The 230686-nt window shown below is 63.0% G+C and carries 191 protein-coding genes, 1 tRNA gene, 5 pseudogenes and 1 riboswitch (1 of these 198 cut by a window edge); of the genes and pseudogenes, 82 read left to right on the forward strand and 115 right to left on the reverse strand.

The genetic code is table 11. The features are described 5' to 3' along the window. The first annotated feature begins 186 nt into the window (after window positions 1–186). Window positions 187–1089, forward strand: a complete 903-nt coding sequence (locus tag HMPREF3176_RS08180) for an HhH-GPD family protein (protein ID WP_070459691.1) — start codon at window positions 187–189, stop codon at window positions 1087–1089. A 14-nt stretch (window positions 1090–1103) separates the two neighbouring features. Here the strand turns inward: HMPREF3176_RS08180 and HMPREF3176_RS08185 are convergent, their stop codons facing one another. After that, the gene (locus tag HMPREF3176_RS08185; protein ID WP_016664340.1) at window positions 1104–1727 is read right to left on the reverse strand and encodes a DedA family protein; all 624 of its coding nucleotides are present in this window, start codon (window positions 1725–1727) and stop codon (window positions 1104–1106) included. 22 nt (window positions 1728–1749) lie between these two features. Beyond that, window positions 1750–4260: an ATP-dependent Clp protease ATP-binding subunit gene (locus HMPREF3176_RS08190; RefSeq protein ID WP_070459693.1), complete on the reverse strand. Its 2511-nt coding sequence runs from the start codon at window positions 4258–4260 to the stop codon at window positions 1750–1752. Window positions 4261–4469: 209 nt separating this feature from the next. Here HMPREF3176_RS08190 and mqo point away from each other — a divergent pair, with 209 nt between their 5' ends. Together mqo and HMPREF3176_RS08200 are read left to right on the forward strand one after the other, a co-directional pair. Continuing rightward, a complete protein-coding gene (mqo, locus tag HMPREF3176_RS08195; protein WP_070459696.1) occupies window positions 4470–5960 on the forward strand; it encodes a malate dehydrogenase (quinone) in 1491 nt (496 codons plus the stop codon). Between the two features lie 10 nt (window positions 5961–5970). Next, window positions 5971–6885: an aldose 1-epimerase family protein gene (locus tag HMPREF3176_RS08200; protein WP_070459698.1), complete on the forward strand. Its 915-nt coding sequence runs from the start codon at window positions 5971–5973 to the stop codon at window positions 6883–6885. A gap of 70 nt (window positions 6886–6955) precedes the next feature. On the opposite strand, the gene HMPREF3176_RS08205 is transcribed toward HMPREF3176_RS08200, so the two are convergent. The 14 genes from HMPREF3176_RS08205 to HMPREF3176_RS08270 form a co-directional block, all read right to left on the reverse strand. Beyond that, the gene (locus tag HMPREF3176_RS08205; RefSeq protein ID WP_034372798.1) at window positions 6956–7282 is read right to left on the reverse strand and encodes a histone-like nucleoid-structuring protein Lsr2; all 327 of its coding nucleotides are present in this window, start codon (window positions 7280–7282) and stop codon (window positions 6956–6958) included. Between the two features lie 131 nt (window positions 7283–7413). Continuing rightward, window positions 7414–7647, reverse strand: a complete 234-nt coding sequence (locus tag HMPREF3176_RS08210; protein ID WP_061211324.1) for a hypothetical protein — start codon at window positions 7645–7647, stop codon at window positions 7414–7416. A gap of 19 nt (window positions 7648–7666) precedes the next feature. Beyond that, window positions 7667–8512, reverse strand: a complete 846-nt coding sequence (gene panC / locus HMPREF3176_RS08215) for a pantoate--beta-alanine ligase (protein ID WP_070459701.1) — start codon at window positions 8510–8512, stop codon at window positions 7667–7669. Beyond that, complete coding sequence (locus tag HMPREF3176_RS08220) at window positions 8509–9402, reverse strand: Rossmann-like and DUF2520 domain-containing protein (RefSeq protein ID WP_256365634.1); 894 nt, start codon at window positions 9400–9402, stop codon at window positions 8509–8511. The genes panC and HMPREF3176_RS08220 overlap by 4 nt, the downstream gene beginning before the upstream one ends. Further along, window positions 9399–11021, reverse strand: coding sequence for a PH domain-containing protein (locus tag HMPREF3176_RS08225; RefSeq protein ID WP_070459704.1), 1623 nt, complete (start codon window positions 11019–11021; stop codon window positions 9399–9401). The genes HMPREF3176_RS08220 and HMPREF3176_RS08225 overlap by 4 nt, the downstream gene beginning before the upstream one ends. Further along, complete coding sequence (locus tag HMPREF3176_RS08230; protein WP_083286337.1) at window positions 11018–11578, reverse strand: PH domain-containing protein; 561 nt, start codon at window positions 11576–11578, stop codon at window positions 11018–11020. Before HMPREF3176_RS08230 ends, HMPREF3176_RS08225 begins: the two co-directional genes overlap by 4 nt. Before the next feature lie 33 nt (window positions 11579–11611). Beyond that, window positions 11612–12127 carry a DUF3180 domain-containing protein gene (locus HMPREF3176_RS08235; protein ID WP_070459706.1) on the reverse strand — a complete coding sequence of 172 codons (516 nt, stop codon included), beginning with the start codon at window positions 12125–12127 and terminating at the stop codon, window positions 11612–11614. Then, window positions 12127–13053, reverse strand: coding sequence for a 2-amino-4-hydroxy-6-hydroxymethyldihydropteridine diphosphokinase (folK, locus tag HMPREF3176_RS08240; protein ID WP_070435335.1), 927 nt, complete (start codon window positions 13051–13053; stop codon window positions 12127–12129). The genes HMPREF3176_RS08235 and folK overlap by 1 nt, the downstream gene beginning before the upstream one ends. Further along, window positions 13050–14000, reverse strand: coding sequence for a dihydropteroate synthase (folP, locus tag HMPREF3176_RS08245; RefSeq protein WP_070459709.1), 951 nt, complete (start codon window positions 13998–14000; stop codon window positions 13050–13052). Before folP ends, folK begins: the two co-directional genes overlap by 4 nt. Before the next feature lie 40 nt (window positions 14001–14040). Next, complete coding sequence (gene folE, locus HMPREF3176_RS08250; protein WP_034374759.1) at window positions 14041–14643, reverse strand: GTP cyclohydrolase I FolE; 603 nt, start codon at window positions 14641–14643, stop codon at window positions 14041–14043. A 27-nt stretch (window positions 14644–14670) separates the two neighbouring features. After that, window positions 14671–16704 carry an ATP-dependent zinc metalloprotease FtsH gene (gene ftsH, locus HMPREF3176_RS08255; RefSeq protein ID WP_070459712.1) on the reverse strand — a complete coding sequence of 678 codons (2034 nt, stop codon included), beginning with the start codon at window positions 16702–16704 and terminating at the stop codon, window positions 14671–14673. Window positions 16705–16823: 119 nt separating this feature from the next. Beyond that, window positions 16824–17369 (reverse strand): hypoxanthine phosphoribosyltransferase, encoded by a 546-nt coding sequence (hpt, locus tag HMPREF3176_RS08260; protein WP_016664325.1) that lies wholly within the window; start codon window positions 17367–17369, stop codon window positions 16824–16826. A 43-nt stretch (window positions 17370–17412) separates the two neighbouring features. Beyond that, window positions 17413–18513, reverse strand: coding sequence for a tRNA lysidine(34) synthetase TilS (tilS, locus tag HMPREF3176_RS08265; protein ID WP_070459715.1), 1101 nt, complete (start codon window positions 18511–18513; stop codon window positions 17413–17415). Then, a complete protein-coding gene (locus HMPREF3176_RS08270) occupies window positions 18513–20012 on the reverse strand; it encodes a D-alanyl-D-alanine carboxypeptidase/D-alanyl-D-alanine-endopeptidase (protein ID WP_070459718.1) in 1500 nt (499 codons plus the stop codon). The genes tilS and HMPREF3176_RS08270 overlap by 1 nt, the downstream gene beginning before the upstream one ends. A 194-nt stretch (window positions 20013–20206) precedes the next feature. Between HMPREF3176_RS08270 and HMPREF3176_RS08275 the strand changes: the two genes are divergently transcribed. Then, window positions 20207–20719, forward strand: coding sequence for an inorganic diphosphatase (locus HMPREF3176_RS08275; protein ID WP_016664322.1), 513 nt, complete (start codon window positions 20207–20209; stop codon window positions 20717–20719). 74 nt (window positions 20720–20793) lie between these two features. On the opposite strand, the gene HMPREF3176_RS08280 is transcribed toward HMPREF3176_RS08275, so the two are convergent. Together HMPREF3176_RS08280 and HMPREF3176_RS08285 are read right to left on the reverse strand one after the other, a co-directional pair. Beyond that, complete coding sequence (locus tag HMPREF3176_RS08280) at window positions 20794–21537, reverse strand: hypothetical protein (protein ID WP_070459720.1); 744 nt, start codon at window positions 21535–21537, stop codon at window positions 20794–20796. Between the two features lie 43 nt (window positions 21538–21580). Continuing rightward, window positions 21581–22288, reverse strand: a complete 708-nt coding sequence (locus tag HMPREF3176_RS08285; protein ID WP_070459723.1) for a peptide deformylase — start codon at window positions 22286–22288, stop codon at window positions 21581–21583. A gap of 291 nt (window positions 22289–22579) precedes the next feature. Between HMPREF3176_RS08285 and HMPREF3176_RS08290 the strand changes: the two genes are divergently transcribed. Then, complete coding sequence (locus HMPREF3176_RS08290; protein ID WP_034372768.1) at window positions 22580–23659, forward strand: ABC transporter ATP-binding protein; 1080 nt, start codon at window positions 22580–22582, stop codon at window positions 23657–23659. A gap of 99 nt (window positions 23660–23758) precedes the next feature. After that, window positions 23759–25012: a DUF4032 domain-containing protein gene (locus HMPREF3176_RS08295; RefSeq protein WP_034372765.1), complete on the forward strand. Its 1254-nt coding sequence runs from the start codon at window positions 23759–23761 to the stop codon at window positions 25010–25012. A gap of 13 nt (window positions 25013–25025) precedes the next feature. Here HMPREF3176_RS08295 and HMPREF3176_RS10590 read toward each other — a convergent pair whose 3' ends face one another. After that, window positions 25026–25445: a WYL domain-containing protein gene (locus HMPREF3176_RS10590; RefSeq protein WP_246826710.1), complete on the reverse strand. Its 420-nt coding sequence runs from the start codon at window positions 25443–25445 to the stop codon at window positions 25026–25028. Between the two features lie 12 nt (window positions 25446–25457). Further along, a complete protein-coding gene (locus HMPREF3176_RS10595; RefSeq protein WP_246826712.1) occupies window positions 25458–26075 on the reverse strand; it encodes a helix-turn-helix transcriptional regulator in 618 nt (205 codons plus the stop codon). A gap of 28 nt (window positions 26076–26103) precedes the next feature. Between HMPREF3176_RS10595 and HMPREF3176_RS08310 the strand changes: the two are divergent. Together HMPREF3176_RS08310 and HMPREF3176_RS08315 are read left to right on the forward strand one after the other, a co-directional pair. Next, a pseudogene (locus HMPREF3176_RS08310) lies at window positions 26104–26439 on the forward strand (VOC family protein); the annotation flags it as partial. 98 nt (window positions 26440–26537) lie between these two features. After that, window positions 26538–27524 (forward strand): annotated as a pseudogene (locus tag HMPREF3176_RS08315) (IS481 family transposase). On the opposite strand, the gene HMPREF3176_RS08320 reads toward HMPREF3176_RS08315, so the two are convergent. From HMPREF3176_RS08320 to HMPREF3176_RS08360, 9 genes are all read right to left on the reverse strand, one after another. Further along, window positions 27521–28126, reverse strand: coding sequence for a recombinase family protein (locus HMPREF3176_RS08320; protein WP_070459729.1), 606 nt, complete (start codon window positions 28124–28126; stop codon window positions 27521–27523). The pseudogene HMPREF3176_RS08315 and the gene HMPREF3176_RS08320 overlap by 4 nt on opposite strands. Before the next feature lie 321 nt (window positions 28127–28447). Beyond that, entirely contained in the window at window positions 28448–28828 is a 381-nt protein-coding gene (locus HMPREF3176_RS08325; RefSeq protein ID WP_034372759.1) for a hypothetical protein, read from the reverse strand. Window positions 28829–28860: 32 nt separating this feature from the next. After that, entirely contained in the window at window positions 28861–35361 is a 6501-nt protein-coding gene (locus HMPREF3176_RS08330) for a DNRLRE domain-containing protein (RefSeq protein ID WP_070459731.1), read from the reverse strand. Window positions 35362–36006: 645 nt separating this feature from the next. Beyond that, window positions 36007–36969 (reverse strand): 23S rRNA (guanosine(2251)-2'-O)-methyltransferase RlmB, encoded by a 963-nt coding sequence (rlmB, locus tag HMPREF3176_RS08335; RefSeq protein WP_070459734.1) that lies wholly within the window; start codon window positions 36967–36969, stop codon window positions 36007–36009. Window positions 36970–36977: 8 nt separating this feature from the next. Continuing rightward, window positions 36978–38414, reverse strand: a complete 1437-nt coding sequence (cysS, locus tag HMPREF3176_RS08340) for a cysteine--tRNA ligase (RefSeq protein WP_070459736.1) — start codon at window positions 38412–38414, stop codon at window positions 36978–36980. Between the two features lie 79 nt (window positions 38415–38493). Then, window positions 38494–39000: a phage holin family protein gene (locus tag HMPREF3176_RS08345; RefSeq protein WP_034372745.1), complete on the reverse strand. Its 507-nt coding sequence runs from the start codon at window positions 38998–39000 to the stop codon at window positions 38494–38496. A gap of 75 nt (window positions 39001–39075) precedes the next feature. Then, the gene (locus HMPREF3176_RS08350; RefSeq protein ID WP_070459739.1) at window positions 39076–40239 is read right to left on the reverse strand and encodes a LacI family DNA-binding transcriptional regulator; all 1164 of its coding nucleotides are present in this window, start codon (window positions 40237–40239) and stop codon (window positions 39076–39078) included. A gap of 82 nt (window positions 40240–40321) precedes the next feature. Beyond that, the gene (locus HMPREF3176_RS08355; RefSeq protein ID WP_070459743.1) at window positions 40322–41737 is read right to left on the reverse strand and encodes an L-serine ammonia-lyase; all 1416 of its coding nucleotides are present in this window, start codon (window positions 41735–41737) and stop codon (window positions 40322–40324) included. A 52-nt stretch (window positions 41738–41789) separates the two neighbouring features. Next, the gene (locus tag HMPREF3176_RS08360) at window positions 41790–43253 is read right to left on the reverse strand and encodes a DEAD/DEAH box helicase (protein WP_061211307.1); all 1464 of its coding nucleotides are present in this window, start codon (window positions 43251–43253) and stop codon (window positions 41790–41792) included. A 200-nt stretch (window positions 43254–43453) separates the two neighbouring features. Between HMPREF3176_RS08360 and panD the strand changes: the two genes are divergently transcribed. The 3 genes from panD to HMPREF3176_RS08375 are packed head-to-tail and all read left to right on the forward strand — an operon-like array spanning window position 43454 to window position 45287. Beyond that, window positions 43454–43861 (forward strand): aspartate 1-decarboxylase, encoded by a 408-nt coding sequence (gene panD / locus HMPREF3176_RS08365; protein ID WP_034374752.1) that lies wholly within the window; start codon window positions 43454–43456, stop codon window positions 43859–43861. A 5-nt stretch (window positions 43862–43866) separates the two neighbouring features. Next, window positions 43867–44796: an AEC family transporter gene (locus HMPREF3176_RS08370; RefSeq protein ID WP_070459746.1), complete on the forward strand. Its 930-nt coding sequence runs from the start codon at window positions 43867–43869 to the stop codon at window positions 44794–44796. A 26-nt stretch (window positions 44797–44822) separates the two neighbouring features. Beyond that, on the forward strand, window positions 44823–45287 hold the full coding sequence (locus HMPREF3176_RS08375; RefSeq protein WP_016664309.1) for a low molecular weight protein-tyrosine-phosphatase: 465 nt from the start codon (window positions 44823–44825) through the stop codon (window positions 45285–45287). Here the strand turns inward: HMPREF3176_RS08375 and HMPREF3176_RS08380 are convergent. Next, complete coding sequence (locus HMPREF3176_RS08380; RefSeq protein WP_016664308.1) at window positions 45284–45820, reverse strand: GrpB family protein; 537 nt, start codon at window positions 45818–45820, stop codon at window positions 45284–45286. The genes HMPREF3176_RS08375 and HMPREF3176_RS08380 overlap by 4 nt on opposite strands. 165 nt (window positions 45821–45985) lie before the next feature. Between HMPREF3176_RS08380 and leuS the strand changes: the two genes are divergently transcribed. Continuing rightward, the gene (leuS, locus tag HMPREF3176_RS08385) at window positions 45986–48970 is read left to right on the forward strand and encodes a leucine--tRNA ligase (protein ID WP_070459749.1); all 2985 of its coding nucleotides are present in this window, start codon (window positions 45986–45988) and stop codon (window positions 48968–48970) included. 245 nt (window positions 48971–49215) lie between these two features. Then, complete coding sequence (locus HMPREF3176_RS10265) at window positions 49216–50421, forward strand: hypothetical protein (protein ID WP_141742408.1); 1206 nt, start codon at window positions 49216–49218, stop codon at window positions 50419–50421. Window positions 50422–50512: 91 nt separating this feature from the next. Here the strand turns inward: HMPREF3176_RS10265 and clpB are convergent, their stop codons facing one another. Both clpB and HMPREF3176_RS08400 read right to left on the reverse strand, forming a co-directional pair. Next, window positions 50513–53131 (reverse strand): ATP-dependent chaperone ClpB, encoded by a 2619-nt coding sequence (gene clpB / locus HMPREF3176_RS08395; RefSeq protein WP_070459755.1) that lies wholly within the window; start codon window positions 53129–53131, stop codon window positions 50513–50515. A 128-nt stretch (window positions 53132–53259) separates the two neighbouring features. Further along, window positions 53260–53691 carry an RNA-binding S4 domain-containing protein gene (locus tag HMPREF3176_RS08400; protein WP_172620177.1) on the reverse strand — a complete coding sequence of 144 codons (432 nt, stop codon included), beginning with the start codon at window positions 53689–53691 and terminating at the stop codon, window positions 53260–53262. A gap of 179 nt (window positions 53692–53870) precedes the next feature. Between HMPREF3176_RS08400 and HMPREF3176_RS08405 the strand changes: the two genes are divergently transcribed. Together HMPREF3176_RS08405 and HMPREF3176_RS08410 are read left to right on the forward strand one after the other, a co-directional pair. Then, complete coding sequence (locus tag HMPREF3176_RS08405; protein WP_016664303.1) at window positions 53871–55280, forward strand: AMP-binding protein; 1410 nt, start codon at window positions 53871–53873, stop codon at window positions 55278–55280. 9 nt (window positions 55281–55289) lie between these two features. Further along, window positions 55290–55910, forward strand: a complete 621-nt coding sequence (locus HMPREF3176_RS08410) for an L-threonylcarbamoyladenylate synthase (protein WP_034372720.1) — start codon at window positions 55290–55292, stop codon at window positions 55908–55910. A gap of 47 nt (window positions 55911–55957) precedes the next feature. On the opposite strand, the gene HMPREF3176_RS08415 is transcribed toward HMPREF3176_RS08410, so the two are convergent. Further along, window positions 55958–57250, reverse strand: a complete 1293-nt coding sequence (locus tag HMPREF3176_RS08415; protein ID WP_034372718.1) for an MFS transporter — start codon at window positions 57248–57250, stop codon at window positions 55958–55960. 29 nt (window positions 57251–57279) lie between these two features. Here HMPREF3176_RS08415 and deoD point away from each other — a divergent pair, with 29 nt between their 5' ends. From deoD to HMPREF3176_RS10115, 3 genes and pseudogenes are all read left to right on the forward strand, one after another. Next, window positions 57280–58014: a purine-nucleoside phosphorylase gene (deoD, locus tag HMPREF3176_RS08420; RefSeq protein WP_034372715.1), complete on the forward strand. Its 735-nt coding sequence runs from the start codon at window positions 57280–57282 to the stop codon at window positions 58012–58014. 102 nt (window positions 58015–58116) lie between these two features. Next, window positions 58117–58254, forward strand: a pseudogene (locus tag HMPREF3176_RS10710) (helix-turn-helix domain-containing protein); the annotation flags it as partial. Window positions 58255–58269: 15 nt separating this feature from the next. Continuing rightward, window positions 58270–59459 (forward strand): annotated as a pseudogene (locus tag HMPREF3176_RS10115) (IS3 family transposase); the annotation flags it as partial. A gap of 67 nt (window positions 59460–59526) precedes the next feature. Here HMPREF3176_RS10115 and HMPREF3176_RS08435 read toward each other — a convergent pair. Continuing rightward, the gene (locus tag HMPREF3176_RS08435) at window positions 59527–59751 is read right to left on the reverse strand and encodes a hypothetical protein (RefSeq protein ID WP_016664299.1); all 225 of its coding nucleotides are present in this window, start codon (window positions 59749–59751) and stop codon (window positions 59527–59529) included. Window positions 59752–59878: 127 nt separating this feature from the next. Here HMPREF3176_RS08435 and HMPREF3176_RS08440 point away from each other — a divergent pair, with 127 nt between their 5' ends. After that, entirely contained in the window at window positions 59879–60661 is a 783-nt protein-coding gene (locus tag HMPREF3176_RS08440; protein ID WP_070435326.1) for a type 1 glutamine amidotransferase, read from the forward strand. A gap of 21 nt (window positions 60662–60682) precedes the next feature. Here HMPREF3176_RS08440 and HMPREF3176_RS08445 read toward each other — a convergent pair whose 3' ends face one another. The 5 genes from HMPREF3176_RS08445 to gcvT all read right to left on the reverse strand — a co-directional run bounded on the left by HMPREF3176_RS08445 (window position 60683) and on the right by gcvT (window position 67878). Next, window positions 60683–61825, reverse strand: coding sequence for a glycosyltransferase family 4 protein (locus tag HMPREF3176_RS08445; RefSeq protein ID WP_070435325.1), 1143 nt, complete (start codon window positions 61823–61825; stop codon window positions 60683–60685). Window positions 61826–61945: 120 nt separating this feature from the next. Beyond that, window positions 61946–63169, reverse strand: coding sequence for a cobalamin-independent methionine synthase II family protein (locus tag HMPREF3176_RS08450; RefSeq protein WP_034372707.1), 1224 nt, complete (start codon window positions 63167–63169; stop codon window positions 61946–61948). Window positions 63170–63293: 124 nt separating this feature from the next. After that, on the reverse strand, window positions 63294–66287 hold the full coding sequence (gcvP, locus tag HMPREF3176_RS08455; protein ID WP_016664295.1) for an aminomethyl-transferring glycine dehydrogenase: 2994 nt from the start codon (window positions 66285–66287) through the stop codon (window positions 63294–63296). 22 nt (window positions 66288–66309) lie between these two features. After that, the gene (gene gcvH, locus HMPREF3176_RS08460) at window positions 66310–66678 is read right to left on the reverse strand and encodes a glycine cleavage system protein GcvH (RefSeq protein WP_016664294.1); all 369 of its coding nucleotides are present in this window, start codon (window positions 66676–66678) and stop codon (window positions 66310–66312) included. Between the two features lie 78 nt (window positions 66679–66756). Further along, window positions 66757–67878, reverse strand: coding sequence for a glycine cleavage system aminomethyltransferase GcvT (gcvT, locus tag HMPREF3176_RS08465; protein WP_070459765.1), 1122 nt, complete (start codon window positions 67876–67878; stop codon window positions 66757–66759). Window positions 67879–68037: 159 nt separating this feature from the next. Between gcvT and HMPREF3176_RS08470 the strand changes: the two genes are divergently transcribed. Continuing rightward, the gene (locus tag HMPREF3176_RS08470; protein WP_246826715.1) at window positions 68038–68598 is read left to right on the forward strand and encodes a GNAT family N-acetyltransferase; all 561 of its coding nucleotides are present in this window, start codon (window positions 68038–68040) and stop codon (window positions 68596–68598) included. Here HMPREF3176_RS08470 and HMPREF3176_RS08475 read toward each other — a convergent pair. The 3 genes from HMPREF3176_RS08475 to HMPREF3176_RS08485 are packed head-to-tail and all read right to left on the reverse strand — an operon-like array spanning window position 68595 to window position 71499. Continuing rightward, window positions 68595–69383 carry an SIR2 family NAD-dependent protein deacylase gene (locus tag HMPREF3176_RS08475; RefSeq protein ID WP_034372702.1) on the reverse strand — a complete coding sequence of 263 codons (789 nt, stop codon included), beginning with the start codon at window positions 69381–69383 and terminating at the stop codon, window positions 68595–68597. The genes HMPREF3176_RS08470 and HMPREF3176_RS08475 overlap by 4 nt on opposite strands. A gap of 8 nt (window positions 69384–69391) precedes the next feature. Next, a complete protein-coding gene (trpS, locus tag HMPREF3176_RS08480; protein ID WP_210386463.1) occupies window positions 69392–70492 on the reverse strand; it encodes a tryptophan--tRNA ligase in 1101 nt (366 codons plus the stop codon). A gap of 5 nt (window positions 70493–70497) precedes the next feature. Next, window positions 70498–71499, reverse strand: a complete 1002-nt coding sequence (locus HMPREF3176_RS08485) for a LacI family DNA-binding transcriptional regulator (RefSeq protein WP_061211290.1) — start codon at window positions 71497–71499, stop codon at window positions 70498–70500. Between the two features lie 205 nt (window positions 71500–71704). Here HMPREF3176_RS08485 and HMPREF3176_RS08490 point away from each other — a divergent pair, with 205 nt between their 5' ends. The 5 genes from HMPREF3176_RS08490 (at window position 71705) to HMPREF3176_RS08510 (ending at window position 79251) form a co-directional block, all read left to right on the forward strand. Next, window positions 71705–72979 carry a sugar ABC transporter substrate-binding protein gene (locus HMPREF3176_RS08490; protein WP_061211289.1) on the forward strand — a complete coding sequence of 425 codons (1275 nt, stop codon included), beginning with the start codon at window positions 71705–71707 and terminating at the stop codon, window positions 72977–72979. 117 nt (window positions 72980–73096) lie between these two features. Further along, window positions 73097–74680 (forward strand): ABC transporter permease subunit, encoded by a 1584-nt coding sequence (locus HMPREF3176_RS08495; protein WP_061211288.1) that lies wholly within the window; start codon window positions 73097–73099, stop codon window positions 74678–74680. Window positions 74681–74703: 23 nt separating this feature from the next. After that, a complete protein-coding gene (locus HMPREF3176_RS08500; protein ID WP_034372689.1) occupies window positions 74704–75600 on the forward strand; it encodes a sugar ABC transporter permease in 897 nt (298 codons plus the stop codon). A 7-nt stretch (window positions 75601–75607) separates the two neighbouring features. Next, window positions 75608–77557, forward strand: coding sequence for an alpha-amylase family glycosyl hydrolase (locus HMPREF3176_RS08505; RefSeq protein ID WP_246826717.1), 1950 nt, complete (start codon window positions 75608–75610; stop codon window positions 77555–77557). Between the two features lie 65 nt (window positions 77558–77622). Then, a complete protein-coding gene (locus HMPREF3176_RS08510) occupies window positions 77623–79251 on the forward strand; it encodes a glycoside hydrolase family 13 protein (RefSeq protein ID WP_070459773.1) in 1629 nt (542 codons plus the stop codon). A gap of 79 nt (window positions 79252–79330) precedes the next feature. Here HMPREF3176_RS08510 and HMPREF3176_RS08515 read toward each other — a convergent pair whose 3' ends face one another. From HMPREF3176_RS08515 to HMPREF3176_RS08540, 6 genes are all read right to left on the reverse strand, one after another. Then, the gene (locus HMPREF3176_RS08515) at window positions 79331–80131 is read right to left on the reverse strand and encodes an IclR family transcriptional regulator (RefSeq protein ID WP_070459776.1); all 801 of its coding nucleotides are present in this window, start codon (window positions 80129–80131) and stop codon (window positions 79331–79333) included. A gap of 74 nt (window positions 80132–80205) precedes the next feature. Beyond that, window positions 80206–81960, reverse strand: coding sequence for a BCCT family transporter (locus HMPREF3176_RS08520; RefSeq protein WP_016664282.1), 1755 nt, complete (start codon window positions 81958–81960; stop codon window positions 80206–80208). 38 nt (window positions 81961–81998) lie between these two features. Next, complete coding sequence (locus tag HMPREF3176_RS08525; protein ID WP_070459779.1) at window positions 81999–82841, reverse strand: creatininase; 843 nt, start codon at window positions 82839–82841, stop codon at window positions 81999–82001. A 117-nt stretch (window positions 82842–82958) separates the two neighbouring features. Next, the gene (locus HMPREF3176_RS08530) at window positions 82959–84206 is read right to left on the reverse strand and encodes an aminopeptidase P family protein (RefSeq protein ID WP_070459782.1); all 1248 of its coding nucleotides are present in this window, start codon (window positions 84204–84206) and stop codon (window positions 82959–82961) included. Window positions 84207–84446: 240 nt separating this feature from the next. Continuing rightward, window positions 84447–85196, reverse strand: coding sequence for a cysteate racemase (locus HMPREF3176_RS08535; RefSeq protein ID WP_016664279.1), 750 nt, complete (start codon window positions 85194–85196; stop codon window positions 84447–84449). Next, the gene (locus tag HMPREF3176_RS08540; RefSeq protein WP_070459785.1) at window positions 85196–86506 is read right to left on the reverse strand and encodes a carboxylate--amine ligase; all 1311 of its coding nucleotides are present in this window, start codon (window positions 86504–86506) and stop codon (window positions 85196–85198) included. Before HMPREF3176_RS08540 ends, HMPREF3176_RS08535 begins: the two co-directional genes overlap by 1 nt. Window positions 86507–86812: 306 nt before the next feature. On the opposite strand from HMPREF3176_RS08540, the gene HMPREF3176_RS08545 reads away from it, so the two are divergent. From HMPREF3176_RS08545 to HMPREF3176_RS08555, 3 genes are read left to right on the forward strand one after another with little or no spacing between them, the layout of a single operon-like run. Continuing rightward, window positions 86813–88111: a glycosyltransferase family 4 protein gene (locus HMPREF3176_RS08545; RefSeq protein ID WP_210386464.1), complete on the forward strand. Its 1299-nt coding sequence runs from the start codon at window positions 86813–86815 to the stop codon at window positions 88109–88111. Continuing rightward, window positions 88108–88893: a TVP38/TMEM64 family protein gene (locus tag HMPREF3176_RS08550; protein ID WP_083286339.1), complete on the forward strand. Its 786-nt coding sequence runs from the start codon at window positions 88108–88110 to the stop codon at window positions 88891–88893. Before HMPREF3176_RS08545 ends, HMPREF3176_RS08550 begins: the two co-directional genes overlap by 4 nt. 11 nt (window positions 88894–88904) lie before the next feature. Next, window positions 88905–89957: a glycosyltransferase family 4 protein gene (locus HMPREF3176_RS08555; protein WP_070459790.1), complete on the forward strand. Its 1053-nt coding sequence runs from the start codon at window positions 88905–88907 to the stop codon at window positions 89955–89957. On the opposite strand, the gene HMPREF3176_RS08560 is transcribed toward HMPREF3176_RS08555, so the two are convergent. The 4 genes from HMPREF3176_RS08560 to dnaK form a co-directional block, all read right to left on the reverse strand. Then, window positions 89954–90388 (reverse strand): heat shock protein transcriptional repressor HspR, encoded by a 435-nt coding sequence (locus HMPREF3176_RS08560; protein ID WP_070459793.1) that lies wholly within the window; start codon window positions 90386–90388, stop codon window positions 89954–89956. The genes HMPREF3176_RS08555 and HMPREF3176_RS08560 overlap by 4 nt on opposite strands. Before the next feature lie 33 nt (window positions 90389–90421). Next, window positions 90422–91417 (reverse strand): DnaJ C-terminal domain-containing protein, encoded by a 996-nt coding sequence (locus HMPREF3176_RS08565; RefSeq protein ID WP_070459796.1) that lies wholly within the window; start codon window positions 91415–91417, stop codon window positions 90422–90424. A gap of 136 nt (window positions 91418–91553) precedes the next feature. Further along, on the reverse strand, window positions 91554–92201 hold the full coding sequence (locus HMPREF3176_RS08570; RefSeq protein WP_016664272.1) for a nucleotide exchange factor GrpE: 648 nt from the start codon (window positions 92199–92201) through the stop codon (window positions 91554–91556). Continuing rightward, a complete protein-coding gene (gene dnaK, locus HMPREF3176_RS08575; protein ID WP_016664271.1) occupies window positions 92198–94060 on the reverse strand; it encodes a molecular chaperone DnaK in 1863 nt (620 codons plus the stop codon). The genes HMPREF3176_RS08570 and dnaK overlap by 4 nt, the downstream gene beginning before the upstream one ends. 309 nt (window positions 94061–94369) lie before the next feature. Between dnaK and HMPREF3176_RS08580 the strand changes: the two genes are divergently transcribed. After that, entirely contained in the window at window positions 94370–94930 is a 561-nt protein-coding gene (locus HMPREF3176_RS08580) for a methylated-DNA--[protein]-cysteine S-methyltransferase (RefSeq protein ID WP_052126859.1), read from the forward strand. Between the two features lie 47 nt (window positions 94931–94977). Here the strand turns inward: HMPREF3176_RS08580 and HMPREF3176_RS08585 are convergent, their stop codons facing one another. From HMPREF3176_RS08585 to HMPREF3176_RS08600, 4 genes are read right to left on the reverse strand one after another with little or no spacing between them, the layout of a single operon-like run. Continuing rightward, complete coding sequence (locus tag HMPREF3176_RS08585) at window positions 94978–95766, reverse strand: amino acid ABC transporter ATP-binding protein (RefSeq protein ID WP_083286340.1); 789 nt, start codon at window positions 95764–95766, stop codon at window positions 94978–94980. After that, the gene (locus tag HMPREF3176_RS08590; RefSeq protein WP_083286341.1) at window positions 95753–96439 is read right to left on the reverse strand and encodes an amino acid ABC transporter permease; all 687 of its coding nucleotides are present in this window, start codon (window positions 96437–96439) and stop codon (window positions 95753–95755) included. Before HMPREF3176_RS08590 ends, HMPREF3176_RS08585 begins: the two co-directional genes overlap by 14 nt. Before the next feature lie 21 nt (window positions 96440–96460). After that, a complete protein-coding gene (locus HMPREF3176_RS08595) occupies window positions 96461–97264 on the reverse strand; it encodes a transporter substrate-binding domain-containing protein (RefSeq protein WP_070459800.1) in 804 nt (267 codons plus the stop codon). 35 nt (window positions 97265–97299) lie between these two features. After that, window positions 97300–98436 carry a trans-sulfuration enzyme family protein gene (locus tag HMPREF3176_RS08600; protein ID WP_070459802.1) on the reverse strand — a complete coding sequence of 379 codons (1137 nt, stop codon included), beginning with the start codon at window positions 98434–98436 and terminating at the stop codon, window positions 97300–97302. Between the two features lie 280 nt (window positions 98437–98716). Between HMPREF3176_RS08600 and HMPREF3176_RS08605 the strand changes: the two genes are divergently transcribed. After that, the gene (locus HMPREF3176_RS08605) at window positions 98717–99442 is read left to right on the forward strand and encodes an ABC transporter ATP-binding protein (protein WP_034372646.1); all 726 of its coding nucleotides are present in this window, start codon (window positions 98717–98719) and stop codon (window positions 99440–99442) included. Beyond that, window positions 99439–101994 (forward strand): FtsX-like permease family protein, encoded by a 2556-nt coding sequence (locus tag HMPREF3176_RS08610; protein WP_070459805.1) that lies wholly within the window; start codon window positions 99439–99441, stop codon window positions 101992–101994. The genes HMPREF3176_RS08605 and HMPREF3176_RS08610 overlap by 4 nt, the downstream gene beginning before the upstream one ends. Before the next feature lie 168 nt (window positions 101995–102162). Here the strand turns inward: HMPREF3176_RS08610 and HMPREF3176_RS08615 are convergent, their stop codons facing one another. Continuing rightward, the gene (locus tag HMPREF3176_RS08615; protein WP_070460120.1) at window positions 102163–103242 is read right to left on the reverse strand and encodes an ADP-ribosylglycohydrolase family protein; all 1080 of its coding nucleotides are present in this window, start codon (window positions 103240–103242) and stop codon (window positions 102163–102165) included. Window positions 103243–103433: 191 nt separating this feature from the next. On the opposite strand from HMPREF3176_RS08615, the gene HMPREF3176_RS08620 reads away from it, so the two are divergent. After that, window positions 103434–104255: a hypothetical protein gene (locus HMPREF3176_RS08620; RefSeq protein WP_083286342.1), complete on the forward strand. Its 822-nt coding sequence runs from the start codon at window positions 103434–103436 to the stop codon at window positions 104253–104255. Between the two features lie 69 nt (window positions 104256–104324). Here HMPREF3176_RS08620 and HMPREF3176_RS08625 read toward each other — a convergent pair whose 3' ends face one another. Beyond that, complete coding sequence (locus HMPREF3176_RS08625; RefSeq protein ID WP_070459807.1) at window positions 104325–105341, reverse strand: YeiH family protein; 1017 nt, start codon at window positions 105339–105341, stop codon at window positions 104325–104327. 140 nt (window positions 105342–105481) lie between these two features. Between HMPREF3176_RS08625 and HMPREF3176_RS08630 the strand changes: the two genes are divergently transcribed. The 6 genes from HMPREF3176_RS08630 to HMPREF3176_RS08655 all read left to right on the forward strand — a co-directional run bounded on the left by HMPREF3176_RS08630 (window position 105482) and on the right by HMPREF3176_RS08655 (window position 112079). Beyond that, complete coding sequence (locus HMPREF3176_RS08630; RefSeq protein WP_070459810.1) at window positions 105482–107476, forward strand: M13 family metallopeptidase; 1995 nt, start codon at window positions 105482–105484, stop codon at window positions 107474–107476. A gap of 3 nt (window positions 107477–107479) precedes the next feature. Further along, window positions 107480–108064 carry a hypothetical protein gene (locus HMPREF3176_RS08635; RefSeq protein ID WP_070459812.1) on the forward strand — a complete coding sequence of 195 codons (585 nt, stop codon included), beginning with the start codon at window positions 107480–107482 and terminating at the stop codon, window positions 108062–108064. A 46-nt stretch (window positions 108065–108110) separates the two neighbouring features. Further along, a riboswitch (TPP riboswitch) is annotated at window positions 108111–108216 on the forward strand. Window positions 108217–108269: 53 nt separating this feature from the next. Next, the gene (locus HMPREF3176_RS08640; protein ID WP_070459815.1) at window positions 108270–108914 is read left to right on the forward strand and encodes an ECF transporter S component; all 645 of its coding nucleotides are present in this window, start codon (window positions 108270–108272) and stop codon (window positions 108912–108914) included. Next, window positions 108911–109519, forward strand: a complete 609-nt coding sequence (locus HMPREF3176_RS08645) for an ECF transporter S component (RefSeq protein WP_016664257.1) — start codon at window positions 108911–108913, stop codon at window positions 109517–109519. Before HMPREF3176_RS08640 ends, HMPREF3176_RS08645 begins: the two co-directional genes overlap by 4 nt. After that, the gene (locus HMPREF3176_RS08650; protein WP_083286343.1) at window positions 109516–111681 is read left to right on the forward strand and encodes an ATP-binding cassette domain-containing protein; all 2166 of its coding nucleotides are present in this window, start codon (window positions 109516–109518) and stop codon (window positions 111679–111681) included. Before HMPREF3176_RS08645 ends, HMPREF3176_RS08650 begins: the two co-directional genes overlap by 4 nt. Next, window positions 111678–112079, forward strand: a complete 402-nt coding sequence (locus HMPREF3176_RS08655; protein WP_070459818.1) for an ankyrin repeat domain-containing protein — start codon at window positions 111678–111680, stop codon at window positions 112077–112079. The genes HMPREF3176_RS08650 and HMPREF3176_RS08655 overlap by 4 nt, the downstream gene beginning before the upstream one ends. Here HMPREF3176_RS08655 and HMPREF3176_RS08660 read toward each other — a convergent pair. Next, entirely contained in the window at window positions 112067–113077 is a 1011-nt protein-coding gene (locus HMPREF3176_RS08660; protein ID WP_016664254.1) for an N-acetylglucosamine kinase, read from the reverse strand. The genes HMPREF3176_RS08655 and HMPREF3176_RS08660 overlap by 13 nt on opposite strands. Before the next feature lie 130 nt (window positions 113078–113207). Between HMPREF3176_RS08660 and HMPREF3176_RS08665 the strand changes: the two genes are divergently transcribed. The 8 genes from HMPREF3176_RS08665 (at window position 113208) to HMPREF3176_RS08700 (ending at window position 122786) form a co-directional block, all read left to right on the forward strand. Beyond that, window positions 113208–114512 carry a sugar ABC transporter substrate-binding protein gene (locus HMPREF3176_RS08665; protein WP_016664253.1) on the forward strand — a complete coding sequence of 435 codons (1305 nt, stop codon included), beginning with the start codon at window positions 113208–113210 and terminating at the stop codon, window positions 114510–114512. An 89-nt stretch (window positions 114513–114601) separates the two neighbouring features. After that, window positions 114602–115570, forward strand: a complete 969-nt coding sequence (locus HMPREF3176_RS08670) for a carbohydrate ABC transporter permease (protein ID WP_141742409.1) — start codon at window positions 114602–114604, stop codon at window positions 115568–115570. Beyond that, window positions 115567–116433, forward strand: a complete 867-nt coding sequence (locus HMPREF3176_RS08675; protein ID WP_083286345.1) for a carbohydrate ABC transporter permease — start codon at window positions 115567–115569, stop codon at window positions 116431–116433. The genes HMPREF3176_RS08670 and HMPREF3176_RS08675 overlap by 4 nt, the downstream gene beginning before the upstream one ends. A 9-nt stretch (window positions 116434–116442) precedes the next feature. Continuing rightward, the gene (locus tag HMPREF3176_RS08680; RefSeq protein ID WP_070459819.1) at window positions 116443–117942 is read left to right on the forward strand and encodes a glycoside hydrolase family 3 N-terminal domain-containing protein; all 1500 of its coding nucleotides are present in this window, start codon (window positions 116443–116445) and stop codon (window positions 117940–117942) included. Beyond that, window positions 117939–119162 (forward strand): anhydro-N-acetylmuramic acid kinase, encoded by a 1224-nt coding sequence (locus tag HMPREF3176_RS08685; RefSeq protein ID WP_070459822.1) that lies wholly within the window; start codon window positions 117939–117941, stop codon window positions 119160–119162. Before HMPREF3176_RS08680 ends, HMPREF3176_RS08685 begins: the two co-directional genes overlap by 4 nt. Next, window positions 119155–120153 (forward strand): N-acetylmuramic acid 6-phosphate etherase, encoded by a 999-nt coding sequence (gene murQ / locus HMPREF3176_RS08690; RefSeq protein WP_070459825.1) that lies wholly within the window; start codon window positions 119155–119157, stop codon window positions 120151–120153. The genes HMPREF3176_RS08685 and murQ overlap by 8 nt, the downstream gene beginning before the upstream one ends. Before the next feature lie 10 nt (window positions 120154–120163). Next, window positions 120164–121075: a MurR/RpiR family transcriptional regulator gene (locus HMPREF3176_RS08695; protein WP_070459828.1), complete on the forward strand. Its 912-nt coding sequence runs from the start codon at window positions 120164–120166 to the stop codon at window positions 121073–121075. Window positions 121076–121205: 130 nt separating this feature from the next. Continuing rightward, complete coding sequence (locus tag HMPREF3176_RS08700; RefSeq protein WP_070459831.1) at window positions 121206–122786, forward strand: glycoside hydrolase family 10-like protein; 1581 nt, start codon at window positions 121206–121208, stop codon at window positions 122784–122786. Window positions 122787–122891: 105 nt separating this feature from the next. Here the strand turns inward: HMPREF3176_RS08700 and HMPREF3176_RS08705 are convergent, their stop codons facing one another. From HMPREF3176_RS08705 to HMPREF3176_RS08725, 5 genes are read right to left on the reverse strand one after another with little or no spacing between them, the layout of a single operon-like run. Continuing rightward, on the reverse strand, window positions 122892–123860 hold the full coding sequence (locus tag HMPREF3176_RS08705; RefSeq protein WP_016664245.1) for an isoaspartyl peptidase/L-asparaginase family protein: 969 nt from the start codon (window positions 123858–123860) through the stop codon (window positions 122892–122894). Between the two features lie 21 nt (window positions 123861–123881). Beyond that, window positions 123882–124382 (reverse strand): GNAT family N-acetyltransferase, encoded by a 501-nt coding sequence (locus HMPREF3176_RS08710; protein WP_083286347.1) that lies wholly within the window; start codon window positions 124380–124382, stop codon window positions 123882–123884. Window position 124383: 1 nt separating this feature from the next. Then, window positions 124384–125391 (reverse strand): Fpg/Nei family DNA glycosylase, encoded by a 1008-nt coding sequence (locus HMPREF3176_RS08715; protein WP_016664243.1) that lies wholly within the window; start codon window positions 125389–125391, stop codon window positions 124384–124386. Window positions 125392–125408: 17 nt separating this feature from the next. Further along, window positions 125409–125873 (reverse strand): ribose-5-phosphate isomerase, encoded by a 465-nt coding sequence (locus HMPREF3176_RS08720; protein ID WP_016664242.1) that lies wholly within the window; start codon window positions 125871–125873, stop codon window positions 125409–125411. A gap of 38 nt (window positions 125874–125911) precedes the next feature. Continuing rightward, window positions 125912–126532: a mycothiol-dependent nitroreductase Rv2466c family protein gene (locus tag HMPREF3176_RS08725; protein WP_016664241.1), complete on the reverse strand. Its 621-nt coding sequence runs from the start codon at window positions 126530–126532 to the stop codon at window positions 125912–125914. A 124-nt stretch (window positions 126533–126656) separates the two neighbouring features. Here HMPREF3176_RS08725 and HMPREF3176_RS08730 point away from each other — a divergent pair, with 124 nt between their 5' ends. The 5 genes from HMPREF3176_RS08730 (at window position 126657) to HMPREF3176_RS08750 (ending at window position 134611) form a co-directional block, all read left to right on the forward strand. Beyond that, window positions 126657–128420 (forward strand): ABC transporter transmembrane domain-containing protein, encoded by a 1764-nt coding sequence (locus HMPREF3176_RS08730; protein ID WP_246826719.1) that lies wholly within the window; start codon window positions 126657–126659, stop codon window positions 128418–128420. Beyond that, the gene (locus tag HMPREF3176_RS08735) at window positions 128417–130264 is read left to right on the forward strand and encodes an ABC transporter ATP-binding protein (protein WP_070459834.1); all 1848 of its coding nucleotides are present in this window, start codon (window positions 128417–128419) and stop codon (window positions 130262–130264) included. The genes HMPREF3176_RS08730 and HMPREF3176_RS08735 overlap by 4 nt, the downstream gene beginning before the upstream one ends. A gap of 209 nt (window positions 130265–130473) precedes the next feature. Then, complete coding sequence (locus HMPREF3176_RS08740; RefSeq protein ID WP_040386509.1) at window positions 130474–131136, forward strand: ribonuclease FAU-1 family protein; 663 nt, start codon at window positions 130474–130476, stop codon at window positions 131134–131136. 105 nt (window positions 131137–131241) lie between these two features. After that, entirely contained in the window at window positions 131242–133212 is a 1971-nt protein-coding gene (gene nagE / locus HMPREF3176_RS08745) for an N-acetylglucosamine-specific PTS transporter subunit IIBC (RefSeq protein ID WP_070459837.1), read from the forward strand. Between the two features lie 106 nt (window positions 133213–133318). Further along, window positions 133319–134611, forward strand: a complete 1293-nt coding sequence (locus tag HMPREF3176_RS08750; RefSeq protein WP_070459840.1) for an MFS transporter — start codon at window positions 133319–133321, stop codon at window positions 134609–134611. Between the two features lie 46 nt (window positions 134612–134657). Here the strand turns inward: HMPREF3176_RS08750 and selB are convergent, their stop codons facing one another. The 3 genes from selB to HMPREF3176_RS08765 all read right to left on the reverse strand — a co-directional run bounded on the left by selB (window position 134658) and on the right by HMPREF3176_RS08765 (window position 138035). Next, on the reverse strand, window positions 134658–136463 hold the full coding sequence (gene selB, locus HMPREF3176_RS08755) for a selenocysteine-specific translation elongation factor (protein WP_070459842.1): 1806 nt from the start codon (window positions 136461–136463) through the stop codon (window positions 134658–134660). A gap of 9 nt (window positions 136464–136472) precedes the next feature. After that, window positions 136473–137828 (reverse strand): L-seryl-tRNA(Sec) selenium transferase, encoded by a 1356-nt coding sequence (gene selA, locus HMPREF3176_RS08760; protein ID WP_070459845.1) that lies wholly within the window; start codon window positions 137826–137828, stop codon window positions 136473–136475. Window positions 137829–137940: 112 nt separating this feature from the next. Beyond that, window positions 137941–138035, reverse strand: a tRNA-Sec gene (locus HMPREF3176_RS08765). A 40-nt stretch (window positions 138036–138075) separates the two neighbouring features. Here HMPREF3176_RS08765 and selD point away from each other — a divergent pair. Continuing rightward, the gene (gene selD / locus HMPREF3176_RS08770) at window positions 138076–139119 is read left to right on the forward strand and encodes a selenide, water dikinase SelD (protein WP_070459848.1); all 1044 of its coding nucleotides are present in this window, start codon (window positions 138076–138078) and stop codon (window positions 139117–139119) included. A 190-nt stretch (window positions 139120–139309) separates the two neighbouring features. On the opposite strand, the gene nrfD is transcribed toward selD, so the two are convergent. The 3 genes and pseudogenes from nrfD to fdnG all read right to left on the reverse strand — a co-directional run. Further along, the gene (gene nrfD / locus HMPREF3176_RS08775; protein ID WP_070435284.1) at window positions 139310–140413 is read right to left on the reverse strand and encodes an NrfD/PsrC family molybdoenzyme membrane anchor subunit; all 1104 of its coding nucleotides are present in this window, start codon (window positions 140411–140413) and stop codon (window positions 139310–139312) included. Then, on the reverse strand, window positions 140410–141393 hold the full coding sequence (locus HMPREF3176_RS08780; RefSeq protein WP_070459850.1) for a 4Fe-4S dicluster domain-containing protein: 984 nt from the start codon (window positions 141391–141393) through the stop codon (window positions 140410–140412). The genes nrfD and HMPREF3176_RS08780 overlap by 4 nt, the downstream gene beginning before the upstream one ends. A gap of 248 nt (window positions 141394–141641) precedes the next feature. Beyond that, window positions 141642–144824 (reverse strand): annotated as a pseudogene (gene fdnG / locus HMPREF3176_RS08785) (formate dehydrogenase-N subunit alpha); the annotation flags it as partial. Between the two features lie 240 nt (window positions 144825–145064). On the opposite strand from fdnG, the gene pepN reads away from it, so the two are divergent. Together pepN and HMPREF3176_RS08800 are read left to right on the forward strand one after the other, a co-directional pair. Then, window positions 145065–147620 carry an aminopeptidase N gene (gene pepN / locus HMPREF3176_RS08795; protein WP_070459856.1) on the forward strand — a complete coding sequence of 852 codons (2556 nt, stop codon included), beginning with the start codon at window positions 145065–145067 and terminating at the stop codon, window positions 147618–147620. 116 nt (window positions 147621–147736) lie between these two features. Next, window positions 147737–148663: a mechanosensitive ion channel family protein gene (locus HMPREF3176_RS08800; RefSeq protein ID WP_070435280.1), complete on the forward strand. Its 927-nt coding sequence runs from the start codon at window positions 147737–147739 to the stop codon at window positions 148661–148663. A gap of 9 nt (window positions 148664–148672) precedes the next feature. Here the strand turns inward: HMPREF3176_RS08800 and HMPREF3176_RS08805 are convergent, their stop codons facing one another. The 4 genes from HMPREF3176_RS08805 to HMPREF3176_RS08820 all read right to left on the reverse strand — a co-directional run bounded on the left by HMPREF3176_RS08805 (window position 148673) and on the right by HMPREF3176_RS08820 (window position 151534). Continuing rightward, window positions 148673–149152, reverse strand: coding sequence for an acyl-CoA thioesterase (locus tag HMPREF3176_RS08805; protein WP_070459859.1), 480 nt, complete (start codon window positions 149150–149152; stop codon window positions 148673–148675). Between the two features lie 14 nt (window positions 149153–149166). Further along, window positions 149167–150543, reverse strand: a complete 1377-nt coding sequence (locus HMPREF3176_RS08810; protein ID WP_070459861.1) for a sodium/glutamate symporter — start codon at window positions 150541–150543, stop codon at window positions 149167–149169. Between the two features lie 106 nt (window positions 150544–150649). Beyond that, window positions 150650–150970 (reverse strand): putative quinol monooxygenase, encoded by a 321-nt coding sequence (locus HMPREF3176_RS08815; RefSeq protein ID WP_016664224.1) that lies wholly within the window; start codon window positions 150968–150970, stop codon window positions 150650–150652. 45 nt (window positions 150971–151015) lie between these two features. Continuing rightward, the gene (locus HMPREF3176_RS08820; protein WP_016664223.1) at window positions 151016–151534 is read right to left on the reverse strand and encodes a gluconokinase; all 519 of its coding nucleotides are present in this window, start codon (window positions 151532–151534) and stop codon (window positions 151016–151018) included. A 99-nt stretch (window positions 151535–151633) separates the two neighbouring features. Here HMPREF3176_RS08820 and HMPREF3176_RS08825 point away from each other — a divergent pair, with 99 nt between their 5' ends. Genes HMPREF3176_RS08825 through HMPREF3176_RS08835 form a run of 3 tightly spaced genes read left to right on the forward strand, consistent with a single transcriptional unit; the run spans window position 151634 to window position 154552 of the window. Further along, the gene (locus HMPREF3176_RS08825) at window positions 151634–152698 is read left to right on the forward strand and encodes a D-2-hydroxyacid dehydrogenase (protein WP_016664222.1); all 1065 of its coding nucleotides are present in this window, start codon (window positions 151634–151636) and stop codon (window positions 152696–152698) included. 35 nt (window positions 152699–152733) lie between these two features. After that, a complete protein-coding gene (locus HMPREF3176_RS08830; RefSeq protein WP_070435277.1) occupies window positions 152734–153639 on the forward strand; it encodes an acyl-CoA thioesterase in 906 nt (301 codons plus the stop codon). Next, window positions 153620–154552, forward strand: a complete 933-nt coding sequence (locus HMPREF3176_RS08835; protein WP_070435276.1) for an SMP-30/gluconolactonase/LRE family protein — start codon at window positions 153620–153622, stop codon at window positions 154550–154552. Before HMPREF3176_RS08830 ends, HMPREF3176_RS08835 begins: the two co-directional genes overlap by 20 nt. On the opposite strand, the gene HMPREF3176_RS08840 is transcribed toward HMPREF3176_RS08835, so the two are convergent. Further along, window positions 154549–155322, reverse strand: a complete 774-nt coding sequence (locus HMPREF3176_RS08840) for a TetR/AcrR family transcriptional regulator (protein ID WP_070435275.1) — start codon at window positions 155320–155322, stop codon at window positions 154549–154551. The two genes, HMPREF3176_RS08835 and HMPREF3176_RS08840, sit on opposite strands and share 4 nt — an antisense overlap. Window positions 155323–155442: 120 nt before the next feature. On the opposite strand from HMPREF3176_RS08840, the gene HMPREF3176_RS08845 reads away from it, so the two are divergent. After that, the gene (locus HMPREF3176_RS08845; RefSeq protein WP_070435274.1) at window positions 155443–156351 is read left to right on the forward strand and encodes an NAD-dependent epimerase/dehydratase family protein; all 909 of its coding nucleotides are present in this window, start codon (window positions 155443–155445) and stop codon (window positions 156349–156351) included. Between the two features lie 10 nt (window positions 156352–156361). Here the strand turns inward: HMPREF3176_RS08845 and HMPREF3176_RS08850 are convergent, their stop codons facing one another. The 10 genes from HMPREF3176_RS08850 to HMPREF3176_RS08895 all read right to left on the reverse strand — a co-directional run bounded on the left by HMPREF3176_RS08850 (window position 156362) and on the right by HMPREF3176_RS08895 (window position 167880). Next, complete coding sequence (locus tag HMPREF3176_RS08850; RefSeq protein WP_070459863.1) at window positions 156362–157654, reverse strand: ABC transporter substrate-binding protein; 1293 nt, start codon at window positions 157652–157654, stop codon at window positions 156362–156364. 98 nt (window positions 157655–157752) lie between these two features. Further along, entirely contained in the window at window positions 157753–158583 is an 831-nt protein-coding gene (locus tag HMPREF3176_RS08855; protein WP_070459866.1) for a carbohydrate ABC transporter permease, read from the reverse strand. Window positions 158584–158594: 11 nt separating this feature from the next. Beyond that, window positions 158595–159461, reverse strand: coding sequence for a carbohydrate ABC transporter permease (locus HMPREF3176_RS08860; RefSeq protein WP_016664217.1), 867 nt, complete (start codon window positions 159459–159461; stop codon window positions 158595–158597). A gap of 92 nt (window positions 159462–159553) precedes the next feature. After that, on the reverse strand, window positions 159554–162082 hold the full coding sequence (gene glgP, locus HMPREF3176_RS08865; protein WP_070459869.1) for an alpha-glucan family phosphorylase: 2529 nt from the start codon (window positions 162080–162082) through the stop codon (window positions 159554–159556). Window positions 162083–162185: 103 nt separating this feature from the next. Next, window positions 162186–162941 carry a hypothetical protein gene (locus HMPREF3176_RS08870; protein WP_141742411.1) on the reverse strand — a complete coding sequence of 252 codons (756 nt, stop codon included), beginning with the start codon at window positions 162939–162941 and terminating at the stop codon, window positions 162186–162188. A 67-nt stretch (window positions 162942–163008) separates the two neighbouring features. Next, window positions 163009–163725: an ABC transporter ATP-binding protein gene (locus tag HMPREF3176_RS08875; protein ID WP_070459875.1), complete on the reverse strand. Its 717-nt coding sequence runs from the start codon at window positions 163723–163725 to the stop codon at window positions 163009–163011. Continuing rightward, entirely contained in the window at window positions 163722–164102 is a 381-nt protein-coding gene (locus HMPREF3176_RS08880) for a GntR family transcriptional regulator (protein ID WP_070459878.1), read from the reverse strand. The genes HMPREF3176_RS08875 and HMPREF3176_RS08880 overlap by 4 nt, the downstream gene beginning before the upstream one ends. Window positions 164103–164232: 130 nt before the next feature. Beyond that, window positions 164233–165915 carry an energy-dependent translational throttle protein EttA gene (gene ettA, locus HMPREF3176_RS08885; protein WP_070459881.1) on the reverse strand — a complete coding sequence of 561 codons (1683 nt, stop codon included), beginning with the start codon at window positions 165913–165915 and terminating at the stop codon, window positions 164233–164235. A 100-nt stretch (window positions 165916–166015) separates the two neighbouring features. Further along, window positions 166016–166729, reverse strand: a complete 714-nt coding sequence (locus HMPREF3176_RS08890; RefSeq protein ID WP_070459884.1) for an HAD family hydrolase — start codon at window positions 166727–166729, stop codon at window positions 166016–166018. Between the two features lie 47 nt (window positions 166730–166776). Next, a complete protein-coding gene (locus HMPREF3176_RS08895; RefSeq protein WP_168161972.1) occupies window positions 166777–167880 on the reverse strand; it encodes a YlbL family protein in 1104 nt (367 codons plus the stop codon). Between the two features lie 142 nt (window positions 167881–168022). Between HMPREF3176_RS08895 and HMPREF3176_RS08900 the strand changes: the two genes are divergently transcribed. Beyond that, window positions 168023–169570 (forward strand): zinc-dependent metalloprotease, encoded by a 1548-nt coding sequence (locus HMPREF3176_RS08900; RefSeq protein WP_070459887.1) that lies wholly within the window; start codon window positions 168023–168025, stop codon window positions 169568–169570. Beyond that, window positions 169567–170103 carry an NUDIX hydrolase gene (locus HMPREF3176_RS08905; protein ID WP_070459890.1) on the forward strand — a complete coding sequence of 179 codons (537 nt, stop codon included), beginning with the start codon at window positions 169567–169569 and terminating at the stop codon, window positions 170101–170103. Before HMPREF3176_RS08900 ends, HMPREF3176_RS08905 begins: the two co-directional genes overlap by 4 nt. 89 nt (window positions 170104–170192) lie before the next feature. Here HMPREF3176_RS08905 and HMPREF3176_RS08910 read toward each other — a convergent pair whose 3' ends face one another. Next, entirely contained in the window at window positions 170193–170750 is a 558-nt protein-coding gene (locus tag HMPREF3176_RS08910) for a M48 family metallopeptidase (protein WP_246826720.1), read from the reverse strand. A gap of 576 nt (window positions 170751–171326) precedes the next feature. Between HMPREF3176_RS08910 and HMPREF3176_RS10270 the strand changes: the two genes are divergently transcribed. Continuing rightward, a complete protein-coding gene (locus tag HMPREF3176_RS10270; protein ID WP_016664205.1) occupies window positions 171327–171488 on the forward strand; it encodes a DUF5679 domain-containing protein in 162 nt (53 codons plus the stop codon). 84 nt (window positions 171489–171572) lie between these two features. Here the strand turns inward: HMPREF3176_RS10270 and HMPREF3176_RS08915 are convergent, their stop codons facing one another. Beyond that, a complete protein-coding gene (locus HMPREF3176_RS08915) occupies window positions 171573–173669 on the reverse strand; it encodes an ATP-dependent DNA helicase UvrD2 (protein ID WP_083286367.1) in 2097 nt (698 codons plus the stop codon). After that, on the reverse strand, window positions 173666–174550 hold the full coding sequence (gene nudC, locus HMPREF3176_RS08920) for an NAD(+) diphosphatase (RefSeq protein WP_168161973.1): 885 nt from the start codon (window positions 174548–174550) through the stop codon (window positions 173666–173668). The genes HMPREF3176_RS08915 and nudC overlap by 4 nt, the downstream gene beginning before the upstream one ends. 120 nt (window positions 174551–174670) lie before the next feature. Between nudC and HMPREF3176_RS08925 the strand changes: the two genes are divergently transcribed. After that, window positions 174671–175582: a phosphotransferase gene (locus HMPREF3176_RS08925; protein WP_051120639.1), complete on the forward strand. Its 912-nt coding sequence runs from the start codon at window positions 174671–174673 to the stop codon at window positions 175580–175582. Between the two features lie 23 nt (window positions 175583–175605). On the opposite strand, the gene HMPREF3176_RS08930 is transcribed toward HMPREF3176_RS08925, so the two are convergent. Both HMPREF3176_RS08930 and HMPREF3176_RS08935 read right to left on the reverse strand, forming a co-directional pair. Beyond that, window positions 175606–178902 carry an ATP-dependent DNA helicase gene (locus HMPREF3176_RS08930; protein WP_246826721.1) on the reverse strand — a complete coding sequence of 1099 codons (3297 nt, stop codon included), beginning with the start codon at window positions 178900–178902 and terminating at the stop codon, window positions 175606–175608. Continuing rightward, window positions 178899–182105: a PD-(D/E)XK nuclease family protein gene (locus HMPREF3176_RS08935; protein ID WP_070459899.1), complete on the reverse strand. Its 3207-nt coding sequence runs from the start codon at window positions 182103–182105 to the stop codon at window positions 178899–178901. The genes HMPREF3176_RS08930 and HMPREF3176_RS08935 overlap by 4 nt, the downstream gene beginning before the upstream one ends. A gap of 140 nt (window positions 182106–182245) precedes the next feature. Between HMPREF3176_RS08935 and HMPREF3176_RS08940 the strand changes: the two genes are divergently transcribed. From HMPREF3176_RS08940 to HMPREF3176_RS08950, 3 genes are all read left to right on the forward strand, one after another. Further along, on the forward strand, window positions 182246–182857 hold the full coding sequence (locus HMPREF3176_RS08940) for a TetR/AcrR family transcriptional regulator (protein ID WP_016664199.1): 612 nt from the start codon (window positions 182246–182248) through the stop codon (window positions 182855–182857). A 195-nt stretch (window positions 182858–183052) separates the two neighbouring features. After that, the gene (locus HMPREF3176_RS08945) at window positions 183053–183274 is read left to right on the forward strand and encodes a DUF3107 domain-containing protein (protein ID WP_016664198.1); all 222 of its coding nucleotides are present in this window, start codon (window positions 183053–183055) and stop codon (window positions 183272–183274) included. A gap of 19 nt (window positions 183275–183293) precedes the next feature. Further along, on the forward strand, window positions 183294–184787 hold the full coding sequence (locus HMPREF3176_RS08950; protein ID WP_034372526.1) for a DEAD/DEAH box helicase: 1494 nt from the start codon (window positions 183294–183296) through the stop codon (window positions 184785–184787). A 19-nt stretch (window positions 184788–184806) separates the two neighbouring features. On the opposite strand, the gene HMPREF3176_RS08955 is transcribed toward HMPREF3176_RS08950, so the two are convergent. Next, entirely contained in the window at window positions 184807–186156 is a 1350-nt protein-coding gene (locus tag HMPREF3176_RS08955) for a hypothetical protein (protein ID WP_141742412.1), read from the reverse strand. A gap of 5 nt (window positions 186157–186161) precedes the next feature. Then, on the reverse strand, window positions 186162–187013 hold the full coding sequence (locus tag HMPREF3176_RS08960) for a PHP domain-containing protein (protein ID WP_034372520.1): 852 nt from the start codon (window positions 187011–187013) through the stop codon (window positions 186162–186164). A 72-nt stretch (window positions 187014–187085) separates the two neighbouring features. Between HMPREF3176_RS08960 and HMPREF3176_RS08965 the strand changes: the two genes are divergently transcribed. Genes HMPREF3176_RS08965 through HMPREF3176_RS08980 form a run of 4 tightly spaced genes read left to right on the forward strand, consistent with a single transcriptional unit; the run spans window position 187086 to window position 191727 of the window. Then, window positions 187086–188618, forward strand: coding sequence for an aminopeptidase P family protein (locus tag HMPREF3176_RS08965; RefSeq protein ID WP_016664194.1), 1533 nt, complete (start codon window positions 187086–187088; stop codon window positions 188616–188618). After that, window positions 188615–189934: a magnesium transporter MgtE N-terminal domain-containing protein gene (locus tag HMPREF3176_RS08970; protein WP_016664193.1), complete on the forward strand. Its 1320-nt coding sequence runs from the start codon at window positions 188615–188617 to the stop codon at window positions 189932–189934. Before HMPREF3176_RS08965 ends, HMPREF3176_RS08970 begins: the two co-directional genes overlap by 4 nt. 5 nt (window positions 189935–189939) lie before the next feature. Beyond that, window positions 189940–190602 (forward strand): DUF1003 domain-containing protein, encoded by a 663-nt coding sequence (locus HMPREF3176_RS08975; RefSeq protein ID WP_016664192.1) that lies wholly within the window; start codon window positions 189940–189942, stop codon window positions 190600–190602. Window positions 190603–190608: 6 nt separating this feature from the next. After that, on the forward strand, window positions 190609–191727 hold the full coding sequence (locus HMPREF3176_RS08980) for an Mrp/NBP35 family ATP-binding protein (RefSeq protein ID WP_070435258.1): 1119 nt from the start codon (window positions 190609–190611) through the stop codon (window positions 191725–191727). Window positions 191728–191753: 26 nt separating this feature from the next. On the opposite strand, the gene HMPREF3176_RS08985 is transcribed toward HMPREF3176_RS08980, so the two are convergent. Further along, on the reverse strand, window positions 191754–192185 hold the full coding sequence (locus HMPREF3176_RS08985; protein ID WP_016664190.1) for a twin-arginine translocase TatA/TatE family subunit: 432 nt from the start codon (window positions 192183–192185) through the stop codon (window positions 191754–191756). A 130-nt stretch (window positions 192186–192315) separates the two neighbouring features. Between HMPREF3176_RS08985 and HMPREF3176_RS08990 the strand changes: the two genes are divergently transcribed. Beyond that, window positions 192316–192972 (forward strand): O-methyltransferase, encoded by a 657-nt coding sequence (locus tag HMPREF3176_RS08990; protein ID WP_016664189.1) that lies wholly within the window; start codon window positions 192316–192318, stop codon window positions 192970–192972. 42 nt (window positions 192973–193014) lie between these two features. Here HMPREF3176_RS08990 and HMPREF3176_RS08995 read toward each other — a convergent pair whose 3' ends face one another. The 3 genes from HMPREF3176_RS08995 to dapE all read right to left on the reverse strand — a co-directional run bounded on the left by HMPREF3176_RS08995 (window position 193015) and on the right by dapE (window position 195132). Further along, window positions 193015–193185: a DUF3117 domain-containing protein gene (locus tag HMPREF3176_RS08995; protein ID WP_016664188.1), complete on the reverse strand. Its 171-nt coding sequence runs from the start codon at window positions 193183–193185 to the stop codon at window positions 193015–193017. 98 nt (window positions 193186–193283) lie between these two features. Beyond that, window positions 193284–194030, reverse strand: a complete 747-nt coding sequence (locus HMPREF3176_RS09000) for an LOG family protein (protein ID WP_040386885.1) — start codon at window positions 194028–194030, stop codon at window positions 193284–193286. Between the two features lie 10 nt (window positions 194031–194040). Further along, the gene (gene dapE, locus HMPREF3176_RS09005; RefSeq protein ID WP_070435257.1) at window positions 194041–195132 is read right to left on the reverse strand and encodes a succinyl-diaminopimelate desuccinylase; all 1092 of its coding nucleotides are present in this window, start codon (window positions 195130–195132) and stop codon (window positions 194041–194043) included. A 69-nt stretch (window positions 195133–195201) separates the two neighbouring features. Here dapE and dapD point away from each other — a divergent pair, with 69 nt between their 5' ends. Together dapD and HMPREF3176_RS09015 are read left to right on the forward strand one after the other, a co-directional pair. Continuing rightward, a complete protein-coding gene (gene dapD, locus HMPREF3176_RS09010; RefSeq protein WP_070435256.1) occupies window positions 195202–196152 on the forward strand; it encodes a 2,3,4,5-tetrahydropyridine-2,6-dicarboxylate N-succinyltransferase in 951 nt (316 codons plus the stop codon). Between the two features lie 2 nt (window positions 196153–196154). After that, window positions 196155–197081 (forward strand): hypothetical protein, encoded by a 927-nt coding sequence (locus tag HMPREF3176_RS09015; RefSeq protein ID WP_016664184.1) that lies wholly within the window; start codon window positions 196155–196157, stop codon window positions 197079–197081. Window positions 197082–197100: 19 nt separating this feature from the next. Here HMPREF3176_RS09015 and HMPREF3176_RS09020 read toward each other — a convergent pair whose 3' ends face one another. The 11 genes from HMPREF3176_RS09020 to typA all read right to left on the reverse strand — a co-directional run bounded on the left by HMPREF3176_RS09020 (window position 197101) and on the right by typA (window position 208295). Next, the gene (locus tag HMPREF3176_RS09020) at window positions 197101–198450 is read right to left on the reverse strand and encodes a citrate synthase (RefSeq protein ID WP_016664183.1); all 1350 of its coding nucleotides are present in this window, start codon (window positions 198448–198450) and stop codon (window positions 197101–197103) included. Between the two features lie 30 nt (window positions 198451–198480). After that, window positions 198481–199632, reverse strand: coding sequence for a succinyldiaminopimelate transaminase (gene dapC, locus HMPREF3176_RS09025; RefSeq protein ID WP_016664182.1), 1152 nt, complete (start codon window positions 199630–199632; stop codon window positions 198481–198483). Window positions 199633–199663: 31 nt separating this feature from the next. Next, window positions 199664–200497 carry an inositol monophosphatase family protein gene (locus HMPREF3176_RS09030; protein WP_070435255.1) on the reverse strand — a complete coding sequence of 278 codons (834 nt, stop codon included), beginning with the start codon at window positions 200495–200497 and terminating at the stop codon, window positions 199664–199666. After that, window positions 200494–201297 (reverse strand): glycerophosphodiester phosphodiesterase, encoded by an 804-nt coding sequence (locus HMPREF3176_RS09035; RefSeq protein ID WP_083286352.1) that lies wholly within the window; start codon window positions 201295–201297, stop codon window positions 200494–200496. Before HMPREF3176_RS09035 ends, HMPREF3176_RS09030 begins: the two co-directional genes overlap by 4 nt. Then, window positions 201294–202439, reverse strand: a complete 1146-nt coding sequence (locus HMPREF3176_RS09040; RefSeq protein ID WP_070459902.1) for an ABC transporter ATP-binding protein — start codon at window positions 202437–202439, stop codon at window positions 201294–201296. Before HMPREF3176_RS09040 ends, HMPREF3176_RS09035 begins: the two co-directional genes overlap by 4 nt. Beyond that, the gene (locus HMPREF3176_RS09045; RefSeq protein ID WP_061211198.1) at window positions 202436–203236 is read right to left on the reverse strand and encodes an ABC transporter permease; all 801 of its coding nucleotides are present in this window, start codon (window positions 203234–203236) and stop codon (window positions 202436–202438) included. Before HMPREF3176_RS09045 ends, HMPREF3176_RS09040 begins: the two co-directional genes overlap by 4 nt. A 1-nt stretch (window position 203237) precedes the next feature. Then, a complete protein-coding gene (locus HMPREF3176_RS09050) occupies window positions 203238–204131 on the reverse strand; it encodes an ABC transporter permease (protein WP_065247500.1) in 894 nt (297 codons plus the stop codon). A gap of 9 nt (window positions 204132–204140) precedes the next feature. Continuing rightward, window positions 204141–205325, reverse strand: coding sequence for an extracellular solute-binding protein (locus tag HMPREF3176_RS09055; RefSeq protein ID WP_070435253.1), 1185 nt, complete (start codon window positions 205323–205325; stop codon window positions 204141–204143). A 233-nt stretch (window positions 205326–205558) separates the two neighbouring features. Then, window positions 205559–205891 carry a ferredoxin gene (fdxA, locus tag HMPREF3176_RS09060; RefSeq protein ID WP_016664175.1) on the reverse strand — a complete coding sequence of 111 codons (333 nt, stop codon included), beginning with the start codon at window positions 205889–205891 and terminating at the stop codon, window positions 205559–205561. Further along, window positions 205888–206364, reverse strand: coding sequence for a hypothetical protein (locus HMPREF3176_RS09065; protein ID WP_070459905.1), 477 nt, complete (start codon window positions 206362–206364; stop codon window positions 205888–205890). The genes fdxA and HMPREF3176_RS09065 overlap by 4 nt, the downstream gene beginning before the upstream one ends. Before the next feature lie 14 nt (window positions 206365–206378). After that, window positions 206379–208295, reverse strand: a complete 1917-nt coding sequence (gene typA, locus HMPREF3176_RS09070; RefSeq protein ID WP_016664173.1) for a translational GTPase TypA — start codon at window positions 208293–208295, stop codon at window positions 206379–206381. Window positions 208296–208472: 177 nt separating this feature from the next. Here typA and pgi point away from each other — a divergent pair, with 177 nt between their 5' ends. The 4 genes from pgi (at window position 208473) to HMPREF3176_RS09090 (ending at window position 214526) form a co-directional block, all read left to right on the forward strand. After that, the gene (gene pgi, locus HMPREF3176_RS09075; protein ID WP_070459907.1) at window positions 208473–210164 is read left to right on the forward strand and encodes a glucose-6-phosphate isomerase; all 1692 of its coding nucleotides are present in this window, start codon (window positions 208473–208475) and stop codon (window positions 210162–210164) included. Between the two features lie 196 nt (window positions 210165–210360). Further along, entirely contained in the window at window positions 210361–211395 is a 1035-nt protein-coding gene (locus HMPREF3176_RS09080; RefSeq protein WP_016664171.1) for a 6-phosphofructokinase, read from the forward strand. Window positions 211396–211445: 50 nt separating this feature from the next. Beyond that, window positions 211446–212219 carry a ZIP family metal transporter gene (locus HMPREF3176_RS09085; RefSeq protein WP_065247494.1) on the forward strand — a complete coding sequence of 258 codons (774 nt, stop codon included), beginning with the start codon at window positions 211446–211448 and terminating at the stop codon, window positions 212217–212219. Window positions 212220–212291: 72 nt separating this feature from the next. Then, window positions 212292–214526, forward strand: a complete 2235-nt coding sequence (locus tag HMPREF3176_RS09090) for an NADP-dependent isocitrate dehydrogenase (RefSeq protein ID WP_070459910.1) — start codon at window positions 212292–212294, stop codon at window positions 214524–214526. Between the two features lie 20 nt (window positions 214527–214546). Here HMPREF3176_RS09090 and HMPREF3176_RS09095 read toward each other — a convergent pair whose 3' ends face one another. The 4 genes from HMPREF3176_RS09095 to HMPREF3176_RS09110 form a co-directional block, all read right to left on the reverse strand. After that, window positions 214547–216457 (reverse strand): potassium transporter Kup, encoded by a 1911-nt coding sequence (locus HMPREF3176_RS09095; RefSeq protein ID WP_070459913.1) that lies wholly within the window; start codon window positions 216455–216457, stop codon window positions 214547–214549. Between the two features lie 151 nt (window positions 216458–216608). Continuing rightward, entirely contained in the window at window positions 216609–217103 is a 495-nt protein-coding gene (gene tpx / locus HMPREF3176_RS09100) for a thiol peroxidase (RefSeq protein WP_016664167.1), read from the reverse strand. A gap of 111 nt (window positions 217104–217214) precedes the next feature. Continuing rightward, on the reverse strand, window positions 217215–218222 hold the full coding sequence (locus HMPREF3176_RS09105) for a PPK2 family polyphosphate kinase (protein WP_070459916.1): 1008 nt from the start codon (window positions 218220–218222) through the stop codon (window positions 217215–217217). A gap of 44 nt (window positions 218223–218266) precedes the next feature. Further along, the gene (locus HMPREF3176_RS09110) at window positions 218267–219526 is read right to left on the reverse strand and encodes an MFS transporter (protein ID WP_016664165.1); all 1260 of its coding nucleotides are present in this window, start codon (window positions 219524–219526) and stop codon (window positions 218267–218269) included. A gap of 186 nt (window positions 219527–219712) precedes the next feature. Here HMPREF3176_RS09110 and HMPREF3176_RS09115 point away from each other — a divergent pair, with 186 nt between their 5' ends. After that, window positions 219713–220648 (forward strand): DUF808 domain-containing protein, encoded by a 936-nt coding sequence (locus HMPREF3176_RS09115; protein WP_016664164.1) that lies wholly within the window; start codon window positions 219713–219715, stop codon window positions 220646–220648. Window positions 220649–220667: 19 nt separating this feature from the next. Here HMPREF3176_RS09115 and HMPREF3176_RS09120 read toward each other — a convergent pair whose 3' ends face one another. Continuing rightward, complete coding sequence (locus HMPREF3176_RS09120; protein ID WP_016664163.1) at window positions 220668–221180, reverse strand: phosphoribosyltransferase; 513 nt, start codon at window positions 221178–221180, stop codon at window positions 220668–220670. Window positions 221181–221409: 229 nt separating this feature from the next. Between HMPREF3176_RS09120 and HMPREF3176_RS09125 the strand changes: the two genes are divergently transcribed. Together HMPREF3176_RS09125 and HMPREF3176_RS09130 are read left to right on the forward strand one after the other, a co-directional pair. Next, complete coding sequence (locus HMPREF3176_RS09125; protein WP_070459919.1) at window positions 221410–224037, forward strand: efflux RND transporter permease subunit; 2628 nt, start codon at window positions 221410–221412, stop codon at window positions 224035–224037. Between the two features lie 53 nt (window positions 224038–224090). Then, entirely contained in the window at window positions 224091–224711 is a 621-nt protein-coding gene (locus HMPREF3176_RS09130) for a hypothetical protein (RefSeq protein WP_070459922.1), read from the forward strand. 9 nt (window positions 224712–224720) lie between these two features. On the opposite strand, the gene HMPREF3176_RS09135 is transcribed toward HMPREF3176_RS09130, so the two are convergent. Further along, complete coding sequence (locus tag HMPREF3176_RS09135) at window positions 224721–225956, reverse strand: threonine/serine exporter family protein (RefSeq protein ID WP_070459925.1); 1236 nt, start codon at window positions 225954–225956, stop codon at window positions 224721–224723. Between the two features lie 380 nt (window positions 225957–226336). On the opposite strand from HMPREF3176_RS09135, the gene HMPREF3176_RS09140 reads away from it, so the two are divergent. Then, window positions 226337–227935: an inorganic phosphate transporter gene (locus HMPREF3176_RS09140; protein ID WP_016664159.1), complete on the forward strand. Its 1599-nt coding sequence runs from the start codon at window positions 226337–226339 to the stop codon at window positions 227933–227935. Here the strand turns inward: HMPREF3176_RS09140 and HMPREF3176_RS09145 are convergent. Then, complete coding sequence (locus tag HMPREF3176_RS09145; RefSeq protein WP_040386503.1) at window positions 227932–228477, reverse strand: GNAT family N-acetyltransferase; 546 nt, start codon at window positions 228475–228477, stop codon at window positions 227932–227934. The genes HMPREF3176_RS09140 and HMPREF3176_RS09145 overlap by 4 nt on opposite strands. Window positions 228478–228732: 255 nt before the next feature. Between HMPREF3176_RS09145 and HMPREF3176_RS09150 the strand changes: the two genes are divergently transcribed. After that, window positions 228733–229665, forward strand: coding sequence for a DUF2382 domain-containing protein (locus HMPREF3176_RS09150; protein WP_016664156.1), 933 nt, complete (start codon window positions 228733–228735; stop codon window positions 229663–229665). A 154-nt stretch (window positions 229666–229819) separates the two neighbouring features. Here the strand turns inward: HMPREF3176_RS09150 and HMPREF3176_RS09155 are convergent, their stop codons facing one another. Continuing rightward, a complete protein-coding gene (locus HMPREF3176_RS09155; protein ID WP_070459928.1) occupies window positions 229820–230248 on the reverse strand; it encodes a tetratricopeptide repeat protein in 429 nt (142 codons plus the stop codon). Between the two features lie 296 nt (window positions 230249–230544). Here HMPREF3176_RS09155 and HMPREF3176_RS09160 point away from each other — a divergent pair, with 296 nt between their 5' ends. Further along, window positions 230545–230686, forward strand: the 5' end (the start) of a protein-coding gene (locus HMPREF3176_RS09160; protein ID WP_083286355.1) for an FAD-dependent oxidoreductase. 1166 nt of this gene lie beyond the right edge of the window; only the first 142 of its 1308 coding nucleotides appear in the window; it begins with the start codon at window positions 230545–230547; its stop codon lies off the right edge, out of view.

The following is a 230686-nucleotide window of genomic DNA, read 5'->3' on the forward strand; positions in this document are numbered from 1 at the left end:
CGGCGCAGGCGAAACCGTGAGGTTCGCCTGCGCCGCCGGGGCTTTCTCATGATCGGTTGTTTCTTACTACAGCAATGCCCAATCTCGGACCTTAAGAGCAACCGCGCCCACCTGCATCCCCTCAACGGCGCGCCCCCATAGGCAGTCCTCGCGAGCGCCTGCCGAACCTCGGTAGCATGGAGCGCTATGCCTTCATACCCCGACCTCTACGAGCCAGTCGCCACGTGGTTTGCGACCCACCGTCGGCCCCTACCCTGGCGTGATTCGCACACGAGCCCATGGGGCGTTCTCGTCAGCGAAATCATGAGCCAACAAACCCCCGTGTCCCGCGTTGCAGAGCCCTGGCGCGCGTGGATGAAGCGTTGGCCAACCGCGCACGCGCTCGCCCATGCCGACGCTGCCGAAGTCCTGCTCGCGTGGGGATCTCTCGGCTACCCCCGGCGCGCTCTTAGGCTTCTCGATTGCGCGCGCATCGTCGAGCGGGACTACGGCGGAGAACTCCCGGTTGGCGTGGACGCGCTCACTGCGCTACCGGGAATCGGCTCCTATACCGCCGCGGCAGTGGCATGTTTCGCGCAGGGGCAGCGTGCGTGCGTGCTCGATACCAACATCAGGCGCGTACTGACGCGAGTGCTCGACGCCAAACCCTCGGTTAAAGCACACGTGACGAAGCGCGACCGCGATCGCTTCGACGCGCTGGTTCCGGACGACCCCGAGCGCGCGCGCATTTGGAATGAGGGCATCATGGAGCTCGGTGCGCTCGTGTGCCGTGCCCGCATGCCCCTTTGCGAGGCATGCCCACTTGCGCCTCACTGCGCGTGGCTTGATGCTGGGCGCCCCGGTCTCGGCGAGCGCACGACACGCCCGCAGGGGTATGAAGGAACAGATCGACAGATCCGCGGAAAAATCCTCAAGACCCTACGCGAGGGTGGTGAGGCCACCGTCGGAACTCTCGAGGGTGAAAGCGGGACGGACCGAGACCGCTTCGCACGGCTTCTGGCCGACCTCCTTGACGAAGGGTTCATTTCGCGCACGCCGGAGGGAAAAATCGCTCTCGGTTCGCCTGCGCGATTCTCACCGCGGAACTAGCGGTTGCGCGCGGGTCAGGCCCGTTCCGACGCCTGCTTCGCCTTCAATGCGTGAAACCTTCGGACGATGCGCTCAACGAGAAGCGAGAAGGCGAACGCCAATACGAGCGCCGCGACGATTCCAAGCAGCGGATGCGCCTCGAACCACTGGCCGGCAAGTGCCCCGATAAGGCTTGAATAGACGGCCCACATGAAGGTCGCGAGAATAATGCGCGGCGTAAAAAGAGCACGCGGATACTCAAGACCACCGGCGACGAGGTTCACCGCCGTGCGCCCAAGGGGAATGAACCTCGCCGTCATGAGATAGGTGAAGGCGTGCCGCTCGAGGCCACGCTCCGCGGCCTCGACCGCTCGATGCCCGCGACGGCCCTCGTTAAAGAACGAAAGCTTCTGCCACGGAAGCATACGGCCAATCTGGTAGGTCACGTGGTCGCCGACCGCGGCCCCTGCCCAGCCCGCCAGGATGAGCAGAATAAGCGACGGCTTACCGGAGGTCGCCCACAGGGATCCGAGCGCGACGAGCAACGATTCGCTGGGAACCGTGGGAAAGAAAGCGTCCACGAGGGAGAAGGCGGCGACCACGAGGTGGACCCACCACGCTTCTCCCGCGTGGACGACAATCTCTTCGACGACGTGCATGTCTAGGACTCACGCACAAAGGCTAGCCAGCGATGTCCTCAACAGAAATGTCCTCGGAAATCGGTTCGAGCTCGCCTTCGGCGTTTTTCGTTGCGAAGGTGAAGACCCCGAGCGGGCCCTCGCCTTCGGCGTCGATGACGATCTCGTCGCCGTCCTTCACCTGGCCGAACAGGATCTTTTCGCTGAGCGCATCCTCGATGTCGCGCTGAATGGCGCGGCGAAGAGGACGGGCGCCGAGAACTGGGTCGTAGCCCTTTTCTGCGAGAAGCGTGCGTGCCTGCGGCGTCAGCGTCACCGACATACCGCGCTCCGCGAGGCGCGTATCGAGGCGTCCCACCATAAGGTCGACGATCTGTGCGATCTCCTCGCGAGACAGCTGCGGGAACACCACGATGTCGTCGACGCGGTTGAGGAACTCGGGGCGGAAGTGCTGCTTGAGCTCCTCATTCACCTTCGCCTTCATGCGCTCGTAGCTCGTCGAGAGGTCGCCGCCGGCCTGGAAACCAATCGAAACGCCCTTCGCGATGTCGCGCGTGCCGAGGTTGGTCGTCATGATGATGACCGTGTTCTTGAAGTCCACGACGCGGCCCTGCGAATCGGTGAGGCGGCCATCCTCGAGGATCTGCAGGAGCGAGTTGAAGATGTCAACGTGCGCCTTCTCAATCTCGTCGAAGAGCACCACCGAGAACGGCTTGCGGCGCACCTTTTCGGTGAGCTGGCCGCCCTCGTCGTAGCCGACGTAGCCGGGAGGCGAACCGAACAGGCGCGAAGCCGTGTGCTTCTCACCGAACTCCGACATATCGAGGGTGATGAGAGCATCCTCGTCGCCGAAGAGGAACTCGGCGAGAGCCTTCGCGAGCTCGGTCTTGCCAACGCCGGTGGGACCGGCGAAGATGAACGATCCGCCAGGGCGCTTCGGGTCCTTGAGGCCCGCGCGGGTCCTACGAATCGACTGCGACAGCGCCTTGATCGCTTCGTTCTGGCCAACGACGCGCTTGTGCAGCTCGTTTTCCATATTGAGCAGGCGCGTGGACTCGGCCTCGTTGAGCTTGACGATCGGGATGCCAGTCGCAGCAGCGAGCACCTCGGCGATGACGTCATCGTTCACGACGCTGATCGAATCGGATTCGCCGTTGCGCCACGCGTCTTCCTTGGCCTTGCGCTCGGCCGTGAGCTTCTGCTCGTCATCACGGAGGCTTGCGGCCTTTTCGAAGTCCTGCGCATCAATTGCGGATTCCTTCGCCCGCTTGGCCTCTTCGATCTTCTGGTCGTATTCCTTGAGCTCGGGCGGCGCCGAGAGGCGGCGGATGCGCAGGCGCGCACCGGCCTCGTCGATCAGGTCGATCGCCTTATCCGGGAGGAAGCGATCGCTCACGTAGCGGGCAGCGAGCTGCGCCGCCGCTTCGAGGGCGTCATCCGTAATCGTGACCTTGTGGAAGGACTCGTAGCGATCGCGCAGCCCGCGAAGGATGTCGATGGTCTCCTCGACGCTCGGCTCCTCGACCTGGATCGGCTGGAAGCGGCGTTCGAGCGCTGCATCCTTCTCGATGTGCTTGCGGTACTCCTCGAGTGTCGTGGCACCGATGGTTTGCAGCTCGCCGCGCGCGAGCATCGGCTTGAGGATGTTCGCCGCATCGATTGCACCTTCTGCGGCACCGGCGCCGACGAGCGTGTGGATCTCGTCGATGAACAGCACGATGTCGCCGCGAGTCTTAATTTCCTTGAGCACCTTCTTCAGGCGTTCCTCGAAGTCGCCGCGGTAGCGCGAGCCAGCCACGAGCGAGCCGAGATCCAGCGTGTACAGCTGCTTATCCTTAAGTGTTTCGGGGACGTCACCCGCGACGATCGATTGGGCGAGCCCCTCGACGACGGCGCTCTTGCCGACGCCCGGTTCGCCGATCAGAACGGGGTTGTTCTTCGTGCGGCGGCTGAGCACCTGCATGACGCGTTCGGCTTCACGCTCACGGCCGATGACGGGATCGAGTTCCTGGTCGCGAGCCGCCTGCGTGAGGTTGCGTCCGAACTGGTCGAGCACGAGGGAGCCCGACGGTGTCCCCTCTTGGTTGCCGCCACCGGCGTTCACGGTTTCCTTGCCCTGGTAGCCAGAGAGGCGCTCGATGACCTCCTGGCGCACGGCAGCGGGCTGGGCGCCCATGCGCGTGAGGACCTTGACGGCCACGCCATCGCCCTCGCGCAAAAGGCCGAGGAGGATGTGCTCGGTGCCGATGTAGCCGTGGCCGAGCTGAAGCGCCTCGCGAAGGCTCAGCTCGAGGACCTTCTTGGCGCGGGGCGTGAACGGGATGTGTCCCGTGGGGGCCTGGGTGCCCTCAGTGATGATTTCACGCACCTGTTCGCGCACGCCCTCGAGTGTGATTCCGAGTGATTCGAGGGCCTTGGCTCCCACGCCCTCACCCTCGTGGATGAGGCCCAGGAGGATGTGCTCGGTGCCGATGTAGTTGTGGTTGAGAAGACGCGCCTCATCCTGCGCGAGCACAATGACTCGGCGGGCGCGATCGGTAAACCTCTCGAACATGAATCTCCCTTGGTGTTTCGGCGTTGCCTACGAGCCTACTGCCTGCCTACTTTCGAGGGGCGGTTGTTCGCCAGCGGCGTGAAAGGTTCGCGCACAAGCGCCTAGGATTGAATGACGAGTCATCGCCGGTGCCGCATTCACAGCTGAGACGCGGTCGGCGAGCCGTACGTACGGTGCCCGCCTCACACATCGAAGGAGCAACGCCACTTATGAGCCACTTCGCGACTGTTTCGCGCGATCAGGCGCCTCTCACTGTCGAGCGCGCCGATGCGGTGCTCGTCGGCGCGGGCATCGCCTCGGCGACGCTCGCAATGCTCCTAAGCGAGCTAGAGCCGTCGTGGACGATTGTCGTGCTAGAGCGACTTGACGGGGCGGCGCTCGAGTCCTCGCACGCGTGGAACAACGCGGGCACCGGCCACAGCGCACTGTGCGAACTCAACTACACGCCCGTGGATGCGCACGGCCGTATCGCGATTGAGAAAGCGGTCGCGATCAACGAGAAATTTCAGATCTCGAGGTCGTGGTGGGCCCATCTCGTCGACGCCGGCCACCTCGCGGCTCCGCACGAGTTCATCCGAACCGTCCCCCACATGAGCCTCGTCCTCGGGCAGGAGAATCGACGGTTTCTCAAGGCCCGGCACGAGGCCCTCGCGGCGCATCCGCTCTTTGCCTCGCTCGACTACTCCGAAGACCCAGCTACGCTCGCTGAGTGGGCTCCGCTCGTCATGGAGGGCCGATCCATGCGCGAGACTCTCACGGCGACCCGCTCCCTTGCGGGGACCGACGTCGACTTTGGTGAGCTCACCCGTTCTCTCCTCGCCGCAGCCGAAAGCGTTCACACCAGCGTTCACTACGGCGCCGATGTCGTGGATCTGCGGCGCATGGGGCGCGAGTGGGGCGTCATGGCCCGTACGAGCAGCGGCACGCACGTCGTTCGAGCCCCATTCGTCTTCGTGGGCGCAGGCGGCGCGGCGCTCCCCCTCCTCCAACGCTCCGGGATCGATGAGATTCGCGGCTACGGCGGTTTTCCCATCTCGGGGCAGTGGCTGCGGTGCACGAATCCCGAGCTCGCCGCGCGACACGAGGCGAAGGTGTATGGAAAGGCAGCCGTCGGAGCGCCCCCGATGAGCGTTCCCCATCTTGATACGCGCATCATCAATGGAACTCGCGAGCTCATGTTCGGCCCCTACGCCGGCTGGAGTCCCAAGTTCCTCAAATCTGGATCCGTCACGGATCTATTCCGTTCCGTTCGCCCCTCGAACGCTCTTCCCATGGCATCCGTGGCCCCAGGAAACCTTGACCTCTTGGCGTACCTGACGAGCCAGCTCACGCAGAGCTTCGAGGATCGCCTTTCAGCTCTGCGGGAATACTTGCCGCTCGCCGAAGCTCAGGATTGGGAGCTGCTCACCGCGGGTCAGCGCGTGCAGGTGATCGCCCCCAAATCGCGCACGCGTGGAACGTTGCAATTCGGCACCGAGCTCATCACGTCGGCCGATGGCACCATGAGCGGACTTCTTGGCGCCTCCCCCGGTGCCTCGACCGCTACCTCCATCATGCTCGGCCTGCTTACACGCGCTTTCCCCGAGCACAGCAGCGCGTGGGCACCGCGGCTGAGAGCGATGTTCCCCGAGGGCGAGAGCCCGCGTGACAATCTCGACCGCACGAGCCGCATTCTTGGCCTTACGCAACCACCTCGATGAAAGGACACTCATGAGCTTCACCAATTCCCCTTTCAGGGGCACGGTTATTACCCTCACAAACGGTGACGCACGCGCAGAGCTCACGAGCGTGGGCGCCGCCCTCAATCGCTTCAGCATTGGCGGCCGAGATTTTCTCGTGCCGAGCCCCCTCGACGAGGTGCAATTCGGCTATCGCGGCGGAATCATCGCGCCGTGGCCAAACCGCATCGGCGACGGCGTCTATACGTATGACGGAGTTGAATACGAACTTCCGCTCAACGAACACGAAAGGCGAAATGCGCTTCACGGGCTCGTATGCTGGAGCGATTTCTCCGTAGAAAACTGCACGGAAAACTCGGTCGAATTCGCGCACCGTATCGTCCCCGTGCTGGGGTATCCCTTCCCGCTCGAGATTCGTGTGCGCTACACGCTTCACGACCGCTCGATCGCGACTGCAGTGACGGCAACCAATCTCGGTGAGCGCACCGCCCCGTACGGCGTGTGCCCGCATCCTTATGTTGTGCCGGGGCCCGAAGACATGGCCGAATGGAGCACGCTCGTGCCAGCCTCCCACGTTCTCGAGGTCGACGACCGCCTCCTTCCCGTCGCCCTTTCGCCGGTCCAAAACAACCCCGACCTCGACCTCAACGGCTCCCCCATCGGCGAGCGCGCCATCGACCACGCCTACACGGGATTTTCTGAAGGACGCATTAGCGTGCGCAGCGCGAGCGGCGAAGTGTGGGTCCAGTTCGATCCGAAGGAACTCCCCTGGGCACAAATCCACACGGCCGATCACCCGGACCCGAGCAAGAATCGTGCCGGCCTCGCCGTCGAACCCATGACGTGCCCACCCGATGCTTTTCGCTCCGGCACGAACCTCGTGCACCTCACCCCCGGGGCCTCGCACACCGCCTCGTGGACCATCGGCGGCACCGTACTCGATTAGCGGTTTCCCAAGGCATAAAAAGCGCCGCCCGGAGTAATTCCCGGCGCGGCGCTTTTAAGTACGGAAGCGCTCAGCCTTCGTGAGCGGCGTAGTAAGCCTCGCGAACCTCGGCGGCAATGCGGCCGCGATCCGAAACATTGTAGTTGTTCTCAAGCGCCCACTTGCGGATCTTCGCGGTTTCCTTCGCGCTGCTTGGCGTGCGCGAGCTGCGACGCGCGCGGCCACCCACGCGGCGGGCGGCGACGATCCACTTGGTCATATCCGCGTGGAGTTCCTCGACGTGAGCGTCCGAGAGGTCAATCTCGTAGTCGACTCCCTCGAGGGAGAATGAGACGGTGAGATCCGCCTTCGAGCCGTCAAGATCATCGACGAGTTCGGTGAAAGTCTTGGTTGCCATCGAGGCCATCCTCTTAAAGTTTTAGAACGTTGGTCGACCGATTCAGCGGCGAAGCGCGTCAACGGTTAAAGGCAGGATAATCGCTCACAACAAAGGTGGCAACCACTTTAGCGCAATTAGAAAGCGCGATTTTATTTCAACGTCGTTGCGTCTTTACGTTTTTCCTCGTTGGCGGTTTGTCCCGTTCTTACAAAGCGTGCCGCCTCGGGATGCGCGGCAATGTACTCGCGCTCGGCTTGTCTTTCTGCCTCACGCTGATGCTTATCGGCGCGCACAATCGAGCGAAGAACGAGCCAGAAAAGGAGCCCAATCCCGATCGAAGGCACGAGCGCTCCAAGCTCGAATGCCCAATCAATATTTCCCACTGTGCGCCTCCTTCGATGGTTACTGTTCGTCGGCAGGAGCAAGGTTCACGAGCGCATTGTCGATCAGACGTACACCCTCAACCCTCGCGGCGAGCACGACGAGCGCCTCGCCCACGAAAGCCTGGTCAATCTCCTCGAAAGTCGCCGGGTTGACCGCGAGCCGGTAATCCCACGTCACTCGCGAAGATTCCTCATCCGTGCGAAGAAGCGCGAGAAGCTCAGCCGCCGTCGGGCACTCAAGCGCCTGAGAAAGGAGACCCGAAAGCGCGAGGGCATCCGCCCGCCCGCTTTCACTCAAATAGCTATTGCGCGAGCTGCGCGCGAGACCCGATTCTTCGCGCACGATCGGCACCCCCACAATTTCGATGCCCAGATTAAAATCGTGGACGAGCCGACGGATAACCGCGAGCTGCTGCGCGTCCTTTTGGCCAAAGATCGCGACATGAGGCTGAGCAAGAAGGAAAAGCTTGAGTACGACGGTCGCCACGCCATTAAAGTGGCCGGGGCGAATCTCACCCTCGAGCATGCGCCCAATCGGCCCCACATCAACCTGGAACGGTTCCGGGTACGGGTACATGTCGCTAGCCTCGGGGGCAAACATCGCATCGGCGAGCGTGTCGACGAGTTCGAGGTCTGCTTCGAGCGTACGCGGGTAGCGCTCATAGTCCTCGCCGGGGCCGAACTGAAGAGGGTTCACGAAGTTCGACACGATCACGTGGTCGGCACGCGAGCGTGCCTCGCGAATGAGGCTGAGGTGTCCCTCGTGGAGCGCCCCCATGGTGGGTACGAGCGCGATGCTCCCCTTGCCCTTGATGCCAGCCCGGTATGCCTGCAGTTCCTTAACTGTGCGGATGAGCGTGATCATGTCTCCTGCCTCGTCTCGTTATCGCGTGCAAGAAGCAATTCTAATGCCGCTTTATCCGCATCGCCGATCGGCGCGATGTCGAGCGCGGCACGCGCGAGGGCTCGGTACGTGGGCAGGGTGGAGCAAAGGTCCAGCTCAGTGAGTGCTGCAATATGGTTTCCGACGGTTCCCGCATCACCGCGCTGCACGGGCCCCGTGAGCGCGCCGGGTCCACGCCGAAGCACCTCCTCGAGACTCGCCTGAAGGAGGGGGCCCATGAGCAGGGAAGGGTCCTCGACGCCGATCGAATCAAGGATCGCAAGCACCTGACTCACGAGCACGACGAGATGATTCGACCCGTGCGCGAGTGCCGCGTGGTAGGCCGCGCGGTCCCCTTCCGCGATATCGACGCTTATTCCGTCAAGTTCAAGCACGAGCGCTTTCGCAATTGGCGCGAACATCGGCCGGGCCGTAATCGCCCATGGGCAGCCCACGAGTCTGCCAAGATCAAGCGAGGTTCCCGTGAACGTCATCGCCGGATGGAGCGCAAGGGTGATCGCCCCCGCCTCTTCGAGGGGCCGAAGAACGTCTATCCCGTAGCGGCCGGAGGTGTGTGCGATGATCTGTGCCCCCGGAACGACCCCGCGCTGCGCGAGGCTCGCCGCGAGGGGCGCAAGCTCGTCATCGGGAACGGCGAGCAGCACGAGTTCACTGCGCTCGACAATCTCTTCGGGACTGAGGATGGGGGCGCCGGGCAGCAGAACATCGGCGCGCTCTCGGGAAGCGTCGGACCTCGCCGCCACCCCCGTGATCTGGTGCCCCGCTGCACGAAGCGCGTTCCCGAGCACCGCACCCACGCGCCCCGCGGAAATGATGCCGACGCCCATGCGTGCAGGCTCCGCAGGGCTCACGCTGTTCCGCCTAACAATCGCGGCTGAAGCCAGCTTTCACGCGCGCTAAAGCGGCGTGACAGTCCTGCGTCCGCGCCGAGCGTTGCACACAGGGCTGCCGCGTCAGCGACGGGGATATCGTGAATCTCGAAAGACCCGCCCGCATAGGCGATTGACAGATCAGCGCAGCCTATGCGCCGAGAGATTGGTCCTTGCGAAAGTTCAACCCCCTGGATGCGGTCGCGAGGGATCACGGTGACGGTGCGAGTAAGCCACCCCTTGCGCCCAAGAAGCGCGTGACGGGTGAGCGCGTACACGTGGGTGCGCCGGCTGATCGGGTTCGACCAGTGGAAGGGCCGCGCGCCAGGCAACTGCGATTGCGGTGCCGCGAGAAAACCCTGAATCAGGGCCGTGTCGCTCGTGCCCAGCACCGCGGGGCTCGGCGCCTCAGCCCCGTCGTGCATCGCGGGGTGCACGATGAGATCGCCCGTCGGCGGCATGAGATGCGAGAGCGTCGCTTCGACTTCGGCGGGGGTTCCCACGGGAAGAATACGACCGGAGCCTTCCGTCAGGGACTCGAGTTCCTCCATGCCCGCGGTTTTCGCAGTCACATCGCACCACCCGTGCGAACGCCACAGGAGCGGCTGCGAAATCTCCACCTCTTGAAGTTTCGAGGCTGTAAGGTTATCGCTGCGCGAGTTCAAAAGTCCTCGCCGCGCACGTAGACCCGTCGCGGTCGCGCGCGAGGTGAAGCCCCAGCCGGAGTCGACGCGCGAGAAAATCATGCGCGGCCCCGCAAGAAGCGCGGGAACGAGCGCAAAGAGCGACGCTGCCGAAAAAGAAAACTCGCCACTCGCAAACGACGTGATAATCCAGACCGCCGTCATGATGATGGTGAACGCCATGCCGATCATGAGCGAAATATCAAGCACGAGCGAGTGAAGGATGCGCGAGGTCGGGATCCGCGCCAGCAGTTCGCCGTCGGAATCAGAGTCATAAGCGATGGACTCGGCGCGCTCTGCAAAGCTCGGTGCATCGTCGCGAACCAGGCCCGTCCCCTCGCTCTCAGAAGGTACCGGCGTGGCCTCCGCGGGTGCCGAGTCTGCCGGCATGCGCCCACGCTGCGGCGCATCACCGCGGGCGAGCTCGAGTACTGTCGAGTGGATTTCTTCGGCCTTCGCCCTACCAAGGTACTGAAGGTCCACGTGGGACTCGCCCGCGCCGGCGAGCTCAATCCGCACTTTGGAAAGCCCCACGAGCCGTGCCATGAAAGGCCGTTCAACAGATACCGAGTCGATGCGCTCACGCGGGGCAATTCTGCGTTTCGTGCTCAAGAATTTTTCACGCACGAAAACGCCGTGTTCCGTCACCGCATACGTCGTGATCCACCACGGGAGGCCGCCGGCAAGAATCGCCACGAGGACAATGCCAAGGGCGCCGAGACCGAACAGCCACAGATTGTCGGTGTTCACGACCCCGTGCGTGATCAAGTCCTCGATCATGTCGATGTTTTGGAACCCGACGATCGCCACGATCGCCGCGACCGCTTTCCAGCCCATGACGAGCGGCGTAAGAGGGTGAAACCTCGAGTATGCGGACTCCGGTGGGTCATTGGCGAGAGCGGGAGACTGTTCGGTCACAGCGCCGCCATCTTTTCACTTGCCTCGCGAGTCACGAGGTCGCGAATGCGCTCGGCCTCCTTGCGCTCGAGGCCCGGAATCGAGAGGTCCGAAATCGAGCCTCCCGCGGTTTTCAGCGTGATGGTCGAAAGCCCGTAGGCGCGCTCGATGGGGCCTTCGTCGATGTTGATGTCCTGGATTCGGCCGTAGGGAACGATCGTGACGGAACGGAACATAATGCCGCTGCGAAACACGATGTCGTTGTCGCGCGTGAGGTAGCCAAGAGCGCGTGCGCGACGAGGGGTGAACACGATCGACTGGGCCACGAGGAGGTACACGGGGATGGTGCACAGGTGCACCCACCACGGCCACGCAAACACGGCCGTGACAATGTGGAGCGCGATGCACCCCGCGATCATGAGCACCCACCAGGCGAGGTTGCCGAGAAAACGCGCCTTCACGAGCTTTGGCGACACGCGTGCCGTACGCGGATCGGTTGCGGAAAAAGGCTCGTCGAGCATCGTGCGCTCGATGTCGGCCGCCTCGAGAGTCGGCATCGGAACTACTGAGTTACTCATGAGAATCTTTCTAGCACAGCGGCTGCGGGGGCTTCAAAGGGATCCTGCGCTCTCACCCGCGCGGCCCACGGACCCGGAGTCGGTAGGCGGCAGGGTCCCCCACCGTTCTACGATAAGCCCGATCACCGCGAGGATGAGCGCGCTAAGCGCGTCGAATCCGAGTGGAAGAATCGCGCCGGAAAGCGTCCCGCCCCCGGATGTCGCGAGAAACGCGCACATACCCGGGTAAAAGCCTGCACCAATTGCCCCCGTGTAGGCCGCGGCACGCGCGGCGATGAGAATCCGATAGGCAACAACCATGTCGAGCTGGTGCTTGCGCGGCGTGAGCGGGTGAGTTCGCGCTCGCTCACGAGATTCATCGAGATATCTCTTCACGCGGAGACCAAGGGCAAGAACGATGGCGGAAAGAACCAGAAACACAATTCCCGGCATGATGCCGGCAACGGGGACCGGGGCACCTCGCGAGGCAAACGCGAGAGACAGCCCGTGGCCCGCAAGGCCTGCCACGAGGGCAATTCCTACAAGTCGAAGCGCAGGAGTTTTCGTCATCACACACCCTTGCGTGGGCGAGCCTCGCTTGCGAAACCTGCAACGCGGGGACCGGGGCGCAGCCCCGCACGGTCAGGGGCGACCTTCACAAGGTCCGACGCTTGCCGGCCATCGGGGAAACTCCACTCGGGGTCGATGTCAAGCATCGGTGCGAGAACAAAGGCGCGTTCGTGTGCTCGCGGATGCGGAAGCGTGAGTCGCTCATCGTCGCACGTGAGCTGTCCCCAGGAAATGAGGTCGAGGTCGAGGGTGCGCGGCCCCCACCGAAGGGTGCGGGTGCGCCTTGCAGCATTCTCGATCTCATGGAGTGAGTCGAGAAGCTGCCACGGGCTGAGCGACGTCTCAAGGAGCGCGGCGGCGTTGAGGTACACGTCCTGATCAATATCGCTGACGGGATCGGTTTCAAAAACGCGGCTCGCGGCGATGAGACGGGTCTCGGGGATCCGCGCAAGTGCCGCGAGAGCACCGGCGAGGAAGTCCTCGCTATCGCCAAGATTTGAGCCAAGCGCGATGAAAGCCCTCACGGGTGCCGCGCGCCTCGTGAGACGAACGCGTGCGTCGGTGAAGGGCTGCGGAATCGGCGCGGTGGGCTTGTGGACGTTCACGCTCACTTCGCGCACGAGGACATGCCGCTCAAGTACGCACTGAGCGATGCGCTCGGCGAGAGTTTCGATCAGGTCGACGCTTCGCCCCGCGACGACTTCCTCGACGATGGCCGCGGCGTCCGCGTAGCTCACGCTGCGCTCGAGCGCGTCATCCCGCCCCGCCGAGCGCGTGTCCACGCGCATATCGACATCAACGAGAAAGTCGTGTCCCTGCGCTTTTTCACTCTCGAAAACGCCGTGCTTACCGTGCACGCGCACGCCGTCGACAGCGACGTGGGATAGCGGAGCGGGTACAGAAAAGGCAATATCATTCCACGTCATGCTCGAGCACCGCTTTCATAGTTGCGGTCCGCGACGCTTGCGCCGAGCCCCATATCGCGCCCATCAGGACCTGCCATTAGTCGCTGCATGACGCGGATGTTCGCGACGCTCGAGGCGACGTCGTGGACGCGCACCGCCCACGAGCGGCGAAGCTGCGCGAGGCCGCTCAACGCCGCCGTGCCGGCGTCCCGATCAACATCGAGAGCGCTCACGAAGCGCTTGCGGCTCACCCCGATGAGGAGTGGGAGCTCGAGCGCCTCGACGTCACCGATCTGGTCATAGAGATCCCAGTTGTCCTCGCCGGTCTTGGAAAACCCGAAGCCGGGATCGGCGACGATACTGTCACGGGCAATGCCCGCGCTCACCGCCTTGTCGATTTGCTCGCCTAATTCACGCGCGACATCTGTGCCGATGGCCTCGTAGCCCGTGCGTGACATTGCCTCCTCAGAGTGGCCGCGCCAATGCATCGCGATATAGACGGGGGCGGTACCGAGATGGGTGGTGAGGCCGGCGACCGTGGAGAACATGGCGGGATCAGCGAGTCCAGCCGACACGTCGTTGACGATGAGCGCACCGGCGTCGACCGCGGCACGCGCGACCGAAGCACGCATCGTATCGATGCTCACGCACATGCCGCGCTGTGCAAGGGCCTCAACAACGCGCACCGTGCGGCGAAGCTCCTCTTCTTCACTCACGCGGATTCCGCCCGGACGCGTCGATTCACCCCCGACATCGATGATGTCGGCGCCCTCGCTCACCAGGCGCTCGGCATGTGCGATCGCATCCTCGTGCTCGTTGTGCCGGCCACCGTCGGAAAACGAATCCGGGGTCACGTTCAGCACCCCCATGACGAGCGTCCGCTCGCACGTGAGCGAAGAGGGCAGGCCCTCCACACGCCGCCACGCGGGGGCGCTAGAGAAGTCCAGAACCGATCGCGTCGCGCTCATGAGATGACCTTTCTCGCCTCGGTGGGCGGTGTCGCATATTTCAGTGGTGCAGGCCCGTGAGAATGAGGCTCATCGCCTCCGAACGCGTGGCCGCGTTCGATTGCAGGGAGCCGCGCACGGCACTCGTCACGGTCTCCGCATTCGGAGACTTCACGCCACGCATCGCCATGCACAGGTGCTCGGCCTGAAGAACGACAATCGTGCCGTGTGCCTGGAGCTCCTCGTGGATCGCATCGGCGATCTGGCTGGTGAGCCGCTCCTGCACCTGGGGCCGCGCCGCGTACCCTTCGACGAGCCTTGCGAACTTGGACAGCCCCGCAACAGTTCCATCCTTGCCAGGAACGTACCCCACGTGGGCGCGGCCGAAGAACGGCACGAGGTGGTGCTCGCACATGGAGTAGAAGCGAATATCGCGGACAAGAACGAGCTCGCGGTGCTCGACCTCAAACTTCGTCTGCATGTGGACGCGGGGATCCTCGTGGAGGCCGCGAAAAACCTCCGCGTACATACGGGCGACGCGACTAGGCGTATCCACAAGTCCGTCGCGGCTTGGGTCCTCGCCAATCGCCTCGAGGATCTCACGCACGGCGCGTTCGATTCGCGCGTGGTCGACGCTACCCACCGCGTTGTGACTCTCGCTCATCATCTCTACTTTCATTCCCCGGGCGCGCTACTCGGCACCGGGGATGTGCGGTGAACCATCGCCCGGCTGCGGTAGTTCGGGAGGGGTGCCGCCAAGTTCCTCACCGGCCTCGTGGTTCTCGGTCCCGTCAGGAATGGTGCTGCCGATCGTGCCGGGACGGTCGCTACCCGCGAGCGGTTCGTTGAACACGGGGCGGTCCTCGCTCGACTGCCACACCTCGCGCGGCGGGCGCTTGTTGACGTCCTTGAAGATTTCAGCGAGCTCCTTCTCGCCGAGGGTCTCCTTCTCGAGGAGTTCCTCGACGAGATGATCGAGTACAGGACGGTTGGTCTTGATGACGCTCCACGCTTCATCGAGGGCGTTATCGAGAAGGCGGCGCACCTCCTCATCGATGAGACGCGCGGTGTCCTCGCTGTAGCCGGGCCCCTGGCCTTGCTGCATGCCGACGAAAACCTCGTCCTGGCCTTTGCCGAGGGCGACCTGCCCCACGGTGGCGCTCATGCCAAGCTCGGTGACCATGGCTCGAGCGATGCTCGTGGCGTTCTTAAGGTCGGAGCTCGGTCCGGTCGTCACGTCGTGGAAGATGCCCTCTTCGACCGCGTAGCCACCCATTGCGTAGGCGAGGCGGTCGAGTAGCTCGTTGCGGCTTTGATAGTTGCGGTCGGCCGTCGGCCCCACCATCGTGTAGCCGCCCGCGCGACCGCGCGGCAGGATCGTCACCTTCGTGACGGGTGCCGAGTTGTTGAGTGCCGCGGCGACAAGTGCGTGCCCGCCCTCGTGGTAGGCCGTCATCTGGCGCTCGCGCTCGGTCATGACTTTCGAGTAGCGCTGCGGGCCCATCGATACTCGGTCGATCGCCTCGTCGAGTGCACGCATGTCGATGATCTGATTGCCCGAACGAGCCGTGAGAAGCGCAGCCTCATTGAGAACGTTGGCGAGATCGGCACCGCTCATGCCGATCGAACGGCGCGCGATGTTATCAAGATCGACGTCGGCAGCGAGAGGCTTGCCTTTCGCGTGCACCTCGAGGATCTTACGGCGCCCCTTGAGGTCCGGAGTTTCCACCGCAATCTGGCGGTCGAAACGACCCGGGCGAAGTAGCGCCGGATCGAGGATGTCGACGCGGTTGGTCGCGGCGATCAGGATGACGTTTTGATGCTCCTCGAAACCGTCCATCTCGACGAGCATCTGGTTGAGGGTCTGCTCGCGCTCGTCGTGGCCGCCGCCCATGCCGGCTCCGCGGTGGCGCCCCACGGCGTCGATCTCGTCGATGAAGATGATCGCCGGCGCGTTTTCCTTCGCCGTATTGAACAAATCGCGCACGCGGCTCGCACCAACGCCCACGAACATCTCCACGAAGTCGGAGCCCGAAATGGAGTAGAACGGGACCCCTGCCTCACCGGCAACGGCCTTCGCGAGGAGGGTCTTACCTGTGCCCGGAGGGCCGTAGAGGAGGACGCCCTTCGGAATCTTCGCGCCTACGGCGTGATAGCGCTCGGGGCTCACGAGGAACTGCTTAATCTCATCGAGTTCCTCGACCGCTTCGTCAGCACCCGCAACATCCGCGAACGTCACTTTCGGCATGTCCTTGTTGAAGAGCTTCGCCTTCGACTTGCCGAACTGCATGGCGCGCCCGCCACCCTGGGCATTCATCATCCAGAACCAGAAGAGGCCAAGGATCACGAGGAGCGGGAAGAAGGTGAGCAGAAGCTGGCTCCACCACGACGGTGTTGCGATCTTATCCGTGTAGCCCTTCGCCGGCTTCGCGTCACTCACGGCCTTGACGACGTCATCGCCGCGGTCGGTGACGTACGAAAACGCTACCCGCTTCCCTTTATCCTCAAAGTCTTTCGTCAACACGAGGTTGACTCGCTGTTGATTGCCGTCGATGATCTCGGCTTGCTCAACGGTGTTGCCTTTGAGGAGCTCAAGCCCCTGCTCTGTGTCGATGTCCTGGAAACCGCCGCGTCCAAAAAAGTTCAGCGCGAGAAGAACGATCGCGAGAGTCGCGAGGCTCCACAGCCACAGATTACGGGCGGGGGATTTCTTTTTTTCTGCCATGTGAGGTGCTAATTCTTACGTTCTCTTGAGGGCGGAGCAAACGCCCCGCGCGCGTATGGTGAATGAGCGCGAATCTACCCCGAATCGCTGGACAGGGGCTGTCAGAGGCCCCAATGTTCTCAATCGGCGTAGACGCTTGGCTTGAGAATCCCAATGTAGGGAAGGTTGCGGTACTTCTCGGCATAGTCGAGGCCGTAACCGATCACGAACTCGTTCGGGATGTCGAAACCCACGTATTTCACGTCGATATCGACCTTGACCGCCTCCGGCTTGCGCAGGAGGGTGCAGATTTCGACGCTCTTTGGCCCGCGCGAGCGGAGGTTGGTGCGAAGCCAGCTCAGGGTCAGGCCGGAGTCGATGATGTCCTCGACGATGAGCACATGGCGATCGGTGATATCAGCGCTCAGGTCCTTGAGAATACGCACGACACCCGAAGATTTCGTGCCGCTGCCGTAAGAACTCACGGCCATCCAATCCATGTCCACGTCAAGCGTGATGGCGCGCGCGAGATCCGCCACGACCATGACTGCACCCTTGAGCACGCCAACGAGAATCGGGGCCTCATCTTTGTAGTCGCGATCAATCTCTGCGGCGAGTTCGCTGATCCGCTCGCGGATCGCCTGCTCGTCGAGCAGGATGCGCTCGACGTCCTCATCCATGGTCATGGGGGTCCTTCCCGGTGCGTCGCGTTATCGAGGTCACGGGGCCTCAGCCTGATGTATCGCGCACGCGACTGTCTCGGGCCCGGAAAACGATGAGCCCTTCGTCGCGTACCGCTTCGATCTTACCCGGAAGGGGGATGGGGCCCTGGCCTCGATAGGCGGAAACGAGGGAGTCAACGTGAAGGATCTGACGCCGAAGGAGCGACTTCCCGGAACTCGAGCCCGAAAGCGCGCTCGCGTGGGCGATTGCGCGCTTCAGCACGCGCGTGCGCAGCGCTCGGTCAAGCGGGGCTAGGGAGTAGGCGTCAAGCGCGAGTAGCCCGGGGGTGGCAGTCGGGGGGTTCCGACGCAGGCCCGCATAGGCCTCTTCCGCTTCTTTGTCGAGGTAGTCGGCATCGTCTCGCAGGAGGTCGGCGGTCCGCACGAGGTTCGCGGCCACGTGCTCGCCGAGAACGTCGGCGAGCATCGGCAAGGCGCGTGTGCGGGCCGCAACCCGCAAGTATTTCTCGTCGTCGTTCATGGGATCGTCCCAAACGTCGAGATCGAGGGCGTCGCACACGGCCCGGGTGTCGCGCCGCCACAGCCCCGTCTTCTCGTCCCTTCCCGTCCCGAGGAAAGGGCGAAGGATCGCTCCCCGCTGGCGGGGAATCCCCGCGAGGGAACGCGCCCCCGCTCCGCGTGCGAGCCCGAGCAGCACCTGCTCAGCTTGATCGTCGAGGGTGTGCCCGAGGAGAAGCCCGAGCGCGTGGCGCTCCTCGAGAGCAGCCTCAAAAGCTACGTGGCGGGCGACCCTCGCCGCATTCTCAAGTCCGCCTTCTCCGGCGGTATCGACGTGGATCCGGCGAATATGGCAGCGTGCAAGCCCGAGCCGCTCACACTGAAGCGCCGCCCGCTCAGACACCGAGGCGGAGTGCTCTGAAAGACCGTGGTCGATAAGCACCGCTTCGACCTCGAGTCCGAGCCGTGACGCGACCCACTGAGTCGTCGCGGCGAGGGCAAGCGAATCTGCGCCGCCGCTCACCCCCACGAGAACGCGCGGAAGAAGGCCCGCCCCGTCGGAGCGATCGGCGCATTCCTCGAGCCGGGAGGCGAGGGCGGCTTTCACCGCTACGCGAGCACGGGCAACTGGTTCGGGCGGGCCGCTCACTACCCGTCCCCCTCGGGCGCTCCGCCGCCCGCAGGCGAAGCAGAGGAGTCATAAAGGCCGGCAGGCGTCGGACCTCCCGCGGCGACAATAGCGCTCGCCACGTAGTCCACGACTGCTCGCGCTTCCCCGTACCCTGCCGAGGTTGAATCGTAGGCGAAAATCGCGTAGCCAACCACACGGCCGTCAGCCAGCACCATCGTGCCTGCAAGGGTCGAGGTCCCCGAGAGGGTGCCCGTCTTCCCGCGCACGATTCCGCGCGCTTGCTCCGCACCATCTTCGCCAAAGCGTTTCGTGAGAGTCCCCGTAAGACCACCGATCGGGACAAGCGCGAAAGTATCCTTGATCGCAGTGGGCGCCTCCCCCGACGCCCACGCCGTGAGCTGTGCAAGAAGCAACGGTGAGATTCGGTTATCCTTCGAGAGGCCCGAATTATCAGCAATCACGAGCCCCTCGGTGGTGAAGCCACCCTCCCGAGCGACGTCGTCGAGCTCGGCTTTGACCGTCTCTCTCGCTCCAGCGACCGTTCCGGGATGTCCCGTGTGCACCGCGGAAAGTCGCGCGAGCGTTTCTGCGAGCGAGTTATCGGAATACAGAAGTGTGTGCTTGATCCAGTCGCGTAGCGGCGCTGAGTGCACGGCACCGACCTCGCGCGCCCCCTCGGGAGCGGAAGCGCGAGTAGGCGCCGCCTCTACCGTGATACCGCGCTCGTTCAAGAGCTGCGCGAATGCTTTCGCCGCTTCGAGGGACGGATCCTCGACTTTCGGGCCGTAGGGCCTGCCGTCGGCGCGGCCACCATCCACGCCGAGCGGGGTAATTGGAGCAACCCACCCACCGGCCGGGCCGTTATCGCCCCACGCCGGATTGACCGGATCGTTGCCGAACAGCGAGTCGTCGAAAACGAGCTGGACTTTAGTGCGCCCTTCCTCTTTGAGCTTTGCTGCGCTCTGATCGGCGAGCGAAGCAAGCGAGGCTCGTTCGATGCCCTCTTTTGTCTCCTTCGCTTGCACGGTGAGGAGGTTGTCGCCACCACCGACGAGCACGAGACGCTCCCCATCGAGCACGGCTCGCGTCGTAAACGTCGTATCCGGCCCAATAGCCTTCGCAGCGGCAAGCGCGGACAGAAGCTTCATGGTCGAGGCGGGAGTGAGCTGCACGCCTGATCCGTGCTCGGCGATGGTGTCGCCGCTCGACGCGTCCACGATCGCATAAGAAACCTTGCCCGAGAACGCCTTGAGCCGTGGAAGGGCTGCTATCGCGGAGTTAATCTGATCGGCGCTCACGCTCGCTGCCGGCGACACCGCATCGTACGGCCGCTCGTCATCCGTGCGCTCCCACGATTCGCCTTCGGCAGGAACACCTTCGACCACGGCCTTCTTCTGCGTGCGCACGGTGAGCACGCCCGGAAAAGCATCGACGAGGTCGCCAAACGTATAAAAGGACAGTGGCAGCGCAAGTGCGAGGGCGGCAGCGAGAACCTCCACTGCCTTCGAATTCGCCATTGCTGTCCACTCCTTTTCGCCTCAAGAAAACGCGCCACGCGCCCTGTGTGTCTGTGACTTCGTGCAAAGTTTACGCGCGCGTGAATCACTCGCGGCACAATCGAGCGCCTATGAGCGCTGAACTTCGCTATTGTTACACGCAGAGGGCATGCCCCTCGGTCACATAGAACACCTTAGGCAATGGAGTCACACACGTGGAATTCGACGTCACGATCGAGATCCCGAAGGGGAATCGCAACAAATACGAGGTCGACCATCACAATGGTCGCATCCGGCTCGATCGCATGCTCTTTACAGCAACGCGATACCCCGATGACTACGGATTCATCGAAGGGACGCTCGGCGAAGACGGCGACCCGCTCGACGTCCTCGTCCTTCTCGAAGAGGCGACGTTCCCCGGCTGCCTGATTCGCTGCCGCGCACTGGGAATGTTCCGCATGCGTGACGAGTCGGGCGGCGACGACAAGATCGTCGCGGTCCCCGTTGGCGACAAGCGCCAGATCCGCCGGCAGGAGCTCACCGACATTTCGGAGTTCCACCGACTCGAGATCCAGCACTTCTTCGAGGTCTACAAGGATCTTGAGCCCGGCAAGAGCGTGGAAGGTGCTCACTGGGAAGGCCGGGATGACGCGGAAGAGGAAATCCGCGCATCCTACCGCCGCGCGAAGGGCACGGAACACGAAAACGAGTTCACCCAGGACATCTAGTCCGTATCCCCCAATAATGAGGGCGCTCCCGTCTCATCGGGAGCGCCCTCATTATTTCGAAAGCGACGTTTTCGCTAGTCGTCGTGACCTTCGGTCTTCTCGGCAAGTGTCGAAGGGACCGGATCATCCACGTGGCTAAAGACCTCTCGGGCCGCCTCGATCACTGTCTTGGTAAGTGCCTTGTTCCCGAGACCACCGATCACTGCCCCGATGCCAAACGGGATGAGGCGCCCGGCCCACAGCCCCGTGAAGCGACGCGTCACCGTACGCCGAATCCAGCGATTGACTTGCGTGTTCACCGCATCTGCGACAAATGGGGGTGCCATGCCATCAAGCACCGTCGACCACTGCAGGCCGCTCTTGCCGAGGGCCTTTGTGACGATCTCGGCGCCTCGCTCACCGCCGAGAATGGCAAGAATGACCGTGCGGCGCACCGTCGGATCACTCATGTCGACGCCGTGCACGTGGGCGGTGCCGAGCGTCAAAAAGGCGCATGCCTCGGCAAAGGCGAAGCCTTCACCTGCCGTGAGCGCGACCGCGGTAGCGGTGCCCACCGCAGGAAGTGCGGCTACGCCGCCAATGCCGACGCCCGTGGCAACGGCCAGCTTCGTAAAGTGCCCCTCGAGCCGAGCGATGATCTGCTCATCGCTCCACGTGGGGTTCTTGCGGCGAAGAGAATCGACGTACTTGCGGGCGATCGGCCCCTGAAGCGCTAAGGCCTTATCGATCAGTTCGAACTGTTTGTCATCGATGAGCGATTCTTCGCCCTGCCCCTTCCCGCTCGGTTTCTTAGACGTGCGCAGGTCCTTCGAGGCCATTGCTCTCCTTATCGTGGACGCTATCGGGCGCATCCGGGCGCTCTCACGCCCGCGTGCGGTGAAGATCAACGGCGCCGGGCTCAAGTTTGGCCACGTCACCGCGCAGACCAAGGTAGCGAACCGCGTCTGAAAGTTCGGTGTATCGGTGCAGGTAGGAATCCTGCACAAACGAACGCTCGACGCCACGGTCGTGACACAAAATGCCATCGAGATGGTCGCTCTCGTGCTGGAAAATCCGTGCGCGCCAGCCGGTCCAGACCTCGTCAAGTTCTCGCACCTCACCATCGGCGAGGATCGCGGTGCCGAAAACGCGCACGCTCTTGGGGCGTGGTACGAGCGAACGCCAACCATCCACGCTCAAGCAGCCCTCCCAGCCAAACGTCACCGTGTCCTCCCCTTCCACGTCCTCGTAGTGGGGATTGATCACGGCCATGAGCGGAAGATTGTCGCGGTCGTAGAGCTCGTCATCGGCGTCGCGCTCCTCCCCCTCTTCGCGAACGACATCCTCCATGACAACGAGGCGAATCGGGACCCCCACTTGCGGGGCAGCGACGCCGACGCCGGGAGCATCGTGCATCGTCACGACGAGTGCATCGATGAACTGCGCAAGGAGCTCCGGATCGAGCGAACCTGCGGCGTCCTTTGACTTGGCGCGAAGTGCCGGATGCCCCGCCTGCACGATCCGGAGCGGAGCGTTTTTGTTCGACCTCTTTGCGAGGGTCCTCTCAATCAGTTGCGCGAGGCTCGTCATGCCATCGCCGCCTTTCGTCGTCTATCGTCATCACCTCGAAGGGCCGAGCCGCGCCTTTTCTTCCACGCTACTGTCCACAGCGAAAGCAGAAGGAACTCCGGGTGGCGGCAAGCGTCGGACTCCCCCGACAACATTACGGCCCCGCGCGTGCGGAAGGTCGGGAATACCCCTCGGCGCGTCCCGTATGGTCGGCGCCACAGTGAGGTATTGTTGTCCATACGTCAGCAAAGACCGCTGACTGTACTTCACAACGGATCGTCCGGCACGTACCTGCCGGTGAAGGGAATACCCATGGCAAAGGTTATTTACGACCACGCAAGCCGTATCTACCCGGGCAGCGATAAGCCCGCGGTTGACGACCTCAACATCGAGATCGAAGACGGCGAATTCCTCGTCCTCGTTGGCCCCTCGGGCTGCGGTAAGTCAACCTCGCTGCGCATGCTGGCCGGTCTCGAAGAGATCGATGCGGGCCGCATCTTCATCGGCGACCGCGACGTCACGAACGTGCCGCCCAAGGACCGCGACATCGCGATGGTCTTCCAGAACTACGCCCTTTACCCCCACATGTCGGTTGCCGACAACATGGGCTTCGCACTCAAGATCGCGGGCACGCCGAAGGATGAGATCCGCAAGCGCGTTGAAGAGGCCGCAAAGATCCTCGACCTCGAGCAGTACCTCGACCGTAAGCCCAAGGCTCTCTCGGGTGGTCAGCGCCAGCGTGTCGCCATGGGCCGCGCAATCGTGCGCTCGCCCCAGGTGTTCCTCATGGACGAGCCGCTCTCGAACCTTGACGCGAAGCTTCGTGTCTCGACCCGTACTCAGATCGCCTCGCTCCAGCGTCGCCTGGGCGTCACGACCGTTTACGTGACCCACGATCAGACCGAAGCTATGACGATGGGCGATCGCGTCGCCGTTCTCGCCGGTGGCGTGCTCCAGCAGATCGACTCGCCTCAGCGCATGTACGATCACCCGAACAACGTGTTCGTTGCGGGCTTCATTGGCTCGCCCGCCATGAACCTCATCGAACAGCCCCTCACCGATCAAGGCGTTGCCTTCGGTGGCTCCGTGATCCCCGTGGATCGCTCGACCCTCTCCGAGTCGAATGAGAAGGCCGTCACCGTCGGTGTGCGCCCCGAGGATCTCGAGCTCGCCGCGGACGGCCTCCCCGTCGAGGTCGACATGGTCGAAGTGCTCGGCGCTGACGCCTACGTGTACGGCCGCCTCGCTGGCGCGGGTGAAACGGATAAGCCGATCATCGCTCGCGTCGACGGCCGCCGCCCTCCGCAGAAGGGTGAAACCGTGCACTTCCAGCCGAAGGCTGACCACGTGCACCTGTTCGACCTGAAGTCGGGCAACCGTCTCGGCGACTAATCGCCTCATTCCTCAAACGAGGAAACATTCACAAAGAAGGCACGCGAATCGCGTGCCTTCTTTGCATACATCGCCCGACAGTAGGAGAGAATAGAAGGCATGGCACCCATCGAGATCTCCGCAGCGCGAGCGGACGAGGCGCTCCTCGATCTGCCGTGGAGCCTCCCCCTTGCCGACTGGCCCGATTCGCTCCTCGCATCGCTCCCCCGCGGCATCTCGCGCCACGTCGTCCGTTTTGCCCGTGTAAGTGGGCGAGTTCTCGCTCTCAAGGAAATCAACGAAAACCTCGCGCGCGCCGAATTCACGACCTTGCGTCTGCTCGGAAAACTCGGAATCCCCGCCGTTGAACCGTTTGCGGTTGTGAGCGGGCGCGAATCGGCCGAGGACGGCCGCGACCTCGACGCCATCCTGATCACGAGGCACCTTCAGTACTCCCTCCCCTACCGGGCGGTGTTCTCCCAGCTCAACAGCGAAGACACGGCACGCAAGCTTCTTGACGCGCTTGCCGTGCTGCTCGTCCGCCTCCACCTCGTCGGCTTCTACTGGGGTGACGTCTCGCTTTCCAACACCCTCTTTAAGCGCGATGCGGGCGCGTTCGCCGCCTACATCGTTGACGTCGAAACGGGTCAACTCGAAAGTCAGCTGACGACGGGCCAGCGCGAATACGATCTCGACATTGCGCGCACCAATATCGTGGGCGAAATGCTCGATCTCCAGGCTGCAGAGCAGCTGCCTGACAACGTTGATCCCATTGCCATCGGTGATCTCCTACTCGAGCGGTACACCGAGCTGTGGGATGCGCTCACTGGCCGCGAAACATTCAGCGCGAATGAACGCTGGCGCGTGAGCGCCCGTATCGAGAAACTTAACGAGCTCGGTTTCGACGTCGACGAGCTCGACATGACGACCGATCTCGACGGCACGACCGTGTCGGTGCAGCCGAAAGTTGTGGATGCCGGGCACCACAGAAGGCGGCTCATGCGCCTTACGGGAATCGACGCTCAAGAAAACCAGGCGCGCCGGCTCCTCAACGACCTCGATCAGTACCGGGTTCTCACGAATCAGCAGGGTGAGGAAGAAGAGTTCGTCGCCCACGAGTGGCTTCAGGAGCAGTACGAGCCGGTCGTGCGGGCGATCCCCCGCTCGATGCGCAAGAAACTCCCGGCTCCCGAGTTCTACCACGAGCTTCTCGAGCACAAGTGGTTCATGTCGCAGCGCCTCGGCAAGGATGTGACGTGGGATAAGGCCGTCCAGGACTACATCCTGAACGTCCTTACCTATCGCCAAGACGAACGCGCCCTTATTACGTCGGAGACCTCGGCGATCCCGATCGTGACCGAGACGGAGCTGTAAGGCTCACTCAGGGCTAGGTGTACTGACCGGAGACGTTGATTGAGCCTGCCGGGTTGTGAGCTTGCATCAGTTGGTGGGCGAGGTCATGGACGCGCTGCACGGCTTCAGGTGGGTCGTAGACTTTGATGTGGTCCCCGAATTGGAGGAGCTGGCGAACCGACTCGATGTCGGGATAGGCCACGGTGATGGTGAGCCACTCGTCGACGGGATTGGACACGTCGACCAGACGGCTCCCTAGGATCCTGGCGGCGAGGTCCAGCCGGTTGGCTCGCAGGTGAGCGTTAATCTCCACGCTCGCGTCGGTGGTGAACGTGCCGACCAACTGATCCCAGACTTGCTCCAAGGGCTTGCCGGGCCGCAACACGGCCGGTTCGTCCATAGCCTTGTGTGTCACCAGGCGGTTGGTGTTGAACATGCGCGGCGTGCCGTCCACGGCACCAACCAGTTACCAGACGGCTTGCTTGCTAACCAGCCCGTAGGGGTCGACCTGGTAGGTGTCGGCAGTGGCGTGTCCGCTGTGGCGGTAGGTGACGACGAGCCGGCGGCCCTGCCGGGCCGCAGCCAACAAACTCGACAGGTCCCGGGTCGTGGCAGGAGTGAACCATCCGGCAGGGTCGATCAATAGGACATCGGTCAGAGGCGGTTCGCCTGGGTCCCAGCGACGGGTGGCTGCCGTTAGCTTGGCGCGGGCGTGTTCACCTACCTCTCCTAGGCCAATCTGTGCAAGCTGGTCAGGGCTGAGGCCGACTGCCGCGAGGAGCTGCAGCTCGGAGGGATCGAGCCGTGACAGGTCCAGACGGGAACGCGCGTCGAGCACGATCGCGCCATGACGGCCGCGTTCTGCATGGACTGGGACACCGGCAGCTGACAGGACTTCAACGTCGCGCAGGACCGTCCGGGTAGACGCTTCAAAGCGGTCAGCGAGCTGCTGGGTGGTCATCCGTCCGTGCACTTGGAGCAGCAGGACGATCGGCAGTAGATGAGAAGCCTTCATGTCCTCATGTTCACAAAAAAAATATGACAGGAACTGTCGTGTATCGGCGATGTGCTGGGAGACGTTCACACGCCAACCCAACCCTTGGAGGCCCGCCATGACGGCACCCAACCTGTTCCTGACCTACGTGACCGACACTCAGCGTTCCACCGTGTTCTACTGCGACCTGTTCGACATCGAGCCCACCTTCACCAGCCCCCGCTATGTCGCTTTCGAGGTCGCGCCCGGCGTCCTGTTCGCGATCTGGACCGGCCACAACGAACACACCACTCTGGAGACGCCGCGCACCAGCGAGCTCGGACTGATGCTGCCCGGCGGGGGCGACGCCATCGACGAGGTCTACCAGCAGTGGGTCACCAAGGGCATCCGGGTGGTCGAGGAGCCCCACGACGACGTGTTCGGCCGCACCTTCGTGATCGCCGACCCAGACGGCAACCTCATCCGCGTTAGCCCCGTCGACTGGCATGCCGCCCCATCCCTTTCGTGGCGGCGAGCAGCAGCTCGCCGCCACGACTCTCTGTCGGGGAAACCATGTCACACCCCAACGCTGCCCTCACCCCACGCCACCGTCTCAAGGTGGCGTAGCTCGTCGTCGACGAGGGATGGCCGATCAGCGAGGTGGCCGCCCGCTGCCAGGCCTCCTGGCCCACTGTGAAACGCTGGGCCGACCGTTACCGGGCAGGCCAACCAATGCAGGACCGGTCCTCCCGTCCCCATCGCTCGCCGAACCGAACCAGCGGGAAGACTTCCCGGCGCTGCATCGACCTACGGCTGCGCCTGCGGGAGGGGCCGGTGCAGTTGGCCTGTCGACTGGGCATCTCCCCGTCGACGGTCCACCGCATTCTGGTCGCTGCACACTTGAACCGGCTGTCCCATGTCGACCGCGCCACCGGCGAACCGGTCCGTCGATACGAACACGACCACCCCGGATCGATGCTGCACGTAGGCGTGAAGAAGCTCGGCAACATCCCCGATGGTGGCGGTTGGCGCTACGTCGGCCGTCAGCGGGGCGAGAAGAACCGCGCCGCCACCCCTAGCAAGCCTAAGAATAGGTACCGGGACCCGTTGACGGGCAATGCCTACGTCCACACCGTCATCGATGACCACTCCCGCGTCGCCTACGCTGAGATCCACGACGACGAAACCGCCCTCACCGCCACCGCTGTCCTGGTCCAAGCCGTCGAGTGGTTCAACCAGTGGGGCGTCACCGTCGAGCGGGTCCTTTCTGACAACGGCGGTGCCTACCGGTCGTACCTGTGGCGCGACACCTGCGAGGCCCTGTCGATCACCCCGAAGAGGACCCGTCCGTACCGGCCACAGGCCAACGGCAAGATCGAGCGCTTCCACCGCACCATGGCCGACGGTTAGGCGTACGCGCGGTGCTACCACAGTGAGCATGAGCGCCGTGACGCCCTCGCCGGCTGGCTCCACCAGTACAACCACCACCGGCCCCACACTGCCTGCGGGAACCAGCCGCCCTTCTCACGGTTGACCAACGTCTCCGGTCAGTACAACTAGGAGTCGTCTGAGGGGTGTTCCGTCTCTTCGGTTTGCGCGAGGTAGCGGTAGAGGGTTGAGCGGCCGATCCCGTACTTCTGAGCGAGGACTTTCTTGGTCACGCCTTGTTTGGCGAGGGCCTTGGCCTCGCGGGCTTGTTCATCGGTGAGGACTCGCGCCCGACCGGCGTAAACGCCTCGAGCTTTTGCCGCTTCGATCCCTTCGCGCTGGCGTTCGCGAATCAGTGAGCGCTCAAGCTCTGCCACGGCACCGATCAAGTGGAGCTGGAAGCGCGCGTAGGGGTCCTCGGAGTTCGGGCGAAAGACGAGGTCCTCTTTCACGAAGTGGAGGGTGACGCCACCATCAGTTAGTCGCGTGACGATGGACTCCAGATCGCGCAAGGAACGCGCTAGACGGTCCATAGAGGCCACAACGAACAGGTCCCCCTCCCGGAGGTAGTTCAAGGCCTCGCGAAGCCCCTGACGATCGTCTACACCCTTGCCGGAGGCTTTATCAGAGAAGACCTTGTCACAGCCGCCTATCGCGAGGCTTTGCCGGTCAAGGTTCTGGTCTACAGAGCTGACGCGCATGTACCCCACGCGCTGCCCGGTGTAGGTCGCCATCGTTCCGTCCCCCTGTCTCCAAACCCTGCTGGACTTCGTCTCGTTGAGTTCGAGAGTACCCACTGAGATACCGCGAAGAGCGCGAGGCCGACATGTGCCGCTGGCGTGTACTCAATGAGACGCACCGCCCGAGCCTTAAACTCCTGTGAATAATGTTGGGCCATAACCCAATCCTCCTCAAAAACCGAGGAACAAAACCCAGGACGCTTCAAAGATGTGAGCTGTCTTGAAAGGGCAGCATTACGCACAGCCTCTTCGACGCCCCTGGCTACATGCCGAATGCTGGCACAAGCTGCAGTATGAGAACTCCCATCCGATACTTTAGTATATGCCAACCATAGCGCTTGTCGGATCCATTTCGCTGATAGAAACCCAGAAACGATGACCAGAAAGACTGCATTCTGCATAGTCCCCTGGGAGCTCCTCGGGTTTACACCCCCAGGTATCGCGGACCCTCGATTCAAAGGTAGTTTTATCCACCATCTTAAACGTGAGATTAAATCCGCCCCACTCTTCGCAGTTATAGTCGTTCAACGAAAACTGTTCGGCCACTCCACTTTCAGCGATCAACTTTTCTAACTCGAGCAGTTCCGACCGCTGCTCTTCGCCACATTCGTTATAAATACCATCTAAGCTGCACGCGCTGAGCGATAGGCTCATCGTAGCGCACAGCAGCACACCTGCGACTATTTCTTTTTTCATGTCAGTTCCTTCCGTTGAGGTCATTTCCTTTGTTATACGGTGCGGAACTTCCGATGGCGCCAAAGCTTTTCCGCACTGAGGATTAGATATGCCTCCAATCCTCCAATTGAATCGAGTATGTGCATGGTGCGTATATGTCGCCTCCCCCACTGGAGCGCGATCCTGTTATTTGCTTTATCTCGCGCCGAGTCTTGACGTTCTTTCGCCGTTCCATTTTTGGCAAGGCCATACTCATGTGCCCACCCCATCGCCTTTGCTGCTTTAAGACTCACGCGGGAGTAAATCAGATTCATCCAAACAAAGTGACGTATTGCGTTCGCTTTATTATCGTTTCTTTCGTAGGCTTTTCCGACAGCCAACGATTCCGCAGTGGCAAAAAGGATCTTGTTGCAATTGCGACGCCCGAAGCTGGCACAAGTGAGTATAGTGACAGCGTGCCTTCGAAGTTTTGCTCGTCTACTCTCTCGACCACTTAAATCCCGTTGATTGATGGGGTCTGTGGGATAGTTGTATGCGGTGGCGTTGCCTCCGGGGACGGGATCAGCGGAGGTGAAGTTCCCTGTTGTTTGGTTGTAGAGGCGTACGCCCATGAGGGTGAGGCCGGCCGTGGCGTCGGTTGTTGAGCGTTCTTTCGCGCCAAGCCACCCATACCCGAGCGGCCCAGCAACACTGCGTGCCTGCTCAGGATCATTCGGCGTGCCGTATTCTTCGAACCCAGCCCACCCGGTGATGGTTTCAGCGGGAGTCTCGCTCGCAGTCTCGGCCGCGATCGGAATCGTGGTGACCACATCACCACGAATATTCGGCAACGTCAGCTCCACACCACCGTCGGCCTTGGTCTGCGCGCCGAGATCTCCGCTAATCGAGCCCGTGAAACGCACGGTGTCCCGTGTTCCGTCAGGACGGGCCGTCTCTACCCACGCCGGATTATCACTCTCATCCGCGTAATGCCGCGTCGTCGTAGTAGTCCCCGCCGGTGTGACCGTGGTTTGGGTGAGCCTTCGAGCAGACACGTCCAAGCCAAAGGTTGTGGTGGTGTCACCTTGAGTGATCTTGTGCGGCAGATCACTATCGAAATACGCGAGGCTAATGTTCCCCTTACCAGGGTTCGGGGTGTGTGCTGCTGGGACCTTGGTCTGGCGTCCAAACAGGTCATAGACGTATCCGCCTGTGGAGCGATCCGCTGTGTCATACGTCAACGACTGAGTCTTCCCAGCAGTCACAGTACCGGTCGGGGTTCCGTCAGCGTGGATTGTTTCTTTGAGGCTTGCGCGAGCACCCTTCGCGGTAAACGTGTACTCACGCACCACATACGGCGAGGCCGTATTCTCCCCTTCGGGCGCTTTCGTGAGGTCCTCGACTTTCGCGAGGTTGCCGGCCTTGTCATACGAATACCGGTGATCGAAGTCCAGCGGATTTACATCCACGGCCTGCGTCACCTCTGCCTCAGGTGTCACACCAGCCGTCGTGGCGATCTGCGAAGCAAATGTCGAGGTATCCGTCCGCACACGACCACTCACATCATTCGTCTGCGACCACGCAATCCACTCCCCCGATGTCACCTCGCCCGTGTCTGGGTCGGTGAGCTGACCCGAATAGCTCAAGCCGATCTCCTCACCGGCTTCATCCAACAGATGCCGGGCAGTGATACCTGCCGGCAGCGTCTCCGTGGTGAGGGTACCGGTCGCGTCATACGCTGCCCGATACTCAAGCGGCGTTCCGGCGCCGCGTGTCACGGTCTGCTTCGTGACGAGGCCGCGCCGCTCTTCTTTCCCGTTCGCATCGGTTCCGTCGTACTCGAAGCTCGTGACGCCTTTACCGTCATTGATCGAGGTTACGCGGGCTTTCGCGTCATACGTTGTTGTGGTGACGTCCCCCAGTTGGTTTGTAGAGGTGAGCTGTTTGCCCCATGCGTCGTAGGTGTAGGTCTGTTTCGCTCCACCAATACCAGTACCAGCACTGTTGGCGACACCGACCGCGTCCACGAGACCCGTGGCTGGGTTGTACTGGGTAAAGATCGCGTCCATCGCCTCCGATCCCGCGAGACCACTCGTGGAGGTCTTCGTATAGATGGCGCGGCCTGCGGCATCGTATGTCACGCTCGAGGTCCGCGACGCGGCACCGGAAGTCTCTACGGCTGTGGTGGGAGCGAGCCAATAGTCATACCCGGTGATTTTCGTGCTTGGCATGCTCGGCCCTTCACTTGGGGCCGCGGCTGGGAGCACCCGACATATTTCACCGGCCCAGGCTTTGGCTTGCGCCGTGTTACCACAGGACGCATCGGCATTGTTGGGACCGGCAGTGTAGTAGATCGTGCGGGTGGTGCCGGCATCCTTCCCGTTTGATCCAGGCGCAATGGTGGTAATAATTTTGCCGCGCGCATCAAACACCTGCTTGGTCACTCGGCCAGCATTGTCGGTCACGGTCGTCGGTGTCCCAAGGGTCCAACCCGATGTCGTCGAGGTTGCGGCTGCGCCGTCGATCGGGTTGTAACCGTTCTTGGTGGTCGAGACCGTCTCCACAACGCTTACCGAATCGGGCCCGCTGCCCGTGGTGACCGCATCCGATATCACGGTCGTGGCAAGCGAATACGGTTGCCCGGTCGCGGCATTGATCCCGCTGTTGGGTGCGCCTTCGTCATAGATCGTGCGGGAATGCGGCCGCACCCTGGCTGTGGAGCCGTCGTTCAGCATGACGTCGCGGGCGGGAGCGAACGTCTGCTCCACACGGGAACCAGCAGGAAGAATCGTCTTCCCACTCGCGTCCGTCGTGTCAGAGTTGTAGAACGTTTGGGTGGACAGGTCATCAATCTGTGCTGCCGACAGCGACAGGTCGTCTTGAGCCGTCTTCACTGCTGCCTCATCCAGAGTGCGCACTACATTGCCTTTGGCGTCATACCACGTGGCGTCGATCTGCCACGCGCCTGCACCAAAGGTTGCCGTGTTGATCGTGTATGCGTCGGCATTGATATAGCTCAAGCTCGCATACTGCAGATCTGCGGCACTCACGTCCTTGCCAACAAGCGCGTTGACCGGATGATCCGAATCAAAAACCGCATAGCCCTTCACCGGGACCTGTGCCTCGAACTCGGGGCTGCCCTCGGTGTCTTTCACCCACGCCTTCACGCCCTCGCGCGACAGGTCCGGCCGGCCATCTCCACTGGTCGCAATGTCGTACACGATCGAGGCGATCTGCACCGGCGCCGCACCCGCGGTTTGCCCCTCCCGCTGCACGTTCTTCACCACCATCGTGGGAATCGACGCATCCGGGTTCGGTGCATAGGTCATGGTGTACCCAGCGAGACCGCTCGGGGTGATCGTCTTAATCCTGGTCGAGGACCCATCCCACGTGTACGTGGTCTTCAGTCCCGAGCGCACATCCGTCACACTCGCAAGTCGCGTCAACGCATCATAGGTATATGTCGTGACCGGCCTGGTCACCATCTGCTTCGAAGCCGGGTCAAACAGTACTGCTAACACCTTCACCAGCCGCTGCGCGCTCTTGCCACTGGGGTCCGTCACCGTCTGATACGTCAAATCAAGCGCACGACATCCTGGCTGCAACACACCCGACGGCGGGCACGAGTCAGCAGGAAGACCATCCGGCAGCGGCGCAACAATCCGCGTCACCACACCAGTCGTGGCGTCATACCCAAACGTGGTCGAGGAGCCGTCCCCCACGGCAGCAATCGACACCGGCCTGAAATCAAGATTCTTACCCGCGCCACCAGCAGAGGGCTGGAACGTGGTCACCGTGCCGTCACTCTCCGTCACCACCAACGTCGGAGCTGCAGCACTCCCGGTGATCGCCGCCTTCACACCCGACAACTCCGTGTCGGTTGTCCCTGGAACTAAAGAGCCCGTGACCGTCTCGCGCTTACCCGAGGCATTGACGAAGACAAGCGCATCGCCATCCTCACCCAGCAATGCAATAGACCCATCACTCATCCGCTGGTCAATGACGTCAAGCCCCGCGAGGCCAGCAGACTCATCACCCTCAAGATTCGCGGTAAACCCTGGACCAAACACACCCGTCACCGGATCCGCGGGCCATGCCTTCACATCCCCACTACCCGTCAGCGACAAATGCGAACGCGACACCGTGAGATCCGAACCATACCCGGGAACCGACACGTCCCTATCCGACAACGAGAACTCGCCCGTATACAGGGCGACCTGGCCCGTCTCCACGTCAGTGGTGGGATAGCCATCACCGAACGCGTGCGGCACACGCACCACCACGGTCGGGGCCACCTCCCCCGTACACATCGGCTGCCTCACGCCCGAATACGTGAAACACACCTGGAAGTCCATCCGGACCGGTCCACGCGACGTTTTGTTCGCTGCAGCTAATGCCGCAGCCGCATCAAACGTGCCTGAGAACACCGTCTCCTTACCCAGCGCACCCGTCACCGCGACAGCATCACCTGCATTCACCCACGGATCATCACTACCCGACATGCGCCATTGCATTCGAGCAGACACCGTTGTCTCATTCGCTGTGCGCGGCGGCGCCTTCGCCAGCACGTTAAAAGCCCCGTTTGAGGCCTCCAGCCTGCTGGGAGAGTACAGGGCAGGGCCACCCCACCCGACCGTGAACACGGCCGCATCAGACTGCATTCGCGAAGCCGAATACACGCGCGCTCGAATCTGATGCCCACCAGCACTCTTGGGCAGCGACATCGTCGCGCTCTTACCGGCCGTGACCGCTACCGCCGTGGCCGCCGTATTGCCATCCACGCGATAATCCAGCTGCACTGCCTGATTATTCCCACCTAGTGACGGCACGGTAATCGTGCACGGCACGTTTGCGCTTGGAGGGGACTGGACCCAGCTGCCGTTGGTGTAGCCCTGGCAGGTGATCGTCGGGGCCGCAGGCTTGGCTTGTGCTGTTTTCACTGTGGTCCACGCCGACCACGTCCCGTTCCACGCGCCAAGCTGATCCGCTGCCGCCGCCCGCACATACAAGGTCTTGTTATCGGGAAGATCAGCCGGAAGAACACACGAGACGCGCGAGCCCGAAGCCCCAAGCGCCGTATCACACTCAGTCACAAGCGTGGATGCCGACGCCGACGCCGACGTGTGCACCTCAATATTGGCTTTCACCGTGTTGCCATCGGGATCACTCACTGTGGTCGAGACCGATGGGCGTTTCGCAGACACGAACGTAGCGCCAGCGAACGTGGTCGAGCCTGCTACTTGAGGAAGAGCGGCAGCATTAGGCTTTCGGTTATAGGTGAAGACAATCGACGGTGGGGTTGTGGACTCCATCGACCGAAAACGCTTCCACCCCAACACATCCGTCTCTGAAGCTGCTTTCAACGCGAGCGTGGCACTAGCCGCGCTCGAGGAAGACCACGACTGCGCCAGGCCGGTGATGGGAATATTCACCCACCCCGCAGCGCACGACGAATTCGCGCCCTTGGCAACATTCACACTGCCGTACCTGGTCACGAGCCCAGGCTGAGATCCCCAGCGAATCGACGAGGATGCCACCGACTTCGTCGACCACACTTCGAGTGGTTTCGCCGTGCACGAATACGACCACGACTCATACACCTTCAACGACGCCGGCTGAACCTTCACACCTTTAAACGGTGCCGTCGAGAACGTGAGGAACGATCGAGCTTTCGCCCTGCCGTCATACGTTCCGACCTTCAGCTCTTGCTCACTCGAACGATCCGACGAAATATTCGACTGCACAAAAGCATCAAACGTCGGACGCGCTGTTGCCGAGGCATACACCGGGTCCACCGTCACAGGAAACACGCGCGCACTATCCAGCAGCCACGCACGATCAACCGACAGTCGCAACGTCACCGAATGCTCAGACTGCCCCACGAGCTGCACCCCAACCCCCGTGTGCTGCGTATGCTCCTGTGACTTGGCGTCCACGAAAGCGTCCCACGCCATCGGCGCTTCAAAACGAGAGACAACATTTCCGGCAGAGTCCACAAACTCCACACGCTCACCGGCGATTTCGCGGGCTGTCACACTCTCTGGGATCGACAACGGCACATCCCATGTCACAGCTGAGCCCGACTGGTCCGCAGCATAAGCCTCGGCAGCGGTGCGGTCCGCAATCACAAACGACTGTTCAAACCCATCGCGGGTCGCTGTCACCCGAAGATCAATGCCCGGCCACGCCTTTGCATACGTTGCCGTCGATCCCTCCACGCGCGGGGCCCCAAGAGTGTCCGGCCACGTGACCGCGATCTGTGAATCCGCTGCACCACCCGACAGTGACGCCACCTCGGCCGGTTGAGCATCTGTGCCATTCACCTCGCCCGCCAACACAACACCCTCTGGCACTGACGCGGGACCAAGCGAACCATCCGCCTTCTCCACCAGATCAGTGTTGAACGAGGCCCATTCACCCTTGTCATTCTTGAACCGCACAGGGGCCGCGAACTGCTCCGTGGTCACCGACCCATACGGATTCACCCACGTGCTCGAGGACTCCGACCGTTCCGCCGTCACCTCAACACGCTGACCCGTCGCGCGTGCGCGGATAGCTGCAGACGGAAAATCCACAGGGTCTTTCGAGTCAGTAGGCCCTGCAACTGGGGCACTCGGGGATTCTGCACCGCGTGGGGCTGCCCACGCCTCAATTGGCTCCAATCCCGCTATCAACAACGCTGCGCACACAATAAATGCCACAGCAAAAACGGCACGACGAAGGACCCTGTTTTCAGCCCAACCAACCACGCGAGAACCCCTACTCACTTGCAGCACCACTGCTGCTCCCATAACACCCCCGGCCGAGGCATCAACTGAATGCTACGTTCACATCACAGCAATCACGAACAGACCTAAGTCCCAGAAGTTTCGCAGGAGACGCAGAGGGATAGCTTGTTTCAGCCTGCCACCCCTGCAGACGCGGTCGTCGTCGCCCTTCGCATGGCCCCAGGTGACGAAGCGCGTCAGGTGCAGGCTTTCGGCAGAGGGCAACCCGGCGTGGGAACACCCGGCGTCCTGGGATAAGACCGGGGATTTCTTGCTGGTATCGCTCGGCAAGCTCAGGGGTGGCGGCGGTTGCGGTGATTGTCATGCCGTGGATGTCAGCTATATTCAGGAGTTGGTCTTTGATGAGTGCGCGGTAGCGTTTTCCTTGGCCTGTTCCGGGGTTGCGGGTGATGCGGGTACCGATAGTCCAGGTATCGGTCTTTGTGCGCAGTGTTAGGCTCGGCCCGTGCGAGCGCGCGTGCCTGCAATCTCGTACAGCACGATCGAGGCGGCTACAGAGGCGTTAAGCGATTCGGTCGTGGCCGCCATGGGGATCGACACGATCGCATCGCATTTCTCGCGCGTGAGACGCGAAATTCCCTTGCCTTCGGCACCGATGACGAGCATGATCGGGGACGTTGCGAGGTCCATATCCCGCGGCTCGAGTTCACCATCGGCATCGAGGCCAACAACAAAGACGCCCTGTTTCTTGAGCGAATCGATCGCACGGTTGAGGTTCGTCACCTGGGCGACCTTCACGCGCGTCGCGGCGCCCGCAGCAACCTTGTAGACGCTCGCGGTCATGCTGACGCTTCGACGCTCGGGAATGATCACACCGTGGGCGCCGAACGCGCCCGCGCTACGGAGTATCGCCCCGAGATTGCGTGGGTCGGTGATGCCATCGAGTGCGATGAGAAGCGGGGTATCGAAATCATTCGCGGCGATCTCGAGGAGATCCGCGGGATTCGCGTACTCGTAGGGCGGGAGGGTGAGAGCGACGCCCTGGTGAATAGCATCGTCGGTGAGCCGGTCGAGTTCGGCCCGCGTGGCTTCGTGCAGCTGAAGGCCCTTTTGATGGGCGAGGCGCATGATCTCGCGTACGCGCTCGTCTGCATCAAGCCGGATGGCAAGAGTGAGCGAGAGAGCCTCGACGCCTTCTTGGAGCGCCTCGAGAACGGAGTTGCGTCCCGCGATCACCGTGGGGCGGTTTGCAGCGTCTTTAGGGGACTTGCGCGGTGGGCGGCGCTTGCCGGATTTGGCACCGGATTTTCCGACGGTGTCGTGCGTTCCCCTGTAGGCCTTGTGATGCGGGCGATCCTCCGCCTTCGGGGTGGGGCCGCGCCCTTCGAGGCGGCGGCGGCGCACGCCGCCGGATCCGACCTTCGGGCCCTTGCGGGAGCTCTTGTGTCCTGCCATGGTCTCTCCTAGTTCGTGAGACTCCAGCGGGAGGAGCCCGCGGAGTCTTCGATGCGAATGCCGGCGGCAGCGAAGCGATCTCGGATCGCGTCGGCGCTCGCCCAGTCTTTGTTGGCACGTGCCTCGGCGCGCTCCTCGAGTTGGGCTCTAATGAGCGCATCGAGGGCGTCGTGTTCGGCATTGGTGGCGCTTGATTCGTCGGCCCACTGGGGCCCCACGAGGTCGAGTCCCAGAACATCGAGCATGTCGCGAAGTTCGCCTACGCGGCGCGCAATCTCGTGGGGGTCGCTCGTGTGCTCGGCAAGAAGCGAGTTCAGTTCGCCCTGACGCTCGTGGATCACGGCGAGAGCTTCGGCGACGGAAAGGTCGTCATTCATCGCGTCGACGAAGCGCGCGGGAAGCTCGCTCTCGCCCACCTCGCGCAGGGCTTCGCTCGCGCCTTGCTGGCTGACTGCTTCGAGTGCGCGCGTGAGGGTGCCCTCGAGGCGCGAGAGCACGGTCTCGGCTTCCGCGAGGGTGGTCTCGTTGAACTCCACGTTGGTGCGGTAGTGGGAACCCACGATCGCGAGGCGCACGGCTGCTGCCGAGTGCTTGGCCAGGACGTCTTCGGCCGTGATGAAGTTGCCGAGGCTCTTGCCCATTTTCATGCCGTCGACCGTGAGCATCCCCGAATGCATCCAGCGCTGCGCAAAGCCGTAGCCAGCTCCGTAGCTTTGCGCTTGCTCGTTTTCATGGTGCGGGAAGCGAAGATCAAGGCCGCCACCGTGAATGTCGAAGCTCTCCCCCACGTATTTTTTCGCCATCGCCGAGCACTCGAGGTGCCAGCCGGGCCGCCCTTCGCCGAACGGGGTTGACCACTTCGCTGTCGTGGGTTCGCCGTCCTTAGCCTTCTTCCACAGGGCGAAGTCTCGAGGGTCCTGCTTGAGGTTGGAGGCGGCTTCCGCATCGTCAACCATGTTCTCGATGGATTGGTTGGTGAGCGAGCCGTATTCGGGCAGGGAGGATACGTCAAAGTAGACGCTTCCTTCACCGTCGGCATACGCGTGGCCGCGCTCAATGAGACGCTGCATGAAGTCAATCATCTCCGTGACGTGACCGGTCGCGCGGGGCTCGTAGTCAGGGCGCACGGCGCCGAGCCGGTCCATGATCTCGCCAAACTTTCGTTCGTTGGCGTACGACCACTTCCACCACGGCTCACCTTCCTCGGCGGCGCGCGCGAGGATCTTATCGTCGATGTCAGTCACGTTGCGCACGTAAGTCACGCGGTAACCGCTCCTGCGCAGCCACCGCACGAGCACGTCGAACGCGAGGAACGTGCGGATATGCCCCACGTGGGGACCGTCCTGGACAGTCGGCCCGCACACGTAGAGCGAGACTTCACCGTCCTTGAGCGGGGTGAAGTCCGAAACGGTCCTGGTCTTCGAGTCATGCAGTCGTAGAGTCACGTCTTAAGCCTAACCTCTCGTGGGTATCGAAAAAGCGAGGAGCGCTTGCGGCGCCCCTCGCTTCGTGTTGGTCGTGATGTCAGATCTCGCGCGGCGTCGCGGCGCTGACCTGCTTACCGTAGAGCTCTTCGAAAGCGTCGTCGTAGTCAACGCTATTAGCGCGGCGCTTGCCCTGAACGGATTCGACGGCGCTCTTAGCGGTCTCGATGGTGACTTCGGGCGCGGTGATCTTCTTGACGATCAGGAAGGCGATGAGGCCGAGGATCGCGCCGAGTACCACGAGCGCGCCACACACGATGAGGAACGACGCCCATGCCGGCAGACCGAGTGCCACTAGACCCCACGCGCAGAAGAAGAGGAACATCACCCACGCGCTCAGGAGGAAGAACACGAGAACCGCGGCAAGCGCCGCAACGGCGCCGCCCTTGACGGCGATCCCGGTGATCTCCTTCTTCGCGATTGCGACCTGCTGGTCGATCACGGAGGTGAATTCGTTCTTGATCGAGGCGACGAGTTCGCCAATCGACCGCGAGGTCGTGCTCGCTCGGCGTTCGTTCGAGGAGCGGTCGTTCGAGGAATTGATCATGCATTCAGCCTATCAATGCGGGCCCTGCGTCATTCAGGGGTTTCGAAGGGTTTTCTCCGGTTAGTCGTGTGATGTTTAGTCGATCGTCACGCGCTTGCGGCGCTGCTGCTCGGGACGAGGCCCCGCCGACGAGGAACGACGCACGATGAGGTGCGGCGAAACCGCGGTATCGCGTGCGGGGCCCTCGAAACCGCCGATGCGCTCAACGAGCATCTGCGCGCCAAGCGCCCCAATGCGGCGCGAGTTCGGATCGATGCTGGTCACCTGCGCAATACCCGAAGACGCGAGCGACGTATTGCCATAGCCGGTCACGGCAAGCTGAGCGGGAACATCGAAGCCGGCGTCGGCTGCTGCCGAGAGCACACCGACGGCGGTCACATCGTTCGAGCACGTGATCGCGGTGGGAACCTGGCTGCCGCGCAGAAGCATCGCTCCTGCGGTCTGCCCAACCTGCTCGCTGAAGTCCGCCGGCTCCACGCGCGCACGATCCTCGAGTCCGTGACGCTTCATCGCGGCCTTGAAGGCGGTCGCACGCTCCTTCGCCACGGCATACCCCACGCCGCCCACGTGAGCGATGTCCTTGTGGCCGAGACTCACAAGGTGGTCGACGAGGAGGCCAAAGCCCGCTTCATCGTCAATACGGACCGTGTCCGACTTCCCGATGCGCTCTTTCGAGCCACCGATCGCGACGAGAGGGCGGTTACCGATGGCCTCAAAGACCTTGTCGAGCTCGGGAAGTTCACTGGCCATGATGAAGCCGTCTACTCCGAGTGCCGTGAGCGAGGAGATCGTTTCTTCCTCGAGCGTGACGGGGTATTCGGGCATGCGTCGGCGAGTCGGCACGACCACGACGTGGCGGCCGGTCGCGGCGAGCTCGATGCGGATCGAGCGAACCAGATCGGAGATCCACGTGTTGCGCATCGTGTTCACGAGCACAGCGACGACACCGCGGTGGTCATCCTCTTGGGCGAGGTCTTCGAGCGGGTAGTGGAGCCGTTCGGCGGTCTCGCGAACGGACGTCACGAGCCTCGAATTGATGTCGGACTCGCCGCGAAGGGCGCGAAGCGCAACCGCGGCCGTGATGCCGAGGGAGTTGGCAACCTCGGTCAGCGTTGCGCGGTCACCTTCGGAGCGCTGCTCCGTGACCTCGGGAGCGACCTTCGCCGCCGCTTCGAGTTCTTCGGGGCTCTCTCCGGGTGCGAAATCGCCGTTGATGTCGCCGCGTGCTTTATCGTTCATGAGGCCTTAGCCGTCCTTTTCTGTCCTGGAAGCCGCGCCCGCATGGCGCGTGACATTCGCCTTTAACGGTAGCCCACGTGCCTCAACACGCGGGCAAGGACACGGGAACCGTGACGGCGAGGCCGCCCATTGCGGTTTCCTTGTAGTGCTCGTGCATGTCCTTACCCGTGCGGCGCATGGTCTCGAGCACGGTGTCGAACGAGACGAAGTGTTCGCCATTGCCACGCATCGCGAAGCGCACCGCCGTAATCGACTTGATCGCGCCCATCGCGTTGCGCTCAATGCAGGGCACCTGCACGAGACCACCGACGGGATCGCATGTGAGGCCGAGGTTGTGTTCCATCGCAATCTCGGCAGCGTTTTCGACCTGCCGGGGCTTCGCGCCCATAACTTCGGCAAGCCCCGCCGCGGCCATCGAGCTCGCCGAGCCAACTTCGCCCTGGCAGCCCACTTCCGCGCCGGAAATCGACGCGCGCTCCTTGCACAGCGATCCGAACGCGGCAGCTGCGAGCATAAAGCGCACGATGACGTCATCACGATCGTCGTAGTTGAGGTAGGTGAGCGCGTAATACAGCACCGCGGGGATAATCCCGGCCGCGCCGTTGGTGGGAGCTGTGACGACGCGCCCGCCGCCCGCGTTTTCCTCGTTCACTGCGAGCGCTGCGAGGCTCACCCATTCGAATGCGTTGTCGGCGCGATGGTTCGGGTCTTCGAGCTGAAGGGCGTCGTGCCAGGTTGCTGCGCGGCGCCGCACGTTGAGGCCGCCCGGGAGCACACCGGAGGTGTGCATGCCACGCTCGATGCAGGCTTCCATGACTGCCCAAATGTCGAGGATCCCCTGGCGGATTTCGCTGTCGGTTCGCCATTGCCTCTCGCGCATGAGCATCGCTTGTGAAACCGTGATGCCGTTTTCTTCGCATACGCGAAGAAGCTCCTCACCGCTTTGGAAGATTGGTTTCACACCGTCATCGGCGCCCGCTGCGCTGTCGTCTGCGGAGGTTTCCGACGCCTGCTGGGCTTCGAGCTCCTCCTTGTCGACGACGAAGCCGCCACCGATCGAGAACATCGTGCGCTTGTCGAGCTCGTTGCCGTCCTCATCGAGCACCGCGAAGGTCATGCCGTTCGAATGCTCGGGAAGGAAGGTGAGGGGGTGCAGCACGATCGTGGACGGGCGGAGGCTTACCGGGACGCGCCCGCCGAGCATGAGTCCACCGTTGGCGTCGATGTCTTTCGCTCGCGCCCAGGCTTCGGTGGGATCGATCGTGGCGGGGTCGTTGCCCTCGAGACCGAGGACGACCGCGTCGAGTGTTCCGTGGCCCATGCCGGTCGCCGCAAGCGAGCCGTAAAGGTGCACCTCGATATCGGCGATGTCGGGGCCAATAGTGGGGTGGGCAAGGGCCTCGTCGGCGAATTCTTTCGCGGCGCGCATGGGGCCGACGGTGTGCGAACTCGAGGGGCCGATCCCGATCTTGAACAGGTCAAACAAGCTGACGCTCATCGAGGGACTCCTTATCGTGTCGAACGCGGATCATATGACGTGTGGTGAAGCTTTAGCGCGACCGGCGTTGGCCACGCGACCGGGCTGGGGAAGCACCGCGTGCCCGGCGAGCGTCGGGCCCTCGTTTCTTCCCGCCCGTGCGGCGGCCTTTGCCAGAACCCGACGTACGCGAGAAAGGTGACTTTTCGTTCTCGTCGTAAACCGCGCGGCGCTTCTCGTTCTCGCGCCGTTCCGCGGCGTTTCTCGAGTTAGCTCCGCGCATCCTGGTGACATCGAGCTTACGGGGCGCGCCCTTGTATTTGACGAGCTGAGGGTCCCGGGCGGGGGTCCCGCTCGGTGTCCTTCCTCCGACATACCGGATCACCTCGTCGGTTTCGGAATTCACTTCGCTCCATTCGGGGCTCACCTGGGCAGTCTCGAGCACCTGGCGGGTCTTGTCCTTCTGGTGCGGGAGGGCGAGAGTGACCACGACGCCCGAAGCCCCGGCGCGTGCCGTGCGGCCCGAGCGGTGCACGTACTCCTTCGCGTCATCGGAAGGGTCGACGTGCAGCACGAGCGAAACGTCGTCGATGTGGATGCCACGAGCGGCCACGTCGGTCGCGACGAGCACGTCGAAGGCCCCCTGGCGGAACCCCGCGAGGACGTTCGTGCGCAGGCCTTGCTGTTTATTGCCGTGCAGGGCCGCGGCGGGAATGCCCACCTCAATGAGTTCCTGGGCGACGCGTTCGGCACCGAGTTGCGTGCGCGTAAACAGGAGGGTGCGACCGTCGCGCGCCGCGATCTGAGCCGTGATCTGGCGCTTCTTTTTTGGATTGATGGCGTAGACGACGTGCCGCATGTTCTGCACCGCCGCGGCGACAGGGGTCGTCTCGTGCGTGACGGGGTCGACGAGGAAGCGGTCGGTGATCGCATCGACCTGGTCGTCGAGCGTTGCCGAAAAGAGCATCTTCTGCGTGCCCATCTCAACGTGCGCGAGAATCTCGGTGACGACGGGAAGGAAGCCGAGGTCGGCCATGTGATCCGCCTCGTCAATAACCGTCGTCTCGATGCGGTCAAGGAAGAGATCTCCCCGCTGGGCGAGGTCGACGACACGCCCCGGTGTCGCGACGATGATCTCAACGCCCCGACGCAGCGCATCGGCCTGCTTGTCGATGTTCATGCCACCCGAAACAAGCTGAGCCTTGATACCAACGGCACGCGCGAACGGGTGAATTGTGTCGACGACTTGGACCGCAAGCTCGCGAGTAGGCACGAGCACCATTCCCAGTGGACGACGCCTGTGGGAGCTGCGATGCCGAAAACGCGCACACATCGACAGCGCAAAAGCAAGGGTTTTACCCGATCCAGTTTCAGCGCGGGCAAGAACGTCGCGTCCCGCGAGCGCATCGGGCAAGATTGCTTCTTGGATTTCGAAGGCACGCTCGAAACCCTGCGCCTGGAGTTCTTGAACGAGCTCTTCCGGAAGCGCCATCGCATCGAAGCGCTCGGCTTTGTGTGTCCGTCGTGACTTGGGCATGGCAGCGGCCCCTTTCTGCGCGCGTGTGCGCGGTCTTGTGCTTCTCATGGGCGCCGTGGCGCCGGGCCCCAAGGGGGCGGTAAACACCTCAAGTATCCGCGAGCCATCTCGGCACCGGAAGAGACGGTCGCTCAATTCGTTTGCAAACTCACGTCTATGACTGCTGCCCGATGGCCCACGGGGTGGAATACTTGAGCATCGTGTTGCGAACACTCATGACCTCAAAGATCCACCGCGCCACCGTCACGCAAGCCGACCTTCACTACGTGGGGTCGGTAACCGTCGATGCCGATTTACTCGATGCCGCGGGCCTCATCGAAAACGAACTCGTCGCCATCGTCGACGTGACGAACGGGGCTCGGCTTGAAACCTACGTGATTCGAGGCGAAGCGGGTAGCGGGGAGATCAAGATCAACGGGGCTGCGGCCCACCTCGTGCACCCCGGCGACCTCGTGATCCTGATCGCCTACGGTCAGTTCACGCCGGAGGAGGCCACCGCTCACACCCCGCGGGTTGTCCACGTCGATGACAAGAATCGCATCGTCGCGCTCGGCAGCGATCCTGCCCAGGCCGTGCCGGGAGCTCCCGACCAGATTTCCTCGAGGTAACTCACGTGGCGGGAGTCGTGAGCGGGTTCTTCGTGATCGCCGTGATCGTCACCGTGGGCGCATTCGCGGGGTGGTGCAATCTTTTGGGCCCCCAGGGCCGCTTTGTTCTCAATCGCCTGACCTATTTCATCGCGGGGCCATGCCTCGTGTTTGTGTCGCTCATCGACAGCGACCTTCACCTCATACTCTCCGCCAATTTTGCGGTCGCTGCCCTGGCAGCACTCCTCACGACTCTGCTCGCCGCCGCCCTTTCGCGCATTTTCCTCCAGCAGGATTTCCCCCACACCGTGATTTCCTCGGTTTCGGCCTCGATGGTCAATAGCGCGAACATGGGCTTTCCCATCGCGGCCTATGTTCTCGGTGACGTCTCTCTTGCGCTCCCCGTGGCGCTTTGGCAAATGGCGGTGTTCACGCCGCTCTTCCAGTCGGTTCTCCACTCTGCGGTCTCAGGGCAGCGACCAAGCGTACGCGCCCTCGCGGGAACAATTGCCGTGAACCCCATGATCGTCGCGTCCGCGGCAGGTCTCGCTGTTCTCGGCTTCGACCTTCACCTCCCGGCCTTCGTCACCGAACCGATCGACGTCATCGCGGGCATTTCCATCCCAGGGATGCTCCTCGCGTTTGGCATGTCGCTCACCACCTCGAGGCCTTTCTCGAAGGAGGCGGGGCATCGCGCCGACATCGTCCTCGCTACTGCCCTCAAGCTCCTCGCGATGCCCCTTTTTGCCTGGGCTCTCGGCCGGTTCGCCTTTGATCTCACGGGAACGGCGCTTTACGCGGTCGTCGTCCTCGCTGCGCTGCCTACCGCGCAAAACGTATACGTCGCCGCTGCGCGTTACGAGGTGGGCGAGGAGATGACGCGCGATATCGCGCTGTTGACATCGGTCGGCACAATGGTCGCGCTCATGGTGATTGCTTCGCTTTTCGGAGCGTGAGAAGCGCTTTACGTTAGGGTCGAGGCATGATCGTCACTACCGTATGCTGGGGCAACATTTGCCGCTCCCCGATGGCCGAACGCATCCTCGCCTCCGCGCTGTCGTCCCTCGAAGGCGGTGAAGGCATCACCGTCAATTCCGTTGGTGTGAGCAGTGAAGAGACGGGCAACCCCATGGATCCACGCGCTGCCCGCGTTCTCAAAGCCCAGGGCTACGACGCGGGCGGCCACGCCGCTCGTCAGGTGAGCGCTGCCGACATCGAGCGAACCGATCTTTTCGTCGCCGCCGAGCAGTTCCACCTCGACCGGCTTCGTGCGCTTGGAGCCCGCGAGGAGCAGCTCGCTCTCATGACCGACTTCGACCTCGAGTCTCAGCCGGGCGACGCCCTGCCCGACCCGTGGTACGGCGGCGCCGAGGACTTCGATCGGACTCTCGACGTGCTCGAGCGCGCGATGCCGCGCCTCGCCGCACGCCTCGTGAAAGAGTCCTAGAAACTTGCGGCGAGGCTCGTAAGCGCGTCCTCGTCCATCCCTGCCTCGCGCAGGACCTTCTGGAACATGGGCGCCTTCGCTCGGCGGTACTCGTCCACGTCGATCGCCCCCGTGAACGCAAGACCTCGCTTGTAGCCCGAAAACTCCGCCACGAGCTCGGGGCTGTTCATGAGGACTTGACGCGCCGCGACGCTCGCGTGAAGCAGCGGCGATCCCTCATCGAAAACGGTGAGGGAGTGAAGCACTCCCGACGTGGGAGTATTCAGTTTTCGGTAACCCTCGCCCTCCTGGCGATCGCCGCCGGCCACGTAGCCAAGCGGGGCGAGCGCCTCGCACGCCTCGTCAAGCGCGAGTGGCGCAGCGACCACCGCGATATCGATGATCGGTCTTGCGACCATGCCCGGAACCGAGGTCGCGCCGATGTGCTCGATCCCCTGGCCGCCGTGGCCGTCGAGGGCGTCCACGAGGGTCGTTGCGACCCCCATAAAATCGCCCACCCAAGATTCCGAATACTCGCTCAAATGAATCGCCATACCCCCATCCTACGGGCGAGGAACGGGGCGTATAGCCGAGCTGATGCTGGCGCGGCGGCCGTCGGACCCTCACGAGGCCCCCAAAGGCACAGCACGTAGACTAGAGACATTGAATGCGCGCTCGAGACCGAGGGCGCACGACACCGACACGAGGAAAGGGACACGATGGCTGAGGCCCCATACCGTTACACCGCCGAACTCGCGGGACAGATCGAGCAGAAATGGCAAAAGCTGTGGCTCGAGCAGGGTACTTTCAACGCCGTCAACCCCGTGGGCGAGCTCTCCGATGGACGCAGCGCCGAAGAGCTCGGCGAGAAGATGTTCATCATGGACATGTTCCCCTACCCCTCGGGCAAGGGACTGCATGTGGGCCACCCGCTTGGCTACATTGCGACCGACGCCGTCGCGCGTCACAACCGCATGCTCGGCAAGAATGTGCTCTACACGATGGGCTACGACGCCTTCGGCCTGCCCGCGGAGCAGTACGCGATTCAAACCGGCACCCACCCGCGCGTCACGACCGACGAAAACGTTGCGAACATGGCCCGTCAGCTCTTCCGCCTGGGCCTTTCGCACGACTCGCGCCGCTCGCTTCGCACAACCGACCTCGATTTCGTCAAGTGGACACAGTGGGTCTTCCTCCAGTTGTTCGACTCGTGGTACGACCCGAACTTCGTGAAGGCTGACGGCACACGCGGCTCTGCACGACCCATTTCGGAACTCAAGGGTGCGATCCAGGATCGCGACGTTGATCCGTACGCCCTAGCCGAGCAGCAGAGCATCGACATTCCGCAGATGTGGTACGACCGCAAGCCGGATCACGAGCACTGGAATCCCGAGCACGATACTCCCTTCGACTTCCTCATCCAGTACACGCCGGAGGAGATGACGGAGCTCGTCGACTGCTTCCGCCTCGCCTACGTCAGCGACACGCCGGTCAATTGGTGCCCCGGCCTCGGCACAGTGCTCGCGAACGAAGAAGTCACGGCCGAGGGCCGATCCGAGCGCGGCGACTTCCCCGTGTTCAAGCGCCGCCTGCGCCAGTGGAACCTGCGCATCACCGCGTATGCCGATCGACTTCTCGAGGATCTCGACACCGTCAACTGGCCCGAATCGGTCAAGTCCATGCAGCGGAACTGGATCGGCCGCTCGCGCGGTGCGCAGGTCACGTTTACGCTGGATTCCGACGGTTGCCCAGCCTTCGCCGATTCCACGTTCGACGTCTTCACGACGCGCGTTGACACGCTGTTTGGCGCGACCTTCACGGTGCTCTCGCCCGAGCATCCGCTGCTGTCTGACGTCAGCGCTCTTCCCGAGGCGTGGCCCGAAGGCACGAAGTCCGCGTGGACCGGCGGAGCGTCGAGCCCGCGCGAGGCCGTCGCCGCCTACAAAGAACGTGCCGCCGCACTCGATGACACCGAGCGCACTGCCGATTCGCGCGAAAAGACGGGAGTGTTCACGGGCCTTTTCGCCGTGAACCCGATGGACGGCCGTGCGCTTCCCGTGTTCACCGCCGACTACGTACTCATGGGCTACGGCACGGGCGCCATCATGGCCGTTCCCGCCGAAGACGAACGTGACTACGCGTTCGCGAGCGCTTTCGAGCTTCCCGTGATCCGCACCGTTCAGCCGCCCGCCGACTTCGAAGAGGGACAGGCCTACACGGGCGACGGGAAGAAGATCAATTCGCGCAGCGACGAGCTCGATCTCAACGGCATGAGCAAGGACGAGGCGATCGCCGCCGCGACCGAATTCGCCGAGAAGAAGGGCTTCGGCCACGCAAAGACGACGTACCGGTTGCGCGACTGGCTTTTCAGTCGCCAGCGCTACTGGGGCGAACCCTTCCCGATCGTGTACGCGGAAGACGCACCCGAAGTCCCGATCGCGCTCCCGTTCGATCAGCTTCCCGTTAAGCTGCCCGAACTCGACGACTTCTCACCCAAGACGTTCGACCCGGAAGACGCCGACACCGAGCCGCAGACCCCGCTCTCGCGCGCGGAGGACTGGGCATGGGTCGAGCTTGATCTTGGCGACGGCATGAAGCGCTACCGTCGCGAAATGAATGTCATGCCGCAGTGGGCCGGATCGTCGTGGTACGAAATCCGCTACACCGATCCCACGAACGACGACCAGATTTCGGCGCCCGAAAATGAGCAGTACTGGATGGGCCCGCGCGAAGACGCCCCCACGGGCGGCGTCGACTTGTACGTCGGTGGTGTCGAGCATGCCGTTCTCCACCTGCTCTACGCACGTTTCTGGCACAAGGTTCTCTTCGACCGCGGCTACCTTGCGAGCGCCGAGCCGTTCCACACCCTGTTCAACCAGGGATATGTGCAGGCCTATGCTTACCGCGACGAGCGAGGCGTCTACGTCAACGCCTCCGAGGTTGTTGAGGAAGCCGACGGCACCTTCACTCACGATGGCAAACCCGTGCGCCAGGAATACGGGAAGATGGGCAAGTCCCTGCGCAACATCGTGACCCCGGACGACATGTACGACGAGTTCGGCGCCGACACGTTCCGCGTGTACGAAATGTCGATGGGTCCGCTCGATCTGTCGCGCCCCTGGAACACGCGCGACGTCGTGGGCTCGCAGCGCTTCCTTCAGCGTTTGTGGCGCCTCGCCGTGTCCGAAGACACCGGCGAGTGCATCGTGAGCGATGCCGAGCCGAGCGTGGAGACCTTGCGCGCCGTGCATAAGACCATCGACGCGGTGAGCGCCGACATGGACCACATGCGTTTCAACACCGCAATCGCGCGCCTCATCGAGCTCGTCAATCACCTCACGAAGGTCGCCGGCGAGAGCGGCGGCGCGCCGCGTTCGGCCGTCGAGGCTCTCGTGCTCATGGTCTCGCCGTTTGCCCCGCACCTCGCCGAGGAACTGTGGGCGAAGCTCGGTCACGACGAGTCGCTCGCGCGCGCTTCCTACCCGGTTGCGGATCCGCAGTACCTCGTTGCCGACGCCGTCACGTGCGTCATCCAGGTCAAGGGCAAGGTGCGCCACCGCATCGAGGTTGATCCGGAGATCTCGGCGGAGGAGCTCGAGAAGGCAGTGTTTGCCGAGGAGCGCGTGCAAAAACTCATCGAGGGCCACGAGGTTCGTAAGGTGATCGTGCGCGCGCCGAAGCTCGTTAACATCGTCCTCTCCTAACTGAATTGCATAGGGGTTGCGGGGGTTTGGATACCGCCCCCTCTCCCTGAAATTGCATAGTTGTTGTGGGGGTTTGAGCCGCGTGGCTCGGACCCCCACACCTCTTCGGTTTAAGGAGCGTTTCGAGACGGAACAGCGACTCTCGCCGAACGCGCTGAGGCGGCTCGCGCTCCACATTTCTCGGTTTCTCCCACTCCGCCCAGGGGCGCGCATGATGACAGCTGCCGATCCATAGCATGCAAGCCGTGGCACGCATCCGAGCTCCTATCCCGGCCGCCCTCGCGCACACCGTATTCACGTCCCAAGAGGCCTATGCGCAGGCAGTCACGCGAGATCAGCTCCGCGGTCCGAATTATCAGCAGCTCCACCGGGGAATCTATGCTCCGACGGATCTTTCGCCCACAAGTTGGGACTACGCGCGCATCGTGACTCACGCATGCCCAAAAGCCGCACTCTCTCAAATTTCGGCAGCACTCTTGTGGGGATTTCCTCTACCCACCAGATTCCTCGCGCAGGAATGCCCACCAACTCCGGAACTGGCGCGTATCCAAGACGCTCACGCGCCCATACCCGAAAAACTCAATGGCCTTCCGAACTTTGTTTACCCCTACCATCACCGCTCCCCCACGCAGCCATGTGCCGAGTGGCGGCAGCATCTTTTGGCAAGCGACGATGTCATTGTTGTGGAGCCCGACCAGATTCGTGCGGGCTTAGGTGCCGACGGTGGCCCAGCAAGCGTCGGAATGCCGTGGCACCCCTCCACCGCGCCCCTGTGGAAAAAGCCGCTCAGGATCATGTCCCGCGAACGAACGTTCCTTGATCTTGCGACGGTGCTGAACCCGTTTGAGCTCGTGGCCGTAGGCGACTATCTCGTGCGTCGACCGCGCCCGAACTACGAGGGGCGAAGCCGGCCCTACTGCACGATTGCTGGCCTCAAGGGCGCGCGCGAGAAATACCCAAAAATCGACGGCGCCACAAATACGCGATGGGCGCTCGACAATATTCGCGTGGGCTCTGACTCACCTCAGGAGACTCTGTGCCGCCTTCTTCTCGTCGAGGCGGGCCTTCCTGAACCGCAGCTCAATATTCCTATCCCGCTGGCCGGAGGAATCGTCGTTCCCGATCGTGACCTCGTCTATCCGGCTCAGAAGGTCGTTGTGGAGTATCAGGGAAGCTCCCACGAAGAGCCGCAACGGGCGGCGCGCGACCGCTACCACGCCGAGAATCTTCGGGAGGAGGGGTGGGAGGTCGTCCCGATTTATAAAGATGACCTCCCGTATGTCGGTTGGTGCAACGAGTTTCCAGCGAAGTATCGAATAGACGCGCCGGGGATGCCTCGCATCAATCGCGTCAACTTTAAGTTGTCACCATATGCGCTGGCGCCGGAGCCTCGCGAGTGGCCCCTTGTTGTCAAGGTTCGCGAAGCATTCCGACGCCAGGCAATGCGGTAGGTTGCGGGGGCTAAACCCGAGGAATAACCCCCGCAACCCCTATGGAATCCAAGTGAAGGGGTGCGAATAACCCCCACAACACCTATGGAATTCAGTGGAGGACGAGGCGGGCCGGCGCCCCCTCCTCGTGCTCCACGTCAACCGTGACCTTCTGATCGTCCGTAACCTCGCCCGTGAGGATGAGGCGCGCGAGCGCGTCGCCGATCTCCTTCTGCACGAGACGCTTGAGCGGGCGCGCGCCGTACGCTGGATCGAATCCGCGTTCCGCAAGCAAGTCCTCGGCGGCGTCGCTCACCTCGAGGGTGATGCGGCGATCCTTGAGACGCGCGGCAAGCGACGCCACCTGGAGGCCAACGATGCGGCGCAGCTCCTCGCGGCTGAGGGAGTCGAACATGACGATGTCGTCGAGGCGATTGACGAACTCGGGCTTGAACGCGGCGCGAACAGCGCTCATGACCGCCTCGCGTTTCGCACTGTCGTCGAGGCTCTCGTCCTGGAGGAAGTGCGCGCCCAAGTTGGACGTGAGGATCACAATAGTGTTCCGGAAGTCGACCGTGCGCCCTTGGCCGTCGGTCAGGCGGCCGTCATCGAGCACCTGGAGGAGGATGTCGAAAACGTCCGGGTGGGCCTTCTCGATCTCGTCCAGGAGTATGACGGTGTAGGGGCGGCGTCGGACCTGCTCGGTGAGCTGCCCTCCCTCTTCGTAGCCAACGTAGCCCGGAGGTGCACCCACGAGGCGAGAGACGCTGTGCTTTTCACCGTATTCGGACATGTCGATGCGAACCATTGCGCGTTCGTCGTCGAAGAGGAATTCGGCGAGGGATTTGGCGAGTTCGGTCTTGCCTACGCCCGTGGGGCCGAGGAAGAGGAACGATCCCGTGGGCCGGTTCGGGTCGGCGATTCCGGCGCGCGAGCGGCGCACGGCATCCGAGACCTCGGCGACGGCCCTGCGCTGACCGATGAGGCGTTTACCAATAATGTCCTCCATGTCGAGAAGCTTTTGCGTCTCGGACCTGAGAAGTCGGCCAGCGGGGATGCCGGTCCACGAGGACACCACGCCAGCGATGTCGTCGGGCCCGACCTTGTCGGCGACGAGCGGCTTTTGCTCCTCGTCAATAGCTCGGCTCTCGGTGCCTTCTCCGTGCTCAAGTTCCACGAGCTTCTTTTTGAGCTCGGGGATGTCGCCGTAGAGGATCTTCGAGGCCTGGCTCAGGTCGCCTTCGCGCTGGGCACGATCGGCCTGCATGCGGAGATCCTCGAGCTTTGCCTTGAGCTCGCCCACCTCGTTGAGGCCGGATTTCTCGCGCTCCCAGCGGGCGGAAAGCTCGTTCATCTCCTCGGTGCGCGCCGCGAGATGCTCGCGGACGCTCGCGAGTTGCGCGAGCGATCCCGGATCGTCCGAGCCCTTGAGGGCGAGCTCTTCCATCTTGAGCCGGTCGACCTGGCGGCGAAGAACATCGAGCTCCACGGGTGAGGAGTCGAGTTCCATCCGCAGGCGCGAGGCAGCTTCGTCAATGAGGTCGATGGCCTTATCAGGGAGCTGGCGATTGTTGATGTAGCGATCGGAAAGCGAGGCAGCAGCGACGAGCGCCGAATCCGAAATCGTGACCTTGTGGTGCGCCTCGTACTTGTCTTTGAGGCCGCGGAGGATCGTGATCGTGTCTTCGACGCTTGGCTCGCCCACGAAGACCTGTTGGAAGCGGCGTTCGAGAGCCGGGTCCTTTTCGATCCGTTCGCGGTATTCGTCGAGGGTCGTCGCGCCCACCATGCGAAGTTCGCCGCGCGCGAGCATGGGTTTGAGCATGTTGCCGGCGTCCATGGAGCCCTCGCCTGTGCCGCCTGCGCCGACGACTGTGTGCAGCTCGTCGATGAACGTGATCACGTTGCCGTTCGAGTCGCGGATTTCGTCGAGGACGCTCTTGAGACGCTCTTCAAAATCGCCTCGGTATTTCGAGCCGGCGACCATCGAGGAAAGGTCGAGCGAGACCAGGGTCTTGCCGCGGAGCGATTCGGGCACATCCCCTTCGACGATGCGCTGGGCGAGGCCTTCGACGACGGCGGTTTTGCCGACACCAGGCTCGCCGATGAGCACGGGATTATTCTTCGTGCGGCGGCTGAGCACCTGGACGACGCGGCGGATTTCGCTATCGCGGCCGATGACGGGATCGAGCTTGCCTTCACGCGCGCGGGCGGTGAGGTCGACCCCGAATTTTTCGAGGCTCTTGAAGGAGCCTTCCGGGTTTTCTTTGTTCATGCTTGTTCCTTTGGTGAGTTTTGCGATGCTGGCGCGGATCGCTTTCGGGGTCGCGCCGAAGTCTTTGAGGATGTCGCCAGGGGTTTTTGCGGCCTTGGCGATGCCGTAGAGCAAGTGCTCGGTCGAGATGTACCCTTCTGCCCCTTGCCCCATGCCGGCGCCGGCTTCTTTCCCGGCAGCCTCAAGCGCGTCGTAGCCATCGCCCTGGAAGACGGGTTTTTGGTCGGCGCTGCCCGTGAGGCGCGGCAAACGCTGAATTTCTTGGTTGATCCGCTCTTTGAGCGCACCGATGTGCACGCCCGTGTCGGTGAGCACGGCCGTGGCGATTGAGTCTTCTTGTTCGAGCAGTGCCGCGAGCAAGTGCAGACCGGTGACGTTGGTGTTGCGCAGTGTTTCCGCCGAGCGCGTTGCCGCCTCGACGGCTTCGCGCGAGCGTTGGGTGAAGGAAAATTGCATATTTTCCGCTCCTTTCACGTGGTGTGCGTGGAGCGGGGTTGTGGCCTGGCAGGTCCGACGATTGCCGAGCCTTCCTCGTTCTCACGCTTACGCTCTATGCAACGCCACCAAAGTTGAGTCTATTCCGCTCAACTTTCATCATTGTCGAAAATGGTCGTCCACCTGCCGTTTTGCGATTCGCGGCCGCGCAGGCGGTCGAGCGCTCGGCGTTCCTTTTTCGTGGGGCGGCCAGTCCCACGCTCACGCCGCGGCGGCGCCGCGAAGAGCTGCGGGGGCGGCGGAACGGAGATGTCGGTGTAGGCCTCGCGGGCAAGTGGCGCACCAACTCTCTTTGAAAGCAATTGTGTGACGACGTACTCGTTCGTGTAGCCGGGGTGGCGTATGGCAACCGTGCTGCCCACGCTCAAGCGGAAGCTCGGCTTCACGACCTCACCATCGACGCGCACGTGCGAGGCTCTGATCGCGCTCGCGGCGAGGGAGCGCGTTTTAAATAGCCGCACCGCGTGCAGCCACGTATCAAGGCGCACGCTCACGGCTCCCGCCTGCTTGTTCTCATTCACGGTGCTACTTTCGCACACTCGGCTTGCTCATAGCGCAACCACGTGCGACTTCGCTACTCCACCCATGAAGCACCCCGGGTGTCTCGGGTGAATATGCAGGTTCGCTCCTTAGACTGCACACGTCAGATGCAGGGGCGAATCTCGCACGCCCCACACAGGATCCCGGAGAGGAGGCGCTCATGCCCGCGGCACGGTCGTACGTCATCGATCCGGCTTCCGAGGCGAGCGCACATCCCCTCCCCTTGAATGCCTCGGAACTTCTCGATTTTGCCATTTCGCATTTCCGTTCACGCACGGCTATCGAGATGAGCGGAACCCGCGTGAGCTATGGGCAGCTTGGCCGCCGCATTCGATGCCTTGCGCAGGGACTCTTGGATTCGGGAATCCGTGCGGGCGACCGCGTCGCGATCGTCCTGCCTATGAGCATTGAAGCCGTCGTGGCGTTCCACGCGGTCCTTCGGATCGGAGCGATCGCCGTGCAGCACTCCGATCGCGAACCGATGATGCGCCTGAGCCGGGAATTTGCCGATTACACGCCGGTCGCGGTCATCATCGCCGAGTATCGTCTCAATGCGCTCGCGGGTCTCGACCAGCACGCGCGACCAAAAACCGTCATCACCGTCCAAGCGCCGGAGCTTCCGAAGACTGCCCCGCGTCGGCTCACCCTTACGGGGGCACTCGCAGAGATTGCGAAAGCGGGCGGCAAGGGAGTCATGCGGGTTGCGTCGCCGTCGAAAAGCCCCGCGCAGCTTCCCCTCACTTTCTGCACGCGCACGCGCTTCAAGGACCTGCTGGGCTCAGCGCCGCTTCCTGACGACTACCCCTATCCGAGCCCGCGTGACCTCGCGGCCATCGTGTACGAAGGGCACACGCGGGCCAGCTCGCTCGGGGCGATGCTCACCCACGACAATCTCACGGCGCTCGCGCACCAGTCCCTGGAGTATCTCGAGACGGCGCCGGCCGGGACCGAGACCGGCTACGCGCTGTGGCCGCTGCACTCGGTGATCGGGATCGCCGATACTCTCACGACCAGCCTTTTTTACGGTCGGCACACGATTCTCTTCCCGCGGTTCGACCGCGCCGGCCTCATGCGCGCTCTCAAGAAGCACCCTCCCGAGGTGATCTCCGGCGATACCGAGGTCTTCCGCTTCCTCGCCGAGCATGCCCGCACGACAGGCCGGTCCCTCACATTGAGGCTCGCGTTGAGTCCCGTGAGCCGTGACCACGCACCGAGTTTTCGGGATTGGGCACGGGACCTTGGCTGGCCGCTCATGGTCGGTTACAGCGGCGCTGAAGCTGGCGTGACCGTGTATTTGCGCACCGCGGAAGAGGGGCGCGAGCACACCGTGGGGACACCGCTCCCCTCGATCGAGGTGCGGGTCGTGGATCTAAATGACCGCAGGCGCGTCGTGGGCCCGGGAACCGTCGGCAAGCTCATGATCAAAGGACCTCAGGTGTTCCACGGGTATTGGAAGAAGCCCGATGAAAGCACGGCCGTGCTCAGCGCGGACGGCTGGGTGCTGACCACTTCGCTCGCCTCGATTGACGCTGACGGCTACGTCACGCTCGCTCCCGCGCCGCCGCACTAACATGGGGTCATGGCACGCCTCATTTCGATTCACCCCGTCACTCCACAGCAGCGCCTGCTCGACCAGGTTGTTGAGCGGCTAAAGGACGGTGAGCTCATCGCGTACCCCACCGATTCGGGGTACGCGCTCGGCTGCCGCATCGGTGCCCACGAGGCGTTAGAGCAGATCCGCACGATTCGCCACACCGGCAAAGACCACCACTTTACGGTCATGTGCAGCGAGTTTGGCCAGCTGGGCACCTACGTGCGCATTTCGAATCCCAACTACCGCTTGCTGCGCGCGCATACCCCGGGCCCGTACACGTTCATCATGCCGGCGACGAAGGAGCTCCCGCGCCGCATGCTCCACCCGAAGAAGCACACGGTTGGGGCGCGCATTCCCGATCACGTGGTGGCGCGCGCGATCGTTGAGGCACTCGGGGAGCCTCTCATGAGTTCGAGCCTCATCATGCCCGGCGAGAGCTCCGTGCTCACGGAATCATGGGTCGTCGAGGATCGCCTCGGCCACCTCATTCCCGCGATTATCGACGGGGAGGTCACGGGCACAGAGCCCACAAGCATCATTGACCTCACGGGCGATGTCCCGCGCGTTCTGCGCGAGGGTGCGGGCGACACACGCGCGTTCGAATAAACAGGAGCGGGCTCGAGGGGCGTGGGGCGGTCCGACGTTTGCCGGGCCTACGATGCGGCCGCGGCCTTCACGCGCTTATCGGCCTTTGTCAGGTCCTCGAGGGCACCGGCGAAGATGAAGATTCCGATCGCGTAGAGGGGCACGAGTGCGAGGGCATAGCGCAGCGTGAAAAGATCGGCGAGCCAGCCCACGATCGGTGGGGCGAGAAGGAACCCGATGCGCGCGAACCACCCGACAACGGTGATGCCGACCCCGTGACCGAAATCTTCAATATTGTCGCCCGCACGGAAGACAGCCGGGAAGAGAGTCGCGACGCCCCAGCCGGCCGCGGCGAAGCCGACGACCGCCGTCACGGCATTTGGCCACACGAGCATGAGGCCCATACCCACGAACGAAATTATCGCACCGACGCGTGCCGTTTTTCGGTCGCCCCACGCATCGACGATCGGGTCTCCCACGAATCGACCTACCATCTGCGCACCTTGGAGGGCGACGAAAGCGAGCCCCGCGACGAACGGCGAAGCATCGAAGGTGTGGGTCATGAAGAGCGCGCCCCATGTGCTCCCCGCGTCCTCGGTCGAGCCGGCAAATACCAGAACCATGCCGAGCGCGCCGAGGAGCGCGAGCGCACCGAGCTTCCCGCGTTGTGGCGTGGTGCTTTCGAGGAGGGTGTCACCGCTCGTCTCCCCCATGAGGTCCGCCGGGGCTTCGTTCGCGGAGGAGGCGCTTGGAGACGAGACCTCTTTGACGCGCTCGGAGGCGTCGGAACCTTTGAGCAGGAACGGGAAGTTCGCAATCGCGATGGCACCAAACACGACGAGCCCGCCCCAGCCTTGCCAGGCGAGCGGGACGCCGAATTGCGCGCACGCGGAGCCGATCACGCCCCCGAGCACAGCACCGAGGGACCAAAATCCGTGAAAGCTGTTGATGATCGAGCGGCGATAGCGGCGCTCGACCCTCATCCCGTGAGCGTTCTGCGAAATATCCGTAATGGCGTCGAAGCTCATCGCGAGCACGAAGCCGAGCGCGAGCATGCCCCAGCTCGGAGCGAGATAGATGAGCACGTGCGCGCTCGAGGCCAGGATCTGAAAGATCACCGCGGTCTTCCCGGATCCGAGCCGCTTCATAATCGGCGCGGCGAGCAAGCCAAAAGCGAGGCCGCCGAGCGGTCCGAGACCGACGGCGAGTCCAAGTTCCGCGTTATTGATGCCCAGCTGCCGCACTATCTCCGGGTAGCGCGGGAGGATCGCACAGAAACTCACGCCATTGAGGAGAAACACAAGCGAGACCGCCCACCTTGCGCGGACGGCTTCACGATCTGGCAGAAAAGTTTCGGGCATCCCATCTCCAAACACCGTAGGCTTAAGGCATGTCTACTCATATTAATGCCCCCGAAGGCGCGATCGCGCCCTACGTCCTCTTCCCCGGTGACCCCTATCGCGCGAGGTGGATCGCAGAAACCTTCCTTGACGATGCGAAGCTCTATAACGAAGTGCGCGGCATGCTCGGCTACACGGGCACATACAAGGGCGTGCGTGTGAGCGTGCAGGGCTCAGGCATGGGCCAGCCGTCGATGGCGATCTACGCGCACGAGCTCATGAACGACTACGACGTCCAGGCCATCATCCGCGTGGGCACCGCGGGCGGTATGGCGCCGGAGGTCAAGGTGCGCGACGTCGTGATCGCGAGCACCGCCAGCACGGATTCGGCCATGAACCGCGCGCGTTTCGGTGACGTCACCTACGCCCCCGCGGCCGACTTCGAACTCCTTCGCCTCACGGTGGAGGCTGCCGAAGCGCAAGAACTCCCCTATCGCGTTGGCGGTCTGTTCTCCGCCGACCAGTTCTACAACCCGAATCCGATCACCCAAACCCTCGCCAACTACGGCGTGCTTGGAGTCGAGATGGAAACCGCTGGGCTGTACACGCTCGCCGCGCAGTTCGGCCGCAAGGCACTATCCGTGTGCACGATTTCCGACCATCTGCTCACGGGTGAAGAGACGAGCGCTCAAGAGCGCCAGGAGACGTTCGACTCGATGATCGTCATGGCTCTCGAGGCCGTTGTGGCCCTCGATAAAAGCGCAGATAAGAAGCGTGCGCAATAGCTCGCTCCTGCTTCTTCGCAACGAAAAGGCCTCGGCGACCTGAACTGCTCCCCATTAGTTGGACTGAGAAATCAGTTACCAACTAGTGGGGAGTAGTTTTCGTTGAGAGCACGAAGTTCGCTGAGTGAGCATCAGCGCGAGCAGTTGGTTGAACTTTTTGAGCAAGGCATGAGCTATCAAGCCGCTGCGAATGCTCTTGGTGTCTCCAAATACGCCGTCCGTAAGCTCTGTCGTCGGTTTAAGCTGCATGGCAGGCTATGTCTTGTGGAGAAACCAACTAACCAGCAGTATTCGTTCGAAATCAAGAAGGAAGTTGCCGAGCGCCACCGTGCTGGTGAGACAGCGATGGATCTTGCGCGCGAATTTGGCCTGTCATCAGAGCAGCTAGTCAGAGCGTGGTCGTGGAAATGGCGTCAAGGTGGCGATGAGGCACTAAAACCGAAGCCGAAGGGCAGACCCAAAGGCGCTGTCGCACCGAAGCCGCTCTCGCAGGAAGAGAAGCTGCGACGCCAGATCGCACGGTTGGAAGCGGAAAACGCCTATCTAAAAAAATTGCGGGACTTGAGGAATCAGGGACGCGCCTGAAAGTCCAGGCGATTGTCATCCTCAAGTCACAGCATCGCCTGCAAGACCTTTTGGATGCGGCAGGCATGCCGAGATCGACGTTCTTCTACCACCAAAAACGACTCAGCGAGCCGGATAAGCACGCTGCGCTCAAAGACGCGATCCGGGAAAGCTTCGAGCGTAACAAGCATCGCTACGGCTACCGACGAGTGCTACTTGACCTGCGCAACCAGGGGTGGGTGGTCAACCACAAGCTCGTCTACAAACTCATGCGCGAGATGGGGCTTCGAGCCAAAGTCCGCCAGCGCAGGCCGTATGTTTCCTACAGCAGGACGATCAGCCACATTGCCGACAACACCCTTGACCGCAAGTTCACCCCAGATAAGCCAAATACCGTCTTTGCCAGCGACGTCACCGAGTTCAGGGTCCAAGGCCGCAAGGTCTACCTGTCACCGGTGATGGACCTGTTCGACCGTTCAATCGTTGCCCACACCGTGGCTACATCGCCGTCGACAACGTTTACCGCTGATTCTTTAACTCAGACGATTAAAACGTGTGCACCTGAACCTGGCTGGATGATCCACACCGATCAAGGCTTCCAGTACCAGCATTCGTCCTGGCGCAACCTCATTCATGACAACGGTGGTGTTCAGTCGATGTCCCGTAAAGGCAACTGTTACGACAACGCGGTCATGGAGAATTTCTTCGGGCACTTGAAAACCGAGATGTACCACGGAGAAATCTTCGACACCGTCGCAGCGTTCAACCAGGCGATCGACGAGTACATTCAGTGGTACAACACTGAACGCATCCAACAACGGCTCAAGGGCCTGACCCCGATGCAATATCGAGATCAGGCCCTTGAAGCCCTAACCGCCTAAAGTTAAACCAGTCCAACTTTCGGGGGCCAGTTCAACCGCGCCGGGGCCTTTTGCTATCGCTGCTGTTCTACTTCATGAAGAAGCGCGGGACGATATCGAACGCGAGAAAGAGCGCGACAATCGACATGGCAAGCCCAACGACGAACCAGATCGGCGCAATCGTGTAGAGGCTCATAACGTAAAGGCCGCCAGCAAAAAGCACGAACACGACCGCGGTGAGGAGAATCGAAAAGCCGAGGCTGTAGCCCTGCGAGGTTTCGTTGCTTGCCGCGGCGTTATTGTGCTGGGTCACGCTTTTCTCCATGATGGTCGGGTAGGAATGTCGGCCGCCGCAAGCGGCCGCCGCGACCTCAGTCTAAACGATGGACGAAAGTCCTCCAAGTGCTTCGCGGCGAGTCCGTCTCCTGTATAACGGGGACATGGAGAAAAACACACGCCGAGCGCTCACCGTCATTCAACACGAGGACGACTGCCCACCGGGCATGCTCGAACCGCTCGCGCGTGCCGCGGGCCTCACGCTCAACGTTATTCGACCCTACCGGGGCGAAGCACTGCCGTCCCTCTCGAGCATCGCCTCCACGTCCCGCGGTCTCATCATCCTCGGCGGTGGCCCGGGCCCGCTCGAGGACGATCGCTACAAATGGCTCGCACCGTGCCGAAAACTCTGTCTTGACGCTGTCGAGACCACATTTCCGCTCTTTGGAATTTGCCTCGGCGAGGAACTTCTCGGAGCCGCACTAGGCAGTGCGATTACCCGCAGGCCGGAGCCTGCCGTCGGGCTCTGCACCGTAATAGCGCAGCCAGCTGCCGCCACCGATCCCCTGTTCTCCCGTGCCGAGCTTCACGAAACCGGGACGGTGTTCCGCGCATTCCAGTGGCACAAGGACGAAGTCTCCGCACTCCCCACAACCACTCCCGGTGGCGCGCCCATCGTTCCCCTCGCCCTCGACAGCGAGGGCCGCCTCGAAGCCTTCCGGGCTGGCGAGGCGGCATGGGGTGTGCAGTTCCACCCCGAGGTCACGCCCGCAATTGCGACGCGCTGGGCCGCTACGAGCGCACTCACGCCCGCCGAACGAGAACGCGATTCCTTCGCGCGCGAGATTGAACAGTGGCGCGCGAGCGCCCAGGGAATGCACGGTTCCGACGGCGCCTTGCGGCTACTCGAAGCTTTCCTCCGCCTTGTACAGCCAGCCCGCCACTAGGAGCGGCCGCGCGATGGAAGGTTACGCGGCTTGCGTTGACGCCTCATGCACGCGCGCAGCTTCGCGATAGAAGCCAAGGAGCTGTTCGGCGAGAACCGGCCACGTGCGCTGGCGCACCGAGTCCTGAGCGGCCGCAGCGAAATGCTCGCGTTTCGCATCGTCCCCGAGGAGGTCCTCGACGTAGGCACGAAGCTCATCGAGCTTGCCGGGCGTGTACAGCCAGCCCGTACGCGAATGGTCGATGAGGTCGATGGGGCCGCCAGAGCGGGGGGCTATCGCCGGCAGCCCAGAAGCCATCGCCTCCTGGATCGTCTGGCAGAAAGTTTCGAGCTCTCCCGTGTGCACAAACAGGTCGCACGTAGCCACAATCTCCGCAAGCTCGGCGCCCTTCTTGAACCCCGCGAAATACGCGCCCGGCATGGCCGCGCGAAGCTCTGCCTCGAGGGGCCCTTCGCCAACGATCACGAGGCGAACGTTGGGAAGCGATTCAAGCACGGCGAGGTCCTCGACCTGCTTCTCGGCTGCAAGGCGCCCGACGTACACCACGAGCTTTTCCCCATTCGGGGCGAGGCGCTCGCGAAGCTCGTCGCTGCGCCGCGAGGGCGAGAACTGCGAAGTGTCGACCCCACGGCGCCAGATCTGCACGCGTTCGATGCCGTGCTCGACGATCTGATTGCGCGTGCTTGACGACGGTGCAAGATTCACCTCGCAGCGGTTATGGATGTCGCGGAGGAACATCCACATCGCTTCCTCGAGAACTGGCGCCCCGTACTTGCGCGTGTAGCCAGGAAGGTCAGTTTGGTAGATCGCAACCGTTGGGATACCTCTTTTGACGGCGGCCTTCGACGCTGCGTTGCCGAGCAGGGCAGGGCAGGCAAGATGGACGACATCGGGATGAAAATCGTCGATGATCGAGCGAATGCGGTAGTTGGTCGTCGCACTCATGCGCACCTGGCCGTAGCCCATCATGGGTATCGACAGCACGGGGATGATTGGCACGCGCTCCGCGCCGAACGTCAATTCATTCGGGATACCGGGCGCGCCGGGGGCGACAATCCGCACCTCGTGGCCGGAGAGAGCGAAGCACTCGACGACGCGAAGAACGGAGTTGGTCACGCCGTTCATATGGGGAAGGAACGATTCGGCAACTACGAGGATTTTCACGCTTCCGATTGTGCAGCCTCGGAGCAACGCCCACGATAAAGACACGTGTCCCCAATGTGACGGGGGCGTGAACGCTACGCGTCACGCCCCCGTCACTTTCGCGGCTGGTCGCGGATGACCTCAGTACTTCGCCGAGGCGATGCCCGCGCCCTCCACGAGGGACTCGAGCTTCGCCCATGCGATCTCCGGGTGGATGCGGCCGCCAAGACCACAGTCGGTCGACGCAATCACACGCTCGGGGCCCACGATGTCCGCAAAGCGCTCGATGCGCTGCGCCACGAGCTCGGGATGCTCCACGACGTTCGTCGAGTGCGAGACGATGCCGGGAACGATCACGCGATCCTCGGGCAGCGTGACGTCCTTCCAGACAACCCACTCGTGCTCGTGGCGCACATTCGCCGCTTCGAACGAGTAGTACTTCGCGTTAACCTCGAGCATGAGCTCGGCGAGATACTTGAACTCGAAGTCCGTCACGTGCGGCCCGTGCCACGAACCCCAGCACGTGTGCAGGCGCACGAGCTCGCGAGGGATTCCATCGATCGCACGGTTGATGGCATCGACGCGCTTCTTCGTGAACGCGAGGTAGTCCTCAACGCTCGGCTCAGGGTTGATCTGGTCGAAGTTCTCGGCAAGCGAAGGGTCATCGATCTGGATCTGGATGCCGGCGTCGGTGATGGCCTTGTACTCGGGGCGCATCACCTCCACCCACGCGTCGAGGAACGCATCCGGATCACCGTAGTATTCGTCGTGAATTCTGGCGCCCGAGCCCGGCGACAGGGTCGAAAGGTAGCCCTTTTCATACCCCGACTTCTCAAGTGCGTGCGAGAAGTTTCGAATGTCGTTGGCGCACAGGTCCTTACCGAGTTCGGAGAAGGCAACCGGCCCGGTGGCAGCAGGAATGATGAACGTTTCGGGCTTGTCGTTGGTCGTGGGAACACCGGTAATGGGATCGGCGTACGCTCCAGGGAAAAGGCTGCGGTCGCGGCGATCGTCGAAGCTCGTCAAGACAATCTTGCCGGGCTCGCTGCGCTGCGGTTTTGCATTGAAGAAATCGGTCCCCGTGAGCTCGAGCCCCTCGGTGCGGTCGTAGATGTATGACCACCAGGAGCCGTAATTCACGGCTGAGCCCATCGCCTTGCCGTACTCGCCATCGCCCGGCACGGAAATACCGATCTCCTTCTGGCGGGCCACGACGCCATCGACCGCGTCCGCGAGAATGCGTTCAAACTCAGGCGATTTCTTTGGGGTGAAGCCGTCGGCCTCAAGCTCCCTGTTGTAGTTCGCGTCGATCAGTTCTTGGGTGCGCGGGAGCGAGCCCGCGTGTGTGGTGAGTATCTCTGTCATGGCCATCAACCTACGAGATTCGCAACGGCGTGGCCAAACTCCAGTTCACGCTCGTTCATGTTTCCCAAGACCAACGCAAAGGTGGGGCGCTCCCGAAGGAACACCCCACCCTTAGGCTGCGCTATTAGCCCTGTTCGTAGGCGTCAAGCGGCTGGCACGAGCACACGAGATTGCGGTCACCGTATGCCTGGTCGATGCGCCTGACCGGCGGCCAGTACTTCGCCTGGTACTGCATCTGCTTTGTCATGTGGAAGTCAGGGTCATAGCCCGCTTCGCTCGCGGCATTCACACCCGGGTACACGGCTTCGTCACGCGAGTAGGGATGATCCCAGTCCTCGCGCGCAACCGAATACGCGGTGTGCGGGGCGTTGACGAGCGGGTTGTCGTCCTTCGGCCACTCGCCCGACACAACCTTTTCGGCTTCGTCCGCGATCCGGTGCATAGCGAGGATGAAGCGCTCGATCTCCCACAGGTCTTCCGATTCGGTCGGCTCGATCATGAGGGTGCCCGCAACGGGGAAGCTCATGGTCGGAGCGTGGAAACCGTAGTCAATGAGACGCTTCGCGACATCATCGACGGTGATACCCGTACGGTCGGTGAAGGGGCGCAGATCCACGATGCACTCGTGCGCCACGAGCCCGTTCTCCCCGCGGTAGAGGATTTCGAACTTCTCGCTGAGCCGCTTTGCCATGTAGTTTGCGGCAAGCACGGCCGATGCGGTCGCGTGGCGCAGCCCCTTCGCGCCCATGAGGCGGATGTAGGTCCACGGGATGGGCAGGATCGACGGGGAACCGTACGGTGCCTGCGACACAGGTGCGCCGCCGTGGGCGCGATCCGCACCGCCAATGACGGGGTGCTCCGCATTTTGCATGTCCGGGTGCCCCGGCAGGAACGGTGCGAGGTGGGCCTTCGCCGCAACGGGGCCGACGCCGGGCCCGCCACCGCCGTGCGGAATGCAGAACGTCTTGTGCAGATTCAAGTGCGAGACGTCGCCGCCGAATTCGCCCGGCTTCGCCACTTCGAGCAGCGCGTTGAGGTTTGCGCCATCAACGTACACCTGCCCGCCAGCATCGTGCACGAGCTGCGTGATCGTACGGACTTCGGACTCGTACACGCCGTGGGTCGACGGGTACGTGATCATGATGCACGCGAGTTCATCGGCGTGATCCTTGATCTTCTGCTTGAGGTCGTCGAGATCCACGTTGCCGTTAGCGTCGCTCGCAACAACGACGACGCGCAGGCCCGCGAGGACCGCGGAAGCGGCGTTTGTGCCGTGGGCCGAGCTCGGCACGAGGCACACGGTGCGGGCGGATTCGCCGCGGCTCGCGTGGTAGGCGCGGATCGCGAGAAGACCCGCGTACTCGCCCTGCGAACCAGCGTTCGGCTGAAGCGACACGGTGTCGTAGCCTGTGACGTCGGCGAGCCAGGTTTCGAGCTGAGTAATGAGCTCGACGTAGCCTTGAACGTCGCTTGCGGGCGCGGACGGGTGGATCGCGTTGAACTCGGGCCACGTAACTGCGGCCATTTCGGTCGCGGCATTGAGCTTCATCGTGCACGAACCGAGCGGGATCATGCCGCGATCGAGAGCGTAGTCCTTATCGGCGAGACGGCGCAGGTAACGCATCATCGCGGTCTCCGAGCGGAACGAGTTGAACACGGGCGCCTCGAGGAACGAGGACGTGCGCGCGAGTTCGCCCCAGGTCTCACCGGGCTGAGCCCATTCGTCAAAAGCCACGTCGCCGACGTGCGAGGGCGAGAACTCCGAAAATACCTCGATGATCTCCGAAAGCGCGCTCGGCGTGACAGTCTCGTCGAGGCTGATGTGGACAGTGTCCGCATCGGGATGAGCGACGAGGATGCCTCGGTCGTCGAAGGCCCGAGCAATGTCCTCAGCCTTGCCGTTGACGGTCACTTCAAGGGTGTCGAAGAACGTCTCGTGCTTGAGCTGGAAACCGTTCGATGTGAGCCACGCAGCGAGTGCGGCGGTGCGGCCAGCGACCTCGCTAGCAATCTGCTTGAGGCCTTCGGGGCCGTGGTACACGGCGTACATCGACGCCATAACAGCGAGCAGGACCTGCGCCGTGCAGATATTGCTCGTTGCCTTCTCGCGGCGAATGTGCTGCTCACGAGTCTGGAGGGCGAGGCGATACGCGGGGTTGCCCTCCGCATCGAGGGAGATACCCACGAGTCGGCCGGGAATCTGCCGCTCAAGCCCCTTCGAGACCGCCATGTAGCCGGCGTGCGGCCCACCGAAGCCGAGCGGAACGCCGAAGCGCTGGGAGTTACCCACCGCAACATCCGCGCCGAGCTCGCCGGGTGAGGCAAGGAGCGTGAGCGCGAGCAGATCCGCGGCCACGATTGCCTTCGCCTTGTTGGCCTGAACCGCGGCAATCACGTCGCGAGGATCCCACACGCGACCCGAAGCGCCCGGGTACTGCACAAGCGCGCCGAAGTACTCGCCCGACGGAGCGCCATCGTTCGCGAAATCGACATCCTTCAGTTCAATGCCAACGGCCTCGGCACGGCCGCCGAGAACAGCGCGGGTCGACGGCAACACGTCGGTGTCCACGAGGAACACATTCGACTTATTGCCGCGGGCCGCGCGGCGCGCAAGAAGCATTGCCTCGGCAGCCGCCGTGGCCTCATCGAGCATCGACGAGTTTGCGATCTCGAGGCCCGTGAGGTCCCCGATCATGGTCTGATAGTTGAGCAGCGCCTCGAGTCGGCCCTGCGAGATCTCAGGCTGGTACGGCGTGTACGCCGTATACCAAGCTGGGTTCTCGAGGATGTTTCGCTGAATGACCGAGGGCGTGTACGTGCCGTAGTACCCGTGGCCGATAAGCGAGCGCTTCACGGTGTTTTTCTTCGCAAGAGCGCGAAGCTCCTCGAGAGCCTCGGCTTCGCTCGCGCCTTCGGGAAGCAGAGAATCCAGCCCTTCGTCGAGAAGGATCGTGCCCGGCACGGCCTTCTCAAGAAGTGCACCGAGCGAGTCGAGGCCTAGTGCCTCGAGCATTCTCTTCTGGTCCTCGCTCGCAGTGCCGACATGCCGACGAACGAACGAATGAAGACCGTCGATCGCCGAATTATCGACAGCGACGTTGCTGTGGTGTTCAGACATGAACGGGAAACTCCTCAAATATTTACTTGCTGGTCAGTTCGCTGTATTCCTCGGCCGAGAGCAGATCATCGGGGATATCGGTGACCTTGACCTTGATGAGCCATGCTTCGCCGAAGGGATCGTCGTTGACCTTCTCGGGGCTTTCGACGACGTCCTCGTTCACCTCGGTGACCTCGCCGGATAGCGGGGCAAAAAGATCCGAGACCGACTTCGTCGACTCGATCTCGCCCATCTCGGTGCCGGCCTCAATTTCTTCACCGACGGAGGGCAGGTCGACGTAGACAACGTCGCCGAGCTGGTCAGCAGCGAAGTCGGTCACGCCGATCGTTGCGGTGCCGTCGCCTTCCTCGCGCACCCATTCGTGGTCCTTGCTGTACTTCAGATCCGACATCTTTGTTCCTTTCAGAGTGTGTGAAGCGTACCTTCGTGAAAATCCTACGGGCCGCCTCCTGGTAGGCAGCCCCACGCGTCACTTGGCGCGCGAGTAAAACGGGAGAGATACGACGGTGGCGGGCAGTGCCTTGCCACGCACATCAATCGACAGTTCCTGACCTTCGTTCGAGAGGTGAGGCTCAACGTAAGCAAGCGCAATCGGGTAACCGAGAGTCGGTGCAAGCGCGCCCGAGGTCAGCTCCCCTACCTCCGTGCCGTTCTCATCGTGAAGAACGTAGCCCGCGCGGCCGGCGCGGCGACCGTCGGCCTTGAGCCCCACGAGCACTCGGCGATCCGAAAAATCCTTGCCCTCGAGGGCTTCGCGCCCGACGAAATCGCCTTTCGACTTGAAAGCGACCACGCGGCGAAGGCCCGCCTGTGCCGGGACGATATCGAGGCTCAGCTCGTGGCCATAAAGGGGCATGCCGGCTTCGAGACGGAGCGTGTCGCGGCACGCGAGCCCGCACGACTGGATGTTCTCGCCGCCAACGCCAGCAATGGCCTCCCACGTCTTCACACCCAGGGCGTTCGGAACGTAGATTTCGAAGCCGTCCTCGCCCGTGTAACCGGTGCGGGCAAAAAGGATCTCCTCGCCCTCGTAGGTTCCCGCAAGAATGCGGTAGTACTTGAGAGCATCGAGAGCATCGAGATCCACCTCGATGCCTTCGCGTTCAGCAAAGCCGCGCACGATTTCCGCGGATTTCGGGCCCTGAACCGCAACGAGCGCGATCTCCTCACTGCGATCGGTGACCTCGAGGTCGAAACGCTCGGCGCGTTCCTTGAGAGCGGCGGCGTCGACGAGACGATTTCCCGCGTTCGGGACGGTGAGGAAGCGATCCTCTGCGAGGCGGTAGACGATCAGGTCATCGATGATGCCGCCTTCCTCGCTCAGCAAGAGCGAGTACTTCGCGCGCCCCACCTCAAGCGAACTGATCTTGCCCGCAAGCGCATAGTCAAGCGCTTCGCCAGCCTCTGGGCCCGTAAAGAACACCTCGCCCATGTGCGAGAGATCGAACTGGCCGGCGCGCTCGCGCACGGCGGCGTGCTCGGCGAGATCCGAGGTGTAGCGCACGGGCATATTCCAGCCCGCAAAATCGGTGAACGAGGCGCCCTCGCGCTCGTGAACGGCGAACAGTGGGCTGTTGATGAGCTCGGCCATCGGGTTTCCTGCCCTTTCTTGCGCGATATTCGCGCGGTGTATCCCGCGTCGTCGCGGGGTGTCCGGGTTGCAGTGACATGAACACGACCAAAACACGCGGTGCCCCGCATCGCGAGCGCACCTCGAAATGTCTCAGGCGTCACAGTTAAAGTAGTGGGCGTGAGACGCGAACACGAACCCTATTGGCCAGTTCGGCTACGCACCGAACGACTTCATATCCGGGAACCCGGAGAGGCAGACCGGGACGACTACGTGCGACTCATGACCGATCCCTCGGCGAGCCGATACCTCGGCGGAGCCGTGAATTTCGGCTCGCGCCAGGCTCTCGAACTTTCCCCGCTCGGGAACACGTGGGGCGCCTGGATCATTGCGCACGGCGCTACGGATCAGATGCTCGGTATCGTCAACCTGAACTACGACCGCGACGAACTCGAAATCACCTACGCGCTCCTGCCCGAATTCGTCGGTCACGGATACGCGCGCGAAGCTGTCAGGCGCGTCATCGAGTTCGCTAGAGACACCCTCGACGAACCCGTCATGATTGCCGTTGTTCAAACATCGAACAAGCGCTCGGTAGAACAGCTCAAAAAGATCGGCTTCCGCGTACGCCGCGGACTCGAAGAATTCGGGAGCCAGCAGCTCCTCATGGAATACCCGCTGCAAGCCGAGCCGGGCGAGTGTCGGACCTCCGTCACCGCACCCGAGATCCCCACGCCCTAAAACGGGTCGAGGAACGGGTTGCGCCTCTCGCGCCCGCGGTGTTCCGCCCAGCGCGCGAGCACCGTGTGGGCGTCTTCCCGCACCACATAGTCGAACACACCCGCGAGGCGGTCCGAGTCCGCGTACGGGTTGATACACACGGTCACCGCACCCGAAGCGCGCGCAAGCGGCGCGAGCAGCGATGCCGGGGCAACCGTGTTCGACGTACCGACGGCGAGGAACACGTCGCAGTTACGCGCCGCGTTTTCCGAATACTCGAGCACTCCGCTCGGGAGCATCTCGCCGAAAAGGACGATGTCGGGACGCATGAGAGCCCCGCACACGGGGCAGTCGCGCGGCACCCCGTAATGCTCGGGATCGGAAGGATCACGCTCGGGATCGAGGCGCACGGCGAGTTGCGCGCGCCACGTGCACTCCGGGTTGAGGCACACAGCCTCCGCCGCGCTTCCGTGCAGTTCGGCAACATCGTGCGAACCGGCGAACTGGTGCAGCCCGTCGACGTTCTGAGTCAGAATCGTTGCGTCGAGCGCTGCGAGAGCTCTATGCCCGGGGGTCGGCCCAGCGATGAGCGCCCGCTCAAACACGCTCCCCCACACGCGCCACAGGATCGGCACATTTCCCGGAAGACGACTGACGTCCATTGCCGCCTCGAGATCGGGGTTTTCCTCCCAGATCCCACCCGGCCCGCGGAACGTCGCAAGCCCGGCCGCAGCACTCAGCCCGGCACCGGTCAGCGCGACGACCCGCTCATGATGGGGTCGAAGCTCGAACGAACGATTTCTCACGCGCGCACTCAGTAGCGCATGCCCATGCGGTCGCGGACCTCATCGAGGGTTTGGACCGCCTGCTCGCGCGCACGCTCCGTGCCCGCGCGCAGCACCTCGAAGAGGTAGTCGGGATTCGCCTCGAGCTCGGCGCGACGCGCCCGCACCGGTTCGAGATGAGCATTGAGGGCATCGGCGCACATCACCTTGAGTGTCCCCGCACCCTTATCACCGATCTCCTCGGCGATGTCCTCCGGCGAACGGCCGGTGCATTCAGCAGTAATGGTGAGAAGGTTCGAAACCTCGGGGCGATTGTCGGGATCGAACGTGATGAGGCGCTCCGAGTCAGTCTTGGCCTTCTTAATCTTCTTCGCCGTTTCCGCGGCGGTCATCTTGAGCATGACCGTGTTCCCACGAGACTTCGACATCTTGTCGCCGTCGAGGCCGAGAATCACAGCGGCCTTCGAGAGCAGCGCATCAGGCTCCGGGAAGTACTTTTCGCCGCCGGCGAAGCGCTCATTGAAGCGTCGCGCGATGAGGCGGGTCTGTTCGATGTGCGGGAGTTGATCCTTGCCAACCGGAACGAGATTGCCGTGGCAGAAAAGGATGTCTGCCGCCTGGTGGACGGGGTACGTGAGCAGCAAGCCGCCCATCGCGCTCTTGCCCGCAGCCTGCATCTCCGACTTCACGGTGGGATTGCGCTCGAGTTCCGGCTGCGTCACGAGCGAGAGAAACGGGAGCATGAGCTGGTTGAGTTCGGGAACACCCGAATGCGCGAAGATCGTTGCGCGCTCAGGATCGATGCCCGCAGCGAGGTAGTCGGTGAGGAGCTCGCGCACCGAGCCCTTGATATCCCCCGCGACGTCACGATCCGTAATCACCTGGTAATCAGCGACGAGGATCCAGGTCTCTACCCCCTGTTGCTGAAGGCGAACCCTGTTCTTGAGCGTGCCGAAATAGTGGCCGATATGCAGAGCACCCGTGGGGCGATCTCCGGTGAGCATGCGAAAGACCGACGGGTCCTTCGCGAGCTGTTCCTCAACCTGAGCGTTGCGCTTGAGCGCCGCCTCGTAGGTCTTATTGGGAATGTCGGCAATATGGGTCGTGGGGGCAGAGTCGGTGGTGTTCACGCCTTTTAGCCTATCGTGTTCGCGGGCGGTGAGGTGGTTTGCCGAACCACGAGCTCGGGACGCACAACGTAGACGGCGCGAGGGGCTTGCCTCGACTCCCCCGTTGCACTGCTCACGCTTCGTATGGCGGTACGCGCGATGGCCGGCACCGGTTGGCGAATTGTTGTAAGCGCGGGAGTATGGTGCGCCGCGAGCGGAATATCGTCGTACCCCACGACCGACATGTCCGCGGGCACTTGGAGCCCAAGATCACGAATCGCTGCGATTGCCCCGAGCGCCATTTGATCACTCCCGCACACCATGGCCGTGCATCCTTGGTCGTAGAGCTCAAGTGCGGCCTGGTAACCACCCGCAAACGAAAAATCGGTGTAGGCGACGCATCCGAACTCGTGGGGCCAGTGCTCCTCGAACGCCGCAACCTTGCCGCGTACCGGCCACGAGTGCTCGTCGCCAACCGCGAGGCCCACGCGCACGTGACCGAGGTGCCGCAAGTGCTCGAGCGCGAGAAAGACCGCTTTCGAATCATCGGTGCTGATGAAACTCGCGTCTAGCCCGGGCCGCACCCCGTTAATGAGGCAGAGCTTGATGCCGCGTTCGGCGCACGCGATGTAGTGATCGATGCTCGTTTCATCGTGCGCGTGCTGACCCGAGACAAGAACGACCCCCCGCGCGCCGGCGCGTATGAGGCGCTCCATGGAGGCGGCTTCTTGCGCCTCGCTTCGCGCGTTGATGCTCACGAGAGTCTCGAGGTCCGCGGCGTAGGCCTCAGCTTCGAGGCGCTCGAGAAAGAGCGGGAAGATCGGGTTTTCCATGTTGGGCATGACAAGGCCTACGAGAGGCGCCGCGTCATCGATTGCACCGTCGGTGCGACCGAGCAGGCGCGCGACTGAAAGAACCTTGTCGCGAGTTGCAGCGTTGACACCGGGTTTGCCCGCAAGGACGCGCGACACGGTTGCTTCACTCACGTGCGCTTTGCGCGCTATATCGATGAGTCGCACCTTCGCCATACGGTCCCTCCAGGGCCAAAAGTGTCGCGCGTGGAGCGGCGTCCACATTGGTAAACCATGCGCGCGAGCTGAATTATCGAACTGCAAGTTTCTTGCGATCTTTCTGCTATTTTTGCACAACTTTCGCTTTCACGCTACGGTGAAAGCACGACACACCCCCGTCGCCCCGCGCCTACGCGGGTCCACCATTTCAAAGGAGAACACGGTGAAGATTCGCCGCAAGACTTTCCTCGCTGCAAGCGCAGCAACCATCGGCGCTACTGCCCTCGCCGCATGTGGCGGCGACAAATCGGGCTCGAACTCCTCGGGCGCCTCGGACGGCGGCGCGAGTGGCGATAAGTCCAAGGCCCCAGAACGTGCCGACGCCGACCTCGTCATCTGGACCGATGAGAAGAAGGCCAACTCCCTCAAGGACGCCGCAGCCAAGTGGGGCGAGGCAAACGGTATGACCGTTGCCGTGCAGATCGTGGCGACCGACCCGCAGGCGAACTTCATCACCGCGAACCAGGCCGGCAATGGCCCCGACATGATCCTCGCGGCCCACGACTGGATCGGTAACCTCATCCAGAACTCCGCCATCACCCCGGTTCAGCTGAGCGCGAAGGCAACCGAAGCCATCGACGAAATCGGCATGAAGGCCGCCACGTACGAGGGCCAGGTGTACGGCCTCCCCTACGCCGTCGAAACCCTCGTCCTCTACTCGAACAATGCCCTCACGGACGTTCCCGAACCGAAGACCATCGAGGAACTCGTTGAAGCCGGCAAGGCCTCGGGCGCCGAGGACATCCTCTCCCTTCCGATCGGCGAAGAAGGCGACGCCTACCACATGGAGCCTCTTTACACCTCGGGCGGCGGCTACCTCTTCGGTAAGACCGCCGAGGGCGACCCGGATCCCTCGGATATCGGCGTGGGCAAGGAAGGCTCGATCGCTGCCGGCGAGAAGCTCAAGGAACTCGGTGAGCAGGGCGTTCTCAAGACCTCGATCACCGGCGAGAACTCGATCGCGCGCTTTACCGACGGCAAAGCCGCCTACCTCATCTCGGGCCCCTGGGCACTCGCAGACATCCAGAAGGCCGGTATGGACTACACGATGAGTGCGATTCCCGGCTTCGAAGGCATGAACCCGGCCGAGCCGTTCGCTGGTGTCAACCTCTTCTTCGTTGCCGCCAACGGTAAGAACGCGGTCAACGCCCAGACCTTCATCCAGTCCATCGCCGAGGATTCGACCGTGATCGAGGAAATGTTCCCGATCAACCCGCTTCCCCCGGTCAACAAGGAAATTCAGGAGAAGCTCGCGGGCGAGCATCCCGACATGATCAAGAACGCTGAGTTCGCCTCGAAGGCGCTGCCGATGCCCGCGATCCCCGCCATGGCCGCTGTGTGGCAGCCGCTCGGAATCGCCCAGGCCAACATCATCAAGGGCGCCGACCCCAAGGACGCCATGGAGTCCGCAGGCGAACAGATCAAGTCGCAGATCTGATCCCCACGAACGATCTCCCGTGATAGTCACGCGCGCGAGCAGGGCGCACGGCTTCGGCCGCCGCCTTGTCCGCGCGCGTGACCCCTTACTTCGCCCCTTTAGGAAGGGTCCACGCCCATGACCGCAACGGATGCGCCCGCGTTCAAGGAACGCTCCACGTCGCTCTTGCCCCTTATCCTCAAAATCGTTTTCCTCGGCGCGGTGCTCGCAACCGCGTGCTGGCTTGTGCCCGTGCTGATCGGCCTCAAGCTGTGGATGTGGCTCGCGATCACCATCGTCGTCACGATCGCGATTTTCTGCATCTACTCGACTAAACGCTTCATCCCCGCGAAGTACATCTTCCCGGGAACGTTCTTCCTTCTGATCTTCCTCATTACGCCGATCCTCCTCACCGTGAACTACTCGTTCACGAACTACGGTGACGGCACGCGCGGCACGAAGGAACAGGCGATCGCTTCGATCACCGGCAATTCGGTGAAAGAAGTGGAAGGGTCGACGCGCTTCAACGCGAGCGTTGCGACGACCGGCACCGCCGCCGACGGCCCGTTCGAGCTGTATCTCGTGAATCCAGAAACGGGAGAGATCTTCCACGGAAGCACCGAGCAGCCGCTTGAGAAGGTCGATCCGGCCGACGTCAAAGTCGAGAATAAACGCGTCGTTGAGGCCGGCAAGGGCGTCCAGATCCTCACAAACAAGGAGATCAACCAGGCAGGAAAGAAGGTCCTCGAGATCGCCGTTGAAAAGAGCGATACAGAGGCGATCCGCCTGCTCACTCCGACGATGGCCTTCGAGGGTACGAAGGTCATGCGCTATGACGAGGCGTCCGACACGATCACGAATTCCGAAACGGGCGAGACCTGGTCGATCAAGAAGGTCGGAAGCAGCGAGAAGTTCGTCAGCGACAAGACGGGGCAGGCGCTCTCACAGGGCTGGCTCCAAGGCGTCGGTCTCGATAACTACGCGCGCCTGTTCACGAATGGCAAGATCGGCGCGCAGTTCTTCAAAGTGTTCCTGTGGACCCTCGCGTTCGCATTCCTGAGCGTCGCCACGACGTTTATCTTGGGGCTTTTCCTCGCGCTCGTCCTCAACGACGACCGCCTCAAGGGCAAGCGACTGTACCGCTCCTTCCTGCTCCTTCCGTACGCGGTCCCAGGCTTCATCTCGCTGCTCATCTGGTCGAACTTCTACAACAAGGACTTCGGCCTCATCAATAACTTGCTCCACCTCGACATCAACTGGCTCGGGGATCCGACGATGGCGAAGGTCGCGGTGCTGCTCACGAACCTCTGGATGGGCTTTCCCTACATGTTCATCATTTGCACGGGCGCTCTCCAGTCGATTCCGGAGGACATCAAGGAGGCCGCCCGCATCGATGGCGCGAGCCGCTTCCAGACAACGGTTCGGGTTATCGCCCCGCTTCTGCTCGTCGCCGTTGCGCCCCTGCTCGTGTCGTCGTTCGCGTTCAACTTCAATAACTTCAACGCGATCCAGTTGCTTACGGGTGGCGGCCCGTTCGGCCAGGGCGAATACACGGCCGGCGGAACCGACATTCTCATTTCGATGATTTACCGCATCGCGTTCGGCGGTTCCGGCGCCGATTTCGGCTTCGCCTCGGCGGTGTCGGTCGCACTGTTCTTCATCACGGGTCTTCTCGCCGCGCTGCAGTTCCGCGCGACGCGAGTGCTCGAGGACTTCAACTAGGGCGCGCGAGGTAGGAGAAAACAATGTCTAAGAACAATCCTCAAGGCTTCGAGCGTTCCAACAAGATGCCCTTCGGCCGATGGTGCGCCGAAATCGGGTGGCGTCACCTCGTGGGTATTGCCGCGATGATTTTCGCGGCGATCCCGATCCTCTACGTGATCTCTGCGTCGCTCAACCCGCTCGGCACGGTCAGCTCGACCTCGGTGATCCCGACGCAGTTCAGCCTCGTGCATTTCGAAACCCTCCTGAGCGGTGCACGCGGAAACTTCTTGCAGTGGGCCCTGAATACGGTCATCGTCTGCGCGGTCGTCTCGTTCACGCAGATCTTCCTGTCGCTGCTTGCGAGCTATGCCTTCAGCCGAATGCGGTTCAAGGGCCGCCGCGGAGGTCTCCTCGCGCTCCTGCTCGTCATGATGTTCCCGGCGATCCTCTCGATGATTGCGGTGTACACGATGATCGCGGATCTCGGTCAGGCGATTCCGTTCCTTGGCCTCAACTCGCTTCCGGGCTACATCATCGTGATGCTCGGCGGTTCACTCGGCCAGGTGTGGCTCATCAAGGGCTTCTTCGACACTGTTCCGAAGGAACTCGACGAAGCCGCAATCATTGATGGCGCAAGCCACTGGCAGGTGTTCTGGCGCATTCTCGTGCCGACCCTCACGCCGATTCTCGCCACGACGTTCGTGCTATCCCTCGTGGGTGTCATGAGCGACTTCCTCCTCGGCTCGATCTTCCTCACGGATGACAGCAAAAAGACCCTCGCGGTGGGGCTCTACGGCATGCTCCAGGGCGATCGCTCGAATAACCTCGGCATTTTTGCGGCCGGTGCGGTCATGACGATGGTCCCGGTGATCGCGCTATACCAGTTCCTTCAGAAGTACATCGTGGGTGGCTCGACCGCCGGCGCAGTGAAGGGCTGATCGCTGCGTGAGGTCGTACGACGAGGACTCGGCCGTGCTTTTGGCGCGGGAACCTTTCCACGACAGCTCGCGCGTTGGGGTTCCCTCCCGGGCCGCGGGGCTCGACGCGTCCGTTCCGCTTCGCGTGTGGGTTCCCGATTCGGTGCAGGATCCGACGGTTGTCTTGCGCCAGTTGATGGATGGGGAGCCCAGGTTCGTCACGTGTACACGGGGCGATGCCGACGGTGCCGGGCACTGGTTTGAGGCCGAGCTTCTCGCGCGCAATCCTGTGACGAGGTATCGCTTCCTCGTAACGGGTCGCGAAGATGGGCAACCGGTGTACGAGTGGCTTACGGCCGCGGGAATCGCCGATCACGATATCTCCGACGCCCACGATTTTACGTATCTCGCGAGCGGCTCGAAGGCCCCTAAGTGGCTTGAAGGCGCGATCGTGTACCAGGTGTTCCCGGACCGTTTCGCACGTTCGGTCTCGAGCGGTGAACTTCCCGTGCACGAGCTTCCCGAGTGGGTGCTTCCGATGCAGTGGGATGAGCCGTGCGAGGAGAACGGCGAGCGCAACGGTCGCCAGATCTACGGGGGCGACCTCAAAGGCCTCGAAGAGAGGCTTGGCTACCTGCAGGATCTTGGCGTCAGTGTCGTGTACATGTGCCCGATTTTCCCGGCAGGTTCGGCGCATCGCTATGACGCCTCGACGTTCGAGTTCGTCGATCCTCTACTGGGCGGCAACGAGGCCCTGGTTTCGCTCACCCGGGCCGCTCATGCGCGCAGCATGAAGATCGTCATGGACCTCACGACAAACCACACGGGTAATACCCACGAGTGGTTTGCACGAGCGCAGGCTGACGCGACGAGTGAAGAAGCAGGCTTCTACTTTTTCACCGAGCACCCCGACCGCTACGACGGCTGGCTCGGCATCGATTCGCTCCCGAAGCTCGATTACGAGAGCGCCGCGCTTCGCGAGCGTATGTACGCGAGCGAGAATTCGATCGTTCGCCGCTACCTCGAGCCCCCGTTTAACGTGGACGGCTGGCGCATCGACGTTGCGAACATGACGGGTCGCCACGGCGCGCAGGATCTCACGCACGAGGTTGCCCGCGAAATACGCGAGGCAATGCGAGAGGACACATGGCTTGTCGCCGAGCATTTCCACGATGCCTCAGCCGACCTTGCCGGTGACGGCTGGGATGGCGCGATGAACTACACCGGCTTCACGAAGCCGCTGTGGGCGTGGCTGAGCCCGCAGAGCTCCTCGGTGATGTGGCTCGGCCTTCCCATGCGCGTACCGCAGCTTCCCACACGTGCAGTTCTTGCAAGTCTGCGCGACTACAACGCTCAGCTCACCTACGAGGCTCGCCTTCATTCACAAAACCAACTGTGCTCGCACGACACGGCACGCAGCCGCACCGTGTTCGCCGACCCTGATCGCCACGCGGCCGCCCTCGGCGCGCTCGTTGGCTTCCCGGGTATCCCCACCCTTTTTGCCGGGGACGAGCTCGCACTCGAAGGTAACAACGGCGAGCACTCACGCACCCCGATGCCGTGGGGGGCTATCGATACCGGCGCTCTCCCCGACAAGACGCAGCGTTGGCAAGAGCTCACCAGGCGGGTTTTTGCGGCGCGCCACGCATTTCGGGCACTGCGAAGCGGCGGCATGCGCTGGCTGCACGCTGGGTGCGACTCTTTGACCTTCATACGCACCGATGAACAAGAGCCGGTTCTCGTCCATCTTGCGCGGGCGGCGCACGACGAGATCGCTCTTCCCGAATCGCTCGTACTTGCTTCCGCCAGCGGGCACGACCGCGCCGCGGTGTGCTCCCCGGGCCTCACTCTCGACACCGCGGGCTCCACACGTGGCGAGCGGCCGTCGGAACACACACTGACCCTGCGCGCCGAACGCGCGGGCTTCGCCCTCGTGCCCTTGCGCCCCCTCACGGCCGCACCTACTCGCGGCCACTGAGCCGCCCCCAACTGTTCCCGCCCGCACCTCGTGGGCACCACGTACAACCCAAGGAGGATTTCCACATGGCCAACGAATGGTGGCGCGACGCCGTTGTTTATCAGGTGTATCCGCGCTCGTTCGCTGACGCAAACGGTGACGGCATGGGCGACTTGCCCGGCATCACCGCCAAGCTCGAGTACCTCAAGGACCTGGGCGTCGATGCGCTGTGGCTCTCCCCGTTCTACACGTCCCCGCAAAAGGACGGCGGTTACGACGTTTCGAACTACACCGACGTTGATCCACGTTTCGGCTCGATCAGCGACGCCGACGACCTCATCGCCCGCGCACACGAGCTCGGTATCAAAGTGATCGTCGACATCGTTCCGAACCACTCGAGCGATCAGCACGAGCTGTTCCAGAAGGCCCTTGCGGCAAAGCCCGGCTCGCCTGAACGCGATATGTACATGTTCCGCGACGGCAAGGGCGAAAACGGCGAACTTCCGCCGAACAACTGGCAGTCGATTTTCCACGGCAGCGCCTGGACTCGCGTCACGGAGGCCGACGGTAAGCCGGGCCAGTGGTACCTCCACATCTTCGATACCTCTCAGCCCGATTGGAACTGGGAGAACCCCAAGGTTCACGAACTGTTCGAGGGCGTTTTGCGTTTCTGGATGGAGCGCGGGGCCGACGGCTTCCGCGTGGACGTCGCGCACGGCATGGTGAAGCCCGAGGGACTTCCCGATGCGCCCGAGGCCAAGGAAACCGCGATGCTCGATACGGGCGATGACGACGACATCCCCGTGTATTTCGATCAGGACGGCGTGCACGAGATCTACCGCGAGTGGCGCGCCATCATGAACGAATACGACGGCGATCGCATGATGGTCGCCGAAGCTTGGGTTCCTAAGAACCGCCAGCACCTCTACGTGCGCCCCGACGAAATGCACCAGATCTTCAACTTCGGGTTCTTGCAGGCCGGTTGGAGCGTTGAGACCCTTACCTCGGCGATCATGGAACCGCTGACCTTCGCGAACGAGGTCGGTGCCCCCACGACGTGGGTGCTGTCCAACCACGATACGATTCGCCACGCGACCCGCTACGGCTTCGATCACGGCTACCGCTTCGGCGAGGGCCTCTCACGCGAGGAAAACCCCGACTTTGAGCTTGGCGTGCGCCGCGCACGCGCCGCCACGGCCCTCATGCTGGCCCTGCCCGGATCGGCGTACATCTACCAGGGTGAAGAGTTTGGTCTTCCCGAGGTCGCGGACATCCCCGACGAGCTGCGTGAAGACCCTGCCCACAAGCGCGCAGGTGTTCCGGGCCGCGACGGCTGCCGCGTGCCGCTCCCCTGGGAAAAGAATGCTCCCGCCTACGGCTACTCCCCGACGGGCGAGGCGTGGCTCCCCCAGCCCGAGATCTTTGGCGAACTCGCCGCAGATCAGCAGGCTGGAAAGCCCGATTCGACGCTCGAGATGTACCGCACGGCCCTGCGCCTTCGCCGCGAGCTCGAGCTCGGCAAAGGCACAGACGTCACGATCAACGATTCCCTCGGTGAGGGCATCCTCTCGCTCACCTCGGGCCCCATCACGGTGCTCGTCAATACGACCGATCAGGATCACGCCCTTCCCGAAGGAGCCGAGGTCGTCTTCGCTTCCGTTCCCGACGCGAAGACCATCCTCGCCGCAAACTCAACGGTGTGGATCAAGAAGTAAGCACCGCCCGCCTGTAGGCGATCGACGCAAAACCGGAAGGCGTCGGACCCGGAACCCACCGGGCCCGGCGCCCGCCTTTTTAACGAAAGTTCTCGGGCGTAAACCCCATGCTGCGCCCCACTGTTTCCGCGGCTTCGCGCACAGCTGGGCAGAGAGTGTCGATTCTTTCCTCCGAGGTCCGGAACGCAGGTGCGGCGAGGAGAAGCGCCCCCACGATCCCTCCGCGGTGATCGAAGATAGGGCTTGCGATACCGACCTCGTCTGCGTTCGAATCACGGTTGTTGACCGCGTAGAGGCGCTCGCGAATCTCGGCGCAATGCTGATCGTAGGACTCTTTGCTCCAGCCGAGTACCGCCGGCTGAACTTCGTCAACTCCCTCGACTTTCAGGCCGGGCTCTCCCCCGCCCCATGCGTGGAAGACTCGCACGGTTGCGTGGGCGAGCGACAGGTAGCGCGTGCCGATCGGGGTGACGTGGCGGATCATTTCGGTGCCCTGCACCTGCTCGACCACGATCGCCTCTATCCCGTCGAATACGCACAGCGACACCGTCTCGCGGGTCTGTCCAGCGAGTTCTTTCATGGTGGGGTACGCGAGCGAGCGCAGATCCAAGTGCGACAGGAGCGGGCCAACGATCGACAAAAGCCCCCAGTTCAGCCGGTACTTTTTCGTCTCGGGGTTTTGCGCAACCATGCGTTCAGCCTCGAGGGTGCGCAAGGTCCGTGACACGCTCGACTTGTGAAGTCCGACGGCCTCCGCAATTTCGGTGACGCCGCATTCGGGTTCATCGACCGTGAAGCATCGAAGGATTGCGGCGACGGTCGAAATGGTGGAATTCGAACGCGGGGCCTGGGGCGCGGAGTGTGTGGTCGTTTTCGTCATGACGGCTCCATGCTAATCACCACGAGAGGGACCCCGTACAAAGCGGGGCCCTCTCGCCCATCGTGTGGCGAGCGTTATTCCTTCTCGGGAAGCCTCGGGATGTTGGCGGGAATCTCCTCCGGCGGAAGCGGAAGGCCGTGCTCATCAACCGTGAAGTCCTCGGGGCGAACCTCGGGGTCGTTGACCTCACGCTCGAGCAAGCGGGTCTCGCGGTCGCGGTGCCGCAAACGCCTGAAAAGGTTGATGATCATGAGCAGCACCACGAACGAGAATGGGAACGCACCGATGATCGTTCCGGTCTGCACGGTGTCCACAACCGAGTCGGAGCCGAGCGAAAGGAGCACAATCGCGACAACGGCGATCGAGACAACAAGCACGACCCTGAACGCGCTGCTCGCCTTCTTCGGCGCATTCACGAACTCCGCGAGCGCGTACGTGCCTGAATCAAGAGAGGTCACGTAGTAGGTGCCCACGAGGACGGTCGCCACGATAATGAGGATCGTACCGATGAAGGGGATCATGCCAAGCATTTCAAAGAGGCCCGCAGCATTATCGATCCCGACCGCTTCGGTGACAGCACCGCCGCTCTTCTCGTCGTAGAACATCCCGGCCGAGGCGATGATGCCCACCCAGACCATGACGATAATCGACGGCACGATCGTCACCCCGACGACGAACTCGCGGATCGTGCGGCCACGCGAAATGCGCGCAATGAAGCCGGCAACGAAGGGGCTGAATGCAATCACCCAGCACCAGATGAACACGGTCCACCAGCCGTTCCAGCTGTCCTGCCACGAATCGATCGGGGTCATCGTGAGTTCGGGCGCCGTAAAGAAGCTCATAGAAAGGAAGTTGCTGATGAAACTTCCCGAGGTTTGCACAAGGTTCGAGAGGATATAGACGGTGGGTCCGAAAAGAAGCACACCGAGCACGAGAACGACCGAAAGAATCGTGTTGAGCTCGGAAATGCGTTTCATTCCTTTATCCACACCCATGAAGGCGGAGAATGCTGCAAGAACAGCGAACACAGCGATCACGATGAGCCACACCGTATTGCCGCTTTCCAGACTCGTGAGCGAGCTTAGACCCGAAGAGAACTGAATGGCGGCAAACGAGAAGCTCGTTGCAAGACCGAGAACGGTCGCGATGATCGCAAGCATCTCGATGACCACGCCGGCGGGGCGCTGCGCCTTCTTAGGAAGGATGTCGACGGTCGCCTCCCTGAAGGTGAGGGTTTTGCCGAGGTTGTGGTGCGAGTAGGCAAGGCAAGCAGCGATACCGCCGTAGATCGCCCACGCCGTAAAGCCCCAGTGGAAGTATGTCCACACGATTCCGCCCTCGCCCGGATTTCCCGTGATCGGGAGGATCGCCGCATCTTCCTTCATCATGATCGGCTGCGCGAGTGACCAGAAAATGAGGCCAATGCCCTGCCCGCAGGCGAAGAGCATCGAATACCACGCGAAAGCCGAGTGCTCGGGCTTCGCTTTCGGACCTCCGAGGCGCACCTTGCCGAGCTTCGAAAACGTCAACCACACGCACAGGGCGACCGCGAGCACCGAGTAGGCGACGAAATACCAGGTCCACCCCGCCGTGATCTGTGTGCGAAGGCCATCGATCACGTTCGCGGTTCCGTCGGGGTTGACGACGACCGCAATGACAACGCACACGATAAGGATCGGTGGAAGCGCCTTAATGATGAGCGAATCGATAGGTGGAATGATCGAACCGCGGAAGCGAGGAAGCTGCACCTCCGTGGTCTGAGTGCTCGGCTCCTCGAGCGAATGCTCTGGCCCAGCCTGATCCGGTTCGGGCGTTCTCGGTCGGGGCATAGTTCTATCCTTCGTTGAGGGCGGACGCTTGTAAGCGCTTAGGTGAGGTTCAGTTCTTGGAGGAGGTCAGCAGCGATAGCAGAGGCCGCTGCACAAAAGAGCCACTCCCCTTTTTCGCGGCTGGCCCCTCGCGGTGACGAGAGGCAGCCCGTTTCGGGCGTACGCCCCGGTACGACGGGGAGACGGTCGAAGCGAGGAAGATCAGCTGCGGGGTGATCGACCATCAGGGATTCATTCACGAGGCTCGGGTAAAGGCGCATCATAAGGGCAGTTTCGAGAACACCCCCGTGCTCGATGTCCCATCCCGGGAAGCCGTCGGGATAGACCTTCGCGAGCGTCGCGTCATCTACATAGTCCCAATAGCTAAGTAAGAGCGCGCTGCGCTCGGAGCCCTGCACGATCCCGAGGTCCCGAAGGGCAAGATCCACGCCTTCGTAGAGGAATTGGTAGTTCTCATAGTGTCCGTTGACGAACACCACGCTGCTTACCCCCTGCGCGAAAAAACCGCGCGTGATGTCACGTGCGTAGCTCGTGAGAGTCTCGGCATCGAGGCTAATTGTGCCGGGGAGGTGATTACCCCCGCCGGACTTTTGCTGCGATTTATAGCCGTATACGAACGGCTGCGCGACTTTTACCGGGTCAACGTCACCATGCGCCTTGGCGTTGACGAGATCGCACGCTCCGCGTGCCACGGCGTGCGAGAGAAGTGCGTCGGTACCGAGTGGCATGTGGGGGCCGTGCTGCTCGAGAGCGCCAACGGGGATGAGCACGACGGAGCGCCCTCGACACCACGAGGCATAGTCGGGGGCTGCGGTAAAAGCGAGGTCGCGTTCGGGACGTGGGGATACGGCGGTGTCGAGAATAGTCGGGTCGATGTCCACGGTTGGCTCCTGGAGATGGGGCGGGATGAATCGAATCGGGCGCAACTAACGAAAAAGCGTACGCGGCGCGGCCACGATGCGGTGGCCGCACCGCGTGTTAGCTCAAGATGCGAGACTTCAGGCCGGGATGATGTTCTTCTCCGGGCCGTACGGGAACTTCGTAATGTTCTCTACGCCATCTTCGCCGACCACGAGAATGTCGTGCTCACGGTAGCCACCGGCGCCGGGCTCGCCCTCGGGAATCGTGATCATCGGCTCCATCGACACAACCATGCCTGGTTCGATCACGGTATCGATGTCTTCGCGCAGCTCAAGTCCTGCCTCACGGCCGTAATAATGCGAGAGCACACCGAACGAGTGGCCGTAGCCAAAGGTGCGCTTCGGCAAGAGGCCGTAGCCCACGTAAATTTTGTTGAGCTCAGCGGCAATGTCTTTGCACACCGCACCGGGCTTGATGAGTTCGAGCCCCGCCTCGTGCACCTCGACGTTGATGTCCCAGTAGCGGCGCGCTTCGGGGCTCGGCTCTCCCACGAAGAGAGTGCGTTCAAGGGCCGTGTAGTAGCCCGAGGTCATCGGGAAGCAGTTGAGCGAGAGAATGTCGCCCGCCTCAAGCTTGCGCGTGGTCGGCCAGTTATGGGCGCCGTCGGTGTTAATCCCCGACTGGAACCACACCCACGTATCACGCACCTCGCGATGCGGGAAGGTCTTCGCGATTTCATGCACCATCGCCTCGGTACCCGCAAGCGCCACCTCATACTCGGTCACACCGGGGCGAATGGCCTCGCGGATCGCCTCACCACCGAGGTCGGCGATGCGCGCGCCGTGCTTGATGACTTCGATCTCCTCAGCACTCTTGAACATTCGCTGACGCATGGATTCGAGCGAGATATCTACGAGCTCTGCGCCGCTTAGGGCATTCTCGAGGCGCCCGCGCAGGAGGGTGGGCAGCGAATCGTCCTCGACGCCCACGCGCTTTGCACTCACGCCCGCGCGACGGAGGGCCTCGCGGATGCCCTCGTAGTAGTTATCGCGGTTCCAGTCGGTATACACGATGTTGTCACCGTAGCTCGTGCGCCACGGCATACCCGCATCGATATTGGCGGAGATCGTGCACGTGCTCTCCTGCGTCACGACGAAGGCGTAGTGCCGACCGAAGTACGTGAAGAGAAAGTCGGAGTAGTACTTGATGCCGTGGAAACTCGTGAGCACAACAGCGTCGAGGTCCTTTGCGGCCATGATGTCCCGAAGACCGCTGATGCGGCGTTCCATTTCAGCGTCGGAGAAGGTGAGCTTCTGCTTTTCGCCATTCTGGATGGTCTTGAGGGCTTCGAGTTCGGATACGGAGGTAGCGGGTTTCTCAGTCATGGAGTTCTCCTTAATTCACGCGAAGTCTCGCGGATCGGTACGCAGCGCTGCGTATGTGCGATCGCGCGAATGCGCTGCGTTGAGCATCGTGCGATCGACGCGGCCGGAGCCCGGCTGCTGTGCTCAAGGGCGCCGGGGCTATCACGTCACGAGAATCTATCTCGCGTTGCGCTAGTGGCAACCCTGTTGCACTACCAGTATGCACGTCTCTGCTGTGAATGTCACAGAAAAGGAAAAACTCTAATGAGCAAAGGCGGGAGTGAGCCGCTTGCCTGTCTTCTTGACCGTCGCCTTCGCGAGCTCACGCAGCGAGTCAACAATGCGCCTGTCGCCTGACATCGATTCCTTGTCGAAGATCAAACTCAGTTCGGTACATCCAAAGATCACCGCACCGGCACCAGCTGCCTCCATTGCGTCGATGATGCCCGAAAGGGCCGGGAGGTCGACGGGGCGGCCGGCTTTGACCTGGTCGTAGATGAGAGAGTTCACGACCTCTTGAACGTCCCGGTCGGGAACCATCGACGCGAGGCCCGCGCGCGCTAGCGCATCCTGGTAAACGTTTGCGTGAATATTGCCTTCAGTCGCAAAGATCGCAACCGGCGAATCCTCTGCTCGGCGCTCACGAAGACGTTTGGCGGCGGCTCGCACGGTGACCTCGACGATGGACAGCAGGTCCACCTGCGCAGTGGAATCGATCGCTTCGGCGTAGTGATGGGCGGTATTGCAGGGCAGCACAAGAAACGACGCTCCCGCATTCTCCAAAAACGCCGCATCGTGGGCAAGCACAGGGCCCGGGTCCTCCGCATGCGCTGCGTCGAGGATATGGCGCGTACGATCGGGGGTACTCGCGTGCTGCATTACGATGCAATCGATGTGGTCCTGGTCCGTTCGAGCAGCGGTCGCTCGCACAAGGACGTCCATGAACACGGCCGTTGCCCCGGGGCCTACCCCTCCAAGTACCCCTACGAAAGGGGTCTGCCACACCGTCATCACTTCTCCCCAGAGGTCTGTACGTCCGCGGTATCGGGCTTGTAGTGAGTGCGGAATTTTTTCACGTAGTTCACGAGAGCCGCGTAGTAGTAAAACCAGCGTTTCGGATCTTTTTCGACTCCGCGATAGTTGAGCGGATTCTTGACGCGCCTCGCTTTGAGTACGCGCTTGAGGATCGCGCGCGATTCGGGATCGCGGGTGTAGTGCTTGACGAGGGCCACCGGCACCACGGTGTAGAGCGTTTCTGGCTGGTCCTGAACAATCTCCCCCGGCTCTCCGAGGGCATCGAGGATTTGCTCGTTGACGTAGTAGGTGACGGGGTTGTGGCCGGCTGCGGTGATGTAGTAGTTCGATCGGCCAAGTCGGGGGTTAAGCTCAAAGAACACGGTTCGGCCCGTTCGCGGATCATACTTGAGGTCGAAGTTCGCGTAGCCGGTCCAACCGAGTTCACTCACAATTTTTTGGGCCTGTGCCACGGCTTCGCGATTGACGCCCGAAACGATCGCTGCGGGATTACCAATGGCGCCGGGAGTGTGCTCCTCGAGCAGCGTCCGCCCCCACGAGGCAAATCGGATACGGGAGTTACGGTCGCAATAGGCGGTGAGGATGCGCATGTTTTGATCGTCGCCGGGAATGAGGTCCTGAACGATGATCGCCTTGCGGTAGCCGGCCCCGTGGATCTTGGCAAAGAGTGAACGGAGATCCTGTTCGTTCGCCACCGTGTGGACCTTGGATTTCCCAACAAAACTCGTTCGCTTCCATGCCGAAACGTCGGCTGGTTTCGCGATTACGGGGTAGTTAAAGGGGAGGTCGAATGATTCAGGCACCCCCGCTGCGAGGTCGACGATCACCGTTTCGGGGTGGTCAACACCGAGCTTTTCGCACAGGCGCGTGAAGTTGTTCTTCTCGGTGCCGGCCTCGAACGCCTCGAGGCCCACGTACGGCACGATCCACGCGGGATCCATTGCTCCCAGCTCATCGCGGACACGGATGATGGATTTGACCGTGGCATCGGCGGAACCCAAAAGGATGACCTGAGCGTTCGGCCGCTCAGCCCCGATTTTCTCGGCAATTGCTGTGAGCGACGGTGCGAGCACGCCAGGGTCCATGGGATCCTCGCACAGCACGTTGTCGATAATCGCGCTCCTCGCGATCTGCCATCCAAGTTTCGCGCTCACAACGATCGACTTGACCCCGTACGCCTCGTGAAAGGCTCGCGCGAGTGAGTATGCGCCGATGTCACCCCCGACGATGACCGGTTGTATATCGAGCGCGGCCGCCGCTTCCGGCGAATTTTCCGTGTGCACCATAGCCGCGACTATATCGAGCCTCAAGCCCTCAGTTGCGTTCCCGCGCGCGTGACTTCGCGCAACTGAGGCTTTTCTCCCCGCACGCAATTCCGGGAAAACTCCGGGATGGCGTTCACCGCCCCGAAACACAGGGCACATAGTCTCGAGGTGCGAAGCGTTGTGGCCATGCGCCCGCCTGCGGGTTTGCGGGCCTCGCTTGCCGGCGGGGCCTCAGCCCCGTGGCTCGAGCAATATCAGTCTCGAGGATGATTGAGTCCATCCTCCAGACCGATGCGTCCACAGGCCTCCGCGACTCACGATGGAGACATGATGATGCACAGAAGTGAACGAGCACCCCTCAAGGTCCTCATTACAACCGACTGGTACGAGCCGGTTGTCAACGGGGTCGTGACGAGCGTTCTCACGCTCAAAAAGCAACTCGAGATGCTCGGGTGCGACGTACGAGTGCTGACTCTCGCAGAGTCCCTACGGTCGTCGTCGCGCGATGGCGTGTATCGCCTCGCATCGCTCAACGCTTCCATGTTTTACGATCACGCCCGCATTTCTGTGCTCCCCAACCGGAAGATCCGCCGGGAGATCGAGCAGTGGCACCCGGATGTTATTCATTCGCAGTGCGAGTTCTCGACCTTCCTATGGGCCAGAACGATCGCCAAGGCGCTCGACATCCCGATCGTGCACACCTATCACACGATTTACGAGGATTACACCCACTACTACGCGCCCACGAAAACCATGGGCAAGAAGATGATCACGGCCTTCTCGAAGAAGTTTTGCGAGCAGGTCAGTGCGGTGATCACGCCGACGGCAAAGGTCGAGAGGCTTCTTCGCGGCTACGGCGTCACACAGCCCATCGCCGTGATCCCCACGGGTCTCGATCTCTCGCGTTTCCACGCCGCTGAGACGAACGAGGACCTCGAGCGCAGCCGCGAGATTCGCCGCGAGCTTGGTATCGCTGAAGGCACGAAAGTTCTCCTGTCGGTGTGCCGTCTTGCGAAAGAAAAGAGCGTCGACGACGTGCTGCGCCACCTTGCAAAGGCCCGCCCCGCCGAAACCGTTTTCGTGCTGGTCGGTGACGGCCCGTCACGTAACGAACTCGAGGACCTCGTCGACCACCTCGGGATCAGGGATATGGTGCGTTTCGCGGGCTTCCGCGCTCCCGAGGAAGTCGCCGACTACTACCGCATGGCCGATCTCTTCGTTTCTGCCTCGCTCAGCGAAACCCAGGGCCTCACGTTCATCGAGGCCATGGCATGTGGAATCCCGCTCCTGTGCCGCAAGGATGACTCGCTCGACGGCGTGATCCTCGAAGGTAAAACTGGTTACACCTACGGGGACTCGACCCAGTTCGCCGCGCGCCTTGCCGACATCCTCGAAGACGATGCGCTGCGTGCCCGCATGGCAGCCTGCGCCGCCAAGCGCGCCGCCACAGTTTTCTCGGCGGAAGCTTTTGGACGATCCGCCAAAGAGGTCTACGAAAAGGTGCTCGCAAGCGTCGGAACCGGGCGCCGCCGCAGCCCGCTGAGCCTGAAGATTTCCACCCACCGCGAGAGCGTTACAAAGACACCTCGCCCCACGACCAATGGAGAAGAGCGCCTGGCCGCATGAGTGCACACGAGGACACCACGACCGCACCGACCGAAAACTCCTCGCCAGCGTTCCCGGGGGCCGAGAAACTTCCGTTCACTCCTACGGAACGTTCACGCACCAATATCGCTCCCGCGATCGAACCGCGTGAGGGGATGAGTGCGAAAGAGCACCATCAGTCGCGCTTCGGTGAGCACACCGCCGAACGCGTCACCGCCCACAAGAAGGCCATTCAGATCGCGGTCAAGGTCATGCCGTTCGTAGGGCTCGCGTTCTCGATCGGCCTCGTTGCGTGGGGTATCAAGACCGGCACGCTCGAGTCCCTCGATTCTCTTCAGGCGTACATCGACTCACTCGGGATCTGGGGACCGATAGGTTTTATGGCGGCTAGCTTCGCCTCGGTGATGTTTCCTATCATCCCCGCCGGGCTTCTCGTGATCGCTGCTCCAATTCTGTTCGGGCCGATCGAGGGCACAATCTATAACTGGCTCGCGGTGTGCGCCGGCTCGATCACGAACTTCATCGTGGCACGCCAGGTGGGCATGGCTCTCATCGAAGCGATGTTTAGCGAGAAGACGATCGAAAAGTACCTCGGGTGGACGCGAAAATCCGGTTTCACGACATTATTCGCAGCTGCGATCGTGCTGCCCATCGCCCCGGATGACCTCCTCTGCTACCTCGCGGGCACGACGAAAATGAAGTTCTCGACGTACACGTGGATCATCCTCCTGGGTAAGATCCCCACCCTCGTGGCATACGGGCTCGGCATTAGCGCGCTCGTGACCAATCTTCTCCCCTGGTAAAGGGCACGTACATGGCGAAACCACGTATTCACGCATTTTCGAAAGCCGACTCCGTCGCGGGCCAGGGGGTGGGAAGCGCCTACCTTGAGCAGGTTGCACTCATCAGCGCAGAGCTCGGCGACGAATTCGATATCAACCCGCGAGCCCGCCTCGGAAGCTTCGGCGACATCAACCATTTCCATTCCATCAATCCGGAATATCGCGCTGCGATCCCCCTCGCCAAGCGGCGTGGGGCGACGCTCGCCCACGTGCACTTTATTCCGGAGACCGTCGATGATTCGATCGCGATGCCAAAACCGGCGCGCTGGGCGTTCTACCGCTACATGCTGAACTTCTACCGCGCTACGGATACGCTCGTCACGGTCAATCCCTGGTTCATCACAGCGCTCGAGAGCACATACGGATTCGATCCGTCCCGCATCACGTTTATCCCGAATTTCGTTTCAGAGGAACAGTTCCATCCTCTCGAGAGAAACGAGAGCATCGCCCAACGACGACGGGCCTGGGGCGCAGACGACACTCGCTTCGTGGTCATGTGCGCAGGCCAGCTGCAAACCCGCAAGGGATTTTTTGATCTTCTCGACGTTGCACGCGCGATGCCTGAGGCGCTCTTCGTGTGGGCTGGGGATTTTTCGTTCGGTCGCATCACGAGCGGCTACGAACAAATCAAAAAGGCAAAAGAGAATCTCCCCGCGAACGTCAAGCTCATTGGACTTGTGCCGCGCGAGGAGATGAATGAGTGCTTCAACGCCGCGGATGCATTTTTCCTGCCAAGCTACGAGGAGCTCTTTCCCATGACGATCCTCGAAGCCATGGCAACCGACACCCCCATCGTGGTTCGGGACCTCGTGTACTACGAAGGCGTGCTGTTCGATCACGCGACGCGCGTTCAGGCCGGGCGCGGCGAGATCGACGGGTTCGTCGAGGCTCTCACGAGGCTGAAGGACTCCCCCACCGTTTACGCGAAAGCCCAGCAGGCCGCGCGCGAAGGCGCCGCCCGCTATTCGAGGGCGTCGGTCGCCGCGCAGTGGCGCGATTTCTACCGGAGTCAGCTCACGCGTTAGCGGGAACCGTCGGGCCTCCACACGACAAGCGCACCCGCTTGGCGGCGACGCGGCCGCTGACCGCGGCGCATCGCTTCGACTTCACCGGTTTGCGAGGTCGCGAAGATCCTCGTGTCCCGCTTGCGCTGTGCGTCACGCTCCTCGGTCAGTTCGTCGAGTTGCGCGCGCAGCCGCTCCACTTCGTTTTGAAGCTCAAAGATGCGCTTGATGCCCGCGAGGTTGATGCCTTCCTCTTGCGAGAGGGCTTGGACTTGCCTCAACTGCGCGATGTTCCAAGCGCTGTAGCGTCGCCCGCGCCCACTCGTGCGCTGCGGCGACACGATCCCAAGCCGATCGTAGGTGCGTAGGGTTTGCGGGTGCATCCCCGTAAGCTCGGCCGCGACCGAGATGACGAAGACTCCCGCGTGCTCATCGAAACGTGACGGTGCCATGTCTCCTCCTTCTCGTGGCCGTCGGTCGTGGTGCTACCGGGTGGCGTTCTCCGCAAAATCCGCCCGGGGGTCGAACTCGCTCGTCGCCTCGGCGAAGTCGCGAAGGGCGCGCTCGGCGGTTTCACTGAGCGTATCGGGAAGCGCAATCGTAAGCGTCACGAGCAGGTCACCCGTGCCCTTCTTGGCCCGTACGCCCTTGCCTTTGGCACGCAGCGTGCGCCCGGAGGGAGTGCCGGCGGGCACCTTGAGCTTCACGTTTGAGCCATCGATAAGAGGCACGCTTATGGTCGTGCCGAACGCGGCTTCGGCGGCGGTGACAGGGACGTTTACCCGCAGGTTAATCCCGTCCATGGTGTAAAGCGGGTGGGGTGCAACCTTCGCGGTCAGCATGAGGTCACCGGGGGCGCCACCGTTCGCCGACGCTTGCCCTTTGCCCCTGAGCCGAATCTTCTGTCCGTCGTGAACGCCCGCGGGAATACGGGTCGTGATGTTCCGACCGCCCGCGCTAAACGACACCTCGGTTCCGAGCACTGCGTCGCGGAAGCTGAGCTTAACGCTTGCGCTGACGTCGGCGCCTTTTTGAGGTGCTTGGCGCCCAAAGCCGCCGTTCGGCGAGAAGCCTGCACGGCCCTGACCCCCGCCGAAGCCGCCTCCGCCAAACATTCCCATGAGGTCTTCGATGTTGACGCCGCCCGCGCCACCACCGAAACCACCGCCGGTAAAGGCACCGAAGAGGTCCTCAAATCCGCCGCCGGCTGCACCGCCGGGGCCCGAGGCGAAGCGCGCACCGCCCGCGCCCATCGCGCGGATCGCGTCGTACTGCTTGCGCTGCTCCGCGTCGCTCAGGATCGAGTAGGCCTCGCCCACTTCCTTGAAGCGCTCTTCCGCCGCGGCATCCCCGGGATGCCTGTCCGGATGCAGCTCCTTCGCCTTCTTGCGATAGGCCTTCTTGATTTCTGCTGCGGAGGCGTCCTGGGAGACGCCGAGGATCTTATAAAAGTCCTTGCTCAGCCATTCCTGCTGGCTCATGGTGTCTCCTCGTCAAAAGTTTGAATCTATGGAGCGAGGCGGCGGTGCGTGTGCCCGCCGCCTCGCGGTGTGCTGGTGGCGTCGGCCCGCCCCGTTCCACTGTCACGTGTCGGGAGGGGCCGACGTTTGCCCTGCCTTAGTTGGGGCCGACCGTGCCCACGCGCGCCGGGCGCAGGACACGTTCCCCCATCATGTAGCCCGGCTGCATGATGACCTCAAGGCTCGTCGCCTCGACATCACCGCTGCTCGAGTGCATGAGTGCCTCGTGCTTTTCGGGGTCGAACTCTTCGCCGACCTCGCCGTAGCGAACGAGACCGTGCGCACCGAGTGCTTCCTCGAGCTTGCTCGTGATCGAGGCAAACGGCGTGCCCTCGGCGATATCCCCGTGCTGCCGAGCGAGCTCGATGTCGTCGAGGACGCTAAGCAGCGATGTGAGGACCTTTGCGACGGCCTGCTGCTGACCCACGACGGCGCTCTGTTCGATGCGCCTGCGCGAGTTCACGTATTCGGCCTGGTCGCGCTTGAGCTGCTCTTCGAGCTCGTTCACTTTCGCTTTGAGGGCTTCGGTCTCGGCGACAGCACTCTCGTAGAGGGCTCCGGCCTCGGCGGAGAGATCGTCGACCTCGGCGCTCTCGGGCGTTTCAGTGCTGTTCGCGCCCGCCGCGTCGGGCGCGGGAGTTTCCTCCGGTGCGCCGTCGGTTGGCTGCTCGTTCATGTCTGGCTCCTCGCCTTTCGTGGACGTGCGCTTATCGGTGAACGTGAACGGTTTGTCGTTCTCGCTCACTTGTCGTCCTCATCGTCAACGATCTCGGCGTCGACAACGTCGTCGTCTTCGCCCGAGGCAGCGTCGGCCGAATCCGCGCCTTCGGCGTTACCTGCCTGCTCGGCCTGAGCGGCCGAGTAGATCGCGGTGCCGACAGCCTGGAGCTTCTCGCTCAGTGCTTCGCGTGCGGCTTCGAGGTCGCTCGTCGAGGCATCTTCCTTGGCGAGGGTTTCCTTGGCCTCCTTGATCGCGTCTTCAGCTGCGGTCTTGTCGGCGTCCTGGATCTTGTCGCCGTTGTCCTTGAGGAGCTTGTCGCCCTGGTAGGTGAGCTGCTCGAGGGTGTTGCGAGCGTCAGCGTTCTTGCGGCGCTCGGCGTCCTCGGCAGCGTGTGCCTCGGCGTCCTTCACCATGCGGTCGATCTCTTCGTCGGAGAGACCCGAGCCACCCGTGATCTGGATCGACTGCTCGTTGCCGGTGCCGCGGTCCTTCGCGGACACGTTCACGATGCCGTTGGAGTCGATGTCGAAGGTCACTTCGATCTGCGGCATGCCGGCGGGGGCCGGTGCGATTCCGGAGAGCTCGAAGGTACCGAGCAGCTTGTTGTCGCGCGTGAACTGGCGCTCACCCTGGTACACCTGAATGGCGACCGAGGGCTGGTTGTCGTCAGCGGTCGAGAAGACCTCGGAGGTCTTGGTCGGAATCGCCGAGTTGCGCTCGATGAGCTTCGTCATGAGGCCGCCCTTGGTTTCAATGCCGAGCGAGAGCGGCGTGACGTCCATGAGGAGCACGTCCTTGCGGTCGCCCTTGATCACTGCGGCCTGGAGCGCGGCGCCGTACGCCACGACCTCGTCGGGGTTGACGCCCTTGTTGGGCTCCTTGCCGGTGAGCGAGGTGACAACCTCGGTCACGGCCGGCATACGAGTCGAGCCACCCACGAGGATCACGTGGTCGATGTCGGAAACCGAAACGTCGGCGTCTTTGATGACCTGGTGGAACGGTGCCTTCGTGCGCTCGAGCAGGTCGCTCGTGAGCTCCTCGAAGTGGGAGCGCGTGAGCTTCTCGTCGAGGTGGATCGGGCCGTTTTCACTCATCGAGAGGTACTGGAGCGAAATGTTGGTCGAGGTCGAGCTCGAGAGCTCCTTCTTGGCCTGTTCAGCGGCTTCCTTGAGGCGGTGCAGTGCGATGCGGTCCTTCGAGAGGTCCACGCCGTCCTTGTTCTTGACCTGGCTCACGAGGTAGTCGACGACGCGCTGGTCCCAGTCGTCGCCACCGAGGCGGTTGTCACCCGCGGTCGCCACGACCTGAATGGCCGAGCCGTCCTCGTCCTTCGAAATTTCGAGGAGGGAGACGTCGAACGTGCCGCCGCCGAGGTCGAACACGAGGATGCGCTCGTCGTCCTTGCCCTTTTCGAGGCCGTACGCGAGAGCGGCGGCGGTGGGCTCGTTGATGATGCGCAGGACGTTGAGGCCCGCGATCTGGCCGGCGTCCTTCGTGGCCTGGCGTTCCGCGTCGTTGAAGTAGGCGGGGACGGTGATGACCGCGTCGGTAACGGTCTGGCCGAGGTAGGACTCAGCATCGCGCTTGAGCTTGCCGAGGGTTCGGGCCGAGATCTCCTGCGGGGTGTATTTCTTGTCGTCAACTTCGGTCGTCCAGTCGGTGCCCATGTGGCGCTTGACAGACGAGTACGTACGGTCAACGTTGGTCGCGGCCTGGCGCTTGGCGACTTCACCGACGAGGACTTCGCCGGACTTCGAGAAGGCCACAACCGAGGGGGTCGTGCGAGCGCCTTCGGCGTTCGCGATAACGGTGGGTTCGCCACCTTCGAGAACGGCGACAACAGAGTTGGTGGTGCCGAGGTCGATTCCTACTGCCTGTGACATAAGTGTTCTCCTTCCGCGTGTGCGACCGGTGGATTCCTGTGGTAGCCGCACCGCTATCAACTTGGCTGTGCTCAAGGACGCGATTAGTCAACGCTTCCCAAAGTTGGGTTGTCAATCGACGTATCACTCAACTTGAGTTCACTAGGCTCAACTCTTCTACTGGCGAGCTTATTCCGCAGATTTCTACATATGCCTCACGTCACATTGTGTGCGCGCTTGCGCCCATAAAAGGGTTCCAAGGCGCGCGTGCCACAATCGAGGTTGCGCCTTTGCGCCAACCCCGCCCTCGAGCCACGGAAAGAAGCGGTCATGCCCACACACTGCGCCGACCCCCTCTCGCTCGAATTCGTCGAAACCCCTTCGCCCATAGGCACACTTCTCTTCGCGGCAACGTCACGCGGGCTCGTGCGCATCACCTTCGAAAGTGACGACCTCGAGGCCATGAAGGCCCTTACCGAAGCACAGCTACGCAAAGCCGCGCACGCCTCAGTTCAGGCACCCGCATTCGAGCCCCACGAGGTGCTTAGCGCGGCTAAGGATCAGATCCTCGACTTTCTCGACGGCAACCGTCGGACCTTCAGCTTCCCGCTCGACCGCTCCCTTTCCCAGGGGTTTCGCCGCGCGGTGCATGAGGCAATTGAACAGATTGGCTTCGGCGAGCGGCAAAGCTACAAGTGGGTCGCAGAGCGTGCCGGCAACCCCAAAGCGGTGCGCGCAGTGGGCACGGCTTGCGGCACAAATCCCCTCCCGATCGTGGTCCCGTGCCACAGGGTCATAAAATCCGACGGCAGCCTTGGCGGCTTTAGCGGCGGGATCGAGAAAAAGCGTTTCTTGCTCGCGCTCGAGGAGGGCGGCGCGCCACGTGCGTGACGCCGAGAAAGTGGCAACGTCGGCCCTTCCCCTACCGTTTCGAACTCCTAGACGGACCCCACGACGCTCACAAAACGCTTGAGGCGCTCATCCTCAGAATTGAAGAAGTGCTCGGGATCGCCGTTGAAGAGGATCTTTCCTTCCTCAAGAAACACGACGCGGTCGGCAACGCTTCGCGCAAACTGGAGCGAATGCGTCACAACGACGAGGGTGCGGTGCTCGCTCGCGAGAGACGAGAGCACCGCGATAACCTCGGCGGCAAGCTCCGGATCAAGCGCAGACGTCGGTTCGTCGAACAGGAGATAGTCGGTGCTCAAAGCAAGGGCGCGGGCAATTGCGACGCGCTGCTGCTGACCGCCAGATAGTCGCGCGGGATAGGCGTCGATCTTGTCCGCAAGCCCCACGCGCTCGAGGGCGCGAATACCCCTCTCACGCGCATGGGCCTTCGACATCCCGCGCGACGTGATCGGCGCAAGCGTCACGTTCTGAAGAGCGGTGAGGTGCGGAAACAGATTGAACTGCTGGAACACCATGGTCGAGTGACGCCTGATTTCGCGGACCTTCTGATCCGAAAGCTTGCCGCTCACATCTATCGGGCCACTTCCGAAATCAAGCGTGCCCTCATCCGGCTTTTCGAGAAGGTTTATGGAACGCAAAAGCGTGGATTTACCCGAGCCCGAGGGGCCGAGCAGAACGGTCGTGCGCCCCGGCTCGATGTCGAGGTCGATGTGATCGAGTGCGGTAAACGCACCAAAACGCTTCGTGATCGAACGCAGCCTCAGTGGGCTGCGCGCCTCACCCACATTGAGGTCAGCAGAGGTCTCAGTCACGCTCAACGTACACGCTCGCTTTCTTTTCTAGCCACGCCTGCACGAGACTCAGCACGGAAATAAGAACAAGGTAAATCGCCGCTACGAGGACGTAGAGGTAGAACGGCTCGAACGTTGCGGCCGCTCGCTGCTGCGCCACCATGAACATGTCGAGCAGCGTAATCGTCGAGACGAGGCTCGTGCCCTTCACGAGGTCAATGAAGTCATTGCTGAGCGGTGGGAGCGCAATGCGGAACGCCTGCGGGGCAATCACCTTGAGGAACGTCGTGCGCCGATCGAGATCGAGCGTCGCCGCCGCCTCGTACTGGCCGCGCGGGATTGAGAGGATTGACGCGCGCACCGCCTCGGAAGCGTAGGCCCCACTGTTCAGGGCGAGGGTTCCGACGGCTGCAGTCCACGGGTCGAGCACAAGCGATGGGGCGAGTTTCGGCAGTCCGTAAAACACGATGAAGAGCTGCACGAGCAGAGGCGTTCCGCGAAACACCCACACGTACAGCCACGCGATCGCCTTGAGCGGACGGAAGCGCGAAAGTCTCGCGCTGGCCGTGATAATGGCCAGCACGAGGGCGATCGCAAAAGCGATGAGCGAGAGAGGGATCGTGACCTTGAGGGTCGCGAGGAGCATGGGGCCAATCGCCCCTGCCCACACCTCTAGCGCTCGCGAAAGATCAACATTCACGAGGGAATCTCCGTGGGGCGTTTAGTTCTTGGGAGTGAGGTCAAGCCCGAGCCAGTCCTTGTCGATCTTTGCGATCGTGCCATCGTCGAGGAGCTCGGTAATAGCCTTGTTGATCTTCTCGGTGAGAGGGCTGCCCTTCTTGAGCGCCCCGGCGATAAGAACCTCGGTTTCAAGCTTCTCGTCCAGGACCTTGATCGGCGCGTCGGGGTGTTCCTCAAGATAGGTGTCGAACGCAACGACCTCGTTCGCCGTGACGTCGGCTCGGCCGGTCGAGACAAGTTCGACCGATTCGGCGAAGCCCGGGGATGCGACAATTTCGGCGCCGGCGTCCGTCATGGCCTGCCCCCAGTTTGAGGTTGTCGTCTGCGCCGCGCGGCGCCCCTTGACATCGGCGAGAGACGTGATGTCCGAGCCCTCCGGGACGCCAAGGCGACCCTGGGTCTGTGCATAGGGGACGGTAAGGTCAAAAGCTTTCTTGCGCTCATCGGTCACAGCGACGTTGTTCATGACGAGGTCGTACTGCCCGGCATCGAGGCCAGCAAGCAGGCTGTCCCATTTTGCCTCGACGTATTGGGCCTTCTTGCTGATCTTCTCGGCGATCGCCTCGACGATGTCGATCTCGAAGCCCACAAGCTTCCCCGAGTCATCGTGGAAGTTGTACGGCTTGTACACGCCCTCAACACCAACCTTGAGCACGCCCTCTGCGGAGCCCGAGCCACCGGCCTGCTTTCCATCATCGGACGAGCCGCATGCGGCAAGGGCCAGGGCGGCAGCAGAAATGCCGGAGGTCGCAAGGATTGAACGGCGCGAAATGGAACGAGACATAGTGAGCTCCTTTATGAGAGTGATGGGGAAAGTGGCTACTTCTGCGCGACGTCGAGCGCCTTGGCAAAGTCAGCCAGGAGGTCGTCGATATTCTCGATGCCCGCGCTGAAGCGCACGAGGCCATCGGTGATGCCAGCACGGTCGCGTGCGGCTTGCGTCATGCCGTCGTGGCTCATCGTCGCCGGGATCGACAGAAGCGATTCGACTCCTCCGAGACTCACGGCGAACGAGGGGATTTCGAGCGCATGGAGGAATTTCTTGAGGTCGTAGCCTTGTGCGAGTTCGAATGAGAAGACGGCGCCGATACCTTTGGCTTGACGCTCGTGAACCTCCCGTTCAGCGTCGCTGAAGGACCCGGCTGAGAGCACCGTTTGGACTGCGGGGTGATCGCTCAAGAAGGCAACAAGCTTCTCAGCGTTTTCTTGCTGACGGGCGATGCGCAGCGGAAGAGTCTTGATGGCCTGGAGAAGCCGGAAAGAGGTCAGTGGTTCGAGTACACCCCCGAAGACCTTCTGGCTGAGGCGAATATTCTCGGCGAGCTCGTCATCATTCGTCGTGACAGCACCCGCAAGGAGGTCGCTGTGGCCGCCGAGGAACTTGGTCGCTGACTGAACGACGAGGTCCGCGCCGAAGTCGAGGGGCCGCTGCAGAACCGCGGTCATGAATGTGTTGTCGATGACGAGGAGAGCGCCGTGCGCGTGAGCGAGCTTCGCGAGGCGCTCGATATCGACGACGCGAAGCGTGGGATTGCCGGGTGATTCGACGAAGATCATGCGCGTGTTCTCGCTCAGGTCTTCGCTCGTAATAGAACCGAGGTCGTCGAAGAACGTGCCCGTCAAGCCAGCACGAGGGAAGATCTTTTCGACGTAGCGGAAGGTGCCGCCATACACGTTGGATGAAAAGAGCACTTCGTCACCCGGGCTCAAGAGGCTGAAAACCGAACTCACTGCGGCCATCCCGGTCGCAAAAGCGAATCCGTACTTCGCTTCCTCAAGGCTCGCGATGACCGACTCGAGGTCGGCTCGCGAAGGATTCGAGCCGCGCTGATAGGCGTAGTCCCCGCTCACCGAGTCGATATCGAGTTCGAAGGTCGAGGAGAGGTGGACGGGCGGCACAACCGCCCCAAACTCGCTCTTGCGCGGCGCGAGAATGGCCCGGGTATCAATATGCATGTCTCTCCACAGTCCTTTCAAAACACAGGTTGTTGGACACACAAGCGCTAACAATAGCTTATGTACCCCATAAGCATGTCAATACTAGGGGTCTCGCTGGCGAAAACCAAAAAATCTGTGACGCACTATGACGCTCCGAAAGTCGCAATCCCCCTCAATCTCACGTATGAGATCCCCTCAGAACATCCGCGCCTCGAGACTGTTGCCTCAGCGCATATGCTCGCGAAGAATAAGAGATGTCTGACCGATCACATCATCCCGGACATCCAGAGGAGTACCCATGTCCACAACCGTTCCCCCCTCTCCCGTCGCCGTCAGCGCGCGCGAGGTCACCAAAACCTACGGAAGCGGCAGCAACCAGGTGACCGCTCTCAACGCAGTCGGGCTCGACATCCGTGCCGGAGAGTTCACCGCGATCATGGGAGCCTCGGGCTCCGGAAAATCGACTCTTCTCCACTCCCTCGCCGGTCTCGATTCAATCGACTCTGGGACGATCGTGGTCGAGGGCGTCGACATCACTCAGCTCTCGGACTCGCAGCTCACAACCCTCCGCCGCGACCGCATCGGATTCGTCTTCCAATCGTTCAACCTGTTGCCCATGCTCACGGCTAAGGAGAACATTCTTCTCCCGCTTGAACTCGCCGGTCGCAAGGTGGATGAGCAATGGTTCGGGATGCTTGTGCAGCGCTTTGGCCTCGCCGAGCGCCTCGGGCACCGCCCCAGTCAGCTCTCGGGTGGCCAGATCCAGCGCGTCGCGCTGACGCGCGCACTCGTCACGCGCCCCGCCGTGATTTTTGCCGATGAACCCACCGGCAACCTCGACTCGGCTTCGACCGAGGCCGTACTGAGCTTCTTGCGTGAGAGCGTCGACGTTCTCGGCCACACCGTCGTCATGGTGACGCACGAAGACGACGCTGCACACAGGGCAGATCGAATCCTTCGCATGCATGACGGCCGAATCGTCGCCGATGAGTACATCGGCCAGAAAGCGGTGCAGGCACAGTGAGTACCCTGAAACTTCAGCCGCGGCGCAGGCACCTCGCCGCCACCATCACGATTGCGCTTACGAGCGCCTTCGTTGCCATTGCTGTTCTCGCCGTCGGATTTGTGGGCGAAGCTGTCAAAGCCCAGGTCACGGGACCCGTTCAGGGGGCTAGCGCCCTCGTACAGCCAGCTTTTACAACGGAGGGCGATGCCGCTTCCGCCTCGCCCGAGGCCATTGGGAAGGTGGACGGTGCCGACGGCGCATTTTATAAGACTGACAACACGTTCGCGATCGCACTCGACGAGGGGGAGACAGGCAAAGAGAACCCACTCGATTCCAAGGGGACGTTTGTCAAGGTAGACACGGTTCGCCCCGGCGTTGATGCCCACTACGTCGAAGGCAAAGCCCCCAGTGGAGACCACGAGGTTGCCGTCGATACGTCGTTCGCCAAAAAACGCAATCTGAAGGTTGGAAGCCAGATTGGGGTCCAGTCGCTCGACTCCGGCCAGACGCTTACCTTCACCGTCGCTGGCATTAGCAGGCCGCAGCTCGCGCAGGTCCTCAATCCCGGGGGCACCCTCACATTCGGCACCGCGGGCATCGACACCCTCACGGCTCTTGGAGGGGATGCCTCCGAAAAAGCCTCCGACTACTACACGATCGCCGTCGTCGCCAAGCCCGGCGTGAGCGAAGAAGAGTTGGTGAGTAACCTCAAGGCTGCCGGGTACGACGCCGCGACTGTCACGGAATTCCTGGAGGAGGCGAATCTCATGGCGTTGACAGTCGCGACCATGCTCTCGGCTCTTCTCGCAGGATTCGTCCTGATCGCTATTGCGACGAGCGCGCTCGTCGTGACGAACTCGTTCGCCGTGACGATGGCGCAGCGCAGGCGATCGTTCGCTCTCGCGCGTGCGCTCGGCGCGAAACGCCGCCAGGCGATGTGGGCGATCGTTCGCGACGCACTACTCGTCGGGATTATCGGCTCGATTCTCGGCATTGTTCTCGCGTACCTCGCCTGGTGGGCGCTCCTTCTCGTGGGCCGCTTCACCTATTCCGAGGCTTTGCCTGTCGTCCCGGGATTGAATATCTTCGCGATTCTCGTTCCGGTCCTCGCCTCTCTCATCCTCGCGGTCTGTGCATCGGTGTTCCCGGCTATCAGCGCTTCTCGCGTGAAGCCTCTCGAGGCGCTGCGCCCCGCAGAGATCGCCTCCGGTAAGCACGCGTCGCTGATTCGCACGATCTTCGCTTCGGCGGTTGTTGCGCTCGGTGTTGTTGTCTCACTCGGCTCGTTCGTCGTCGAAATTGTCCTCAAAGACAGCGAGTTCATGATCCTTATTTCCATGCTGTGCGCGTTCTTCGGATGCCTCACGATTCTTGTCGGTGTGATCGGGCTGCTGCCGGCGCTCATCCCGCCGGTGGCGAAACTCGGCAACGCACTCGCCTCCGCCCTCGGTTTCACGAGCGCACGCTTCGCATTTTTGAACCTTGCGCGGCACCCGAAACGCACGGGCATCACGATGTCAGCGCTCATCATTGGCACCACTCTCATGGCGACAATGGCCTCCGGTGCGGTGACCGCTCAAAACACATTCGAGCATGACATCACTGACCGCGTCCCTGTCGACACCATCATTGCCGCCACCGACCTTCCCGCTGGTTTCCTCGAGAAGGTTCAAAAGACCGAGGGTGTGGACACCGCACGCCAGGTCCCCACGGCCGAACTGCCGTTCGACGCGGGCGCGATGACCGTATACGCCCCCTCGGCGGAGGACCTGCAGGAGGTCGCTACGGCGGACTCGATCGAGGTTCCACCGCCCGGAGAGCTGCACATGGGCAAGGCTCGCGCGGAACGGTTCCATGTTCACGACGGCGAGAAGGTTACCGTCAACGCGAATGATGGAAGTGCGCGCGAGGTCACCGTCCGTGTCAAGGGGAAACTGTCAATTTCCCTGGTGGCCCCCGATACCCTCAGCGGGCTTGGGATCGACGAAGGCAAAGCGGTCTTTGTCAAGTTCGCGGCTCCCGATTCTCCGCAGAGGGCTCACACCACGTCGATCCAACTCACCGGTGCACTGAGTGAGCTTGCTAATCAGCTGCCTCCCGAGACCGTCACGGCACAGTCCTTCGATGGGGCTCAGCGAGAGATGATGGCAACGGTGATCCAGACGCTCCTCACGATCACCGTCGCGCTCCTTGCGGTTGCCGTCGTGGTCGCGATCGTCGGCGTCGCGAACACCCTCAGCCTGAGCGTGATCGAGCGTTCAAGCGAGTACGCCCTGATGCGTGCGCTGGGCACCTCGAAGGGCGCGATCCGCGCGATGCTCGTATGGGAAGGTATTTTCATTGCCTTCCTGGGCTCACTCGTTGGCGTGCTTCTAGGAACCGCTTTCGGAATGTTCGGCGTGCGCTCACTTCTTGCGGGTGAGTTCGACTTCTACCCGGCAATTCCGTGGCTGTATCTCCTCATGATTCTGCTCGCCGGGCTCGTCGCAGGCGTTCTCGCTTCAATCCTGCCCGGAATGCGGGCGAGCGCGACGGCACCGGCCCAGGCGCTCGCGCAGCGAGACGAGTAGGCATCAGCGTCACACCATAGGGCGGCCGCGCTCATGCGCGGGACGGGCGGGAAGCAGTGCGTGCACACTGCTTCCCGCCCGTCTTTTACATCAATGCGGAAACGCGCAGGGGTAAAACCACAACGGGGGCGCTCAGCACCTATCTACCCCCTCGAGGGAGGGAGCAACTCACGAGGCGCCAAATCGCTCAAGCACCGCCAGAGCGAGCTGCGCCAAGTCCTTCTCGGTAAACCCGGGCCAGCCGTTGAGCGCACGCCGCCACACGGGATCGATGGCCTTGTACCCCACGACGGCGCCCGCGAGCGCACCCGCGATTGCCGCGACCGTGTCGGTGTCGTTTCCACTGCGCACCGCCGCTTCGACGACGCGCGTGAAGTAGGCGCGGCGCTCGAACTTGTCCTCGGGAACATCCCCCGCGTGGCATAGGGCCGAAACCGCTCCTTGGAAGGCGTGAATGACCCACCCGTTTCGAGCGAAATATGCGGGCGGGGCACTGTGCGCCTCGGCGATGAGGCCCCTCCAATAGTCACGGCGTTCAGGCGTGAGGCGGCCAAGGCCAGCATCGATCGTGAGCTCGCCGGTGAGAATTGCGTGACGAATAGCGAAGCTCCACAGGACTGCCGCCTCGATCGTCTCGAGGTCGACGTGCGTAAGCGTGTTGACGAAAACAACGGCGCGCTCGAATTCGTCCTCGCTCGCGAGGAGGTACGGCAGAACAACTGAATAGGCGCGCATGAGCCCGCCGTTGCCAGCGGTGTGATGCTGCGCTTTGTGTATCGCACGGGCCGCCTCGTGCATGTCACGGCCAGAGGGCACGCTGTTGCCGTGTGATTGCGCGGTCTCGAGGGCGCCGAGCAGCACGTTCGAGGTGAGGATCCCGATGTCGGGGGTTTCTCGCGACCACTGGTACCAGCCGGCGGCGATCGCGTCGAGGGAACTTTCGCTCGTGAGCGAATCACCGTGGATCTCGTGGGCGGCCGCTCGCATGATGACGATCGCCATCGCCGTGTCGTCGGTCCACTCCCCCGGCTTCCAGCCGAGCTGCCCGCCACCGGTCATGGCCACGTCGTCGGAATCCGCAATGGGAGGCTCGAATTCGTAGGGCGCTCCGAGCGCGTCGCCCGTGGCAGCGCCGAGTACCGCGCCGAGTGCGCGTTCGCGCTGCTGCTTGCTGAGGCTGTGCGGATCGTGCGGCCGTTCAGGTTCCCGGGCCGCCGTAGCCTCGGTTGAAGGGGCGATGTTCGACAATTTCAATCCCCTTTCGTTGCCGTGAAAACTCGTGCGGCGTGCGCACGGGCGGTGTTGGCGCCGCCCTGCGCACACCGGTCACGCCAGTTTAAGCCGCGTTTCTCGCATTTTCCTGTACCCAATGGGCAAATGCGCATCGGCTCACTACGCTTGGAAGGCGCATCCGGTACCCGGCTGACCAAGGAGATTGTGTGAGTACAGCGCCTGAGCCCGCCCACGACGTGGATCCCGGCACTGATCGTTGCTCGTGCGGCAGCGACCACGACCACGGCCCCACGGGCAACGACATCGTTCACGCGCTCGGGCGTGGTTTCGCCATACTTTCGCTGCTCACCCCGCTTCTCGCTCTCGTGCTCGCTGCAGCGAGTCTCGCGGCGACACCGACCTCAGCGGGCGTGGTGTTCCTCGGCATCGGCCTTGGCCTCGTTCACCTCGCTCTCATGCTTGTGGCGGGCGTGGTGGGAACTAAGAAGGGCGCGGCGATGACCCGCTCGCCATGGTTCCTCGTGGGCCGTGTGGCGATTGAGGAACTCGTGAGACTGCTCGTCTGCCTGATTGCCCTCGTGACCCTGAGTTGGCAGTGGACTGGTGCGCTCGGCCTGTGGATCGGGGTGGGAGCGATGCTCGTGTGGGCGGCCCTCGCGACCGTACAACTTGCCGCCTCTCGCCGGCGGATCACGCAACCCTCAGACTGGTCGAAGGAGACTGTCCTCAGCGTTCTCGACGGCGGCATTTCGGTGCGGCGCGCGATGTGCGTACGCTTCCTCGACATCGCAGGGTTATTCCTGTTCCAGCTTGGCGCCTGCACGCTCGTGACAGCGGCCCCCATCATGACGGTCGCGACGATCGTTCTCTCGATCGCCTCGGGCCTTTCAACGCTTATCGTGCAGAGCCTGAGCCCGCAGCGCCGCAAGACCTCTCCGTGGGCGTTCGCCCCGTTCGCTATCGGCATCGTGACGGCCGCGCTCGCGGTCATTTTCGTGCTCGCGCCAGGAATAGCCGCGCTCTCCTAAATTGCTCTGTCTCATCCTCGCCGACTCGGGTGGAGAAAACCGGGTGCGGAGGGGCGGTTCCGACGCTTGCTACGCGCCCATCGCTCCCGAGAACGCAACCATGGCGAGCGCCAGCAGGGCAATCCAGACGGTGCTCATGGCACCGAGGAGAACGGGCTTCCCGCCGACGCTGATCAACCCCTTGATTTTCACCCCGAGCCCAAGCGCGAACATCGCCGCCGCGAGGAGCCCGGTCTGCAAGAGCTTGACTCCCGCGAGCGCCTGCGGGGGCATGATGTGGAGCGAGCCGAGACCAACCATCACGAGGAAGCCCACGACGAAAAGTGGCACGACCGGTGGACGTTTTGTGCCCTCGCGCAGCGTGCCGCGCGAGCGTGCTGCGAGGGAGAGCGCGACCGCGACGGGGGCGAGGAGCACCACGCGCGTGAGCTTGACGATCACCGCGACCGAGAGGGCCGAGGCCCCGTAGGCTCCTGCGGCGGCGACGACCTGGGCGACCTCGTGAGTGCTCGCCCCGATCCACGTGCCGCCCGCGCTCTCTCCCATGCCCATCGCGTGCGCGGCAAGCGGCGCGAGCGGGATCATAAGGGTGCCGAATAGCACGACGAGCGCGATCGCGGTGGCGATTTCCTCTTCGTCAGCGTCAGCGATATCTTCAACGCCGGCAACGGCGGCCGCACCGCAGATCGAGAAGCCGCACGCAATCAGGATCGACAGTGGGCGGCTGATGCCCAGGGCGCGCGCCATGGCGAGAGTGCCGAGGATCGAGAGGGTGACGACGAGGATGACGCCCACGATCACACGCCAGCCGAGCGAAAGGATGTCCCCTACCGCGAGCTGCAAGCCGAGCAGCACGATCCCGACACGCAAGAGCTTCTTCGACGCGAACGTGATACCCGCGCTCCACGACTCCGGAATTGTCCAGATGTTCGTGAGGAGCGCACCGAGCACGATCGCGATGAGAAGCGGGCTCACTGCCGGCAGGGCACGATTCACAACGAGTGCAAGGACTGAAACGAGCCCGCACGGCACGAGTCCGGGCACGAGAGATAGTGAAGAGACGCGGGAAGAAGATGAAGCTGGCACGGCCTCATTCTAGGAATCCAGGCACGCTCGCTCAGATTTTCGGGACCGTAACGTGACACATCCACCCTTCCCAAACCGCGGATCGCTAGGGTGGAGGCAACCGTCGGACATTCCGATTTTCCCTATCCCGGAGGAGACACATGACCTCGACCGCATCCCAGACCGGCCTCGATCTCACCCAGATTGATGAGTCCGTTCGTCCGCAGGACGACCTCTTCGGCTTCATCAATGGCGCGTGGCTCGCCTCGGCTGAGATCCCAGCCGATAAGCCGAGCTACTCGGAATTCATGCGCCTGCACGATCTGTCTGAGGAGCGCGTACGCGGCATCATCGAAAAGGCCGCGGCCTCGAACGCCCCGGCCGACTCGAATGAGGGAAAGATCGGCGCGCTCTATGAACTTTTCATGGACGAGGCTCGCTTGAACGAGGTGGGCACGCGCGACCTCGAGCCGCAGCTCGAGCGGATCCTCAGCCTCGCCGACCGTTCAGCGCTCACGAGCTTCACTGGCGAAGCAACGGCCCCCACCGGCATCATCGCTCTGTACGTGTGGACAGACGCCAACGACCCGGAGCGCTACCAGGCACAGATCACCCAAGCGGGCCTCGGCCTTCCCGACGAATCGTTCTACCGCGACGAGCAGTACCGGGCGATCCGCGAGGCCTACGTTGATTACCTCGCGACTCTTGCCGACCTTGCGAAGCTCCCGGGGCGTGCCGGGCTGCCCGAAGGCGATGCGCGTGCCCTCGCCGAGGCGGTCATGGATCTCGAGACCCGCATCGCGAAAGCGCACGTCGATGTTGTGCGCAGGCGCGACAGCGAGAAATCGAACAACCCGATGAGCGTCGCCGAGCGCGCCGATGCTTTCCCGAGCTTCGACTGGAGCGCCTACTTCGAGGGCGCCGGCGCGAAGGCCGAGTGGGTCGAAACCATCAACATCAACGAGCCTGAGTACACGGCGGCCATTTCGAAGCTGTGGTCGAGCGAAAGCCTCGAGAACCTCCGCGCGTGGCTCGCCCTCCACGCGATCGACGCCGCTGCGCCCTACCTGAGTGACGAGTTCGTCGATGCCCACTTTGCCTTCCACGGCGCCACACTTTCGGGCACCGCCGAGATCCGCGACCGCTGGAAGCGCGGCGTGAGCCTCGTCGAGGCTGCCCTCGGCGAGGCCGTCGGCGAGACATACGTGGCGCGCTATTTCCCGCCCGAGGCCAAGGAGCGCATGGAGCACCTCGTGGAGGCCCTCATCACCGCCTACCGCGAGTCGATCTCCTCGCTTGAGTGGATGACCCCGGCGACCCGCGAAAAGGCCCTCGCGAAACTCGAGAAGTTCACGCCGAAGATTGGCCACCCCGAGACCTGGCGGGATTACTCGAGCCTCACCATTGATCCCGATTCACTCCTTGCCACCGTCGGAAACATCGCGACGTTTACCCATGACTACGAGATCGCAAAGCTTGGGCGGGGCGTGGATCGCGGCGAGTGGCACATGACCCCGCAGACGGTCAATGCCTACTACAACCCTGGCGCGAACGAAATCGTGTTCCCCGCGGCGATCCTTCAGCCGCCGTATTTTGGGATCGATGCGGATGATGCCGTGAACTTCGGTGGGATCGGCGCGGTTATCGGCCACGAAATCGGCCACGGCTTCGACGATCAGGGCTCCAAGTACGACGGTGACGGCGCACTCAAGAGCTGGTGGACCGAGGCGGACCGCGAAGAGTTTGAGAAGCGCACGCGCTCGCTCATCGCCGACTACGACGCGATGAGCCCGCGCGACCTCTCAGATGAGCATCACGTGAACGGCGCCTTCACGATCGGCGAGAACATCGGCGACCTCGGCGGTCTCACGATCGCGCTCAAGGCCTACCTCAATGAGGTTGGCGAAGCGGCACACGAGGTGGGGTCCGACGGTTACACGGGCATCCAGCGCCTCTTCCTTTCGTGGGGTGCGGTATGGCGCGGCAAGAACCGCGAGGCCGACGCCATTCGTCGCCTCGCAATCGACCCGCACTCGCCCATGGAGTTCCGCGCGAACGGGGTCGTGCGCCATGTTGACGCGTTCCACGACGCCTTCGGCGTGAAGGAAGGCGACGGCCTGTTCCTCGCTCCCGAGCGCCGCGTGAGCATCTGGTAGACGATGGCACACAAGCACGAGTACCTCACTCCGTATAAGGGCAGGGTGAGGCCGGGGCGGGTCGCGTGGACCCGCCTCATCCTCACCCTCGTGATCGGCGCGGCAATCTGCCTGTTCGTGTTGCTGACCTTTGGCGACCCCGGACTCGGCACCGCTATCCTCCTCGCGATCGGTTTCGCGGGGTATGCACTATGGGCGTGGATGCGCACGACGATCGGGTTTGTCGTAGACGAGCGCGGCCTCACACCGAAGCTCGGTGGTTTCCTCGCGCGGCCCACGTGGCCGCTCGAGAATTTCCGCACGGTGCAGATCCGCGTCGTTGCACCGGAACGGGTCGGCTCACTCGTGGGCAACATCGGGCTCGGGCGCGCCGAAGTCGCGGTTTCCCGCATGGATGAGGTGCGCCCGGTGGCGCCGCTCAAACCTCGCACGCTTGTGGGGCCGCAGGCCGACACGCGGTTTGCGGTCACCCGCGGCGGTGAGCTCGTGGAGATCATCGGCCGAGACGGAGGGGCATACCTGCTCAGCCCCGAGCACCCGTGCGAGGTCGCCGAGGCGATCGCGAAGGCCATCACATTTGCGCGCTGAGCGCTCGCGGCACTGCCCTCACCTGCCTGTACACTTGTGGGCGTCATCCAACAGACAGGGGAGCACCGACCGGTGCTGAGAGTGCGCAAAGGGCGCTGACCCTCGAACCTGATCCGGTTAGCACCGGCGTAGGGAGTCGGGATTTCTCGCATGCCGCGGCCACGCCGCTTCACGAGCATGCCCCTTCCGAGTGGAAGGAGTGGTGATGACTGATCAACGCACAGCGCGAGCGGGCTTTTCCGAGCGCATTAAGTACCGCACGATTGATCTCGTCGTGATCGTCATGGTCGGCGTAGCCTTCGGCGTCGCCTTTGCCGGCTACGCGCACCTGTACAACCTTGTGGCCCCTCTCACCGCGGTTTTCCCCCCGCTCGAGGGCCTCCTCACTGGCTTCTGGTGCCTTCCTGCTCTCGTCGCGATGTTGATCGTTCGCCGCCCAGGCGCTGCCTTCGGCGCGGAAATTATCGCGGCGTGCCTCGAGGCTCTCCTTGGCAGCCATTTCGGTGTCGGCGCGCTTATCTCCGGCCTCATCCAGGGCGCGGGTTTCGAGATCGCGTTCGCGCTCTCGGGGTGGGCGAGTACGAGCGCAGCGGTCGTGATTGGCGGCTCGCTTCTGTCGACCCTCTTCGAATGGCTTTACGAGATCACCGCGTACTACCCCTCGTGGTCTGCGGGCTACAAAGTCATGCTTCTCGTATTCTTCTGGATCAGCGCCCTCACGCTTCTCGCGGCTCTCGGGCGCGCTATCGTCACGGCACTCGCGAAGGCCGGTGCACTCAATCAGTTTCCGGTGGGCAGGGACTTTGCCGTCTCTCAAGCCCCGCGTGGCGGTTCTAGAATCGACGCATGATGACGACAGCTGCTCCTGATAACCATTCTGCTTTTCGCTACCGCACCATTGATCTTCTCGTTGTTGTATCAATGGGCCTGATCGCGGGCGTCGCGTTCTTCGCCTACGCCGCCGGGCTCGGCGCGCTCAAGCCCGTCTTCTCGCTCTTCCCGCCCAGTGAAGGCATCGCCGCGGGTCCGTGGGCTCTGCCGGCGGCGCTCTCGATGCTCATCGTCCGTAAACCCGGCTCGGCACTTGGCACGATGTGGATTGGCGCGATCATCGAGGCACTTCTCGGCTCGCACTTCGGGTGGACGGTGCTGATCTCGGGCGCGATCGTTGCGATCGGCTTCGAGGTCATGGGTGCCGCCACGAAATACGCGAAGCCGTCGTTTAAGTGGGTTCTCGCAGGCGCCTGGATCTCGATGGTTTTGCAGTGGATTTGGGAGCAGTTCGTGTTCTTCCCGAGTTGGGCCATGCCGTTCCGATTCGCCCACCTCGCACTGTTCATCATTTCTGGCGTCATTCTGCTTGCGTTGCCGGCGCCGGCAATCGTGCGCGCGCTTGCGAAGACCGGGGCTCTCGGGAATTTCGCACCCGGGCGTGAGGAGGCCGCACAGCGGTGAGTGAGAGCCCGACGCTTGCCTCCACCCGCCGTGCCGTGGGTGTGGGGATCGATGACTTCACCTATACACCACCGGGGCGTAGGGCCCCGGTTCTCTCTGGCCTTTCCCTCCAGATTGCTGCGGGTGAACGCGTTCTTCTCACGGGTGCGAGCGGCTCGGGAAAATCGACGATTCTCAAGGCCCTGAGCGGCCTCATCCCCGAGGACCCACCGGAAGGGGTCGACCCCTCGGCACCACTTCCCGAAGCATCTCCCGTGCCGGGCGTCGCCCTCATGGTGCAAAATCCCGTCCACTCGTTCGTGGGCGCGACGACAGGAATCGATACCGCTTTCGGCCCGGAAAATGCGAGCGTTGATCCTGCACGCATGCCCGCAATGGTGCGCGATGCACACGCCGCGGCCGCGTTTTCCTCTCCGCTCGATGCCAACCCCTACCACCTTTCTGGTGGGCAGCAGCAGCGCCTCTCCCTCGCGGGCCTGATCGCCACGGGTGCCGGGGCAATCGCTCTCGACGAGCCGCTTGCAATGCTCGACGCCAAGACGGCACTCGCGGTACGCGACGCCATTTGCGAAGCAACCGAGGGCCTCACCCTCGTCGTTGCGGATCACCAAGTGGAGCTCTGGCGCGCCCACGTCGACCGCGTCATCCGCATAGGTGCGGGCGGTCAGATACTTGAGGACGCTCCCGCGGGGGCATGGCGCGCGGACGGCTCTCGTGGCGAAAGTGCGCTCGGCAGCGAACAAAAATCGCTGCGAGGAGGCAGCGAGAGGGTCGCTCTCATTGACCTCGAGGTTCCCGCGACGCTCGAAGGCCGCACTCTGTTTGCCGGCCCCGTTCACGTCGAGCTTTACAACGGAGAGCTCGCCGCGCTCACGGGTCCAAGTGGCATCGGCAAGTCCACCTTGATCCGCTACCTTCTCGAGGAGACCCGCGAGCGTACGGGTAGGGGTAAGCGCGCAGCGAAGAAAGCGCCGTTTCGAGCCGCATGGCTCCCGCAAAACCCCGAGCAGAGCTTCGTCGCCCGCACCGTCCTCGACGAGGTGAAAGCTGGCGCCGAGGATCCGAACGACGATGAGGCCGCACGGGCGTGGCTCGAGGCGACAGGCCTCGCTCACCTCGAATCCGCCGGCCCCTTCACGCTTTCAGGGGGTGAGCAGCGTCGCCTCGCCTTCGCGACGGCACTCGCCTCGGGCCGCGACATTCTCGTGCTCGACGAGCCGACTGTGGGCCTCGACGACGCGGCGTTTGGTGCGGTGGCTGAGCTCATTGCTCGCGCACTCGTCAGCGGCCGCGCGGTCCTTGCGGCCACGCATGACGAGCGGCTCGTGCGCGCGTGCGACCGAGTCATTGCCCTCGAGGCAGCGCCGGGGCGTGACGATCTCCGAGAGAGTATCGCGTGCAAGCAACCGTCGGACCCGTCCCCCGCTCCCCCGATCCCGCGCGTTCCCCACCCGCCGCGCGCCGTCGCTGCCGATAAGCTCAATCCACTCACGATCCTCGCGATCGCCGCTTTAGCCTTCGCGGGATCGTTCGGAATGCACACGCTCGCGCCGACGCTCACGGGCACCATTCTCACGCTCACGCTCATCCCTCTCGCCTGGCGCACTCCAGCCCGGCTCATGACGCGCCTTGCACCAATCGTGCTCGCGGCGCTCACCATCGCGTGGTCGGCCGGAATTCTTTCCGGCAGGCCACTCGGCGAACTGTCGACATGGCAGAGCGCCGGCGTCGAGGGCCTGAGAATCTTCGCCATGGTCGGCCCCGGCGCGATCCTTCTTGAAGGTCTGGACCCGACCCGCTTCGGTCAGGCTCTCGCCCAAAAGTGTCATGTTCCCGCGCGTTTCGCGGCAGCAATGAGTGCGGGCCTCGCGCGGCTCGGACACGTGTTTTCGCAGTGGGGCGACATCGTCTTTACGCGCCGCATCCGCGGCATCCAGCAGCGCAACTCCTTCGCACTCTACGCCGGTGCAACGTTTGCGCTTCTCGTCTCGACGCTGCGCGGCGCGGAGATCCAAGCGCTCGCGATGGACGCGCGCGGTTTCGCGACGGCGCAACGGCGCACGTGGGTCCATAGTGCGCAGTTCACGTGGCACGATGCGTGGGGCGTGGGACTCGGGATCGTCCTGCTGGCCGCGCCCATCATCGCTACGCTTGTGGCATGAGTGAAAACACCGCGCCCCAGCCCGGCACCGACGCCGACGCCGATGAGGCCGCCGCACTCGCGCGCGCCCTCATGGACGCTGCACGCGAGGGGAACCTCGAGATTCTCCGCCCCGCTATCGAGGCGGGAATTCCCCTCAACATGCAAGATGCAGACGGCAACACCATGCTCATGCTTGCCGCCTACCACGGCCACGCGGCACTCGTGAAGCTGCTTGCAGAGCACGGCGCGGACGTCGACCTTCTCAACGACCGTGGGCAAAGTCCGCTCGCGGGCGCCGTATTCAAAGGCTTCGACAACGTGGTCGAGGTGCTCGTTGAGGCCGGCGCTGACCCGGATGCGGGAGTGCCCAGCGCGCGCGAGAGCGCTCGGTTCTTTTCCCGCACCTACGACTTCTGAAGGCGAGTTTCCGCGCGCGCTAGCGCAAGCGCGCCTTCGAGCGGCGAGGCAGCCTCACGCACGTCGAACCCCTCGCGTTCGAGCGCATAGCGCATGAGATCCCCAATCGGGCCGCGAGCGGTGAGGACACTACCGGCGAGAACGACACTCACGGGTGAATTGCCGCGAAGAGGATCCGCGAGCACAAGGGCCCCCTCGAGGAGGCTGTCCACGGCTTGCGCGACGATCTCGCGCGCGACCTCGTCGCTTTCGCCCTCGCCGAAGTGACCGAGCTCGGTCACGATCGGGGCGAAACGCCCGTACTCGGCCGGGGTCAGGTCGTAGGCTTCACGGATGAGCGCTTGGCGCGGGTCGAGCTGGGCCGCGGTGTCACGTGGGTTGAAGCCCAGCGCCGCGCATACACGGTCGGTGAGGGCTGTCGAGCTCCCGCGCGCGTCGAGGTCCGCCGCCACTGCCTCGAGAGCGCGCTTTCCGAGCCACACGGCTGAGCCGACGTCTCCTAGCAGCCATCCCATGCCATCGCGGCGCACCGACTCCACGCCCCGCACATAGCTCACGCTTGCCGCGCCGGTACCTGCGAGAACGAGAACGCCGGTGGGTCGTGACGCGGATGCCGGGAAGGCACTCGCGAATGCCGTGCAGAGGTCATCGACGACACGAACGTTGGCGGGATCGACCTGGATGTGGTGAGAGGCCGATTGCGAGACAACGGCCTCACGCACGAGCGCCTCGATGCGCTCGTGGCGGGCGGGCCCCGCTCCAGATATGCCGAAGACGGCCTTTTCCAGGGTGCTGCCGGTGTCGAGTGGGGCGAAGGCGCGCGCAAGTGTCTGCTCGAAGTGCTCGAGCGCGTCGGGCCCGGAGGACCTCACGTTAAACCCCGCGCCCTCGACGCGGACCGGCGTGAAACTCTCGCCACTTCGCCCATCGGCTCCCTCGATTGCGAGGCGCGTATGGGTCGCTCCGACGTCGGCCCCCAGAATCACGGAAATCGGCATGTCAGCAGTCCTTTCGGTCTCGCCCAGTATGTCATCCACCCCACAAGTTGTGGTAAGTTTCATCTTGAGGCATACGGATGAAATATTTTTTCACGACGGTGCCCGTCCCCCATAGCTCAAAGGAGACACTATGATCACCCGCAGGAACCTCATCGCCACCGGAGCACTCGGCGCGGCCACCGTGGGCCTCGCCGCGTGCGGCAATTCGGGCGGTTCCTCCTCCAACCCCACCGATAAGGCCGCCAATGACGGCAAGACCATCACCCTGTGGATCATGGAGGGAACGAACGCCAAGACTGACGAATACGTCAAGGCCCTCCAGGAGGAGTTCACCAAGCACACGGGCGCGACCCTCAAGGTCGAGGTCCAGCCGTGGGATGGCGCGCACGACAAGTTCGTGACCGCCATGGCGGGTGGCACCGGCCCCGACGTTGCCGAGATCGGCACAACCTGGACTCCCGAGTTCGCGGATGCAGGGGGCCTCGACGACCTCACGGAAGACGTCAAGAAGGCCGGAATTGACTCGGACCTCATCGATGCACTCAAGGAAGCGGGCACGCTTGACGGCAAGCTGTACGGCATGCCGTGGTACGCGGGCATCCGCTCGATCCTCGCGAACAAGGAGATCCTCGAAGCTGCGGGGGTCAACTCCCAGCCCCAGTCGTGGGATGACCTCCTCGCCATGATCGAAACCCTCAAGGCGAAGAATCCCGACGTCATCCCGTTCCCGGTCAACGGCGGATCCCCTTTCGCTCTCCTCCCCTTCATCTGGGGAGCAGGCGGCGACATTGCCGAAGGCTCCGGCAAAGACTGGAAGGCCACCATCAACGAAGCGCCCGCAGTCGAGGGCCTCACGTGGTACACCGACCTCGCCCTCAAGCATGGCTCGTCGACCGAGGCGGCCTCGACCTGGAAGGAGACCGACTCCCTCAAGCAGTTCCAGGAGGGCAAGGTCGCCATGTTCATCACCGGTTCGTGGGTGCCCGCAACCGTGAAGGCAAGCGACGAAGAGCTGTTCAATAAGCTCACGGCTTTCACCATCCCCGCCAAGGACTCGGCGATTGCCGGCAGCTTCGTGGGCGGTTCCCACCTGTGCCGGTTCCTGGACTCCGAGGAGCCGGAGCTCGCCTTCGAACTCATCAAGCTCATGACAACCGGCGAATTCGCGACCCGGTGGAGCGAAGAGACGAACTTCTTCCCCGGCACGAAGTCAGCGCTCGACGAGACGATCAAGAACGGCACCGACCTCACAAAGGTTTTTGCTTCGCAAATGACCGAGGCCGGCAAGTCCGTACCCGTTACTCCGATGTGGGGCCAGATCGAGGGCAAGAAGACCCTCCCGAACCTCCTGAGCAACGTCCTCGCCGGTGGCCAGGCTCCGCAGGCTGCTGCTGATGCTGCCGCTAAGGAAATGGACGGAATCTTCGGCGCCTAAGCCGTATTTTTGTTCACCGACCATCGCTCGGGACCCACTCGCTGAGGGCTGGGTCCCGAGCTCCCAGCCCACGTTCGAAAGCTTCCTCGATGACCACCATGAACGACACTCACGAGAGTGCGCTGCCCCCGGCTGACACGAGCCGCTCGTCACGACTGTCGATGTGGGCGCGCCGACACCTGCCGCCGTGGCTGCTCCTCGCACCCGGGCTTCTCACGCTCGCGGTCCTGTTGATCTTCCCCCTGTTTCGCGTATTCGACCTCTCGCTTCAGGACTACGGCCTGCGTAACCTGCTGAAGGGCACCACCAACTACGTGGGCTTTGCCAACTATTCGGCGATTCTCAGCGACCCGCATCTGTGGACAACCGTGCTTCCCAACACCGTCGGATTTGCGGCCGTGTGCGTGGTGCTGACGATGCTCGTGGGCGTTGCCGTTGCGCTGTTTCTCAATACGCTCTCGCTCACGTGGCGCAACATCTGCATCGGCGCGATCATGGTCGCGTGGGCCGTTCCCGCGCTTACCGGCACCTACGTGTTTGTGTGGCTTTTCGATCCCACGAGCGGGTTCGTGGCGAGCGTCCTTGAATCACTCGGGCTTTTCACTCCGGGCAGTGCCAACTGGTGGGATTCTCGCCTCGCGTTTTACGGAATTGCCGCGCTCAATGTCGTGTACCACGGCTTTCCCTTTATCGCCGTGACGACCCTCGCCGGGCTCCTCACGATCCCGGAGTCCCTGTACGAGGCCGCGAAAGTCGATGGCGCGAGTGCACTCAAGCGCTTCACGAACGTCACCATCCCGATGATCCGCCCGATCCTCGCCGTGTGCATCATCTTGTCGACGATTTGGGACTTCAAGGTCTTCACGCAGATTTATCTCATGCCCGGCGGCGATGGGTCGAACCGACACATGATGAACCTCGGCGTGTGGTCCTACACCGAGTCGTTTGGGCAGGGAAAGTACGGCATGGGCTCTGCTATCGCGGTACTTCTCACTCTCGTCCTTCTCGCGATCTCCGTGGTCTACATGCGCGCACTCATGAAGGAGGATGAACTGTGAGTACCCCCGCTCCCACCGGCGCCACACCCGCCAATAAGAAGAACCCGCTTTGCCCCGCAAATATCGCGAAGGCTCTCGGCATCGCCCTTCTGCTCCTCTACGCGCTCTTCCCGTTTTACTGGATGCTCACGACCGCCGTGGATACGCACGCGAATTCTCGCGGCGCGGGTATTCTGCCTTCGGGCTTTACCCTCGATCACTTTAAAACGGTTCTGATCGACGCGAACTTCTTCGAGTACATCAAGGTCTCCCTCATCGTCGCGGCCGGCACCGTGCTCCTGTCGGGCGCAATCGCGCTGTTCGCCGCGATTGGTGTCGCTCGCTACCGCTTCCGCCTTCGCACCGTCGTGCTCGTTCTCGTGCTCATGGTGCAGATGGTGCCGCTCGAGGCTCTTGTGATCCCGCTGTTCCTCCAGGCGCGCACCCTCAACATGCTCAACTCGCTCCTCGGGCTCGTGATCGTCTATCTTGCCTTCTCGCTTCCGTTCGCGATTTGGAACCTCAAGGGTTTCGTCGCCGCGGTCCCGAAGGAACTTGAGGAAGCCGCCTACATCGATGGCGCCGGATGGTTCAGGATGTTCTTCTCGATTCTCCTGCCGCTCGTCGCCCCCGGTCTCGTCGCCACGAGCGTGTTCGCGTTCATCACCGCGTGGAACGAGTTCATTTTTGCCCTCACGTTTATGACGGACTCGTCGAAGTACACGGTAGGCGTTGGTCTGCGGACGTTCTTCACGCAGAACACGGCCGACTGGGGGCCGATCATGGCCGCCTCGACCATCATCGCGCTTCCCGTTGTGATCTTCTTCGTCCTGGTCCAGCGCCAGCTGTCGTCGGGGCTCACGGCAGGCGCGGTCAAAGGTTAGAAGGTGACCATGTCTCAGTCTCGTTTTGATGCCGATGCTCTCGCCCCGCTTCTCGCGTCTTTTCCCGGCACGGACGTCCCTGAATGGCTCGCGCAGGCGCTCGAGGCCGGACTCGGCGGTGTGTGCCTGTTCGGGTACAACACGCCGAATACGCGCGAGGCCCAAAGGCTTATCGCCCAGGTGCGTGAGGCGAGTTGCACAGAGCCGATCGTCACGATCGACGAGGAGGGCGGCGACGTCACTCGGCTCTATGCGGCGCACGGTGGCGCGTTTCCAGCAGCCCGTGGTTTCGGGGACATCGACGATCCCGAGCTTTCGCGCGAATACGGCGAGGCCATCGGGCGGGTTCTCGCCGCGATTGGCGTACGCATGAACTTCGCCCCCGTCGCAGACGTCAACACGAATCCTTCCAATCCCGTGATCGGTGCCCGCAGTTTCGGCACGTCGCCGGGGCCGGTCGCGCGGCATGCGCGGGCGGTATGCGAGGGGCTTTCGCACGCGGGGGTGCTGAGCTGTGCGAAGCATTTTCCCGGGCACGGAGACACTGCGGTTGATTCGCACCTGGGAGTTCCGACGGTCGCCCTGTCGCTCGAGGACGCCCTCGCCCAGCACGTCGCGGCCTTCCGCGAGCTCGGCAGCGCGCCCGATGCCCTCATGACGGGCCACGTGTGTGTGCCGTCGCTCGGTGAAGGGCCCGCGACGATTGCCCCGTGGTCGTATGCTCTTGCTGCGCAGATCAATCCCGATGCACTCCTCGTGACCGATGCTCTCGACATGGGGGCGATTACCGAATCGGTAGGCTACGCGGAGGCAACCGTGCGGGCGCTTGAGGCCGGTGCGCACCTGCTGTGTCTTGGGACATCAATCCGCCGCGATGGCGAGAACATGCTTGTCGAGGCCCACGACGCAATCGCTGAGGCTCTTCGTTCGGGGCGGCTTGAACGCGATGAGCTGCGCTCGCGCGCCGAGCGCGTGCGCACGGCACTTGCGGGCCGGGCGAGCGCGTCTGCGTGCACCGTGGAGGCGCTCGAGAGAGCGGAGGCTCATCTCGAGGCAGTTGGCGAGCGTGCCTCTCGACGTGCGGTGCGGTGGGCACTCGAGTCGTCGCCTGTCGCGGACCGTATTTCAACAGCAGCCATCGTCGATGCGCGTTTCGCGCACGATTACGCGGCGGGTAAAGGGCGCACCTTCCTCGCGCCGGTACTCGAGCACCGAGGTATTCGTCTTCTACCCGCAGACCCGCCGCCGGGCTACGAAAGCCCGCAGGTGACGTTCGTGCTCACTCGGCTTGGCTCGGCGAGTGACGCGGAAACGGCTCGTCTCGAGCAGGCCGCCGCGAATGCACACGAGTTGGGCTCGCGCCTGATCGTCCTTCACACGGGTGTTCCGGAAACGGCACCGCTCCCCCACACGCTCTCATCGCCCGCCACCGTTCTTCTCACCTATGGTGCGAGTCGGGGCGTCATGAACGCCGCAGCCGATCTCGCTTTGGGAGAGGTCGCGCGATGAGGATCCTCGGTCTCATGACGGGCACGTCGGTTGATTCGGCGGATTTCGCCCTCGTCGATTTCTCCCGCGACGGCGACGTGCTTCACGCACGTGTGAAGAGCTCGGGTGAGCACCCGTGGCCCGAAGCCCTTCGCGGCCGCGTCCTCGAGGCCGTGACCAGTGCGAGTGTTCCCTCGCTCGCAGAGCTCACACTGCTCGATGCGCACGTTGGCGAGTTCCTCGCTGGCGTCGTTACAAGCGTGCGCGACGATGCCCGCGAACGCGGATCCGACGCACCACTCGATCTTGTCGTCTCGCCCGGGCAAACGCTCTTTCACAACGTCGAGGGCGGGCGCACCCTCGCGACCCTTGCCATTGGGGACGCCTCCCGTATCCACGCCGCAACCGGGATTGCTGCGCTGAGCACCGTGCGCAGCGCCGACATCGCCCGTGGCGGGACCGGCGCGCCACTCGCCCCTCTCCTCGACCAACTCCTTCTCGGCCCCGACGGCGGATGCGCGGTGAACATCGGTGGGATAGCCAATGCGACGCTGTGCACCCCGGCAGCCGTCGGACCCACCGCTCCCCCGCTCGTGCGCGCGGGCGACACGGGCCCCGGTAACGGGCTCATTGACGCGGCCGCCGCCCTTCGCACGGGAACGGCGTGCGACACGGATGGCGCCCGAGCCGCCGCCGGACGTGTGGACGACACCCTTCTTTCATCGCTGCTCGCCGACCCTTACTTCGCACTTCCCTTTCCGAAGTCCACGGGCAGGGAGTATTTTTCGTCGGCGTGGCTCGATGCTCGCGCACGCGAAGCGGGCATCGACCTGGACACGCTTAGCACTGAGAACCTGCTCGCGACGCTCACGGAACTCACTGCCCGCGCTCTCGCCGATGCGCTCAAGGCCGAAGTGGGGCACGAGCCTCGCACGCGCCTTCACGTGACCGGCGGCGGCGCCCACAACCCGAGCCTCATGGCCCGCATCGAAGCCCTCCTACCTGCATGTACGGTGACTACGGGTCCGCTTGGCGGCCTCGACCCCGACATCAAAGAAGCGTTCCTCATGGCCCTCATCGGCTACTACTCTGCGCACGGCTTGCCCGGTGCGCTGATCGATGCCACCGGCGCGACAGAGCCCGCTGTCCTCGGTCAGCTCACCCCGCCGCACGCCCTGCGCACCGTCCCGCTTTCGACAACCGCACCCCGCCAACTTCTCGTGGAGGATTCCCGTGACTGATTCACAAGGCCCGCTCACTCCGCTCGTCCAGGTGCACTCGCCCACCGAAGAGCGCAATCCCCGCTCGCGCGACATCGATACGCTCGCATCCGAGCAGGTTGTCTCGCGCATCCTCGCGGAAGATGCCACGGTCGTCGCGGCCGTGCAAGCACTGACCCACGAGGTCGCGCGCTTGACCGACCTGTGCGTGGACGCCCTCACGAACGGGGGCCGCGTGCACTACGTTGGCGCGGGCACCTCGGGCAGGCTCGGGGTTCTCGACGCAGTCGAGCTTCTGCCCACGTATAACGCTGACTCCGACATGTTCGTCGCGCATCTCGCGGGCGGAGACGGTGCGATGATGAAAGCTGTCGAGGGCGCCGAAGACAGCGAAGAGCTCGGCGCGAGTGTCATTGCGGACCACGCGGGCGCGCACGACGTCATCGTGGGGCTTGCCGCGAGTGGCCGAACCCCGTACGTGAAGGGCGCCCTTACAGCGGCCCGCGAGCGCGGGCTCGCGACAGCGCTCGTGAGCGCGAACCCGAATGCGCCGCTCGCGGCGCTTGCCGATGTGCCGCTTCTCGTGAACACTGGCCCCGAGGTTGTCACGGGGTCGACCCGCATGAAGGCTGCGACCGCGCAAAAGGTGCTCCTCAACGCCCTGTCGACGTCGGTGATGGTGCGTCTCGGCAAGACCTTCGAGAACCTCATGATCGATGTTCGCGCGACGAATGAGAAGCTCGTGGCGCGCACGGTGCGCATCGTGCGCGAAGCAACGGGCGCGAATGAAGACGCCGCACGCGCGGCCCTCGGCGCGACCGAGAACAACCTGCGCGCCGCCCTCGTGCTCCTCCTCGCTGGAGCCTCGCTCGAGCACGCTCCGGAGGCCCTCGAGGTGCTCGCGAAGTTCCCGCCTTCTGCCAAACGCCCGGGGGATGCCTCGGGGATTCGTTCGGCAAGCGAAGCCTTGCGCGCCCGCGTGGGCTCTCCGACGGCCGCCGAGGAACGATAGGCACCCCACCATGACAGGCGAAGACTCCCAGCGCCCACCGGCACGAGTCCTCGATGCTCTCGAGGATGCCGCCAGGAGCGAGTCGCGCACCCTCGCGCGCGCGAGCCGTTACCTCTTGGATCACCCCGACGAGGCCCTCGCTCGGCCCATTGCCGAGATCGCCGCGGCCTCTCGCACGTCGCCCGCGAGCATCGTGCGGCTCGCCACGAGCCTCGGCTTCAGCGGCTTTAGGGAGTTGAGGGCCGCGTTCCGTGAAGACCTGGCGTTTTCGCGCGGGCGCGCGACAACCATCGCGGGAGGCGATGAGCGTGCCGCGAGCGCGCTTGCCGCCGACATCGACCCGCAGGACTCCCTCGAAGCGGTCGTCAAGAAGGTGGCGTTTGCCGATTCGCGCGCGGTTGCCGATACCGCCGATGCCGTGAGCATCAGCGAACTCGAGCGTGCGCGCACGTTGTGCACGAGAGCCCGCCAGGTGGTGACGTTCGGTGTGGGAGCTTCCGCGTTTGCGGCGATGGACCTCGAACAAAAACTCGCGCGGATTGGGATGCGCGCCACGAGCTACGTGGATGCCCACCAGGCTTTGCCTGCGGCGTCGCTCATGGGCGACGGTGATGTCGCGGTCGGTATTTCGCACTCCGGCGAAACGCTCGACATTCTTGATTCGCTCGCGATTGCGCAGGATGCGGGCGCAGCCACGATCGCGATTACGAATGCACCGTCGAGTGAGATCGCCCGCCTTGCCGATATCACGCTGCTGACTCACGCCCACGAGTCGGAGCTGCGCTCGGGAGCGACGGCTTCAAGGATTGCGCAGCTTACCGTCGTAGATTTCCTCTTTGTCGCCATTGCGCAAATGCGCATGGACGAGGCTCACGAGGCGCTCGCGCGCACGTATTCCGCGGTCTCGGCAAGGAGGCGGTAACCTACTCCACCGACGTTCCAGGCCCTCCGTCCAGGGTGCAACACCTCTGCATCGTCAGGGACGGGGCCCTTGACGGGGACACTAAGTCGTTTTTCGTCATGCTCACGAGATTCTCAACGAGGAGACCCCTATGACTAACCTTTCACGTCGTTCATTCGTCACGCTTTCCGGCGCCGCGAGCGCGGGCGCCTTCGTCGCCGCGATCGGTGCGGTCCCGGCCGTCGCGTCGCCTTCACCGCAGGAAGCGAGCGCCTCCGACGCAGCAGTGGCCCCACGCGCACGCGAGTTTCGCGCGATGTGGATCGCCTCCACCGACAATATCGATTACCCGAGCCGCACCGGCCTCAGCGTCGAGGAATCCAAAGCGGAATTCATCGCGTGGCTTGACCTGGCGAAGGAGCTCAACCTCAACGCGGTGATTTCTCAGATCCGCCCGGCTGCCGATGCCTTCTGGCCCTCGCCGTATGAACCGTGGTCGCAGTTCCTCACGGGCGAACAGGGCAAGGACCCGGGGTTTGACCCCCTCGCATTCCAGATCGAGGAGGCCCACAAGCGCAACCTCGAATTCCACGCGTGGTACAACCCGTTCCGGGTGTCGATGACCGAATCCGTCGATCACCTCGTCCCCGACCATCCCGCGCTCGTGAACGAGGGGTGGGCATGGGCGTACGGCACGAAGACCTATTTCGATCCGGGTATCCCTGAGGTTCGAGAGCACTCGCTGCGCGCGATCATGCACTCGGTCGAGCATTACGACATCGATGCGGTCCACTTCGACGACTACTTCTATCCGTACAAGGTTGAAGGCAAGGACTACCCGGACCAGGCGACCTATGAGCGCTACTCGGATGGCACGTCGTCGCTTGATGATTGGCGTCGCGAGAACATCACGATCTTTATCCGCGAGATGCGAGACAGGATCCGCTCGTGCAAGCCGTGGGTGAAGTTCGGTATCAGCCCGTTCGGCATTTGGCGCAACAACACGAGCGACCCTGCGGGTTCGGCAACGAGCGGTTCGGAAAGCTACGAGATCATTTGCGCCGACTCGCGCGCGTGGGTCAAGGATGGCCTCGTCGACTACATCAATCCGCAGATCTACTGGCCGATCGGGCTTGAGGTCGCCGACTATGCGGCACTCGTTCCCTGGTGGAACGATGTCGTCGAGGGCACCGATGTCGCACTCTACATTGGCCAAGCGATGTACAAGCAGGCCTCGGGCGCAATCGAGGATCCGGAAGAGATGGCGCGGCACCTCGACTTCAATCGCGCATACCCGCGCGTGGAAGGCGACGTGTACTTCTCGGCGAAGTCGGTGCGTGACGAGCGCGATGGCGCGATGGGCAAGGTTTATGAGCGCCATTATGCGCATCCCGCGATCGTGCCTGTCATCGCTCACATGGGAGGGGCCGCGCCGCGCACGCCGAACGGCCTCAAGGTGCGCTGCTCGCGCGGCAATGCCGTGGTCGAGTTCAATCGCCACCCTCATTCTGAGGCGACGAGTTTCGCGATCTACCGGGTCTCGGGTGCGCGATTCGATCCCGCTGAACTCGCAGATGGCCGCAACCTTCTCGCGTGTGTGCGCGCCGATGAGCAGGTCGTGCGCCAGAGCGTTCACGTTGAGGGGGTCGCGGGCGGTGACTGGATCGTCGTGACGGCGCTCGATCGTCTGTGGAACGAGTCTGATCCCTCGAAGCCAACTCGCGCACGCTGACCGGGGCATCTATGCAATTGGGGTGAGGGTGCAGAAAACGGTCTCATCGCGTCGTTTTCTGCACCCTCACCGTTTAAGGTGTGCGACGACGGGCGCGACTTTTGACTAGAGGTGGACGCGCACCTCGGCCCCGTCGCGGTACGCCGAAAACATCATCGGCGAGTTATGAGCGATGACCATTTCCCCGGTGGGCACCACTGCGATGAGGCCTCCGCTCGAGCCCTTTTCGGTGAGTGTCTCCTCGATGGTGGCCGCAACGGCGGAGGGAAGGTCGCAGCCCGCATACCTCATGCGTGCAGCAACGTCGTAGGCCACAACTCCGCGGAGGAAGGCCTCGCCCTCCCCCGTGCATGACAGCGCCGCGAGTCCATCGCGCGCGTACGTGCCCGCCCCGATCACGGGGGTGTCCCCGATCCGACCGACATCCTGCGCGCTGATTCCTCCGGTCGAGGTTGCGGCGGCGAGGTGGCCGTTCGCATCAAGGGCCACGGCTCCGACGGTGCCGTGCCTCGGGCCGCTCTCACTCTTGTCGAGCAGCCGTCGCAGCTGTGCGAGGCGCCGCTCGGTCACAAACCACTCGGGGTTTGCGACCTCGAGGCTCCACTCACCCACGAGCTGCGCTGGCGGATCGACGATCATGACGTGATCGGTGTGTTCCATGACGGCGCGCGCCGCACGCACCGGGCTCTTGGCATGCCGACTCGCGAGAACGGCCCCCGCGAGACCGCTTGCCCCGTCCATGACCGACGCGTCGAGTTCGGCACGGCCATCTTTCGCGAGCGCCGCGCCACGACCCGCGTTGAACAGCGGGTTCTCCTCGAGCGATTGCACAGCAGCGCAGCACGCCTCGAGGGCGCTTCCGCCGCCCGACAGTACCGCTTCACCGGCCGCGTGTGCCTCGCGCAAACCGCTCTCGTAATCGGCCTGTTCACCGAGCTCGAGAATGCGACCGCCGGCACCACCGTGGATCGCAAGTGCCCACGGCTCGGCGCTCGCCCGGTGAAGCGTAAGGGTGGCTGGTGGCTGGACGTTCTCCTCGCCGGCTGCGCGCGCGGCAGACACACTCGTGTTCATCGTCGCTCCTCCTCGAAACACTTACGGGTGGTGGTACTCCATCGTGTAATGCGCGATCCCAGCTTCGTAGAACTCGTCGCTCACGGTCACGTATCCGAGCGATTCGTACCAGTCTTTGAGGTAGGACTGTCCGTGGATCACGATCTTCTGGGTGCTCTCGCGCTCCTTGCACAGATTGATCGCCGCGGCCATGAGGGCGCCGCCATAGCCGCCACGGCGGGCACTCTTTGCGCACGCGAGGCGACCGATCCTCATGCATCCTTCACCGGGGAACACGCGGATCGTGCCGATCACATCGCCGTCTTTTTCCCACCACACGGTGATGGTGGAATCCTCGCGGTCGAGCCCGTCGAGCTCTTGCTCGCTCGAGACGCCCTGCTCGATGATGAACACGTCCTGGCGGAGTATGCACATCGAGTACACGATCTCGGGATCCATAAAGCTGAGGTGCGACGCCTTGAGGGTGGAACCGTCGGGCCTTTCGGCGAGCACGCGCAGATCAAACTTGGGGTGTGGGGTCATCTCATTCACCCTCCGGAGTGTACGCCCAGCCGGCTGCACTGTTCAGGTCCGTCCACCCGGCCTTGCGAACGCGGCGCCTTTGGCAGCGGGGACACCAGTACAGGGCGCGCCCGGCAAGGTCGGCATCGCGAATGCTCGCCTCGCACAGGCGGCACGGGAACCCCTGACGGTGATACACGTAAAACGACTCCTCGCGAGGAACACTCGCGGGGTCATCATCCCCGTTTTGGTACACGGGAACCGTGCGTTCGTTGAGCTCGCGGTGAATCTTTCGATGCTCGGGCTGCGTCGTGACGATGCGGCCCGTCCGCTCGCCGTACGCCATGAGAGGCACGAGATCCTCCCACAGCGCCTCGATCAGCGGCGTCGTCAGTTCGTTGCCGGGCACGTAAGGGTCGAGCCGCGCACGAAACAGCAGTTCGGCGCGGTAGATGTTGCCGATGCCCGCGCATACGCGCTGGTCCATGAGGAGCTGACCGATGCTCTGGCGTGATTTCTTGATGCGCCGCACGAACTCACGCGGATCGGCGTCCGAGCGCAGCGGGTCAGGCCCGAGACGTTCGAGCACCGCTTCCCGCTCGGCCTCGTCGATCACGCGGCACTGGTTGGGACCGGTCAGGTCAGCAAGCCCCTCTGCTCCGCGAATGCGGAGCCTGACGTTGACCCCGGGCACAATCGAAGCCCAGGAGCCGTCGGATGTCACCTCAAGTCCCTTGCGGGGCGCACCAATCGCGCGCACTTGATGGAAGCGCTCACTGCCCGCGAATGTCCACGAGCCGTACAACCCCAAGTGAATATGGATGAACCGAAGCGGTTCGGTGTCCTCGTGCGGAGCGAAGCCCATGAAGAGGTGCTTGCCCGCCGCCTCGGCTCGCGCCATGACCCAGCCGTCGAGTTCCGTGGCTCCCGCCTCAAACCGGCCCTGCGGCGACGAAAGCCGCACCCGGGTGTTTCCGAATGCGGCGTTCATCGCGCGTGCGAGCCGGTGAATCGTATGCCCCTCGGGCATCGCTCACCGCCCTTTCGTTAGCGCTCCTGGTACGTGCCAGTCTTCTCGTATTCGGCGATCTTGCCGATGCGTCGCACGTGACGCTCGTCGCCGGAGAATGGTTCGTTCACGAACGTCTCGATAAGGGCGATGAGCTCCTCCTCGCTGTGTTGGCGCGCACCGACCGCGATCACGTTCGCGTCGTTGTGTTCACGCGCAAGCTTCGCTGTCGCCTTATTCCACACGAGTGCCGCACGCACGCCCTGAACCTTGTTCGCGGCGATCTGCTCCCCGTTTCCGGAGCCACCGATCACGATTCCAAGGCTTCCGGGGTCCGCGACGACCGCCTCACCGCAGTCCGAACAAAACGGCGGGTAGTCGTCGAGTGGATCCACCTCGAACGCGCCGTGGTCGATCACCTCGTGTCCCTTACTCTCGAAGACGGAGATGAGCCGGTTCTTGAGGTCATAGCCGGCGTGGTCAGTGGCGATGTGGAGGCGCATGAGCAGCCCTTTCTTCTGGAATCGAAATTGAGGAGGCGTCAGGAAAAGTCGAGGCCGCCGGTGCGGGCCCGCTTGAGCTCGGCGAAGCCGCGCACGGTCGACATTGCTGCGAGACCATCAAGCAAGGCGCCCGCCTCTTCGCCGCGAGGCGCACGGGTAAGCACGGGGCCGAAGTACGCGGTTCCGGAACCGAAGGAGATCACGGGCGTCCCCACGTCGTCGCCCACCATCTTCTGCACCTTCGCTTGTTCCTCTCGCAGCTCACCCTCGTAGGTGCGGCCCTCCCAATGCTCGAGGTACGAGGCATCGATTCCGGCTTCCTCGAGCGATTCGCGTGCAACCTCGAGGTAGTCATCCTTGCGGTCCTGCACGTGGAAGCGCTCGCCCCACGCGGTGTAGAGCTTCGAGAAGGCCTCCTGACCGAGCTCACGCTGCACGGCCATGAAGAGGTGTGCGGGGCTCAGGGTCTGGTCAATGAGGGCGCGGTAGTTCGGGTCGAGATCGCGGCCCTCGTTGAGCACATACAGCGACATGATCGAGAAGCGTGGAGTGAACTCAGGCCGCTCCTTCACGGCGTTGAGCAGCCAGCGGCTCGTCACCCACGCGTACGGGCACGTGGGGTCGATGTAGAGAAGGACTTCGCGATTCGTGGTGCTCACGCGGTACTCCTTTCGTAGCGGATCAGTACCGGCCCATTGTGTCAGACGCCACCGTCCGTTTTCCGAGAAGCCGTTGCGGAACCTCGCGTTTCTTCGTTGACTTTAACGGATGAGCGAAAAGCCCATGAGCACTACAAATACCCGTGCTCGCACAAGAGACAAGCGCCATGCTTCGGAGGCCCACCTCAGCCGAACCGAACTTCGTGAGCGCTCGGTGATGCACGCAATGGTGCGCCGCAATGCGCGCCCACTCACGTGGTTCATGGTGCTCGCGATGGCGAGCGAAGCGATCAACATGTTCATCCCCATCGGGATCGGCCTCGTGATCGACCACGGCATCTTTAAAGCCAATCTTTGGCTCACCGCGGGCGGTGCCGCGGGTCTCGCAGGACTCCTGCTTCTCTCCAACTGGTGCTGGGCGCGATTTTTCGAACCGATCATGGAGATCCGAGCGCGCGAGCAGCACAATCTGCGCCTCGCCGTCACCGCGGCTGCCCTCGACCCCGCGTCCCGACAGATCGATCGCCCCGCAGGGGAAATCCTTTCAATCGCGACCTCGGATGCTGATCGCGCTCCCGATGTCTTCGACATGATGACGTGGGCCGTGCCCGCGTCGATCGCCGTCGTGGGGGCAGGTGTGTGGCTCACGGTCATGAATCTCCTCGTGGGGCTCATCGTTTTTGCGAGCCTCGCCCTGCAGGTGGTGATCTTGCGAGTCGTCACGCCGATTCTCTCCGAAAAGTACGACAACCAGCAGTCACGCGCTGCCGACGCCGCTTCGACCGCAACGGATCTCGTGCACGGCCTTCGCGTACTTCAGGGGCTGGGGGTGCAAACCCGCGCGCGCTCGACTTACCGGGCGCGCTCACGCATCGCACTCGACGCTGCCCTCACGAACGCGCGTTTCTCGGGCCTTTCCGACGGCCTGATGCTCTTTACCTCTTCGATCATGATTGCCGCGGTCGTCGTCGCCTCGGGTACGCTCACGCTCGAGGGCGCGATGTCGGTAGGCGTGTTCATCTCGATTGCGGGTCTCGTGCGTAATCTTTCGGGCATGATGGCGGGGCTCGCGGGCGTTCCCGTGTGGTGGGCGAGCTTCTCGACCTCGGCGCGCCGCATCCGCCACCTCCTGAGCGAAATGGGGCGAAGCATCACCGAGCCCGCGCTCAATTCTCTCGTCAGGGCCGGCTCGCCCGAGGCCCTTTCGGCACGCACGGAGCCCACTGCTCCCCCACGTCTTCCGGGCCTCGGGGAGATTTCCACCCCTCTTCTCGGCACCGTGCGCGATTCTCAGATCGTCGCACTCGTTCCCGAATCCGCTTCCGACGCCCGCCTCGCCCTCATCGAACTTTCTTCGCTCGACATTCCGCGCGAAAGCCTCCTTATCGAGCCGCACGCGGTCGACCTTTTCGATGGCACGCTGCGCGAGCAACTCGACACAAAGCGCCCCGCTCCAGACGCTTCACCCGACACAACGAACGATCCCGATACCTGGGCGCACGCGGCTCTCAAATCCGCAGGCGCAGATGATCTTTTGAGGATCCTGCCCGAGGGGCTCGACACGCGCATCCTTGACCGCGGCGCGAACCTCTCTGGTGGCCAGCGCCAGCGCCTGGCTCTCGCACGCGCACTCGCGGCGGATGTTCCCGTGCTTGTGCTCAACGACCCGACGACCGCGGTCGACGCCGTGACGGAATACAAAATCGCCCAAGGGGTGCGCGAGGCGCGCAAGGTCGAGGACCGCATCACGGTGCTCATCGCGAAGGCTCCGGCGCTTCTAGATCAGGCCGACCGCGTACTCTTCGTGCGAGGCGGCGAGGTAAGCGCCGAAGGCCCCCACCACGAGCTCATGCACGCCGAGGCATACCGGAAGGTGGTGCAACGATGAGCGAAAACGCCACTCGTACGGCAAATAGCGCGAGCGAGGCAGAACGCGACCTGATTGCGTCGATGGAGGCCGAGGGCGACGTTGCGCGCCAGCTTTCACGGCACGCCGAGCTACTCCCGATCGCATCCTTCGGTGAGACCGGCCGATTCGTACTCGGCCGGCTTCGCGACTTCACTCCTCTCGCCCTCGGAATGCTTGCGGCAACCATCATGGCCGCGCTTGCAGGTGCGCTCGGCCCGTACTTCATGGGGCGCGCGGTAGACGTGGTCACGGCCGGAGGAACTACCCAGGCGCTCTGGACCATCGCCGGGATGATCGTCGCAGCGGGCGCCGTACAAGCGCTCGCCTCGGCTCTTTCACGCGCCCTCATCTCGGGACTCGGCCAGCGCCTCCTTGCGGGAATGCGCGAGGACGTCATCGACCGCGCCCTCGATCTACCCACGCAAACGATGGAGCAGGCGGGCATCGGCGACGCACTCTCGAGAGTCGCCGACGACGTCGACGTCACCGCAAAGGCCGTCAACAACATCGTGCCGTGGCTCGTCACGGTGATCTTCCAGATCACGGTGACGTTCATCGCGCTCGTCGTGATCAGCCCGTGGCTGCTCATTCTGGTTGTCGCGATCATTCCCTTTTACGTATGGGCACTGCGCTTTTACCTTCCGCGCACGAACCGCATCTACCGCGTCGAACGCATCGCGAAAGGCGCCCGCGCACAGGGACTGCTCGCGGCGATCAATGGTGCGCCGACCGTGCACGCCTACGGCATCGAAGAGCGCGAGACGCGGCACGTTGGCTCGCTGAGCGCCGCCGCCTACGCGCTCGTGCTGAGGATCTTCCGCCTCATCGTGCAAGTCGTGTGGATCATGATGATCCCCGAAACTCTCGCCGTCATTCTTGTGCTGCTCATCGGGTACGCGACCGTTCAGGCAGGGCTCATGCCGGTGGGGCTCGTGGCCTCAGCGTGCATCTATATCGTGACGCTTTTTTGGCCCCTTCAGTCGCTCATCTTCTCCCTTGACGACGTTCAGTCAGCCGCGGCGAGCCTTACGCGCATGGTGGGGGTCATCACCTCGATCGACCCCGCCGCTTCGCCTGGAGAGGAAACACCCGTGGATGGGTCGATTCGAATCGAAGGCGTCTCGCACGCCTATAGCGATAACGGTCGCATTGTGCTCGCGCCGATCGACCTGACGATTCCGGAAGGCGAGACGGTCGCACTCGTTGGAGCATCCGGTGCGGGCAAATCGACCCTCGCGTCGATCCTTGCGGGAACGCTCACCCCGCGCTGGGGTCGCGTGTTCCACGGCGGCGCCGATCTCGCACACGCCAACCTCGAAGCCGTGCGCTCGCACGCGTCAATCGTGTCGCAGGACGTGCACGTGTTCCACGGAACGCTCCGTGAGGATCTGAGCCTTGCGATCGACGAAGCAAGCGATGACGAGCTGTGGGACGCCCTCGCGCGCGTCGGCGCGGAGGAATGGGCACGACTCCTCCCCAAAGGTCTCGATACCGAGGTCGGGGAGAAAGGCGCGAAACTTTCTGCTGAACAGGGCCAACAGCTCGCGCTCGCACGCATCGTGCTCCAAGACCCGGCGATCCTCATCATGGATGAGGCGACGGCCGATGAAGGCAGTTCAGGCGCGCGAGTGCTCGAACGTGCGGCCCTCGAGGTTGCGCGCGGGCGCACGACGGTCATCGTCGCGCACCGCCTCTCTCAGGCGAGGGAAGCCGACCGGATTTTTGTCATGGACGATGGCAAGGTCGTGGAATCGGGAAGCCACGACGAGCTCGTGGCGCTCGACGGACGGTACGCCGAGCTGTGGAGCGCCTGGTCACGCTAAGGACGCTCCACATTTCAAGGCTGAGACCACCCTCCACCTCATCGTCGGCTTCTGGCGTTCTTTGACGCACCGTGAAGGACGGCACTCGCGTAAGTCGCCCGCACTCCGGTAGGCTCGGGGCATACTCGTTCCCCTCCCGGGGCACATATGACTTCGCGAAAACGGCCCGCCGTGGAGCATCCGGGAGGCTTATGGGCCACGGAAGAGTCATGAATACCCAGAAGCGTTGGTCCGCTGGGGACCACGTGACCTGGACGTACTACACGCACGCGCACGAGACCATCACCGTGCGACCGGGAACCGTCGTCATTGATGATGACCGCGGGATTGTCGTGTGGATCGCACCGGGCACGGAGGTTCTCCTCCCCGTTCTTGAATCGGGCGCGCCACTCAGGCGCGCCGGCGACGAAGGCATGTTCACCGCCCCCCGCACCCAATCGAAACAGCTGTGGACAGGCAACGGCATCCTCATGATCGGTCTGCCCGATAAGCCGTATTCCGTGTGGCTGTTCTATAAAGACGACGGCACGCTTGGCTGCTACTACGTCAATCTTGAGACTCCGCTCGAGCGCACCGAGGAAGGCGTTCGCACGCGCGATCTCGTTCTCGACCTCGTCGTGCTCCCCCGCCACGACTACCACTACAAGGATGAGGACGAACTCGAGGGCGCCGAGCGGATCGGCTACTTCAGCCCCGAAATGGCTGAACAGATCCGGGCATGGGGTCGCGAGGCCGAACGTGACATTGAGGCGTGGGGGTATCCCTTCAACGCCGGCTTCGAGTATTTCTTCCCCAATCCAACTTGGGGTCTTCCGAAGCTTCCCGAGCACTATTCGTGGGACATGGACCTCACACGCGCGCGGCGCCGCTAGCCCTCGCACCCCACCGGCCCAGTAGTATGTTTCTACCCCGGGCGTAACCGCGTCCGCGTTTACCGCGCAAGGATGCGCACTTTCCCCTTGGAGTGATACGTCTTGATGAAATTCTTCCAACGGCTCGGCAGGTCACTCATGCTGCCGGTCGCCGTCCTCCCTGTTGCCTCGATTTTCTCGGGCCTCGGCTACTGGATCGCTGGCGCGACCGGAGACCCGAACAACATCATCGGAGCGTTCCTCGCGGCAGCGGGTGGCGCGCTGATCGATAACATCCCGCTCCTATTCGCGATCGGTGTCGCGATCGGCATGCCGAAGAAGGCCGACGGTGTAGCCGCGCTCGCGGGCCTTACCTCGTGGCTCACGGTCACCAGTCTCCTCAAGCCTGAGACGATCATGAAATTCCAGGGCCTGAGCGATGTTGCGCAGGTCGACCCCGCATTCAGCAAGGTCAATAACGTTTTTGTGGCCCTCATCTGCGGCCTCATCGCAGCGTGGAGCTTCGAGAAGTTCAAGGACACGGAGCTTCCTGACTTCCTCGCGTTCTTCTCGGGTAAGCGCTCGGTTGCGATCATCTCGGCCCTCCTCTCTCTCGTCGCCGCACTCGTGCTCATGTTTGTGTGGCCGCTCGTCTTCGGTGGCCTCGTGGCCTTTGGCGAGTGGATGCTCACGCTCGGCCCGGTCGGCGCCGGTCTCTATGGCTTCTTCAACCGCCTGCTCATCCCGCTTGGTCTTCATCACGCGCTTAACGCCGTGTTCTGGTTCGACATCGCGGGCGTGAATGACCTCAACAACTTCCTCGCAGGCCAAGGCACTCGCGGCATGACCGGCCAGTACATGACCGGGTTCTTCCCCGTCATGATGATGGGCCTTCCCGGTGCTGCCCTCGCGATGTATGTGACGTCCAAGCCTGAGAAGAAGAAAGCCACGGGCGGCATCCTGATCGGTGCAGCGTTCGCGGCGTTCCTCGTCGGCATCACGGAACCGCTCGAATTCCTCTTCATGTTCCTCGCTCCGGGCCTTTACCTGATCCACGCGATCTTCATGGGGATCTCGATGGGCGTCACTGCCGCCCTTCCCGTCCGCTCGGGCTTCGGCTTCTCGGGTGGCTTCATCGACCTGGTCCTCCAGTGGGTCAACCCGCTCGCGATGAACCCGTGGGCCATCTTCGTGATGGGCGCGTTCTGGTTCGTGGTCTACTTCCTCGTGTTCCGTTTCGTGATTCTCAAGTGGAATCTCAAGACCCCCGGTCGCGGCGCAGACGAAGATGATGACGAGGCGAGCGATTCCACGGCCACCGGCGCCGACAAGTACATCCTCACCGCCGACCGGTTTATCGAGGCCCTCGGTGGCAAGGGCAACATCGACGAGGTCGAGAACTGCGCGACGCGCCTTCGCCTGAGCCTCAACGACGTGTCTCTCGCCGACGAGCAGGCTCTCAAGGCCGCGGGCGCGACCGGCGTCATGAAGCCCGGTGGCAACCTCTACCAGGTGATCTACGGACTCAACGTCCAGTTCGTGAAGGACGCGATGGACGGCCTCATGGATGGTTCGATCGAGCCTCCCGCGCGCGCTGAGGTCGAGAGCAATGCTGCTGCGGCAACCGTCGGAGGCTCCGAAGGCTCCACTGCCGCTCCTGCCGCCACTGCCGTCGCCGAAAAGACCGAGTACGCGCTCGTGCGCATGCGTCAGCCACTTCAGGGAACGATCGTCCAGCTCGAGAATGTTCCCGATTCAACGTTCGCCGACCGGCTCCTCGGTGGCGGCGTCGCGATCGACCCGAGCGGCAGTCAGGTCGTGGCTCCCGCCGCTGGCGTGGTATCGCAGGCTTTCCCAACGGGACACGCCGTTGCGCTCACGCTCGACGACGGAGCCGAGGTCCTCATCCACGTGGGCCTCGATACCGTGAAGATGAACGGTGAGGGTTTCACCCTGCACGTGAAGAACGGCGATCGAGTGGTCGCGGGCCAGCCGCTCGTGGATTTCGATCGCGCGAAGATCGAAGCCGCGGGCTACAAGGCGATCACGCCGGTCGTGATCCTCGGCCACGCAGATTCAACAATCGAGTTCGTCTAACCACGCGCTCCATTTCCACGTCGCTCTCCCCTCCCGGGTCCATCTCGGTGCGGGGAGAGCGCTTTTAACGTACGATTCTTGCTCTGAGTGAAGGGAGCGCAAAGTCGTGCAACGTGAGAATACGGAACGACGGCTCCTGCGGTCCCTCCAAGTTTCTAATGCGAGTGACGCCGTCGGTCGTGAATTCATTGACTCCTCCATAGCGATTATCGCGATTTCGCTCCTGGGGTTTTCTACGACGCAGATCGGCATCTTGGATTTTCTCGAGTCGGGAGCTGCCCTTTTTCTGGCGCTCCCCATCGGACTTCTGGTCGACCACTACAGACCGCAAACGATTCTGACGATTTCTCTTGCTCTCAAGGTTCTGCTCGGCACGCTCTTGTGCCTCGGTCTCACTTTTGAGCTCACGAGTCCCGTGTTCTTTATGCCACTCGTCTTCTTTCTCGGTTTATCCGTTATCGCCTCGGAAAATGCCCAAACGAGCCTGGTCCCGTTCGTCGCCGGAAGCAGCGGCCAGATAGAAACTGCCATCTCAAGAATGGCAATGGCGGACTCCATTGCGGGAGTCATCGCACCGGCAGCAGCCGGATTCACCTTGGCGTTCCTAGGTCCTACTCCGGCTACAGGAGCAGCCGCACTCTTCTTCGTTCTAGCTCTGGTCTTCGCTTGGCGTACTATGCAGCGCCTAACCCAGATGAACAGCACGACTCATCACGCCAGCGCCCCGCACGTCGCAGACGATCGCAGTGATGAGTCTCAACTCGAGAACGACACACGGACTCTCTCTCAGAAGCTCACCGACGGTTTCCGCATCCTTGGTCGTAATCGCTTTCTTTTCGGCGCCGTGTGTCTGATTTCAGCTGGCAACATTGGGCTCGCCTTGGGCGACTCGATGGTAAACGTCGTCATTCTGAGGGTTTTGGATCTTGGCATGCCCTTCTTCGGCATCCTCGGAACGGTGTCGGCGATCGCAGGGATCCTCGCAGCATCGCTCGCTCCCGCGATCGTGAAGTCCCTCCCGGTACGAACGCTCTACATTTCAAGCTCCATCATTCAAGCGCTCGTGGCGTGCCTTCCACTCCTGGCACTCATGACCCCGAACTGGGCTCATGCCCTCTTCCTCATTCAATCTGCGTGTTGGGCTTTCACCCTTACCGTCGCCAACATCGCGGGGTTCTCGTACATAGCGAAGGTCGTCGACAAGAAGTTCCTTGGTCGTGCGAGCGCTGCGATGCGCATGTTGACAATGGGCACTGTCCCCTTCGCTGCACTTCTCGGGGGTGTACTCGCGGATATCGGCGCGATCACCGTTCCCCTTATTGTTTGGCCTTTGCTCACCGCCACTGCAGTAACTGTTTACATCTTCCTGACGCGCTCCACGAACTCAGGACGCGCTTAACGTACGAGGCTTCCACAGAAGAGTCTCGGAAGCGGGGAGAGCGTCGTTAACGAACGATTTCGCGGTGACCCGCATCGATGCGACGCGTCCACCCCTTCTTGTCGAGATGCTCGAGAAGCGGAATCACGGTGCGTCGCGTGGTACCGAGCGCGCGGCGCGCTTCCGAGGTGGTGAACGGCTGCGGGAGGGCCGCGAGCTCGCGCATTGCCAGCGCGGGCGCGGTGGGCAGTAGAACGAGGTTGTCCGACGGCTGCCCAATTCTCAAGAGCCGCCCCTGTTTCGCTGCAGCGGCCAGCTCTTTCGCGCTAAGTCCGAGCGCAGCCAATTCGCCAAGCTCCGGGGCGTTGAACGGGTCTTTCTTGAGCTTTGCCTCGAGCGCGGCAACGCTCGCTTCGGCCTCGCCGAGGCCCACCTGTACCGAGGGGTCAACGATGAGGCCGTCGCGCTCGACACACGCGGCTTGACGCACGATCATCGGCAAAAGCTCGAGGGCGGGAAGCTCGAGGGCTTCGCTCACCTCTTTGCGGGAGAGCCCCGGGCGGAGCGGGTTCACCTTCGCGGCCGCGTCCACGCGTTCGGCGAGTGCTTTCGCGCGGTGTTCGAGGAATGCTGCGCTCACGAGCCAGCCGCCGTCGGACACGATCCCCTCGCGCTCTCCCTCAACCTCGAAGCCCATTTTTCTTAGATCGCTCGAGCGCATGGCCCCGCGCCGCTCGATCTCGCGCCTCGCGTCGCCGTGCTCGCTCATGTGCTCGAGCTCGCTTTCGCGCGCGTTCCCCGCGCCGCGCCTGCGCAGTTCGGGCGGGTCCACGTCGAGAACGCGCACGCCCCCGAGAACAGCCCGCTCCCCCGTGCCGCGCATGACCAGGCGATCCCCGATCACGAGCGGGAGAGGCAGGTCAAAGGTGAGCCGGGCGTGGTCGGCACCAAGGGGCCGCACGCGCGCGGTCACGGCTGCGCTTCCCACGTGGATCGTGGTCTCGCGCGGCACGTCGTCGAGGCTGTCTCCGCTCACGCTGCGCACGTCCACGACACGCGTGAGGTGGAAAGCGCCGGGCGTAAGAAGCACGTCGCCGCGATGGATCTCGCTCGCGGGTATCTGGCGAAGGTTGAGGGCGGCACGGCTCACGGGTTCCACCACATCTTCGCGCGTGCCTCGCGACTGCACGCCCCTCACGCTCACCGTGCGAGGCACGGCGCCGCCGTGCCGGGTGCTCACGAGTGTGAGGTCGTCGCCGGGGCGCACGGTGCCGGCCCCAAGGGTTCCGGTCACGACAGTTCCGGCTCCGTCAATCGTGAAGGAACGGTCGATCCACAACCTCACGTTTTCATGCGGGGATGCAGCTGCGACGCTTGCCACGAGTTCATCGAGCACGCGCTTCAGCTCATCGATCCCCTCACCGGTCACACCCGAGACGCCGCACGCGGGCGCATCTGCAAGGCCGGTCTCCGCGAGCTCACGCCGGGCCTCGTCGATCACGGCCTCGACGCGTTCGGGCGCGCGGTCGGCGCGAGTGATAACGATGATGCCGTGGGAGATCCCGAGGGCCTTCACGGCATCACGGTGGTCGCTCGATTGGGCGCTCCAGCCTTCATCGGCGGCGACGACAAACAGCACGATAGGCACCGGGCCAAGCCCCGCGAGCATATTGCCAATGAAGCGTTCGTGGCCCGGAACATCCACGAAGCTCACTTCTCGCCCGGAGGGAAGCGCACACCACGCGAAGCCCAGGTCGATGGTGAGACCGCGGCGTTGCTCTTCTTCCCAGCGGTCCGTTTCAATGCCGGTGAGCGCGCGGATCAGTGTGCTTTTGCCGTGGTCAACGTGCCCGGCGGTCGCGATGACGTGCATGCGTCCCTCCTAGCGTTTCATGAGCGCGGCGATCGCGCTCGCAAGCTCATCATCCTCGAATTCGGGGATGCAGCGCACGTCAATAAGACAGGCGCCGTCTCGCGTAGTCGCGATGATTGGTCGCTCGAGCGCGCGCAGTTCGCTCGCCAGATGCTCGGGCACGCGCAGCGCCCATCCCGGGATTGGAACCTCTGCACCGCCTCCCCCGCCGACGCGGCCGTCGTGCGGAACAACCTCGCACGTCACGTTCACGCGCTCGTGGATTGCACGCGCAAGCTTTTCGGTGCGGGTTTTGAGCGCAGCGGGTTCGGTGTGGAGGGCTTCGAGCACGGGAGGTGTAGGGCCTGCGACGGTTGCCTCGAGCGCGGCGAGCAGGAGTTTATCGGCGCGCATCGCCCGCGCGAGGGGGTGGCGAGCCACGCGCTCAACCCACTCTTTCTTTCCAAGGATGAGCCCCGCTTGTGGGCCTCCCACGAGTTTATCGCCGCTCGCGAGGACGAGATCAGCGCCTTGTTCAAGGGCCTCGGTGAGGGTCGGTTCGTCCGGTAGCAGCGGCTCCGGGGAAAAGAGCCCCGAACCGATGTCGACGATGAGCGGGAGATCGTGGGCGTGCGCGAGATCGGCGAGTTCAGCGATGCCAACAGCGCTTGTGAAGCCTTTGATGACGTAATTGCTCGCGTGGATCTTGAGGAGCGCCGCCGTGTTTTCTCCGAGAGCCTTTTCGTAGTCGGCAAGATGCGTGCGATTCGTCGTGCCGACCTCGTGGATCACGGGGCCCGTCGACTCGATGAGCTCGGTGAGGCGAAATCCCGCGCCGATCTCGATCATCTCACCGCGGCTCAGGACAATCTCGCGCCGCTTGCCCGATCCCGGACCGGCAAGGGCCGTCGCGATGAGCGAGAGCGCCGCAGCGCCATTGTTGACCGCAAGCGCGTCCTGCGCTGCAGGGCACGCCTTGAGGAGCGCCTCGCGCGTCGAAACGCCGCGCTTCCCGCGAAGGCCCGTTGCCAGATCGAACTCGACATCAACGTAGCCCGCAGCGGCTTCCAAGGCGTTGATCGCCTGAGGTGAAAGAGGGGCACGCCCAAGATTGGTGTGGACGATGACTCCCGTTGCGTTGAGCACGGGCGTGAGCGCGCACGCGTGCACGCCCTCGAGCGCGGCGATCACCGCGCCCTCGACGTCTTCCGGCGCGATTTCCCCCGCCCGGGCACGACTCTGCATGTCACGCACAACATCGCGTACGCGCTCTTCCCCAAGGCGTTGCTTCGCTCGTTCGACCTCATCGAGCGCGAGTACAGCATCGGTCCGTGGGATCCGCCGTCGTGGATCGTCGCCTGCTACCGGGGACGCGGTTCGTGACATGTCGCGGGGCACCTTCGCTCAAAACTCGGGATCGCGGTGGCGTGGCAGGCGTCGGACCAGAACTCCACGTGCCACGCGCGCGCCCCGCCCACAAAGGCGAGGCGCGAAAGCTTGGCGGAGGCGGACGGGAATCGAACCCGCCATACCGAGCTACTCGATATCACCGGTTTTGAAGACCGGGGCGCCCACCAGGACACGTACACCTCCAAGCACGAATTTACCAGTGAAAATGCCTAGAGTGGAATGCATGACCATCGACGACGATACCCAGGCCACAGAAACACCAGACTTCAGCAACTACCCACGCCTCACCACGATGGCGCATGGCGGCGGTTGCGCGTGCAAAATCCCACCGGGCGAGCTCGAGGATGCCGTGAAGGCACTCACCGGTCAGAAATTCGACTCGGTGATCGTGGGGCTCGATGACGGCGATGATGCCGCCGCGGTTAAGGTGCGTGGCGACCTCGCGGTGCTGTCGACTGCGGATTTCTTCACGCCCGTCGTCGATGACCCTTACGACTGGGGCCGCATCGCTGCGGCGAACGCCCTTTCAGATATTTACGCGATGGGCGGCGAGCCGGTTGTCGCGATCAACCTCGTGGGATGGCCGCGCGAAAAACTCCCCATGGAGATGCTTTCGGAGGTGCTGCGCGGGGGCCTCGACGTAGGGCGCGAGGCTGGCGTTCCCGTGATCGGGGGTCACAGCGTCGATGACCCCGAACCGAAGTACGGCCAGGCGGTCACGGGCATCGCGAAGCCCGACGCCCTCCTGCGCAACGATGCAGCCGAGGTTGGCCTGCCGCTTACGCTTACGAAACCGATCGGCGTGGGTCTTTTGAACAACCGCCACAAGGCCACCGGCTCGAGCATCGACGAAGCCGTGAAATGGATGACGACGCTCAACGCCGAAGCCTCTCGGAAGGCACTTGCAGCCGGCGCCAAGGCCGCAACCGACGTGACCGGATTCGGCCTGCTCGGCCATTTGCACAAAATGGCGCGCGCCTCGGGCGTGAGCGCCGTTCTCGAGCGCGCGGCCGTGCCGGCGATGGGCGATGCTCTCGACGCGCTTGCGGGGGGCTTCATCTCCGGCGGCACTCGACGCAACCTCGACTGGGTGCGCCCCTCACTTCGTGCAGGAGCGGGCATCACGGAAGAGGATCTGCTGTTCCTCGCCGACGCGCAGACCTCGGGCGGCCTTCTCGTCGTGGGAGAGATCCCCGGGTACCCGGTCATCGGTGAGATCGTGGCCGCGAGCGACGACGCGCCCGCAGGCAGCGTCCAGGTCCGCTAGGCGCCGTCGGAAGAAGCTGAGCGAAAGGCCCGCACCGTGTACGAGTCCGCCCTCGATCTTCCGTGAATTGCATAGGGGTTACGGGGGTTTGAGCTGCCGCGACTCGATCTAAGCCGATGCGGCTCACGAAAAAGTGGGGGCTATGGCACTTGGCCATAACCCCCACAACTTCTATGGAATCCAGAGGACGCTAGTCGGTCTCGGGACCCGTCACGATCGAATCGTCCACGATGCCGTGCTTACGGCGACGCTCGAGGCGTTCCTTCTGCGGGATCACCGTGTACTTGGGGTCGCGCGCCGACTGGAAGCCCGCGTCGAGGATGCCGAAACGTGTAAACGCGCTTGCCGCGGCAAGGCACGCGCCCGAGGCGATAGCAATCGCGCGATGCTTCTTCGCAAACAGGCCCGTGACGGCGCCCGCGATGAGAAGCTTCTCGGCGATGTGCATCTTCTTGCCACCATCGCCGATTTCCAGCGGCTCGGCTTCGAGTGGGTGCATTTCCTTCTTCATCGCGCGCAGTGAGAGCATATCGCCCGCAACGCCCGCGAGTGCGAGGCGCTGAACGGGACCGATCTCGTCAAGCGGGGTCGACAGCATCGCCGTGCCCGAAGCGGCCAGGGTCGCCGAGGATGCAAACAGGAACGGAAGCGAGAACTTTCCGCCATTCCAGGCGGGAAGCGCCGAGTCACCGAGCAGCACCGCGGTGTACACCGCGAGCGGAGCACCCGTCGCCGCCTGGCCCCACGCCGCAGGCTTCTCGAAAGCGCGCGCAACCTTGCGAAGCGGACCGAGGGGGAGCTTCTCCCCCGTCATACGGTCAAACTCATTCGCAAATGTCACACCCGCGTTCACGCCGTACGCCGAAATGATCCACGTACCGAGGTTCATGGGGCTCGTCGGCTTGAACGTGCGCATCATGTTCAAGAAGCGCTCTGGTCGACCGAGGTCCTCGATGAGGCTGACGGTGCCGATGCCGAGCGCGACGATCGAGCCAACGCGCGCGTTACGGCGCAGCGTCTCACGCCCGGTCGCCCCCGCGGCAAGCGCGATGAGGCCCGAGGAACCGGCGACACCGCCGAGGAACAGGTACACGCCGATCGGGTACTCCCACGGCGGCGCCTTGACGATCTGACGACCGTAGTAGCTCGTGAACTGGACGTCCTCGACCATCGAGACTTCGCCCATACGGTTCTGACCACGCTTACGGGCGCCGTCATACTTGGTTGCTTCAGGCCGACGCTTGCGGCGCATCGGCTGCGGCGGGCGGTAGCTATCGAACTCGTTCTGGCTCATTTCCTCTTACCTCCCACAAACATGAGGGCGGTCGTTGCGATCATTGCACCGGCTGCGAGGGCTGCGCGACCATACATCTTCGGCAGGTCCATCGTGCCCACGCGCGGGTCCGGCGGAAGACCGTAAACCTCCGGTTCGTCGAGGAGAAGGAAGACGGAGCCGAGACCACCCACGCCGTCGTTCGAGTTTGCGCCGTAGAGGCGGGCTTCGGTCATGCCCTCCTCATGGAGCTTCTTCACGCGTTCCTTGGCCTTCGCGACCATGTCTTCGCGATCACCGAACTTGATCGACGTCGTGGGGCAGGTTTGGGCACACGCGGGCTGCTGACCGTCTTTGAGGCGGTCGTAGCACAGCGTGCACTTGTTGGCCGTGCCCTTATTCGGGATGTCCTGTTCGAGGTGAGGGCGGTCGTCGCGGTCGGTCTTCGGTGACACGGTGCCGTCGTCGCGGCGCTCGATCACACCGAACGGGCACGTGTACACACACGTACCGCAGCCGTTGCAGACGTCTGCCTGCACAACGACGGTGCCAAATTCCGTGCGGAATAGCGCGCCCGTGGGACATGCATCGAGGCAGCCCGCGCGCGTGCAGTGCTTGCAGACATCCGACGCCATGAGCCAACGGAATTCGTCCGTGTGCTTTGGCTGCTGCTCACTCGGCGGCTTCTTGCCGATCTTCGGCATGCCAAGGTTCACGAGCTGGCGACCCGACTCGCGGGCCTGCTCGATGCGCTTCTCCGACTGCTCAATGAAGGCCACGTGACGCCACGTATTCGCGCCGAGCGAGCCCGTGTTGTCGAATGACGACCCGAGCAGCTCGAAGTTACCGTCCTGAGGGTTGCGGTTCCATTCCTTACACGCGACCTCGCAGGCTTTACAGCCGATACAAATCGACGTATCGGTGAAGAAGCCTTTGCGGTCGTGTGTGTGCTCCCATCCCGCAACGGAGATGGGGTCAGCGGTCGTGTTGAGAAGGCTCATCACACACCTCCATTCTCGTCGTGGGAAGCTTGGGAGTTGTCGTTGACCATGCTCGTGCGGCCGGTTTCGCCGTCGGGACCATCGTTCCCCGAGGCCATGTTGACGTCGGCCTTATCGGCGCGGCGCTTCGCCTCCTTCGAACCAGGCTTCGACGCGGCAATCCCCGTGAAGCCCGCGGTGTTCGAGCCGCGGGTCGTCTCCTCGGCGACCTTTGCATCCTGCTCCGTGCTGGTCTCGGCCTTGCCGGTGTCATTCGCAGGGACAGTCACGCGTTGCATGCCGGTCTCGAGAGTGATCCCGGCTTCGCGCTGATACTTCTCCACGAGATCCACGAGCTCAGGACCGCGGGGCCTGCGACCCGGAATCATCGCGACCGAAGAGTACTTCGAGTCTTGGATGCCGGTGTTCGGGTCCATCGTGATGCCCAGCAGATCGTTCGCACCGTCACCGGTAATGATCGCGTCCTCGCCAACACCCCAGTGGTATGGGAGGCCGATCTGATGAACGGTGTGACCGTTGACGTTCAGCGGCTTGAAACGCTTCGTCACAAGTACGCGCGCCTCGATCGCCGCTCGCGGCGAGATGAGGGTGGCCCATTCGCCGTTCTTCACGCCAACTTCCTCGGCGAGTTCGGGAGAAATCTCCGCGAACATCTCCGGCTGAAGTTCCGCGAGATACGGGAGCCAGCGACTCATGCCACCCGCCGTGTGGTGCTCGGTGAGGCGGTAGGTCGTGAACACGTACGGGTACACCTCTTGGAGAGGCTCGCCGTAACCGGGCGCGGTGAGGTTCTCTTCGCGAGGCATGACCACGCGAGTCGGCTGGTTCTGCTGCGGGTACATGATGTTCGGCAGCTTCGATTCCACGGGCTCGTAGTGAGTCGGGATCGGGCCATCGATCATGCCCTTCGGTGCGAACAGCCAGCCCTTACCGTCGGGCTGCATGATGAACGCGTCATCGCCGGCAAGCGCCGCGGGGCCACCCACGGTCGCATCGGGGCGTGCCTTCGGGTTGAGGCCCACGGGGAAGTCGGGGACGTCGTGACCGACCCACTTCTCCTGGTCTTCGTCCCACCAGATCCATGCCTTCTCCGGGCTCCAAGGCTTGCCCTCGGGGTCCGCGGAAGCGCGGTTGTAAAGGATCTTGCGGTTGGCCGGCCACACCCAGCCCCATTCCCTTTCGGTGTAGGGGCGGCCATCGGCGGGCTCGCGCACCGCCGCATGGTTGATGCCGTCGGCATACACACCGGCGTAGATCCAGCAGCCACCGGCGGTGGAACCGTCAGCCTTCATATCGACGAACTTCGCAAGGGGCTTGCCCTTGTTCTCACCCTCGGTGTAATACCCGTTGATCTCGCGAATCACAGCTTCGGCATCGACCTCGCCGTGTTCATCGAGCGGGTAGTCCCACGTCATGTCAAGCACGGGCCGATCGCGAGGATCGTCCGAATCCTTGAGGGCTTCGCGAATACGGTTGCCGAGATCGAAGAAGAACTGCAGCTCGCTTTCGGCATCGCCCGGCGGCGTGACCGCCTGGTGGCGCCACTGCACCATGCGCTGCGTTTGCGTGAACGAACCGGCCTTCTCAGTGTGGTTCGCGGCGGGCATGAAGAACACTTCGGTGTCGATGTCTTCGGTCTTCAACTCGCCCGTTTCGATCTCGGGACCGTTCTTCCAGAACGTGGCCGTTTCGATCATGTTGAAGTCGCGAACGACAAGCCACTTGAGGTGGCTCAGCGCCTTGCGGTGCAAGCGACCGTTCGAGCTCCCGACCGCGGGGTTCTGGCCGAGCACGAAGTAGCCGTCCACCTTGTCCTGGAGCATGAGCTGCAGGGTCTGGTAGGTACCGTGCGCACCGGTGAGTCGCGGCAGGTAGTCGAAGTGGAAGTTGTTCTCCTTAGTCGCGGACTCGCCCCACCACGCCTTGAGAAGGCTTGCGGTGAATTCCTCCGACTTCGCCCAGAAGCCCTTCTGCTTCTTTGTGCCCACCGAATCAAGGTAGGTCTCCCACGTGTCCGTCACGCCAGCCTTCGGCATCGGAAGGTAGCCGGGGAGGATGTGGAAGAGGGCCGGGATGTCGGTCGCGCCCTGAATGTTGGCGTGCCCGCGAAGCGCGAGAATGCCCGAACCGGGGCGGCCCACGTTGCCCATGAGCAGCTGGAGAATCGAGGCTGTGCGGATGAACTGCGCGCCGCCTGTGTGCTGGGTCCAGCCCACGGCGTAGCAGAACGCGGTCGTCTTGTCGCGACCCGAGTTCTTCACAATCGACTCGGCGATGTACGCGAAGTCTTCCTGGCTCACGCCACAAACCTTCTCCACAACCTCGGGGGTGTAGCGCTTGAAGTGGCGCTTGAGGATTTGGAAGACGGTACGCGGGTGCTGCAGGGTTTCGTCGCGAACGGGGAGGTTCTTCTCCTCGTCCATTTCGTACTGCCAGCTCGACGGGTCGTACGCGCCAGTCTCGGGATCGAAGCCCGAGAAGAAGCCATCGAGATCCTCGGGATCCTGATAGTCCTCACTGATGAGCGTCGAAGCGTTCGTGTAGTGCTTCACGTACTCCTCGAAGAACAGGTTGTTCTCGAGGACGTGGTTGATGAGAGCACCGAGCAGAACGATGTCGCCGCCTGCGCGGGTCGAAATGTACTTATCGGCAAGCGCCGAGGTGCGCGAGAAGCGCGGGTCGACGTGGATCACACGTGCGCCGCGAAGCTTCGCTTCAATAACCCACTGGAAAGCGACCGGGTGACACTCGGCCATGTTGGAGCCTTGGATGATGATGCAGTCCGCATTCGCGAGGTCCTGCACCGGCTGCGTGGCTCCGCCGCGCCCAAACGAGGATCCCAAACTGGGAACCGTGGCGCTGTGTCATATGCGGGCTTGGTTCTCGATCTGAATAGCACCCGTGGCGGTAAACAGCTTCTTGATGAGGTAGTTTTCCTCGTTATCGATGGTCGCGCCACCGAGCGAAGCGATACCGAGCGTGCGGCGCACGGGGCGGCCGTGTTCGTCGGTATCTTGCCAGTGCTTCTTGCGCGCCTCGAGGTAACGCTCGGTAATCATCGACATAGCGGTCTCGCGATCAAGCTTGACCCACTCTTTCGACTTTGGAGCGCGGTAGAGGATGTCGGTCACGCGCCCGGGAGCGTTGACGAGCTGCTCGCTCGCGGAACCCTTCGGGCACAGGCGGCCACGCGAGATTGGCGAGTTGGGGTCGCCCTCGATCTGGATGACCTTGTTGTCTTTGACGTACACGCGCTGGCCGCAGCCAACGGCGCAGTAGGGGCACACGCTCTCAACGACCTTGTCGGCGGTTGTCGTACGCGCCTCGAGGTTCTGATAGGTGGGCGACTGGGAGGTGGGGCCGAGCCCCAGCACATCGCGAGACTTGGCCTGCCTCAGCACAGGCCAATTAAGAGGATTTAGTGATGCCATACGACAACCCTACCAGCGCCACGCGCAAAAGAAACCCTGGTCAGAAACGATCTTTAAGAAACTAAACCATTGCAAAAACTACTTCGGCGTCGGACTCCCTATCCCTCCGGGCGGCCGGGCACTACCCGCTCGCCCAGCCCTCACGTCCGTGCATTCACCCCACCCGCTCCCACCCTGCGATGCGAAGATGGAGGGGACCCGCACGCGATGCGGCCCCCTCAACCCTAGGAGAATTCGAGAATGACCTCTGAAAATCTCACCCGCGCCGAGGCGCAGGAACGCTCCTCGTTCCTCAGCACCTCCCATTACGACGTGAAGCTTGACCTCACCAAGGGCCCCAAGACATTCCTCACGGAATCCACCATCTACGTCAACGCCACCGAGGCTCGCGAAACCTTCGTCGACCTCATCGCTCCCGAAGTCCTCGAGATCACCCTCAACGGCGAGACCCTCGACAACCCCGGCGAACGTTTCGACGGCGCGCGCGTCCAGCTTCCCGCGCTCAAGGTCGGCGAGAACGTCATTACCATCCGCGCCAACGGCGCCTACATGAACACGGGCGAAGGCTTGCACCGCATGGTCGACCCGGTCGACAACGAGGTGTATCTCTACACCCAGTTCGAGGTGTCCGATGCCCGCCGCATGTACGCCAACTTCGAACAGCCCGACCTCAAGGCCACCTTCGCCTTCACGATCACCGCTCCCGCCCACTGGCGCGTCATTTCGATCGCCCCGAGCCCCGAGCCCGTCCCGGCCGGTGAGGATTCCGACGGTCAGCCGATCGCCACGTGGACTTTCGAAAAAACACCGAAGATCTCGACCTACCTGACGGCTCTCATCGCAGGCAAGTACGAGGGCTACGACGGCACGATCACCTCCCGCAACGGCCGCGAGATCCCCGCGGGTGTCTACGCGCGCGCGTCTCTCGCCCCGTACCTCGATGGCGAGTACATCGTTTCGATCGCCCAGCAGGGCTTTGAGTTCTACGAGAATCTCTTCGATTACGACTACCCGTTCCCGACCTACGACCAGATCTTCGTGCCCGAATACAACATGGGCGCGATGGAGCACCCGGGCGCCGTGACGTTCGTGGAGCGCTACGTGTTCCGCAGCGCCGTCTCGGACGCAATCCGCGAACGCCGCGACCTCACGATCCTCCACGAGCTCGCTCACATGTGGTTCGGCGACCTTGTCACGATGAAGTGGTGGGACGACCTGTGGCTCAACGAGTCCTTCGCTGAGTTCGCCTCGACCCTCTCTTCTGCGCGCGCTACTCGCTGGACGAACGCATGGACGACCTTCGCTGGTTCGGAAAAGGCCTGGGCCTACAGCCAGGACCAGCTGCCGTCCACGCACCCGATCGTGGCCGACATGGTGGACTTCGACGCGGTAGAGACGAACTTCGACGGCATCACTTACGCGAAGGGCGCCTCGGTTCTGCGCCAGCTCGTCGCATACGTCGGTGAGGAGTCGTTCTTTAAGGGTCTTCGCGCGTACTTCAAGAAGTACGAGTGGCAGAACACGACCCTCAATGATCTGCTCGACGAGCTCGAGGCCACGAGCGGCCGCGACCTTCGCTCGTGGAGCAAGCTGTGGCTCGAGACGACCGGCGTGAACACGCTCCGCCCCGAGATTGATCGCAATAACGACGGCACCGTCGCGTCGTTCGCAGTTCTGCAGTCCGCCGCGAGCGAGCACCCCACGATCCGCCCGCACCGACTCAAGATCGGCGGCTACAGCCTCGAGGGCGGCGTCGTGACCCGCACCGTGAGCGTCGAGACCGACATCGACGGTGAGCGCACCGAGATCGCGGATCTCGCGGGCAAGAAGGCCGACCTGTGGCTCATCAACGACGAGGACCTCACCTACGCGAAGGTCCGCCTCGACGACGATTCGCTCGCGTTCGCCCTCGAGCACCTGCGCGATATCGACGACGAGCTCGCTCGCACCCTCGTGTGGAGCGCCACGTGGGACATGACGCGAGACGCCGAACTTCCGAGCCGCCGCTACCTCGATCTTCTCCTGAAGAACATCGACCGCGAAAAGGACTCCTCGGTTCTGCGCACGCTCCTCGGGCGTCTGGACCTCGTGGGCACGCGCTACGCGGCCCCGGCTGATCGCGCTGAGCGCGAGAAGAAGGTTGCGTCGGCTCTGTGGGAGCTCACGCAGGGGGCCGACGGTGGCAGCGATCAGCAGCTCCAATTCCTCGAGTCGTATCTGCAGTTTGCCGGCAAGGACGACCTCGACACGGTCAAGGGTCTGTTCGAAGGATCTCTCACCCTCGCGGACCGCGAAATCGATACCGACCTCAAGTGGCAGATCACCATCGCTCTCGCCGCTCTCGGCGCTATCGACGAGGCCGGAATCGACGAGGTGCTCGCGAGCGACGACACGCAAAACGGCCGTAAGAGCGCCCTCACGGCGAAGGCCGCGATCCCCACTGCCGAGGCGAAGGCAGCAGCGTGGAAGAAGACCGTCGGCGAGGACACGCTTGCGAACGAGCACCTCACCTGCGCCATCGTGGGCTTCAACCGCGCGAGCGAGGAATTGCGCGCGCCGTACATCGATCCGTACTTCGAGATGATCGAGAAGGCATGGGCGTCACGCTCGAGCGAGATCGCGAACCGTCTTATCCAGGGCTACTTCCCGGGCCAGTACCCGAGCGAAGAGATCGTCGCGAAAGCGGACGAGTGGCTCGCTTCGCATGAAGACGCGATCTACGGCATGCGCCGCCCCGTCCTCGAGGGTCGCGACTCCGTCGCGCGTGCGGTGCGCGTCCAAAACGCCGACAAGTAGTCCGCTGAGGAGGCTGCGCTGAGGGCGCGGCCACCGTCGGAAACCGTGGGCGGCCTCACCATCGGTGGGGCCGCCTTTTCATGCCCGTCTCAAGGTTTCCCTCCTACGGTGGGGGCATGAACTTTTTGGCAGAAACCACGACCCAAGAGGCTTTCTCGCTCGTGGACCGGATAGGCCAGTGGCTACTCTCCAATGGCGTCACGATCCTCGTGATCATTCTGGTCGCCCTACTCGTGCGCTTCGTAGTGGGCATACTGGTCAATCGCATTTTTCAGACGATGTACCAATCGGGTTCGCGTATTTCTCGCATGACCAACGTCGTCGTGAAGAAGCACCCCGATGCCGGCCTCGCCGCCGCCCACGAGGAGCGCCGCAAGCAGCGTGCGGACACCCTCTCGACGGCGTCGAAGAATGTCGCGAGCGTCGTCATTTGGTCGATCGCGTTCGTCATGATCCTCGCGCAAGTGGGCGTCAACATCGCGCCGATCATCGCCTCGCTTGGTGTTGCCGGCCTGGCCGCCGGTATCGGCGCGCAAACGCTCATCAAGGACGTTCTTGCGGGCGTGATCATGCTGTTCGAGGATCTGGTGGCCGTCGGCGATTACGTCGATCTTCAGTTCGCCGAGGGAACCGTCGAAAACGTGAATTTGCGCGTCACCCAGGTGCGCGGCCTCAACGGCGTCCTGTGGACGGTGCGCAACGGGGAGATTATTTCGCTCGGCAATTACTCGCGCGGCCTCGGAACAGCGTTCGTCATGCTCGATATCGCGAGCAGCGCCGATGATGCTGCGGTGACGGAGGCGATCCACGCCGTGTTCGATACGCTCAAGGCCGATCAAAAGTGGTCGAAGCTCATTGTCGGCGCGCCCCAGGCCACCGGAATTCTTTCGGTCGACGGTGCTCGCTACCAGCGCCGGATCACTGCCGACACCATCCCCGGCAAGCAGTGGGATGTGGAGCGCGAGATCCGCAAGCGCCTTCGCGCCGAGTTCGATAAGCGGGGCATCGAGTTTGCGCTCCCGCGCTTCCAGGAGTCGGCGTAGAAAAACGCGCTACGCGCGCCGGAATGTCAGCGGCGCGCTTGTGAAGCTCTCGAGGGCCGTGCGTAGCCGTGTGGGCATGCGCACGGCCTTCGCGGTTTCGGCCTCGACAATCACGATCGTCGTGCGCGCGATCGCGTAGGGCCGCTCCAGTTCGTCGGCCGTGAGTATTTCGTAGTCGAGGTCGAGCGACGCTCCCCCAAGCTTCGAGATCCACGTGCGCACGATGACCCCGTCCCGGCGGTAACCGAGCTGGCGCGCGTACTCGATCGTGTGGGCGGCCACGAGCGTGTGGAAGGCACCGCCCGGCGACAGCTCTGTGAGCGCGGTTGGGTAGGCGGGGGCGCCGTTCGCGAGCTCGGTGTCCGACGGCTGCCAAAAGGCCCTCGTGCGAGCCTCCTCGAGCAGCCGCAGATACGCGGTGTTATTAACGTGCCCGTACCCGTCGAGGTCACTCCATCTGACGGGTACGGGAATATCGAGGTATGGCACGAGCCCAACGAGCCTTACTCTGCCCTGTGGTCAAACGTGCCGTGCACGCCGACGCTTTCAATCATGCTCGTCGTGGGCGCGGGCTCGCGGTGCCTAAATGCGAGCGCGAGGATGATGGCGCCCGCGAGGGTGAGGGCAAGCGCTACCCACCACGAGGCGCCCGCGAGGACTAGAGCCGGGAGCGTTGCGATGGTCGCGATATCGACGAAGCCGATCGGGATATAGGCGATGCCGTAGTAGTCGAGCGTCTTGGACTTCATGTCGGGATCAACGATGCGCAGGAGCGCCATGCCCATACCGGCGGTACCGGTGTTCCAGCCCCACGTGAAGATGCCTTGCTCAACCTTGTGATCGGCAAAGAGTTTCTTGGAGACGAACACGTAGTAGGCAAGCACGAACAAGGTGCCCGCGAGGATAAGAATGAGAAGCGGCTGCCAGTAGGAGGCCACGACCTTCGGATCGATCGAGGCTACGCCGAAGGCCACGAGCAGGTCGGTTGACATGCCGCTTCCACGCTCAAAAATTTTCCCTTCGAAGACGTTTTCCGCTTTGAATGCTTTGAGAACGAACAGCACGACGTACCCGAGGAGGAACGAGACGCTGAAGGTAGGAACCGACAGCCACTCGACCTGGCTATTCGCCCACGAGGTGAACATGTAGGCGAAGGCCGCAATCATGAAGAGCAGCCCCAGGTGGTAGGTGATCGGGTCCAGGCTCGTCGAGGATACGGGAGAAACACCAATCGATTCGCGGTTCTCTTCGGCGATGATGCCCGTGCGAAGATCCTTCGGAAGCGACTTGAAGTCCTTGAGGTAGGCCGTGTTGCCGCGCATCGATTCGACCTTGATGATCGCGATTCCGCCCACGACGGACAGGATGATGCCGATCGTGGCGGACGTCATCGCGAGGGAAAGTGCCTCGGGCCATGTGTTGCCAAAACCGTCAGCAATCGCGGCTGCCGTGCCGTGGCCGCCCATGAAGCCGGCTGCGAGGAGCAAGCCGAAGCCGTCGGGCAGGTCATTGAAGAACAAACTGAGAATGCCGAGGGCGAAAATCAGACCGAAGCCCCATTGGAGAACCGAGATGGCCTGGGAGACGGACCACATGGTGCGAACAGCACGAAACACGTTGCCGAGTCCCGCGATTTTCGAGGTGAACGGAAGCGCCGCGAATACGACCGCGATCAGGATCGAGGAGTAGATGGGGACGGAACTACTGAACGGGATGATGTTCAAGACGTTGGGGCCGAGAATAAGGCCGAGAAGCCCGGCGATCAGGCCGGCGGGCAAGAAGAGAGACTGAATCGGCTTGACCCAGGCGCGCAAAAGCACACCGATGAGGATCAGAAGGCCCATCCAGCCGAGGTCGGTAAAGACGTCCCACGCGCTCATCGTTCACATCCTTTGACTCATCTCGCGAATATTTGCAAACGAGTCACGGTACCACGGGAAAGGGCTGGTGAGTCACGTTCACGTGAGAGGTGGCACCGGTTGGGACTTAATCCGCGAGTTCACCCATGGGACCCCAGCCTTCACCTTCGATGTCCTTCGAGATGATCTCGGGAGTTTCAGAGATGAGCGGGCGCATGGCATCCAGGCCGGCCTGGAAGTGCGGGGCGTTGACGTGCTTCTCTCCGGCCTCGGCGTCACGGTACATCTCGACAAGGAGGAATTCGTTTTCGCGCTCCGTGCTGCGGTACCACTCGAAGAAGAGGCAACCTTCCTCCGCGCGGCACGCGTTCGTGTAATCCGCAAGTTTCTCGAGGAAGGTGGCGGTCTCTTCGGGCTTGACCTGGTATTTCACGTTAATGAAAATCATGGCGCCAACCTAGCTTTTGACCCTGCATAGATCCTTGCCGCGCGCCTAGCAGGTGCGAGTGCCGTCATTGAGGCCGGTGATGATGTTCTCGACGACGTCCTTCGCGGGCTGTTCTATGCTCGCGATGATGCCAGCTTCGTCGTCGTCAAGCTGTTCGAGAGTCGCGAACTGGGAATCAAGAAGCGAAGCGGGCATGTACTCGTGGTGACGGTGCGCGATGCGCCCAGCGATGAGTTCTCGACTTCCCGCAAGGTGCACGAATTGGAGATCCGGTGCGAAGGAGCGCAGCTGATCGCGGTAGCGGCGTTTAAGCGCGGAGCACACGATCGCGCACGTGACGCCTTTCGCGCGCTCACGCGCGATGGTCTCGCCGATCGCGTCCAGCCATGGAGCGCGGTCCTGGTCGGTGAGCGGAGTTCCCGAAGCCATTTTGGCTTTATTGGCCGCTGGGTGAAGATCGTCGCCGTCGATGAACGTCAGCCCTAGACGGTCAGCGAGGGCCTTTCCGACGGTGGATTTTCCCGTGCCCTGCACGCCCATGATGATGAGCGGGGTCTGGCTCACGACAAGTCTCCTTTTGGTGTGCGGCGCTAGTTTTCCCCACCACTGTAGAGGATTCACCAGTGCGTTCCCCCTAGGATTGAAGGAGCGAAAGGAGACCTCATGCCACGCTCGAACGACCAGCGCCTGACCCTCGCCATCGCCGTCGACCTCCCCGAAGACGAATGCGCGTTGATCCGCGAGCGCGAACCTCGCGTGAGGCTCGTTCGCACCGGAGCTCTTGCGCGTCCGCGCCGGTACGACTCCGACTGGGTGGGCGATCCGGCTTTCACGCGCTCTGATGCAGACGAGCGGGCGTATCAGGAGATCCTCGAAAGCGCCGATGCCGTCGTGGGCCTTCCTGACGATAGCCCCGCGAAGCTCGCAGAGCTCGTGCGAAGCAACCCTCGGCTCCGCTGGGTTCACACGATGGCTGCGGGCGGCGGAGCACAGGTGAAAGCTGCGCATCTCAGCTCTGAAGCGCTTGAACGCGTCACGTTTACAACCTCGGCGGGCGTGCACGGCAGCACCCTTGCGGAGTTCGCAATCTTTGGACTACTCGCTGGGGCGAAGAACCTTCGTGGCCTCGAAGATGATCAACGTGCGCACGTGTGGCCAACCATTCGCGTACACCCTCGCCACCTCGATGAAATGACGGTTCTCGTGCTCGGTCTTGGCGGTATCGGCAAGGCTGTCGCCTCCCGGCTCAAGGCTTTCGGCACCGAGGTCTGGGGAACCTCGCGCTCGGGCCGCGCTGTCGAGAACGTGGACCGCATCGTGCCGCTCGCTGACCTTCACGACGCGCTGTCGAGGGTCGACGCCGTCGTGGTGACGCTTCCCGGCACGGACGAGACTCGCCACATGCTCGATCGGCAGGCGTTTTCTTCGATGAAGAAGGGCATGATCCTCACAAATGTCGGCAGGGGAAGCGTGATTGACGAGGCTGCGCTTCTCGATGCCCTCGACGACGGCACCGTCGATTTCGCTGCACTCGACGTGGTGGAGCGCGAGCCCCTCCCTCACGAGCACCCACTTTGGGATCACGAAAAGGTTCTCCTCAGCCCACACTCGGCAGCCCTGAGCGCGCAGGAGGGGATGCGCATCGCGGCGATCGTGGCACGCAACGCGACGGCGCTCCTCGACGGCACACCCCTCACAAATGTTGTCGATACCCTCAACTTTTATTAGGAAGGCGTTCATGCGCCCTTCGTTAAGATGGGCGCATGTCGATTCCTGAGCCAGCAGCCGTGACCCGCAGCCTCCTCGATCTTTTCGAGCTTCGGAAAATCGATGGGCCCGAGCAAACATTTGAGGGGACTTCGCTCCCCCAGCCGGGCGGGCACGTGTTTGGCGGGCAGATGATGGCGCAGGCCCTGATCGCAATGGCGCGCACCGTGCCGGAGGGGCGCCGTGTGCACTCGACCTACGCATCGTTCCTCGAGCCCGCTCGCGCGAGTGAGCCGCTGACCTTCACCGTACGCACGCTCCGAGATGGCGGGTCGTTCTCCACCCGCGCACTCGAGGTCACGCAGCGCGGAAACCTCGTCCTCACGATGAATGGCTCGTTCCAGGAACGCCAAGAAGGAGTGCACCACGTGGACGAGGTGGCGTCGGACCACTCCCCCGACACTCTCCCGAGCACACGCGACGAACTGGGCCGGGTAGACCACCCGCTCGCGCAGTTCATGGCGTACCAGCGCCCCGTGGACATTCGAAACGCGACCGGCTCTTTGTACTTCACTCCGGACCCTGAAAAGCGCGCCGAACAGGCCGTGTGGATGCGCGCTCTCACCCCGATCGACACGCGCGATCCGCTCACCCATGAAGCGGTCCTGACGTATGCGAGCGACTACACTCCCTTCGAGCCGACCATCCGCCGCCAGGGCCTCACGTGGCTCACGCCCGGCCTGCGCGTCGCCACTCTCAACCATTCGATGTGGTTCCACTCGGATGTCAACGTCGACGACTGGCTGCTGTATGTGCAGCGCTCCCCTGCCGCGACCGGCGGCCGCTCGCTCAGCGTTGGTCAGATTTACACACGCGAAGGCTCGCTCGTCGCGACCGTGAACCAAGAGGGCATGTTCCGCATCCGCACGGAGGTGAAGGACAGTGACCACCCCGCCGTTTGACCCGAGCGCCCGCGTCGAGAAGGTCGCAACCGGCGCGGCCTGGGCCGAGGGCCCTCTGTGGTACCCCCTCGAGAAGGTCGTGCGCTTTAGCGACATCCCGAACAACCGCATCATCCAGCTCGACCCCGCAACCGGCGAAACGCTCGTGTGGAAAAGCGGCGTCAACTACGCCAATGGCCGCGCTCACCACCCCGATCTGGGAGTCGTCGAATGCAACCACGGGACCCGCTCGCTCGATAAGGCGCCGCTCGTGCCGTTCATGGACGCGGAAATGCTCATCGACTTCTTCGAAGGCGGGCGCCTCAACTCCCCGAACGACGTTGCCGTGCACCCGATCGAGCACACGATCTGGTTCACCGACCCTCCCTACGGGATCCTCAGCGAGGGCCAGGGGCAGCCGGGCGAGATGGAGTACGGACGCGCGTATGTGTTCAAGCTTGATCATCACGGCGACCTCGAGGCCGTTGTGACCGAACTGAGCCGCCCGAATGGCATCGCTTTCAGCCGCGACGGTAAACGCCTGTACGTCACGAACACCGCCGATAACCCCGATAAACCCGAGGAGAACGCCCCCGAATCCGTCACGGATAGCGCGGGCCGTCACCATATTTGGGCCTTCGACCTCGACGCTGACAACGCGGTCGTCAAGGGCAGCGGGCGTCCGTTTGCCTGCCCCGCGGCCGGGGTTCCCGATGGCATCACCGTCGACGAAGAGGACCGGGTGTGGTCCTCCGGCGGGGACGGGGTGAGCGTGTTCGATTCCGACGGCTCTCTGATCGCCCACGCGCCCGTTCCAGAGGTTGTGTCTAATCTCTGCTTCGGCGGGGAGGACGGCCAGGACCTCTTCATCACGGCCACCACGAGCCTTTACCGGCTCCGCACGAACACCCGCGAGCCGTGGAGTTTCGCCTAGCGACCACCCTTTACCGTCTCGGGGAAGAGCGTCGCGGTCCACGATTCGACGAGCCGCTCGAGAATCTCTCCGCCTACTTTGTCGAGGCCGGGACCGAGCTGGCCGAAAACCTCGGCGCTGATCGTGCCGAGTAGCGCGCACCAGAGGTCGATCGTGGTCGCCGCGCATCTCGTGGCCTCGTCGCGGTTTATTGCGCAGGCTTTTGCTGCCTCTGCTCCCACGTTGTCGAGATCGCTCCGGTCACTGGTCCCGAACACGTCCTCCAACCCGCCCTCGAGGAACGCGGCATAGGGGCCGCTGGGATCGGCGCCGATAAGGTTGCCGGCAGCGACGATGTGCGCGAGACGGGCGAGTAGACGCGTGCCCGGTGCGACAGTTTGATCGGCTGGCGCGGCGTAGCCGGGAACGGGGGTGCCGTAGACGAGACCCCATCGCGTTGTGTTTGCGAGCGCCCATGAGCGCATGGCGCGCGCGAACGTTCCGAGGCCCTCGGGGCTTTCTGCGCCACACCGCTCTTTTGGGTCCAGACCCAAGGCGTCGTCAACAGCATCAGCAAGGTCGGTGTAGGCGTCGATGACGAGGAGCGTGAGCAGCTCATCGCGGTCGCGCACGTATCTGTACAGGGCCGATGACGCGACCGACATATCTCGGGCAATTTCCCGCAATGAGAGGTCTGCGGGGCCCTTTTCCTCGAGCTGCTGCCTGGCAAGGCGCAAGATTTCAGTTTCCATGCGCCGCCGATTCTCGGCGCGGCTTCGGCGTTCACTCATGCGTCCATCCTCGCATTTCACAGGCTCGAAATCGACAGCGAGAGCGGTGCTCTTGTTTTTAAGGGTGCGAACGCCTATATTCCTTAAACGAGAGCACTGATCACATTTTGGAGGGCTGTTTTGAAGATTCTCGTCACGGGGGCCGGGCAAATCGGCAACGCAATCGTCAGGTCACTGCGCGCAACGGGTGACGACGTGACAGTTATCCGGCGCAGCGCACACCCAATCGAAGGGGTGCGCGTCATTGCGGGCGACGCAGGCAAGCGCGCTCTACTCGAACGCGAGGCGCGCGGCGCGGACGCGATCATGCACTGCATCCACGCGCCCTACACCGCAAAGGCCTGGCGAGAGGAACTGCCCCACCGCGAGCAAGCGGTCATGGACGTCGCCGAAGGCCTTGGCATCCCCGTTATCTTCCCCGAATCCGTCTACGCATTCGGGGCACAGGCGCACGACCTGCACGAGGGAGCGCCGATACACCCGTGCTCTCCCCTCGGGGACGTGCGCGCCGAGCTCCTCGAAGCTCGCGCGGCACATGCGGCGCACACCGCGAGTGTCGTTGCCGCCGACCTCGTGGGAAAAGGCGCCTCCGCAAAGGCGTCGGTGCCCACGATGAGCATCGTCAACCCCACCCTCACGGGAAAAACATGCTGGGCTCTCGGAGGCCCCGACACCCCTCACGCCATGACGTTCGTATCGGACCTCGCCGACGCCATGATCCACGTGGCCCGAGAGCACACGCGCGTATTCGCGGGCAACTCGAGCGCTATACTCAACGCCCCCTCCCCCACACCGGTCACCTTCCGCGAACTGGCGCGCATCGTCTCCACCCGCGCAAACGTGAGCGCTCCGAAGATTCACACAATCCCGGCCTGCACACTCTCTTTAACGGGGATGGCGAGCCCCACACTCCGTTCGCTTTCTCAGCAACGCTATCTGTGGGACTCGCCATCACGCCTCGCACCCGGAGCGCTCACCGAAGAGCACGGCCTCGAGTCAACGAGGTGGAGCGAGGCAATTTTCGCCTAAACCGCGGGGCTCACGCCATCGCGGCATTACCCTCTTCCTGGGCCTTCTTGACACCTTCCTCGGCGGAGAGATTGCCCGCGAAGATCTCCTGGAAGACGGGCATTACGGCATTAAGGCCGGCGAGGGACTTTGCGCCGGTATCCGCGGGGCCGGGATTCTTCGCCGCTTCGATGAACTGCTCGACGTCGACGCCCTGCTCTTTCCAGAAGTCCACGAAGGACTGCTGCGCATCCACGTGGCCGGGGAACGAAATTCCCTGCTCACCCAGGGGCAGCTGCCCCTCCTTCGAGCCGAGCCATTCGAGAAGCTTCACAACCGACTCCTGGTCCTCGCGCTTCGCGTTACCCGCGGCAACCACGCCGTGCACGAGCGACTTCGCCCCCTTCGGGCCTGCCACCATGGGGGCGATAGCCCACTCGAAGGCGCCGTCAACTGAATCGTGGATCGTCTTGAGGCTAAACGGGCCGCTCTGGAAGAGGCCGAGCTTGCCCTGGATAAACAGGTCGCGCGCGAAATCGCCGTTCGTATTGGTGTCAGCGGCCGAAGGCGCAACCTTGAGTTCGTTGACGAGCGCAGCGAGGTAGGAGAACACCTGGACGCCCTGCTCTGAATCGAATGCGTACATATCGTTGGCATCCTGCCACTCGGCACCGTTCGAGCTCAGGAAGGGGCCAATGATGGACTGGCGATCGCACGCCGCATTGAAACCGAACACGCCATCCTTCGTGAGCGCAGTGGCGGCATCGCGAAGGGCATCCGAGCCAGCAGTGGGATCGAAGGCGAGAGTCGTGGGGTCCACGCCAGCGGCGTCGGTGAGGTTCTTGTTATAGAAGAGGGCGATCGAGTCCCAGACCTGCGGAACACCCCACAGCGAGCCGTCGCGGGTGTACAGGTCAACGACAGCCTTCTCCCAGTCCTTCACGGACCCGCCGAGCTTCTCCGAAATATCGACGAGCGCTCCGGCCTGCTGGAACTGAGTGAAGCTCGCGGAGTTCAGCCAGAACACATCGGGGGCGCTATCCGAAGCGCCGTCAGAGAGATCGAGAGGCAACTTCGTCCAGTAGTCGTCCCACGGAACAACCTCGACCTCGACCTTGATCCCTGATTCCTCGGTGAACTTCTTGAGCGACTCCTCGTATGCCGCCTTCGCCGTGCTATCCCAAATGCGGAACTTAAGCGCCCCGGCGTCGGAACCCGAGCCCTTCTTCGCGGACGAGCCCGAATCTGACGGCGAGCACGCGGCGAGTGCCGCGGCCGCGGAGGCTACGAGTCCACCGGAGAGAACTGTGCGACGTGAAACCATGTGATGGCCTTTCTTCAACGGTCGTGCGGGCACCCTCGTGCCCTGCACATTGTTAACGCAAGAGCATACCGGATATTTATGGATGCCATAAGCGATGTTTATCGCAGTTCGGTTCCACTGATCGACTGCGCTACCTGCTTCTGGAACACGAGATACAGGAGGATGAGCGGAATCATCGCGAGCGTCGTTGCCGCCATGACCATCGTCCAATTGTTGTTGTATTGAGTACTGAGTGCCGAGGTCGCAACCGTAAGGGTCTGCCACGTGTCCCCCGTCGTGATGATGAGCGGCCACATGAAGGAGTTCCAGTGGGTCACCACGGTGATCACGATGAGCGTCACGATGATCGGACGGTTGAGGGGCACCACGAGGCTGCGAATCATCCGCAGATGCCCCGCGCCGTCAACGCGCATCGCATCCAGCAGCTCTTGAGGCACGCTCCGGAAATTTTCACGGAGCAAGAACACGGCGTAGGGGCTACCAAACACGAACGGCAACACGAGCGCCCAGAAGGTATTGCGCAGCCCCATCTGCTGGAAGGCGAGGAAAAGAGGCACGACAACCACGACCTGCGGAACAAGCAAGGTCGCAATAAACGCCCAAAACAGCACGTCACGACCGGGGAATTGCAGATACGCAAACGCGTAGGCCGCGAGAATGGAAAAAACGATCTGCCCCACAAGGATCACCGCGACCATTTGCGTCGTCACGGCAAACGGGGTCACGAAGCTATGGGACCCCGTGAAAAGCGCCGAAAAGTTCTCGATCGTCGCGGGGTCCGGAAGATGAATGGGGCCCTGGCGCAGGAAGTCACCGGGGGCACGCAGCGCCGTCATGATCGACAGCGAAAACGGCGCGAGTGTAAGCACGGCAGCAACAATGAGGATCGTGTACGCCACGACCGCTGAAAGCACCGACTTTTTCTTCATAGACACCGCCCTCAGGACATGTCGTAGGTGATGCGGCTCGAAAAGAACCGCTGCTGAATAAACGAGAGAGCCGCGAGGATGACGAAGAGGATCACGGCAACGGCCCCAGCCCGCCCAAGCCGACCCGCACCAAACGCCTCGTTGTAGATGAGCGAGGCAATGACCTGGGTGCTATCGCCGGGCCCTCCCCCGGTCAGCGAATACACGGTGTCGAACACCTGGAAGCTCGCAACCATCTGCGTGAGCGCCACGAAGAACGTCGTGGGATTCAAAAGGGGCAGCGTAATCGCGAAAAACCTCCGGATGCTGCCCGCACCGTCGAGCTCAGCGGCTTCGTAAATCGACGGCGGGATCTTCTGGAGCCCGGCCTGGTAGAACAGCGCGTTATATCCGACGGCCTGCCACACCGCAACGAACGCCACGGCAGGAAGGGCGAGCGTGTGCGAACTCAACCATTCGATTCGAGTTCCAAGCAGCGCGTTCAGGGCGCCGTAGGTGGGCTGGTAGATCCACTTCCACACGACGCCGATCGCAACCGGCGCGCACACCCACGGGATCACGACGATCACCCGGAACAGGGTTGACCCGGGGAACATCTTATTGAGCTGGATCGCGAGCAGCAGTCCGAGCGCGATCCCGAGAGGCACGCTCATGAGGGTGAAAAGGAGCGTGACAAACAAGGAGTTCCACAGGGCGTCACCCGTGAACAGGATCTCGTAGTTCTTGAGACCGATGAAGTCGTGCGAGCCAACGATCTCCCAGTTCGTCAGTGAAAGCCCGAAGGCCACAACGACCGGCAAGAGAATAAAGGCAAACACACCTATCGCCGCGGGCAACACGAAGAGCCACGAAAGAATCGGGTGGCGAAGCCGCATCATCCGATCGACTCCTTCCACCCGATACTCTCTGACACCTTGAGGTCGATACTTATGCCCGACCTAACGACAAGCTATGCCAGCGTACCCCCCATTCACTGTGCGACGCGCACTAGGCCAAGCTCAGCGGTGTGAGCAAGAACGCGATGCGACGGCACGACACGCACGGTGTAGCCCACCGACCCGAGGGTTTCGAGCGGGTGCTCGGCCGCATAGCGGCCATCCACGCCCTGCGTCATCGCCACGGTGATGGGATCCTCAAGCTCGCCGTCCTCGTTCGCGGAGCCCACGACAAGTTGGACCTGGACGTCGTCGGCATGGATCTCCCCGAGCTCAACACTCGCGCTCACGGCGAGAACATCACCGTTAACCGAATCCTCGACGTCGTGAACACTCACGCCGCCCCAGCCCTGTGCAAGCCGCTGCTTGTACTCGGCGAACTCGTGAGAAAGACCCTCATCGTTCGCAAACAGCGCAACCGACTGCGAAGCCGGCGCATACAGCTGCTCGACGTAATCGCGCACCATGCGAGTCGCGGTCACCTTCGGCGCGATTTCCACGAGGGAATTGCGCACCATCTGCAACCACTTCGCCGGAACGCCGCTCTCATCCCTGTCGTAGAACAGCGGAACGATGCGGTTCTCGAGAATGTTGTAGAGGCTCTCCGCCTCGAGGCGGTCGCGCTCGGCGCGGTCCTCGATGTCGACGGTTTCGATCGTCCAGCCGGCGTCGTCGGTGGCCATTTCATCCCACCAACCGTCGGAGGTCGAGAACGTGAGACCGCCGTTGAGCGCAACCTTCATGCCCGAGGTGCCCGAGGCCTCCTCCGGGCGAATTGGGTTGTTGAGCCACACGTCCGAGCCGGACACGAGGTACTGCGCCATGCGAATGTCGTAGTCCGCGAGGAACACGATGCGGTGGCGCACGCCGTGATCGTCCGCGAACTGCACGAGGCGCTGCATGAACTCCTTGCCGGGGTAATCCGCGGGGTGCGCCTTGCCAGCCACGACGATCTGCACGGGCCGCTCCTCGTTGAGGAGGATGTCCCGCAAGCGCTCCGGCTGGCTCAACATGAGCGTGAGGCGCTTGTAGGTTGAGACGCGACGCGCAAAGCCGATCGTAAGCACGTTCGGGTCGAGCACCGAATCAACCCAGCCAAGCTCGCCCGGGTGCGCACCACGGCGCACCCACGAACGGCGTACATCCTCGCGCGCACGCTCGACAAGATTCGCGCGCAGCGTATTTCGGACATCGAGAAGCGCCTCGTCACTCAAGGTCCCAAGCTGCGACCAGTCGCTGCGCGCCGACAGGTCAATATCGCCGAACACGCTCTTGTACAGCGCATCCATGGGACGCGAGATCCACGTGCGGCGGTGCACGCCGTTCGTAATCGAGGTGATCGGCACCTCCGCCTCGTCGAAGCCCGGGTAAAGGTCCTTGAACATGCGGCGGCTCGTCTCGCCGTGGAGCTTCGCAACGCCATTCGACCGCTGCGAGAGGCGGAACCCCATGTGCGCCATGTTGAAGATCTGCCCGCCATCCTCGACACCGAGTGCGAGCGCAGCCTCCACCGGCAGGTTCGGGACGAGGCGTGAAATGCCATTGCCGTCCGCGTCGAGGAAGTGACGCAGCTGGCCCGCATCGAAACGATCGATACCGGCAGGAACGGGGGGGTGAGTGGTAAAGACCGAGCCCGCGCGGGTCTTCGTGAGCGCCGCATCAAAACTCAGGCCCTTACCCATGAGCTGGCCGATGCGTTCGAGGCCGAGGAAGCCCGCGTGCCCCTCGTTGAGGTGGAAGACGTCTCGCTCGCGGCGCCCCTCAAGCTCAGCAAATCGCTCGACGGCTCGCACGCCTCCGATGCCGAGCACGATCTCCTGTTCAATACGGTGGAAGTGATCGCCACCGTAAAGGCGATCGGTGATCTGACGGGCACCTTCGTCGTTGCCTTCAACATTCGTATCGAGGAGAAGCAGCGAGATGCGCCCCACCTGGGCCTTCCACAGAGCGATCGTGATGATCCGTTCGCCGGGGAACGTGACATTCACGCACACCTGGTCACCGTCGGCATCCGTCACGGGCACGACCGCGAGATCCTCAGTGACGTTCTGCTTGTAGTTTTCCTGCTGCCAACCTTCGCGGTTGAGCGACTGGGAGAAGTAGCCCCACTGATAAAGCAGACCCACGCCGATGAGGTCGACGCCGAGATCCGAGGCGGACTTTAGGTGGTCACCGGCGAGGATGCCGAGACCACCCGAGTAGATCGGGAGGGTCGGGGTGATGCCGAACTCCATCGAGAAGTACGCGATTGCCGGAGCGGCCGGCACCTCTTTCTGGAACCAGCGCTCGCTCGTCATGTAAGTGTCGAGATCTTCGAGGCAGTCCTCGAGGGCCGAGCGGAACTTCGGATCAGCCGCAACCTCGCTGTAGCGGCGCGCGGGCACCATCCCGAGTTGCACAACGGGATTGCGGTTGCTCTCCTCGTACGCACGCGGATCGAGCGCCTCGAAAAGGTCGCGGGTTTCGGCGTTCCAGGTCCACCGAAGGTTGTAGGCGAGGGTGCGGAGCCCCTCGAGCTCGGCGGGGAGTTCTGACGTCACGGAAAGAGTACGAAGTGCCTTCATACCCCTTAAGGTAGCCGAGCCCGCCGCTCACCATGCACGTTCCGCATGAAAAGTTCTTGCGGAGTTTGCTTGAGGTTAGCGGCGGGCCCGACCTAGGCGATCGCTACTGGATATCGCGAACTTTCGAACAGTCCCACGCACACCAGAAGAGAAGCGCGAGTGTGACGAGGCTTTGAAGAACAGGAAGTGCGATTGGGAACAGCGGAACCTCCGCGTCTGTATTCACAGCGTTGATAATCGAGCTGAGGATGCTCACCGTCTCAATAGACCACGAGTCGACATTAAACGACAGGGGAATGAGGATGGACACCACGCCCATAAGTTGCGATACCACGGCCCACATGAACACCGCGACAATCACGGGCCCCGCGACTCCAAGCCTGCCCAAGAACCCTTTGCTTCCCGCAAGCACTGCGAAATACACGTAGACGAGGAACGACACGACCCCAAGCGCAATCCATAGAAGCCCGCACGTCAACACCACCGGATGCTCGCGGAATAACTGCCCGACTCCGGTCATGAGATCACTGAGAGCGGGGCCTCCTTCGGGCGCAAGACACGCGAATGTAAGAGTCACCATCACGAGCGTCCCCACGACCGATACGAATAGAGCGAGCACGCCGCTCACGAGCTTCCCTGCCAAAAGGGCGAGCCCACCGACGGGCCACGTGCGAGTGACCGGAGCTTCACGCCCCACCATGCTGACGTAGAAATACCCCGCAAGCACTAAGCCGGTCGCAGCGACCAACAGGCCCGCAGCCATCCATACCCCCACAAAAGCAATCGGTTTGAGAGGCGCGACGAGGGACCCAAGGCCGCAGAACGCGAGCGCCACCGCAATGCCTGCGAGCGTTGCCATGCCTATCATCGGTAGCATGCGCCTCATATCGAGCCGCACAATGGTCCCGAACCCAGGCAACCTCATGCTATCTGCGTGTGTGTTCATATCCATACACCTTCCTCAATCGTTCGACGAGCCCGTCGCCCGTCTGTTCACGCAGTTCATCGGGACAGATATCGTCGACGATCTGTCCGCGGCGCATGAGAAGCGCCCGATCCACAATCAACTCAAGATCCTGCACCATGTGCGAAGTAATAAGGAGAGAACAGTCGTCGCCGAGAGCCGCGATCACCTCGCGCAACGTTTGCTCGCGCGAAAGCGGATCAACGCCAGAGATTGGTTCATCGAGAAGGAACAGCCGCGCGTCGCGTGCCATGGCGAGCGCAATATGCGCCTTCTCCTGCTGCCCTTTACTAAGTTCACGCAGACGCCGCGTTGGCTCTATCCCGAAGTTTTTGAGTATCGCGCGCGCCTTAGCCTCGCCGAAGTCCGCGAACACCTGCCCAAACACGCGCATGCAGGACTCGACAGTAAAGCGCGCAGGAAGTGACGAACGATCCGGCAGGTAGCTCACCATCGATTTCGATCGTGGCCCAACTAATTCGCCGCACACCCGCACTTCACCAGAATCCAGTCGAACCAGGCCAGCGACTGCCTTGAGGAAGGTCGATTTTCCACAGCCGTTCTCACCGATCAGTCCGACGATGCTCCCAGGCTCGACATCGAGATCGACGCTGTCGAGGGCAATCGTTGCCCCGTAGACCTTTGAAGCCTTGTCTATTCGCAGAAGTTGCGAAGTCATGGTTTTTCACCCTTTCGAGAGTGATCTAAGAGACGCTCATGGAAGAGCGTTTCAATATCCTGGGGCGAGAGTCCTAGCCCCGTGAGCTGCTCGAGTGCACGATCCGCAATCGCTTCGCTCTCGCTAGTTTTGAGGTCATCCGTAGCGTCGTCAGTGACGAGCACTATGCGCCCCGATGTTCGCTCGCTCTTGGTATGGCCCCGCCGGTCCATCTCGGCGAGGGCTTTCTGCACGGTGTTGGGGTTGACGCGATACTCGAGGGCAAGGTCGCGAGTCGAAGGGACCTTTTGACCCGCAATCCATTCGCCCGCTGCAATTTTTCGCGTGAACTCTTCGACCAGCTGAACCCACACCGGTCTCGAAGTATCGAAGTCCATCCACACCACCTTGTCTTACTGTATTACGTGCTTAGTACAGTAGCACAGATGTTAAGGCAAAGAAAACCCGGGACCTCGAAAGTCCCGGGTTTTCTGTCGACTCCCCCGCTCAAAGGAGCGAGCGACGGCGCTAGTCCCTCGTGAGGCGGCGATGCGTCACGCGGTGCGGACGCGCGGCATCCTCTCCAAGACGTTCAACCTTGTTCTTCTCGTATGACTCGAAGTTGCCTTCAAACCAGTACCAATTCGAGGGGTTCTCCTCGGTGCCCTCGTAGGCAAGGATGTGGGTCGCAACGCGGTCAAGGAACCAGCGGTCGTGCGAAACGACTACGGCGCAGCCGGGGAAGTTCAAGAGCGCGTTTTCGAGCGAGCTGAGGGTCTGCACGTCGAGATCGTTGGTCGGCTCGTCGAGGAGCAGCAGGTTGCCGCCCTGTTTAAGCGTGAGCGCGAGGTTCAAGCGGTTGCGCTCACCGCCCGAGAGCACGCCGGCCTTCTTCTGCTGGTCCGGGCCCTTGAAGCCGAACTGCGACACGTAGGCTCGCGAGGGAATCTCAACCTTGCCGACCTCGATGAAATCGAGGCCGTCACTCACGACCTCCCACAGGTTCTTCTCGGGGTCGATGTTCTCGCGGTTCTGGTCGACGTAGCTGATTTTCACGGTTTCGCCGACCTTGAGCTCGCCACCGTCGAGAGGTTCGAGCCCCACGAGGGTCTTGAAGAGGGTGGTCTTGCCCACGCCGTTCGGGCCGATCACGCCGACGATGCCGTTCGGTGGGAGCGAGAAACTCAGGCCATCGATGAGAACGCGATCGCCGAAGCCCTTCTTAAGATTCTTCGCGTCGATCACGACGTTGCCGAGGCGCGGGCCCGGCGGGATCGTGATTTCTTCGAAGTCGAGCTTGCGCATCGACTCGGCTTCCTTCGCCATCTCCTCGTAGCGAGCGAGGCGTGCCTTGGACTTAGCCTGGCGGCCCTTCGCGCTCGAGCGAACCCATTCGAGTTCTTCCTTGAGGCGCTTTTGGAGCTTTTGATCCTTCTTGCCCTGAACCTCGAGGCGCTCCTGCTTCTTCTCGAGGTAGGTCGAGTAGTTGCCCTCGTACGGGTAGAGGTGGCCGCGGTCGACCTCGGCGATCCACTCGGCGACGTGATCAAGGAAGTAGCGATCGTGGGTAATCGCGATAACGGCGCCCTCGTAGCTCTGCAGGTGCTTCTCGAGCCACAGAACTGACTCGGCATCGAGGTGGTTCGTGGGCTCGTCGAGGAGGAGCAGGTCGGGCTTTTGGAGGAGAAGCTTGCACAGCGCGACACGGCGGCGCTCACCACCGGAGAGGTGCGTCACCGGCTCGTCGCCCGGAGGGCAGCGAAGCGCATCCATCGCCTGCTCGAGCTGCGAGTCGAGATCCCAGCCGTTCGCGGCGTCGATCTCCGTTTGAAGAGTGCCCATCTCGGCCATGAGCGCATCAAAATCCGCATCCGGCTCGCCCATGAGCTCGCCGATTTCGTTGAAACGCTGGACCTTCGCGTAAAGCTCGCCCATGCCTTCCTGGACGTTTTCGAGGACGGTCTTCCCCTCATTCAGCGGCGGCTCCTGAAGGAGGATGCCCACGCTGTAGCCGGGGCTGAGGCGCGCTTCACCGTTGCTCGGCTCGTCGAGCCCCGCCATGATCTTGAGGATGGTCGACTTACCCGCGCCGTTCGGGCCAACCATGCCGATCTTGGCGCCCGGGAAGAAGCTCATGGTGACGTCGTCAAGGATGACCTTGTCGCCCACTTGCTTACGCGCCTTGTACATGGTGTAGATGAACTCTGCCAATGTCTCTCCATTTGACTCGTGGGTTGGTTCCCCGCCATGCCGCCGGCTCGAGCCGCAGCGGCGGGCACAATGGTTTCAGTCTAACGGTGGCGCCTGCGTTTCAGCCGAGCGGAACCCCACGCTCGGTAAGGATTTCACGCGCGATTTCCCAGCCAGGCCGGTCGGGTTCGGCGGCGGTGTCCGACGCCACCGTGCGGTCATTGCGCGGCCAATAGTGGGCATCGATGCCGAGCTTGCGGGCGGCATCGACGTTTGACTGCAGGTCGTCGAAGAAGATCACGTTGCGAGGTTTGGCAACGCCGCCCGTTTCGTGCGCAATCGCGTCGAGGAGGATTTCGAAGATCTCGGGATCGGGCTTTTGAACCTTCTCTTCGGCGCTAATGATCGCGAATTCAAAGGGCTCGAACCATTCTTGGCTACGCACGTACTCGCCGAAGGGTGCGTTCGTATTCGAGAGCAGTGCGATTCGCACCGAGTTGCGCGCGAGATCGTGAATAAGTTCGCGGCTCCCCTTGGCGATCTGACCCCAGTACCGGTTATCGAGGTCGATGAGGGCTTCGATCTCCTCGGCGGTCGGCTCGCCGATCGCCCCGGCCTCGCACACGGCCCGCCAATACTCGGCGACCGAGATCTCCCCGCCGTCGAGTCTCACGCGCTCGCGCCAGTACACCTCACGAACCGAGTCGTACTCGCCACCAACTTCGGCGTGAACGATCGGAACGGGATTGTGGTGGGCGGCGAGCACACCTCCGAAGTCGAACACCACCGTGAACTGAGTGACCGAATCCTGTGACCTGCGCCTTGCGCGTGCCATAACCTCTCCTTCGTGTCGTGTCCGTGTAACGACGCTGTTTTCACTGCCTAACCGCACGTAGGCAGGCCCTCGATCGACCCCGTAGAAGCGATCTGTTCAACCGAGCTGATGGCATCGGAAAGCGAGTCGACCTTGACCACCTGGAGACCCTCGGGGATGTGTCCGGTGACCTCATCGCAATTGACCGAAGGAGCGAGGAAATACTCGGCGCCGTCGGACCGTGACCCGATCATTTTCTGGCGAATCCCGCCGATCGGTCCCACCGTACCCTGCTCGTCGATCGTGCCCGTGCCCGCAATCTTCTTGCCGCCCGTAAGATCGCCGGGCGTCATTTCGTCGTAGATCGCGAGGGCGAAGATCATGCCGGCACTCGGCCCGCCGATCCCGTCAAGCGCGAAGTTCACCTTCACCGGGAACTCGAAGCCGCGCGAGAGCACGATGCCGACAAGCGCCCGCTCCCCCTCGTAGCGCGGCGTGAGCGCGAAGGACTTTTCTTCGCCTTTGCGTCGCACGGTCACGTTCACTTTCTGCCCTCGCGGTGTGCGGCCTATGGCCTCTCCAGCCGAAGCGACATCGGTGACCTGCTGGCCGTTGACCGTGAGCACGACGTCGCCGGGCTCGAGGCGATTCGCCGCCGCTCCATCGCTTCGAACGCCCGCGACGATGGTCGTCGTTGAGTACGAAATGCCCTGCTTCGCGAGCGCAGCGGCGATCGCCTCCTGCTGCGAGCCGTTCATCTCAACCGTGTTCATGAGGCTGTTGTCTTCGGCATCCGTATCGTCCGGGTAGAGAGCCTCAACCGGCATGATCGAGCGGTCCCGATCGAACCACGCGGACATGACACCGGCGAGCGGAATGTCATAGCCGGGAGACCCCTGGACCGACACGGTCGTCATGCGCAATTCGCCTTCACTAGCGACTGAATCGCGATTCTCGACGCTCACGATGTCCTTGCCCTCGTATTCGCCGAGCACGTTGAGTGAAGGGCCGGGCGATTCGACGACGTAGGGAGCGGGCAGCACGGCGGCAACCACGGTCATCACAACGAGCACGAGCGCCGAGAGGTTCACCGTCCATAGACGACGCCTGTACAGGCGCGCATTCGTGACACTCGCGGGAACAACCATGAGCTTCGATAGGGCATTTTTCACGCGGTCATTGTCCCAAAGATTCCGCGAAAGCGCCTGCATGCCCCTTCGCGGGAAGCGAAAACGGTACCCCTCGTTCCCCGCGGTCGATACGCTTGGGTAATCCGTGGTCGGCGGCCCGCCGCCTCAATCGACAGGAGCGCGCATGAGCGACGAGTCCAACGAAGAAAACCTCCGCAAGTTCCTCGAGGAGATTTTCCAGGGGCAGATTCCCCCGGGCGCACTCGAGGGTATCGATCTTTCCGAGCTCGCGAAGAGCGCCGGCTTACCCAGTGACCCGGCAATGCTGCGCATGGCAGCGATTCAGATGCAGTCACTTTTTGCCGCGGGCGGTGACGGCCCCGTCAATTGGAAACTCGGCCATGATCTCGCGCGCCAAGTCGCGGCCGGAAACGTCACTCTCCTGCCCACGGGCGCCCTCCCGCAGATCGGCGGCACGTCAATCGGCACGGCCGGCGATCCAAACGTGAGCGACGCCGAAGAACGCGCCCTGCGCGAAGCAGGCAACATCGCAGCACTGTGGCTTGCGGAGAAAACAGATTTCGCAGTCGTAAGCGACGCGGTCGAGTGCTGGAGCCGCGGCACATGGGTGAACCGCACGCTGCCGCGCTGGCAGAAAATCGTCGAGCCGGTCGCGCAATACATGGCCGAGGCGATCGGCGACGCTTTTGCGAAGCAGCTCGGCGAGCTGGGCGGTCTCGAGCAGCTTGGCGGCACCGGCCCCCTCGGCGCCATGGGCGGGGCCCTCGGCGACCCGAGCGCCATGATGAAGAAAATGGGCGGCACGATGTTCGGCCTCCAGTTTGGCCACGCGATCGGCTCAATTGCGCGCGAAGCGATCGGCGTGACCGACCTTTCGCTTCCGCTGTGGACCTTCTATGCCCCCGTGATCGTGCCCGCAAACCTCACCGATGTCCTCGAGGGCACAGAGCTTGACCTCGATGCGGCGCGCATCTTCTTTACCGCGCGCGAAATCGCCCACCAAACACTCTTCAAGAGCGCGCCGTGGCTTCCGGAGCATCTGTTCACCGCGATCGAGGGGTACGCGCGAGGCATCACCCTCGACATGGGAGCACTCGAGGAGAAGATCCGCGACCTCGACGTCAACAATCCCGCGGCGATCAGTGCAACCAACCCCGAGGACATCTTCACGTTCACGCGCTCGGCTGAGCAGGAGCGCGCCCTGACCGAACTCACCACGACCCTCGCGCTCATCGAGTCGTGGGTCGATCTCGTTGTGACCGAAACCCTCCGCGACAAACTCCCCCGCCTCGACGCGATGCGCGAACTCGTCCAGCGCCGCCGCGCAACCGGCGGGAGCGCGCTCGACAACCTCACGAATCTCGTGGGCATCGAGCTACACCCGCGCTCGGTCAAGGAAGCGTACGCATGGTGGGAGTCAGTGCTCGCGACCGAAGGGATGCAGGGCCGCGAAAAGGTCTGGGCTCACCCGGATCTCCTCCCCAGCCCCGAGGTTCTCAGCGGGCGCCCGCAAGCGCCCCAGGCGCCCGTGCCCACGGAGGATTCCGACGGCGACGGGCTTCCCGACCTTCCCGAGTTCGGTTCGATGAACTCCGCCTCCCCCGATTTCGACGAGGAACTTCGCAAGCTGCTAGACGGCGAGTTCGACGGCCGAGAAGAGGACCCTGGGGATCCCCGAGGCGACGACGAAAACCCGAGCGACGAGCAGTGAGTCTGCCCGGCCGATTCCTCGCAGAACTCGAGGCATGCACCCCTTCGCGTGAGAGGGAACGGTTTCTCGCGCTTGCGACCTCGAGCGAGAATGCACACCTCAAGTCGAGTGGGCCCATACATTTCACGGCTAGCGGGATCGTCATCGATGCCTCCAACCGGTTCGTTGCGCTGCATCACCATCGCAAGGTCGGGGCATGGCTCCAATTCGGCGGGCATATCGACGAGGGAGAGGAGAGCTTCGAGGGGGCCGCGAGGCGCGAGGTCTTCGAGGAGTCGGGGCTTGAAGACCTCGAGATCGTGGGCAACGCTCCTTTTAAGCTCCATGCGCACACCCTCAATAAGAACTTCATCGTGTGCAGCGAGCACTGGGATGTGCAGTACCTCATGCGCGCGGCGGTGACCCCCACTGGGCCCACGAATGCCCTGAGACTGAGCGAGGAAAGCCACGACGTGCGCTGGTGGAGGCTCGATGCGCTCCCGGCAGGCGTCGTACCTGACCTCGTTCCTACACTCGAACGGCTCCACACCTGATCCCACAGCGTCCTCCGGCCGCGTTTCCGCTCAACTGTTTGAGGTGCGCACACGCGACCGAGCGAGGCCAGATCAGCGGGCTGGGGGCATCAATCTTCATCCTGAGCCGAGCGCTGGGCAAATACGTACCCCTCGAGGAATCCATTCGCGCGCTCATGCTCGGGGTAAGAAGCCTCGAGCGTGCGGAAGGCCCGCGAGTGGTTCGGTTCGAGAAGGTGGGCGAGCTCGTGCACAAGGACCGACTCGATCACGTATGTAGGCATGCCCTGAAGGACGTGTGAAAGACGTATTGAGCCATCCGCGCTCGTGCATGATCCCCAGCGCTTGCCTTGGTTGGTCACCCAACGCACGCTCGAAGGCTCTGGGACGCTCGGCAGGTACTTCTCCCTCAACGCACGGGCGAGCGCCATGAGGTCCTCGTCACTCGCAACTGCCGGCTCAGCGCGGTTGCCGTACTTCGCATACATATCGCGCGCCCACTTGCGCGTCTCACGTACCGAAAGTCTCGCGGGCACAAGCAACTCAAACACTCCGCCCCTGCGACGTGCGGTGATGGTTTTGCGGCGGCGAGCTGAGCGAACCACGTCGATGGGTTCGCCGATGCCGTCAAGGTGGAGTTGTTCGCGTTCGGGTCGTCGGTGGGGCACGCAGCGAGTGTAGTGCGCGCGAGCTTGACAAGCACCCCGGTGTTGTGGACAAGCGAGGAAGTACAGGGACTCCCGTCCCCTTCGTGACGAATCTTGAGGGGTGCAACACATGTTGCAAGATATTAATATTCACCGCCGAGAAGCAGTATTCGCCCAGGTCAACGCCACTATTAGACCCCTATACCCGATTATCCACACACACTTTCCACACAGGTTCGAGGGGTGTCCACAACAACACCAAAGTTATCCACATTCACTCCCCGCCGTCGCTTTGACCTAGCCCGCCCCTGGCACTACATTCGATGAAGAAGCGATCCTCCGGGAAAACAAACGCTCGTGGGCGGGGAAGGCCCATGTGCGTTAAGCGCCCCCGGAGGATCGCCCCTTTTTATAGACAGCCGGCACCTAAGTCTCCGGAGCCCCTCCCCAACCAGTCGTACTTGCGAACCATTCCCAAAAAGGGCTCTGACGTGCGGCTTCTTTGTCTCATACGCGGAGTGTTGAGTTCTCAAGGGCCCGAAATTGCCTATACAGTGGCCAGGAACAATGAGTTCATCACAATCCCTAGGAGCAACCATGGCTGACGAAACCTACACGGGCGAGTTCTACTGCGTGAAGTGCCGCGCGAAGCACGAAGCAACCGGCACCATCCAGGTCAACGACAAGGGCCGCCGCGCGGCAAAGGCTGAGTGCCCCGAGTGCGGCACGAAGCTCAACCGCTTCCTCCCCAGCAAGTGAGGCACGCGAGCGCACATCCGCTCGCCGTCCCCGCGAACAAAAAAGAACCGGCGCCACGGTGGCGCCGGTTCTTTTTACGTGCGTTCAGCGAGCCTCGCTGATAATCGCGAGAACCTCCTCACCGAACTGGGTGAGCTTCGTCTGCCCCACGCCGGGCACCTGGTGAAGCTCCTCGAGGCTTCCGGGTGCTCGATCCGCGATCGCGAGCAGAGTCGAATCGGTAAACACCGCGAAGGCAGGGCGCTTGAGCTCGCTCGCGCGCTCGCGACGCCACGCACGTAGTCTCCCGAAGAGCTCCGCGCTCTCCTCTCCCCCGCATCCCGCGTGGCGCCCGACTTTCTGTTCACCAGGCGTTGTGAGAGCCTCGCCGCACCCCTTGCACGTCGTGAACACACGTGCACCGCGCCGACCCGTCGTCCGCTTCATCGCCACGCGTTCAGCAGCACCTTCGTCGCGGTGATCGAAAGCCCCCGCGATAAACCGAGAGGCCTTCCTCGAAGCCTTCGCGCCCTCGGCCCGAGCCGCGGCCCAGGTGACGGTAAGAACGTCACGCGCACGCGTCAGGGCGACGTAGAACAACCGGCGTTCTTCTTCGATTTCCTTGTCGGTCTTCGCGTACGAGATGGGGAACGTCCCCTCACTCGCTCCCACGACAAACACCACTGGCCACTCAAGGCCTTTTGCCGCGTGCACCGTTGCAATCGTGACGGCCTCGCTCACGGGGGCGCTTTGCGCCTCGCGGCGCTCCTCGAGCTCAGCCACGACGTCTCTCAAGCTCGCTCCCGCACGCTCGGCAATCGAGTCAGCCACCTGCACGAGTGCATTGAGAGAAGCCCACCGCTCGAAGATCGCCCCGCGGGATTCGGGAGCCTTCGGCGACCATCCGCGCGAGGACAAGACATCGCGAACGACACGCCCCACATCCGGGTCGTTGCCTCCGCCCGTGCCTAGCGCCGCCCGCAGAGCACTCATCGCCTCGTGCACCTCGCGGCGCTCGAAGAACTTCTGGCCACCGCGCACCTGGTATGCGACCCCCTCGCGGTCGAGAGCATCCTCGAACCGCTCGCTGTGAGCATTGACGCGCAAGAGAATGGCGATCTCACTCGCATTCCTGCCCTTCGCGAGAAGCTCGGCAATCGAGCGCGCAACCTCACGCGCCTCAACTGTTTCATCGGGGTAGCCAACGACGAGGGGCCGGGTGGCGTCGGACCGCTGCGCCCGAAGCTCCACGTGCGAGTCCCTGCCCTCTTGTGCCCGCGCGAGCACAGCGTTCGCGACCTGGACAATTTGCGGACTCGAGCGGTAGTTGCGCTCGAGCCGGATCACGCTCGCGCGCGGAAACTCCTTCCTGAATTCGAGGAGATAGCTCGAATCCGCCCCCGCGTACGAGTAGATGGTCTGTGCGGCATCACCCACGACGCACACGTCGCTCGCGTTGCCAAGCCACGCACGCAAAAGCCGGAACTGCAGGGGGGAGATGTCCTGATACTCGTCGACCGTGAAATGGCGATACTGGGAGCGCACGGCGTGCGCCATCTGCGGATGCTCCTGAATCATCGTGGCCGTCAGCAAAAGAACATCGGCAAAGTCAATGAGGTGAAGCTCGGTTTTCAGGTCCTCATACTGGGTCATAATCCGCGCGAGAGTGCGCGGCTCGAAACCTGCAACTCCCGCCCGAGAAAGACGCGCCGCCGCGAGCGGGTACTCCTCGGGAACGATCATCGAGGATTTCGCCCATTCGACCTCGGCGGAGATGTCGCGAAGGGCAGCGGGATCCACACGCATGTGCAGACGGCTCATGGCCTGCCCTACGAGTGGCAGGGTTCGGTCCACGAGGTCCGGGGCCGGGCCTCCGACGGTTGACGGCCAAAAGTAGGTGAGCTGTCTGAGCGCCGCGGAGTGGAACGTTCTGGCCTGGACGGCCGGCACACCCAGGTCACGCAGACGCGAACGCATCTCGGCAGCCGCCTTGGTGGTGTAAGTCAGCGCGAGAACGTGATTGGGCGCGTAGCCCCCACTGGCAATCGCGTAGGCGATGCGGTGGGTGATCGCCCGTGTTTTGCCCGTGCCAGCGCCCGCGAGAACACACAGTGGCGCGCCAACGGACTGGGCGACCTGGCGTTGCTCGGGGTCGAGACCCTCGAGGATGCGCTCGGCGCCCCTCACCTCCGCAGTGCTCACGCGAGCTCCCCCTTCCTCCATGCGTCGATCATCGAGTGTGCGATCGACGTGGGCGATGGCAGGCGTAACTCCCCGCGCTCGAGGGCTCCCGTGAGTTCATCTCGCGTGAACCATGTGGCGCTCGCGAGCTCCTCGCGCTGGAGGGTGATGCTCGTACCGCTGCCTTTCGCAAGGCGCGAGGTGAACGCCACCATGATCGAGCGTGGGAACGGCCACGGTTGGGAGCCGAAATAGTTGATGTCACCTATGATGAGCCCCGTTTCTTCATGAACCTCGCGCTTGAGGGCATCCTCGAGGTCTTCTCCGGGTTCGACAAAGCCCGCGAGCGCCGAGACCATGCCGCCCGTGAAGCTGCGGTTGTTGGCGAGCAGTGCGCGATCATCGTGGTCGCGAACGAGAGTGATCACGGCGGGGTCGGTGCGGGGGAAGGAGTCATGGCCGTTACCGCATGCCTGCGACCATCCTCCGCGGGTGATTTCTACGGGGCTGCCGCAGCGCGCGCACGCGCGGGAGTCTCGATGCCACCTGAGCATTCCCACGGCGCTGAGTGCGAGGCTTCTCTCACGCGGCGAGAGCGTGGGCGCGACCTCGCGGAGGCTTCGCATGCGCACGTCGCTCGGGGGCGTCATGCCCGCGCCGCCAAGGCTTCTTTCGTGGCAGGCCCAGGCCTCGCCACCCTGCCACGGACCGAGAAACACAGCGCCCGGAGCCACGGGCATCCACAGGCGAACGTCGCCGTTCGAACACTCCTGCACCGCCACCGTGTCGCCGTGAACGACGACCGCGCGCCGTTCGAGTTTCGCGTGGGAGGGAGCGGGAATTCCTCGCGCATCATCTGGTGCCACGAAGTGGGACGTGAGGTACGTGTGAGGAAAATTCATGGGCGCTCGCATGTGTCCCACAGTATCCAACCCGCAGACAATGGATACGGTTAGGGGGTGAGACGAAATTCCTATGCACTGGCTGCCCTTGCCACGGCCGGGATTCCAGGTGTGATCCCCGTGGCCACTTCCGCGACCACCCCAGAGGGTGAGGAGATCGAGTCTGCACTCGTGCGCGACACGCAGGAACGACTGTGGGTCGTGAGCGCCCCCTCGACCCCCACTGCGGGCGCGCGTCTCGCGAAAGAAATTGGTGTACTCGAGGCGCTTTCGCGCACCGAGCTCGCTCCTTACCTGCAGGCGCCTCAGGGGTTTGCGTCGATACCCGAGGGCGGTCGCGCAGCCATCGCCCTCGCGCTCGAGGGGGTCCCGCTGCACCTCGATGAAGTCAGTCACGACCACGTGCTCGCCGCGAACGTCGGCCGCGCCATCGCGACGATCCACAACACTCCGAAAGCCGCGTGCCAGGCCTCTGGAGTCGAGGAATTCACCGCGGAGGAGATCCGCTCGAACTACCGCGCGAGCGTCGAGCGTGCCCGCGACCGTCACCCGATCCCCTCGGCCGTGGCACAGCGATGGACCCACTTGCTTGCCGATGATTCACTGTGGCAGTTCACGCCGCGTTTCACCCACGGCACTTTGAACGAAGACACGACCCTCACCACAGGCACCGAAATCTCTGGCTTTACCGGCTGGGAAAACGCGCAGGTTGCTGATCCGGCTCGTGATCTCACATGGATGCTCCACGGCCTCGACCCGGAAGCGTTCGACGCCTTCTTCACGGCGTATTGCGCGAACCTCGATGTGCGCCCGGATGCACGCCTCCAGGAGCGCACTCAGCTCGTCGGCGAGTTCGCCGTTCTCGAGTGGCTACTGTCGGGAAGCGACACCGACGATCAGTCAATCGTTGCCGATGCCCTCGAAATGCTGCGCGAGGTTGATGATGACCTCGCCGAACTTGCCCGCCGGGAAGCAGAGCACGAGTTCGATGAACTTGCCTCTCACGACCCCGAGATCACGCCCGAGCGCTAGCGCCTTTCAGCCCATACGCATAACTACGCGAGCGCGGCGAGCATCCGGCTCAGTTGCGCCTCGCTCGGGTGTCGCGTGATGTCGATCGTGCGTTCGGCTTGGACGTAGTGGAACTTGGTCTCAATCTGGTTGAGCGGCAGGCCGGTCTTCTGGTGCCACGCGAGGCGGTATACGGAGAGTTGAAGCGATTTGCGCGCGAGCTCCTCGCCTGAGGGGACGCGGCCCGTTTTCCAGTCCACGATCCATACCCCCTCACCAGACGGGTTCGGGTACACGGCATCGATCACGCCGGAGAGAAACGCCTTCTCAAGCGCGAGCGAAACCGGAACTTCGAGCGCGAGGGGAGTCATCGTGGCGAACACTGAGCGATCGAACTTGTCCTTTAGCTCCTGGAGGCTTTCGCGGACGTCATCGTCATCCTGATCGAGGGAGAGTTCATCCACATCGAGCAGGGCGCCGTGAGCGTGGGTTTCCTCGACCCACGAGTGAAACCGTGTTCCGAGCCGCGCACTCGCGGAGGGTTTTCGCGGCATCGGTCGCACGAGTTCTCTCACGCGCTCATCGGCGTTTGCGCCCGAGAGCGCCACGAGATCCGAGGGGCTTAAGCGCGATGGGAGGCGCACGCGCAGTGCTTCACGCTCGGCACGCTGACTCGCGATGACGTGTCGGGTGGCTTCGGTGAAGCGCGCCAGGTCGGGGTGGGGCTGGGGCGTGGCGAGAGCATCCACATCACTCTCGCGCGCGAGCGCGACGGCTGCTGCCGCCGCCTTAACAGCTGCTTCTCGCGGGTGAGCTTTCGCGGGCCATGCGGCGAGGCGTGGAGAGGATTCGAGCGGGTTTTTCTCGCCGACTTCGCCTTCCATGTCAACGACCGCGACGCCCTCGAGCGCGCGAATCTCATCGGCGAAACGAGAGGCGCGGCGCGGCTTTGAGACTCCCTCGCCCCACGCCGAATACGTGAGCAGAGCGCTCTTTCTCGCACGTGTGAGCGCAACATACATGAGGCGGCGCTCCTCTCGCAGACTCTCTTTCCCACTGTCGAGACGAAACTCTTCGAAGAGTTCGTCGAGTTCAACCTGGGTTTCTGCCTCTGCCCAGCGAAGCTCCGCGAGAATCTCGCTATCGCCGCGAAGTTCGACGGGGATCGTGGCGAGAGAAAGTTCGTTGATCCACCCGGGCTCCCTCGGCGCGGGATACTCACGCGCGCCCTCCGGTTTTGCTGCACTCTGGCTCGTGTAGGAGGGGAAGGTCCCCTCGGTGAGGGAGGCAATCGCCACGTGATCCCATTCGAGTCCTTTCGCGGCGTGAATGGTCGAGATCACGACTACGCTCGAGTCGCGTGGACGGGTGGGCGCGGCTTCAAGACCACGCTCCTCGGCTTCGGACACGTCGAGATGCGCGAGAAACGCCGAGAGGCTCGGGGCTGTTGCTGTGCGGGCGTAACTTGCCGCCTGCGCACAAAGCCGCTCGATGTTCGCGAGCGCGTGTGACACGTCCCTATCCGGATCTGATTCGAGCGCGATATCGATGCCGAGGGCCCGCACAACGACCGTCACGAGGTCTGGAATATCGAGCCCCTGGGCGCCGCGCACCTCCCTCACGATTTGCGCGAGCCTGGCGAGTCGTTCGCGGGCAGGCACGCTGAGGCGCTGGCCCGCAGGGCTCACGAAATCAACCGGGGGCGGCGAGGTAACGGCATCGACGAGCGTGAAGGCCGCAGCCGGATCTGTGCGAGCTGCCCGCGCTCCATCACTGCGCTCGAGCACACGTCGCCACTCACCGAGCACGGCGATATCCGCCGGCGCGAAACGGAAGCGCGGCCCTTCGAGCAGTTCAACGAGCGCATCGGAGCGCGAGGCATCGTTCACGACTTCGAGCAGCGCGCGCACATCGCTCACTTCTCGCTGAGCGAGGAGTGAATCGCCGCCCGCGACGCTCACGCTGAGCCCTGCGTTTTCAAGCGCGGATTGCAGAACCGGGATCCGCGAGCGCGAACGCACGAGGACCGCCGCGCTCGCTGGCGCCTCGTCGAGCGCTTCGCTCTCGGCTTCATGGGCGGCACGGATTTCGCTAATCCACTCGGCGATAGCGCGGGCCTCGTCGAACTCTGTCGCGTGGGCGGCGACGGTGATCGAGCCCGGGCCTGCGCCGGGTCGCGGGGCAAGCGTCGGAACCTTCACCCCGGCCCTGCTGCCCGCGAGCGGGGCGCTGATCGCGTTTGCCCCCTTGAGCAGGGCCGCGTCGTTGCGCCACGAGGTGCTGAGCGTGTATTGGCGTACTGGTGTGTCCTCGCTCCCCCACCTCTCCACGAACGCGGACAGTGACGCAGCCGAGGCACCGCGCCACCCGTAGATCGCCTGGTTCGGATCCCCCACGGCACACGTCGCGTGCCCCGTGCCGAAAAGTGACGCGAGCAGGTCGAGCTGTGCGACCGAGGTGTCCTGGAATTCGTCGAGAAGAACCACGCGGTGCTGGGTGCGTGCGTCCTCTCGCACCTCGCTGCTCGCCTCCGCAATAACGGCGGCGAAGCTCACCTGATCGGAAAAGTCGATCGCACCTCGCTCGCGCTTCTCGCGAGCAAATGCTTCGAGGAGCGGCACGAGGGCTCGTCGCTGCTCGAGAACGCGCCACAGCCTCTTGACGCTCGCTGGAGAGGTGCGTTTCTTCCCTCCATCGCTTTGAAGCGGGAGGTTCATCGTCTCGACTTCGATCTGTCGAAGATACTCATCGAGGTCCCGCGCAGTGCGAAGATGATCGCTGAGCGCCCCAGAAAGCGAGAGCACCGCCGAGGCCACGGACCCGCTCGAATGATCGAAGGGAAGTTCCCCCTGCCACGATTCGACGAGGTCGTAGGCGATCTGCCACGCCGCTGCGGGCGGGAGCACCGTGAAGTCCGGGTCAATGCCGATCCGCAGCGCGTGCTCGTGCACAAGATCGAGCGCGAAACCGTTGTAGGTCGCCACGCGCGGCGACTGACCACCGAGGTAAACGGTGCTCGCCGCAAGCGTCGAGGGCAGCTCGATTCCCGCCGAACGCATGGCGGACGCAAGGCTCGAGAGCCGCCGATCGATGCGCTCGGCGAGCTCGTGCGCCGCTTTCTTCGTGAACGTCAATCCAAGCACGTGGCGCGGTTCGACAAGGCCGTTCGCGATCAGCCATACGACTCTCGCCGACATCGTCTCGGTTTTGCCGCTTCCCGCACCAGCAACGACGAGCGCGGGGGCGAGAGGAGATTCAATGACGGCCACCTGTTCGGGCGTCGGCTCGGGCTGGCCGAGAAGGCGCGCCACCTCACGCGCGCCCAGGCGCACATTCGTCACATCTCCTCCTGAAACAACGGGCATGAACGCTTGACGGGGCACACCTTGCAGTGGGGGTTGCGCACGAGATTCACGCGCGCCGAGCGCAGTCGCGCGTCGATCTCCCGAACGAGGTTCTCGAACCAGTCGGGATCATCTCCCTCCCCGAGCGGCGCCTGATGCCGCAGGGCACTCGACTTCGCGTCAGTGCCAACGTAGACGAGGCTCGCCCCGACAACGGGCTCGTCACTTTCCATGTGCGCCAGCGCGTACTGGTAGGCGGCCAGCTGAGGGTCGCGTTCTGCCTGGGCTTTCGACTGTGCAGACTTACCCGTCTTGTAATCCACGACCCTGAGTCCGCCCGCTTCACGCTCAACCCTGTCGATGGAGCCGCGAATATCGACCGCTTCACCAAGCGGAACGGAAAAACGCTTCTCGACCGCTGCGACGTCCGGATGCGCGCTCTGGTAGGCCCCGAGCTTTTCGAGCATCTGCACGATTCGAGCGCGTTCGGCGCGCGTGCGCCAGTTCTGTTCGACCTCCTCGCCCTCGGGTGCGCGCTTCGCAAATTCAGCAACGAGCTCGGCCGCCCCCGCCCTGGGGTGGGCCTCCGCGAGAGCGTGGATGAGAGTGCCCACCTCCTGGGCGGTTCCACTGCTTGTGCGGGCGCCCGCGCTTTCGAGGAGAAACGCACGCGGGCATTGCGCGGCTGTCGCGAGACTCGACGGGGAAAGCGCGAGGGTGCTACCAGAGGGGAACGGGGGGTCGGTGCGGGTGAGCGGCTGGTGATACCAGTTCCCGGGGCCTGCGCTTTCGATCCCCTCCCGCTCAAGAGCTGCGAGGAGGCCTGCGAGGTGGGGAGGGTCCGCACTCTCGGATGCGAGGGCGCGCGCGAGCGCGGAAACGAGTTGGCGAGATTCGGGAAAGGGCCCGGGATTTGCGCTGTGGAGGGCCGACGCTACCCAGCCACACGGCACTGCCTCGCACTGCACGGCGCTTTCGAGCACGCGAAACATGCCCGAGGGCGCCGATTCATCGTTCTCAACGGCGGTCACGAGAACGCGGCTTCGTGCACGTGAAAGTGCCGCGATCGCGAGGCGAATCTCGTCGTGGAGGTTCGCGTTTCGCCTCATCGCCCGAAGTTCCGCTCGATTGGGCATGGGCCCGGGCCGGTCGATAAAGAGTGCCAGATCGGCGGCGCCGAGCACCCCCGAGCGGAGGCGGAGATTCGGCCAGGCCCCCTCGTTGAGGCCCGCGAGAATCACGGTATCGAAGCTCTCTCCCGCGACGGCTGCGGGCGTGAGTACGCGCACGATACCGCTCACCCGCCCGCGTGCGCTGAGGGAGTCCTCCGGCACGGCCTGGGCCTCGATGTGCGACATGAATACCGCGATGTCGTCGCCTCCGCGTCGCTCTTCGTAGCGGTCGGCCGCAGTAAAGAGCGCGCCGAGCGCATCGAGGCGAGCGTTGGCGAGCTGCGCGCGCGAGCGCGCCTGCACGCTCCCGGTCACGGCAATCGCCTCGTTCTGCCACCGCGCGGCAAGGTGCGAAGCCTCCCACGCCGCCCACAAAAGCGGAAGAATCCCTGAATCGCGCGCGGAAACGATCGCGTCGTGCATTCGGCGAAGTCGCCGAAGCGGAGCCGTCACCGCACGAAGGTAGCGCTCTCGGCCGCTTTCTGGCTCAGCAGCGCCACCTGCTGGCGCCGGTAGCGCAACTTCCGCATCGTTGAGGATCGAGAGGATCGCGGCGTCGCCGCGCGTGTGTGCACTGTGCGAGAGGGCCCAGCGCCGCAGCTCGCGCACCATGCCGTCGTCGATTCCGCCCCACGGCCCGCGGAGAATCTCGACGAGGCGCTCGTCGCGTAACTGCTCGATTCCGAGCGCCCACGCAAGGATCGTGAAAAGGTCACGGATCACCGGCTCCTCGCGAAGAGCGGTAGCGCGAAGCGTCGCTTCGGCTTCAATCCCGACTCGTGACAGCCGCTCCGCGAGGGCCCGCGCGGCCGACGCCGAACGGCATACGACGGCGATATCGTCACGGGACACGCCGTGAACGGCCGCGAGGAGCCGAATCGCCGTCGCGATATCACGGGCTTCTGCCTCGTCACTCGAGGCGGTCGCGAGCGCGAAAGAATCAGCCACGCCTTCCTCACGGGTGAGCTTCCTCAGCGCAGTCGGAGCGCCCTCGAGCGGGAGGTGTGAGGCGAGTGCTGCAACGACGCGCGAAAGGGCCGGTTCCTGAGCGTAGATCTGCTCGAGCGTGACTACGGCACACGAACGCGAGTCAGAGGCGAGCGCACTTGCCACCCGCGATGCCGCATCGGCCATGCCACCACGAAAGCCCTCAACAGTCGCATCCGGGTTCGAGGTCACGAGGAAACGTCCGGAGCGGGCCGCGAGCGCCGTGACGATACGCACCCCGCTCGCGGTGAAGTCCTGGGCGTCGTCGATAGCGAGAAACCCCAGCGCCTCAGCGTTCTCGATCACCGCGCACGCGCGATCGACCAGAACCCCCAAATCAAGGCGCGCGCCCGCTTCGATCGCCATACTTCCCTCGAGCGCAAGCGAATCAAGATAGGCCTCGAAAACCGGCGCGGCTGCCGTCCATTCCTTGCGCCCGCACTGCTCGCCGAGCTCGGCGAGCTGTAGGGGCCCGAGGCCCCGCTCGGTGCAGCGATTCATAAGGTCACGAAGTTCCGCGCGAAAACCCGCAAGTGGGATCGATGCCGGATCAATCGACTCGGGCCACTGCGCGGGTACCTGCGCGAGAAGCTCCTCGAGTAGCACATCTTGATCAGCCCCCGTGACGAGACTCGGTTGCGCACGTGAATTGCGCGCCGCCTCCTCACTCACGAGCGCGAAAGCGTACGCGAGAGGGGTCATGACCGTCGGTAGCTCTAAATGAATCTGCGCACCCGCAGCGCGCTCTGCCATCGCTCGCCTCGAGAGTTCCTCGCGAAGAAACGCTGCACGCTCCCTCGTGGGGGCGAGAAGAACGACGGTGCGAGGATCAACACCTCCGCGCATCGACTCCCACGCGGCGTGGCCACACAGGGAGGATTTCCCACTTCGCGGGGGGCCGTAGGCGAGCGTCGGAACCCCCTGCGCCACCGACTCGAGCGCGTGCTTTTGCGCGGGCCCCGCAGTAACCAGCGCAAAATCCGCGAGCATTGCGCCAGAATCGCGCGCGGCAAGCCGCAACTCCGCAGGATTTTCCTGCATGCCGCTTCCCTCCAATGCTTTAGGTCGAACCACGTCACTCATCGAAATATCACCCCACCATGGAGGTGAGACAATTAAACTACCCAGACAATGTTTTTCCGCGTTGATCGCCAGCGCCACCCGAAACACCAGGAGACACCATGCGCCGCCGCCTCCCTCGCGCAGAACGCCGTGCCCAGCTGCTCAGTGTTGCCACGTCAAAGTTCGGTGAGCGCGGCTACCATCCCACGTCGATGGACGACATCGCCGAGGCCGCCGGTGTCACAAAGCCCGTGCTGTACCAACATTTCAGCTCCAAAGAAGACCTCTACATCTCCGTGATCCAGCAGGTTGGCGAGGTGCTTCGGGAGCGCATCGACGGCTTCGCCTTCGAAGGCGCCACGACCTACGACCGCGTCCGTGAGGGCATCGACGTATTTTTTGGAGTGTTCGATGAGAACTCGAACATGCTGAAGCTCTTCTTCGGCAGCGAGTACGTGACCGAGAGCGTACAGGAGGAGGTTACCCATGCGACGTCGCGCGCAGCCGAATCCGTTGGGACACTCCTCGCCCGCGCGCGAGACCTCTCCCCCGAGGAAGCCATTGTCGTTGGTCGCACCGTCGTCACGTCCGTGCAAGCGATCGCGCGCGAAACGGACGGCGCCACCGAGGAACGCCGAGAGGCCATGCTTTCCTCACTTGCACTGCTGCTCACAGGCGGGATTCGCGCGTTCGACCCTCGCGACGAAAAACTCACGCAAAACCCCGAGTAGGGCTCTGAGCGAACGCTGCACGGTTTCAGCTCTTCGCTCGATACACTTGCATGAGCGTGTGCTGAGCGGTCAGGCCGCTGAGCCTCGCTCACCTTTGCCGCGCCCCCGAATCTCGAAACATTCTCAGCGAGACTCGTGCGGAGTGTGCGGCTCGCAAACCGTGCGCCCAGTGCGCACATGAGAAAAGGACACCCCATGGAAATTCGCATTGGCGTCACGCATTCGTCGCGGGAACTGTCGCTCGAAACCGACATGAGTGCAGCGGACCTCACCGCGCTCGTGGAAACGGCCATCAATGAGAGCTCACTCCTCACGGTCACAGACACCAAGGGCCGCACGGTTCTCGTGCCCGGGGCGCGCATCAACTACGTCGAGTACTCGACCGAAGAGCCGCGCCGCGTTGGTTTCCTGGGCTAACGGAAAGTAGACCCCGAACGTGACTGACAACCAGACCTTTGCCGATTTCGGCGTGAGCGGGGAGATCGTCTCCTCGCTCGCCGATAAAGGCATCACCACTCCCTTCCCGATCCAGGCCATGACCCTCCCGATCGCTCTTAAGGGCCGGGACATCATTGGCCAGGCCAAGACCGGCACTGGAAAGACCCTCGGCTTCGGGATCCCCGCACTCGAAGCCGTCGACCCTAACGTCGCCGAAACCGATTCGGCATTCGGTAAACCGCAGGCTCTCATCGTGGTCCCGACCCGCGAGCTCGCCGTCCAGGTCAGCACCGATATTCAGGCCGCCGGCAAGCGCGGCGGCGTTCGGGTCCTCACGCTCTACGGTGGCCGCTCCTACGAACCTCAAATTGAGGCACTCAACAAGGGCGTCGACATCGTCGTGGGCACACCTGGCCGACTCATCGACCTCATGCGCCAGAAGTATCTCGATCTTTCCCACGTGAAGGTCGCTGTTCTCGACGAAGCCGATGAGATGCTCGACCTCGGCTTTCTCGAGGACGTCGAGAAAATCCTCAAGGCCGTGCCCGCGAAGCGCCAGACCATGCTTTTCTCGGCCACGATGCCCGCGCAGATCATGGCGCTTGCGCGCCGCTTTATGACCCAGCCGACCCACATCCGTGCCCACGATCCCGGGGATACCGCCCGCACCAAGGCGGACATCACCCAGGTTGTCTACCGTGCGCACCAGCTCGACAAGATCGAGGTTCTCGCGCGGATCCTCCAGGCTGAGGGCCGTGGCCTCACAATCGTCTTCACGCGCACAAAGCGCGAGGCTGACCGCACCGCCCACGACCTCGAGGCACGCGGTTTCGCGGCCGCCCCTCTCCACGGGGATCTCGGCCAGGGTGCGCGCGAGCAGGCGCTTCGCGCGTTCCGGACCGGCAAAGTCGATGTCCTTATCGCGACCGACGTCGCCGCACGCGGCATCGACGTTGATGACGTCACCCACGTCATCAACTACACCGCACCGGAAGACGACAAAACCTTCCTGCACCGCACGGGTCGCACGGGCCGCGCGGGTAAGCGCGGAACCGCCGTGACGTTCGTGGACTGGGAGGATCTCGCACGCTGGGCACTTATTGCCCGCCAGCTCGGCCTCGAGTCGACGGAAGCGCGCGAAACCTACTCCACCTCTCCGCACCTGTTCAGCGACCTCAACATTCCCGAGGGCGCTAAGGGCACCCTCCCGAAGGACAAGCGCACGCGCGCGGGCCTCGACGCCGAAGAGATCGAAGATCTCGGCGGCCCCGATTCGCGCAAGCGTCGCGGCACGAACGGCCGCGGCAAAGGTCGCGGTGAGGGCCGTGGCCGTGGCCGCGGCAATGGCCACCGCCGCGGTGGTTCTTCTCGAGGCGGCGAGTCCGTCGATTCCGGGACGAAGGCCGAAGGTGACAAGGCGCCGCGTAAACGCCGCCGCCGCTCGCGCACGCGTCGTGTCAACGGCAAGGTCGTCGAGCGTAGGAACGACTAACCGCCCTCGGCGCTCGCGATTAACCGCAGTTCGCGATCTCGGTGCGGTTACTCGCGAGCCACGCGGTGAATTCGCTAGGACTGAGCGCGGCCTTTTCTCGAGCTTCGGGAAGGGCCGCGCGCACGGCTTCGGTGTCGGGCACGATTGAATCGGGGGCGGCGCCGATCCTATTGAGGTTGACTTCGCCGTCCGTCGCAAGACTCACAAACGCGAGGTAGGCCGCGAGGTTTGTGCCGCTCGCCTTCGAAAAGCCGCCGCACGGCGCGACGAACTCGCTCATCCCGAGCGCGCCTACCGTGTTGAGGAGATTCGGCCTATTGGACGGCAGTGCCTCACGGTCGCTCGGATCAACGAGGAGCGTCGCGGTCGACACATCGGATTCAACGAAGCGGTGCGTGCCGACAACGCTCGGAATCATGTCGCTTGGCAGCAGGTTCACTCCCGGCGCCAGCTGCGCCTGGAGCGCCGAAAGCGAGGTCGCAAACGGGCGCGGCGTACATACCTTGGGGTTCTCGCCCACGCAGCTAGCCCCGAAAGCCGTCTCGACCGGCTGAACGCGGCCGTTGTTGGAGATTCCCCCGGCGAGTGCGAGCACGGCAACGAGCACACCCCCGCTCGCCCACGTGAGAGAGCGCTCGCCAATGGCGGGCATGATGATCCCCACGCCGAGCCAGAGGATTGCGCGAAGGCCCGCGCTTGCGAGCGTCGGCTCGTAGAAGAACCACGGCGTGTCGATGTAACCGCCGAGGGCCGGGATTGACGCCGATACACCAAAGACGAGGGTCCACCACGCGATGAGGTACGCGATGACGCCCGCGATCCCCACCGCTAACGCATTGTTGATGACAAACGTGAGCACGGCCCCGCCGATCGCGAGGCTCGATATGAACGCCCATGTACCGATGCTCCACAGAATCCACAAGAGCGGGTTGATCGCCTTCGCGTCCCCCACTCCCCAGTGAACAAGACTCAGCGCGAGGACTGCGAGCGTCGGAATGAGCGTGAAGACTGCACCCCAGAGAATCGCTGCCAAGACGATTCCGGGCGAGAGCCGCCGGGACGGTTTCCTCATTCCCCGTTCAAGCTGGTGGGACTTCTCTCGCGCCTCGTCCGCGGCGCGCTCGGCGAGGCTTCGCCACGCGAAAACGAGTGCCCCCGCGACACTCGCGATAAGGCAAGCGAGGTTCTGCGGGGCTACGAACGCGCTAGGCCCCCAGCCGATCCACACGCTCGACGTGAGTGCGAGGGCCATGGCGATAATCCCGAGGGTCGCCACGGTCACGAATAGCGAGGCTTGTGGGTTGCCGACGATGGCTCGGGCAACTTCACGGGCATCGCCCCTACGGCGAGCGCGCTGAGAGCTTGACATCCCCATCACAGCCTTGCGGACGTCGCCGCGAGGATGCGCGCGAGGTTCTCGTCGCTCGTCGTGTTTTCGCCGAGGCGATTCGGTTTTCCGCTCCCGTGGTAGTCGCTGCCGCCCGTGACGATGAGATTGCGCTCGCGTGCGATCGCCGCAAGCGCTGCACGCTCAGCCTCACCGTGCTCGCGGTGGAAAATCTCGAGGCCGTCGAGGCCGCAGTCGATGAGTTCTTGGCATCCGTCGGAATCGAGCCCCTTGCCGCGCGTACGTGTCATGAGGTGCGCCCCTACCGCAAGCGCTCCAGACGCGTGAATCCCCGCGATCGCGTCTTCGGCTTCGAGGGCGCGGTAGGGCACGTAGTAGGGCGAGTGGGGAGCGAGCAGGTGCGCAAAAGCTTCAGCTCGGCCGCTCACGACGCCAGCGCGCGTCAGGGCGTCCGCGATGTGGGGGCGTCCGACGCTTGCCACGCTCACATCGCGGCTGCTTTCAGTATCAAGGACCGCCTCCCACGTGATAGGGAAATCCTCGCTCAGCCGCTCGACGATACGCTGCGCGCGTCGCTCTCGCGACTCACGCACCTCGTCGAGCTTGGCGGCGAATGCCGACCCCGGAGCGGGAGTATTACCAAGGGCGAGGATGTGGATGCTCCGGCCGTTGAGCTTCGCGGAGACTTCCATGCCGGGAAGGAAACCGAGGCCTGCGCTCCTCGCGGCCCCGCGGGCCTGAGCGATCCCGCGGTCAGTGTCGTGGTCGGTGAGAGCGATGACGTCGACTCCCGAGCGGCGCGCCTGTTCGATGACGGCCGCAGGCGGCTCTGTGCCGTCCGATACCGCCGAATGGGTATGAAGATCGATGAGGCTCATCGTTCCTCCTCTCACACCTCTTCTTGGCCGGCCCGGGTGGCTCTTGGCGCTCCCCCGTGAGAATATCGAAGGGTGAGTGAGATCAATAATTCAAAGTCCAGCGCCCCCGAGACCACCGACGATCTGAAGTCGAGGGGCGATACCCGCAGCCAGCGCCCCACGAGCGAGGCTTTTCTTAGCTTCCTCACCCAAGGGTGGGATGAGACGCTCCCGCCGGCAGGCCGCCGTGCCGTTGCCGATTTCACGCCCGCACGGCGCGACTGTCTCGTCGAGACGGTGCCCGCAACTCGAATGGTGCTTCCCGCCGGGGGCCTCAAGGTCCGCAGCAACGATTGCGACTATCAGTTCCGCCCCCACACGGCGTTTGCGTACTACTCGGGCCTCGGCACCGATGAGGAGCCCGATTCGGTGTTCGTCGTCGAGCCCGACGCCGAGGATCCCCGCAAGAGTCAGGCCACGTACTTCTTCAAGCCGCGCTCGGGCCCGGAGACCAACGAATTCTTCGCGGATTCTCGCTACGGCGAAATGTGGGTCGGGCGCCGCCCCACGCTCGAGGAAGTCGAGGAGCAGATCGGCGTGCCGTGCCGCCACATCGACGAGCTGCGCGACGCGCTTGCGAAGGACCTTGGCGACAACCTCGACCTCGCTGTCATCGAAGGAGTCGATGAACGCATCGATGCGCTCGTCGCCGAAATCCGCGAGCAAAACGGCCTCGAAGGCGGGCAAAAGGCCCGCACGGTCAATTCGTTCCTCGAGCAGAGCGCGTCTGAGTCCCGCGTTGTCAAGGACGCATGGGAAATCGAGCAGATGCGAGCCGCTGTCGCGACGACAATCAAGGGTTTCCACGAGGTCGTGCGGAACTTCCCGGAGGCCATCGCCCACGAGCGCGGTGAGCGCGTCGTGGAGACGGTCTTCAACCGTACGGCGCGCGCCGACGGCAACGGCGTCGGCTACGACACGATCGCGGCCTCCGGCCCGAATGCGTGCACGCTTCACTGGGTGCGAAACAACGGCGCCGTCAAGGAAGGCGACCTGATCCTCATCGACGCAGGTTGTGAAGTCGATTCGCTCTACACCGCGGATGTCACGCGCACGCTCCCCGTGACGGGTACCTTCACGGAGCCGCAGAAGAAGGTCTACCAGGCCGTTCTCGACGCTGCCGATGCCGTGTTTGCCGCGGCGAAGCCCGGAATGAAGTTCCGCGACCTGCACGCGACCGCGATGGAGGTTATCGCGGACCGCCTCGATCAGTGGGGCTTGCTTCCCGTGAGCGCCGAGGAGTCCCTCAAGCCCGAGGGCCAGTATCACCGCCGCTGGATGGTGCACGGCACAAGCCACCACCTCGGCATGGATGTTCACGACTGCGCCCAGGCACGCCGCGAAATGTACCTCGATGCGACCCTCGAGGAGGGCATGGTGTTCACGATCGAGCCGGGCCTGTACTTCAAGGAGAACGACCTCCTCGTTCCCGAAGAGCTGCGCGGCATCGGTGTGCGCATCGAGGACGACGTTCTCGTGACGAAGGACGGCGTCGAGAACCTCTCGCGCGAGCTTCCCCGCGAGATCGACGCGATCGAGGCTTGGATGGCGGAGTTGCTCAAGTGAGCCCGCACGAGCGTTTCTTTGCCGCACGCCTCGCGGGCACCGGGCTTTTCGACCCGCTCGGTGACCGCATTGGCAAGGTCCGCGATGTCGTTCTGATTCCGCAAGAGACCCACACCGCACGCGCGGTGGGACTCGTCATCGAGGTGCCCGGGAAGAAGCGCATTTTCTTGCCGATCACGAAGGTCACGTCGATCTCGACCGGCCAGGTCATTTCCGACGGTTCCCTCAACCTTCGCCGCTTCGAAATGCGCAAGAGCGAAATTCTCGCGGTGGGTGATCTGCTCGACCGCAAGGTGAACCTCGTTGACGGGACGGGCGACGCGTTCGTTGAAGATGTCGCGCTCGAGCAGGACCAGATCTCTAAGGAATGGGAGATCACGAGGCTCCACGTGCGCCGGTCGAAGGCTAAGAACGCGTTTTCGAAGCTCGTGGGCCGCAATGAGACGCTCACGGTCGGTGTCGATGAGGTCAAGGGCCTCTTCGGGACTCAGGCGGAGCAGTCCGCACAGATTCTGCTGGCCTCGTATTCGGACCTCAAGCCCGCTGACCTCGCGGATCTCATCCAGGAGATGGAGCCGAAACGCCGCGCCGACATCGTGCGTGACCTTTCAAACGAGCGCCTCGGATGGGTTCTCGAGGAACTTCCCGAGGACATCCGTGTTGAGCTCATGCAGGGACTCGAATCAGAGCGCGCCGCGGACATTCTCGATGCGATGGACCCGGATGACGCTGCGGACCTTCTCCAGGAGCTTCCCGAACCTATGGGCCAGGATCTCCTCACGCGCATGGAGCCGGAGGAGGCCGAGGACGTGCGCCGCCTGCTCGCCTACGACGAGTACACGGCCGGCGGGCTCATGACGACCGAGCCGCTGATCGTCGCCCCCGAGACCCCGGTCGCGCACTGCCTCGCTCTCATATCTCGCGAGGAGATCTCCCCCGCGCTCGCGTCGATGGTGTACGTGTGCCGCCAGCCGCTCGAGACGCCCACGGGCAAGCTCCTCGGGGGCGTGCACTTCCAGCATTTGCTTCGCGAACGTCCCGAGCGCCCCGTGGGCGAAATCATCGATCAGGATCAGGTGACGATGGCCCCTACGAGCCATCTCCATGACGTGACTCGCGAAATGGCGACGTACAATCTTGTGTCGCTTCCCGTGGTCGATAAGGATTCCCACCTTCTCGGTGCCGTGACGGTCGATGACGTCCTCGACCACGTTCTTCCAGAGGATTGGCGCGAGAGCGATGAGCCCGTCGCAACGACGACGGGGCAGATCGACCTCACGGGGATCGCGAGGGCAATTTCGGACCAGGAGGGGTGAGCTAGATGGCACGTGGCAAGAAGAAGCGCCCCCAGCTCGATGATCCCGCGCGCAAGAGGCGCGGGCTGTGGCGCATGTTTTCGAGGCGCCGCCCGAAGGACGACAACAATGATGGTTTCGGCCGCATGGCCGAGGCGATTGCGCGGTTCATGGGTACGCCCGCGTTCCTCGTGGGCATGACGATTTTCTGTGGCGTGTGGCTCGGGTGGAACACGTTCCTTCCCGAATCGGTCCAGTTCGACCCCCGCGCGCTCAACTTCACGCTTCTGACCCTGATTCTCTCGCTCCAGGCGTCGTATGCCGCTCCGCTTCTGCTCCTTTCGGACAACCGCCAGGCCGACCGCGACCGCGTGCAGGCCGAGCAGGATCGCCAGTCGAACGAAAAGGCTCACGCGACCACGGAGTTCATCACGCGTGAAATCGCGAGCTTGCGCATCGCGATGGCGGATGTGGCCACCCGCGACTACGTGCGCGGCGAGCTTCGAGACCTCCTCGAGGAGCTTCAGGCTGGCGACGACGACCCCACACCGGCCGCGGAAACCGCGGATGGCGCTGAACCGATCGAACCCGCACGCGATCACGCGCATTTGCGCTCGCTCCTGCGCGAGGACATTCGCGCCGTGCTCCGCGAGGAACTCGAGCAGATGCGCAGCGATGCCGCGGAGTGAGGCCCCGTGAGCACTGACCTTGCCTCGCAGGTTCGCTCCGCGCTCACGCGCGTGATCGACCCCGATCTCGGCCGCCCCATCACCGATGTTGGCATGGTCAGCTCTGTTGAGGTCACACCTGAGGGGGTGGCTCTCATCCACCTCGTGATGACGGTCGAGGGGTGTCCCATGCGCTCCCGAATCGAGAAAGAGGCCGCCGAGGCTGCGTCTCACGTTTCGGGCCTCACGGAAGTGCGCGTGACGTCGGGGACGATGAGCGAGGAGCAGCGCCGTGCCCTTGTCGAGGATCTTCGCAAAAGGCGCCGCGAAGTTCCCTTCAATAAGCCTGGATCTCTCACGCGAGTGATAGCGATCAGCTCGGGCAAGGGAGGCGTCGGAAAGTCCACGGTGACGGCTAACCTCGCCCTCGCCCTCACTCGCCTCGGCTATAGCGTGGGCGTCCTTGACGCCGACATTCACGGTTTTTCGATGCCCGGGATGTTTGGGGTGAGCACCCAGCCAACCCGCGTGAATGACCTTCTCATGCCGCCCATCGCCCACGGTGTCAAGGTCATGTCGATCGGCGTTTTCGTGCCCGAGCATCAGGCGGTCGTGTGGCGCGGCCCGAAAATGCATCGCGCGATCGAGCAGTTTGCGACGGACGTGTTCTGGGGCGATCTCGATTTTCTCCTTCTCGATCTCCCGCCGGGAACCGGCGACGTCGCTATTTCGGTCGCGCAGGTGCTGCCCACCGCGGAGCTTCTCGTCGTCACGACTCCCGACTCAGCTGCGAGCGGCGTCGCTTCGCGCATCGGCTCTCTCGCCCGTTCCACGGAACAGACGATCATCGGGGTGATCGAGAACATGAGTTGGTTGAGCACCGATCACGGTGAGCGCCTCGAGATTTTCGGTAGTGGCGGCGGCGAGCGCGTCGCCGCTCAGCTAAGCGAGGATCAGGGCGCGGACGTTCCGCTCCTCGGGCAGGTTCCGCTCGCGCAAAGCGTGCGCGAAGGGTCCGACGCCGGCCGGCCTCACACCGCCTTAGAGTCGTCGAGCGAGGCGTACCTCGCGTTTATGCACATCGCTGAGCAGCTCGCGAAACCGCGTGGTCTTTCGGGCCGGAAACTCCCGCTCTCGCTCGCGTAGCGCGCCTCGCAAGGTGCGGCGTAGGCTCAGGTTGCCTCGGGGTCGAACGGGGTCCCTTCGGGCTCCTGGGCCGCCTTGGAACCAGCCGCGCTGCCGGAGCCTTTCGCTGCCGCGCCGACACTCGCCACCGCTGCCGATGTGGCGCTCGTAGAACTCTTCACCGCATCGCGAAAATCGTTGACGTCGTCCTCGAGGCCGGTCGAATCCCACGCATCGCGAATGATTTTGCGCGGATCGTATTGGCGCGGGTCGTACTTCTTGAGATCGTCGACGGCAATGCCCATTTCATCCTCGATCGACGCACGGGAGTTATCCGCCCATTTACGCAGATCGCGCACCCAGTGGATGACCTTGCGGGTGTATTCGGGAAGGCGCTGCGGGCCGATCAGGATCGTGAAGAGCAGGATGATGATGAGCAGTTCCCATCCCCCAAAAGTGAGGAAGACATCTGAACCCATCGACGTGCCTGCCTTGTCTCGTTCCGCTCAAAATGGTGCTCCGCCATTATTGCACGCACAAGTGGGAAACTCGCGCGGCGTGGCCTAAGCTTGAGTGCCACGAAATTCACGGCAAAGAGGGAGAGTGCACATGGCAACGGGCAAGTTGGCGAGCTGGGCGCTCAGCGAGCAATTCCTCGATGAGGAGCGGCTGTTTGCCGCCCCCGGGGTGTGTGAGCGGGCGCGCGAGCGCGGCAGCGCGATAGGCCTTGCGCCGGTTCTTGCGGGCTCGGCCGCACACGCGCGTAGCGTCGTCGCGATGCTCGGGGCACGGGCGATCGTGCAGGTGGGTGCTGGGGCGGGTGCGCTTAGCCTCTACCTCGCGAGTGCGATGGGTTCCGACGCCACCCTCACCGCAATCGATCCTGAGCCGGAAAACGTGCGGCTCGTGCGCAAGGCCTGTGCTGAGGCCCAGATCCCGGAGGCGCGCGTGCGCACGATTAACGCGCAGCCGCTCGACGTGTTTACGCGCCTCACGCGCGGCGCCTACGACATGATCGTCGTGAATGCGAGCGAGCCAAGGCTCGGCGCTCTCGTGGAGGGGGCGCTCGACATTATTCGCCTCGGTGGGGCACTGGTCATTATGAACGTCATGCACCACGATCGTCTCGGCGATTCGTCAGCGAATGACCCGGAGACGGCCCACATTCGGGAGGTCGTTGCCGATCTTAAGGAGCGAGACAATCTCGTGCTCGCGCTGTCACCCGCGGGGGACGGGGTGCTGACAGCAGTCAAGGCGAGGCTGTGAGGGAATAACCCCCACAGCCTCTAGGCAATTCAGGAGATGAGGTTAGGCGGGAACAACCGTGTTGAGGGCGTCGCGCAGCTCGCGCGCCTCATCCGCCGAAATTTCTACGACGAGACGACCGCCGCCCTCGAGCGGTACTCGCATGATGAGGCTCCGGCTCTCTTCGGCCACTTCGAGGGGGCCGTCGCCTGTACGAGGCTTCATCGCTGCCATGATCGTTCGCCCTTTCTCTGGCAATGGATCTGTCGTCCCTATTCTTTCACTTTGATCCGCCGATTCCTGGGAGGGCATAGAAAGCGCGAGGTAAACGGCTACTTCATATCGCGTTTGAGGACCTCGATAACCTCGTCGGCCGTGTCAACGATATTGATGAGATCGGTGTCGCCGGGAGAAATGTAGCCGTACTCTTCCTGGACGGTTTGCTCGAGCCAGGCGACAAGCCCGCTCCAGTAATCGCGGCCCACGAGAATAAGCGGAAACTTCTTGATCTTGTGCGTCTGGATGAGGCACAGCGCCTCGAAAAGCTCATCGAATGTGCCGAAGCCTCCCGGGAAGGCCACGAACGCCTGCGAGTACTTCACAAAGCAGGTTTTGCGCGTGAAAAAGTATCGAAAGTTCACGCCGAGCTCGACGTATTCGTTCATGCCCTGCTCAAACGGTAGCTCGATGCCAAGGCCCACGCTCGTTGTTCCTGCTTCAATCGCGCCGTGGTTGCCGGCCTCCATGATTCCGGGACCGCCGCCCGTAATGATGGCGAGCCCCATCTCGCCGATGCGCCTGGCCACCTCGCGTGCAAGCGCGTAGTGCGGGTGATCAGCTTTCGTGCGTGCGCTGCCGAAGAGCGCGACAGCGGGCCCGAGTTCGGCGAGCGCGCCGAAGCCCTCAACGAACTCCGACTGAATGCGCATGACCCGCCACGGATCGGTGTGAACCCAATCGCCCTCGCCCGCGTTCTGGAGAAGACGCTGGTCCGTGGTCTCGGTGGGGCGCTGTTTACCGCGCAGGAAAACGGGGCCCTTGCGGTAGTCGCTCAGTGGTCCGTGAAAGTGCTTTTTCATGATTTCCACGTTAGCTCAGGAACCGTTCAAGAGACCTGTAACAGTGGGTGAGGGCAGCCGTCGGAATGTATTCCCCATCCGTGTGGGCCAGAAGCGGGTCTCCCGGGCCAAAGTTGACGGCTGGCGTGCCGAGTGCACTGAAGCGCGCCACGTCGGTCCATCCCTGCTTCGCTTCCACGCTCACCCCATCGCCAAGGGCCGCGAGAAAGTCCCGGGCTGCGGGCCGTGTGAGGCCGGGCAGGGCGCCGCCCGAGGAGTCCGTGACCTCAAACTCGAGGTCGAGCCCAGCAAACACCTCTTCGATATGAGCGAGCGCCTCCGCTTCGCTCGTGCTCGGCGCGAAGCGATAGTTCACGAGTATTTCGGCCCGGTCGGGAATCACGTTCGTTGCGATGCCGCCCTCGATTGCCACCGCATTGAGGCATTCGCGGTACAGGAGACCGTCGATTTCCACGTCCTTCGGCTCGTAGTCCGCAAGCCGCGACAGCGCACCGGAAAGAGCGTGGATCGCGTTCTTCCCAATCCATGCGCGACCCGAATGAGCCGCGATGCCCCGCGCGGTAAGTCGCACCCGCATCGTGCCTTTGCAGCCTGCCTCCACTCCCCCGTTCGACGGCTCACCGAGAATCGCAAAATCGGCTTCGAGAAGCTCGGGGCGTTCGCGCGCGATACGCGTGAGCGAGTTGAGGCTTGCCTCCACTTCCTCGTGGTCATAGAAGATCCACGTGAGATCGTGACGAGGCGACGCGAGAGAGCACGCGAGCGCAAGGAACACGGCGACTCCCCCCTTCATGTCGCACGCACCGCGGCCGATGAGCCGCTCCTGCCCGTCCACGACCTGCACGCACGAAGGAAGATTGCCTGCGACGGGAACGGTATCGAGGTGGCCGGCGAGAATGACGCGCTCGGCGCGCCCGAGGTGGGTGCGCGCGATGACGGTGTCGCCATCGCGAATAACCTCGAGGTGCTCGCACGCACGAAGCGTCGCCTCGACCCTGTCGGCAAGGAGAGTTTCGTTACCCGAAATCGACTCGGTATCGACGATTGCACGCGTGAGCTCGGTCAGGCCCGCATCGAGGGGCAGCGGTGTCGTGTTCATCATGCACACAAGCGTAGAGGTTTTCGGCGCGCTCCAACGAAATCCGAAGAGGCGCGCTATAGCCTGTGAGCCATGACTGAGAACAAAAGCGCATGGGGCATCGGCCTCGCAACCATCGCGGACAATGGGACGACCCTTGACACGTGGTACCCCGCACCCGAACTGGGCTGTGCCCCCGATGACCTCGCCAACCATCCTCTCGCCGTCGCCCTCGCAAAGGCCGCGCGAGACGATGCCGCACGCGGCACCCGTCAGGAAGTCGTCACACGAGCCATTTCCCTGGCAGAGGCGCCGCGCGATGCGTCCGATGCGTACTTGCGCCTCCATCTACTCTCCCATCGCCTCGTAAAGCCGAACGAGCAAAACCTCGACGGTCTGTTCGGCGCGCTCACGAATGTTGTGTGGACCTCGGAAGGGCCGTGCGCCGTGGACGGCTTCGAAGAGACGCGCCTGCGCCTCATCAGTGAAGGCCGGCGCCCCACGGTCTACTCGATCGATAAATTCCCCCGCATGGTCGACTACGTGGTTCCCGACGGCGTCCGCATCGGCGATGGCGACCGATTGCGCCTCGGCGCTCACCTCGCGAGCGGCACAACCGTCATGCACGAAGGCTTCGTGAACTTCAACGCGGGCACCCTTGGCACCTCGATGATCGAGGGGCGCATCTCGCAAGGTGTCGTCGTGGGCGATGGCTCCGACATCGGTGGTGGCGCCTCGACCATGGGCACCCTTTCGGGCGGCGGGACGGAGCGCGTGAGCGTCGGAGAGCGCTCGCTCGTTGGAGCAGAAGCAGGCGTCGGCATCGCCCTCGGCGACGACTGCATCGTTGAGGCCGGGCTGTATGTCACCGCGGGCACGAAGGTCACCCTCATCAACGGCGAGAATCGTTCCGTCGTCAAGGCTCGCGACCTCTCCGGGGTGCCGAGTCTCCTGTTCCGCCGTAACTCGCAATCGGGCGCCGTCGAGGCCGTCTCGCGCTCGAACAAGCGCGTTGAGCTGAACTCCGACCTTCACGCGAACTAATCATGGCCAAACGCCCCGCGCTGTCTCGCGTGGTCATCCCGCTCACGCTCCTTGCGGTTTTTCTCGCGGTCGTGGGCGGGAGCTTCGCCGCGCTCACTCTCTTTGACGGCGGCCAGCGCACGGGCCGCTGCACCGCGAGTGGGCTCTCGACATCGCATTCGTACTCGACCGAGCAAACCCTCAATGCCGCCACGATCAGTGCGGTCTCGATCGACATGGGACTGCCCCCTCGCGCCGCGTCGATCGCCCTCGCGACCGCCTACCAGGAGTCGAAGCTTAAAAACATCGACTACGGGGATCGCGATTCGGTAGGGCTCTTCCAGCAACGCCCCTCCCAGGGGTGGGGCACAAAAGAGCAGATCATGGATCCTGTGTTTGCCTCGACGGCCTTTTACGAGAAGCTCGCCAAGGTCAAGGGGTACGAGGACATGGACATCACCGTCGCGGCGCAAAAAGTGCAGCGGTCAGCGTTTCCCGATGCCTACGCCGATCACGAGGTCGAGGGGCGCCTCTTCTCCTCTGCGCTCACCGGCAACAGCGGCCCCGAGCTCGAATGCGACCTCGCCGCCGCTGGAGGTCCAGCGCATCCAGAGAAACTTCGCGAGTCTCTCGCGCGCGAGTTCACCCGGATGAGCGAGTCAGGCGAGGTGAAAAGTTCGCTCGGCGCCGCGGGATCAAACGCGCCTCAGGGGGCGGGTCACACGACCGTGGTCATCAAGACGGCCGACGAAAAGCGCGGCTGGGCGCTCGCGAACTGGGCCGTCGCCCATGCCGCACAGGACAATATCGTGGGCGTCGACTACCGCGGGCACCGTTGGGATCGCTCACGCCACGTCTCCCAGACGTCGTCGCAGTGGGACAGCGACGCAACGGGCGGGGCAAGCGGCGAGGATGACGCGGTCGTGATCTATTTCGCGAAGGGGGCGTGAGGCACGGCCGCAGCCTCGGTTATTTGGCCTTGTTCTCGCGCGCCTTCAGTTCCTCGCGAAGATCGTGGAGCAGGAGCTCCGACGTGCCCGTACGCTCCTCGATCGGAACGTATGCGCGCTCGGCTTCGCCCGTGTAGATCTGCCGCGGCCGCATAATCTTCGTGTCGGGATCGTTGATCGCCTCTTGCCACTGTGCGATCCACCCGGGCAGGCGCCCGATCGCGAACAGCACCGTGAACATGTGCGTGGGAAAACCCATCGCCTTGTAGATGATGCCCGTGTAGAAGTCGATGTTCGGGTAGAGATGGCGTTCAATGAAGTACTCGTCGCGAAGCGCGATCTCCTCAAGCTTCATCGCGAGCTCAAGGCGCTCATCATGGATCCCGAGCCGCTCGAGCACCGTATCGGCAATGCCCTTCACGAACTTCGCACGCGGATCGTAATTCTTATACACCCGGTGCCCGAAGCCCATGAGACGGGTGGAATCATCCTTGCTCTTGACCTTCTCCATGAACACTCGCGGATCCTGACCAGACTTTCGAAGGTCGTCGAGCATGTGCATGACGCGCGTGTTAGCGCCGCCGTGCGCCGGCCCAGACAAGGCCGCAACGCCGGCCGAGATCGAGGAGAAGAGGTCCGCTCCCGCCGAGCCGACGAGGCGCACCGCGGTCGCCGAGCAGTTCTGCTCATGATCGGCGTGGAGAATAAATAGCTGCTCGAGTGCACGCACCACAACCGGGTCCGCCACGAAATCCTCGACGGGAAAAGCGAACATGAGCCTCAGGAAGTTCTGCACGAGGCTCAGCGAGTTATCCGGGTACATGAGCGGCTGCCCGTTTGCGACCCGGTGGGCGTACGCCGCCATCGTGGGCATCTTTGCGAGAAGACGGAACGTCGAAATTCGGACCTGCTCAGGGTCGTTCGGGTCGAGCGAGTCCTGATAGAAGGTCGACAGCGCACTCACGCCCGCTTGGAGCACGGCCATGGGGGCGGCATCGCGCGGAAGGGCGATGAACACGCGCTTGAGGTTCTCGTCGAGAAGAGTCCGCTGCTCGATCGAGTGCACGAACTGGTCGAGCTGTCCCTTCGTGGGCAGCTCGCCAAAGATCAAGAGGAATGCGACCTCAAGGTAGCTCGAGTGCTCGGCGAGCTGCTCGATCGGGTAGCCGCGGTGCCGGAGAATCCCCGCCTCACCATCGATGAACGTAATGGCCGACGTCGTCGGCGCCGTGTTCATGAGCCCCGGGTCGAACGTCACCGCCCCCGTTTCCTTGCGCAGCCCCGCGATCGAAACACCGAGGTTGCCCTCGGTCGGCTCGACGAGCGGCAGATCCAGGTTTCGGTCATTCACGCTAAAGTGTGCGGTCATCGCGTTCCTTTCGTGTCTGTCGCAACGCTCTTAGCGGGCGGCTCGGAGCCTTTCGGCAGCGCTAGCGATCCGCTCGTCCGTCGCGGTAAGGGAGATGCGCACATGTCGCGCACCCGCCTCGCCGTAAAAGGTACCGGGGGCAGCGAGGATTCCCAATTTTGCAAGGCGCTCAATGCTCGCTTCGCTCGCCTCACCGAATGTCGTCCACAGGTAGAGGCCGGCCTCGGAATGCTCGATTTTTCCGCCGAAAGCTTCGAAAGCGGGTGCGAGAGTCTCACGGCGAGCGCGGTAGGTTTCGCGCTGGCGGGAGGCCGACGCTTCCTCTCCGAGGGCCGCTGCCATGGCGTTTTGAACGGGGCCCGGCACCATGAGCCCGGAATGTTTACGAACCGCGAGCAGCTCGCCGACGAGGGCAGGGTCGCCGGCGACAAAAGCGGCACGGTAACCAGCGAGGTTCGATTGCTTCGAGAGCGAGTAGGCGCACAGCACATTCGTGAGGTCGCCGTCATTCACGCGCTCATCGAGAATCGATGGGGCCTCGTCCACATCCCACGTGAGTGGCGCGTAGCATTCGTCGGAAGCGACGATGATGTCCCTCTCGCGTGCCCATGCAAGGAGGGCACGCAGCTCGCCGATATCGTGCACCGCTCCCGTCGGATTCGACGGCGTATTGAGCCACAGCAGGCGCACCGAGTCGAGGCAGACGTCGGAACCGAGCGCCCCCTCCCCCTCGCGTGCAAGCGCCCGCACATCGAGTGGGACGGGCCGGGCTCCCGCGAGCCGTGCGCCGAGGTCGTAGGTCGGGTAGGCGATATGGGGAAAGGCGACTGCCTCCCCGGTGCCGATGCCGAGCTGGAACGGAAGGTGCGCAACGAGTTCTTTCGAGCCGATCGTGGGAAGCACGCCACTGGCGCTGAGAGCTGAGGGAGCACCGCGGTGTGCGCGACAGAAATCGACGATGGCCTCGCGCAACTGCCCCGTTCCGGCGACCGTCGGGTAGCCGTGCGCATCCGAGGCGGCCACAAGTGCTTCCTGGGCGACGCGGGGCGTTTCATCAACGGGAGTGCCAACCGAGAGATCGACAATCCCATCCGGGTGTCGCTCGGCGAGTGCGCGCGCCGAGGCGAGCGAATCCCACGGAAAGGACGGCAAGGTCGAAAGGAGCGGCGTTCGCGAAGTCATGGTGCTCATCCTACGACCCCAGTGCCAGCTCTTACCGAGCTCGATCGCCTTCGCTCTCAACGGCGCGGCGCCACATACCGTGCAGCTCCGCCGCGATCGCGGGGTGCGCGACCATGATGCCGGTGGACGGGTCAGAAGGAAACAGGGTGTCGTGGCCGTCCCAATCGAGCACCCTCAAACCGGCCTCGTGTGCGATGAGCATGGACGCGAGGTGATCCACGGCTCCGAATCGCCCCACGAGCGCACCGTGCCCTCTGCCGACCGCAGGCCCCACGAGCGACAGGGTTCCCGAACCCATGATCCGGCTCGTCACATCGATCTCGCCCAGAGAGCGGATAAATTCCGCCTGGCCCTCGAAGAATGTCGCCCCGAGAAGCTCGGTGAGAACGACAGAGCCGGGCAAAGTGGACCGGTGTTCGACTGAGATGGGGCCACCGCGGTGCATGGCTCCGCGCCCCCGAATCGCCGAAAAGACCTCTTTCGTGCGCGGGTCTGCGACGACACCAACGACGGGGCCGTCCTCATCACACATGGCGAGGGAGAACGAAAACCAGGAGATGCCGTGCGCGTAGTTCGTGGTGCCGTCGATGGGATCGCAATACCACGTGTACTCAACCCCGGCGCTGTCCTCGAACTCTTCCCCGACGAAGGCGTGCGTCGGAAATTCTTCCGCAATGGTCCGGCGTACCCAGAGCTCGATCCCCAGGTCAATATCCGTCACGAAATCAGCGGCGTTCTTTTTTGTCGCAAACATCGAAACGTTCGAGGATGTCGAGCGGATCATCGCCCATGTGGCAAGTGACTGTGCAAGCTCGTGCGCGCGCGTCAACACATCGCGCCCTCGTCCCACGTGATCGGCGCTCATGCTCCCCGCACCTCCGCGTTCTGGTTAAGGACGCGCAGGAGGTCGCCCGCACGGTTGGACGTCACGGCCTCAACGCCCATCGCCGCAAGCGCCCTTGCAGTCTCGGCATCGTCAACGGTCCAGCAGGTGGTACGAAGCCCGAGGGCACGTGCAGCGCTCACGGTCGTGGGCGAGCAGACGCCAAAGTGGGGGTTCCACGAGTAAGGCTCGAGCTCCTCGACGAGGGCGGGATCCGGAACACCATCGAGCGGGTAGGTCATACGCAAACGTGCCGTGGGAAGGACCTCGCGCACGGCACGCATGGCGGTGACTCCCCCCGTGAACTCCGCCCGTGCCGCTGCCGCGCGACGCTCATCCGAGTGGTCCCCCTCTCCCGAGGCAATCGCCCGGATCCGCGAGGCGCTCACGCGCGCAATCTCCTGCTCCGCGCCGTCAGACTCACCCGGAAAATCGAGAAGAAGCACAGCATCGCCCACGGCGTCGAGAGCACGCTCGAGCGTGGGGACTCCCCGCTCAAAGCCGTGGTCATTTGCGCACGTGCCATGCTCAGCCGGCTCACGGGCTTCAAGCGCGCTCACCGAGAGCTCAGCGGGACTGGCCGTGCACTCCCACAAGCGCTCGAGCGTGGAGTCGTGCAGAAGAATGGGCTCCCCTTCGGCGCTGAGCCTCAGATCGACCTCGACAACCTCGAGCCCCTCGGCTGCCGCGTGTGCGATCGCTTGGAGAGTGTTCTCAACGTGGGCGACGGGATCGCCACGATGTGCAACGAGCTGCACAGGACTCATCATTTCTCCGTTCATGCTGCTGACTGCTCCCCGGTAGGTCCGGCAGGCGAGGTAGCCGCGTCGACGAGAACACCATCGCGATACACCAGCGCTTCGGTGATGCGCACCCCCACCTCATCGTCAACGCGCAAGTCGTCGGCCTTCGCGAGCGAGCGCACACGAATGGCGCCGACCCGCACGACGAGGTCGCTGAGGTGGCCCTTTGGGGTGATGCGCTCAATGGTGCCCTTGAGCTGGACGGCGCGGGGATCGCCAATCACGACGTTCTCGGGGCGAATACCGCATTCGGCATGTTCGGCCGCTCCGGTCACGAGGTCAATCGGCAGCGGCTCGAGACCTTCGACGTAGATGCGACCGGAACCGTCGGCACGGCGCTCCACTCGCCCTTTCACGAAGGACATCGTCCCGATGAAACCCGCGACAAACCGCGTCGCCGGTCGGCGATACAGAGTCGTTGGATCAGTCAGCTGTTCGATCCGGCCGCCGTTCATGACGGCGATGCGATCAGCAACGGCGAGCGCCTCCTCCTGATCGTGCGTCACAAAGACGCTCGTCATGCCAAGTTCCTGCTGGATACGACGAATCTCTTCGCGAACCTGGACGCGAAGTTTCGCGTCGAGGTTCGAAAGCGGCTCATCGAGAAGCAAGAGCGAGGGGTTTTGGACGAGCGCACGCGCGAGAGCAACGCGCTGCTGCTCGCCGCCCGACAGCCGCGCCGGTCGGCGCCCGGCCTTCTCCTCGAGTCCGACGAGCGCGAGGGCCTCACGCACGCGTGCGGTGCGCTCGTCGCGTGGGACCTTGGCAACCTTGAGCGGGAATGCCACGTTCTTTTCGACGCTCATGTGGGGCCAGAGCGCGTAGTTCTGGAACACCATCGCCGAGGGCCGGCGCTCCGGAGGCAGCGACGTCACATCACGCTCACCCACGGTGATCCGCCCCGCATCCGGCGTGAGGAACCCACCGATCATCCGCAAAGTCGTCGTTTTCCCGCATCCCGAAGGGCCGAGCAAACAGACCATCTCTCCCTTCCCGATCGCGAGATCAAGATCTTTGATGATGCTCTTGCCACCGAGCGTGATGCTGACGGAGCTAAGCGTGAGCGGCTCGGGAGAGAACCGGCGAGCGGTTCGGGCAGCTTTCGATGCGGACTGTGTCATCGGATTTGGAAACCTTCTGCGAGAGCCCCACCCATGATGTGCTTCCTTACGAGAAGAAGAAGCACAACGGAGGGGACGGTGAGCATGATGGAAAAAACGGCCGCGACCTGTTCCGGCGAGTTGAGAACGAGCGTGTAGAGCTCGGTCGGCATCGTGGAATAACTGGGGGCACCAACGAGGTAGGTGGCCTGAGCTTCGTCCCACGACGCGAGGAAAGCCATGATGAGGGCGACGAAATACCCCGGGGCGGCAAGTGGAAGCGTGACGCTCACGAAAGTCCTGAGCCATCCGGCGCCGCTATCGCGCGCGGCATCTTCGAGCCTGCGCGGTACCGCCGCAAACGAGGCGGCAGGAATCCACGTAAGAAAAACAACCTGACCGAGCATGTGCGCGATCGTGACACCCGGAATGGTCTCCATGAGGTTGAAGGCGTAGTACAAAGCCGCAATGCTCACAAAAAGCCCCATTTTCGGGAACGCATTCGTTGCGAACAGGCCAAGGAGCATCACCGTGCGCCCCGGGAACTGCATGCGCCCAAAGGCGTAGGCAGCGGGCATACAGATGAGAGCCGTGAGCGTCGTCGATAGGACGGCGAACATGAGCGAATTGAGGATCGAGGTGACGAACTTCGGAGTACCGAAAACCTTTCCCCACCAGTCAAAGGTGAGCCCGGCCGGAAGGAGGTTCGGCACGCGCCACTCGGTCGCGAAGGCGTGAAGGGCGAGCCACACGATCGGCCCGGCCACGAAGAGCAGCAACGCAAGCGCGGCAAGCCCCGACGCAATTTTCCTGGGCATATCAGGTCATCTCTTCTTTTGCTTGTCGGTAATTGGCCCAGACGTAAAGAACCCCAATCAGCGCAGCGAGCGCAAACACGACAATGGCCATGACAACTGATTGCTGCGGCTCTCCGTACGTGTTGAAGTGTTTCGTCATACTGACGCCGAGCATGGTCGGCGCGGAGGGGCCCGTGAGCCACGGAACAGTGAACGACCCGACGTTCCCAATCGCGGTAAAGGTCATAGCGATGACCGTGGGCACGAACGCCATCGGTGCCACGACGTCCTTCACAATGCGGATCGTTCCCGCACCTGCATCCCGAGCGGCATCAATCAGGGCATCAGGCACCGATTGAACCCCCGACGACACCATGAGGACCGCAAACGGAAGCGAGGACCACACCTGAGTCATGAGCACGAGGGTCGACGTGAACGCAATTTGAGGTGGGCTCGCCACGCCAAGACTCCGCATCACTGAGCCAAAGAAACCGTCGGCCGCCCAGAACCGAATCATGGCCCACGCCCCGATTACTCCCGGGATAAACATCGGGATGACGGCGAAAGCGGGAAGCATGCGGGTGATGCCCGACGGCCGCAGCCGCATCGCGAGAGCCACGAGCCACGCAAGGGCCGTGACGATCACGGTGGTGAGAATTGAAATGCTCACCGTCACCCGCAAATCCGAGAGAAATCGCGGGTTCGAAAAGACCTCGCGATACGCGTCGAGAGTCGGAGCCCATGACTGCGTCTCGTGCGTGTTCTTACCGATCATCGCGATCGTCGTGTTCAACCCGCCCGTGTACCCGAGGCTCAAGCCGAAGGCATTGATGACGGGAAAGCCGATGAAAACGATGATGAGGAGGATCGGTGGGCTCGCGAGGAGCACACCGATCCATGATTGCCTCGATGCCACGCTTGCTCCCTAGGCGGTCGGAACCTTCTGGTCCCAGAGCTTGGCTTTGTTGTCTTCGTGGTCGCCAAAGTAGCCCTGGCCGAGGTTCTGCGTGTCGATGCCGTCGAATTTCTTTTGAATCTCCTCGGGCATGTCCTCGAGCGGGATGATCGGGTAACCCGCCATTGTCGTGGAGATGATCTGCTGCCCCTCGGGGGAGAGCGCGAATTTCGCGAGCGCGAGCGCGGCAGGCTTGTTCTTCGAGTTCTTCGGGATCCCGAGGAACGATGCGCCGCCTGCGAACGGCGGATTCGAGATCTGCGTCGCCTTGACCCGTTCCGGGATCTTCCCGGACTCGCGACCGGAAATGAACTGATCGGACCACACCGGGATCATCGCGACCTCGCCGTTGACCAAAAGCTCAATGCTCTGCTCGTTGCCGTTCGGGTAGGTGCCCTGGCCGTACGTGAACTTACCGATGCGCTTGAGCTCTTCCCAGCCCTTGTCCCAGTGCTTTTCGTCGGCCTCGTCGTAGCTCGTCGTCATACGCTCGCGGACGTCCTTCGGGATGTACAGGTCGAGCACACTCGTCACGAAGGCCGAGCCTGAGCCGCCCGTCGAAGGAGAGTTGTAGGCGAACTTGCCGGGGTTCTGTTCGATCCAGGTCAGAAGCTCCTTGAGAGTCTTCGGAGGGGTGGCGACTTGCTCCGTGTCGTACGCGAGGAGCACGGAGGAGGCTCGGTAGGGGAAGGCTTGTCCAAGTCCTTGGGCAAGCGCTTCCTGGGGAACATCGCCGAGGGCGGGAATCTCTTTGGCGCTCACGTTGAGCAGAAGTTTCGCGTCTGCCGCGTCCGTCACCCAGCCGTCATCGATGAAGTCCATGCCCGAATCGCCGTCGCCGGCAGCGGACAAGCGCGCGAGCGATTGCTGGGAGCGTTCGGAGTGCAGATCGTGGTCAACCTTGATCGTGACCTTCGGGTATTTCTTCGTGAAGGCCGGCCCAAGCCCGTCCTGCCATAGGTCGCGCACGTTGGTGTCGCCGCCCGCGTGGATGCGAAGGGTCCCTTCGACCTCACCCGTCACATCGGCTGCCGACTCACCTCCCTTGTCGGAGGCTCCTGAAGAGTTTTTCGAGGCTGGCGCACATGCTGTCGCGAGGCCCGCGAAGCTAAGGGCAGCACCACCAAACAGAAGTGAACGTCGATTGAGGGACATTGCGTGGCCTTTCCACTGGCGCGCAAGGGGCGCATCGATTTGGACGACGCCTCGAGGTTAAGCGCGCCGATGCCCCCGCTACGCCCGTCCCCCGCCCACGCTCGCGAAAGGTCGTCAAGAGTTCACGCAGTGGTCATGAAAGACCCCGTTTAAAACGGGCTTTGCTAGCCGAACTTGGGCCTTCTGTTACTTGATGCTCACCTGCAGGCCACGTGGACTTTTGCTTCGAGGTTTTAGCCTTCGAGCGGGTTTTCCTGTGGGGGAAGTTTCTCGATGACCTCGTGGTCAAACGACTGCGGACCCAGCTTCGCCGCACCACCGGGGCTTCCGAGCTCGTCGAAGAACTCGACATTCGCGCGGTAGTACTCGCTCCACTGATCGGGCAGGTCGTCCTCGTAGTAGATCGCTTCGACGGGGCACACGGGTTCGCACGCACCGCAATCGACGCATTCGTCCGGCTGAATGTACAGCGAACGCTCGCCTTCGTAGATGCAGTCGACGGGGCATTCGTCGACGCAGGCGCGGTCTTTGACATCAACGCACGGGAGGGCGATGACGTAGGTCATGGCTTCACAATCCTTTCTTCGCGCTGGTTCGCGCGCGCGATGTTTCTGATTTGGATGGCCCACACGATAGCGACACCCACGAGGGGCACGATCACGCCGAGGAACTGGGCGACCCAGCCCTGCCACTGCGCTTCGCCGGCAATCTGTGCTGGAACGAGCAGCCCTCCCCCGAGCGACGTGCCCGAAAAGTACACGGCCACGAGTGTGAAGGCGAGAGCATCGATGAACAGTGGGAGCTTGCGCCCGCTAAGCGCGACCAGCATGCAGGTTGCGACGACCTCGTACGCGCAACCAAACAGGAGCCCCCACGGCACGGACACGCCTTGAACGGTCGAGCGCATACGGTGCGTCCCAATCACGACAAGGCCGCCGAGCACCCCCCCGATCGCGCCGACAACGATCTCGGTCGCGCGCGAGGTGGGCCTCGTACCGTCGACGAAAATGACGCCTTCGTTGGGGTCCTTTTGACTCATTGTCTCGCCCTCGATTACGAGTTGCGGGCTCGAGCGCGAGCGCGCGCACGTTCGGTGGGGTCGAGGACGACCTTACGGATGCGCACGATTTCGGGGGTGACCTCGACACATTCGTCCTCGGCGGCGAATTCGAGCGACTCCTCGAGCGTGAGCTTGCGCGGCGGGATGAGATTCTCGAACGCGTCTGCCGTGGCCGAGCGCATGTTCGTGAGCTTCTTTTCCTTCGTGATGTTCACGTCCATGTCTTCATTGCGGGAGTTTTCGCCGACGACCTGCCCCATGTACACCTCGGAGGTGGGTTCGACGAAGAACGAGCCGCGTTCTTGGAGGTTGATCATCGCATACGGCGTGACAGCTCCCGCGCGGTCGGCCACGAGGGAGCCCGTGTTGCGGAATTCAATGGGGCCCATCCAGGGCTCGAAGCCTTCGGCGAGCGAGGAGGCGATGCCGGTACCGCGCGTTTCGGTCAAGAAGCGCGAGCGGAAACCAATGAGGCCGCGCGCGGGAACGAGGAATTCCATGCGCACCCAGCCCGAACCGTGGTTGTTCATGGTTTCCATGCGCCCCTTGCGGGAGGCCATGAGCTGCGTGATTGTTCCGAGGTATTCCTCGGGAACGTCGATCGTCATACGCTCGATCGGTTCGCACGTGACGCCGTCGATCTCGCGGGTCAGCACCTGCGGCTTCCCCACGGTCAGTTCGAAGCCTTCGCGACGCATCTGTTCAACGAGAATCGCGAGAGCGAGCTCGCCGCGGCCCTGAACCTCCCATGCGTCTGGGCGATCAGTGGGCAGAACCTTGAGGGACACGTTGCCGACGAGCTCGGCATCGAGGCGGTCCTTGACCTGGCGGGCGGTGAGCTTGTGGCCCTTGACCTTGCCGGCGATCGGCGAGGTGTTGATGCCGATCGTCATCGAGATCGCGGGGTCGTCCACGGTGATGAGTGGGAGCGGACGAGGATCGTTGAGGTCGGTGAGGGTTTCGCCGATCATGATGTCGGGGATACCCGCAACGGCCACGATGTCGCCGGGGCGCGCCGTGCGCGTCATCTGCTCGCGTGTGAGCCCCTTCGTTTCGAGAAGTTCGGTGACCTTCACGCTCTTGATATCGCCGTGGCGGGTCGCCCACGCGACCTGCTGGCCCTTCTTGAGCTCGCCGTTCTCGATGCGCAAGAGCGCGAGACGGCCGAGGAACGGCGAAGCATCGAGGTTCGTGACGTGTGCCTGCAGCGGCATGTCGTCGTCATATTCGGGAGCGGGGATCGATTCGAGAATCGTCTTGAAGAGCGGTTCGACCGTTTCGGAATCGGGAAGCTCGCCGTCTGCGGGCTTGTTCGCGCTCGCACGCCCAGCTTTGCCGGAGGCGTAGATCACGGGGACGTCGAGCAGTGCGTCGAAGTCGATCTCGGCGTTGTCTTGCGAGAGGTCCTCAGCGAGGCCGAGAAGGAGATCCGTTGTTTCGTTGACGACCGCGTCGATGCGGGCGTCGGGACGATCAACCTTGTTCACGACGATGATCACGGGAAGGCTCGCGGCAAGAGCTTTGCGCAGAACGAATCGGGTCTGCGGGAGCGGCCCCTCGGACGCGTCCACGAGCAGCACGACGCCGTCGACCATGGACAGGCCGCGCTCTACCTCGCCGCCGAAGTCGGCGTGCCCGGGGGTGTCGATCACGTTGATCGTAATGCCCTCGGGGTGCCCGATCTCGGCTGCCGTCGGCCCCGAATAGTGGATCGCGGTGTTCTTCGCGAGGATGGTGATGCCCTTTTCGCGCTCGAGGTCACCGGAGTCCATCGCACGCTCGTCAACTTTGTCGCGTTCGCCGAACGCGCCGCCCTGGCGGAGCATGGCGTCCACGAGGGTCGTTTTGCCGTGATCGACGTGGGCGACGATCGCGACGTTTCGAAGATCGGAGCGGTGCTGAATGGTCATAGGAGCCTTATCTGTTCGGGATCGGCGGAAGTCTCGTGAGGTGTGGGGGTCCGACGCTTGCCTGGCCCACGCGCGCCCGATTCATGGTAACGCGTCCGGGCCCCTTATCGGCTGCGTGAGCCTTCTCGCGTGACGAATAGAAATCTGCCTCACAGGGTGAGGGATCACAATGGAAACATGAGTGAAAACAGCAATCTCTCCCCCGCCCCCGTTGATCCGACGACTACCGAGGCCTGGCAACGCCTCGAAGAGCACGACGGCATGCTCGACAAAGGCCTGCGCGAAGCGTTCGCCGAAGATCCCGATCGCGCCAAGAAGCTGAGTTTTGAGGCGGCGGATCTGTTCGTTGATCTCTCGAAGAACCTTGTATCCGAAGAAACCGTCGGACTCCTTCTCGATCTCGCAAACGAGACGGGCGTGTGCAAGCGCCGCAACGACATGTTCACGGGCGCGCACATCAACACGACCGAGGACCGCGCCGTTTTACACACCGCGCTTCGACGCCCGAAGGGGGCATCCCCCGCCCTCGACGTCGACGGCCAGAATGTCGATGCCGATGTGCGCGAGGTCCTCGAACGCATCTATGAGTTTGCGAATAAGGTTCGCAGCGGCGAGTGGACCGGCGTTACGGGTAAGAAGATCGAGACCGTCATCAACGTTGGCATCGGCGGCTCCGACCTCGGCCCCGTGATGGTGTACGAGGCACTGCGCCCGCTCGCGGATGCGGGGATTGAGGCACGCTTCATCTCGAACATTGATCCGACCGACGTGGGCGAGACGACGCGCGACCTCGATCCCGAAACAACCCTCGTGATCGTCGCGTCGAAGACGTTCACGACGCTCGAAACGATCACGAATGCGAAGCTCGTGCGCGCGTGGCTGCTCGACGGCCTGCACGCCGCGGGCGTCGCTGAATCACAGGATGCCGAAGCCGTCGCGAAGCACTTCGTGGCCGTCTCGACCGCACTCGACAAGGTCGAGGAATTCGGTATTGACCCGGCCAACGCCTTCGGGTTCTGGAGCTGGGTGGGCGGTCGCTACTCGGTCGATTCGGCGATCGGCACGATCCTCGCCGTCGTGTTCGGCCCCGAGGCCTTCGAAGAGTTCCTCGGCGGTTTCCACGCGATGGACGAGCATTTCCGCACAGCAGCTCCCGAGGAAAACGTGCCTTTGCTCATGGGGCTCGTGAACGTGTGGAACGTGAACTTCCTCGGCGCCGAGACTCACGCGGTTCTTCCCTACAGCCAATTCCTTCATCGCTTCCCCGCCTACCTCCAGCAGCTCACGATGGAGTCCAACGGCAAGTCCGTGTGTTACGACGGCTCAGCCGTGACTGCGGAGACCGGCGAGATCTTCTGGGGCGAGCCCGGCACGAATGGTCAGCACGCCTTCTACCAGCTCATCCACCAGGGTACGCGCCTCATTCCCGCGGATTTCATTGCGTTTGCTAATCCCACCTACGCACTCAAGGACGGCGATACCGACGTCCATGAGCTCTTCCTCGCGAACTTCTTCGCGCAGACCAAAGCGCTCGCCTTCGGCAAGACCGCAGAGGAAGTTGAGGCCGAGGGGACGACCGGCGCGCTTGTTCCCGCACGCGTGTTCTCAGGCGACCGTCCGACCACCTCGATCATGGCGAGCGCTCTCACTCCGAGCGTCCTCGGCCAGCTGATCGCGCTGTACGAGCACATCACCTTCGTGCAGGGCGCAGTGTGGGGCATCAACAGCTTCGATCAGTGGGGCGTTGAGCTCGGCAAGCAGCTCGCGAAGCAGTTGACGAGCGCCGTCGCGGGCGACGAGTCGGTTCTCGCCGAGCAGGATTCCTCGACGCGTCAGCTCATCGAGTACTACCGCGCGCACCGCGCCTAAATTGCGCGCTTAAGAAAACGGGACCTCGCCGAGGCGGGGTCCCGTTTTCTTTGACAAGTGGGTAACCCCCACAACCCCTATGCAATCCAACGCCGTTGCGGCTCGGCAGTCGGTCCGCCTAGCGGGATTCCCGCGAAGTCCCGCGACTTTGTCTCTAGGATGGACGTGGCGTAAGACATAACCGAAGGAGAGTGGCATGAAGGTCGGCATTCTGACTTCTGGCGGCGACTGCCCGGGACTCAACGCGGTCATCCGCGGAGCTGTCCTCAAGGGAGATTCCATCTACGAAGATGAATTCGTGGGCTACCTCGACGGCTGGAAGGGAGTGCGCGACAACGAATTCATCCCGATCCCTCGACGCCTTGTGCGCGGCATCGGCCGTCAGGGCGGAACGATCCTCGGCACCTCGCGCGTCAACCCCTTCCACGAGGACGGCGGCGGCGCCGAGGGTGTGCGCAAAGTTCTCGAGGACCACGATGTCGACGCCCTCATCGCTATCGGTGGCGACGGAACACTGTTCACGGCCAATCGACTCGCAGAGGCCGGCATCCCCGTGGTCGGCGTCCCGAAAACAGTGGATAACGACCTCGACGCCACGGACTACACGTTCGGTTTCAATACCGCCGTTGATATCGCAACCGAGAACCTCGACCGCTTACGCATGACGGGCAACAGCCACCACCGATGCATGGTCGCCGAGGTCATGGGGCGCAGCGTCGGCTGGATCGCGCTCCACTCGGGTATGGCTGCAGGCGCGCATGTCATCTGCATCCCCGAATTCCCGCTCACGATCGACGAAATCTGCGAGTACGTTGCGCAGCGCGCTGCACGCTCAAAGCGCCGCTCCCCACTCGTCGTCGTCGCCGAGGGGTTCGTTCCGAAAGACGCGCCGGCAGACTTCATGGACTACGAGATGGACGAATTCGGCCGACCGATCCTAGGCGGCGTCGCCCAGCGCCTCGCCCCCTATATCGAAGAAGCCACGGGTATCGAAACCCGCGCGACCGTACTCGGACACATCCAGCGCGGCGGCGAACCGAATGCGTACGACCGCGTGCTCGCGACTCGTTTCGGTATGGCCGCGATCGACCTCGTGCACGAAGGCGGTTTTGGTCGCATGGTCTCGCTACGCGGGACCGACATCGTGAACGAGCCGCTCACCGAGGCAATCGACTCGGTGAAGCGCGTGCCCAGGTCCAGATGGGACGAGGTTCGCGTCCTTTTTGGGTAGGACGCCGCGCATTTGCGCCCCAGTCCTGCTTTTTGATAATAATTCTTAACATGCTGACCGCGCTCGCCCTCACCACAATTGCCGGGCTCGCCACGATCCTCGGCTCTCTCATAGCCTTGAGTGAACGTGCCCGCGAACCGAAAGCCCTAGGCGCAGCTCTCGCGTTCGCCGCAGGTGCGATGCTCACCGTCAGCGCTCTCGAGCTCCTCCCCCACTCGATCGGTGTGCTCGGAGCGGGCACGACCACCCTTTACTGCGTCGCCGGCCTCGTCATTATTGGCGCCCTCGACCTTGCCTCGCGAGCGTGGGAGCGCCGTGCGGTCACGAGCGCTAGGGAGGCGACGCAACCGTCGGACTCCTCACGTGCACGAGCACTTTTGCGCACGGGCCTCATCACGGCTCTCGCACTCACCGCGCACAACATTCCCGAGGGGTTCGCGACGTTTTCGAGCGCACTCCAGGACACCGCGTTCGCACTCCCGCTCGCTGGCGCGATCGCGCTGCACAACATCCCCGAAGGGGTCGCCGTCGCCGCCCCCATCCTCCACGCGACGGGGTCACGAACGAAGGCCATCGCCGCGACAGCGCTCTCGGGGCTGTCCGAACCAGTCGGAGCCCTCGCGCTCTACGGGCTCCTCACCGCCACGGGGCACGCCGCGAACCTCGAATGGGCAAACCCCCTCATCGCAGGGGTGATGATCGCAATCAGCGCGGTCGAGCTCCTCCCCCTCGCCTACACGCACTCTCGGCTCACGCGAACCCTCACGTGGTGTGGCATCGGTGCGCTTGTCATGGCGGCGAGCCTATGGGCGCTCGGCGGCTGAGCACGAGGTTTGCACCCCGCCGCGGCCTGGTACGTTTGAGAAGTTCGTGACCGTCACCGCGAGGAGAAACTGATGTCCGCCATCATGTACACCATCACTGACGAAGCCCCCATGCTTGCGACCGCCTCGCTCCTGCCAATCGTGCGTGGCTTCGCCTCGAAGGCTGGCGTCGACATCGAAACCCGCGATATTTCACTCGCCGCTCGCATCCTCGCCGCATTCGCGGACCGCCTCCTCGAGGACCAACGCGAACGTGATGCACTCGCCGAGCTCGGCGCCCTCGCGCGCACCGCAGAGGCGAACATCATCAAGCTTCCCAACATTTCGGCCTCGGTTCCGCAGCTCAAAGCCGCGATCGCCGAACTTCAGGCACGCGGTTACGACCTCCCCGACTACCCGGATAGCCCCGAAACCGACACCGAACTCGACGTCCGCGCGCGATACGACGCCGTCAAAGGCTCCGCCGTCAATCCGGTGCTCCGCGAAGGCAATTCTGACCGCCGCGCGCCGCGTGCAGTCAAAAACTTCGCGAAGGCCCACCCGCATCGCATGGGCGAGTGGAGTACCCACTCGCGCACCGAGGTCGCCACCATGAGCGAAGGTGACTTCCGCTCGAGCGAACGAAGCTTCGTCGTTCACGGCGACAAAACCTTCCAGATCGTCCATGTCGCCACCGACGGCACCGAAACGATCCTCAAAAACGCCGTGACTGCCGAGGATGGCGACATTATTGACGCAAGTGTCATGAGCATCGGTGCCCTGGAGCAATTCCTCACCGCTCAGATTGAGAGGGCCCGCGAGCGCGACGTTCTGTTCTCGCTCCACCTCAAGGCCACGATGATGAAGGTCAGTGACCCCGTCATCTTCGGTCACGCGGTGCGCGCGTTCTTCCCCGAGGTCTTCACGCGGTTCGGGGCAAAACTCGAGGATGCGGGACTCTCGGCAAACAACGGTCTGGGCGCGATCCTCTCGGGCCTCGAGGCGCTCGATGCCGAGACCGCCGAGGCGATTCGCACGCTTGTGAGTGACCGCCTCGCCGAGGGGCCCGAGCTCGCGATGGTCGACTCGGATCGCGGCATCACGAATCTTCACGTGCCGAGCGACGTCATCGTGGATGCGAGCATGCCCGCGATGATCCGCACGGGCGGAAAAATGTGGGGGTCCGACGGCGCCCCGCACGACACGCTTGCCGTCATTCCCGATAGCTCCTATGCCCCCATCTACCAGGTTGTGATCGACGATTGCCGCCGCCACGGCGCGTTCGATCCGGCGGGCATGGGAACCGTGCCGAACGTCGGCCTCATGGCGCAGAAAGCCGAAGAATACGGCAGCCACGACAAAACTTTCATCGCCCCCGCAGACGGGCGAATCGAGATCCGCTCGACATGCGGGTGCCACGACGCGGCGCTGACATCGCACACCGTCCAGGCCGGCGATATTTTCCGCGCATGCCACACGAAGGACGCACCCGTGCGCGACTGGGTCGCGCTCGCTGTGCGTCGCGCGCGCCTTAGCGAAACGCCCGCCTTCTTCTGGCTTGACCCCGAGCGGGCACACGATCGCGAAATTGCGACGAAGGTCGAGCGCGTGCTCGCCGACGAGGACACCGACGGCCTGGACATCCGCGTGCTCAGCCCCGTCGAGGCCATGAGGGAGACTCTCGCGCGAACGCGCGATGGACTCGACACGATCTCGGTCACCGGCAACGTGCTGCGCGATTACCTGACCGACCTCTTCCCCATCATGGAGCTCGGCACCAGCGCCAAGATGCTCTCGGTTGTTCCCCTCATGGCGGGCGGCGGGCTTTTCGAGACGGGAGCAGGCGGCTCCGCTCCGAAACACGTCCAGCAGCTCGTGACGGAAAACTACCTGCGGTGGGATTCCCTCGGGGAATTCCTCGCGCTCGCCGAATCGCTGCGGCATCTTGCGCGTCGCGACGACAACCACGATGCCGAGGTCCTCGCGGATACGCTCGAGCGCGCAACCGAAACGTTGCTCACCGAAGGCAAATCACCCGAACGCCGCCTCGGCGGCACCGACAATCGAGGCTCGCACTTCTTCCTCGCACTGTACTGGGCGCGTGAGCTCGCTTCACAAAGCGACAGCAGTGCGCTCGCGCGCACGTTTACGCCCGTCGCGAGCGAGCTTGATCAATCCGCCGCTGACATCGAGCGCGAGCTCCTCGCGGTTCAGGGCACGAAGGCTGAGATCGGTGGCTATTACCGGCCCGACCCTGAATCGACAGCAGCGGTCATGCGCCCCTCGGCCACGTTCAACGCGATCATCGACCAGCTCGCGGCGCGCTAACGCGCCCGCCTCCGGCTTCTCTAGAAGCGCAGGTCGGTCTCGACGCCCATCGAACGCGCGACCGGCAAGTGGAAGTGGTCGCTTGCGCGTGCCTGGTTCTTGAACATCACGCGGAACACTTTCTTCGCGACGAGCGTCAGGAACGTCGCAGGCGCAAGCACAAGGTTGGCGCGCGCTGTCACGAACCACGTGGACTTCAGACGCTGATTGCTCCAACGCTCGCTCGTGTCGGGGCATGAGGCGAGAAGACGCATCGCTTTCGGCACATCCAGGTGTTCCTTGAAGCCGAAGTGGACGTTCACGCATTCGACGCCGTCGGGCACGCCCGGGACGTCCAGGACCTTGATGCGGTCTTCCGCGTTCACGCGTGGAACAGGCTCGGTCGTCACCTCGGCAATCACGACGCGCGAGTGGATGGCGCGATTCACGCGCGTTTGCGTGAGAAGCGCGAGCGGCGGCGTATGGACATCCTGGTGGAGGTACACGACGGTTCCCGGGAGCTTTTGGAGCTGCTTCTTTTCCGTGCGCGCCACGAATTCCTCCCACGTTCCGCACAGGTCCCGGCGGCGCTCACGAAGGCGATCGGCGCCGAAGCGCCACACGTGCATCGTCGCAATGCACAGCGCCGATACTACGAGGGGAATCCACCCTCCCGTGAACACTTTCGCGGCGTTGGCCGCAAACAGGAAGAGCTCGGCGCTCGCAAAGAACGCGGCCACGACGACGACCTTCCACAGTGCCCACTTTCGCACGTGGCGAAGGTAGAGGAACAGGAGAGCAGTCGAGAGGAGGAACGATCCCGACACGGCGATGCCGTACGCACTCGAGAGCCCCTGCGAGGAGCGGAAGGCGAGGATGAGCACGAGTGCCCCCACGCACAGTAGCCAGTTCACACCGGGCACATACACCTGCCCCTTGTGTTCGCTCGTGTACGTATGCGATAGGCGCGGAAGTAGACCGAGGCGCTGCGCCTGCATCGACACGCTGAATGCCCCCGCAATCACGGCCTGTGAGGCGATGATCGTCGCGAGAGTCGCGAGGATGACGACTGGAAACTGCAGCGAGTGAGGCACAAGATCGTAGAACGGGTGGCTCGCGTTGCGTTCGCGAAGTACGAGCGCACCCTGCCCCAGATAGTTCAGTGCGAGGCACGGAAAGACGAGCACGAACCACGCCCTCGCGATCGGCCCTCGGCCAAAGTGCCCCATATCCGCATACAGTGCCTCGGCGCCCGTCACCGTCAGCACAACAGCGCCGAGCGCGAAAAATGCCAAGAGCGGTTCCGTCACGATAAAGCCGAGAGCGTGATGCGGAGAAAGCGCCCCGATGATTTCCGGAGTCTTCACGATTGACAGCACGCCGAAGGTCGCGATCACAAGGAACCACACGATCATGACGGGCCCGAACGCGCGTCCCACGACGCCCGTTCCCCACCGCTGAATACTAAAGAGGGCAAGCACGAGCACGAGCGCGATTGGCACGACGAGCGGGCCGAGGGCGGGAGAGGCCTCTTCCAAACCTTCCACAGCCGACAGGATCGAGATGGCCGGGGTGATGAGCGAATCGCCGTAAAACAAACCCGCCGCACACATCCCGAGCACCATTACCGCGCCGAGCAGACCTCGCGTGCGCGCGCTCGACAGGACGGATGTCAGAAGCGCCGTGAGCGAGAGCTCGCCGCCCTCACCGTCGTTATCGGCACGAAGGAGCACACCTATGTACTTGATGGAGACCGTGAAGGTGACTGCCCACAGCACGAGGGACAACGCGCCAAAAATATGTTGGGGATCAGGGGGAAGCGGGTGGCCGTCGGCCTCTGTGAAGAGCGCTTGGAATGCGTAAATCGGCGATGTGCCGATGTCTCCGAAAACAACGCCGAGGGCGGCGACGGACAGTGCAAAAATACCTTGTGAACGGGCGTGAGTTGTCATCACGACCGACGAGTCTAACCTGGCCCCATGAGTCAAGAAACCGTTAAGGCTGTCTCGTGGCTCACGAATCCGTAAGGCCGTACAGCGGCTATCAGCCCCACATACGAAAGCGCCCCGGCACACACCGGGGCGCTTTCGTACTGTCGCGAAATCAGAGAGCCGCGAGTGCAGCCTCGTAGTCGGGCTCGTCATCGACACTCGGCACGAGCTGCGAGTGCACAACCTTGCCGGTTTCGTCGGCGACGAGCACGGCACGAGCGAACAGGCCGGCGAACTCGCCGTCGGACAGCACCACGCCGTAGTCCTTGCCGAAGCTCGAACGGAAAGCCGAGAACGTGTGGACGTCATCGAGGCCCTCCGCGCCGCAGAAACGCTCCTGCGCGAACGGAAGATCAACCGACACACCGATCACGACGGTGTTGTCGAGCGAGGAGGCCTTCTTGTTGAACGTGCGCAGCTGCGCCTGGCACGTGGGCGTGTCAACCGAAGGGAAAATGTTCAGCACAATGCGCTTGCCGGCGAAGTCGTCAAGAGTGACGTCTTTCAGCTCGGCGTCTGCAAGGGTGAACGCGGGAAGCTGATCGCCAACCTTGGGGAGCTCCCCGTTCGTCGACACGGTTGCGCCTTCAATGGTGACTTCTGCCATCGTCATTCCTTCTTTCATCGCTATGTCCGGCCGCGACATGCGGCCCTGCTACGACTCGTACAGTAGAACCGCCATCTGACCGTTGCCAGAAAGCGGCGCACCCTGACACGCCTACGCCCTCTCCGCTTTCATACGCTCAATGGCCTTCTTCACATCAAAGTCAGCTTTCGGATAAGCGGGGGCGATGCGTTCGAGCGCATCGGTCAGAAGCTGCTGAACAGCCAGCCGCGCGTACCACTTTCGATCCGCGGGAACGACGTGCCACGGAGCCCACGCCTTGTGCGTCTCGCGGATCGCAGCGTCGTACGCATCCATGTATGCATCCCAATGCTCACGTTCGTCGAGGTCGCCCATGTTGAACTTCCAGTGCTTATCTTCGCGTTCGAGACGCTCGTAGAGCCTCTCCCACTGCTCCTCCTTGGAGATGTGCAGCATGACCTTCACGACCTCGTAGCCCCGTTCTTCGACGAGTTGCTTTTCAAACCTGTTGATGTCGCTGTAGCGCTTCGCGAGAGTCTTGTCGTCTGCCCACCCGTGGACGCGGTGGATGAGCACGTCCTCGTAGTGCGATCGATCGAACACGCCGACGAAGCCCGGCTCGGGAAGCGCTCGGCGAATACGCCACAGGAAGTGGCGATTCTTCTCCGTCGCCGTCGGAGCCTTGAAGCCCTTGATCCGCACGCCCTGCGGGTCAACAGCGCCCACCACGTGACGCACAATCCCGCCCTTGCCGGCCGTGTCCATGCCCTGGATCACGAGAAGGACGCGGCGGCCATTTTCTTGGTCGCGATGCTCGGCCCACAGTCGCTCCTGGAGCTCACTGAGGTACGCGCTGCGGGCGGCGAGGATTGCTTTGCCGTCCTGCTTGTCGCCGCCAAACTCGAGCCGCGCCTTCGTCGAGAGCTCGCGCACGGAAGTGAAGCCCTCGAGGTCGAGCGGGAGCTCGTGCCCGCGTGGGCGCGCGTCAACATAGGTACCGTCCTCGACGATGTCGAGTGCAGCATCACTTACCTTCAGGTGTTTCTTCGCCTGATCGAGAACGATCTGTTCGCGCTGTTCACGCACGGGCGCCTGAGCGTTCTCAGTGCTCTTTTTGCTCTTCTTGTCCTTTTTGGCCATACCTTCAGTCTAGGAAGCGGCGAGGGGCCCTCCCTGACTCATACTTACCTAGAGGCTCGCCTGTGCGTGAGTGCGATGAAGCGCGTCACGATGAGGGCACCGAGGGCGACGGCAGCCGTCGACACCCAGACCGCCGCGCGGAGCCCGGCGCTGTCCACGATGAGGCCGCCAATGATCGCACCCCCACCGATCGAAATGTTGAATGCCGCGCTATTGAGAGCGGTGCCCGCCTCAACGCGGTCCCCCGCCTCAGCGTTGACGAGCGACTGAATCGACACCGAGGCCATGCCGCCAAAAAAGCCCCACACAGCGATGATGACGAGAGCATTGACGGGGGCGGACATCACGGTCGCGACGAGGATGAGCGAAAGCGCCGTACCCACCGCAAGGACAAGAACCGCCAAGGCAGCAGAGCGTTTGATGAGCGGGCCGGCGGCGAAGTTCCCGATGAGGCCGAGCGCCCCGTAAAGCAGCAGGTACATGCTGATCTTTTCGAGATCGACGTGGGCGAAGTCTTGAAGGATCGGACTCACGTAGCTGTACGAGACGAACTGGCCCGTCACGATAATGAGCGTCAGCACAAATGCGTAGCGCACGCCGCGGATCTTCACAGCACCGAGGGTCGAGCGCACGGTTTCCACCGCGGCCGACTGCACGGGCCTGACCATTGCGACCATCATGAGGCCCACGACGAGGGCGAGAATACCCGTGGCAGCGAACGCGCCGCGCCACCCGAGCATCGTTCCGAGCCACGTTGCGAGAGGCAGTCCAAGCACGAGCGCGCTCCCGTTCCCGGCAAACGCAATGGTCAGCGCAGTCGTGCGGTCCTCTTTTTTTACCTGGCCAATCGCGACGAGCGGAAGCACGGGCCAGTTCATCCCGATTGCAATCCCGGTGAAAATGCGCGAGGCAAGAAAGAGCGGCCACGAGGTGGAGAAGAAGGAGATCGTACAACTCACGACTACCGAGAGAAGAGCGAGTAGCAGCACGGTCTTACGGTTCAAGGGGCGAGTCACGCTCGGCACGAGTAGGGCCACAACGCCCGCGATCACGCCGGGAAGTGTCACGGCGAGCCCGACGGTTCCTCGGCTCACACCGAGGTCGTTGGAGATAAGCGTGAGCACGCCGATGGGAAGCTCTTCGATGGTGATAAGCGTGAAGATCCCGAGAGCCAGCGCGACCACCGCGATCCAATTCGAGCTCTCCGGCTCGCTGTTCGGTGCTGCCTCGGGGAGGGTCGACGGATCGACCTCCGGGTTAATCGCGGGAATAGAGCCTGTCACGGTAGGAGGAACAGCCGACACGGCACACCCCTTCATCGTTATGCGGCAGACACGTCAGGTGCCTGGGCTCACGGATGTTGACCCGCGCAGCGCCCAACACTCTAGGAAAAGACGCGAGTCTCCTCCAAGTTGTGGTGGCGGGATTCACCGCGCGGATACCCATAAAATGGGAGCGCCCTCGACGCGCGCACCGGAAGGTTTTTCCTTATGGCCATTGGCTTTGCCGCACTGCTCGACGATATCGCCGCCCTCGCGCGCATGGCCGCGGCCAATGCCGACGATGTTGCCGCCGCGTCCATGAAGGTCAGCGCAAAGGCAGCGGGAGTCGTCGTTGACGACGCAGCCGTAGCTCCGCAATACGTACGCGGAGTCAATCCCAAGCGGGAGCTGCCGATCATTTGGAAAATCACGAAGGGTTCCTTGCTCAACAAGGCCATCATCCTCGTGTTCGCGCTCCTTCTTTCGCAGTTTGCGCCATGGGTCCTCACGCCGCTACTCATGCTGGGAGGCACCTACTTGTGCTTCGAAGGTGCCCATAAGATTTGGGAGCTTGTCACCGGCAACAAGGAAGCGAAAGAAGCCGAGCCTTCCGTTGTGCAGGGAGAGGATGCGGAAAAGAAGGTTGTATCGGGGGCCGTGCGCACCGATTTCATTCTCTCCGCAGAAATTATGGTGATCTCGCTCAACGAGGTCGCTGACCAGCCCCTCGTGGATCGCGCCCTCATCCTCGTGGTCGTCGCGATTGTCATCACGCTCGCCGTTTACGGGGTCGTGGGGCTGCTCGTCAAGATGGACGACGTTGGGCTCGCGCTCACGAAACGAGATTCAGGCGCCGCGAAGACGTTCGGCGCATGGCTCGTGCGGGCAATGCCTGTCGTCATGACCATCATCAGCTACGTCGGAATGTTCGCCATGCTGTGGGTTGGCGGTCACATCATGCTCACGGGGCTCGATGAGCTCGGGCTGCACGCACCGTACGCGCTCGTGCACCACCTCGCCGAGGGCGTCGAGGCGATCGCGGGCGTGGGCGGAGTGCTCGCCTGGCTCGTCGATACGCTGTGCGCCCTGGTGTTCGGGCTCGCGTGGGGCGCCGTCGTGGCCGGCGTGTGGGCACTGACCCCGTGGGGGAAGAAGGCCCACTAGCGCCAGCGGGGCCGGCCGCTTACTTTTCCGTGGGAGTGACGGGCGGTTCAGCCGACCAGGGGAACACGATCCAGTCGGCGGTATGTTTCCAGACGAAATGAGGCTCGACGACCGACGTCGGCTTCGAGTACAGGACCGCGGAGCGCGCCTCGGCGCCTTGAGCCTCGAGAAGCTCGAGGACAAGCGCGAGGGTACGGCCGGAATCGGCAACATCGTCGACGACGAGCAGGCGCTTGCCTTCAATAGCCTCGGTGTCAAGCAGCGGCGCGAGGAGAACTGGATCGGGAAGGGTCTCGTGAACGTCGGTGTAAAACTCGACGTTGATAGCGTCGGCAAGTTTGAGTCCCAGAGCGTATGCGAGGGACCCCGCCGGGAGCAGGCCGCCGCGCGCAACGGCGATGATGATCTCGGGCTCGAAGTCCGAATCAATGATGGTTTGTGCAAGTTCACGGCTCGCGGTGCCGAAGGTCTCCCACGTGAGGACCTCCTTCACCTGCAGATCGCTTGAATCGGCGTGGTAGGCCCCTGTCACGGCGTCCTCGTTTCCCCGGCTTTTCCGGATCGCACCGGTTGTTCCGGTGGTGTGTTCGTTGTCTTCTCCCCCGTCGGACCCTCGGGGCCAACCGGTCGTGGCTCCATTCTAGGGGCGAAAATCCGCGTCTTCGAAACGCTGCTGCCGGGTGCGTACACTAGTAACGATTTCGATACAGCCGCCCACCCTTTCGGTAGGCACCTCGCATGTGAGGACAGCAGGAGCCGCGATGCTTGATTATTGTGCGTCTCTCATCGTGCGTGCGCGGCACCTCATCGTCGCCCTTGCGGCGTTGTGCGCGGTGTTCTTTGGCGCGTTGATTCCTTTCGTCGGCGTGAATGCCGACATGGCGAAGTATCTGCCGTCCGCATCACCGATGCGCGCAGGCACCGAAGTCCTCACAGATCAGTTCGATGACCCCGATCTTTCAACGTTTCGAGTCATGGTGGATGGACTCGCTGACGACTCGGAGCGCAAAGAAACCCTCGCTGCCCTCGAGAAGCTCGATGGGGTTCACCACGTCACATCGTCAACCAATGCCACTCCTGCCGACGGCGACCCAGCCCGATACATCAACGGTGACCACACGCTCTTCGTCGTCTCCTCCGAATCCGACTATTCGGACCCGGCTGCGACGTCCCTTGCCGAGGAACTCGCCGAACTGAGCGAGTCCGGCCTGAACGGGCACCCCCTCACCTTCACGAGCGATAACCCCTCGACGAGCGGCGAGCTTCCCCTGTGGATCGCGACCATAGCCGTCGCGCTGCTCGCCGCGATCCTTATCGCGATGAGTGCATCGTGGATCGAGCCTTTGCTCTACCTCGCGACGATTGGCATCGCCGTGGTGCTCAACATGGGATCCAACGTTGTCCTTGGCGAAATCGCAGAAGTGACGTTTTCGATTGCCGCTATCCTCCAGCTCGTCTTGTCGATGGATTACTCGATCATCCTCGCCAATCGGTATCGGCAAGAACGCGCCGCGCAGAAAAGCCGCGGTCTGGACGCCGTACCGGACGCAAGCGCAATCGCCATGAGGCGAGCCCTGCCCAAGGCCTTCAGCGCAATCGCCTCGGCATCGATTACGACAATCGTCGGCCTCCTCGTGCTCGTCTTCATGAGCTTCAAGGTTGGCGCCGATCTCGGCATCGTCCTTGCCAAGGGCGTAGCGATCTCAATGCTGACCGTTTTCACGGTCCTTCCCGCACTCCTTGTCATGTGCGACGCCTTGATAGCGCGCACCCCAAAACCGTTCCTCCACCCCCGCCTGGGCGTGCTCGCTCGGCTCGAGCACGCTGCACGGTGGGTCGTTCTCGCTGTGTTCGTCGCTATCCTTGCGGGATCCGCGTTTCTCCAGTCCCGTACGGAGACGGCGTACACGCTTTCGACCCCCGACCGGGTCGCCGAGCATTTCACCCCCGATAACGACATCGTGCTCGTCTATCTCAATTCGAATGCTGAGCACATCCATGAGATTGCCGGTGCTGTACAGCGCGATCCGCACGCGATAAGCGTGATGGGCTACCCCACGACCGTCGGGGAGCCGCTCACGAAGCGCGAGATGAAAAGCACCCTGGAAAAAATTGAGGGTTCGCACGACTCTGGGAACGCGATTGGGAACAAGGACGGGGCCGACGGCTCCTTGGCCCTCAACGACACGGCCCTCTCGATGGTGTATTTCGCGTACCACGACGGTCAGGCGGGAACCATGACGCTACGAGAATTCGTGGCTGCCGCTCGCGAGGCTAAAAACCTCAGCCAAAAGGGGGAACTCGGGTCTTTCACGTCGGGCGGCATCGGCCGGATTGAAGGAGTCGACGCCCTCGAGCGCGCACTCGATTCAGGTCAGGTGCCCGGTGACGTTCTCGGCCGCGAGTTCACCCCGAAGCAGCTAGCGTCGGCGCTTAAAAGCATGAAGGAGCGCGGGAGCGAGGGCGATTATTCAGGCGACGCGAGCGACGCGGCTCCTCTCAACGAGGACGATCTCACTCAGCTCTTCGTGCTGCACCGCGCGCTTCACGAATCGGATCCGTCCTGGACGATGTCACTCGATGACCTCGTGCACTTCATGCTCGAAAACTCCGGGCAGGACGGGCGATTTGAGGGGCAGTTGAGCACTGAGCAGGTTTCTCAACTCGAGAGCGCCGCCGCAGACATCGCTGATGTTCGCACGCGGTTCGTGGGAACCGAGTTCTCGCGTTTAATTATCCGTACTGACTACCCCAAGGAAAGCCCGGAAACACTCGCGTTCGTCGAGAATCTCGTCGATCTCGCAGACGCCAAGGTGCCCGGTGAGCATTTCTTCGTGGGAGATTCAGCCATGGTGTACGAAATGCGCGAGGGATTCGGCGCGGAAAATGTGAAGATCGCACTTTTCACGGCGGCCGCAATATTCATCATTGTGGCGCTCACGTTCCGCTCGATCGCCGTGCCTGCGATTCTTGTACTGCTTGTGCAGGTGGGCGTCTTTATTACGGTGAGCACCGTCGGGCTCCAGGGATACAGCATGTACTACCTCGCGATGCTCATCGTGCAGTGCATTTTGATGGGAGCCACGATCGATTACGCGATCGTCCTCACGACGTATTACCGGGAGGCACGGCAGGAACACGGGGTGCGAGAATCGCTCGCGCGCGCCTACGACGGTTCGATTCACACGATCCTCACCTCCGGTCTCATCATGGTGCTGGTGACGGGCGTGATCGGTTTTCTGTTCTCAAATCCGACGGTTGCCCAGATCTGTCGAACCATCGCGATCGGGGCGTTTGCGGCCATCATCCTGATCGTGGGGATCCTGCCTGCGCTGCTCGCCGTTCTCGACCGGGTGGTGGCTCCTAAAAACGCGGCGCCACGCGCATAGGGACACGGCAGCGAAAAGGCACGGCGCCGTTTGGGGCGGCCTAGAATTACCCTATGGTCATGCATGAGGTGAAGGTTCTCGTCCCCGAAGATCGGCTCGCCGATTTCTACACGCGTTTTGGCACGTGGCTCGCGGAAAGCGAGACGGCCCTGCCCAAAGCGAACGACGACGCGCACGAGAGGCCCGCGACGGAAGGCGGGGGCCTTGCGGAAACTCGCCCCAGCGGCGAGCGCGCCGTCAACCGAGGCAAAGACGAGGCGCAACCGGCGTCGGACCGCACACCCCGTGAACCGGAAAGCCCGCGCCGCAGCGCCGCTGCCGCTGCGCCCACCTCAAGCGATCACGACCTTCTCGACTGCGCCGTCGAGTGGTGGCGTTCCCTCAAACGAAACGAGCGCGATATTTTCACGCTTTTCATGGACGCTGCGCCGAACACGCTCGGAGCGCCCGAGATTGTGGCCGCGCTCGGACTCAAGAGTGAACGCGTCATCCCCGGTGTCCTCGCCTGGCCGCGCCGCAAGGCTGCCCGTGCGGGCTTTCCCCTCGCGTGGAAGTTCGAGCACGATGCCGACGGCAAGGCCCGATACGGGCTTCGCAACATGCCGGAAGTGTCGATGAGCGCGCACGAATATGCATCGCTATTGCGCGAGGCAAAGCGCAAGGTCGAGGGCTAGCGACCGCCACTACTGCACGGCCGCGCGCCACCTCGTGATGAAGCCGTGAGAGAGGATGAGCCCGAACGTCATCGCGGCGAGAATCAGCAGAGCGGCGGAGAAGTCCTGTGCAATGCCGACCACGACAACCGTGCTGGGCCGCGCCGTCAGCTGCACCATTCCCGCCACTGCGCGGAACAGGTAAATGCCGGGCACGAGCGCGACGATAGCGGCGAACCCCACGCCTGCGAACGACAGGCGTTTGCGGTGTGCAACGGCGCTCAGCACAAGTCCCGCGACAATGCAGGCCGCGAGATCGGCGTTAATGACGTTCACTCCGCACGAAACCATGAGAATCCAGCGTCCCGCATGGATGAGCCCTCCCACGAGGATGGGCCACGCCGCCTGCGTAAGCGGCATCGAGAAGTAGACGCTGAACGCCATCGCGGCGAGCGCTGCCGCGAGCGCATCGACCCATAGCGACGGCGTACGGGCACCAGCAGTAACGGGAAGGTCGCTCCCCACGAGGAGAAGCCCCACGACGAGCCCGCCGCTGATCGCGGCGAGGATGATCCCGCCATACACGAGGCGATGCCACCCCACCGTGACGTTCTTTCCCGTGACGTCGAGCGCGCCGTTAATGAGGTGTGGGCCCGGCACAAGAATCATGGCGGGGCATACCGCGACGAGTCTGGCTGCCGAGGCGATACCAAGGTGATCGGCGACCCCACCAAGGATCCCCGCGAGCATGGCAGCCGCAAGCGCCTGGCCCGGCACGGCAATGCCGTGGGCCCCGAGCCATCGCCTCATACAACCGCCAATACCCGCCGCCAGGGCAATCAACAGGTACGACAGCGGGCTGCGGGCACCGTAGATGAGAGCGAGACCCCACGCGCCGGCGATACAGGCGAGGACGAAAAGCCATAGCGGGGCGTGCGAAATCGAGGCTGCTTCGTCGAGCCGAGAATTGAGCCGCGCGAGTTCACGATCACCGATGTCGCCACTGGCCGGAAGCGAGTCGATAGCTCGTAGCGTCGCGTTAACGCGCGCCATGTTGATCGCCTCGGGTCGCACGTGGACGGTCGTGTGCGCACGACCGTCGATGTCGACGAGGACGACGCGGTTCCATTCAACAATGCACCGTACCGGCAAGCCGAGTCGAGCGCTCAGCGATTCGACGGCGGAGCTTGCCTCCGACGTGAGGTGGCCGTACCCCACGAGAGTTCGTGCCGTGGTTGCGAGAGCCCGCATCCGCTCGTCTCGCATGGGTCCTTCTCTCTCTTCGCTGCGTCTCGTATGTGAACGGCCCCGCACCAGAAACAGCCGGGCGTGCGCCCGTCTAACCCTAGCGCTCCCAGTACATGAAGGTTTCTTCATTTTCGCCTCATGGCAGTTTCATGCAGCACAGGCACCGTGATGGCTAACAGCACAACCGAGAAGGAGAAAAACCGTGCCCCCTCGCCGCCATCGCCCCTTCCTCGGCTTTCGCCCGCGCAGAATCCAGCCGTCTACCCCACGTACTTTGTGAAATTCATGGCCAACAGACTGGGAATATCCACCCAAAGGCAAAGTGCGCGTAACCTTTCAGTTGCTCTGCCGATGCATCATGATGCGGTCCACTCCCCGCCCTCGAAGGATTGTTCCTCATGTCTCACGACGTCCTCGAACCAAAGCGCCAGTTCCTTGGCCCCGATCGCAATTGGCACCTCGCCTTCGGTGTCCTCACACTCGGCACGCTCATTTTGTGCATTTACTGGGCGCTTGGCTACACCGACACTGGATCGTGGGGCATCCTCATCACGACCATCGTCGTGGGCCTGTTCATGGCGTTCAACATCGGCGGTAACGACGTCGCCAACTCGTTCGGCACGTCGGTGGGCGCGGGAACGCTCAGCATGAAGCAGGCACTCATGGTCGCCGCGATCTTCGAAGTGAGCGGCGCCGTGATCGCTGGTGGCGATGTCACTGAGACTGTGCGAAGCGGAATCGTCGATCTCGATGCCTTCTCCGTTCAACCACTCGACTTCGCCTTCATCATGATGTCGGCACTCCTTGGCGCGGCCCTGTGGCTGCTTGTCGCAACAAAGATGGGTTGGCCCGTCTCGACGACCCATTCGATCGTCGGCGGCATCGTTGGCGCGGCCGTGACGCTCGGACTCGTCACGGGCACCGGTGGTTTCGAGATGGTGCAGTGGGGCGAGATCGGCAAGATCGCGCTGTCCTGGGTCGCGTCGCCTCTCCTCGGCGGGATCGTCGCCTACATTCTCTTCGGCGCGATCAAGCGGTACATCCTCGTGTACAACGAAGAAGCCGATGAAAAGCTCCGCCAGCTCAAGATCGACCGCGCCGCGCACCGTGAAAAGCACAAGAAGGCCTTCGAACGACTCACGGAGATCCAGCAGATCGCCTACACGAATGCCATGGCGCGCGATGCCTCTACGATTCAGTCAGACCCCGATTACGACGTTGAGGATCTCGACTCGGATTACTATCGCGAGCTCCACGACATCGAAGAACGCGCCGAGCACATCAATGCCCACCGCGCACTCGATACATGGGTGCCACTCCTCGCTGCCGCCGGCTCAATCGTGATCTCCTCGATGCTCCTCTTCAAGGGCCTCAAGAACCTCCACCTCGACATCAACGGTGCGGGCAACATCCTCATCATGGCGATGGTGGGTGCTGCCGTGTGGATGGCCGTGTTTATTTTCGCGAAGACGCTCAAAAACGAGGACCTCTCCCGCTCGACCTTCCTCTTGTTCTCATGGATGCAGGTGTTTACCGCCTCGGCGTTCGCTTTCAGCCATGGTTCCAACGACATCGCGAATGCGGTCGGCCCGTTCGCCGCAGTCCTCGATGTTCTCAAGACCGGGTCGATCTCCGCTAATGCAACAGTGCCCGCTGCTCTCATGCTGAGCGCCGGCGTGGCCTTGGTTTGCGGTCTTTGGTTCATCGGCCGCAACGTCATCAAGACCGTAGGTACGGGCCTCACGAAGATGCACCCCGCCTCCGGCTTCGCCGCGGAGCTCTCCGCTGCGGGCGTCGTGATGGGAGCCTCGATGATCGGCATTCCCGTCTCCTCGACTCACATCCTCATCGGCGCGATTCTCGGCATCGGTCTCATCAACAAGGCCGCTAACTGGAATCTCATGAAGCCGATCGCCCTCGCGTGGGTCATCACGCTTCCCGCCGCGGCTGCGATCGGGGCCCTCGGCATCGTGATCCTGCGCGCCGTATTCGGCTAAACGTCCGTTTGAAATACGGGCTTTTGAAAAACCGGGTCGTGGTGCACTACCTCACCCACCACGAAATCGATATCGCCCACGCGCTCCCACCCGTGCTTGCTGTAGAAACGCTGCGCCCGGTGGTTATCAGCATTCGCGTTGAGCCATAAACCCTCCACACCGCGTTCACGAGCGCGTTGTTCGGCGGCTTCGAGGATTGCCGCCGCGACTCCTTTGCCGTGCACCTCGGGAACGGCGTAGCACTTGGAGAGGAGCCCCGCGCGCTGGAGCGTCACGCCTAGATTCGGTGCGGGGGCGCCATCTGGTCCGAAGAGCAGGAGCGCGTAGCCCACAAGTGCTCTTCCGACGGTTGCCACGAGCACATCGTGCTCCGGGTGATCGATGTGCGCAGCAAAATGTTCGGGAGTGAGATGCTCGCGAATATAGGCGTCGATGTGGGCCTGAGCAAGCGTCGGAGGACAAGCCAAAGGAAAAGTACGGGCCGCAAGTTCGCTAACAGCGAACGCATCGTGAGGGTGTGCATCTCGAACGATGAAGTCCATTTCTCCATTGTTTCTCACTCGAGCCTGAAAACCACACGCATAGCTCTTTCAGGCTCACAGCGCTTTGTCCAGCACACAGCAAGGTTCCTCTCGCGCGCCGGTCAGACTACGTGGAAATAACCCCAAGGAACCCATGGAAAGTTGGATCTCGCTTGGGGCGCAAGGGCTCCGAGCGCTCCACAAGAGATGCTCACGAGCTTCCCAAAGTGTCTCGAAAGTCTGAACAGGACAAAGCACGAGGAAAGGACAAAAGCCATGAACCTCCGCGATCAGATCGACACTCTCCAGAAAGCCACCGTTATCGACCGCGACGGCAACAAGATCGGCTCGGTCGGCCAGGTCTACCTCCACAACAGCACCGGCGAGCCCTCGTGGGTCACCGTCAACACGGGCCTCTTCGGCTCGAACGAGACTTTCATTCCCCTCGACGAAGCTCAGCTCAGCGGCGACGAGATCACCGTCCCCTACGAGAAGGACTTCGTGAAGGACGCTCCGAACATCAGCGAGGACGGCGAGATCACCCCCGAGCAGGAAAACGAACTTTACCGCTACTACGGCGTGAAGGACCCGGGCTACGGCACCGAGACCACCGCCAACGCGGGCGAGGTCCGCGAGGATCGCGACCTCAACCAGCAGGGCCTCGCGAATAATGCCGCCGGCAACGAGAGCGCAGCAGGCGTCGGCACCGCCGGTGTTGCCGGTACCGCGGGCGTTGCGGGCGCTGCCGGCGAGCGCGATGCCGCTAGCGACGTGAACCGTGAGGACTACGCCGCTGATGCGGATCGCCGCGAAGCTGGCGACGTGAACGACGAGCAGAAGATCACGCTCCACGAGGAGCAGGTCAACGTCGGTACCGAAAAGGTCGAGACCGGCCGTGTGCGTCTGCGCAAGCACGTCGTCACCGAGACGAAGACCGTCGAGGTTCCCGTTGAGCGCGAAGAGTTCGTTGTCGAGCGCACCCCCGCGACCGGCACCGCAACCGACGCTCCCCTCGGCGAGGACGAGGTCGAGGTTTCGATCTCCGAGGAGCGCCCCGTCGTGAACAAGGAGACCGTTGCAACCGAGGATGTCCGCGTGGGCACCCGCACCGTTCAGGACACCGAGAAGGTCGCGACCGACGTTGCGCACGAAGAGGTTGCCGTGGACGGCGTTGACGCCGAGGGCAACCGCAAGGGCGACACCATCTGAGCTGCTCTGAAGAGCTGACGCTCGAAGAAGCCCCCGCTAGCTCGCGTAACTGCGAGTGGGCGGGGGCTTCACTATTTCCGACGGTGGACTCGCGCTCATGGCTTACGCGCAGGGGCGAGGTGGCTCAGCTAGCCGGTAGGCGTTTTCGTAAGCCTCAGCTGCGCGGTCGCTCGATATGCGTCGCCTTGCTCGCCAAGAATTCGATGTACTTCGGATCTTCGTCGGCAAAAATCTCCGGTCCCGCCCCCATGTACGCACGCATGAGTTCATCCGCCGCGCGCGGCTCGTTGCCGAGCTCGAATTGCGCCTGGCCGAGCCGCAAGTGAATGAACGGATTGCCGAGAGCATCAGGGCAGTGCATGCACGCTGTGAGCGCCGCGTGCGCAGTCTCGAAATCCCCGCGCAGCACGTGCGCATCACCGATGCTCGCAAGCAGCCACGTCGCTTGCGGCCACTGTGTTTTCGGCTCCGGAAGCAAATCCCAGGCGCGATCAAATAGCTCCACTGCACCGAGGTAGTCTTCCTCATCCATGCGGTCGTTGCCCTGCTGCGCCAATGCGTCGATGTCGTGTTCCCAACTCACGGCGGTCTCCTCCCCATCCGGTCCCGTACCAGTTGGCGAGAACAGCGTTGCAAGACGGACTGGAAAAGGCCTGCGCGGCTTGCTCGAGCGCGGCCTCACCCCATGGACACAGTGCTACAAATGCCTTCTGAACCCAAGAAGCGGGCTCCTGACCGGTTGACAATACGGCACGTTCAAGCCGTCCGATTAGGACACTCCTCTGCTGTCACAGAGGAATGGTCTTCGGCATGTAGGACGCGCGTGTGGACGTACCTGTTCGGCTCTACACTGACTGAATCACAGGAGGGCGTTCAGCCATGGCAAGTCGAGACATCCATATCATCGGTGCGGGCCCGGTCGGCCTCGCAACTGCCCTCCTGCTGGCTGCGCAAAACCGACGCGTAACTTTATATGAGGCCAAGGATCATATTTCACTCAGCGACGCAAACAGCTATCCCA

Source organism: Dermabacter sp. HMSC08H10 (assembly GCF_001807585.1).
GTDB classification, from domain to species: Bacteria; Actinomycetota; Actinomycetes; order Actinomycetales; family Dermabacteraceae; genus Dermabacter; species Dermabacter hominis.

Coding starts and splice junctions, on each gene's coding strand:
- HMPREF3176_RS09095 (WP_070459913.1), bottom strand. CDS start 216,457: ATGACAACTCACGCCCGTTCACAAGGTATTTTTGCACTGTCCGTCGCC.
- nudC (WP_168161973.1), bottom strand. CDS start 174,550: ATGAATTTTCCTCACACGTACCTCACGTCCCACTTCGTGGCACCAGAT.
- HMPREF3176_RS08545 (WP_210386464.1), top strand. CDS start 86,813: ATGATGATGCACAGAAGTGAACGAGCACCCCTCAAGGTCCTCATTACA.
- HMPREF3176_RS08595 (WP_070459800.1), bottom strand. CDS start 97,264: ATGTCTCGTTCCATTTCGCGCCGTTCAATCCTTGCGACCTCCGGCATT.
- gcvT (WP_070459765.1), bottom strand. CDS start 67,878: ATGGCCGAGCTCATCAACAGCCCACTGTTCGCCGTTCACGAGCGCGAG.
- HMPREF3176_RS08810 (WP_070459861.1), bottom strand. CDS start 150,543: ATGAGCGCGTGGGACGTCTTTACCGACCTCGGCTGGATGGGCCTTCTG.
- leuS (WP_070459749.1), top strand. CDS start 45,986: ATGGCTGAGGCCCCATACCGTTACACCGCCGAACTCGCGGGACAGATC.
- HMPREF3176_RS08705 (WP_016664245.1), bottom strand. CDS start 123,860: ATGAACACGAGTGTGTCTGCCGCGCGCGCAGCCGGCGAGGAGAACGTC.
- folE (WP_034374759.1), bottom strand. CDS start 14,643: ATGAGCGAGAGTCACAACGCGGTGGGTAGCGTCGACCACGCGCGAATC.
- HMPREF3176_RS08375 (WP_016664309.1), top strand. CDS start 44,823: ATGATCGTCACTACCGTATGCTGGGGCAACATTTGCCGCTCCCCGATG.
- HMPREF3176_RS08500 (WP_034372689.1), top strand. CDS start 74,704: ATGTCTAAGAACAATCCTCAAGGCTTCGAGCGTTCCAACAAGATGCCC.
- dnaK (WP_016664271.1), bottom strand. CDS start 94,060: ATGTCACAGGCAGTAGGAATCGACCTCGGCACCACCAACTCTGTTGTC.
- HMPREF3176_RS08295 (WP_034372765.1), top strand. CDS start 23,759: ATGGCACCCATCGAGATCTCCGCAGCGCGAGCGGACGAGGCGCTCCTC.
- glgP (WP_070459869.1), bottom strand. CDS start 162,082: ATGAAGGCACTTCGTACTCTTTCCGTGACGTCAGAACTCCCCGCCGAG.
- HMPREF3176_RS09030 (WP_070435255.1), bottom strand. CDS start 200,497: ATGAGCGCCGATCACGTGGGACGAGGGCGCGATGTGTTGACGCGCGCG.
- folK (WP_070435335.1), bottom strand. CDS start 13,053: ATGACGTGGAATGATATTGCCTTTTCTGTACCCGCTCCGCTATCCCAC.
- HMPREF3176_RS08200 (WP_070459698.1), top strand. CDS start 5,971: ATGAGCTTCACCAATTCCCCTTTCAGGGGCACGGTTATTACCCTCACA.
- HMPREF3176_RS09115 (WP_016664164.1), top strand. CDS start 219,713: ATGGCCATTGGCTTTGCCGCACTGCTCGACGATATCGCCGCCCTCGCG.
- tpx (WP_016664167.1), bottom strand. CDS start 217,103: ATGGCAGAAGTCACCATTGAAGGCGCAACCGTGTCGACGAACGGGGAG.
- HMPREF3176_RS08850 (WP_070459863.1), bottom strand. CDS start 157,654: ATGGTTTCACGTCGCACAGTTCTCTCCGGTGGACTCGTAGCCTCCGCG.
- HMPREF3176_RS08410 (WP_034372720.1), top strand. CDS start 55,290: ATGGCACGCCTCATTTCGATTCACCCCGTCACTCCACAGCAGCGCCTG.
- HMPREF3176_RS09045 (WP_061211198.1), bottom strand. CDS start 203,236: ATGCCCAGGAAAATTGCGTCGGGGCTTGCCGCGCTTGCGTTGCTGCTC.
- HMPREF3176_RS08535 (WP_016664279.1), bottom strand. CDS start 85,196: ATGACGGTGTGGCAGACCCCTTTCGTAGGGGTACTTGGAGGGGTAGGC.
- HMPREF3176_RS08740 (WP_040386509.1), top strand. CDS start 130,474: ATGAATACCCAGAAGCGTTGGTCCGCTGGGGACCACGTGACCTGGACG.
- HMPREF3176_RS08520 (WP_016664282.1), bottom strand. CDS start 81,960: ATGCCCCGACCGAGAACGCCCGAACCGGATCAGGCTGGGCCAGAGCAT.
- HMPREF3176_RS08720 (WP_016664242.1), bottom strand. CDS start 125,873: ATGCGCCTCCACATCGCCACTGACCACGCCGGCTATGACCTCAAGAAC.
- HMPREF3176_RS08360 (WP_061211307.1), bottom strand. CDS start 43,253: ATGCCCAAGTCACGACGGACACACAAAGCCGAGCGCTTCGATGCGATG.
- HMPREF3176_RS08555 (WP_070459790.1), top strand. CDS start 88,905: ATGGCGAAACCACGTATTCACGCATTTTCGAAAGCCGACTCCGTCGCG.
- HMPREF3176_RS08840 (WP_070435275.1), bottom strand. CDS start 155,322: ATGAGTGAACGCCGAAGCCGCGCCGAGAATCGGCGGCGCATGGAAACT.
- HMPREF3176_RS08280 (WP_070459720.1), bottom strand. CDS start 21,537: ATGGCCTCGAAGGACCTGCGCACGTCTAAGAAACCGAGCGGGAAGGGG.
- HMPREF3176_RS08350 (WP_070459739.1), bottom strand. CDS start 40,239: ATGAACGATAAAGCACGCGGCGACATCAACGGCGATTTCGCACCCGGA.
- HMPREF3176_RS09000 (WP_040386885.1), bottom strand. CDS start 194,030: ATGAAAAAGCACTTTCACGGACCACTGAGCGACTACCGCAAGGGCCCC.
- HMPREF3176_RS09015 (WP_016664184.1), top strand. CDS start 196,155: ATGGCCAAACGCCCCGCGCTGTCTCGCGTGGTCATCCCGCTCACGCTC.
- HMPREF3176_RS08355 (WP_070459743.1), bottom strand. CDS start 41,737: ATGAGCGTCAGCTTGTTTGACCTGTTCAAGATCGGGATCGGCCCCTCG.
- HMPREF3176_RS09125 (WP_070459919.1), top strand. CDS start 221,410: ATGCTTGATTATTGTGCGTCTCTCATCGTGCGTGCGCGGCACCTCATC.
- HMPREF3176_RS08290 (WP_034372768.1), top strand. CDS start 22,580: ATGGCAAAGGTTATTTACGACCACGCAAGCCGTATCTACCCGGGCAGC.
- HMPREF3176_RS08440 (WP_070435326.1), top strand. CDS start 59,879: ATGGAGAAAAACACACGCCGAGCGCTCACCGTCATTCAACACGAGGAC.
- HMPREF3176_RS08680 (WP_070459819.1), top strand. CDS start 116,443: ATGTCTCAGTCTCGTTTTGATGCCGATGCTCTCGCCCCGCTTCTCGCG.
- HMPREF3176_RS08955 (WP_141742412.1), bottom strand. CDS start 186,156: ATGTCAAGCTCTCAGCGCGCTCGCCGTAGGGGCGATGCCCGTGAAGTT.
- HMPREF3176_RS08640 (WP_070459815.1), top strand. CDS start 108,270: ATGACTGATCAACGCACAGCGCGAGCGGGCTTTTCCGAGCGCATTAAG.
- HMPREF3176_RS08780 (WP_070459850.1), bottom strand. CDS start 141,393: ATGAGCCTTCTCAACACGACCGCTGACCCCATCTCCGTTGCGGGATGG.
- HMPREF3176_RS09085 (WP_065247494.1), top strand. CDS start 211,446: ATGCTGACCGCGCTCGCCCTCACCACAATTGCCGGGCTCGCCACGATC.
- HMPREF3176_RS08975 (WP_016664192.1), top strand. CDS start 189,940: ATGGCACGTGGCAAGAAGAAGCGCCCCCAGCTCGATGATCCCGCGCGC.
- HMPREF3176_RS09105 (WP_070459916.1), bottom strand. CDS start 218,222: ATGGCCAAAAAGGACAAGAAGAGCAAAAAGAGCACTGAGAACGCTCAG.
- HMPREF3176_RS08670 (WP_141742409.1), top strand. CDS start 114,602: ATGACCACCATGAACGACACTCACGAGAGTGCGCTGCCCCCGGCTGAC.
- fdxA (WP_016664175.1), bottom strand. CDS start 205,891: ATGACCTACGTCATCGCCCTCCCGTGCGTTGATGTCAAAGACCGCGCC.
- HMPREF3176_RS09065 (WP_070459905.1), bottom strand. CDS start 206,364: ATGAGTCAAAAGGACCCCAACGAAGGCGTCATTTTCGTCGACGGTACG.
- HMPREF3176_RS08830 (WP_070435277.1), top strand. CDS start 152,734: ATGTCGATTCCTGAGCCAGCAGCCGTGACCCGCAGCCTCCTCGATCTT.
- HMPREF3176_RS08995 (WP_016664188.1), bottom strand. CDS start 193,185: ATGGCAGCGATGAAGCCTCGTACAGGCGACGGCCCCCTCGAAGTGGCC.
- HMPREF3176_RS08560 (WP_070459793.1), bottom strand. CDS start 90,388: ATGGCACCGTCACGTTTCGATGAGCACGCGGGAGTCTTCGTCATCTCG.
- HMPREF3176_RS10270 (WP_016664205.1), top strand. CDS start 171,327: ATGGCTGACGAAACCTACACGGGCGAGTTCTACTGCGTGAAGTGCCGC.
- HMPREF3176_RS09035 (WP_083286352.1), bottom strand. CDS start 201,297: ATGAACGGAGAAATGATGAGTCCTGTGCAGCTCGTTGCACATCGTGGC.
- HMPREF3176_RS08285 (WP_070459723.1), bottom strand. CDS start 22,288: ATGACGAGCCTCGCGCAACTGATTGAGAGGACCCTCGCAAAGAGGTCG.
- folP (WP_070459709.1), bottom strand. CDS start 14,000: ATGAGCGCGACGCGATCGGTTCTGGACTTCTCTAGCGCCCCCGCGTGG.
- ftsH (WP_070459712.1), bottom strand. CDS start 16,704: ATGGCAGAAAAAAAGAAATCCCCCGCCCGTAATCTGTGGCTGTGGAGC.
- typA (WP_016664173.1), bottom strand. CDS start 208,295: ATGACCATTCAGCACCGCTCCGATCTTCGAAACGTCGCGATCGTCGCC.
- clpB (WP_070459755.1), bottom strand. CDS start 53,131: ATGCAATTTTCCTTCACCCAACGCTCGCGCGAAGCCGTCGAGGCGGCA.
- selB (WP_070459842.1), bottom strand. CDS start 136,463: ATGCACGTCATCGCGACCGCCGGGCACGTTGACCACGGCAAAAGCACA.
- HMPREF3176_RS09090 (WP_070459910.1), top strand. CDS start 212,292: ATGTCCGCCATCATGTACACCATCACTGACGAAGCCCCCATGCTTGCG.
- rlmB (WP_070459734.1), bottom strand. CDS start 36,969: ATGGCAGGACACAAGAGCTCCCGCAAGGGCCCGAAGGTCGGATCCGGC.
- HMPREF3176_RS08685 (WP_070459822.1), top strand. CDS start 117,939: ATGAGGATCCTCGGTCTCATGACGGGCACGTCGGTTGATTCGGCGGAT.
- HMPREF3176_RS08605 (WP_034372646.1), top strand. CDS start 98,717: ATGTCCACAACCGTTCCCCCCTCTCCCGTCGCCGTCAGCGCGCGCGAG.
- HMPREF3176_RS08985 (WP_016664190.1), bottom strand. CDS start 192,185: ATGGGTTCAGATGTCTTCCTCACTTTTGGGGGATGGGAACTGCTCATC.
- HMPREF3176_RS09130 (WP_070459922.1), top strand. CDS start 224,091: ATGGTCATGCATGAGGTGAAGGTTCTCGTCCCCGAAGATCGGCTCGCC.
- HMPREF3176_RS08860 (WP_016664217.1), bottom strand. CDS start 159,461: ATGATGCGGCTTCGCCACCCGATTCTTTCGTGGCTCTTCGTGTTGCCC.
- HMPREF3176_RS08325 (WP_034372759.1), bottom strand. CDS start 28,828: ATGAAAAAAGAAATAGTCGCAGGTGTGCTGCTGTGCGCTACGATGAGC.
- HMPREF3176_RS08380 (WP_016664308.1), bottom strand. CDS start 45,820: ATGGCGATTCATTTGAGCGAGTATTCGGAATCTTGGGTGGGCGATTTT.
- HMPREF3176_RS09140 (WP_016664159.1), top strand. CDS start 226,337: ATGTCTCACGACGTCCTCGAACCAAAGCGCCAGTTCCTTGGCCCCGAT.
- HMPREF3176_RS09080 (WP_016664171.1), top strand. CDS start 210,361: ATGAAGGTCGGCATTCTGACTTCTGGCGGCGACTGCCCGGGACTCAAC.
- HMPREF3176_RS08825 (WP_016664222.1), top strand. CDS start 151,634: ATGCCACGCTCGAACGACCAGCGCCTGACCCTCGCCATCGCCGTCGAC.
- HMPREF3176_RS08565 (WP_070459796.1), bottom strand. CDS start 91,417: ATGAGCCAGCAGGAATGGCTGAGCAAGGACTTTTATAAGATCCTCGGC.
- HMPREF3176_RS08190 (WP_070459693.1), bottom strand. CDS start 4,260: ATGTTCGAGAGGTTTACCGATCGCGCCCGCCGAGTCATTGTGCTCGCG.
- dapE (WP_070435257.1), bottom strand. CDS start 195,132: ATGATGAACACGACACCGCTGCCCCTCGATGCGGGCCTGACCGAGCTC.
- HMPREF3176_RS08730 (WP_246826719.1), top strand. CDS start 126,657: ATGAGCACTACAAATACCCGTGCTCGCACAAGAGACAAGCGCCATGCT.
- HMPREF3176_RS09135 (WP_070459925.1), bottom strand. CDS start 225,956: ATGCGAGACGAGCGGATGCGGGCTCTCGCAACCACGGCACGAACTCTC.
- HMPREF3176_RS09055 (WP_070435253.1), bottom strand. CDS start 205,325: ATGTCCCTCAATCGACGTTCACTTCTGTTTGGTGGTGCTGCCCTTAGC.
- HMPREF3176_RS08530 (WP_070459782.1), bottom strand. CDS start 84,206: ATGACTGAGAAACCCGCTACCTCCGTATCCGAACTCGAAGCCCTCAAG.
- HMPREF3176_RS08510 (WP_070459773.1), top strand. CDS start 77,623: ATGGCCAACGAATGGTGGCGCGACGCCGTTGTTTATCAGGTGTATCCG.
- pepN (WP_070459856.1), top strand. CDS start 145,065: ATGACCTCTGAAAATCTCACCCGCGCCGAGGCGCAGGAACGCTCCTCG.
- gcvH (WP_016664294.1), bottom strand. CDS start 66,678: ATGTCGGATCTGAAGTACAGCAAGGACCACGAATGGGTGCGCGAGGAA.
- HMPREF3176_RS08180 (WP_070459691.1), top strand. CDS start 187: ATGCCTTCATACCCCGACCTCTACGAGCCAGTCGCCACGTGGTTTGCG.
- HMPREF3176_RS08665 (WP_016664253.1), top strand. CDS start 113,208: ATGATCACCCGCAGGAACCTCATCGCCACCGGAGCACTCGGCGCGGCC.
- HMPREF3176_RS08700 (WP_070459831.1), top strand. CDS start 121,206: ATGACTAACCTTTCACGTCGTTCATTCGTCACGCTTTCCGGCGCCGCG.
- HMPREF3176_RS08990 (WP_016664189.1), top strand. CDS start 192,316: ATGGCAACGGGCAAGTTGGCGAGCTGGGCGCTCAGCGAGCAATTCCTC.
- HMPREF3176_RS08695 (WP_070459828.1), top strand. CDS start 120,164: ATGACAGGCGAAGACTCCCAGCGCCCACCGGCACGAGTCCTCGATGCT.
- HMPREF3176_RS08735 (WP_070459834.1), top strand. CDS start 128,417: ATGAGCGAAAACGCCACTCGTACGGCAAATAGCGCGAGCGAGGCAGAA.
- dapC (WP_016664182.1), bottom strand. CDS start 199,632: ATGACTTCGCGAACGCCGCTCCTTTCGACCTTGCCGTCCTTTCCGTGG.
- HMPREF3176_RS08880 (WP_070459878.1), bottom strand. CDS start 164,102: ATGGACTTCGATACTTCGAGACCGGTGTGGGTTCAGCTGGTCGAAGAG.
- HMPREF3176_RS08550 (WP_083286339.1), top strand. CDS start 88,108: ATGAGTGCACACGAGGACACCACGACCGCACCGACCGAAAACTCCTCG.
- HMPREF3176_RS08635 (WP_070459812.1), top strand. CDS start 107,480: ATGGCACACAAGCACGAGTACCTCACTCCGTATAAGGGCAGGGTGAGG.
- mqo (WP_070459696.1), top strand. CDS start 4,470: ATGAGCCACTTCGCGACTGTTTCGCGCGATCAGGCGCCTCTCACTGTC.
- deoD (WP_034372715.1), top strand. CDS start 57,280: ATGTCTACTCATATTAATGCCCCCGAAGGCGCGATCGCGCCCTACGTC.
- HMPREF3176_RS08580 (WP_052126859.1), top strand. CDS start 94,370: ATGCCCACACACTGCGCCGACCCCCTCTCGCTCGAATTCGTCGAAACC.
- HMPREF3176_RS08630 (WP_070459810.1), top strand. CDS start 105,482: ATGACCTCGACCGCATCCCAGACCGGCCTCGATCTCACCCAGATTGAT.
- HMPREF3176_RS09145 (WP_040386503.1), bottom strand. CDS start 228,477: ATGGACTTCATCGTTCGAGATGCACACCCTCACGATGCGTTCGCTGTT.
- selA (WP_070459845.1), bottom strand. CDS start 137,828: ATGTCACGAACCGCGTCCCCGGTAGCAGGCGACGATCCACGACGGCGG.
- pgi (WP_070459907.1), top strand. CDS start 208,473: ATGAGTGAAAACAGCAATCTCTCCCCCGCCCCCGTTGATCCGACGACT.
- HMPREF3176_RS08855 (WP_070459866.1), bottom strand. CDS start 158,583: ATGAAGAAAAAGTCGGTGCTTTCAGCGGTCGTGGCGTACACGATCCTC.
- HMPREF3176_RS08960 (WP_034372520.1), bottom strand. CDS start 187,013: ATGAGCCTCATCGATCTTCATACCCATTCGGCGGTATCGGACGGCACA.
- HMPREF3176_RS09150 (WP_016664156.1), top strand. CDS start 228,733: ATGAACCTCCGCGATCAGATCGACACTCTCCAGAAAGCCACCGTTATC.
- HMPREF3176_RS08645 (WP_016664257.1), top strand. CDS start 108,911: ATGATGACGACAGCTGCTCCTGATAACCATTCTGCTTTTCGCTACCGC.
- HMPREF3176_RS08405 (WP_016664303.1), top strand. CDS start 53,871: ATGCCCGCGGCACGGTCGTACGTCATCGATCCGGCTTCCGAGGCGAGC.
- HMPREF3176_RS08945 (WP_016664198.1), top strand. CDS start 183,053: ATGGAAATTCGCATTGGCGTCACGCATTCGTCGCGGGAACTGTCGCTC.
- panC (WP_070459701.1), bottom strand. CDS start 8,512: ATGATCACGCTCATCCGCACAGTTAAGGAACTGCAGGCATACCGGGCT.
- dapD (WP_070435256.1), top strand. CDS start 195,202: ATGACTGAGAACAAAAGCGCATGGGGCATCGGCCTCGCAACCATCGCG.
- HMPREF3176_RS08485 (WP_061211290.1), bottom strand. CDS start 71,499: ATGGCGAAGGTGCGACTCATCGATATAGCGCGCAAAGCGCACGTGAGT.
- nagE (WP_070459837.1), top strand. CDS start 131,242: ATGAAATTCTTCCAACGGCTCGGCAGGTCACTCATGCTGCCGGTCGCC.
- HMPREF3176_RS08800 (WP_070435280.1), top strand. CDS start 147,737: ATGAACTTTTTGGCAGAAACCACGACCCAAGAGGCTTTCTCGCTCGTG.
- HMPREF3176_RS08235 (WP_070459706.1), bottom strand. CDS start 12,127: ATGACGAAAACTCCTGCGCTTCGACTTGTAGGAATTGCCCTCGTGGCA.
- HMPREF3176_RS08660 (WP_016664254.1), bottom strand. CDS start 113,077: ATGCCGATTTCCGTGATTCTGGGGGCCGACGTCGGAGCGACCCATACG.
- HMPREF3176_RS08320 (WP_070459729.1), bottom strand. CDS start 28,126: ATGGCGACCTACACCGGGCAGCGCGTGGGGTACATGCGCGTCAGCTCT.
- HMPREF3176_RS08870 (WP_141742411.1), bottom strand. CDS start 162,941: ATGGCAACGCTCGCAGGCATTGCGGTGGCGCTCGCGTTCTGCGGCCTT.
- HMPREF3176_RS08515 (WP_070459776.1), bottom strand. CDS start 80,131: ATGACGAAAACGACCACACACTCCGCGCCCCAGGCCCCGCGTTCGAAT.
- HMPREF3176_RS08540 (WP_070459785.1), bottom strand. CDS start 86,506: ATGGTGCACACGGAAAATTCGCCGGAAGCGGCGGCCGCGCTCGATATA.
- HMPREF3176_RS08890 (WP_070459884.1), bottom strand. CDS start 166,729: ATGGCACGCGCAAGGCGCAGGTCACAGGATTCGGTCACTCAGTTCACG.
- HMPREF3176_RS08940 (WP_016664199.1), top strand. CDS start 182,246: ATGCGCCGCCGCCTCCCTCGCGCAGAACGCCGTGCCCAGCTGCTCAGT.
- selD (WP_070459848.1), top strand. CDS start 138,076: ATGACCATCGACGACGATACCCAGGCCACAGAAACACCAGACTTCAGC.
- HMPREF3176_RS08270 (WP_070459718.1), bottom strand. CDS start 20,012: ATGGCGAATTCGAAGGCAGTGGAGGTTCTCGCTGCCGCCCTCGCACTT.
- HMPREF3176_RS08345 (WP_034372745.1), bottom strand. CDS start 39,000: ATGATCAATTCCTCGAACGACCGCTCCTCGAACGAACGCCGAGCGAGC.
- HMPREF3176_RS08655 (WP_070459818.1), top strand. CDS start 111,678: ATGAGTGAAAACACCGCGCCCCAGCCCGGCACCGACGCCGACGCCGAT.
- HMPREF3176_RS08935 (WP_070459899.1), bottom strand. CDS start 182,105: ATGCAGGAAAATCCTGCGGAGTTGCGGCTTGCCGCGCGCGATTCTGGC.
- HMPREF3176_RS08815 (WP_016664224.1), bottom strand. CDS start 150,970: ATGATTTTCATTAACGTGAAATACCAGGTCAAGCCCGAAGAGACCGCC.
- HMPREF3176_RS09040 (WP_070459902.1), bottom strand. CDS start 202,439: ATGACACAGTCCGCATCGAAAGCTGCCCGAACCGCTCGCCGGTTCTCT.
- HMPREF3176_RS08495 (WP_061211288.1), top strand. CDS start 73,097: ATGACCGCAACGGATGCGCCCGCGTTCAAGGAACGCTCCACGTCGCTC.
- HMPREF3176_RS08875 (WP_070459875.1), bottom strand. CDS start 163,725: ATGACTTCGCAACTTCTGCGAATAGACAAGGCTTCAAAGGTCTACGGG.
- HMPREF3176_RS08710 (WP_083286347.1), bottom strand. CDS start 124,382: ATGACCCCACACCCCAAGTTTGATCTGCGCGTGCTCGCCGAAAGGCCC.
- HMPREF3176_RS08185 (WP_016664340.1), bottom strand. CDS start 1,727: ATGCACGTCGTCGAAGAGATTGTCGTCCACGCGGGAGAAGCGTGGTGG.
- HMPREF3176_RS08205 (WP_034372798.1), bottom strand. CDS start 7,282: ATGGCAACCAAGACTTTCACCGAACTCGTCGATGATCTTGACGGCTCG.
- nrfD (WP_070435284.1), bottom strand. CDS start 140,413: ATGAGCCAGAACGAGTTCGATAGCTACCGCCCGCCGCAGCCGATGCGC.
- HMPREF3176_RS09020 (WP_016664183.1), bottom strand. CDS start 198,450: ATGACCGCACACTTTAGCGTGAATGACCGAAACCTGGATCTGCCGCTC.
- HMPREF3176_RS08415 (WP_034372718.1), bottom strand. CDS start 57,250: ATGCCCGAAACTTTTCTGCCAGATCGTGAAGCCGTCCGCGCAAGGTGG.
- HMPREF3176_RS08600 (WP_070459802.1), bottom strand. CDS start 98,436: ATGCATATTGATACCCGGGCCATTCTCGCGCCGCGCAAGAGCGAGTTT.
- gcvP (WP_016664295.1), bottom strand. CDS start 66,287: ATGTCTGAACACCACAGCAACGTCGCTGTCGATAATTCGGCGATCGAC.
- hpt (WP_016664325.1), bottom strand. CDS start 17,369: ATGACCATGGATGAGGACGTCGAGCGCATCCTGCTCGACGAGCAGGCG.
- HMPREF3176_RS08900 (WP_070459887.1), top strand. CDS start 168,023: ATGAGCGACGAGTCCAACGAAGAAAACCTCCGCAAGTTCCTCGAGGAG.
- HMPREF3176_RS08715 (WP_016664243.1), bottom strand. CDS start 125,391: ATGCCCGAGGGGCATACGATTCACCGGCTCGCACGCGCGATGAACGCC.
- HMPREF3176_RS08450 (WP_034372707.1), bottom strand. CDS start 63,169: ATGACAGAGATACTCACCACACACGCGGGCTCGCTCCCGCGCACCCAA.
- HMPREF3176_RS08230 (WP_083286337.1), bottom strand. CDS start 11,578: ATGAGTAACTCAGTAGTTCCGATGCCGACTCTCGAGGCGGCCGACATC.